Source organism: Phenylobacterium sp. (assembly GCF_030651185.1).
GTDB lineage: Bacteria > Pseudomonadota > Alphaproteobacteria > Caulobacterales > Caulobacteraceae > Phenylobacterium.
The window spans coordinates 1-222,602 of the sequence record NZ_JAUSCJ010000006.1; the positions used below are offsets into that span (position 1 = coordinate 1).

Below are 222,602 nucleotides of genomic sequence, written 5' to 3' on the forward strand. Positions count from 1 at the left end.
TACATGACCCTGGAAACCATCGCGCCGCTGAGCGATGATCCCGCCGTCAGCTTGCCTATCATGGCAACCTGATCGATCCGGCCCAGCCGGAGAGCGCGGTGATCAGCGCCCCGCAGTTACACCACGTGGTGGGACACGATCCTGGTCAAAGGCTTCCCCGCCACGAAATTTGCTCTCAGGTGACAGGTGGTAACCGGCCAACGCCTCCGCGTAGGTCTGCAATCCTTCGGCCGCGATCGGTTCGCCCGTCACCCGATCAAAAGCCTTGCGAACGGCAAGCTCCGGCGTGCGATCAAAGGGGGCGATGGGGTGCTGCGATTTGGTGGCCGCCCTTCGACCAGTGTGCAAGGCGTACAAGAACCCGAATGGCTTCACCTGGTCAGGGTAGCGGCTCAGGCGCTCGCGAGAGACCTGTTGACCGGCCGCCGCGGCCTTGAGCGGCTCGCCACCCAATCAATTCAGGATTGGCGCCGCAGTTCGCCGATGGAACGCAGCTCGCCGTTGGGAGCACGGTACTTCCAATTGCCGTTCCAAACGTTTTCGGCACCGGCCGCGATCGAGGCGTTCAGCTGGTTGAGCGTTGCGTAGGACTGGCTGTTGTCGCTGCGCAGCCAGACGCCGGCCGTCGCCCTGGCCGAGTATTCCCGTCGCTTATAGGTCCGAAGAATCTCGAACCCCTCCGGAAAGTGGACGTCATTCCGCACGTCATGGACACCGCCGCCTGCCACTAGGGCTGATGCGGAATGAGGGGCCGCCGTTTCGTCACACCCGAAGACACCGCGGAGAATCGCGTCCTCGGTCTCCTGGCCTGACTGGCGGCGCGCCCAGATGGCGGCGAAGACTTCCGTGGAAACTGAAATGGTCCTGGACATGCGCGCTTTCTCCTTCTGCGGAGAATTGCGCATATAGCACTATTTGCTGTCAAATAGTTTTCTTAAGGTTCTTGTGGGCGCGCCGGGGAGGCATGGGACCAAAAAGGATGAGCCCCATTTCCGATAACACCCAATAGCAGAGTTTTGGACCGTTCCCGCGCTACGGGGGTCTGGCGATTGGGACACTACCGGCCAGGTCGGCTATGAAAGCTCAATTCGGGGGGGCAAATATGAGATCGGCGCTGACTTTTGGTGCGATTTGCAGTGTCACGATCCTGCTAACGATCACACCCTTTGCCACAGTGGCGGCCGAATATCCGGTCGTGAAGGATGAACTCCACTTAGAGCTATCGCCCGGGGTCGGCGTGGAGACGGAAGCAGAAATCGGTTCGTCTATGATCCAGATGGCCCGCTATCGCGCTGTCACCACCCCAGCGATACGGCTGCTCGAGCCGGTTCGGTCAAAGATCCGCATGGGAGTGACACTTCTGTTGCCCGCGGGCCTTTACAAGTTTGTCGGCCAAGACGGCCGCGGTGAATTCTATCAATCTGTCGACGGCATGCAGGCGATCTCGCTTGGCGTGACGATCCCGCAAGTGGGCGGAGTTTTTGTTCCCGCCGATCGCACCGCGCAGCCAAAGCCGTACTATGACAACATCGTTGGCCACGACATCAGCAAGCATGGGGATCTCAAGACTGGTCCATCCGACCCAATTGTCCAGCACATCGGGGAGGCCAGCCTCCGGCGAGAATTCATCTACTCGGGGGTCTCAAAGGGGACAATCAAGCTATCCTACCGTGAGTTCATCAACGATATGGCGAGGCCGTCCTTCACCCAGGAGCTTACCTACGACCTTGCGGAGGGAGATGAGATCGGCTTTCGCGGCGCACGGTTTCGCGTGTTGAAGGCGACGAACACCTCGATCCGCTACGTCGTTACAAAGCCGCTGATAGAACCCTGACTCTGCCGCTGATCTCCAGCGCGGCTCGCCTGACGAGCTTCCTATTTCCCTGCTGGCAGGGCGTGAAACTTACTCCGCCGACATTCGGCAGTCCAAAGCGGGCGCTCGCATCAGTCCCGCTTCAGGAGCCACCAAGGCGCGTCTCGGCGGTATGCGTAGCCCTGTGATTTCTCCGCATCGAGCGGGTGATCGATGTCGCGCCAGCTATCAATCTTGGCGTCGTTACTCATGAGATTGAGGCGCTCCAGCTTGCGCCGCAGTACTTCGGGCGAAATGTCATCGCGTAGTACCGCGGCATAGCCCTTCGCCCACCGGAGAAATTCCGCGACCACACCTTCAGCCGCGCCGGCTGCCTCTGTATCGACGACAAAGGCTTCGACCTCCAGCGCGCGACGATGACGCTGCACCTGATGTTTGAGGAACGCCAAGCGGTGCTCTTCTAGCTGAACCACCCGTTCCAATTCGCGCCGGCGTTTCTCCACTTCGATCGCCTCCAGGCGCTCGCGTTCCTGACGCTCGCGCCAGACCTTTTCGCTCGCCGCATAGATCGCGAGCGCCTCAATGACCCGATCGATCAACCCCTCAAGCCGCTGCGTTTTCCCATCGGAATATTTGCGGCGCATGCCGTCCTGGCGATAGCCGGCCACAAGGGACAGGGCGAGTTGACCATTCGGGACGCTATCCCACTCCGGAATCTTGGGGCGGTCGTAGTCTGAGAACCAATCGCCGCGGCGAGCGGCCCGCTGTTTTCGCTCTTCGTGCTTCCGCAGCACCTCGGCTTCAGCCTCGGTGACCTGGTGTCGAACGCGATCGGTCTGTTCGGTGATTTCGAAGTGGATCGGCTCCCCATCTGGTACGAGCGCAATCGCCTTCTCGTCGCTCTTCGCCGTCCAGCCCTTCGCCTCGCAGGCCGTGAGAAGCTGGGTCAGCAAACGGCAGACCCGATCGGCTTGGGCTGGCGACGCGGTCACCGTAAAAAGGCCCTTACCGCTAAGGCGGACGAGCCCTGGATCACGGTCGGCGGCCCCAGCCAGCTTGGCATGGGTGCGCACCGCGAGCGGATGGATCTCGGCTTCTGGCACGTCGGCTGGGAGCGGTTCGACGGAGGACTCAGTCGGCATGGTCTTTCGCCGCACAGGCCTTTCAACAGTCGGGCGCTCAGCCCTGACTTGGGCGATGGCCGCTTGCATTTCCGCGGACCGTGGGATCGCTCCGTAGATGCCGACCACTTCGAGTTCGGGGCTCTTGGCCGGTCGAAGCTTCGGCTTGGGAAGGGTCTGTCCGCTCGTGACCTTGGCCCAATACCCTCGTCCTGGCGTCGGGATATCGTGGCGGTCGCAGATCTTTCGCAGCGCCGTGTCGCTGATGCCGAACTCGGCCGCGATCGTTGAGAGCGGTCGTTTCCAGGCGTCTTCGAAGAGTTCAGTCCTCGGGATGTTCGTCACGGTTTGCGCTCGACGGCTAGAGCCTCCTCCGCGGCAATGCGTGAAAGCCGGCTAAGGCTGATCGTCCGCTGCCCGTTCCTCTGCATGCGGCCAGCGGCCTCCCAAGCCGGTGCGCCCTGGCCCTCGTAGAAAACTTCAGCCTTCTGTCCCTGCCTTGCTGCGCCTGAGGGGCGTTGGGTCATCGCGAACTATGAGGCAGGAGATTCGCGCAGACGGCACGCCAGATCTCTGATCCCCCGTGCGACGTCGGTCAGTGCTTCGTCTTGATCATCCCAAGTGGCTACCGCCTTGGCGTCCTTCGGCAAACCGTGGATCGCGCCAAACGGCAGATCAGTCCACATGCAGCTTCTGCCGATCACAGGGACGATCACCGCCGAGCCCTCATCGTGACGCTTTAGCGCGACCTCAAATTCCTTCTCGTAACAATATTCTGAATTGATGAAATCAACAGAAACAAGCAATATGATGATATCAGCAGATTGTAAATTGGCGGATATCTCTTCCCCCCATGTATCACCTGCTTTTATTTTCCTGTCATGCCATTCATCTATTATCCCCAATCTCTTAAGTGGCCCTAGGTGCTTAAGAAGTTGATCTTTGAGTTTTTCGTCTACATGACTATATGAAATGAAGACTTTGATGGACTTTTGTACTTGAGGTGGGACAGCGGCAATAAGCGACACCCCTCCACCGGGACCTGCCTGCGCCGCTTTGATGTTCTTCGTCTTCAGCACAGCTCTGCGGGTCTTTTCGTACCGCTCTGGTTTCCAGCCGAGTTCGGCTCTCAGCGTATTGTTCGACACCGTTATGCCCGGCCCTCCGGCCAGTCGAGCCAAGCGCTCTAGGAAGCGCTCTTCAAAAGTTGCCATTGCCCGATGTTCCCCCGCGACTCGCAGACAGCGTGCGCATCAGCCCGTTACTTTTCAAGGTTGCGCTTGTTCGCAGTGCGTCTTGACGTCAACGACCTGTGGTCATGACCTGCTTCCGTTCCCGCCCTCGCTATACCCCTTCCGCCCCTGCGTCCGAAACTGGCGCATGTTCTGCCCGCCGGGAATTCCGAGGCCGGCGCCTCGAACCCCGACCCGGTCGGAATGGGGCGTGGCGCTTGTCCGGTCATCCCGAAGGCCTCTAGACTTGGCCGGTCGCGTCGCGCCTCGGGGAGTTTTTCATGTCGTCCACCCGGCTCGTCGGCCGCACGCCCCTGACCGCCCGGCGGCTGGCCTATGTGGGCCCCGAGGCCCCCGCGTTCGAAGCCGCCTATGTCGCGCGCAATCCGGCGGCTGAGTTCGTGACCGCCGCCGAAGCCGACTGCCTGGTCCTCGCCGATCTCGACGCCCTCACCCTCCAGGATGTGCGGGCCCATGCGGAGGCCCTGGCGCCCGACGGCTATCTCGTGGCCGGCTCCCGGTCGGGCGACCAGGTCGCCGCCGTCCTGGAGGTCCTGGGCGACGCCTTCCGGATCGCCAAGCTGCAGCTCCTGGTCCCCGGGGACGACCACTTCAACGATCAGGCGTCGCGTCTGTCGCCCGCCAGCCTGCCTCAGGTCACCGACCGGGACCTGCTGCTGGTGGCTCAGAAAAGCCGGGTTGAAGCCGCGCCTGTGGCCGTTCAGATCGTCGCCTTCGCGCCCCGCCTGATGGACATCCGCACCCGGCTGCCCGCCCAGGCTCTGCGCACCGAGCCGGAGCTGATCCTGGGCTATGGGGGGGCGCCCTTCACGTTTCTGGCCCTGGCGCCCGACGCCGCCAAGATCGTGGTGCTGCAGCGCCCGCTCCTGCTCTCCGTCGACGCCTGGCGCGCGGCCACGGCCGACAGCATCAAGCGCCGCTGGCTGGTGGTGCTGGAGATCGATGACCATCCCGCCCTCATGACCGCCGCCGGCGGGCGCAAGCTGACGCCGGCCGAGTGGCTCACCTACGGCTACTGCCACGCCATACAGACCTCCACGGAACGGTTGGCTCGGGCGTTTTCAAAGTACAATCCGACGGTGAAGGTGTTCCCCAACGCGGTCTTCGAGTTGCCGCCCTTCCCCACCGCGCCCGCGCCGCGGCGGGTCTTCTATGGGGCGCTGTCGCGCGGCAAGTTCGCCGCGCGCGTGGCGGCCTCCCTCACCGCGGTCACCGAGGAATTTCCCGAGGTCGAATATGTGGTGGTGGGCGACCGCGCGGTGTTCGACGCCCTGCCGACCGCCAACAAGAGCTTCCACGACTACATGTCCTATGAGGCCTATCTCGACCTGATGGCCACCTGCGCGGTCTCGCTCTCGCCGGTGGAGGGGCGGCTCTATGAGGACACCAAGAGCGACGCCAAGTTCCTCGACGCCGCCGCCCGTGGCGTGGTCACCCTGGCCTCCCCCACCATCTATGCCGAGACCATCGCCCATGGGCGCACCGGCCTGATCGCCCACCGCCTGAAGGACTGGGCGCCACGCCTCGCCGAGGCGCTGCGCGACGAGCCCGCCCGGCAGGCCATGGCCCGGCAAGCCTGGGAATATGTCCGCGACAACCGCATGTTCGCCCACCAGGCGGCCGCCCGCAGCGCCTGGTATCGAGAGCTCTGGGCCCGGCACGATGAACTGACCGCCGGGGTCATCGGCCGGCTGCCGGGTCTCGCCCAGGCCCTGGCCTGAAACGGTTGACTTGGGGCCACCGCGCCCGGCATTTCGGACCCGGCGCAGGAGAGCGACTTGGCGACCTCATCGATCCTCCAGTCGTCTCCGATCGGGGAGGCGACCCGGCCTTCGTCGAGACGAAGACTCGGTGATAGGTGAGGTCGTCTGTTCGCTCCGAGCGGCCCCCGACGTTCGCATGGGGCGGTTGGAACGGTCCATCTAGCTATTCGGTCCGCCGCTCTTGCCTAGCCTCAGCGCCTCGTACCAGCCGCCCGATTTCCGCCCCTCAGCCAACGACCATAGGGATGTAACATGAGCGCCGAGAAAATCGTCCCCTCGTCGACACCCAGCCGCAAGCAGCTCGGCGAAATGGCCTATACGGATTACATCCACGAGTTACTCAAAAAACGGAACGCCAGGAACTATGTAGAGATCGGCGTTCGTGCCGGCGTATGCCTATCGGGCGTTGCGTGCCCAACGATAGGCGTTGATCCTCATTTCATGTTCGATCGCAATCCAGTCGGGCAAAAATCAGTCCTCCATCTCTTTCAGATGACGAGCGACGCCTTTTTCTCAAGATACAATCCTAAACATATACTTGGAGAATCTGTCGACGTTGCGTTCCTAGACGGCCTGCATCAGTTCGAATACCTCCTTCGAGATTTCATCAATATTGAGAAATACTGCGATCGAAACTCGCTCATACTCCTCGACGATTGCCTGCCTCTCAATATTGAGATGACGGAGCGAATTCATCAACCGGCTGGGCGTGTAGACAAAGAAATCTCCGGCTGGTGGACCGGTGACGTTTGGAAGGTTGTCAGCATCTTGCGCGAATTTCGACCGGATCTTCGTATCGTGCCTGTTGATGCGCGCCCAACCGGCAACATCGGCATATCCAATCTCGATCCGGGATCACTCGTTCTTGAGAACCGATACTTCGAGATCATCGACCGTTACCAGGATTTGGTGCTGACGGAGGACCTGTTCGAGTCTTATTGGGCCGCCAACAAGCCGGTTCAGGCGATGGACATCCTAAGCAACTTCGAAATGTCGCGCTTCTTCAAGGTCTAGAAGGCCTCGCGCTCAAGCCCTTCGGATAGGGTAGCAACCAGGATTGTACGATCGTGTGAGTGTTCTCAGGAATGACCGCCTAACGCAGGCAGGTCGAGGCTAGCTGGCCGGATGACCCTTCCTGGCCCCGGGACCTCCTGAGAAAAGCTCGGCTGACACGAAACCCACCGAATTTCGCCATGGCCAAGCTGGTTAAGGTCCTGGTCACCGAGTCACCCGCAACTCCACGTTTTGGCGTTCCCAGTGACAGAGTTTCGATGAGGCCATCTCCTTCCCCCGCCTTCGACCACGGCGCCGCCCTGCGCGTGCCGCCGGCCCATGACGGCCGAAGCTGGACCAAGCTGCTCTACTGGCTGGGGGCCGATGGTCACGCCCTCGACGAGACCGGCCTGGTGCAGGTCTCGACCCCCAACGGCTGGATGGTGGCGCGGCCCGGCGACTGGATCGTGCTGTCGGTGGGAGGCCAGTTCCACGTCGCCCATGCCGGGCCCCGGACGATGGACGCCTGAGGATGCACACCGGCTCCTGCCTCTGCGGCGGCGTCCGGTTCGAGGTGTCCGGGGACCTGCCCGACGTCCAGGCCTGTCACTGCCGCTCCTGCCGCAAGGCCTCCGGAACCGCCTTCGTCGCCGTCCTGCCCATCGCCAAGGCCGACCTGAGGTTCACCGCTGGCACGGACCTGCTGAGTGCGTTTGAGTCCTCGCCGGGCAAGGAGCGGGTGTTCTGCAAGGTCTGCGGTTCGCCGATCCTCAGCCTCGCAGCCGTCCTGCCCGACCGGGTGCGGCTACGCGCCGGAACCGTCGACGGCGACCTGGGGGTGAAGATCGCCTCCCACGCCTTCACCGGCCAGGCGGTGGACTGGTGCGCGGTGGCCGACGACGCCCCCCACCATCTGGGCGCGCGCCCCGCCTAGCTATTTCCCGGTCTTCGGATTGAGCCGCGCCGTCCCGCCGCCTGGCAGACGCACCTCATAGGGGCCAAACCGCGCGTCCGGCTTCAGATAGTCCGTCGAGACGTACTGGGCGCCCGAGGCGAAGGCCGCCGTCTGTCGGGCGCGGTCATTGGCGCGGGCTTCCAGGGTGTCGGCGTCGGCCCGCGTGCGCACGATCAGGCCGCCCGCCAGCGCCGCGTCGATGCGGGCCTTCAACGCCTCCGGCTCGTTCAGGGTCACGTAGCCGGCCGCCGGCCCCTCGTCGGTGTTGATGAACATCGCCCGCCCTTCCAGCGACCTGCGGGCTCCCCGATAGAGGGCGGGCTTGGCGCCGCTTTCGTCCATGGCGAACATCACCTTGCCGCGGGCGGCCTTCAGGCTGGGCCAGCCGCCGGCCTTCACGGCCGCGGCCAGGGTGGCGGCCTTGCCCTGCACCTTGTCGGGCGTGATCAGGGCGCTCTCGGGGAAGACCGAGCGGATGTCGGCGTCGATCTGGTCCATGGCCTTGAGGTCGAAGGGAAGCGCGACCGTCGCGCCGGGCAGCCCGATGCCGCCTTCCTTCAGGTTCATGATCACCAGGATCGGCACATGGTCGGGATGCGCCTTCGACCAGGCGCGGATTTCGGCCAGGCAACCCAGGAAGGTCGGGCAGTTGGAGCGATAGTCGATGTCCTGGACGTGCATCACCTTGAACCCCGGCGCCTTCAGGGGCGTGAAGTCATAGGGCGAGGCCGCCCCGTTCTTGGCCATCCGCATCGCCAGGGGGTCGGCATAGAGGCCGCCCTCCGGATCGTTCAGCAGGTCGATCTCAAGCTGCCGGACGTCGGCGTTGAGCTGATCGGTGAGGGGGGTGTGGGCGTAGTCCAGGGTGGCGGCCAGATCGGCCTTGGCCATCCGCAACAGGGCCATCTCGGCCGGCGCGATGGCCTGCTTGTAGCTGTTGTGGGTGCCAACCACCTGGATGGCGTTCATCGGCAGGGCGTCGACGGCGGCGCGCGTGCAGCCCGGCGCGCCGGACGGACGTTCCAGATCGCAGTTGGCCGCGACCGCGAGACCGGCAGCCAGAAGCAGATCAATCATCGCCGTTTTCCCCACATCGTCCCGCGTCGGCGACACGGCCGCGCCTATCCCCGCCTTGGTGCGGCGATTCCATCCAACCATTGGTCTGCGAAGGATTTTTCAAGACTTGGCGTGCCATGGCTAATTCCCTGGTTACCACGACGACGGCCTCGGGGGGGACATGGACGCGGTCACGGATCAGGTTACGCATACGGTCGCGCCGGTCGCCGGGCAAAATGCCAACGCCGCCTATCGCGCCACCCTGGCCGCCCATAGCCTGGCCATAGCGCCTCGCCTGGCCTTTGCCGCCGCCGCCGCCGCCCTGCTCGCCATCGTCGGCCACCCGGGCCTCGCCCTGGGCCTTGCCGGTGTCGGCGTCGTCATCGCCCTGCTCGTCGGCCGCACGGTGGTTCGCGCACGGACCGATCTGCTGGTGCGTCAGGACGAGAAGAACCGCCTGATCGCGACCCTGACCGAGGCGCGCGACGAGGCCATGCGTCAGGCCGGGGAGGCCGAGGCCGCCCGTGAGGAGGCGCGGCGCGCCAGCCTGGCGAAGTCCACCTTCCTGGCCACCATGAGCCACGAGATCCGCACGCCCATGAACGGCGTCCTGGGCATGGCCCAGCTGCTCCAGCGCTCCGACCTCTCAGGCCTGCAGCGCAGCCAGGTCGACACCCTGATCAAGAGCGGCGAGCTGCTGATGGTGATCCTGGGCGACATCCTGGACCTGTCTAAGATCGACGCCGGTCAGATGGAGATCGCCAAGAGCCCCTGCGACCTCCGGGCCCTGCTGTCGGAAATGGAGACCTTCTGGGCCCCCACCGCCGCCGAGCGTGGCCTGACCCTGGCCGTCGAGATCGACGCCGCGGTGCCGCCCTTCGTGGCCCTGGACCCGCGCCGCATCCGTCAGGTGCTGTTCAACCTGGTGGGCAACGCCCTGAAGTTCACCAAGGAGGGCGCCGTCACCATCACGGTGAGCCGCGACCGCACCACGGGCGGTCTTGCCTTCGCCGTGTCTGACACCGGTGTCGGGATACCGGCGGAGGACCTGCCGCACCTGTTCCAGAAGTTCAGCCAGGGCGACGCCTCCGATGTGCGCCGGTTCGCCGGCGCGGGCCTGGGCCTGGCCATCTGCCGTGAACTCTCCACCCTGATGGGCGGCGAGGTCGCCGTGGAGAGCGAGCTGGGAGTCGGCTCCACCTTCCGGGTCAGCCTGCCGCTCGAGGAGACCGCCGCCCCGGCCGCCGAGGATCTGGCCGCCCAGGCGATCACCGAGGACGAGGCCCCGGCGCTCTCGATCCTCTGCGCCGACGACAACCCCACCAACCTGCTGGTCCTGGAACAGCTGCTGGGCGCCATGGGCTTCCGCATCCGGGTCGCAAACGGCGGCCGCGAGGCCCTGGAGGCGATGACCACGGAGACCTTCGACCTGGTGCTGATGGACATCCAGATGCCGGAGATGACCGGCATAGACGTCCTGCAGGCGTTGCGCGCCCAGGCTGGCCCGAACCGCCAGACCCCGCTGATCGCCGTCACAGCCGACGCCATGACCCTCGGCGCCGACCGCTATCGCGATCTTGGCTTCGCCGGCCTGGTCACCAAGCCGGTCCAGGTCCAGAGCCTGGTCTCGGCCATGATGGCCGCCGTCGCCAACCCCGACGAGGACGCCGCCGAGCTGGCCGCCACGGCCTAGATCTCGACGCTGATCTCCAGCGGGGTCGCGGGCAGCCGGCCCGCGGCGATGTCCGGCAGCAGCTCCCGCAGGCGTTCCGGATAGATCATCTCCTCCACGGCGGCGATCTCCTCGGGGCTCCACCACCGCATGTCGTCCATCAGCACCACCTCGTGCGGCTCCCAGGCCGCGCGGCTGGGGTCGCCGCCAGGACAGCGGGCGATGAAATAGCTCTCCTTCAGGATCACGGTCTCACTGTCGGCCAGGGTGAAGACGCTGCTCCGCTCCCAGACGATGGGCCCCAACTCCACGGCGGTGAACCCGGTCTCCTCGGCGACCTCGCGCAGGGCGCCGGCCTCCAGGCTCTCGCCGGGCTCGACCCCGCCGCCGACCGTGAACCAGAAGCTCAGCTCAGCGGTCGGCGTGGCGCGTCCGCGCACAAGAAGCAGACGCCCCTGCGGATCGAACAACAGAACCCGGGCCGTCAGACGCTCACGCACGAGGCGACAGGCTCCGCTCAAAGGACTTGATCGCCGCGCAGCGCGCCCACGCAGGTGTTGATTCAGAAACCACGCCCCGCGAGATATGCCGCCACTGTCCGGTATCAGACAAAATACTATCCCCGAAATGCTGCGCCAGAAGGCCGCAGCTTAGAACCAGGCCAAGAACGCAGTTTTCACAAGGCGTTAAGCCGCGCGGGCCCAGAATTTTCCCTGATCATAGGGACCAGCGCCTTGGCTGTCGCATCACACAGATTACTCGGCTTCGCATTCGCCAACGCCGACCTTCTTCTGGAGATCGCCGCGGACGGTCAGATCGCCTTTGCGATCGGGGCAAGCGAAGCCCTGTCCGGATCCCGCGAAACCGCCCTGGTGGGACGCAGCTGGCGCGACTTCATCGACACTCGGGACTGCGCCATGGTCCAGGCCCTGATCGACGGCCTGACCGACGGCAAGCGCGGCGGCCCTCTGGTGGTCACCCTGGCCGGAACCGGCGGTGTCGAGCGCGCCGCCGCGATGTCGGTGTTCCGCCTGCCCGGCAACGACGGCGCGATTTCCTGCACCTTCAGCCGCGCGGCTCCCGGCGCCAGCCACGGCCTGCATGACAAGGCGGGCCTCGAGGCCGTCACGGCGGCCCTGTTCGAAACCAGCAAGGCGACGGGCCTGGAGCTGGAACTGGCCTTCATCGAAATGGGCGGCCTCACCTCCCTGCGCAAAGTTCTGGGGCCCGAGGCGGCCAAGGACATCGAACTGCGCCTGGCCGGCGCCCTGCGCGCCCAGTCTCATGGCGGCGGCGCGGCGGCCGATCTCGGCGGCGATCGCTATGCCCTGGTGCGCCATCAAGGCGAGAGCGGCGAGGCCCTGGCCCAGCGCCTGCTGCACCTGCTGGCCATCGATCCCGCCCACGGCGTCGAGGCCATGGCCAAGACCCTGTCGCTGAAGGGCGACGCGTCCCCGGCCCAACTGCTGCGCGCCATCCGCTATTCCCTCGACAACTTCATCAAGGACGGCCTCGACGCCGGAGCCCCGGCGTCGCTCAACGAGGCGGTCAGCCGCTCGGTGCGCCGCACCCTGGTGGAGGTCGGCGCCCTGGGCCAGGCCGTCGCCGACCGCGCCTTCCGCCTTGTTTACCAGCCGGTGGTGGACCTGAAGAAGTCCTGCGCGGTTCACCACCACGAGGTCCTGGTCCGCTTCGGCGACAACGCCAGCCCCTTCCCCATGATCCGCATGGCCGAAGAACTGGACCTGATCGAACCCCTCGACCTGGCCGTGGTGGAACGCACCATCGCCAAGCTGGTGGAGAATCCCAACCTCAGCCTCGCCGCCAATATCTCCGGCCGCACCATCACCAGCCCGGCCTTTGTCGAGGCGGTCCGCACCCTGCTGGCCGCCAATCCCAAGGCGAACGGCCGCCTGTTGTTCGAACTGACCGAAAGCGCCGCCATCGAGGATCTGGCCCTCGCCGACCGTCATCTCCAGGCTCTGCGCGCGCAGGGCATCCTGATCTGCCTGGACGACTTCGGCGCGGGTGCCGCGTCGCTGGCCTACCTGCAGCAACTCTCGCTGGACATCGTGAAGATCGACGGCCGCTACATCCGCGAGCTGCAGCACGGTGGCCGGGAGTCCACATTCATCCGTCACCTGGTGACCATGTGCGGCGAACTCGGCGTCCGCACCCTGGCCGAGATGGTGGAGACGCCCCAGGCTGAGGAAGCCGTCCGCCGCGCCGGCGTCGACTACGCCCAGGGATGGCTCTACGGCGCGCCCATGGACACGCCCTTGATGACCGCCACCCTGGCCAACGCCACCCCCAACCCCAAGCCGGCCGCCCGTCGCGTCGGCTCGGTGGACAGCTGGGGCTAGGCGCCGGCCGCCCGAGCCCCGAGGCGTTCTGCGGGCGGCGATCTCCGCCACCAGCCGCTGATGGGCCCCGCAGACACTTGGAAGGCCCGGGGGACTATCCCTGCGCCGCCAGCCACTCCGCCATGTGGCGCTCCAGCACGATCATCGGCATGGACCCCGAGAGCAGGGCCGCGTCGTGATAGGCCTTGAGATTGAATTTGGGGCCCAGCTTGGCCTTGGCGCCGTCGCGGATCGCCATCCAGCGGGTATGGCCGACCTTGTAGCTGCAGGCCTGGCCGGGCGCGACGCAGTAGCGTTCCACCTCCCGCTGGGCGCGGCTCTTCGGATAGCCGGTGACGGCGACCATGTAGTCGGTCGCCTTCTCGCGGCTCCAGCCCTTGGAATGCAGTCCAGTGTCGATCACCAGCCGTGAGGCGCGGAACAGCAGGGATTGCAGGAAGCCCGCCTCCCCCAAAGGATCGCCCTTGTAGGAGCCGGTCTCCGCCGCCAGTTGCTCGGCATAGAGCGCCCAGCCCTCGGAGAAGGCCGAGAAGCTGCCGCCCGTCCGCCGGATGATCGGGATGCGGGTGCTCTCCTGGGCCAGCGCGATCTGCAGGTGATGGCCGGGCGCCGTCTCGTGATAGACCAGGGTCGGTAGGTTATATTTCGGCCATTCGTGGGTGTCCTTCAGGTTGATGAAGAACGCCGCGGGCCGCGAGCCGTCCAGGGCCGCGCTCTGATAGTAACCGTTGGAAGCCCCGTCCTGGATGAAGGCCGGCACTCGCTTCACCTCCACCTTGGCCTTGGGCAGGGTGTCGAAGGCCAGCGGCAGGGTCTTGTAGACCTCGACGATCTGCACATTCAGCGCCGCGATCAGCTCGGCCCGGCCGGCATCGGTGTTGGCGTAGAGCTGGCTGGGATCGTTGTTCAGGCCGTTGAGGCGCTCGGCCACCGTGCCCTTTGTCATGCCCTGGCTTTTCAGGATGGTGTCCAGCCGGGCGGTGATGTCGGCCACCTGGTCGAGCCCCAGCTGATGGATTTCCTGCGGCGTCATGGTCGTGGTCGTGGAGGCTTCGCAGGCGTCGGCGTAGTAGGCCTCGGCGTTCTTCAGCCGACCGACGCCGGCCTCCGAGGTGGCGATGGCGCGGTTGGCCTGGACGGCGGCGATCTGGCGGTCGAGGGCGGGATAGATCTGCTCGGCGACGATCCTTGCGGCGGGCGTCGCGTAGTCGGCGGTGAGGCCCGCGGCCTTGGCCTTGGCGGCGAGCGAGGCCACCAGAACGGTCTTCTCCGGCGGCTGATCGCGCAGCGCCCTGAGCTGGGCCAGGGTCAGGTCGCAGATGAAGTCCGGCGGCACGACCCCGGCGGCCACGTCGGCCTTCATGCGCTCCAGGTCCTGGTCCAGCACCTTGCCGAAGGCCTGCAGGCGCGAGATCCAGGCGTCGGCGTCTGCGGTGGTCGCCACCCGGTGCTGGTTATCCAGGAAGTCGGGGATGTCCTGATAGGCGCCGTTCTGCTGGCTGATCACATAGGGCGAAAACCGGCCGCCCACCGCGCCGAACCTGTAGGCCTCGCCGTTCGAGACGGCGTGACTGTTCTGGTAGAGCACCACGTCGAGGTCGACCTTCGAGGCCGGCGACAAGGCCTTGCGGTCGATGGCGTTCAGCGCCGCAACCCGGGTTTTCACCTTGGCCAGCCGCGCCTCGCGGGCCTGCGCCGACCGCTCGTCGAGCTGGCTCTTCAGCGCCGCCCGCGCGCCCTTGTCGAGGCCAAGTCCGGTGGCCCGCTCCGGGCTGTCATCCACCTGATCTTCGAAGATCTTGTCCAGCAGGGTCCTGAGCTTGGCGTCCTCCGAACCCTGGGCCAGGGCGGGCGCCGCAGTCATCAGGGCTGCGCCGGCGGTGGTGGCGAGGAAGCTGCGGCGATCGAGAAGGGTCATGGGAGCCTCTAGGCCTTGTTGGCGGCGATGTAGGTGTCGATCACGGCTTCCAGCACCGTCAGGGGCATGGCGCCCGACAGCAGGCCCGCGTCGTGGAACTTGCGGATATCGAACCGCGGGCCGAGCGCGGCCTGCGCCTTCTCCCGCAGGCGCAGCCAGGTGAGCTTGCCCACCATGTAGCTGCAGGCCTGGCCCGGCCACACGGAATACCGCTCGATCTCGGTGGTGGCCGCGCTGGTGGGGGAGCCGTCGATCGAGGTCATGGTCTCGATGGCCTTCTCGCGGCTCCAGCCCATGGCGTGCATCCCGGTGTCCACCACCAGTCGGCCCGAGCGGAACAGCGAGGACTGCAGGTAGCCGATCTCGGCGATGGGATCGTCGGCATAGACCCCCATCTCCTGGGCCAGCTTCTCGGCATAGAGCGCCCAGCCTTCGCCATAGGCCGACAGGAAGCTCGCCCGCCGCAGCATGGGCAGGTCGGCCTCCTGCTGCAGGGTGAGCTGCAGGTGGTGGCCCGGAAGCCCCTCATGATAGGTGAGCGTCGGCAGGCTCCAGGTCGGATATTCGGCGGTGTCGCGCAGGTTGATCCAGTAGATGCCGGGCCGCGAGCCATCCAGGGTCGCCTGGTTGTAGTAGCCGCCGGGCGCCCCGGCCTCGATGAACTTGGGCACCCGCTTGATGTCCAGGGGCGCCTTGGGCAGCGTCCCGAAGTACTCCGGCAGCCGCTTGGCCATCGCCTGGACCTGCAGGTTGAGGTCGGCGATCAGCTTCTCCTTGCCCACGTCGGTGTTGGGATAGTGGTACTTTCTGTCTTTGTAGAGCGCCTGGATCCGCGCGCCGACGCTGCCCTTGCTGTAGCCCTGCGCCTTCAGGATGGTGTCGGCGCGCGCCGACAGCTCCCTGGCCTGCTCAAGGCCGATCTGGTGAATTTCGGCGGCCGAGAGCGTGGTGGTGGTGGAGTTGCGAAGCGCCAGCGCGTAGTAGGCCTCGCCATCGGGCCGCCCGCCGATGCCGGCGTCGTGCGTCGCCCTGGGTCGGATTTCCTTCATGAGGGCGATCTGCCGCTCCAGCGCGGGGCGCACCTTCTCCAGGTAGATCTTCGAGGCGTAGGCGCCGTAGTCGCCGGCGATCTGCTTGTCCTTCACCTTGGTCTCCAGCTGGGTCACCAGCGGGGACCTGTCGGGCGAGGTGCGCAGGTTGTTCATCTGCACCAGGGCGCCATCGATGGCGAAGTCCGGCGGGATCATGCCCAGCGCCACGTCGTGTCGGGTCCGCTCGGTCTCCTGGTCCATCTGGGTGGCGTAGGCCTCCAGCCGCGACAGATAGGCGTCGGCGTCACCCTTGGTCTCGATGACGTGCTGGTTGCCCAGGAAGTCCGGGGTGGAGCGATAGGAACCGTTCAGCTGCGACAGCACGTAAGGCTGCCCCGCGCCCTCCGGGCCGTACTTGAAGCGCTTGTTGGCCTCGTCGGTATTGGCCAGGCCGAAGATCACCGAGTCGTAGTTGATGGCGCTCATGCCGGTCAGCTGCGAGCGGTCGATGGCCTTCATCCGGGCCAGCTGGTCGGCGGTGCGGGCGCGGTCCTTCTCCAGGTCGGCGATGGAGGCGTCCGACAGGCGGCGCTTGGCGTCGGCCCGCGCGCCCTTGTCGAGGCCGAGCTGGGTCACGAGTTCCGGCGCGTCGTCCAGCAGCTCCTCGAAGAGCGCGTCCAGCAGCTTGGCGAGCTGCGCGTTGGCGTTGGGTCCTGCCGGTGGCAGCGGGGCCGGCGCGGGCGGCAGGGTCGCGGGGCGGGCGGTGGCGCATCCCGCCAGGGCCAGGGTGGCGCCGGCGGTGGATAGAAGTTGGCGGCGGCTGAGCATCGCGCCCTCCCCGGGAGTTGTTACAATTGTTACGCGGACCCTAGGAGGCCCGCCCGGCCGGCGGAAGCCGTGCCGCGGGTTAATTCGCTGTAATCCGGCCGCTGGCCGGCGCGCGGCCTTGCTGGCCGAGAGGGTGGCGCGCATAGCACGCGACATGAGCATCGAATTCCACCTGCGGGTCCATCCGGGCGAAGACCTCCGGCGGTTCGAGACGACGCCGGTCTTCTGGTCCGACACCCCGCCGCAGCGTCCCTGGGACGCGCCCATCAAGCCGACGGACCTGGCCTTCATGATCCGCGACGGCGCCGAGGGACTGGAAGCCGTGGCGCGCCGCTGGTGGATGGTGCCCGCCTTCCACAAGGGTCCGGTCCTCGCCTGGAAGACGCTGTGCGCCAATGCCGGGATCGAGGCGCTGGAGACCTCGCCGATCTTTCGCGAGCCCTACGCCGCCCGCCGCGCCCTGGTCCCGATGACCTCGTTCATCGCCTACGAGGAGCCGCCCGGCTGGCGCAAGGGTCAGCCCAAGCGTCGCTGGGAGGCCACCTGGACGCCCACCAGCCCCACCGACAAGGTCCGCTACTTCGCCGCCATCTGGGACCGGGCCGAGACGGCCGACGGGCCATTGGAAAGCTTCGCCATCGTCACCGGCCCGCCCGGCCCCGACCTCGCCGGCCTGCAGGACAGCCAACCGGCCGTGCTAACCCTGGCCCAGGGCCTGGACTGGCTGAATCTGGACGGCCCCGGCAAGGCCAGCCTCGTCACGCAGACGCCCTCCGGGACCTATGACCTGACCGAGGCGCCGCGCGAGCAGGTGATGTCCCGCGAGCTGCGCCGCTCGCTCTAGCCTTCGGCCTTGGCGTCGCGGCCGTAGCGGTCGACCACCTGGGCCAGGCCCTTCAGGATCACCTTGCGGGTCGCCTCATCGGCCTCGGTCCGGTGCAGCAGGCGCAGGGAGGCCAGGTGCACCTGGACGCCCCGGTCATCGCGGCGGCCCGCCTCGCCCGCACGGTCCAGCAGCTCGCACAACGACCGCGCCGCCGTGGCCAGGCTGTCGTTGTCGAAGGCGCCGCAAAATGAGATCAGCCGCGCGGACTGCTCGTACATCGCCTCGGCGTCGAAGCCCGGGGTCGCCGCCATCGCGTCCATCGTCGCCAGCGCCTCATCGACCTCCGACAGGCAGGTCTCCCGGGACTCCTCCATCGCCGCGGCGCCGCGCTTCAGCGCCTCCGGCACGTAGAGGCCACCGGGCGCCTTGATCAGCTGGGCCAGCCGGGGGGTGACGTGGAACTTCCGGACGACGCTCATAGGGCGGCTTTCTGAGGGGCGATCATGTTGTTGAGTTCGTCTTGGGTCATGTTGTCGCCGGCCAGGGCGCCCACTTCGGCGGGTTGATCGTCGCGGCGGCGGCCGTCGGGGAATTCGGCGGGCATGCCGGACTGTTTGAACCGGCGATCGGGGCCGATGTAGGTGTCGGTCTCAATGAACATCCGCCGGCCCTGCGAAACCCACAGGATCCGCTCAAGGATCACCTTGGGCGTAATCGGCTTGGTGATGATGAAGTTGGCGCCACAATCGCGGGCCCGCATCACCTGGCTCTTGCGCGAGTGGGCGGTGACGACGATAGCCGGCACCAGTCGCCGTTCCTCGTCGTTCTGGTGCCGCACCCAGTGGACGAAATCATAGCCGTCCATGACCGGCATCTGGCCGTCGGTCATGATCAGGTCGATCCGCCGCGACTTGACGATTTCCATCGCCTCCATCGCCGAGGCGGCGCGCGCGATGTCCCGCATGCCAAAGCTGGCGAGCACACTGGCGAGCAAATCCAGCGCCTGGGCGTTGTCATCGACAATCAGGCCGCTGACGTTCTCCAGGTTTATGCGGGTGGTGCTCTGCATGCCCGCATATGGCGCTGCGATCCGTAAACGAGAGCTTTTCAACGCTCCGTTTACCCAGTTTGAGCATGCGAAACCTCAGGAGGCCAGCACGTCTGGCCGCACAACCTGCGCCGGACGACCAGTTGAAAGAACGCCGTCATGTGGAATGGCCGCGCAGAGGTGGCAATTCGGGTTAAGATTCCGCGGCCTCACGACGGAGTTTCCATGCGCCTGATCGCCTTCGCGCCCTTGCTCGCCGCCCTTCACCTCGCCACTGGCGCGGCCGCCGCCGGATCCCCGGCGGCCGACCTGGTCGCCAGCCCCGCCTTCCAGGCCGCCGTGGCCAAGCTGGACGCCGATCACGACAGGACCGTCGCTGACATCATCACGCTCACGGAAATTCCCGCCCCGCCCTTCAAGGAGACCGCCCGCGCCCAGGCCTATCTCGCCATGCTCAAGGCCCACGGCCTGACGGATGTGGAGATGGACCCCGAGGGCAATGTCATGGGCGTCCGCCCCGGCGCCCGGACCAAGGGCCAGGGTCCCTATGTCGTCCTTGCCGCGCACCTCGACACCGTCTTCCCCGAGGGGACCGACGTAAAGGTCCGCCGCGAGGGCACGAAGCTTATGGCGCCCGGCATCGGCGACGACACCCGGTCGCTGGCCGTGCTGCTGGCCTATGTGCGGGCGATGGACGCGGCCAGGATCACCACCACGGCGGACGTCCTGGTCGTCGGCAATGTCGGCGAGGAAGGCGCGGGCGACCTGCGCGGGACCCGCTACCTGTTCAACCAGGGCCGGTACAAGGGCAAGATCAGCGCCTTCTTCTCCATGGATGGCAACGACCCCGCCCACCTGGTGGACAAGGGCGTCGGCTCCAAGCGCTATCACGTCATCTTCCGCGGCCCGGGCGGCCACAGCTATGGCGCGTTCGGCATGGTCAATCCGATGGCGGCCATGTCGAAGGCCGTGGTCGACCTCTACGCCATAAAGCCGCCCGCCAAGCCCAAGACCACCTATTCGGCCAGCGTCACCGGCGGCGGGACATCGGTGAACGCCATCCCCGCCGAGGTCTTCATGGACTTCGACATGCGCTCGGAAAGCGCCGCCGAGCTGGCCCAGCTGGACACCCGGCTGCAGGCGATCCTGGCCCAGTCGGTGGAGGCCGAGAACGGCGCGCGCGCCACCGGCTTCGGCAAGGTCACCGTCGAGGCCAAGGTGATCGGCGAGCGCCCGGCCGGCCAAACCGACGCCAAGGCCGCGATCGTCACCGCCACCCACGACGCCATCACGGCCCTGGGCTACGCGCCCGTCCACCAGGCCTCTTCCACCGACGCCAATGTGCCGATGAGCCTGGGAATTCCCGCCGTCACCATCGGCTCCGGCGGCAAGGGCGGCCGGGCTCACGCCCTGGACGAGTGGATCGACGTGGAGAAGGGCCCCAGCGTGAAGGGCATGAGCGTCGGGCTCGCGGCGCTGCTGAGCGTGGCGGGGGTGGAAAAGCCCTAGCCCCCTCCGTCACGCGCATACCTGCGCGCGCCACCTCCCCCGCGACGGCCTGCGGCCTGGGGGAGGATTTCTTAGTTCCTCCCCCAGCGCAAAGCGCGGTTCGGGGGAGGTGGATCCGAGCAAAGCGAGGAGACGGAGGGGGCTAGGCCCCCACCGCTGTTACCCCTTCGGCCCGGCGTTGGACTTGTTCTTCGTGAAGGGCTTCTTGAACCCGCCGGCCTTGGGCGGGCCCTTGAAGTTCTCGGCCTTGCCCTTGTAGCCGCCGCCTTCCTTGGCCGGGCCCTTGAAGTTCTCAGGCTTGCCCTTGTAGCCACCGCCCTCCTTGGGCGGGCCCTTATAGGGACCGTCGCTCTTGCCCTTGTACTCCGAGCGCGGCGGCGGGCCGTCGTTCTTGCCCTTGTAGCCGCCCTCGCCCTTGCCCTTGTATTCGGGACGCGGGCCGGTCTTGAAGGAGCGGGCCGGCCGCTCGCCGCCGGGGGCGTCGCGCGGCGGGGCGGTCTTCTGGCCCGAGGCCGGCGCCACGGTGGGCTCGATCTTGATCTCGTCATTGACCGTCGCCTTGACCGCCGCGGCGAACTTGGCCTCGGCGTGCTTGGCGATCTCGAACTTGGTGTCCTGATCGAAGATCTTGATGGAGCCGATCTCCGGCTTGGTCACATGGCCCAGGCGGCAGATCATCGGGATCAGCCACTTGGGGTCGGCGTTCTTGGCGCGGCCGACATTGATCCGGAACCAGGTGACCTCGCTGGGGTCCAGGCGCTCAGGCCGGCCCACCGGTCCCTCGCGATCGGGGCTCCAGCGGTCGGCGCGGGGCGGCATGGGGCCAGACGACGAGCCCTGGCCGTCGCGCGGATCAACGTGCAGGTCCTCGGCGGCCGGCAGGCGTGCGCGGTGCAGACGGATCAGGGCCGCGGCCACCTCTTCCGGCGTGCGGGTGGCCAGAACCAGCTTGGCCAGCGCCATGTCCTCCTCGAGCAGGGGCTCGGTGAGGATCGGATCCTCCAGCAGGCGGGTCTGGTCGCGCTCGCGGATCATCTCCGGGGTCGGCGGGCCTTGCCAGACCGCTTCGATATTGGCCGAGGCCAGCAGCTGCTCGGCCTTGCGGCGCCGCGTGTAGGAGACCAGCAGGACCGAGACGCCCTTCTTGCCGGCCCGGCCGGTGCGGCCCGAGCGGTGCAGCAGGCCGGCCTTGTTCACAGGCAGGTCGGCATGGATCACCAGGCCGAGGTCGGGCAGGTCGAGGCCGCGGGCGGCCACGTCGGTGGCGACGCAGACCCGGGCCTGGCCGTCGCGCAGGGCCTGTAGGGCGTCGGAACGCTCCCGCTGGCCGAGCTCACCCGACAGGCCGACCACGGCGAAGCCGCGCTCGCGCAGGGCCGCATGCATGTGGCGCACGCCCTCGCGGGTGTTGCAGAACACCAGGGCCGAGGGGCTCTCGAAGAAGCGCAGCACGTTGACGACGCCGTTCTCGACCTCGTTGGGGGCCACGCGGATGGCGCGGTACTCGATGTCGCCGTGCGGCTCGTGGCGGTTGACGGTGTCGATCCGCAGGGCGTCGGTCTGATAGCGCTTGGCCAGCATCGCGATCTCGCGGGCGATGGTGGCCGAGAACAGCAGGGTGCGGCGGCCGGCGGGCGCTGAGTCGAGGATCTCTTCCAGGTCCTCGCGGAAGCCCATGTCCAGCATCTCGTCGGCCTCGTCGAGCACGACGACGCGCAGGGCCGAGAGGTCGAGATTGCCGCGCTCCAGGTGGTCCTTCAGACGCCCCGGCGTGCCCACCACGATGTGGACGCCATTGGCCAGGGCCCGCTGCTCGCGGCGCGGATCCATGCCGCCGACGCAGGTTTCCACCCGCGCCCCGGTCTGGGAATAGAGCCAGGTCAGTTCGACGCTGACCTGCATGGCCAGCTCGCGGGTCGGCGCGATGACCAGGGCCAGGGGCGAACCGGCCGGTCCGAACTTCTCGGCGCCTTCAAGCAGCGTCGGTCCCGCCGCCAGTCCGAAGGCCACCGTCTTGCCTGACCCGGTCTGGGCCGAGACCAGCAGGTCGCGTCCTGCAGCCTCCTCTGCCAGGACGGCGTCCTGAACAGGCGTGGGCTCGGCATAGCCTTGGGCCGCCAGAGCGCGCTCCAGGGCCGGGTGGGTCGGGGGAAAGGGCATAGTGTCGATAGTCCGATCGGTCAGCCGCGGCGTGGGAAGACGCCGGGGGGCGCGGCTAATGCAGCCTCGCGGCGGCTTATACAAGCCTCAAGTCAAGAAATCCCATTCAATACTTGCGACACAGTGGCGGATCGAAACCCAGGCTCAGCCGTTACGGGCCCATGGCATACACGATGAAGAACGGTCGCACCCCCCCCACCACCACGGGCGAGGGTGAGTTGTCCTACAAGGGATTCAAAGGCCAGGTGGCCTATGAGATCATTGGGGCCCTGGCCGGCCTGCGTCAGGGCGGCGCGTCCCTGCGCGGCTCCTTCATGACCACCGAGGAAATCGCCGACAACGCCTTCAAGGCCTGCGACGGCCACCTGCGGCTGGCCGACGGCAAGGAATACCGCATCACCATGGTCGGCTACACGCCCGGCAGCGACACCGGCTATTTCGAGCTGAAGATCTGAACTGAGCCCCCTTCATGGGGAGGGCGCCGCCTAAGCCGCCTTCTGAAGTTCCTGCTTCACGCGCTCCGCCAACGTCTTGATGTCGATGGGCTTGGGCAGGAAGGAGACGTTGGTCTCGCCTTCCAGCAGGTTGGAGAACTCGGCCTCGGCATAGCCGGAGATAAACATCACCGGAGCGCCGGCCAGGTAGACCCGCGCGTGCTTCAGCAGGTCGGGGCCTTGCATGCCGGGCATGACCACGTCGGAGATCATCAGGTCGATGGTGCCGGCGTGCTGCTCGGCCAGCTCCAGGGCTTCCTCGCCCGAGGCCGCCTCAATCACCTCGTAGCCGCGGGCGCGCAGCAGCTTGGCGGCGACGCCGCGCACGGCGTCCTCGTCCTCGACGAACAGGATGCGGCCGGCGCCGGAGAGGTCGCGCGCCGCGGGACGCGTGGCCTTCTGGACCAGGGGCTTGTCGACGATGGCGGGCGCGGCGTGCACCGGCAGGAAGATGCGGAAGGCCGCGCCCTCACCGGGCTTGGAGTCGACGCTGATCCAGCCGTCCGACTGCTTGACGATGCCATAGACCGTGGCCAGGCCCAGACCCGTCCCCTCGCCCACCGGCTTGGTGGTGAAGAAGGGGTCGAAGATCTTGTCGACAACGTCGGACGCGATGCCGGGGCCGTCGTCGGAGACCTCGATCAAGGCCTGCTCGCCCTGGGCGGAAGGATAGCCGAGCGCATGGGCCTCGGCCTCGGTGACCCGGGCGGTGCGGATGGTGACGCGGGAGCCGCCGTTCATGCGGGTGGCGTCGCGGGCGTTGACGGCCAGGTTCATCACCGCGGTCTCGAGCTGGCCGCGGTCGGCCCGCACGTGGGGCAGGTTGCGGCCGTACTCGGTCTCCAGCTTGACGTCTTCCTGCAGCACCCGGCGCAGCAGCACCTCGAACTCGCTGATCAGTTCGCCGAGGTCGAGGATTTCGCGCTGCACGGTCTGCTTGCGCGAGAAGGCCAGCAGCTTGCGCACCAGGTCGGCGGCCCGCGTCGAGGTCGAGCGGATCTCGCTGAGCCCCTCATAGGAGGGGTCCCCCACCGGATGGCGCGTCGACAGCACGTCGAGCTGCATGAAGATGGCGGTGAGCAGGTTGTTGAAGTCGTGGGCCACGCCGCCGGCCAGCTGGCCGATGGCCTGCATCTTCTGGCTCTGGGCCAGCTGCAGCTCGATCTGCTTCTGCTCCGACACGTCCACCAGGTAGGCGACCCAGCGGCCGTCGCTCTTGGAAAGATAGAGGTGGGCGATCTTGGTGGGGTCCTTGGCCAGGCGCACTTCCAGCGCCCCGCCGCCCGCCGTGCCGTCCTTCAGTCGCTGCGAGGCGTCGGCCCGGCTGGCGGTCTCGATGAGGTCACCGAAGGTCGAACCGACGCCGCCGTAGCCCGGCGCGGCGGCGAGCGTCGGGTTGGCCTCGACGATGGTGGACTCAAATGGGTCTTCGCCCTCCAGCAGCGCCGCGCCGAAGGGCGAGGCCGCGGCGAAGGCGTCCAGCACCTTGGGCGGCGGCGGCATCGCATTGGAAAAGGCGGTCAGCACGTCCATGGCCGCCGACGGCAGGGCCAGGGGCTCAGCGGGGCCGGCGTTCAGCCGCACCAGGAAGCGGCGGGCGCCCAGGGGCGAGATGGTGGCGTTGTGCTCGGCCCCGTTGCTGCGGATCGAGGCCTGGGCGGTGTCGCCCCGGCGCGCGGCGGTCAGGGCCGAGAACAGGCTGGCGGCGGACGGCCCGCCCTTGGGCAGGCGCGGCGCCATGCCCAGCACGGTCTTCCAGGCGCCATTGGCGGCGTGGATGCGGCCGTCGGCGGCGGCGATGGCGGCGGGTTCGGACAGCGCCTCGATCAGCGTGTCGGCGCCGGGCTCGCTCTCGGCGGCGGCCTCGACGGAGCCGCGCAGGGCGAACAGGCCCAGGCAGGCGACGCCCGCCAGGCCGATCAGCAGCATCAGGCCGGCCAGGGTCGCGGGGCCGGCGTTGATGGCCGGGGCGGCGGCGAAAGCGACAGCCATCAGGAAGAACACCACCGCCGCGGCGGTCAGCGGATCAAACCGGCGTTTTGCGGTCGGCTCAGCCATGGGGTTTCCCAGGCGGGCGCCCTGAACGGGTTGGCCCGGCGAATCGGTGTTCAGCATACATGAAGCCTTGAGATTACGCGGCTTTACGGTGAATGGGCGCCCCGGTGGGAATCATCCGGGAACCCGGACCCGGGTGGGGGCCATCTTCGGCTTGGGCTTGGGGGCGTCGGCCCTCTTCTCGCTCTGCATGATGAAGCCGATGATCTTGGCGACGGCCTCATAGTGCTTCTGCGGAATGAACTCCTCGATCTCCACCGAGGCGTAGAGCGAGCGCGCCAGGGGCGGATCGACAATGACCGGCACGCCGGCGTCCTCGGCCACTTTGCGGATGCGCAGCGCGATGGCGTCCATGCCCTTGGCCACGCACTGGGGCGCGCCTTCGCCGCCGGCCTCGTACTTCAGCGCCACGGCGTAGTGGGTGGGGTTCATGACGACGACGGTGGCGTTCGGCACGTTCTGCATCATCCGCTGGCGGGCGCGGACCATGCGAAGTTGCTTCTGCTTGCCCTTGATGTGGGGATCGCCCTCGGTCTGCTTGTACTCTTCCTTCAGGTCTTCCTTGCTCATTCGCTGGCGCTTCATGAAGCGCTGCTTCTGCCAGAACCAGTCCAGGCCGGCGATCAGCAGCAGGAAGCCGGCGATGGAGAAGGCCAGGTTGCGGATCAGCTTGGCCGCGAAGGGCAGGATGGACATGGGGTCCATGGCCGACAGCTGGGTGAACTCGGCCATGTGCGGCTTGACCACAAGATAGCCGATCCAGCCCACGAGGCCGATCTTCACCAGAGACTTGAGGAACTGCATCAGGGCGTCGAGCCCGAACATCCGCTTCAGCCCCGCCATCGGCGAGATCTTCTTGTAGTCGAACTTGAACACCTTGCTGGGGGTGAACATCAGCCCGGTCTGGACCAGGTTGCCGGCGGCGCCGGCGATGGCCGCTGAAAACATCACCCCCAGGATCAGCGGCGCCCCGGCCTTCATCACGTAGAGCAACACGTCCTGACTGCCGCCGCCCTCGACGCTGATGGAGTCCGGATGGGCGATGAATGGCATCAGGGCGACGGCCAGGTCGCGGCACATCGAGCCGCCGGCGAAGGCGATCACGCTGGCGGCGGCGGCGAAGGCGGCCAGGGTCGGCAGGTCCGGCGTCTTGGGGACGTCGCCCTGCTCCCTCGCCTTACTGAGTTTCCCCGCTGTGGGTTCTTCTGTTTTTGACTCGGGATCGCTGTCGTCCGCCATCTCAGCCGCCGAAGACCATGAGCAGGTCGCGGTAACGGCTGAGCCAGACGGAGCCGATGACACCCAGGCTGAGCGCCAGGATCGAGAGGCCGAAGATCACCATCAGCGGCGAGGCCACGAAGAAGACCTGAAACTGCGGCATGACCCGGCCCACCAGGCCGACCGCGACGTTGAAGACCAGCGAGAAGACCAGCAGGGGCGCCGAGAGCTGCACCCCCAGCTTGAAACAGTCGGCCACCGTCTGCACCGCCAGGGTCGCGGAGTCGGCCACCGGCAGGTCTCGGGTGAAGGGAAACAACGTGTAGGACTTGACGATGGCGCTGAGGAACAGGTGGTGCAGCCCCGTCGACATGATCAGGGTCAGGCCGATCAGCCCCAGGAAGGTGCTGACCGTCGAGGAGCCCGGCGCGATGCCCGGGGCCGCGGTCTGGGCGAAGGACAGGGTCGTCTGGATGGAGATGATCTCGCCGGCCGTCGACAGCGCCATCAGGAAGATCCGCAGGATCGTGCCAATCATCAGGCCGATCAGCACCTCCTTCAGCAGGCCTCCGACCATGGTCCCCATGGCGGCCGGAACGGCGGGCAGGTTGGGGGCCACCACCGGTAGCAGCATCAGGGTCATCAGGAAGGCGAAGGCCAGCCGGATGCGCGGCGGCACCGTGCTGTCGCCGATCCCCGGCATCAGCATGACCAGCGCCGACAGCCGCGCGAAGATCATGCCGCCGACGTAGACCTGCTGGGCTGTGGCGTACGACTCCACGCTGCTTACATCGCCGAGATGCGGGCGGCGATCTGGCGCATGAAGCCGCTCATCAGCGCGCCCATCAGCGGCAGGAAGAGCAGTAGCGAGATGAAGATGGCCACGATCTTCGGTGCATAGACCAGGGTGGCTTCCTGGATCTGGGTCAGGGCCTGCATCAGGCCGACGCCCACCCCCACCACCAGGCCCACGATCAGCACCGGCGCGCACAGTTGCAGCGTCAGCCAGATGGCGTCCCGACCGACGTCCAGAACCTCGGCGCCGTTCATGAAGGGCCTCGCGAAAACAGGGGAGAATACGTAGCCCCATCTCGCGCAGACATGGTTAACGAAGGGCTACCGGCTACAAGATGTTTTTGCTTTGTTCCCTCTCATAGCCGCGAGAGAATGGCTGCATGCATGCTGCGCCGGAGCTCAGAACGCTTGCCAAGGATTTCCGCCGGCGGCTGACACTGCCGGAAGGGTTGCTCTGGCGTGCGTTGAAGGGCGGCAGGTACGGCAGGCTCCACGTACGCAGGCAGCATCCAGTCGGCCCTTACCTGTTGGATTTCTTCTGCGCCTCGAGCCAGCTTTGCATCGAGGTGGACGGCGGAAGTCACAGTTTTGGCGACCGACCCGAGCGGGATGAACGCCGCGACGCCTGGCTGGCGGAGCGAGGTATTCGGACGCTCCGGATCAACGCCCAGGTCGTTCTTAAGGACATCGACAGTGCGGTGGCGATGGTCGTCGCAGCGGCGAGGGCCTAGCCCCCTCCGTCTCTTCGCTACGCTCAGATCCACCTCCCCCGGAACGGCCTGCGGCATGGGGGAGGAATTAGGAGCGCTAAATTCCTCCCCCAGCGCGCAGCGCGTATCGGGGGAGGTGGCGCGCGCAGAGATGCGCGTGACGGAGGGGGCTTGGGGCCCCCCGCAACTACTTCACCAGCCCCCTCGCCGCCTCGGCCGGGCTGGCCTTGGCGGTGTCGCGGTCGACGCTGTAGTTGGCCGCCTGCATGGCGGCGACGGGGATCGAGCCCACCAGGGGCTTCAGCGCGGCGATCAGTCGCTGGTCGCCGGCGCGCGCCGGCGAAACCAGGATCACCGCGTCGTAGGGCGGCAGCGCGCCCTTGGGATCGGTGAGCACCACCAGCTTGTCGGCCGCGATCCGCCCGTCCGACGAGAAGGCCGAGATCACGTCGGCCTCGCCCCCCGACAGCGCCCGATACATGAAGGTGGGCTGGAAGGACCGCTGGGCCTTGAAACGGAAGCCGTAGGCGGCGTCCACCGCCTTCCACTCCGGCCGCGACAGGAACTCGATGTCGGTCCCCAGGGTCAGCTTCGGCGCCTCGCGGGCCAGGTCGGCCAGGCTGACAATGCCCAGCGCCTTGGCGCGGTCGGCGTTCATGGCGAAGGCGTAGGCGTTCTCGAACCCCAGGGAGCCCAGGACCGTCACCCCGTCCCGGGACTTCAGTTCGGTGGTCAAGCCGTCCAGAACCGCCTGGCGGCCCGGGTTGTCCTGGCGGTTGAGGACATTGGTCCACAGCGTGCCGGTGTAGTCGACATAGACGTCCAGCTCGCCGGCCGCCAGCGCCCGGTAGGCCACCGCCGAGCCCAGGTCCTCCTTGCGGCTGACCGTGCCCCCGGCGCGCTCCAGCCGGTCGGCCATCAGTTCAGCCAGGATGTACTGTTCGGAGAAGTTCTTGGCGCCCACCACGTAGCTGGCCGGCTTGCCGAAGCTCACCAAGGGCAGGACGGCGATCACGATACCCACCAGGAGGCCCACGGCGCCGGCCATCATCAGGCGGCGGTCGCGCTTGGCGGCCCCGGTCTCGATCAGGCCCAGCAGCTGGTCGGCGGTCATGGCCAGGACGGCCGAGGCGGCGCAGCCGAACAGGACGCTGACCCAGTTCTCGGTCTGCAGCCCCGCGAAGATGTAGTTGCCCAGGCTGGTCTGGCCGACCGGGGTGGAGAGGGTCGCGGCGCCGATCGTCCAGACCGCGGCGGTGCGGACACCGGCCATGATCACCGGCATGGCCAGCGGCAGCTCCACCTGGAACAGCTTCTGGCCGGCGGTCATCCCCACCCCGTCGGCGGCCTCGCGCACCGCCGGGTCGACGCCGAGGATGCCGGTGGTGGCGGTCCGCAGGATCGGCAGCATCGAGTAGAGAGTCAGGGCCAGCAGCGAGGGCAGGAAGCCCAGGGCCGAGAATCCGTGGCCGGTGAGCGACAGGCTGAGCGCCGAGACCGCCAGCAGCAGAGGATAGAACAGGGCCAGCAGGGCCAGGCTGGGAATGGTCTGGATCAGGCCGGCGAAGGCCAGGACCGGCCAGCGCAGGCGCGGGCTTCGGCTGGCGGCGACCGCCAGGGGCAGGCTGATGATCAGGCCAAGGGCCAGGGCGCTGGCGCTCAGCAGGACGTGCCAGGCGAGATAATCCGGCAGCAGGTCGAAGGCGGCGGCAAGTTGCGGGCTCACGCGGGGCTCTCCGAGAGGCGGGCGGCCAGGCGTTCAGCCTGTCGTCTTGGCGCATCCATCAGGGCCCGGACATCGGGGTCGTCGCTGCTCGCGCTGAGGTGGCCCGGCGTGCCGTCGGCGACGATGACCCCGGCCTTCAGCACTACGATGCGGTCGGCCAGCAGCACGGCCTCGCTCATGTCGTGGGTGACCATCACGGTGGTCAGGCCCAGCTTCTCATGCAGGGCGCGGTAGTCGGTCCCGAGCTGGTCGCGGGTCACCGGATCGAGCGCGCCGAAGGGCTCGTCCATCAGCATGATCTTGGGCTCGGCGGCGAGCGCGCGGGCGACGCCGACCCTCTGCCTCTGACCGCCCGACAACGCCGCCGGCAGCCGGCCGGCCATCTCGTGCGGCAGATCGACCAGGCCCAGCAGGTCATCGATTCGCGTGGCGATCCGCGCGGGCTCCCAGCCCAGCAGCTTGGGCGTGATACCGATGTTCTCGCCCACGGTCAGGTGCGGAAACAGCCCGATCTCCTGGAACACGTAGCCGATGCGGCGGCGCAGGATGTGCACAGGAACCGCGCCGGTGTCCTCCCCCAGCACGCGCACCGATCCAGCGTCCGGCGTGACCAGGCCGTTGATGGTCTTGAGCAGGGTGGTCTTGCCCGATCCCGAAGGACCCACCAGGGCCACGAACTCGCCGGGCGCGATGGAAAGGCTCACGCCGGCCAGGGCGGCGTGAGCGGCGTAGCGTTTCTCGATGGACGAAAGTTCGATCGTGGTCTGAGGCATGCCCAGACCTTAGCGAACGAAGGTCAGATCGGCATACGCATGATTTCCTGATAGGCGCTGATCACCTGGTCGCGGACGGCCATCACGGTCTCCAGGCTGGCCTCAGCGGCCGAGATCGAGGTGACCACGTCGATCAGTTCGGCCTTGCCCGCCACATTGGCCTTGATCTGGTTTTCCGCATGCTTGGAGGCCTGCATGGCGTCGGTCATGGCCGACTTCACCATGGATCCGAAGTCGAGGCCGCCCTCGGCGGCGGCGGCGGCGGGCTTGGCGCCTCCGATCCCCTGGGTGGAGGCATAGGCCTGGGCGGCGGCGAGCGCGGTCATCATGGCCTAGGTCCTATCGTTTCAGCAGATCAAGGGTGCGCGTCTCCATGGCGCGCGCCGTCTCGATCACGTTGAGGTTGGCTTCGTAGGCCCGCTGGGCCTCCTTCATGTCGAGCGCCTCGACCAGGGTGTTGACGTTGGGGGTCTTCACATACCCCTTGGCGTCGGCCGAGGGGTGGCCCGGCTCGTACTCGGTCTTGAAATCGCTCATGTCCTGCTCGACGCGGCTCATCCGGACGCCCATGCCGCCGTCGATCTTGACCGCGGTGAAGACCGGAGCCTGCCGGCGATAGGGGTCGCCGCCGGCGGTCTTCGAGGTGGAGCCGGCGTTGGCCATGTTCTCGGCGATGATCCGCATGCGGCCCTGCTGGGCGCGAAGGGCGGAGGTGGCGATCGCCTGGGCGACGCCGCTGACGGGCTTGATGTCGGGCATCTATCTCGCCTCTATTTCCCGGGGGCCCGCGCGGCCATCCGCAGCAGGTTGAGGGACTTCTGGTAGAAGCCGACCGCCGCCTCGTAGCTCATGCGGGCGTCCGACATCTTCATCATCTCCTCCTCCAGGACGACGGAATTGCCGTCGAGCGTGGTCTCGGAGTCCTTGGCGACCTTGGACTTGAACGCGCCCCCGGGTCCGTTGCGCTGGCTGGGGGGCAGCATGTGGCCCGGCTGGGTCACTGCGACCCTGCCGGCGCCGGCGCTGGCGGCCTTCATCTGGGCGGCGAAGTCGTAGGGTTTCAGATCCTTGGGCGAGAAGCCCGGGGTGTCTGAGTTGGCGACATTCTGGGCGATCAGCTTCTGGCGCTCGGACAGATAACCCATCCGGCCGCGCAGCATCGAGAACAGGGGGATGTCGCCGATATCCATGGGAAACATGGTGAATAAATAGGGTTAATCGCTCCTTAAGACCCTTGCGGCACTTCTGGCCCTGACCGGCGCTTTCGGCCGGCCGCCTCCTCACCGTCTCATCGCGATGGACTTCGCTATCTTTGCCCGGGCCGTGTTCGCCCTGGCCATCACCCTGGGACTCGTGGGGCTGGCCGCCGTGGCCCTGCGCCGCTTCGGGCCCGAGGCCATGGCGCGCTTCACCGCCGCCACTGGCCGCAAGGAACGCCGCCTGGCGGTGGTGGAGAGCCTGGTGCTCGACCCCTCGCGGCGCCTGGTGCTGATCTCCTGCGATGGCGAGGAGCGACTGTTGCTGCTGGGCGAGGGCCAGGTCCTTCCGCCCGTGAAGAAGGGCCGCGCCTGATGGCCGGAAGGTTCAAGTCCCTCACCCAACTGCGCGCGCAGGACTGGCGTCACGCCTTCCTGCTGTCGGCGCTCATCACGCTCGGCAGCCTGATCCTGCCCGCCACGGCCCTGGCCCAGGCGGTGAACATCAATCTCGGCACCGGGGCCGGCCTCACCGAGCGCGTGGTCCAGTTGATGGGCCTGCTGACGGTCCTGTCCCTGGCGCCGTCCATCGTCATCATGACCACCTCCTTCGTGCGGATTGTGGTGGTCCTGTCCCTGCTGCGCACGGCCCTGGGCCTGCAGCAGAGCCCCCCCAACGCGGTGATCATCAGCCTGGCCATCTTCCTCTCGGCCATCGTCATGGGTCCGACGATGCAGAAGTCCTACGATGAGGGGATCAAGCCGTTGCTGGAGCAGCAGATCGAGTTGCCCCAGGCCTTCGACGCCGCCAGCGAACCCCTGAAGACCTTCATGCTGACCCAGGTGGACCGGGAGGATCTGGCCCTCTTCGTCAGGCTTTCCAAGGTCGAGCGGCCCAAGAGCCTGCAGGAAATCCCCATCCGCGTGGTCACCCCGGCCTTCATGATTTCAGAGCTGAAGCGCGCCTTCGAGATCGGCTTCCTGCTGTTCATCCCCTTCCTGGTGATCGACCTGGTGGTGGCCAGCGTGCTGATGAGCATGGGTATGATGATGCTCCCACCGGTGGTGGTGTCCCTGCCCTTCAAGCTGATCTTCTTCGTCCTGGTGGACGGCTGGCGGCTGGTGGCGGGCAGTCTGGTGGAGAGCTTCCAGCGGGGAGCCGGCGGAGGCTGAGGCCCTTAGCTCCCTCCCCATGAAGGGCCTACAGGGGAGGGAGAAGAGTTCTACCCCTTGCTGGGCGGCGCCGCGGCCGCGGCCGTCCTGGCGGGCGTGGGCGTGGCGGCGGTGCGCAGGCCCACCGGCGCGGGCCGGTCGCGGAACCTCACCTTCATCTTGGCCACCCAGCCGGAGAAGGCCTCGTTGTCGGCGCTGATGCGGCCAAAGTCGGCGACGCTGAGCCGCCCCTCCTGCACGCCCGAGAGGGCGACACGCAGGGCGTCTGGGTTGCGGGCCTGGTCGGCGAAGCCCTGGTAGCGTTCCCGCAGGCGCGACAGGGCGCCATCATCGCCCGCCAGGCTGTAGGCGACGCCGGCTCGGAGCAGCTTGCCCTCTTCCTCGGCGGCCAGCGGACCCGGGTATTTCCAGCGGTCGGCCAGGGATTTCTCGAACAGGATGCCGGCGCCGGCCCAGTCCTTCTTCTTCCAGACCACCTCGGCGCGCAGGTCCGCGCCCTCGCGCGAGGTGTCGCGCTCGATGACCTCCAGGGCCGATTCGAGGCGGCCGAGGTTCATCAGGGCGCGCGCCTCCACCATGCGCCGCTCAACGTTGAGCGAGGTGGGCAGGATGGTGGTGCGCGAGCTGTTGATCGCCTGCAGCGCCTGCTCGGGCTTGCGGTCCATCAGGTAGATGACGGCTAGGTCCGTGGCCACCTGGGCGCGGGGCACGCCGTCCAGCCGGTTGTCGGCCTGGTACTTCAGGAGGTCGGCGGCCTGGTCCAGCAGATCGACGTCCACCAGTCGGCGGACCAGCTTGCGCACCATCTGGTCACCATCGGCGCCAAGGGGCGTGAGCTCCTTGAAGTCGTAGAAGAGGGCCAGCGCCTGGATCGGCTCCAGGCCATCGGCGACGCCGGTGAGGAACAGGCCGCGGAAGGCGCTGGCCAGGTCGTTCTGCAGTTGCAGGGCTTCGGGCAGGTCGGGCAGCCGCTGGCCCGCCGACCGCAGCGCCTCCAGCGCCTCGCGGTAACGGCCCTGGTTCAGATAGAGCTGGCCCAGGGCGCGAATGGTCTCCAGCTCGGTGGAGTCTCCGCGCCAGCGGTAGCGCAGGCCGTCGAACACGTTGGCGGCCTGGACCGCGGTTATCTTTCCCGCGGCCAGGCGGATCTGGGTGGCGCGCAGCAGGGCGGGCGCCGAGAGCGATTCCACAGGCGCGCTGGCCACGGCGGCATAGATGCGCAGGGCCCGGTCAGGATGACCCTGGGCCTCCACGACGCGCGCCTGAACCAGCCGCGTCGCCAGCTCCTCCAGCGGCGCGGTGCGGTCCATCAGCGCCAGCTTGATGCGGGAGTCGGCGCCATCGATGTCCCCCAGCGCCAGGGCGGCCTGCGCGTCGGCGCGGGCGAACCGGGCCTTCCAGGTGGGCGAGAACTGCTCGAAGGCCTCGGCCCCGGCGGCGAACTGGCTGCGCGCCTCGGGCCACTGGGCCAGCTGGGCGGCGATGTAGGAGCGCCACAGGGCCGCCGACGGATCGTCGGCCAGGATAGGAGCCGAGAAGTCGGCCTCCGCCTCCTTGTAGCGTCGGGCCATGACGCGGGCGATGCCGCGCAGGCCGCGGAACTCCGGATCGTCCAGAAGTTCCTGGTGCGTGCGGGCGGTGTCGTTGAGCACCCCGATGGCTTCGAAGGAGAGTTCCGAGCCGACCAGGAAGCGGGCCAGGGCCATGCGCGCGGCCACCGGCGCGTCGCGGCCCTTGCTGGCCTCCTCCATGGAGGCGTTGAGCAGGGAATTGTAGCGGACCAGGAAGCCGCCGGGGCCGGTCTTGGGCCAGTTGGCGTAGTCGATCATGGCCGGCATCCCGGCCGGCTGCGGGGCTCCCAGATCGGCTTCGGCCCGCTCGACACCGGCCGAGGCCGGCGACAGGGTCAGGCCCGCAGGACGGCCGATCTGCACCAGGTCGCCCTGGTGGCTGAGGCTCAGGTCCTCGACGTAGGACTCCAGGGCCAGCCCCTGCGCCGAGGGCAGGACCGCCATCTGCACGTATTCCCGGCGGCTGGGCACCCCCTTGGCGGGACTGAGCGCGGTCACCACCGACAGGGTGTCGCCGACGATGGGGTCACCCACCTTCAGCGTCCGGGTGGCGCCGGAGACCACCGCCTTCAGCGCCGCGGGACCGCCGACGTCATCGCGGACGATGCGGACCTGGCTGCTCTGGTTCTGAGCGCCGGGACCGATGGCCACCGTCCAGGTCGCGCCCTGCGCCGAAGCGAAGAAGGGCGTGCCCTTCGGCGCGGCGATGCGGACGGCCGAGTAGTCAGACCCCTTGAAGCTCTGCACCTTCGAAAACTGGCGAAGGCCCCGAGGGGCCCTGGAGACGTCGAGATCGACCGGCGTGTCGAACACCACCCAGATCGCGTCACCCCGCCGGAACACCGCCGCGCCGTTCGGATTGGCCCACGGGAAGGTCAGCAGGACCTGGCCATTGACCAGTTTGGCGTCCATCGCCACGACCCCGCTGGCGGGCGCCGGATCGGGGCGCGGGGGCTCGGGAGCGGTGATCGGCGCCGCGGCTTCGGCGAGGCTGGGCTCGGGCGGCGGGGGCCGTTCGAACAGGTTGATATAGGTGGCGCCGTCGGCGCTCCCCACCTTGGCCTCGGCGTTGTCGGCCAGGGTCAGGATCAGTTCCAGCCCGCCACCGGAGTGGCGCGCCTCGGCGGTCTTCAGCCACTTGGGAGGATCCACCCGCAGGCGGGCGATGTCGGGATTGGCGTCCCGGTTGAACTTCAGGGTCAGGACCTGACCGTCGCGCTTGGTGATGGCGCGCGCGCCACCGGCCCAATGCAGTTCGATCCGCGAGAAGTCGCGGGCCTGGGCCACATGCACGTCCAGCGGGCCGCGGGGCGCGACCTGGGCCGCCGTCGGCGCGGCCACACCCGCAGGCGCGATCACGCCGGCGATGCAGATCGCCGCGACGCTGGAGTGAAGGGCCTGGCGCAGGCGCAATGGACTAGCCGGCTGTCGGCGGAGCCGCCGCGGAGGGGGCTGCCGGCGTGACGGGCGACGGGGCGGGTTTGGCGGCGGCCTGCTTCACCGGCGCCTTCTTCGGCGCGGGCTTGCGGGCCGCGACCTTTTTCGGCGCGGCCTTGGCGGGCGGAGCCGGCTCCGCCGTGGGGTCGATCGAGGCTTGTTTCGGCGCGGCGGTGTTGGCCGCGGCGTTGGACGCCGCCCCCTCGGCGGAGGCGGCGACCTTGCGGGCGTCTGCGAAGCGGCGCGACAGGCTCTCGGTCAGGCGCTTGGCCTCGGCCGGCGGCATGGCGGCCAGGATGGCCGACAGCGCCCGTTCCTTCATCTTGCCGGCGATCGGCAGGCGCACGGAGTCGTCCAGCATGACCATGCGGGGCGCCGCATCCTTGGCCTTCATGCCCTCGAACACCTTCACCAGGCGGTCGACCTCGGCCTGCTCCTTGCCGTCGGCCTGGTTCAGCAGGGTCTGCATGTCGCCCTTCAGCCCGGTGAGGGTCTTCACCTTGGCGTCGAGCTTGGCCTCGGCGGCGGCCAGCAGTGCGAGTTGGACGTCGAGGTCCTCTTCGCGCTTGTCCAGCTGCCCCCGGCGCGAGCCGAGGCTCTGGAGGATCTGCAGTTCCGCGGGCGAGAGGCCGGCTTCCTTGGCCAGTTCCGCGGCGGTGGGGGCGCAGACCGCGGGCGGCGGCTTGGGCGCCAGCGACAGGGACGAGGCGTCCAGGGCCGAGCCGACATCCGCGCCCTCGGCGCCCACCGTGGCGTCCGGGGTCTTGGCGCCTTCACCCTCGGCGCTCTTGCCCTTCAGCGGCTTGGCGGCCTCCTCGGCGAAGGCCCTCGCGCCGGAAAACATCTCGGGAAGCGACTTGGCGCCGGCCATGGCGTTGACCGCCAGGACTCCTGCGGCGGCGATGCCCACCAGGGGGAGGATGCGGGGGATATTCTTCATCGGCGGGCTCCAGCGACGGCGACGCGATCGGCGGGTCCGTCGAACAGATCGTCTTCAAAGCGGGGACGTTGGCGCGTCGGGGCGATATCCGGGCGGACAAACCGCTCGGGTTCCGGACGGGCGCGGGACTCGCGGGCCCCCGCCAGCAGGGCGCCCAGGCGATGTGTGACCCGCTCCACATCCTCCTCGTCGACCTCGGGAACATCGCGGCGGAAGGGGATCGGCGCGCCGCGCTCGACGCGCGCCATGCGTTCGGCCCGGTCCATGCGCTCGGCGCGCTCGGCGTGAACCGGGGCGGCGGGCGCGCCCTGCAGTTGACGATCCAACCTGGCGGTCAGGGCGCGAGCCTTTTCGATCCGGTCGGCCAGGGCGTCAGCGGCCTCGTCGGTCGCGGCGCGCAGGTCGGCCAGGCCTTGCTCGGCACGGGCGGCGGCGACGTCCAGCTCGGCCACGGCCTTGGCGAAGCCGTCGTGGCTGTCACGCAGGTGCTTGAGCCGGCCATTGAGGCGGAAGCCCATCATCAGCGCGGCGGCCAGCAGGCCGGCCAGCATCAGGTTCATCCCAAGGGCGATCAGGCTCATTTCAGACTCTGAATGGCGCGCCGGGCATGGGGCGTAAGCGGCGCCTCCACGCGAACGGCGATGTGATGATTGCGGCGGCCCATGCGGCCCCGGGTGAGTGGGATGGTTCCGGCCCGCAGCTCGATGAGGCTGTCGGGGGTGGCGTTGAGCATGATGGTCTGGCCGACCTCGAGGCTCAGAACCTCTTTCAGGCTGATCTGCTGTTCGTCCAGGACGGCGCGGACCTCCATCTGGGTGGTCCAGAGCTCGGTGGCCAGGTGGCCTTCCCAGATGTTGTCGCGGCCGAACTTCTCACCCATGAACTGCTGCAGCAGCATCTTCCGGATGGGCTCAAGGGTGGCGTAGGGCAGCAGCAGCTCGATGCGGCCGCCGCGGTCTTCCATGTCCACCCGCAGCTTGACCAGGATCGCGGCGTTCGGCGGCCGGGCGATGGCGGCGAAGCGCGGGTTGGTCTCAAGGCGATCGAGGGTGAAGGTCACCGGGGTCAGGGGCTCGAAGGCCAGCTTGGCGTCGGCCAGCACCACCTCGACCATCCGCTGCACCAGCACGCGTTCGATGGTGGTGTAGGGACGGCCCTCGATGCGCATGGCCGCGGTGCCGCGGCGTCCGCCCAGCAGCACGTCGACGATGGAATAGATCAGGTTGGAGTCAACGGTCAGCAGACCGTAGTTCTCCAGCTCCTCAGCCTTGAACACCGACAGGATGGCCGGCAGCGGGATGGAGTTCAGGTAGTCGCCGAACCGGATCGAGGAGATGTTGTCGAGGCTGACCTCGACGTTGTCCGAGGTAAAATTCCGCAGGCTCGTCGTCATGTACCGCACCAGGCGGTCGAAGACGATTTCCAGCATCGGCAGGCGTTCGTACGACACCAGCGCCGAGTTGATGATCGCGCGAATGCCCGAGCGCTCAGCCGCCTCCTCATCGGAGAGATCGAAGCCCAGCAGGCTGTCGATCTCATCCTGATTGAGGATGCGTTCGGAGCCGATCATGCTGTCGGCGGATTGCTCCGCGTCAGCCCAATCTTCGCCCTCGGCGGCGTTCTGGTTTTCGAGTTCTTCGTCCATGGGGATAAGTCGACCAGGGATAGACCCTAGTTGATCAACATCTCCTCAATGAGGACGGCATTTACTTTTGACGGGGCGATCACGAGGTTCACCCGGCGCAGGATTTCCATCCGCAGCTGATAGGAGCCCTGGCTGCCCTGCAGGTCTTCCGGGCGCAGCTCGCGCAGGAAGGTCTGGAACATGTCCTGGAGCCTCGGCATGTTGGGCTCCAGCAGATCCACAGTCTCCTGGTCGGGAACTTCCAGGGTGAGCTTCAGCTTCAGGAAGGTGGCGCGGCCGTCGGCTGTCTGCATGTTCACCACGACATTGGGCATGGTGTAGAACAGGACGCCATCGGGCCCCTCGGCGACGGCGCCGATGGTTTTCTCTTCCTTGCCCTTCTCGCCCTTCTTTTCCTTCTTCTTTTCCTTGCCGTGCTCGTCGGCCTTGCCGTGAGCCTCATCGGGCTTGGGCTTGAGGAGGATCATGGCCGCGGTTCCGCCGCCGCCCAGCACCAGAACCGCGGCCACGGCGCCGATGATGATCATCTTCATCGGCAGCTTCTTCTTGCCAGAAGCGCCTTCGCCTTCCTCGCCCTCGGCGGCTTCGCCGGCCGGGGCTTCCTTGACCTTGTCCTTGGCCACGTGCGCGGCTCCTTAGAATCTGCCCCCTGTGTGTGCGGCCGACATGGTTAAGGACTGGTTTTTTTGGGGGTGGCGGGAGCGGTCCAAGCCTGCCCGGCAAAATACGCCGAAAAGGCTTTGTTAACCTTCTTATCCTTTGTTTTTGCTTATCTTTCAGACTGGCCCGAAGCTTGCAGTCTTCCCTCCGACGAAAGTGTCGCAGGTTAAGGGTTCGAGCACGTCGATGGACAACGCTCTTTATGTCGGACTTTCGAGGCAGATGACGCTGCGCCGCGAGCTCGACATCGTGGCCAACAATATCGCCAATGCCGACACCACCGGCTTCAAGGTCGAGAGCCTGATGGTGGAGACCGCGCCGCGGGCTCCGGCCATGACCCAGGGCGGCCCCAAGCCGATCAAGTTCGTGCTCGATTCCGGCGTCGCCCGCGACTTCACCCCCGGCTCCCTGCGCAAGACCGACGCCCCCTTCGACCTCGGCGTCGAGGGCATGGGCTTCTTCAAGGTCACCACGCCGGACGGCGAGCGCTACACCCGCGACGGTCATTTCCGGATGGACGACACCGGCCGCGTCACCACCCAAGGCGGCCAGGCCCTCCTCGACGAGGGCGGCGGCGAGATCACCGTCGATCCCCAGAAGGGCGCGGTCACCATCGCCACGGACGGGACCATCAGCCAGGGCGCCGAGCGCATCGGCAAGGTGGCCCTGGTCCGCTTCGACACCCTCTCGGTCCTCGAGAAGGCTGGCGACAACCTCTACCGCAACACCTCGAACGCCCAGCCTCAAGCCGCCCCGGACGCCCGCGTCCACCAGGGCATGCTGGAGAGCTCCAACGTCAAGACCGTCCTCGAGATCACCCGGATGATGGAAGTGACGCGGGCCTACGAGTCGATGGCCAAGATGATGGATTCCAACGCCGACCTGTCCAAGCGCTCGATCGAGCGCCTGGGCAAGGCGCAGTAAGGAAAGTCTAAGAGATGCAAGCACTTCGCACCGCCGCGACCGGCATGGCTGCCCAGCAGCTCAACGTCGAGGTCATCTCCAACAACATCGCCAACATGAACACCGTCGGCTTCAAGCGCCAGCGGGCCGAGTTCCAGGACCTGCTCTACCAGACCCTGGAACGGGCCGGGGCGCAGTCGTCGGACCAGGGCACCATCGTCCCCACCGGCGTGCAGGTCGGCGGCGGCGTGAAGGCGGGCTCGGTCTACCGCATCACCGAGCAGGGCTCGATGACCGCCACCGGCAACCGCTATGACGTGGCCATCGACGGCCGTGGCTATCTCCAGGTGCTCAAGCCCTCCGGCGAGACCGCCTATACCCGCGCCGGCAACCTGGCCTTGAACGATCAGGGCCAACTGGTCACCGAGGACGGCTATCAGGTTCAGCCGGCCATCACGATCCCGGGCGACGCCACCGACGTGATCATCTCCAAGTCCGGCCAGGTGCAGGTGACCAAGGCCGGCGCCACCACCCCCGAAACCGTCGGCACCCTGGAGCTGGCCACCTTCGTCAACGAGGGCGGCCTGGAAGCCATCGGCGACAACCTGTTCATGGAGAGCGGCGCCTCGGGCGCGGCCAATACCGGCGCGCCGGGCTCCACCGGCTTCGGCACCCTGCTGCAGGGCTATACCGAGGCCTCCAATGTCGACGCCGTCACCGAGATCACCTCGCTGATCGTGGCCCAGCGCGCCTATGAGATGAACTCCAAGGTCATCTCCTCGGCCGACCAGATGCTGCAGGCCGCCAACCAGTTGAAGGGCTAGGCTGATGCGCACCCTGATCCTCGCCGCCGTCCTGTCCCTCGCCGCCGCCCCGGCGCTGGCCGGCCAGGCCGTGACCTTGAAGTCCGAGACCCTCGACGGCGACGGCCTCATCACCCTGTCGGACCTGTTCGACGGGGCGGGTTCAGCCGGCAAGATCGCCGTGGCCACGCGCCCCGGAACCTCCGCCGTCCTTGACGCCGGGGCCGTGCAGATGGCCGCCCGCCGCGCCGGCCTGGACTGGGCCAACGCCGAGGGCATCCGCCGCATCGTCGTGCGCGCCGGGTCCGATGGTGGCGTCAGCGCGCCTGTCACGCGCGGCAATGTCGAAATCCTCACCTATGCCCGCAGCCTGTCGGCCGGCGAGATGGTCCAGCCCCAGGACGTGGTCTGGGCCAAGGCCGCCGCCGCCCCCGCCGACGCGCCCCGCGACGCCGACGCGGTGATCGGCATGGCCGCCAAGCGCCCGCTCCGCGCCGGCGCCGCCGTCTCGGTCCGCGACGTCTCCGCGCCGCAGGTGATCAAGGCCGGCGACGCCGTCACCGTGATCTACCAGGCCGGCGGCGTCAGCCTGTCCCTGGAAGGCAAGGCCATGGGCGCGGCCGGGATCGGCGACACCGTCTCGGTGCAGAACACCACCTCCAAGAAGATCATCCAGGCCACCGCCAGCGGTCCCGGCCAGGCTGTCGTCGGCCCCGCCGCCGACCAGCTCAAGTCGCTGGCCCGCGCCCAGTACGCCCAGCGCTAGAAAGCACCCGTCCCATGCGTCTTTCCGCCCTCGCCCTCGCCGCCCTCATCCCGCTCGCCGCCTGCTCCACCGTCAAGGAAGCCGTGGTCGGCCCAACCCTCGCGCCGGTGGGCTATCCCTCCGCCCTGGTGGCGCAGGACCAGGTCTACATGGCCAGCAACCAGAGCCAACCGGCCTCGGCCAACTCCCTGTGGCGTTCAGGCGCGCGCGCCTTCTTCATCGATCAGCGCGCCGCGCGAACCGGTGACATCCTCACTGTCCAGATCGACATCAACGACAGCGCCCAGACCTCGAACGCCTCCAACAGCCGCCGATCCTCGGGCATGGAGGCCGCCGCGCCATCGCTGTTTGGCCTGTCGGGCAGCCTCGGCCGCCTGCTGCCGCCGGGGACCGACCTGGCCGCCGGGATTGAGACCAACTCCGCCATGTCCAACACCGGGTCCGGCGCCGTGACCCGCTCGGAGAAGATCTCGCTCACCATCGCCGCGGTGGTTTCCGCCGTGCTGCCCAACGGCAACCTGGTGATCCAGGGCACCCAGGAGGTGCGCACCAACGCCGAGCTGCGCCAGCTCACCGTCGCGGGCATCGTGCGCCCCGAGGACATCTCGTCGTCCAACACCATCAAGCACACCCAGATCGCCGAGGCCCGCATCAGCTACGGCGGCCGCGGGGACATCAGCCGCGTGCAGAAGACTCCGGTCATGCAGTCGCTCGTGGAACGCTTCCAACCGTTCTGATCGACCTTGAAACCTTAGCTGGGCGGCGGCGTTTCCTCTCCGAAGGGAGCGTCCTGCTCATGAAACGCCGCGCGATCATCGGACTGGGCATTTCCTGCCTACTGGCCTCCTGCGCCCACCAGGGCCAGAGCAGCCTGCCGGGCATGGCCTGGTCGCTGAATCACGCCGAGGGCGAGGGCGCCAAGCTGGCCTATGGCCAACCGCAGAGCGACAACGTCCTGATCATGATGACCTGCCAGCCGAAGTCCGGTCAGGTCCTGGTCTCGATGACCGCTCCCATGGACGCGCCGTCTGACGCCATCAACCTGGCTTCCAAGCGCCACAACAGCCGCCTCGCCGCTGAGGCCACGCCTGGGATGGGCGAAGGCGCGGTCTATGTCGAAGCCAAGGCTCCGGTCACCGACCCGGCGCTGGCCAGCTTCGCGGCGACGGGAGACCTCTCGGTCGTCGCCAATGGCCGCAAGGCGCCCATGCCGGTCCGCGGCTCGGAACGCGGCGCGGTGAACGGCTTCTTCGCGTCCTGCCGCGCCTAGAGGAAGCCCGAATGCGGTGCTAGCGTGGCCGCATGAAGCTCGCGCTTGCCCTCTTTTTGATGACCGCCACCGCCGCCCAGGCGCAGGAGGCCCGTCTCTGGACCCTGTCCAATGACAAGACCCTGCCCGAGGTGGTCCTGGTCTATGGCGTTCCCAACTCCGATGACTTTGTAGCCGCCCTGCGCTGCCCGCGCGGGACCGGCCAGGTCACCGCCTCCTTCCCGGTCGCCACCCGGCTCGCCGATCGGCAGGAGACTGATGTCTGGGTCGACAAGATCGGCCGCCGGGCGCCCTGGCCCACCAGCGTCACCCTGGTGTCCGGCCTCGCCTCGGCCACCCTGCGCGGTCAGGCCGACGCCGATGACCTCAATGGCGGCTCGCTGCTGTCAGCGGAGGTCGCCACCCGCGCGCCGGTGATCGCGGCCTTCAGGAAGACCGGCGTCCTCACCCTGTCGGGCCTCGGCGAAACCAAGAGCACGCCGCCGGTCCCGCTGAAGCAGGTCCGACCGTTCCTCAGCGCCTGCAAATAGAAGCTTAGGCCCGGCGTCCCGCGCCGGCGGCGGAGACATTGTCCACACCCATGGCGTTCAGCGCCCCGCGCACGATGCCCTCGGCGTCCAGGCCGGCCTGGGCGTACATGATCTCGGGCTTGTCGTGGTCCTGGAAGATGTCGGGCAGCACCAGGGTGCGCACCTTCAGGCCGCGGTCCAGGGCGCCGTGCTCGGCGAGCGCCTGCAAGACGAAGGCGCCAAAGCCCCCCATGGAGCCCTCTTCCACCGTGATCAGGGCCTCGTGCTCGCGGGCCAGGCGCAGCAGCAGGTCGATATCCAGCGGCTTGGCGAAGCGGGCGTCGGCCACCGTGGTGGAGAAACCCCGCGCGCCCAGCAGGTCGGCGGCCTTCAGGCTCTCTGCCAGACGCGTGCCCAGGGACAGGATGGCGACCGTCGTCCCCTCGCGGACGATGCGGCCCTTGCCGATCTCCAGGGGGGCGGCCAGGTCAGGGATGGCGACGCCAACGCCCTCACCGCGCGGATAGCGGAAGGCCGAGGGACGGTCGTCGATGGCCACGGCGGTGGCGACGGCATGGGCCAGCTCGGCCTCGTCGGAGGGCGCCATCAGGATCATGCCCGGCAGGGCGCCCATGAAGCCGATGTCGAAGGAGCCCGCATGGGTCGGCCCGTCGGCGCCCACCAGACCGGCGCGGTCCATGGCGAAGCGCACCGGCAGGCGCTGGATCGCCACGTCGTGGACCACCTGGTCGTAGCCGCGCTGCAGGAAGGTCGAATAGATCGCGCAGAAGGGCTTCATGCCGTCAGCGGCAAGCCCGGCGGCAAAGGTCACCGCATGCTGCTCGGCGATTCCGACGTCGAAGGTGCGGTCGGGGAATTCCTTGCCGAACAGGTCCAGCCCTGTGCCCGAGGGCATGGCGGCGTTGATGGCGATGATCTTCGGGTCGATCCGGGCGTGCTTGATCAGCTCCTGGGCGAAGACCTTGGTATATTGCGGCGCGACCGGGGCGGACTTGGCCTGCTGGCCGGTCACCACGTCGAACTTCACCACCGCGTGCAGCTTGTCGTCGGCGCTCTCGGCGGGGGCATAGCCCTTGCCCTTCTGGGTCACCACGTGGACCAGGACCGGGCGGTCCTTGATTTCCCGCGCGTTCTTCAGGATCGGCACCAGGGCGTCCATGTCGTGGCCGTCGATGGGGCCGACGTAATAGAAGCCCAGCTCCTCGAAGAAGGTGCCGCCGGTGACCATGCCGCGGGCGTATTCCTCCGCCTTGCGGGCGGCTTCCTGCAGCGCCTTGGGCAGAACCCGAGCCATCGACTTGCCCAGGTGGCGCAGCGATTGGTAGCCGCCGCCGGAGACCAGCCGCGCCATATAGGCGCTCATTCCGCCGACCGGCGGGGCGATGGACATGTCGTTGTCGTTGAGGATGACGGTGAGTTGGCCCGTGGTCTCGCAGGCGTTGTTCATCGCCTCATAGGCCATGCCGGCGCTCATCGAGCCGTCGCCGATCACCGCCACCACCCGGTTGTCGCGCCCCTTGGCGTCGCGCGCCGCGCAGAAGCCCAGGGCCGCGGAGATCGAGGTGGCCGCGTGGGCCGCGCCGAAGGGATCGTATTCGCTCTCGGTCCGCTTGGTGAAGCCCGACAGCCCGCCGCCCTGGCGAAGGGTGCGGATTCGGTCGCGGCGGCCGGTGAGGATCTTGTGCGGATAGGCCTGGTGGCCGACGTCCCAGATCAGGATGTCGTCGGGGGTCTGGTAGACATGGTGCAGGGCCACGGTCAGTTCGACCACGCCCAGGCCCGCGCCGAAGTGTCCGCCGGTCTGCGACACGACGTCGATCATCTCGGCGCGCAGTTCGTCTGCGAGCTGCTTCAGTTCCGAAGCATTGAACCCACGCGTGTCGGCGGGCGAGGCGACCTTGTCGAGCAGAGGCGTGTTTGGCGGCATGTTACGCGGACAAATCTCTTGAAATCAGTTTCGGCGCTCTAGCACGAAATCCACACTGGCCCGCAGGAATTCAGCCCGCGGACCGAAGGGATCGAGGTGCGCCTTGGTCTGCTCGATCAGCAGTTTCAGCCGCTCACGGGCGGCGTCGGCGCCCAGCAGGGTGACGTAGTTGGCCTTGCCCTTGGCGGCGTCCTTGCCGGCCTTCTTGCCCAGCACGGCGTCCTCGCCGTCATGGTCCAGCAGATCATCGACGATCTGGTAGGCCAGGCCCAGGTCCTGGGCGAAGCCCATCAGGGCGTGGCGTTCGCCGTCCCCGGCATGGGCCATGATCAGCGGCAGTTCGAAGGCCACCGCAATCAGGGCGCCGGTCTTCAGGCGTTGCATGCGGGCCACCGCCCCCAGGTCGTCACGCACCCCCAGCAGGTCGATCATCTGGCCGCCGCACATGCCCCGAGCGCCCGAGGCCTGGGCCAGGCGCATCAGCATCTCGGAGCGGACATTGCCGTCCTTGTGGGTGTCGGGATGGGCGAGGATCTCGAAGGCCGCGGCTTGAAGGGCGTCACCGGCCAGGATGGCGGTGGCCTCGTCATAGGCCACGTGGACGGTGGGCCGCCCGCGCCGGGTGTCGTCGTCGTCCATGGCCGGCAGATCGTCATGCACCAGGCTGTAGGCGTGGACACACTCCACCGCGCAGGCGGCGCGCAGCACCGGGCGCTCGTCTAGATCGAACATCTTGCCGGTCTCGATGGCGAAGAACGGGCGCAGGCGCTTGCCCGGCCCCAGCGCCGCGTAGCGCATGGCCTCGGTCAGCCGGGCCTCCGGGCCATCGGCTCGGGGCAACAGCTCGTCCAGCGCGACGGTGACCAGGTCGGCGGCCTCGGTGACGCGGTGGGCCAGTTCGGGCATCAGTTGAATTCCGCCGCCTCGACCCCCGGCGCGCCGTCGGCGCCCATGACGATCTTCTCTACCCTCAAGCGGGCGGCCTCAAGACGAGCCTCACAGTGGGCCTTCAGCTTGGCGCCGCGCTCATAGAGTTCGATGGACTGCTCGAGCGGCGCCTGGCCGGACTCCAGTTGGGCCACGATCTTCTCCAGCTCGGCCAGGGCCAGCTCGAACGAAAGCCCATCGATGTCAGCGGCGTCGGCCATGTCGGTTCCTGAAGGTGAGGTTCGCCAACCTAGAGAGGCCCGATCCGCCCTGCAACGGGGCGCCCGAGGTTAGGCGTCGGACAATGCGCGAACGTGAGCCAGGGCCGAGCGCCCGAGCGCCTCCAGGCCATAGCCGCCCTCCAGGGAGGAGACGATCCGACCCTGGCTGTGCTTGCGCGCCACAGAGGCGATGGCGCGCGTGGCCCAGTCGAAGTCCGGGGCCTCCAGGTTCTGGAACGCGTCGCCCACGGGGTCATAGGCATGGGCGTCGAAGCCCGCCGAGATCAGGATCAGGTCGGGGGCGAAGGCGTCGACATGGGGCATCAGGCTCTCGAAGGCCTTGCGCCATTCCTCAGCCGGCGCGCCGGGCGGAACCACGGCGTTCCTGATGTTGGCAGGGACCGCCTCGTCGGGGTGTCCGGTGCCGGGCCACATCGGCCACTGCTGCACCGAGGCGAAGAACAGGTCCTCGTGGCCGGCGAAGGCCGCCTGGGTCCCGTTTCCGTGGTGGACGTCGAAGTCCACCACCGCGACCCGCTTCAGGCCGCAGGACTGGGCGACCCGCGCGGCCACCGCGATGTTGGAGAAGATGCAGAACCCCATCGGCCTGTGCGGTTCGGCATGATGGCCCGGCGGGCGGACGGCGCAGAACGCCCGTTGCTGCTGCCCGGCCGCCACATCCCGCACCGCCTGGACAACCGATCCGGCGGCGCGCCGCGCGGCGTTCAGGCTGCCCGGCGACATGTAGGTGTCTTCGTCCAGCATCAGCATCCCCTGGCGCGGGGCGGCGTCGAAGATGGCCTGGACGTACATCGGCATGTGGACCCGGGCGAGGTCGCTCGGGTCCACCAGCGGCGCATCGCGGGGTTCGAGGTCGAGGTCCGAGGCGTCGCTCAGGGCGTCGATCACCGCCGTCAGCCGTTCGGGCCGCTCGGTGTGGTTGGCGCCCGGGCGGTGGTCGAGCATGTCCGCATGGGTGTAGAGCGCGACAGTCATCAGAATCGATCCTAACCCCGAAACCGCGCCGAGCCGAATGACCGAGATCACCATCCGCCGCGCGGCTCCGGCCGACGCGCCTGTCCTGGCCGCCCTCGCCGCCACGACCTTCAGCGACACCTTCGCTCATCTCTACGACCCGGGCGACCTCGCAGCCTTCCTTGAGGACTCCTACAGCGTGGCGGCGATGGCCGCCGACCTCGCCGATCCGGCCAAGGCGTTGTGGCTGGTGGAGGCGGCGGGCGAGGCCGTCGGCTACGCCCAATGCGGCCCCTGCGAACTTCCTCACCCGGAGGTCACATCAAGCTGTCGCGAACTTAAGCGTTTCTACCTGCTCAAGGCCTTCCAGAACGGCGGCCTCGGCGGGCGGCTGTTTGCGGAGACCATGGACTGGATGAAGGCGGGCGAACCGCGCGCCCTCTGGATCGGGGTGTGGTCGGAAAACCAAGGCGCGCAGCGGTTTTACCAGCGCGCCGGATTTGAAAAGGTCGGCGAGTACGGATTCAAGGTCGGGTCGACGACAGACCTGGAATTCATTTTCAGGCGTTCTGCGGATAGGTTTTCTAACAAACCGGACAGAATGAGCGCTCGCATTGCGAGCAACCCTGTCTGAACGCCGATATGAGAATAATTATTGCGGAGATTTAAGGTTCTACGCTTTGACGGGGCCCCCGGCTTTTGCGAGTTTGGCGTCAATCATCGCAGTAGCTGAAAGCGACGGGTGGGATGTTGAGAATTGGATATGTCCGGTTGCGTGACGAACGCTCCGCGGACGATACGGCGACGTTGAAAGCAATCGGGTGTCACGTGGTCCGGGCTGAGGAGCCTGCCGGCCCGATGACCGACGAGTCTACCGTTCTGACCTCGATCCTCGACTTCATTGGCGAGGGCGACCAACTCGTTGTGACCCGGCTCGAACACCTGGCAGGCTCCAGTCGCAACGTCCTTGAGGTGATCGACAAGCTCGAGGAACGCGGCGCCAGCCTCTACATCGTCGAACCCGAGATCTGCAGTGAAGGCGAAGGTGGCCGCGCGCTGCGCGCGGCCCTCCAGGCTGTACTGTCCGTGGAGCCCATGGCTATGTATCGGCGGCCGCGGGGCCAATCGGCGATCAACGAAATCCGCGCCCTCCAGGCGGCCGGCGTCGGCCCGGTGGAGATCGCCCGGCGCCTGGGCGTCTCGCGTATGACCGTCTGGCGCAAGCTGCGTGAGGTCGAGGCCCGCGCCACGGCGTGATTCAACGCTTCGCTGCGAGCTACGCCAACGCCGAGGCCGAAGGTCTTTAGGGCTGCGCGTTCGCGCCATACTGGACAGACGGCGCGCGGGGCTCCATCTTCGAGGATCAAACAATCGTTCGTCCCCCTATTAGGGAAGCCTGCCATGTTCATGCGCTTTTTCACCGAGCTTCGGGAAGCCAAGATCCCGGTGACGCTGAAAGAGTACCTCATGCTCATGGAGGCGCTCGACAAGGTGGTCATCGAGCGATCGGTGGACGAGTTCTATTACCTGTCACGCTCGGCCCTGGTGAAAGACGAGAAGAACCTCGACCGTTTCGACCAGGTTTTCAGCCATGTCTTCAAGGGCTTGGAGAAGGTCGACGGCATCGGCGTCTCCGACATTCCGGCCGAGTGGCTGAAGAAGCTCTCCGACCAGTTCCTCACCGATGAGGAGAAGGCGCAGATCGAGGCCATGGGTGGCTTCGAGGCGCTGATGGAAGAGCTCGCAAAGCGGATGAAGGACGCCAAGGAAGGCAAGGGCGAGGGCGACGAGGGCAAGGGCGGCATGGGCCCCAAGGGTGACTCGCCCTTCGGCGCCAATGGCTACCACCCCGAGGGCGTGCGCATCGGCCAGGACAAGGGACGCCACGGCAAAGCGATCAAGGTCTGGGACAAGCGCGAGTACAAGAACCTCGACGACTCCGTCGAACTGGGCACCCGCAACATCAAGGTGGCCCTGCGCCGACTGCGCCGCTGGGTCCGCGAGGGCGCCCAGGAAGAACTAGACATGAACGCCACCATCCGCGGCACCGCGGAGAAGGGCTATCTGGACATCAACATGCGCGCCGAGCGCCGCAACAAGATCAGCGTCCTGATCTTCTTCGACATCGGCGGCTCCATGGACAGCCACATCAAGGTCTGTGAGGAGCTGTTCTCGGCCGCGCGGTCAGAGTTCAAGAACATGGAATTCTACTACTTCCATAACTGCCTCTATGAGAGCGTGTGGAAGGACAATCGCCGCCGTCACGCGGAGAAGCTGAACACCTGGGATATCCTCCACAAGTACTCCCACGATTACAAAGTGATCTTCGTCGGTGACGCCACCATGAGCCCCTACGAGATCACCTATCCGGGCGGCTCGGTGGAGCACTGGAACGAGGAAGCCGGCGCGGTCTGGATCGACCGGGTGGCGGGCATCTACGAGAACATGATCTGGCTCAACCCCACCGCCGAACGGCATTGGGACTACACGCCTTCGATCGAGGTGATGAAGCAGTTGGTCGGCGACCGGATGTATCCCCTCACCATCGAAGGCCTCGACAAGGCCATGCGGGAACTGTCGCGCTAAAGGCCGCAGGCGGACAATCGTTTGCGACACGCATTAGCCTGCTAAGCTGTTCGCGAACCTTGAGGATTCGCCTGTGACCGATCCGGTGCCGGCCAACGACCCCGATCCGCCGAACGAGGCCGCCACCAAGGCCGCGGTCTTCGCCGCCGCTGAGCGGCTGTTTGCCTTGCACGGCTTCCAGAACGTCTCGGTCCGCGACATCACCGCCGAGGCCGGGGTCAACCTCGCCTCTGTGAACTATCACTTCGGGTCCAAGGACGCCCTGCTGTTCGAGATCTTCCGGCGCCGCACGGGAGAGCTGAACCGCGAACGGGCCCGCATGCTTCACGAGGCCCGCGACCGCCACAACGGCAGGCCCCCGGTGCGCGACATCCTGGCGGCCCTGTTTACCCCGCCACTGAGGTGGGCTTCGCCGGAGAACGACCGGCGCATCTCGGTGCAGTTCATCATCCGCTCGCGCAGCGAGGGCACAGCGGAGATGCGCGAGGCCCTGACCAACGACGTCTCCCACCTGGCCCGGTTCGCCGACGCCCTGATCGCGGCGCAGCCGGACCTGCCCCGCGAGAGCGTCTACTGGCGACTGCACTTCTGCCTGGGCATGGTCCACAACAACCGCTTCGCCGAGTTCGACCGCCTGCACGTGCTGTCGGACGGGGCCACCCGCGAGAGCGACATCGACGGCCTGCTGAAGCGGATGCTCGACTTCGCCGAGGCCGGCTTCCTGGCCTAGCTGCGTGCCCGCCTTCGTCGACCGGGTCTATCTGTTCAAGGCGCTAGACGCCTTCGTCCTGATCTATCCGCTCTATACGGTGATGTTCGTCGCCCACGGCCTGACGCCGGTTCAGGTTTCAGCGAGCCTGATGGCCTGGTCGATCACCGCCTTCATCCTGCAGATCCCTTCGGGCGTGCTGGCCGACCGCTACTCCCGTCGCTGGATCCTGGCCGGCGCGCAGAGTCTGCGGGTGATCGGCTTCCTGGTGTGGATCGCCTCGCCCAGCTTCCTCAGTTGCCTGGTGGGGATGATGCTCTGGGGCGCCAAGAGCGCCTTCACCAACGGGGTGTTCGAGGCCCTGGTCTATGACGAGCTTCATGGCGAGGGCCGGGCCGAGGACTACAGCCGGGTGATGGGCCGCGCCCAGGGGGTGGGGTTCGCCGCTGTCCTGGCCGCCTCGCTGAGCGCCTCGATCTCGGTGCAGTTTGGCTACACGGCCATCCTCTGGGCGAGCGTCGCGGTGGTGCTGGCCGCCGCCGGCGCGGCCATCGCCCTGCCCCGGGCGCGCAAGACGCTGCGGACCAACCGGCACTATCTGGCTCTGCTCAAGCAGGGGTTCCACACCGTGGCCGGCGCCCCCCTGGTGCTGGGTTTCATCGCCTTCGCGGCGGTGAGCAACGCCTTCGGCGGCGGGCTGGAGGGGTTCTGGCCCATCTTCGGATCGGAGACCGGCCTGCCGGCCTCCCAGGTCGCCCTGTTTGTGGCCGCTATCAGCGCCGCCCAGGCCGGCGGCTCGCTGACCGCCCACCGCCTGCGCCGCGCGACGACCCCGGTATTCTTCGCGCTGTTCGCCGCCATCGGCCTGCTGATCGCCGGCGCCGCGGCCAGCCTGCAGCCCTGGTCGGTGGCGCTGATCGTCCCGGCCGCCGGCCTGTTCAAGGTGGTGGATGTCAATTTCGACGCCCGCCTGCATCACGCCATCCCGACCGAGACCAGGGCCACCATCGCGGCGGTGAAGAGCTTCGCGGGCCAGGTGACCATGACCGGCATGCTGATGATCTTCGGCATGCTGGCCCAGTGGGTGTCCTACCGCGCGGCCTTCATGGCCTGCGGCGCCGCCATCGCGCTGATCGGGTTGGGCGCCCTCGGGCGGAATCGCCTCAGCTCGCCAGTTCCCACGCAAACCTGAGGTCCTGGACGAAGAGCATGTAGGCCTTGGCCTTCGACGCCGCGTCGGGGACGCGCAGCAGATAGGAGGGGTGATAGGTCACCACCCCCTGGGCCTGATCGGGCAGCTGCAGGGCGATGCCGCGGCTCTCGCCGATGGGCGTGGCCTTGCCAAAGACACTGAGCGCTGCGGTGGCGCCCAGGGTCACCACGACGCGGGGCCGGATCAGCCGCCGCTCGGCGTCCAGCCACCAGCGGCAGGCGGTGACCTCTGAGGGATTTGGTGTCTGGTGGATACGCCGCTTGCCCCGCAGCGCGTGTTTGAAGTGTTTCACGGCGTTGGTGACATAGGTCTCGCTGCGCGGCACGCCGGCCTCCGCCAGGGCCTTGTCCAGCATCTGGCCTGCGGGACCGACGAAGGGCCGGCCGGCCAGGTCCTCCTGGTCGCCGGGCTGCTCGCCCACCAGCATCAGGCGGGCGGGGGCGGGACCTCCGCCGGGCACGCCTTGCGTCGCCTCCTTGTAGAGCGGACAGCGGCGGCAGGCGTCGACCCCGGCGGACACCGCCTCCAGGCTCTGGGGTGAGAGTGCGTCAAACGTGGCGTCGCGGGCCGTGCGGGCCATCTGCCGGACCACGCGGTTGGGCTGGCTGGGGGCTTGGGCGACCATCAGGGTTGTCCGGCCTTCGGCGGCGGCGATCAGGTCTGGAATGAGCCGCGCCTCGGGCAGATTCCGCCAGTAGCGCTTGGGCATCTCCTTGGTCATGGCGTCGACCTTCAGCCGGGCTGGGTTGAAGATCGAGGCGTAGTAGGTGCGCCAGTAGTCCTCCAGGGCGTCCTCGCCCGGCGCGTCGGCGGGGTCGGCGCCGGGAGTCACCGCCAGTTGCGCGCCGTTCCAGTGAATGCAGACGTCCGGCGTCAGGATCGACCAGATCATGTTGGCGAAGCGCTTGGCGAAGAAGGGCGCGACGGACTCCGTCACCCGGTGGGCGGGCTCGAACCAGGCGGCGTAGGCTTCCGGGTCGGCGCCCACGGTCCGGAAGCGGACGAAGGCCTTCATCTTGTGGGCGGCCCTGCTGACCTGGCGGGCGAAGTCGTTGGCGCGGACCACATCGGGATCGGTGGCGATCCGCAGCAGGTTGGGCTCGGCGGCCAGGCGCCAGAGCATCCGGTACAGCAGGGAAAAGCGTTCGGCCGACCGATGCAGGATCACCGCCTCAGCCAGCTCCAGGAACTCCCGGCTGACGGTGAAGCCGCCGGGCGACGGTGGGGCCAAGGGCTCGGGGTCGGCGAACAGGTCGCCCTCCCCGTCCACGGTCCAGATGATGGTGTCGGGCGCCACGCCCTGGCCGCGCAGGGACCGCGCCGCCTCGCGCCAACCGACGAAGTCGATCTCGGAGGCCAGCCGCACGACCCGCATCAGAACAGGCTCAGTTGCTGCGGCGGGGTCAGGCGCGCGCGCAGATCGGCCTTGTCGGTCAGCGCGCCCGGCCGCCAGTCCGCGGTGATGATGAAGGGCTTCAGCTTGTCCAGTCGCCGGGTCAGGCGCTTCACGTCCTCCAGGGTCAGCTGCTTGTAGCGGCGGAGGTCGATCATGCGCTCGACGCTGCGGACGCCCAGGCCAGGCGTCCGCAGCATCGTCTCCCGCTCGGCGGTGTTGAGATCGACCGGGAAGTCGCCCCGATTGCGCAGGGCCCAGGCCAGCTTGGGGTCGATGTCGAGGTCCAAGTCGACACCCTGAACGGTGATCTCGTCGTGGGCGAAGCCGTAGAAGCGCATGAGCCAGTCGGCCTGGTAGAGGCGGTGCTCGCGCATCAGGGGCGGGCGGACCGGGGGCAGGCGGGAGGTGGTGTCGGGGATGGGGCTATAGGCCGAGTAGTAGACCCGGCGCATGCCGTAGGCGCCGTAGAGGCCGGCGCTCTTGGCCAGGATCTCACCGTCGGTGGCGGCGTCGGCGCCGACGATCATCTGGGTAGACTGGCCGGCGGGCGCGAACTTGGGCGGCTTGGTTTTGATAGGTTTTTCATTGGCTTGATCGATCCCCAGGCGGACCCGACCCATGGCCTTCTTGATGCCGACGGCGTCCTTTTCGGGGGCGAGGTCGGCCAGGCTGGTGTCGCGGGGGAGCTCGACATTGATGGAGATGCGGTCGGCGTAGAGGGCGGCCTCATTGACCAGGGCCGGTGAGGCCTCGGGGATCACCTTGAGGTGGATATAGCCGCGGAAGTCGTGGTCGATCCGCAGCGACTTCGCCACCGCGACCATCTCCTCCATGGTGTAGTCGCCGCTCCTGATGATGCCCGAGGAGAGGAACAGGCCCTCGATATAGTTGCGCTTGTAGAAACCCAGGGTGAGGTCGACGACCTCGGCCACGCTGAACCGGGCGCGGGGGGTGTTCGACGACACCCTGTTCACGCAATAGGCGCAGTCATAGACGCAGAAGTTGGTCAGCAGGATCTTCAGAAGGCTGATGCAGCGCCCGTCCGGCGCATAGGCGTGGCAGATGCCCATCCCGCCGTCGGTGGAGCCCACCCCCTTTCCGCCTACGGAGTCGCGCTTCACCGTTCCAGACGAGGCGCAGGAGGCGTCATACTTGGCCGCGTCGGAGAGGATTTCGAGTTTGCGCTTCAGCGTCAGGGCCACCATGCGGCGACCTTAAAGTTCTTGTTTTGTTCTTACAAGCTGAACCGGAGTTGAATCTGTGAGCTTATAGCTTTGGCGCGTCGGTGGCAGGCGCCGGGGCTGCGGGCGCGGCTTCGGCGGCAGGCGCCGCAGGCGCGCTGGGCGGGGTTTCGGGAGTGGGGGCTACGGCGCCTTCGGGCAGGGGCCCGTCGGTGGGGAGTTCGGGGATGGCCAGCGCCTCGGTCTCCACGGGCGGGGCTTCCACCAGGGCGGCCTTCGGCGCGTTGCGGTTCACGGCGTAGGAGGCGAATTCCTTCCAGATTCTGGCGGGCAGGCCGCCGCCCACCACGCCGTTCATGGAGGCGTTGTCGTCATTGCCGACCCAGACACCGACCACCAGGTCGCCGACGTAACCCACGAACAGGGCGTCGCGATAATCCTGGGTGGTGCCGGTCTTGCCGAAGGCGCCGGGGATGGCGGCCTCGATGCCGGTGCCGCGCTGGGTGGCCGAGCGCAGCAGGTCGCGCATGCCGGCGAGTTCGGCCTTGCCCAGCTTGTGGACGGTCTTGGGCTTGCGGAAGCTGGCCAGGCCGTGGGCGATCACCGGGGCCTCGCCCGCATCGATGGCGGCATAGGCGGCGGTGAGCTGAACCAGGCTCATGGGACCGGTGCCGAGCGCCAGGGTCAGGTCGTTGGGGATGGGCTCGATGATACCGAGATCGCGGGCCGTTCGGACGATGTCGTCGCGGCCGACCTCCTTGGCTAGGCGCACGGCGGCGACGTTGGAGGAGCCGGCGAAGGCGGTGATCAGCGGCACCATGCGGCCCGCGTACTTCACCTCGTGGTTCCTGGGCTTCCAGCCCGAGACCTCGACGGGGGCGTCGAGGATCGGGCTGGTGGGGGTCCAGCCCTCGCGCAGGGCGGCGAGATAGACGAACAGCTTGAAGGCCGAGCCCGGCTGGCGGGCGGCGTCGGCGCGGTTGAACTGGCTGACCTTGTAGTCGCGCCCGCCCACCATGGCGACGACACGGCCGTCTGTGCGCATGGCCACCAAGGCGCCCTGCCCCACGTTCAGCACCTTGCCGTCACGGTCCAGGGCGCGGGCCAGGATCTTCTCGGCCTGGGCCTGGAGGTTGGTGTCCAGGGTGGTCTTGACCACGGTCTCACCGTAGCTGGCCTCCATCGCCGCCTTGGCCTGGGGGATCACCCAGTCGGCGAAATAGGAGCCGGTGGGGATCGGCTTGCGGCCGCCATAGGGGCGCACGCCGCGGGCGGCTCGCCGCGCCTCGGCCTTGGTGATCAGGCCGGTATCGGCCATGGCGCCCAGGACGACCCGCATCCGTTCGCGGGCGCCTTCCAGGTTCTCGGTCGGCGCCAGGCGAGAGGGCGCCTTGACCAGGCCGGCCAGCATCGCGGCCTCGCCGATGGAGAGCGCCTCGGGCGGCTTGTCGAAATAGTGCCGGGCCGCGGCCCGCAGGCCAAAGGCGCCGTCCCCGAAATAGACCGAGGACAGATAGCGCGAGAGGATTTCGTCCTTGGAGAGCCGGGCCTCCAGATAGAGGGCGATGATCGCCTCCTGGGCCTTGCGGCGCAGGGTGCGCTTGTTGGACAGGAAGGCGTTCTTGGCCAGTTGCTGGGTGATGGTGGAGCCACCCTCCGCCACGCCGCCCGCCTTGGCGTTGGCGTTCAGGGCCCGGGCGATGGCCTTGGGGTCGATCCCCATGTGACTGTAGAAGCGCCGATCCTCGATGGAGATGAAGGCCCCGGAGACGTATTTCGGCAGCTTGGCGACCTCGACTGGCGCCTCCTTGTAGGAGCCGCGCTTGGCGATGGGTCGGCCGTCGGCGGCCACCAGGACCAGGGTCGGGCTCTCCAGCGGCTCCAGGGCCTGGCCCAGCGGCAGGGCGCCCACCAGCCAGACCATGAAGATGAGCAGCAGGGCCGCGACGCCCGCCCCGATCTGCCAGGGCCGGCGCCTCCAGATCGGAGTCGTACCGTCGCCGGCGGCGGTCACCGGGGCGGGTGTGGTCTCCGGCTGCAGGGGCGGCGGCGGCGCGATCTCCGGCTGGGGATCGGAATCCGGGACAACTTCGGGCTCTGGATCGGGCTGGGGTTCGATGTCCGGTTCCGGGCCAGACTCCGGCTCCGGGGTCACCTCAGGTTCGGGCATGTCTTCCGTCGCGCCGGCGTCGGCGAGGTCATCAACCAGCGACGGCGCCTCGGGCTCCACAACGACCTCGGGCGGCTGGGGCTCGGCGGGCTCGGGGGGATCGACCTCGGGGTCGTTGGCGGACATGCACGTCGCATTCAATCGGGCGCGGACCCGGGGAAGCGGCGTCCATACCACATGCGTACGGGGCGCCAAGCGTGGCCACAGTCGTGGAACGCCGCCGCGCGGCGGTCGTTGCAGCTTCACCCCCTTCGAAGGAGTTCCCATGCGACTGTTCCTGACCCTGGTGGCCGTTTCGGCCCTGGCGCTCTCCACCGCCGCCTGCAACGACAAGCCCAACGCCACCGGCGCGGCCATGCCCGACACCGACGCGGTGGCCGGAACCGGCGCTGAGACGGCCCCCGACGCCGGCGTCACCGGCGCGGTCCCGGCCGACGGCTCCCCGCCGCCCATGCAGGCCACCTCACCGGCCGCCGAGGGAGCCGGCGTCGGCACGACCGGCGGCCAGGGCGCCGGCGACGGCAAGCCCTAGCCGGAACCTCCGGCGCGCCTGACCGTTCGTCGCGCACGATGGCCCGGCTGATTATCCGTCACGAGACCCGCTATCTCTATGAGCGGCCGGTGGGCTTTGGCCTGCACCGGCTGCTGCTGCGGCCGCGCGACAGCCATGCGACCCGGGTGGTCGGGGCCTCGATGAGTCTGTCCCTGCCGGCCGCCAAGCGGTGGGTCTATGACGCGCTGGGCAACTGCGTCTGCCTGATGACGCCGGAGGTACGATCGCAGGAGCTGACCATCGTCAGCCAGCTCACCATCGAGCGGTTCCCGGCCCCGCTGGCCCCGCTGCGGATCGACAATCCGCACACCGCCATGCCCATCGTCTACGCGCGCGGCGACCGCACGATCCTGGACCCCTTCATCGACCCGGCGACCGACGACCCGAACGGGATGCTGCTGGACTGGGTGCGGGCCCAGGCGGGCGGCGCCTATGAGCCGGCGCTCGACTTCCTGCAGCGGCTGAACCGCTACATCCACCAGCATTTCGACTACCGCGAGCGCGACGAGGAAGGCACCCAGACGCCGGCCTTCACGGTGACCATGGGCTCGGGCACCTGCCGCGACTTCGCCTGGCTGATGGTGGAGGCCCTGAGGCGGCTGGGCTACGCCGCGCGCTTCGTCACGGGCTACCTTTACTCGCCGCGCCATTCGAGCGTGCGAGGCGCCGGCGCCACCCATGCCTGGTGCGAGGTTTTCCTGCCCGACCTGGGCTGGATGGAGTTCGATCCCACCAATGGTCTGGCGGAGTCGGCAGACCTGATCCCGGTCGCGGTGAGCCGCACCCCGGAGGAAGCAACCCCGATCAGCGGCATGATCCTGGGCGATCCTGGCCGGAGAGAGCTTTCGATTCACGTAGATGTGCGCGCGGCCGACACACAGATCGAGCCGGCATGAGCGTTAGTAGGGGCGGGAGGACAAGCCGATGACCAAGGGCTTCGATCAACAGGATTCATCCACCAACTTCAGCTTCCCCAGGTCCGCGCCCAAGCCACAGCACGGCCGGGCGCCGGATCCGGCGCCGCCGGAGGTGAAGGAACAGCGGACGTTCCAACCGCGACCGGGGCACTAGCCGCGATCCACCGCCCCGGGCTGAGACGGCGCCGAGCGAGCGCCGAATCACGAACGCCACTCAGCTCGCAAGGCAAATTCCGTCGTCCTGGACGGCCGCGAGGCCGATTCGGGATGACGTTTGTGATCGGGCGGATCGGTCCAATGGTCCCGCACGGGGGAGCCGCTAGACGCGACTCTGCTTAGGCTCCGCTTGGGCGCCCTTTGGCGTCGGAGTCCTCGCCCTTGACCGTCCAGCCATGAGCTTCACGCCGCGCCGGGCGGTGCTGACCCTGGGGGTCACCCAGACGATCGGCTATGCCTGCTCCAGCTACCTGCCGGCGACCCTGGCCAAGCCGATGGCGGCCGATGTGGGGATGTCGACCTCCGGCGTCTTCCTGGCCTTTTCCGCCGCCCTGCTGCTGCAGGCGGTGACCGGCCCCCGGGTGGGGCGACTGGTGGACCAGCGAGGCGGTCGCCCGCCGCTGACCGCCGCCAGCCTGTTGTTCGCCGCTGGCCTGGTGGGCCTGGCGATCTCGCACACGCCCGCGGCCCTGATCGCGTCGTGGCTGATCATCGGCCTGGGCATGTCGGCGGGACTATACGACATCGCCTTTGCCGGGCTGGTGGGCTGGTTCGGGGTCGATGCGCGCCGCTCGATCACCGGGGTGACCCTGATCGCCGGTTTCGCCAGCACCATCGGCTGGCCGCTGACCGCCTGGCTGGAGCATGAGATCGGCTGGCGAGGCGCCTGCCTGGTCTGGGCGGCGCTCAATATCCTCATCGCCCTGCCGCTTCACCTGACCCTGCCCCGCGCGCCCGCCCCCAGGCCAGCCCCGGCCCACGACGCCCCACCGGTCAGCGACACGGCCGCGCCGGGTGACACCGGCAAGATGGTGCTGATGGCCACCGCCTTCGCGGTGCTCGCCGCCATCGGTTCGGCCATGTCGGCTCACCTCCCCTCGATGCTGAGCGCGCTCGGCGTCGGCCCGGCCGCCGCCGTCGGCGCCGCGGCCCTGGTCGGCCCGGCCCAGGTGGCCGCACGGCTGGCGGAGTTCGCCCTGGTCCGCCGCATCCATCCCCTGGTCTCCGGCCGGGTGGCCGTGGCGATGTTCCCGATCGGGGCCGGTCTGCTGATCGCCTTTGGAAGCATCGCCGCCGCGCCCTTCACGATCCTCTACGGCGCAGGCAACGGGCTCTTCACCATCGTGCGCGGCGCCCTGCCGCTGGCCCTGTTCGGCGACCGCAACTACGGGCGCAGGCTCGGCGTGCTGAACGTGCCGGCCCGCCTGCTGCAGGCGGTGTCGCCCTTCGTCTTCGCCCTGATGCTGGAGCGGTCCGCCAACCTGGCGCTGGGCATCATGGCGGTGGGTTCGGTCCTGGCCCTGGGCGCCCTGATGGCCCTGCGGAAGCCGGAATAGCGCGGCCTCTCGTCACCGGGGGTTTCCCTCCCCGGGGACTCTGCTAGACCGGACGAATTGATTTATCCGTTATTAAAAGGGAGAGCCGGCGCGGCTTTTTCAGATCCCCTGCGCGCGCGGGCCGGATGCCATTGGAAGATAAAAACATTAGGGACGACCTCGAGGCGAGCGGCGAAACCGCCGCCCCGGAAGAGACGATGGCGGACAAGGAAGCCGCCTATGAGAAATTCGTCTGGGACAATCTGAAGCGTAACTATATCGGCAACTACCTGCACGGCATGCTGGGCATGACCGGCTTCCGGCTGGTCAATGCGCCCACCTTCCTGCCGGCCTATCTGCACCTGATCTCCGGCTCCAACGCCATCGTCGGCCTGGCGCTCGGGCTTCAGCAACTGGGCAGCGTGATCTCGCCGGTGTTCGGCGCGACCCAGATCGAGCACCGCAAGAAGGTGATGCCGGCCGCGATCTGGATGGGCGGCCTGGCGCGGGTGCAGATCGTCGGCATGGCGCTGGCGGGCTGGTTCCTGCACGGCCAGCCGCTGGTCATCGCCATGATGGTGCTGATGTTCCTGTTTGGCCTGTTCATGGGCACGCAGCGGGTGGTGTTCGGCGTCCTGATGGCCAAGGTCATCCCGCTCAGCCGCCGGGGCCGCCTTCAGGCCTGGCGCAACGCCACCGGGTCGCTGATCGCCGCGGCCCTGGCCTATGCGGCGGGCAAGTACATCATCAAGGCCGACCTGTTCGGCAACGGCTACTCCACCACCTTCGCGCTCTCGGCCTTCCTCACCACCTGCGGGCTCTGGGCCTTGCAGCTGCTGCTCAAGGAGCCCGAGCCGCCGAGCCTGCCGGCGCGCTCCGGCTTCCGGGACCGCCTGAAGGACTTCCCCCGGCTGATCTTCGGCGACCGCAGCTATGCCTGGTTCCTGGCCATGCAGATGGCCGGCACCGCGGGCCGCGCGGCGACGCCGTTCTACGCCATCTATGTCACCCACCTGATGACCGCGAGCGGCGACGTGCATGGCGCGGTGGGCGCCGGCGCCTTCCTGGGCGTGCTCGGCCTCTGCTACATCGGCGCCGACGCGATCTCCAACCTGGTCTGGGGTTATCTCGGCGACAAGACCGGCTTCAAGCTGGTGCTGATCCTGTCGATCACGCTGTCCATCGCCTCCACCATCCTGCTGATGACCGTGCATGAGCCCTGGGCGTTCTTCGTCGCCTTCTTCGGCCTGGGCGGTTCACAGTCGGGCTACATGATGGCCGCCCAGACCATGATCCTGGAATTCGGAAGCCGCGACGAGATGCCGATGCGCATCGCGATCTCGTCCATGGCCGAAGGGATCATGGCCTCGATCGGTCCGCTGGCCGCCGGGATCATGGCCGACCAGCTCGGCTACGGCTCGGTGTTCGGCGCTTCGATCGCCTTCCTGGGCCTGGCCCTGGCGACGCTGCTGGTCTTCGTCAAGGAACCCCGGACAGCGCGGCTGGCGTAGCGCTAGGCCGCGAGCTTGGCCTGGGCCGCCGCAGCGATGCGGGCCTTGGCCATCTCGTTGGCCACCTCGTGGGTCGGGCGGCGCTCGGCGATGGAGCGGACCAGGACCTCGTCGAGGGTGGCGGTGAGGCGGTCGAGCTTGGTGGCCACCCAGGCGGCGTCGAAGCTGGTCCCGGCCTCCAGGGCGGCGATCTCGGCGGCCACATTGATGATGCCGCCGCCATTGATCACGTAGTCGGGCGCATAGAGCATGCCGCGCTCGAAGAGGGCGCGGCCCACCTCCGGCGTGGCCAGCTGGTTGTTGGCGCCGCCGGCGATGATGCGGGCTTTCAGGCGCGGCAGGGTCTCGGCGTTGATGGCGCCGCCCAGGGCGCAGGGGGCGAAGACATCGGCCTGGGCCTCGAAGATGTCGGCGGGACTGACCACCTTGGCGCCGGTGCGCTCGGCGACCGCGCGCAGGGCCTCGGGGTTGGTGTCGGTGATGATGAGCTTGGCGCCGGCCGCATGCAGCTTGTCGGCCAGGTAGGCGCCGACATGGCCAACCCCCTGGATGGCGACGGTGACGCCGGACAGGTCGCGGTTCAGCGCCCGGCGGACGCTGAGCGCCACGCCGCGGAACACGCCCTCGGCGGTGACCGGCGACGGATCACCGGAGGCCGCGGCGTGGCCCTCAAGGCCGGCCACATAACGGGTCTCGCGGCGCGCGTGCATCAGGTCGGCCGGCGAGACACCGACGTCCTCGGCAGTCCAGTAGCGGCCGCCGAGCGCGTCCACCGCGCGGCCGAAGGCCTCGAACAGGGCCGGCGTCTTCTGGGTGCGGGCGTCGCCGATGATCACCGCCTTGCCGCCCCCCAGGGGGATGTCGGCCATGGCGTTCTTGTAGGACATGGCCCGCGACAGCCGGAGCGCATCCTCCAGCGCCAGGTCGGCGCTGGCATAGGGCCACATGCGGCAGCCGCCGGCCGCTGGACCCAGGGCGGTGGAGTGAACCGCGATGATGCACTTGAGGCCGGTTTTCTCGTCGAAGAACGCGTTGACGCTCTCATGGCCCTCGAAGGCGGGATGATCGAACAGGGTCATGCTGAAAATAGGCTCGATGTGGGGAAGGATTTACCCGGCTCTACCCTCACGTGGCCCATCTCACAACCCCGGAGCGGCGGCGGTCCGGGCGCTCTGGCGCCTCGGCTTGGGGATGGGCGGGGCGCCGGACGGCAGGGGCGCGGTGGGGTCTCGGACATAGGTCAGGATGTCGTCCCAGACCTTGGGGCCCTGCTTGTCGCGGGTCATCAGGTGCCAGCCGCTCTCGTAATAGACGGTGCGATCGCCGGGCTTCAGGCGGCTGGCGGCCTCGAAGGCCGGACGCTTGGGGATGATCTCGTCGTGAGCGCCGTAGAGATAGAGGGCCGGGACCTTGATCTGGCCGGTGGCCCGGTACGCCCGCTCCATCATCGCCACCAGGCCGTAGAGGGTGTCGGACCGGGCGCCCCAGACCATCAGCGGATCGCGGCTCATGGCGATCAGTTCCTCGCGATTGTCGGTGGGGGCGACGCGCTTGGTCAGCCACTCCGGCGGCATATAGACCTTCGACCCCGTCAGCCTCGCTGCGAACCACAGGGTGGTCTTGTACGGCAAGGGCTGGGACGACCAGCCCCAGACGGCGGGCGACAGCAGCACCACGCGGTCGGCGGCGGGAGGGCGGTCAGAGGCGAAGGCCTGGACGGTGACAGCGCCGCCCATGCTCTCGCCTGCCACCACGATCACCGCCTTGGGATGCTTGGCGCGGACCACGGCGGCGATGGTGCGCAGGTCCTCCGCCATCAGGTCGTCGCCACCCCAGACGCCACGCTGGGGGGAGCGGCCAAAGCCGCGCTGGTCGTAGGCGTAGGTGGTGACCCCGTGGCTGGCCCAATATGGCGCGGCCAGGTGGAAGGCGTTGGAATAGTCGTTCATGCCGTGGACGCCGATGATCACCGCCCAGGGCTCCGGCGTGCCGGCGTTCCAGGTGGTGAGCCCCAGGCGCGCGCCGTCGAAGGTGACGAACTGACCGCCGTCCAGGCGGGGGCCGGAGAAGGCGGCGGGGGGCGTGCCGGCCTGCTGCACCATCAGCGGGGTGCAGGCCGTCAGCATCAGGGCCGAGAGGAGGACGAGGAGGCGCTTCACGACTCTAGAATGGCTTGGACCCTTTGGCGAAGATAGGGCGTAACCTCCTCCTCGAACCCGGGATTGCGCTTCAGCCAGCCGGTGTTGCGCCAGGACGGATGGGGCATCGGCAGGACATCGGGCAGGTAGTCGCGCCAAGCCGCCACGGTCTGAGTCATGTTCTCGCGGGCCCGGTGGCCCAGCGCCCAGGCCTGGGCGTAGCCGCCCACCAGCAGGGTGAGCTCCATCGCCGGCAGGGCGTCCATCAGGCGCGGCCGCCAGAGCTGGGCGCAGCGCGGCGGCGGCGGATAGTCGCCGCCCTTGGGATTGGTCCCCGGAAAGCAGAAGGCCATGGCCGCAACCCCGATCTCCGGGCGGCCATAGAAGGTGTCGGCGTCGATCCCCATCCAGGCCCGCAGCCGCTCGCCGGAGGGATCGGTGAAGGGCATACCGCTCTCATGCACACGGCGGCCCGGCGCCTGGCCGACGATCAGCAGCTTGGTCCGAGGGGTCACCATCACCACGGGACGCGGCGTGTGCGGCAGCTCCCCGGCGCAGGCCCGGCAGGCGGCGATATCGGCGAGGACCGTGGGCAGGGACATGGGGGCTATGTGGGTTGGGCAGGCTCGATTGCCAGTTCCTCCCCCGGCGCGCAGCGCGGTTCGGGGGAGGTGGATCGCAGGCCGGGCCTGCGAGACGGAGGGGGGTAGGGCCGGGCGGTTCGCACCGGCCGAGCCCCCTCCACCGCTTCGCGGTCCCCCTCGCCCGGCGGGGGAGGAATTAAGGGCTAGTCCCCGCCTTCCGGCGTCTCCACCACCGGGGCCTCCGCAGCCTTGGCCAGGGCCGCTGTGCGTTCGTCCTCGGTGGGCAGGCGCAGGCGGTAGACGCCCTTGAAGGTGTCGGGGTCGGCGGGCTTGTTGTGGCGCAGGACGGTGATGCGGCCCTGGCGGGCCAGGCCGCGGGCGGTGGCGCGGACGTGGCCGGTGAGGCGCTGCCAGCGCTCCGGTTCGGCGGCGCGGGCCACCTCTTCGGAGGACACCGACTTGCCGGCCGGGAGCTTGCCGACGATCTCGAGGATCACGGCCTCCATGTCGATGCTCATGGTCAGCCGCCTCGCTTCAGGGTTTCGCGGGCGATCACCACCTGCTGGATCTGGCTAGTGCCTTCATAGATCCGGAAGATACGCACGTCGCGGTAGAAGCGCTCGATCCCGTAGTCGGCGACATAGCCCGCGCCGCCGAATATCTGCACCGCCCGGTCGGCCACGCGGCCCACCATCTCGGAGGCGAAGTACTTGGCTGCGGCGGCCTCCATGGTGACGCTCTCGCCGGCGTCGCGCTTGCGGGCGGTCTCCATGACCATGGCCTTGGCCACCAGGGTCTCGGTCTTGCAGTCGGCGATCATGCCCTGGATCAGCTGGAAGGCGGCGATAGGCTGGCCGAACTGCTTGCGCTCATTGGCATAGGCCACGCAGTCGGTGAGCAGCCGCTCGGCCACGCCGACGCAGACCGCCGAGATGTGCAGCCGGCCGCGGTCGAGGACCTGCATGGCCACCTTGAATCCCTCGCCTTCCCGACCCAGGCGGTTGGCTGCCGGCACCCGGACATTGTCGAAGTTCACGTCGCATATGTGGGCGCCCTGCTGGCCCATCTTCTTCTCGGGCTTGCCGACGGTCAGGCCAGGCAGGGTCCGCTCCACCAGGAAGGCCGAGACGCCGCCGGCGCCCGCCTTGGTCGCGTCGGTCCTGGTCATCACTGTGAAGAGGTCGGCCTTGTTGGCGTTGGTGATGTAGCGCTTGGAGCCGTTGAGCACGTAGTGGTCGCCGTCCAGCACCGCGCGGGTCTGCACGGCGGCGGAGTCCGACCCCGCCTCCGGCTCGGTGAGCGCAAAGGAGGTGATGATGTCCCCCGAGGCGATGCCGGGCAGGTATTTCGCCTTCTGCTCCTCGGTCCCGAACATCACCAGGCCCTGGCTGCCGATGCCGACATTGGTGCCGAAGGTGGAGCGGAAGGCGGGGCTGGTGCGGCCCAGCTCCACGGCCACCAGGCACTCGTCCTCCATGGAGAGATCCAGGCCGCCGTACTCGGCGGGGATGGAGAGGCCAAACAGGCCCAGCTCCTTCATCTCGTTCACCAGCTCCGGGGGCATGGCGTCATCTTCGGAGACCTTGGCCTCCAGGGGACGCAGACGTTCGGTGACGAAGCGGCGGACCGTGTCGATCAGCTGTTCGCGGGTTTCCAGGTCGAGGGCCATGATGTCTCTCTCGGCTCTATTTGCAGGTGATCTTGTCGTCGGCCACTTCGGCGACCTTCGACAGGGTGACGGCGATGATGGGGTCGGCCCACATCTCGTAGTTCGTGCTTCCACCCGGCACGGCGCAGACATGGGCCTTGCGCTTGGCGAGCTTGCCCGAGCGGATGGCCGTGAGTTCGGCCTCGTAGCTGACCGCGTGCGGCAGGCCGTTCCAGATCTTCAGGAAGGACTGCTTCTTGGCGGCCGAACCGTCGACGGCGAAGGCGACCTTTCCGGGCTCGACCGGCTTGTAGGTGTCGGGGGTTCCGTCCGGCAGGGCCATATCGACGTGGCCGGTCTCGACGGCCTCCAGGCTCAGCTTGCCGTCGGCGACATTGAGCGTGGCGCGCTGGCCCGACATCACCTGGGCGGTGTCGCCCACCAGCTTGGTGTGCGGATCGAAGCCGGCGGCGATCAGGGCCTCCACCAGGGTGGGCGGCTTGGTGGGCCGGGCCGCGGCCGGGCCACCCGCAAGCGGCGGCGCGGCGGCGGGTGTGGTCTTGACCGGCGCATCCTGGGCGAAGGCCGGATGCGCCAGCGCCAGGGCGGCTGAGAGGATCAGCGGGCGGATCATGCCTTGGCGAGCGCCAGGGCCGAGCCTTGGCCGACGCCGACGCACATGGTGGCCAGCGCCCGGTCGCCGCCGCTCATGTGCAGCGATCGCGCGGCCGTCAGGGCCAGGCGGGCGCCGGAGGCCCCCAGCGGGTGGCCGATGGCGATGGCGCCGCCGTGGGCGTTCACGTGCTCGGCGTCGTCGGCCAGGCCCCAGGCGCGGGTGCAGGCCAGCGCCTGGGCGGCGAAGGCCTCGTTCAGCTCGATGACGTTGAAGTCGCGCGGCGTGATTCCCAGGCGAGCACACAGCTTCTCCACCGCCGGGACCGGGCCGACCCCCATGATGCGCGGCGCGACGCCGCCCGAGGCGCCACCCTCGATGCGGGCCAAGGGCTCGAGCCCCAGCTTCTGGACCATCTCGGCCGAGGCCAGCAGCAGAGCCGCCGCGCCGTCATTGACCCCCGAGGCGTTGCCGGCGGTCACCGTGCCGCCCTCGCGGACGATCGGCTTCAAACCCTGGAGCGCGGCGAGCGTGGTGTCGGGACGCGGGTGCTCGTCCTCGCTGACGACGATGTCGCCCTTGCGGTCCTTGATGGTGAGCGGCGCGATCTCGCCGTCGAAGAAGCCCTTGGCGCGGGCGGCGCCGACCCGGGCCTGGCTGCGCTGGGCGAAGGCGTCCTGGTCCTCGCGGTTGATCTGGTAGTCGGTGGCGACGTTCTCGGCCGTCTCCGGCATGGCGTCGACGCCGTAGTCCTTCTTCATTTGCGGGTTCACGAACCGCCAGCCGATGGTGGTGTCGTACATCTCCGGCGTGCGGGAGAAGGCGCTGTCGGGCTTGGCCATCACGAAGGGGGCGCGGCTCATGCTCTCAACGCCGCCGGCGATGATCAGGTCGGCCTCGCCCGCGGCGATGGTGCGGGCCCCGGCGATCACCGCGTCCAGGCCCGAGGCGCAGAGGCGGTTGACGGTCAGGCCGGGCACGCTGGAGGGCAGGCCCGCCAGCAGCAGGGCCATGCGGGCGACGTTGCGGTTGTCCTCGCCGGCCTGGTTGACATTGCCGTAGATGACCTCGTCCACCTGCTCCCAGTCGAGCTTGGGATAGGCGGCCATCAGGGCCTTCAGCGGATGGGCGGCGAGGTCGTCGGCGCGGACCTTGGAGAGCGCCCCGGCATAACGGCCGATCGGGCTGCGCAGGCCTCCACACAGATAGACAGTCCGGCCTTGCATGATCTCTCTCCGCCACCTAGGTCGCCTTGCGGCGTCGTCTCTTCGGAGCGGCAAACTAGTGTTTGGATCGGCGGCGAGCAAACGCTTCCGGCGTTGGAGGGGGCATCCATGGACGGCACCGAAGCAGAGACCAATGCCTGGGTGCATCTGGTGGTGCAGGGCGGCGAGTGGGCCGGCTGGTCGATGTACGGCAACGACCCCTTCGAGGACCACGCCGGGCCCTTCTACTACCGGATCGCCGACGATGGCGCGCCGGTCTGCGCCATGCGGCCCGAGCGCAAGCACATGAACGGCGGCGGCTTCATGCACGGTGGGGCGCTGATGACCTTCGCTGACTACTGCCTGTTCGTGATCGCCCGCGACGCCCTCAAGGACAGCCGCAGCGTGACCGCCACCTTCAACAGCGAGTTCGTAGGCGCGGTGCCCGAAGGCGCGCTGCTGGAGTGTGTCGGCGAGGTGGTGAAGGCCGGGCGCAGCATGGTCTTCGTGCGCGGGATCATGAGCGTCGAGGGCGAGGCCGTGCTGAGCTTCTCCGCCGTCCTGAAGAAGACCGCGCCGCGGACCTGACCCATGCTGGTCCCACTGACCCCCCGCGACATTCCCGACCTGCTGCAGATCGAGCGGCTGCCGGGCTACGACGCCTTCATCGGCCAATGGCCACCTGAGGAACATGCCGCCGAGATGTCGTCGCCCGCCGCCCGCTATCTGGGCTGGCGCGAGGGTGGCGAACTGACCGGCTTTGTGATTTTCCAAAAGTTTGACCAGTCCACCGTGCGCCTGCGGCGGATCGCGGTGGCTGGGCCCGGCGGTGGCCTGGGCACGACCCTGTTGCAGGCGGTGGTGGACTGGGCCTTCGCCAATACCGACGCAGAGGCTGTCGACCTGCACGTCCGCGCGGGCAACGACCGGGCGCGCGCCGTCTATGCACGCGAGGGGTTCGTCCCCTCCGGAGAGTTTGAGGACGACGCCGAGGAGATGGTCGTCTCCCGCGCGCGATGGAACGCCAGATGACCTACACCCTTTCGGTTCTCGACCTGTCGCCGGTCAGCGGGAGCAACACCCAGGCGCAGGCGGTGCGAGAGAGCCTGGAGGTGGCCAAGGCCGCCGAGCGGCTGGGCTATCACCGCTTCTGGGTGGCCGAGCACCACAATATCGGCGGGCTGGGCTCGCCCGCGCCCGAGATCCTGATCGCGGCGGCTAGCCAGATCACCTCGACGATCCGGCTGGGGTCGGGCGGGGTGATGCTGGTGAACTACTCACCGCTAAAGGTGGCCGAGGTGTTCATGGAGCTGGAGGCGCTCGCGCCCGGCCGCATCGACCTGGGCGTCGGTCGCGCGCTCGGCACCGACCAGCGGACCGGCGGAGCCTTGCGGTCATCTGGCTCGGAAGCCTTCCCGCAGTACTTCGCCCTGCTGTCGGCCTGGCTGCTGGACGCCGCCGGCGTGGAGCCGATCACCGACGCCCATCCCGCCCGCGAGATCCACGCCAATCCGGCCGGTCCCTCGCACCCCGATCTCTTCCTGCTCTGCACCTCGGTGGAGAGCGCGATCTTCGCGGCTCAGGCGGGCGTCGGCATGGTGTTCGCCGAGTTCATCGCCCGCGCCGATGGCGGCCCGGCGGTGGCGGCCTACAAGGGGAACTTCCGGCCGTCTGTGTTCCGGTCCGAGCCCTGGGCCGGGATCGCCACCATCGCGCTCGCCGCCGAGACCAGCGCCGAGGCCGAGCGGCTGGCCGCGCCGATGAGGGCCGGCAACCTGGCCACCCTCGACGGCGGACGGCGGCGGTTCACCTCCATCCCCGAGGCCCAGGCCTTCCTGGCCGAGCGGGCGGACGATCCTCGCCTGGCGGGCGTCATCGCGCGCGCCATCGTCGGCGATCCGGCGACGGTGAAGGCGCGGCTGGACGACAAGGCGGCCAGCACAGGCGCCGACGAGCTGTTCGTGATGGCCGTCGGACCGGATCTGGGGAGTCGCATCCGCTCCCTGGAACTCATCAAGCCCGCCTAGTGCGCGTGGTCCATCTCGGCCGGCTTCACGGGCGCGTCGGCGAGACGCGCCTCGATACGCGCCAGACCGAAGACCGAGCGCCAGCCCTTCTTGTCGCCGCCTGAGGCCAGGCGCCAGGGGGCCTCCTTCTCGGACAGCGGCTTGCCATCGACACGGTCGGCGAGGATCACCACGTCGTTGTGGAAGTCCTTGTCCAGTTCGGCCAGGGCATAGACCGCCTGGAAGCCGTCCTTGCCGGTCATCACCACATAGGCCCGCAGCGGGTCGCCGTGCAGCCTGGCCCCCACCGGCAGGCCGCCGGCGCGCAGGACGTAGGTCAGGATCGGGCCCTTATAGATCTTGGGGCCGCTCTCCAGGGTCACCTTGACCTCGGCGCGGGGCAGGTCGGCGAGGTCGCTCGCGGTCAGGAGCTTGGTCTTGCCGTCCAGGCCGACGACGGTCAGCGACTGGGCAAGCGCCGCGACCGGGGCGACCGCCAGGGCCAGGGCGAGGATCAGCGCCCTCATTGGCCGAACAGTTCGCGGGGCATGGCGCCCACCACGGCGGCGGTCATGCAGGTGGCCAGGAAGCCGGCCAGCAGCGCCTTCCAGACCATGCCAATGATCTCGTTGCGGCGCTCGGGCATCAGGACGCCCATGCCCGAGACGGTGATCCCCACCGAGCCGACATTGGCGAAGCCGCACAGGGCGTACGTCATGATCATCCGGGTCCGCTCGGTCATCTCGCCGGCCGGGATGGCGCCCAGCTGGATGAAGGCGATGAACTCGGTCAGCATCAGCTTCACCCCCAGCAGGTAGCCGGCCTTGAAGGCCTCATCCCAATGGATACCCAGGGTCCAGGCCAGGGGGGCGAAGACCACGCCCAGGATGCGCTCGATGGTCAGGGGCGCGCCCATCACGTCCGGGAAGACCGAGAGCATTCCGTTGCCGATGGCCACGAAGGCCACGAAGACGATGAGGATGGCGGAGATGTTCAGCACCACGGTCAGGCCGTCCATCGTGCCCTTGGAGATGGCGTCGATGCCGCTGTCGTACTTCAGCAGCGAGTTGTAATCCGCGTAGAAGCCGCCCTGCCCCGGCTTCTCCGGCACCATGATGCGGGCCAGCAGGACGCCGGCGGGCGCCGAGATGATCGAGGCCACCAGGACGTGGGCCGCGGCGTTGGGCAGGGCGTCCTTCAGGATGGTGGCGTAGGCGACCATGGTCGAGCCGGCGACGGTGGCCAGGCCCACGACGATCATCAGGAACAGCTCCGAGCGGGTCAGCTTGTCCAGGAAGGCGCGGATGACGATGGGGCTCTCGATCATGCCGAGGAAGATATTGGCGGCCACGGCCAGGGCCGAGGCGCCTCCCAGGCCCATGGTCTTCTGGAAGATGAAGCCGAAGCCCCGCGTGATCCACTTGAGGATTTGCCAGTGCCAGAGCAAGGCCGAGAGGGCCGAGATCACCAGGATCAGCGGCAGGACCTGGAAGGCGAAGACGAAGAGGCCGCCGGGGTTGGTGACCGCATAGGGCTGGGCGCCTCCGCCCATGTAGCCGAACACGAACTGGGTGCCCTGGGCGGTGGCCGCGGCCAGCCCGTCGACGCCGTCGTTCAGGGCCTGGATGAACCCCTGCGCGCCGGGCAGGCCAAACAGCAGCAGCACCAGGGACACCTGGACGAAGACGGCGCCCAGCGCCAGCTTCCAGGGGAAGCGGCTGCGGTCCTCCGACAGGGCCCAGCAGACGGCCAGGGTCAGGGCGATGCCCACCAGGCTCTGGGCGTTCTCCAGACGAAACATGCGGTTAGACCCCAGCGCCGGGACTCAAGAGCCGGCCCCCCTATTGAGGCGAAGCCTGGGGCGGAGGCAACTGTGGTGGCCGTCGTGGATGGAAGAAAAGCCCGCTTGCCTTGGTTGACGTCAATTAAATTGTATACAATATAATCGTGCATCATGAAACACGGAGACGACCCCATGTCCGCCCTCTATTCCACCCAGGCCCGCGCCGTCGGCGGCCGCGCCGGCCATGTCGAGACCACTGATGGCCTGCTGAAGGTCGACCTCGCCCTGCCCAGGGAGATGGGCGGCAAGGGCGGGGCGACCAATCCCGAGCAGCTGTTCGCCGCCGGCTACGCGGCCTGTTTCGAGAACGCCGTGCGGTTCCTCGCCGGCCAGCAGAAGGTCGGCCTGACGGGCGCCGCGGTCACCAGCACGGTGGAACTGCACCCGCGCGCCGAGGGCGGGTTCCGCCTGGGGGTGGCGCTGGACGTGGAGACGCAAGGATTGGATCAGGCCGCCGCCGAGGCCCTGGTGGCCGCGGCCCACCAGGTCTGCCCCTATTCGAATGCGGTTCGCGGCAATGTCGATGTTGCGATAACCGTAAGGGCGCAATGAGTCCCAAGACCACCAAGACCACCGACCGACAAACGCCGACAGGTGACCGTCAGGGTGTCGCCGATCAGCTGCGCCTCGATAACCAGCTCTGCTTCGCCCTCTATGCGGCGACGGGGCTAGTGACCCGCGCCTACCGGCCGCTGCTGGAGCCGCTCAACCTGACCTATCCCCAGTACCTGGCGATGATGGCGCTGTGGGAAAAGGCCCCGCGCACGGTGAGCGACCTGGGCGAGGCGCTGGGGTTGGACTCGGGCACCCTGACCCCGCTGCTGAAGCGGATGGAGGGGGCGGGCCTGGTGCGCCGCACCCGCGACAAGGCTGACGAACGCCGCGTGCAGATCACCCTGACCGACCAAGGCGCGGCCCTGCAGGAGAAGGCGGCGGGCGTGCCCTTCGCGCTGGCCTGCGCGCTGGATCTGCCGGGCGAGGAGATCGTCGCGCTGCGGGCGACGCTGCAGGACCTGGCGCGGAAGCTGCGCGGGACCGAGGATTGATTGCCGCCTCGCCGATCTGAGGTCATTCTGCGGCCTCCGGGGCGAGGAGAAGCGGGATGGGCGCAGTCGTGAACGGTCAGCCAGTGGCCTTTATCCAGGTCGGTGAACGCGAGCGGGCCATGGTTTTCTATTGCGGCACGCTCGGCCTGCCTCTTCGCAGCGCGGACGCCTTCGGCGACTTCCTCGAGGTCGACGGCGCGCTCCTGCGGATCACCGTGCTGCCCGACTACAAGGCCCACGGCCATCCCGTGTTCGGCTGGAACGTGCCGGACATGGGCGCGGCGGTGCGCGCCCTGCGGGATCGCGGCGTGGCGTTCACCATCTACGAAGGCATGGGGCAGGATGACCTGGGCATCTGGACAGCCCCCGACGGCGGCGCTCAGGTGGCCTGGTTCTCCGACCCCGACGGCAATGTGCTGAGCCTGTCGCGCGCCTAGGGCGAGGGCGGCGCCTGGAGCCCGTTCGGCCACTGGCCGGTCGGATAATGGGTCCGCTCCGCTCTTGGGACAAGAACCGCCGTCATCCCGGGCGACCCGTAGGGCAGACCCGGGACCCAGGGGGATTGATCGCGGCCCCTGGGTCCCGGCTCTCCGCTTCGCTACGGCCGGGATGACGCATTGGGTTTGGTTGAGAGGCCGCTCGACCCCGCAAGGGGGAGAAGGGAGCCTTAAGCCTCAGGCCTTTTCGGCGGCCTTGGCCTTTTCCTTGGCGGCCATCTTGGCGATGAGGTCGCGGCGTTCGGCGAGGCCGCGGTAGAGTTCCACGAGCGTTGCGGCGGCGTGCTCGTTCTTCTGGATGGCGGCCCAATAGGCGGCGACCTTGGGCGAGGCGGGGATGGGGTTCTCGACGTCGACGGTGGGCAGGACGTTCTCCACCAGGAACAGGGCCGGGACCAGGGTGCAGTCGGCCATGGTCAGGCGGCCGGAAACCGCGAAGCCATCCTCACCGATATAGTGCTCCAGGGCCTTGATCCCGCGGATCACCTGGCCGCTCAGCAGCTTGACGATGTCGGCGCTGCGGGTGGAGGCGCGGCCCTGGCCCGAGAGCATGAACATGTTGTTCATCAGATAGATGTCGGCGATGCGCGACACCGTGCGGATGGCGGCGGTCTCGCGGGGCGTAGCGCCCAGCAGCCGGTTCTGCGGATAGATCTCCTCCAGGTACTCGGAGATCACCTCGGATTCCGGGATCACGTCGCCGCCCAGGTCCAGAACCGGGATGCGGGCGAGCGGCGAGGTCTTGGAGAACTCCCCAGTCATGAAGCCGGGCGGCAGCTCGATGGCGATGTCGGAGATGCCCTTGGCGTAGATCTGCATCCGCACCTTGGCGGAATAGGGCGAGAGGTCGCCGGAATAGAGCTTCATGAAAGGGGTCCTGAAAATCGGGGCCTGCGAACAGGTGTTTGAATGGACCTAGAGGTAACGTCGTTTCGCGGGGGGTTCAATGCGCGGCGCGCAGGTCAGACCTTGGCCGGTTGGCGGTGCAGGATCTTCTCCATCGTCTTGCCCTTGGCCAGTTCGTCGATGAGTTTGTCGAGGTAGCGGATCTCGCGCATCACCGGGTCGGTGATCGCCTCGACGCGGACGCCGCAGACCACGCCGCGGATGTCGGCGCGGGCCGGGTTGAGCGCCGGGGCCTGGGTGAAGAAGTGCTCGTAGTCGGTGTTGTTGGCCAGCTGGGCGGCGAGCGCGGCGGCGTCGTAGCCGGTCAGCCAGGCGATGATCTGGTCGACCTCGGCCTTGGTGCGGCCCTTGCGCTCGGCCTTGGCCACCAGGGCCGGATAGACCTTGGCGACGCTCATTCGATAGATGCGATGCTCGGTCATCCGGTCCTCAACGCCCCGCGGGCGCACATCGGAAGCGATGTCAGGGGGCATTGAGCCACGTCGCAGGCCATTTCGGCAACCGGCGGAGGTCTCCAGCGGGCTTGCGGTGCGCGATCCCGCCCTGCCATGAATGCTCGAATGGACGAGACCGAGGAGCTGATCTGCCTGTGCGTGCGCGCGCTCGTCGCCCAGATGGGGGACGTGCCGGGGGTGGAGATGCACCTGACGCGCAACGCCGTCCTGGGCCTGACCGGCGAGCCCTCCCCCGACTTCAACCGGCTGACCCTGGGGGCGGGTCCGCAGGCCGAGGCCTTCCTGGTCTCGTCGGTGGCGCGGGCGCGGGAACGCGGGCTGCCGCTGGTGGTGGTGATGAGCCCCCAGGCGGAAGCCACCCTGGCGCCGGTGGCGGCGGGGCTGGGCCTGACGGTGGCGGGGACCTCGCCGCTGATGGTGCTGCGCCCCGGGACGCCGGTGACGCCGAGCCGCCCGGTGAGGATCACCCGGGCGCTGGGGCCCGATCTGGTGGCCATCGCCGGGGACCTTGAGGCCGCCGCTTTCGACGAGCCCCGGGACGTGCTCGCCCGTTGCATCGATGTCTGCGTCACCGAGACCGCCGGGGTGGAGACCTGGATCGCCTGGGACGGCGACCTGCCGCTGAGCGCCGTCACCGTGACGCCGACGGGAAACACCGCGGGGATCTCGCTGATGGCCACGCCGCCGGAGCACCAGCGCAAGGGCTGGGGCCGCGCCCTGCTGACCCAGGTGATGGCCGACTATCGCCGCCGTGGGGTGGCGCGCTTCCACCTGGGGTCCACGGAGGCAGGGCTGCGGCTGTATGAAAGCGTGGGCTTTGTGACCGTCGCCGAACTCTCGGCCTGGCTGTTGCCCGCCGAGGGCGCTCTGCCCGGGCGCGACCGAGGCGGGCCGTCCTAGTCACAGAAAATCGTGGCGCCTGTCGGAAAGCTTGCCGGGGGTTGGTCCTCGGGAGACCTTCAAGAGAGACACCGCGGAGCCGCCCGATGACGCCCACCCTCACCGCCTTCAAAGCCTCCCCCGACCGCGGCCGGGGCCTCGCCCGCGACATGCGCGTCCGCTGGGCGTTCGAGGAGCTGGCCCAGCCCTACGATGTGCGGCTGGTGACCTTCGCCGAAATGAAGGAACCGGCGCATCTGGCGCTGCATCCCTTCGGACAGATCCCGACCTATGAGGCCGGCGAGCTGGCGATCTTCGAGTCCGGCGCGATCATCCTGCACATCGCCCAGCGCCATGCGGGCCTGCTGCCCGAGGATGCGGACGCGCGAGCCCGCGCAATCACCTGGATGTTCGCCGCGCTGAGCACGATGGAGACGCCGATCGTGGAGCGCGAAGTCGCCATGTTCACCGAGCACGACAAGAGCTGGTTCGGCGAGCGGCTGCCCGCCGTAGAGGACCGCATCCGCGTCCGGCTCTCCCAACTGTCCAAGCGCCTCGACGACGCCGATTGGCTGGACGGGGACTTCAGCGGGGGCGACCTGATGATGGTGTCGGTGCTGCAGCGGCTGGGCAGTTCAGGGCTGGTGGGGGAGCACCCCAACCTCGCCGCCTATGTCGCGCGCGCCGAGGCGCGGCCCGCCTATCGCCGAGCCTTCGAGGCTCAGTATGCGGTGTTCCTGGCCGCGTCGGGCGGCTGACGCACCGCCCCTCAAAACCAGTTGCATTTACGAACTGGTTTAGCGAAGACTTTGGGCGCCGCCACACGAGGGACGCGAGATGATCACCGTATTCGGCGAAGGCCGTGGCTTCCGGGTGGTATGGCTGCTGGAGGAAATGGGCCTGCCCTACCGGCTGCGGGACGTGGACCTGTTCAAGGGCGCCGAGAACGACCCCGAGTTCATGGCGGTCAATCCCGGCGGGTTCATCCCGGCCCTGGTGGACGGCGACGTCACCCTGGTGGAGTCTATCGCCATCATGGAATACCTGATGGCCCGCCATGGGCCGACGCCGCTGGCGCCCGCGCCGCAGGACGCAGCCTTCCCCGCCTATCAACAGTTCCTGCACCTGGGCGAGGCGGGCCTGGCGGCCTCAATGTACTTCGTCCAAGGCGCCCGCAATTTCGGGCCGGAGGCTGAGCGGGACAACTGGAGCGCCCGCCAGGCGCTGAGCGTGTACGTGACCCGGCTGCGGCTGGTGACCCAGCAGCTGGCGCGGGCGCCCTACATGGCCGGCGAGGCGTTCACGGCGGCCGACATCTCGATCACCTACGCCCTGGAGTTCGCCCAGCGCACGGTGGGGTTCCAGCTCGGCGAGGCGGAGCTGGCCTATGTGGCGCGCACCACCGCGCGCGCCGGCTACAAGCGCGCCATGGACGGCTGCCCGGCCACCAAGGGCTGGGTCGCCGGGCTGGCCGCAAAGTCCTAGGGCCGGGCTCACGGGCGCTCCAAGCCAGACCCTGGACTCGACAAAACCCCGCCCACGTTGTCGGATCGGCGTTCTCTGAAACGTCCTGGTGAGGACGAAGCGACGGAGGGGGTGGTCTGATGACAGTCGAGGTGACCGACAAGACGGCGGGCCTGCGGTTATGGCTGCAGAGCGTGGTGGCGTTGCTGGCAGGGTTCGCCGCGGTGGTGGTGCTGTCGCTGGCGACGGACACGGTGTTCCATATGCTGGGGGTCTATCCGGCGGGGCGTGAGCCGATGAAGGAGGCGGGGGACAATGCCCTGGCCCTCTCCTACCGCCTGGTGTTCGGCGCCTTGGGCAGCTACATCGCCGCGCGCCTGGCGCCGACCCGGCCGATGCGGCACGCCCTGATCCTGGGGGCGATCGGCACGATCGTGGCCGTCGCAGGGGGGGCGGCCACCTGGAACCTGGACCTGGGGCCGCGCTGGTATCCCATCGCCCTGGCGGTGACCGCCCTGCCCTGCGCCTGGATCGGCGGGGCGCTCAACCGCCCCAGGCCGTCGGCGGGGTGACCGCCTCCCCCGTCGCCGGGGGAGGTGATCGGTGTCCTAGGCGTAGTTGGCTAGCGCGTTGCCGGAAGCATCGCCGCAGCCGGAGCCGCCGTCGACGGGGATGATGGCGCCGTTGACGTACTTGGCCTGGTCCGAGGAGAGGAACAGGCACATGTCGGCGATCTCGTCCTTGGTCCCGTAGCGGCGCATGGGGTTGCGGCTCTTCACCCGCTCCTCGGCCTCCGGGGTCGAGGCCAGGCGGGCCATGCCCTCGGTGTCGGCGATGGGGCCGGGCGAGATGGCGTTGACGCGGACGCCGCCGGGTCCCCACTCAAGCGCCAGGCACTTGGTCAGCATGTTGATGCCCGCCTTGGCGGCGCAGACATGGGACTGGAAGAGCGACGCGCGCTCGCCCTGGCCGGCGGTGATGGAGATCAGGCTGGCGCCCGGCCGGCGCAGGAACTCAAACGAGGCGCGCAGGACGTTGAAGGTGCCGATCAGGTCGATGTCCACCACGGTCTTGAAGCCGTTGGCGCTCATGCCGAGCGCCGGGGCCACGAAGTTGCCGGCCGCGCCGGAGAGCACGATGTCGATTTCACCAAACTCTGAGTGGGTTCGTTTGAGGGCGGCCTCGACGGCGGCGTAGTCGCGGACGTCGGCGGCGATGCCGATGCAGGGCTTGCCGAAGGTGGAGACCTCCTTGGCGGCGGCTGCGATCTTTTCCTCGCTGCGGCTGATGATGACGACATTGGCGCCGGCGGCGGCGAACCGCTTGGCGATGCCGAGATTGATGCCGCTGGAGGCGCCGGCGACGAAGCAGGTCTTGCCGACGAGTTGGGTGTCTTGGGCCATGGGGTTTCCTCTCGATTTTGTTGGGGATGAGCTTAGGGCGCGGTTGCGGGGGGCGGAAGGGTGACCCGGCGTCGGGCGGCGCATTGACCGCGCCGCGATCTCGGCTAGCCTTGCGCCATGGCCTGACCCTGGACATCGGCGCGCGAAGCGCCCTCCCCGCCCGCCCCTGCGGGCTTTCGGCCCCCCATGTCCAGAGAGCTTCCCATGACCCTTCGCCGTATCACCGCCGCCGACCTCGCCCAGGTCGCGCGCTATCCCTTCACGCTGTCCATCACCGAGCCGATGACCGATCCCGCGCGGCTGGCGGAGACCTTAGCCGCCAGCGGGTTCTGGACGCAGGAGGCCGGGGCCATGGCCATCGAGGCGCAGGGGCGGCTGGTGGGGACCTGCCAGTTCTACCGCGCCGCGCCCTGCATCCATGGTTTCGAGCTGGGCTATATCCTGCACGATCCCGCCGACCGGGGACGCGGGCTGGCGGCGCCGGCGGTGCGGGAATTCTCCGACCTGCTGTTCGCCGAGCGGCCGAATATCTATCGCCAGCAGCTGATGATCGAGGTCTGGAACACCGCCTCGTGGAAGCTGGCCGAGCGGTGCGGCTTCACCCGCGAGGGACTGCTGCGCAGTTCAGGATTCGGGTCGGGCGATCCGGCCGACTGCCTGATCTATTCGCGCACGCGCAAGGACTGGCATGAGGAAATGACCACGACGATGGGGGTGGCGATGTCCTGATCGGGGTTGTGGCGGGGCCAAGCCAGGACATAGGTTGCGCGCCTGTTTCCCGCGCCAGACCGGAGGCCCCAGATGGCCCGCTATCAGAACATCCTCGAAACCATCGGCCGCACTCCGGTGGTGCGGATCAACAAGCTGGGGCCCGACGGCGTGAACCTGTGGGTCAAGGTCGAGTCCTTCAATCCCCTGGGCTCGGTGAAGGACCGGCTGGCGCTGGGCGTCATCGAGGCGGCCGAGAAGTCGGGCGCCCTGAAGCCCGGCCAGACCGTGATCGAGGCCACCAGCGGCAATACCGGGATCGGCCTGGCCATGGTCTGCGCGCAGAAGGGCTACCCCCTGGTGGTCACCATGGCCGAGAGCTTCTCGGTGGAGCGGCGCAAGCTGATGCGGTTCTTAGGGGCGAAAGTGGTCACGACGCCTGCAAGTCTGCGCGGGACCGGCATGGTCGCCAAGGCCATGGAGCTGGCGGAGAAGCACGGCTGGTTCCTGACCCGGCAGTTCGAGAACGAAGCCAATCCGGACATGCACTCGCGGACCACGGCGCTGGAGATCCTGGAGGACTTCGCAGGCGAGACCCTGGACTACTGGGTGACCGGCTACGGCACCGGCGGGACGCTGAAGGGCGTCGCCCGGGTGCTGAAGGAGAAGAGCCCCAAGACCAAGATCATCGTCTGCGAGCCGGAGGACGCCCAGCTGCTGGGCAGCGGGGCCGAGCAGGCGCGAAACCCCGACGGCAGCGCGGCGACCAGCCACCCGGCCTGGAAGCCCCACCCCATGCAGGGCTGGACACCGGACTTCATCCCCAAGCTGACCGGGGACGCCGTGGCGATGTCGCTGATCGATCAGATCCTGCCCACCGCGGGCCCGGAATCCATGGCCATGAGCAAGCGGCTGGCCGACCAGGAGGGGATCTTCGTGGGCATCACCTCGGGCGCGACCTTCGCCGGGGCGCTGAAGATCGCCGCCACGGCGCCCAAGGGGGCCAACATCCTCTGCATGCTGCCCGACACCGGGGAGCGCTATCTGTCGACCCCACTGTTCGCCGACGTGCCGGTGGAGATGACGGCGGATGAGCAATCGATCTTCGACTCCACGCCGTTTGGGAAGCCGGCTTAGGCTGGGTTAAGGCGAGGCGGGGTCCAGACGTCGACGGGCTCGAGCGATTCAGATCCCAATCGGTAGCTCTAGCGCCCACTCAAAGTGGCCGCATGGCCTCGGGTTTTCATCTCAGGAGATTGTCGGCCATGGTTGATAGGGATCGCGGCGGACGTCGCGCCTTTGGGGTCTTCGTCCCTGACGAAACGCCCGAGTATGTGGCCGCCCACACCGAGTGGTGCTTGGCTCTGGGCGGATTTTTACACACATTCGCTGCGACCGAGCACCATCTCCGACTTCTGCTTTTCCGCTACACGCGCGTAACCGAGGTGGTCGGGCGGGCCCTATTTCACTCAGACCGGGTGGCCGAGCTCAAAGACGCGATCAACCGGGTTTTGGAAGCCACCGGTAGGTGGGACGAGAAGGACGGGCTCGACCCCTTCTTTTCGCACCTCTCACTAATCTCCAGCGTCCGAAACAACTTGGTCCACTGGGGTGGGCACCAGCTCGAAAGCGGCGACTACATCGTCAGCAACCTTCACCTAGCGCCTATTGATCGGGGCAGAGGCCACCGTGTCAGCGCAGCCGACATCAGGGCTATGACAGAGGATCTTTCTGACATCTCGGCCGCGATTCTCATCGCGAGAGAGCGCGGCAAAGTTCTTGGCAAAGTCAGATTTCCGCTTCCCTACCAGCTACCCGACGCCTGGAAATTTAGGCCGCGACCGCTACCGCCGCTTGCGAGGCCTAGACCCCCAAAGCGGCCTTTAGAGCAAGCGAACCCGCGCGCAGCATCTCAGAAGAAACAGAAGGCGAAAGCCCCCCGGCCGAAGCCAGAGGGCTAGCACTTTTATTCACAGTCGAGACATGGGCGCAGCCGTGTGCGTGCAGCCCCTTGGCAGCCCTCGAATTGGACCCTTCCCGCGTGAAGATCGGAGCGGGTCTTGTCCCGGCCACCCAAGATCTCCGAGGCGTAGCAAGCTGACTTGGCGTCGGCCGCGCGCGCTACGGCGAGACGGAGATCATGGGTCCCCGGGACAAGCCCGGGGATGACGGTGGAGGGGTGAGGTTATCTGCGGGTGAGTTCCTTCACCAGGGCCGTGCGGCCGTAGACCTTTTCCAGGGCCTCGGTCGCCGCTGAGGTGGCCACGACCACCGTGCGGTTGATCGTGCCGTCGTAGCCGTAATTGCCGCCGAGGGAGTGGATGTTGCCGTCGAAGGCGGCGCCCAGGATCTCGGCCTTGGCGTTGAGCACCGGGGAGCCGGAGTTGCCGCCGATGATGTCGTTGGTGGTGACGAAGTTGAACACCGTGGCCGGGTTCAGCCTGTCCTTGGCGGCGACCCAGCGGGGCGCGAGCTGGAAGGGATCGGCGCCGGTGGCGCGGTCATAGAGGCCGGCGAAGGTGGTGAAGGGGGTGATGGTGGTCCCGCGATAGGTCCAGCCGGCCACCTTTCCGTAGGACAGGCGCAGGGTGAAGGTGGCGTCGGGATAGACCGCGTCGCCATAGGCGGCGAACTTGGCCCGGGCGATGCGCTCGGCGGCCCGGTCTGTGGGGCCGCTGATCTCGGTCTCCCAGGCGGTGCGGACTGCGCGGGCCGGCGGGTCGATGCGCAGGGCGAGCTGGATCATCGGGTCGGTCGACGCCTGGATGGCGGCCAGGCCGCCGTCCCAGAGGCGCTTGCGCTCGGCGGGATCGGCGAGCTTGGTCCCGGCCACCAGGCGGGCGGCCATGGCCTCGGGACTCTCCTTGCCCAGCAGCAGCTTCACCGCCGCGTCGTCGACGGTGAGGTATTCGCGGGTCTTGGACAGCCAGAAGCCGAGATAGAGCTGCTCCAGGGCGGCGTCCACGGGCTGTTCGTCGAGGATCTGCTTGGCCATGAGGGCCAGGCCCGCGTCGCCGTATTCCGGCAGGCGCTCGGCCGAGGGCTTGGCGCGTTCCTGGCCGGCGCGGACCAGTTCGCGGGCGTACATGAACAGTTCCGAGAGCGAGCCGGCGCCGCTCTCAAGCTGGCGCAGACGGAGATAGCGGTCGGCATAGGGGCCCTGGACCTTGGCGATCTCGCCCCACGGGTCGCCGATGTCGGCGGCGAGCTTGGGATCGGCGGCCACCTTGGCGCGCAGGTCGGCCTCGGCGGCGCGCTTGTCGGCCATGAAGGCCGGGTCGTTGAGGGCGAACTGCCGGCCGTAGAAGACCTTGAAACTGTTCTCGACGCCGAACAGCGGATCGGTGGCGATACGCTTGGACTCCGCGTCGCGCTCCCCGAAGGCGATCAACCGGCCGCGCAGCTCCGAGCGCTGCAACTGGCCGATGGGCAGGGCCAGGTCGCGCTGGGTCTCCAGCTGGGCGACGGTGAGCATGCGGTCAGTGCCGCCGGGATTGCCGGAGACGAAGGTGACCTCGCCGTCCTTGGGGGCGCGGCTCTGCCAGATCAGGTGCTGCGGCGAGGCGATCGGCTTGCCGTTCTCGTAGAGGCGCACGAAGGCGGCATCGAGATTGAAGCGCGGGAAGTTGAAATTGTCCGGATCGCCGCCGAAGAAGGCGGTCGCCAGCTCGGGGGCGAACACCAGACGGACATCGGAATATTTGCGGTACTTGTAGAGCTTGTACTGGCCGCCCCGGTAGAGGGTGACCAGCTGGCAGCGGAACGCCTCGTCCTTGCCGCAGGCGACAGTCTCGGCCGCGCCCTTGGCGGCGTCGCGCGCCTTGACGAAGTCGAGCCCGGTCTTGCCGGCGGTGGCCTTGCCGATGTCGGCGGTGAGGTCGGTGATGGAGACCAGCACCTCGGCCTGCATGCCGGGGCACTTCTTTTCCTCGGTCCGCGCGGCGGTGAGGAAACCGTCCTTCACATAGTCGGTCTTGCCGTCCGACAGGCTCTGGGCGCAGTCGACGATGCAGTGGTGGTTGGTGAAGACCAGGCCGTCCCTGGAGACCAGCGAGGCCGAGCAGCCGCTGGTGAGCCGCACCGAGGCGGACTGGACGCGGTCGAGCCACTTCTGGTCGGTCTTGACGCCATAGGCCTGGGCCACCTTGGCGGCGGGGAAGTTGTCGAAGGTCCACATGCCCTCGTCGGCGCGGGCCGGGGCGGTGGAGAGGGCGATGGCGGCGGCGAGCGCGCCGCCCAAGGTCTGTCGAAGCATGAACATCCCGATGAGGTTTCGCAGGGCCCGGAGAGGCCGCGGGTGGCGATCCGTAACAATGTAACAGCGCCCTGGCTAGGGACTTTTGTGATCAATGACTTAGGCGACGCCCGCGTGGAAAGTTACTTATAATTCATGCGATTAGGGCACCAAAACCGCCGCCTTACAGCGTTTTAACTAGGCTCCCGACGGTCCCGCGCACACATGCTGGCGCCGTTGGAGGGACGCAATGTCACTGGCCTTGGCCACCCTGATCTATGAATGGCGCCGCTACATGGCCGCCGTGATCGCGCTGGCCTTTTCGGGCCTGCTGATCCTGGCCCAGGTCGGCATGTTCACCGGGATCGTGAAGGGCGCCACGGCCACCATCGACCGGAGCCGCGCCGACATCCTGGTGCTGGGCGCCAAGTCGGAGAGCCTGATCAATTCCGGTCCATCTGGCCTGCCCCGCCGGATCCAGCCACAGCTCTATCTGAATCCCGACGTGGTGGAGGTGGCCAGCTTCGACGGCGACGGCGCCCGCTGGACCAACCGTCCGCCCCCGGGAAAGAAGGCGGTCACCACCTTCGTCCAGGTCAATATGGTCGACACCCGCCCCGGGGCGGTGACCCTGCCCACCGACTATTCCGAGACCGTCCGCATCGCCCTGCAGGAGCCCTATGCGGTGGCCATCGACCGCAGCGCGCTGGCGCGGCTCGGCGTCAAGCCCGGCGACAGCGCCGCCCTGAACGGCAAGTCGGTGCATGTGCGCGCCATCCTGGATGGCTATCCAGACATCAACCAGGCCTCGGTGGTGGTGTCGCGCGACACCATGCGTCTGCTGGGCATGGGGGAGAAGGGCGACAAGACCGGCCCCCTGATGGTGCGGATCAAGGACCCGGCCCGGGCCGAAGAGGTGCGCGACACCCTGAACGCCAACGCCGACAAGGCCTATCGCGCCTGGACCCGGGACGAGCTGTCCAAGGCCAATGAGGGCGCCCTGATGAAGGAACAGATCATCGGGGTGATGCTGGGCTTCTCGGTGTTCCTGGGCTTCCTGATCGGGGTGGGGATCACCTCCCAGACCCTGCGCGGGGCGATCCTGGCCAACATCAAGGAGTTCGCCAGCCTCCGCGCGCTCGGCGTCTCCATGCCTTCGCTGCGGCTGATCGTGGTGGAGCTGTCCTTCTGGGTGGGGATCGTCGGTCTCGGCGCCACCGCCCTGCTGACCTTCGGCATCTCGCTGCTGGCCAAGAGCGCCGGCCTGCCCATGGGCTTCCCCATCGGCTGGATCACCGGGGTCGCCATCCTGCTGATGCTGATCTCCATGGCCTCGGGCCTGATGGCCATGGGCATCCTCAAGAAGAGCCAACCCGCGGACCTGCTGCGATGAGCCAGACCTCCGGTGTTCCCGGCGCCCACGCCCTGGTGGCAAAGGGCCTGACCAAGCGGTTCAAGACCGGCCGCACCCACATCGAGGTGCTGAAGTCGGTGGACTTCGACGCCCTGCACGGCGACGTGACCATGGTCATGGGGCCCTCGGGGTCCGGCAAGTCGACCCTGGTGGCGACCCTGTCGGGCCTGCTGAAACCCGACGAGGGTTCGGTGAGCGCCATGGGCGAGGACCTGTGGAAGCTCAGCCCCGGGAAGATCGACCGGTTCCGGCTGGACCACTGCGGCTTCATTTTCCAGGGCTTCAATCTGTTCGGGGCGCTGAGCGCCCTGCAGCAGGTGACCATCATCCTGAAGTACAAGGGCTTCGCGCCGGCCGAGGCCCGCGCCCGGGCCGAGATCGCCCTGGCCGAGGTGGGTCTTTCCAAGCGCATGCACCAGCGCCCTTCAGAGCTGTCGGGCGGTGAGAAGCAGCGGGTGGCCATCGCCCGCGCCCTGGCCAAGGAGCCGCACCTGCTGTTCGCCGACGAGCCCACCAGCGCGCTGGACGGCGAGAACGGCCAGATCGTCATCCAGCTTCTGCAGCGGGCGGCCAAGAGCCATGGGGCCGCCGTGATCTGCGTGACCCACGATCCGCGGCTGGAAGCCTATGCCGACCGCATCATCCACATCGAAGACGGCCGCATCCTGGACGACCGGCGCACGACGCCGGACCCTGCCGCCGCCCAGACCCCTGAGCTCATCGGAGCCTAAGACCATGTTCGCCTTCCTCCGCCGCCACGTCGTCTGGGTCGTGGTCCTCGTGCTGGGCCTCGCCGTCGCCGGCGGGGTCGTGCTCAACGGCCAGGCCAAGGCCCAGAAGGCGGAGGCCGCCAAGGTCGCCGCCGCCAAGGCGCCCAAGAGCCCCTTCGTCGCCATCGCCAACGGCAAGGCCGATGTCGAGGGCGGCATGATCCAGGTCGCCGCCCGCCGCGCCGGGATCGTGCGCGAGGTTCTGGTGAGCGAGGGCGACCGGGTCACCAAGGGCCAGGTCCTGGCCCGCCAGGAGGACGACGAGCCGCGCCTGGCCGCAGCTCAAGCTGCCGCCGCCGTGCGCCAGGCCCGCGCCCAGATGGCGATGACCCAGGTGCAGCTCTCCACCGCCCAGCGCGAGCGCGCCCGGCTGCAGGGGCTGGTTGCCACCAACTTCGTGGCCGGCCAGCGGCTGGATCAGGCGCAGGACAAGATCCGCGAAGCCCAGGCCAACCTCGAAGCCCAGCGCGCCAATATCGCCACCGCGCAGGCCGCCCTCGAACGGGCCCGCTACGAGCAGGAACTGACCATCATCCGCGCGCCGGCCGACGGCCGCATCGCCCGGCGCTACGCCAATCCAGGCGCTGGCGCCTCGACCCTGAACGTCTCGACCATGTTCGACCTGGAGCCGACGGCGCCGCACATCGTCCGCGCCGAGATCGCCGAGGGGGCCCTGCCCTATGTCAGCATCGGTCAGGCGGTGCAGATCGCGCCCGAGAGCGACCCCACCAAGGTCTATCGCGGCACGGTGCTGCGCCAGGCTGCGGTATTCGGCGCCCGCAAGCTGGTCTCCGACGACCCCACCGAACGCACCGACGACCGGGTCGTCGAGGTGGTGGTCAGCGCCCACGACGCGCCGTTCCTGATCGGCCAGCGGGTGCTGGTGAAGTTCCTGCGCGGGACCCAGATGGCGGCGAACTGAGAACGTCGCCCTAGAACCGCTGCGCGCCGTCCAGGCGGATGGTGGTCCCGTTGAGGAAGTCGTTGTCGCAGATGTGGGCGGCGAGCTGGGCGTATTCGTCGGGATCGCCCATGCGGTGGGGATTGGGCACCATGGGCCCCCACTTGGCCTGGGCTTCCTCGTCGGTCATGCGGGCGGAATAGGCCAGGGTCAGGAAGGTGCCGGGCGCGATGGCCATGGCGCGGACGCCGATCGGCGCCAGGTCGCGGGCGATGGTCAGGGTCATGCCGATGATGCCGCCCTTGGCCGCCGAATAGGCCGCCTGGCCGGGTTGGCCCTCATAGCCCGCGATGGAGGCGGTGTTGATCACCACGCCGCGCTGGTTGGAGGCGAGCGGCGCGTTCGTCGCCATGGCCTCGGCGGCCTGGCTGGTGACCGCGAACGCGCTGTTGAGATAGACCCCGACCGTGTGGGCGAAGTGGGCCAGCGGGATGCGCTTGCCCTCGCGGTTGACGGTGCGGGCCGCGCCGGTGGCGCCGGGGGGCGGGGGTCCGCCGTGCACCACCACGGCGGCGCGCAAGGGAGCCAGGTCCACGGCGGCCTGCACGGCCTTGGCGATGGAGTCCTCATCCATGATGTCGGTGCGCACATAGACCGAGCCGTTGCCGAGTTCTTTCGCCAGGGCCTCACCGCGCTCGTCGGCCACGTCGGCGATGACCACCTTCATCCCCCGCTGGGCGAGGCGGCGCGCCGTGGCGCTGCCGAAGCCGCCGGCGCCGCCGGTGACCAGGGCCGAGGCGTTGGTGAGATCCATGGTGTTTCCCCTAATTCTCGACCGGGCGCCGGCCGCTTTGGGGTCATCCTGTCGGCCCGCCTGCGAAAACGCGAGGCTGTCGTCGCGGCAGGTTGGGGAGGAAGATCAGGCCGCCAGGACCTCGCCATCGGCGTCGCGGCCGATCCAGCGGGCCAGGCAGTCGTTGAGGGCCTGGATGCTGATGGGCTTGCCGACGCTGTCGACCATTCCGGCCTCGCGCATCCTGGCGACCTGCTCGGGCAGGACGTCGGCGCTCATGGCGATGATGGGGGTCATGCTGACCCGACCGCCGAGGGCGCGGATCGCGCGGGTGGCGGCCAGGCCGTCGACGACCGGCATGTGCACGTCCATCAGGATGGCGTCGTAGCGGCGGCGCTGGGCCACCTCGATCGCCTCCCGGCCATCGCAGGCGACGTCGACGGTGCAGCCCAGCAGGGTGAGGACGGTGATCCCCAGTTCGCGGTTCATGGGGTGGTCGTCCACCAGCAGGATGTGAGCCGAGAGGCCCTGCGCCCCGCCCGTCTCGGCCGGGGCGGCGACTATGGCGTCGGCCCGGGCCATGGGGATTTCGAGCCAGAAGGTGGAGCCCTGGCCGACGGCGGACTCAACGCCCACCTTGCCGCCCATCAGGTCCACCAGGCCCTTGCAGATGGCCAGGCCCAGGCCCGTGCCGCCATGGGTGCGGCTGACCGATGAGTCCACCTGGCTGAAGCGCTGGAACAGGCGCTCGGCGGCCTCCGGCGCTATGCCGGGGCCGGTGTCGGTGACGGCGATGTGGATCAGGTCGAGATCGCCCGCGGGCGCGACCGACAGGGCCAGGGTGACGCCGCCGGCGTCGGTGAACTTCACCGCGTTGTTGAGCAGGTTGAGCAGCACCTGGCCCAGGCGGTGGTCGTCGCAGACATGGGCGGCGACCTGGTCGCCGGCGACGGTCATGGCCAGGGTCAGGCCCTTGAGCTCGGCGCTGTCGGCCACGATCGAGAGGGCCGACTGGCAGGCTTCGGCCAGGTCCACCGCCTTGGGGTCCAGGTCGATGCGCCCGGCCTCCACCTTGGAGAAGTCGAGGATGTCGTTGACCACGGTCAGCAGGGCGCCGCCCGACCGCTCGATCATGCCGATCTGGTGGCGGCTGTCGGCGGGCAGGTCGTCGCGGCGTTCCAGCACCTGGGCAAAGCCGATGATGGAGTTCAGCGGCGTGCGGATCTCATGGCTCATGGCCGCCAGGAACTCGGTCTTGGCGACGGAGGCCGCCTGGGCCCGGTCGCGAGCGCGCATGTAGCTGGCGGAACGCCGGGCCAGGATCTGGCGCAGCCGCTGCTGGTGGGTGGCCATCAGGGCGACGATCAGGCCGGTGGCGAAGACCATGGCCAGGTAGACCTGGGTCAGGGTGATCCGCTGATTGAGGCTCTCATGGTCCGCCATCAGCCCCGTCGGGGCGTGCTGGATGCCCAGCGGGAGCATGACGATGCAGGTCAGCCCCATGGCGAGGATGACGGCGCGCGGGCCCATGCGCAGGCCCACGAGGGTGATCGCCGGGAAGGCGGCCAACAGGGCCACGCCGCTCAAGGGGGTGAAAACCAGCGCCGCAAGGGCCGCCATCAACAGGTAGGCCGACAGGTTTTGCCACAAGGCCGCCTGCATCAGGCCCGCCGCGCTGCTGCGTCCCAGAAGCAGGATGGCAGGCAGGACCAGGCCCATGCCCAGCAACTTGGCCGGCAGGCGGTTGGCCAGCATGGCGACCGGAAACTCGCCGTGCAGAATCCAGGCGCCGACCCCCAGCAGGACCGAACCCACCAGCAGGACAGGCAGCAGGGCCAGGAAGATGAGACCGGCGAACCGGCTCGGCGTGGTGAGGCGCACGACCCGCATCCTGCGCGCCAGCCAGACCACGCCCACGGCCTCCACGGTGTTCAGCACCGAGAAGCCGATCGCGTCGACCAGGCCGACCTTGAACATCAGGACGACAGCGACCTGGATAGTGAACCCGGTCACCAGGGTCGGCAGCCCCCAGCGGGCCGGCAGCAACAGCAGGGCGCCGATGACAAAGGCGTTGGCCGTCCAGATGGTGTCGATGCCGCCGGCCTGCTGGCGTAGCGCATTGGTCAGCCAGAGGTTGGCGATGTAGCAGAGCCCAAGAACCACGGCCGTATAGGCGTCCCGGTTGCGACCGACGGTCTTGATCATGCCGACTTCCCGGTCCTCTACATCCTGAGCCAAACCCTAGAATGGGGTCGCCAAGGAACCGTTAAGCACACTCGAAATCGCAGGATCCGAACCGCGGAGCCAACCGTCCCGGGGACAGGCGGCGGCTTGACCTCGCCTCTCCCGCGCCGCACAAACCGCGCGAAATTCTGACCCCTCTTTCTGGAGAGACTTCCATGGCGGACATCCGCTTCGACGGCAAAGTCGCGATCGTCACCGGCGCCGGCGGCGGCCTGGGCAAGCAGCATGCGCTGGAGTTGGCGCGTCGCGGGGCCAAGGTGGTGGTCAACGACCTGGGCGGCTCGATGGACGGTTCGGGGGGCTCCTCGGCCGCCGCCGACGCCGTGGTCGAAGAGATCAAGGCCATGGGCGGCGAAGCCATCGCCAACGGCGGCTCGGTCACCGACGACGCCGGCGTCGCCCATATGGTCAAGCAGACCATGGACCAGTGGGGCCGCATCGACGTGCTGATCGCCAACGCCGGCATCCTGCGCGACAAGAGCTTCGCCAAGATGACCATGGAAGACTTCGAGCTGGTGCTGAACGTCCACCTGATGGGCACGGTCAAGCCGACCAAGGCCGTCTGGGAGATCATGCGCGAGCAGAACTACGGCCGCATCGTCGTGACGACGTCGTCCTCGGGCATGTACGGCAACTTCGGCCAGTCCAACTACGGCGCCGCCAAGCTGGGCATCATCGGGTTCATGAATACGATCCGCCTGGAAGGCCAGAAGAACAACATCCACATCAACGCCATCAGCCCGGTCGCCGCCACGCGCATGACCGAGAACCTCATGCCCGCCGAGATCCTGGAAAAGCTGAAGCCGGAATACGTGACCCCGGGCGTCGTCTACCTGGCCTCAGAAGAAGCCCCCACCGGCGCGATCCTGACCGCCGGCGCCGGCGCCTTCGCCCTGACCCGCCTGTACGAAACCGAGGGCGTCTATCTCGGCGAGGGCGGCCTGTCGGTGGAAGAAGTCCGCGACAACTGGGCCAAGATTTCCGATCCGGCCGGCCAGCAGGCCTACCTCAACGGCGGCGAGCAGAGCGGGAAGTTCTTCCGCAAGATGCAGGGCGGCTAGGTCCGCCCCCGCAACGGGTTCCATGGAGGGGCGGTCCCGCAAGGGCCGCCCCTGTTCTGTTGCACTGAATTCACTTGCCCGACCTCGGATTATCCAGCGTAACCTAGGGAGCAACATCGCCCGGAAGAGGCGTGACCCATCTGGAGCAGGGATACTCATGAGCGACTCTTCGGCGGTGCGGGCCCGACGGCTTCCGCTGTCAACAGCCATGGCCTTCGCGGCCACCAGCCTGCCGATCTCGGCGGTCGCCATCGCCATCTCCGTCTATCTTCCCCGCCACTATGCGAGCCATCTGGGCATCGACCTGGCCCTGGTGGGGGCGGCCTTCTTCATCGTGCGCATGATCGACATCCCGGTGGACGGCCTGCTGGGCTGGACCATGGACAAGACCCGCACCCGCTGGGGCCGCTACCGGCTCTGGACGATCCTCGGGGCGCCGGTGCTGATGGCCGGAATCTACTTCCTTTTCATGCCGCCTGAGGGGGTCGGGCGGACCTATCTGATCGTCTGCCTGCTGGTGATGTATCTGGGCAATTCGATCCTGGCTCTGTCGCACGCGGCCTGGGCCGCGACGCTCGCGCCGCACTATGACGACCGGTCGCGGCTGTTCGGCATCATGACCGGGATCGGCGTCCTGGGGGCGGCCTCGATCCTGGCCATCCCCATCATCAACGAGGCGCGCGGCGCCTCGGACGCCGGCAACATCGCCACCATGGGCTGGTTCATCTTCGTGCTGACCCCGATCGCCACGGCCCTGGTGATCTGGCGCACGCCCGAGAAGATCGCGCCCGAGGTTCCCGGCCACGCCTTCCGCCTGCGCGACTATGGCGCCCTGATCACCCGCCCCTCGTTCCTGCGCATCCTGCTGGCCGACCTCTGCCTGTCGCTGGGTCCGGGCTGGATGAGCGCGCTCTACCTGTTCTTCTTCACCGACAGCCGCGGGTTCACCACCGGCCAGGCGAGCATCCTGCTGGCGGTCTACATCCTGGCCGGATTCGCCGGCGCGCCGCTGATGGGGCGGCTGGCCACCAAGATTTCCAAGCACCGGGCGGTGATGGTGGCCACCACCGTCTATTCCCTGGTGCTGATCTCGCTGATGGCGATCCCGCAGGGCAACATGCTGATCGGCGCGATCCCGATGTTCATGGCCGGCTTCATGGCCGCGGGCTTCAACGTCCTGACCCGGGCCATGACCGCCGACGTGGCCGACGAGGTGCGCCTGGAGCAGGGCAAGGAACGTTCGGGCCTGCTCTACGCCATCACCGTGATGACCACCAAGATCGCCGGGGCCTTCTCCATCGGCCTGACCTTCTGGGTGCTCTCCAAGGTGGGATACCTGGCCGCCGACGGCGCGGCCAACACCCCGGAGGCCATCCATAACCTGGAGCTGGCCTATCTGATCGGGCCGGTGGTCTTCGTGATGCTGGGGGGCGCCTGCATGATCGGCTACAAGCTGGGCGCCGAGCGGCACGCCGAGATCCGGGCCGAACTGGACGCCCGCGACGCCCTCTATGACGAGGCGCCGATCGTTGAAAGCGTGACCGGTGAGGCGGCCATCGTCACGCCCCCAGGCGCCCGCTGACTCCGCAACGCGGCCCGGGCGCGATTCTGTCGCGTCCGGGCTTCGAAACCACTTGCTTCGCCGCAAGTGAACGCGCGTAACCTACCGGCCTGACTCAAGCCTCCGACAAGTGTGTGCTGAGTGTGCGCGGAGGATACGAGACTTGACCCAGGCCAACACGGCGCCCCCCTCGGGACGCCTATCGCTCGGAACCATATTGGCCTTTGCGGGCACCAGCCTGCCGCTATCGGCCCTGGCCATCGCCATCTCGGTCTATCTGCCCCGCTACTTCGCCAGCCACATCGGCGTGGAGCTGGCGGTGGTGGGCGCGGTCTTCGCCCTGGTGCGCGCCATCGACATCCCGCTGGACCCGGCCCTGGGCATGATCATGGACCGCACGCGGACCCGCTGGGGCCGCTACCGGATCTGGACGGTGATCGGGGCGCCGATCCTGATGGTCGCCCTGATCATGCTGTTCCAGGCCCCCGAAGGATCAGGCCAGCTCTATCTGGGGGGCTGGCTGCTGATCATGTACCTGGGCACCTCGATCCTGGGCCTCTCGCACTCGGCCTGGGCCGCGACGCTGGCCACCAACTATCATGAGCGCTCGCGCATTTTCGCGGTGATGACGGCGGTCGGGGTGCTGGGCTCGGTCCTGGTCCTGGTGATCCCCATCGTCCTGGAGCAGCAGGGCCTGACGGACGCCCAGGGCGTCAAGGCCATGGGCTGGTTCATCATCGGCCTGACGCCGGTGGCCGTGGCCCTGGTGGTCTGGCGCACACCGGAGAAGATCACCGTCGACGTCGGCGCCAAGCACTTCAACCTGCATGACTACTGGGCGCTGATCTCGCGGCCCAACATGATCCGCATCCTGCTGGCGGACCTCTGCCTGTCGCTCGGCCCCGGCTGGATGGCCGCGCTCTACCTGTTCTACTTCAAGGACGCCCGGGGCTTCTCCACCTCCGAGGCCAACATCCTGCTGCTGGTCTACATCCTGGCGGGCTTCGCCGGCGCTCCGGCGGTCAGCTGGCTGGCCAACAGGATCAGCAAGCACCGGGCGGTGATGGTCACCACCACCGGCTATTCCCTGATGCTGATGCTGGTGGGCTTCCTGCCCAAGGGCAGCATGATGCTGGCCCTGCCGGCGATGTTCATGGCCGGCTTCCTGGCCGCGGGCTTCGGCGTCATGACCCGGGCGATCACCGCCGACATCGGCGACGAGGTGCGCCTGGACGGCGGCAAGGAGCGGATCGGCCTGATCTACGCCCTGACCGTGCTGACCGGAAAGGTGGCCGGGGCCTTCTCGATCTTCCTGACCTTCACCGTGCTGGCCCGGGTCGGCTACAACGCCAAGGAGGGCGCCACCAACACCGCCGAGGCGATCCACAATCTGGAGCTGGCCTATCTGATCGGTCCCATCGTCTTCGTCATGTTGGGCGGGGCCTGCTTCATCGGTTACAAGTTGGACGCCAAGAATCACGCCGAGGTCCGGCGCAAGCTCGAGGAACGCGACGCCCTCTATGACGAGGCGGCGATCATCGAGAGCGTGGCGGCCGAGCCTGGAAACGTGGTGGTCGGCTCCAGGATTTGAAGTCTTTTCCGCGCCCGTTCGGCGCACTCTGAATTTTTTAGAACAGGCGCGTTCAGCGCCACCCCATTAGGAGATCCTTCATGGCGGTTTCGCCCCCAATCCAGCGGCTATCGCTGCCGGTCGCCCTATCCTTCGCCTCGACAGCGCTGCCCATCGCGGCCATCGGCCTGGTGATGGCGGTCTTCCTCCCGCGGTTCTTCGCGGGGCACCTGGGCCTGTCCATGGTGGCGGTGGGCGCGGCGATCACCATCGTGCGCCTGATCGACCTGGCGGTGGACCCTCTGCTGGGCATGGCCATGGACCGGACCAAGTCGCGCTGGGGACGCTACCGTCCCTGGCTGGTGGTCGGCGCCCCGCTGGTGATGGCGGCGGTCTACATGCTGTTCATGGCCGACAAGGGTGTCAGCGAAGGCTACGTCATCGGCTGGTTGCTGGTGCTGTACCTGGGGATCTCCATCGTCACCCTGGCCCAGGCGGCCTGGGGCGCGGCGCTCGCCACCGACTACAATGACCGTTCCCGGGTCTATGGCGTGATCAGCGCCGTCGGGGTCATCGGCGCCGTCCTGATCCTGGTGGTGCAGCTGTCGGTGAAGGGCAGCTTCGCCGAGAGCGTCCACGCCATGGGCTGGTTCTGCATCGTCCTGCTGCCGATCACCGTGCTGCTCTGCGTCATGATCAGCCCCGAGCGCGTCGCCCCCAAGACCTCAGGGGTTCACGCCAGCTTCGCCGACTACTGGAAACTGATCACCCGCCCCGAGATGGTCCGGCTGATCTTCGCCGACTTCGTGATGGCGCTCGGTCCCGGGACCACGGCGGCGCTCTACCTGTTCTTCTTCCACGACGCCCGGGGCTACACGACCGCACAGACCTCGTTCCTGCTGATCTTCTACATAGCCGCGGGCCTGGCCGGCGCGATGTTCTGGAGCTGGCTGGCGCAGAAGATGGGCAAACACCGGACCCTGATGCTGACCTCGGTCTGCTACGCCATCACCCAGTCGATGCTGATGATCATTCCGCCGGCCACCATGTCGCTGGCCATCCCCGCCATGTTCGCGGTGGGCTTCGTCTCCTCGGCCTTCGTGCTGATCGTGCGGGCCATGGTCGCCGACGTAGCCGACGAGGTCCGGCTGGAAACTGGCGAGGAGCGGGCCGGCCTGCTCTACGCCCTGGTCACCACCACCCAGAAGATCGGCTCGGCGATCACGGTCGGCGTCAGCTTCACCGTGCTCGGCATGGTGGGCTACAACGCCGCCGAGGGCGCGGTGAACACCCCTGAAGCCATCCGCGGCCTGGAGCTCTGCTACGTCTTCGCCCCCATCATCCTGGTGTTCTTCGGCGGTGCCTGCTTCATCGGCTGGAAGCTGGACGCCACCCGGCACGGCGAGGTGCGCCGCCAGCTCGACCTCCGCGACGCCCTGGCCGCCGAGTCAGGCGTCCTGGCCACCGCCTCGGGCGTGTCCCTGCCCGACACCGACGGCAAGCCATAAGAGCTCCTAGAGGAGCGCCTTGGCGATCTGATTGAAGACGTTGGCCGCGGGGCTCGCAGGAGCCGCCGCGGTCACCGGCCTGCCGTCGTCACAGGCCTGGCGCAGGGCCTGGTCCAGGGGAATTTCCCCCAGCAGCGGCAGGCCCAGCTTCTGCGCTTCCGCCTTGCCGCCGCCCTCGCCGAAGATCGGGATGCGGGCGCCCGTGGCGGGGTCGGGGAAGTAGGACATGTTCTCCACGAACCCCAGGATCGGGGTGTTGGTCTTCTGGAACATGGCGACGGCGCGGCGCGCATCGATGAGCGCGATTTCCTGCGGCGTCGAGACGATGAGAACCCCATCCAGCTTGATCTTCTGAACCAGGGTCAGCTGGATGTCGCCGGTGCCCGGCGGCATGTCGACCACCAGGATATCCAGGGGTTCGGCCTCGGTCCCCCAGGCCACGTCATTGGCCATCTGGCGCACGGCCGAGGAGGCCATGGGCCCGCGCCAGATCATCGGCGCGGCCTCGTCCACCAGGAAGCCGATAGACATCACCTTCATCCCCCAGGCCTCCAGCGGGATCAGCTTCTTGTCGGGACCAAATCCCGGGTCGCCGTCGATCCCCAGCATGCGCGGGGCCGAAGGGCCGTAGATGTCGGCGTCCAGCAGGCCGACGCGCAGACCCATGGCGGCGAAGGCGGCGGCCAGGTTCACCGAGATGGTGGACTTGCCCACCCCGCCCTTGCCGCTGGCCACGGCGATGACCCGGCGGACGTGATCGGGACGCACGGCGTCGACAGGCGGCTTGGGCGCGGCGGCTGGATCCTGGGTCACGCGGGCGCCCTTGACCACACGGGTCACGCCGGGCGCGGGCGGCGGCGGCTGGTCGGCCTCCACGGTCAGCATCACCCTGGCCTCGGCCACGCCGTCGACGTGCATCAGGGCGCGCTCCGCCTCGGCGCGGGTCGGCTCATAGAGCGGGATGTCTTTGGCGGCGACTTCCAGAACAAATCCGGCGCGGCCGGGCGCGAGGGTGAGGCCGTGGACCTTGCGGGCCGCGACCAGGCCCTTGCCAGTCTTGGGATCCAGCACCCGATCCAGGGCGGCCAGCACAACGGCGCGTTCGGGGGCGGTTTCAGCGTTCATGACACCCGTGTGTCTTGCTTTGCGAGCTTGCGCGCCTCATATCCGGCTGACAGCGCCGGTTTACAAGCCCGACGACAGGTGGCCTTTCGCCGCCGCGCCGAGACAAAGAAGCAGACGACGCGACCATGCCCTGGAACGACAATGCGAACCCCGGCCCCTGGGGCTCTCCGCCATCGGGCGAGGGCGGTGGCGGCGACAAGCAACCTCCGAAGAGCACCGGACCTCAGGGCGGCGGTCCGCGCCGTCCCGGCGGCGGCGGCGGCCCGGGCGGCCCCGACATCTCGGCGATCCTGGACCGGCTGATCGCCCAACTGCGCGGCCTGTTCGGCGCCGGCGGCGGACCTGGCGACCAGATCCGGCCGGGCGCGATCGCCGCGGTGGCTGGCGCGGGTTTCGCCCTTTGGGCCCTCTCGGGCGTCTATATCGTCCAGCCCAACGAGGCGGCGGTGGTCACCACCTTCGGCTCCTATTCGCGCTCCGAGACGCCGGGCCTCCGCTATCACCTCCCCACGCCGATCGAGCGGGTGGAGAAGGTCGCCGTCACCAGCCTGAACCGCATCGATATCGGCGGATCGGCGGGCGCCGACGTGCCGGAAGAAAGCCTGATGCTGACGGGCGACGAGAACATCGTGAACCTGGACTTCAGCGTCACCTGGCGCGTGGCCGACGCCGCCAAGTATGTGTTCACGGTTCGCGACCAGGAGGACGCCGTCAAAGCCGTCGCCGAGAGCGCCATGCGCGAGGTGGTGGGCAAGACCACCCTGCAGGACATCCTGACCACCGGCCGTGGCCGGGTGCAGACCCAGTCGGCAGAACTGATGCAGCGAACCCTGGACGGCTGGGGCGCCGGCGTCAGCATCGTCGAGGTGCAGATCCGCAGCGCCAACCCGCCGCAGGAAGTCGTCGCCGCATTCCGCGAAGTGGCCAATGCCGGCCAGGACGCCGAGAGCGCCGTCAACGAAGCCAACTCCTACCGCAACCGGGTGATCAACGAGGCCAAGGGTGACGCGGCCAAGCTGACCCAGTCGGCCCAGGGCTACCGTGAACAGTCCGTGCGGGAAGCGATCGGTGAGGCCTCTCGCTTCAGCCAGATCCTGACGGAGTACAAACGCGCGCCGGGCGTGACCCGCGACCGCCTCTATATCGAGACCATGCAGCGGGTGCTGTCGCGCTCCAACAAGGTGGTCATCGACGGCAAGGGCGCCAGCGCGCCCATCATCCTGCCCCCAGACGTCTTCCGCGCCAAGACGCCTACAGCCCGCGTCGTACCTCAGGCCGAGGGCGGCGAAACCGTCATTCCCAGTCCCGGAGCCCCGCGATGAACCGCCGCCTCACCACCTGGGGTGTCATCGCGCTTGGCGTCCTGGTCGTCCTGTTCAACACCCTGTTCGTCGTCGAGCAGCGCCAGCAGGCCATCGTGGTCCGCTTCGGCGAACCCGTGCGGGTGATCAACGCCCCCGGCGAGAACGCGCCGGGTCTGAAGATCAAGGCGCCCTTCCTCGAGAACGTCATCAAGCTCGACAAGCGCAATCTGAAGCTCGAGGCCGACCAGGAAGAGATCATCGCCGCCGACCAGGAGCGCCTGGTGGTGGACGCCTTCGTCCGCTACCGCATCTCCAACCCGCTGCAGTACTACCGCACCCTCCGCGACGAGCGGACGGCCAATGACCGCATTGAGCGTCTGCTGAACTCGTCCCTGCGCCAGATCCTCGGCACGGCCACCTCCAGCGATATCATCTCGGGTCGCCGCGGCGCCCTGATGGCCCAGACCAAGGTGGACGTGGCCAAGCGGGCCAGTTCCTCGCGCCTGGGCATCGAGATCATCGACGTGCGGATCAAGCGCGCCGACCTGCCGGCGGCCAACCAGGCGGCCGTCTATCGCCGGATGCAGACCAGCCGCCAGCAGGAAGCCGCCCAGCGGCGGGCCGAGGGCGAACAGAAGAAGCGCGAGATCATCGCCGGCGCCGACAAGGAAGTGGCCATTACGCTGGCCACCGCCACCGAGGAGGCCGAGACCACCCGAGGCGAGGGCGACGCCCAGCGCACCCGGATCTTCGCCCAGAGCTTCGGCCGCGATCCGAGCTTCGCGGCTTTCTACCGCTCGATGTCGGCCTATGAGGCCTCCCTCGGCCAGGGCGACACGACGATGGTGCTGTCCCCCGACAGCGCCTTCTTCAAGTACTTCGAGCGCGGCCCGAACGCGCGATAGGATCCATGGCTGATCGCATCGACGTCCGGATCGCGGAGCCCGGCGATGGCGCCGCCTTCGCCGCGATCTACGCGCCCATTGTCGTTGAGACCGCCATCTCCTTCGAGACCGAGCCGCCCTCGGCGGAGGTGATGGGCGAGCGGGTGATCAAGACCCTGGCGACCCACCCCTGGCTCACCGCCATGCGCGATGGAGAGGTCGTCGGCTACGCCTATGCCGGGGCCCATCGCGAGCGGGCCGCCTATCGCTGGTCCTGCGACGTGACCGTCTATGTCGCTCAGGCGGGGCATCGCTCCGGGGTGGGCGGCGCGCTCTACCGCACACTCCTGCCGCTGCTGCAACGCCAGGGCCTGCGATCGGCCTTCGCCGGGATCGCCCTGCCCAACGCCGGCAGCGTCGGATTGCACGAGGCCGTGGGCTTCACCCCGATCGGTGTCTATCGCGAGGTGGGCTACAAGCTGGGCGCCTGGCGCGATGTGGGATGGTGGCGGCTGGGGCTGTCACGCCATGACGGCCCCCCGGCTGAACCGCTCAGCTTCCCGCAACTGACGGCCTTGCCCGGCTTTAGCCTGACGGCCGTCTGAACCGCCGACCGGCCCTGATGCGCGCCTCGGCCGCGACAGCGACCCGAGCTAGCCCAACAGCCCCTGCACCTCGTGCAGGTCCCGCGCGATGCGGACGCACAACGCGTGCATCTCCTCGGTGGGGTCCAGCAGGTCGGGGACCATGATGGTCATCATGCCGGCCGAGGACGCGGCGCGGACGCCGTTGTGGCTGTCCTCCAGGGCCAGGCAGAGGTGGGGTGCGACGCCAAGGCGCGACGCGGCGGTCAGGTAAGGATCAGGGTGAGGCTTTCCCCGCGCATAGTCCCCCTTGGCGACCACGGCGTGGAACCTGGAAATCACCCCGCTGGCGCCCAGGTGCGACGCGACGGCGCGATGGCTCGACGAGGTGGCGATGGCCCGTGGCAGGCCCAGCATATCCAGGTGGTCGAGGATCTCCAGCACGCCGGTCTTCAAGGCGACGCCCGCCGCGACCATCTCGTCGGCGAGACCCACGACCCGGGCATTGAACGCCGTCACCGGAAAATCGGCGCCGTAGTGGCCGACAAGCACCTCGCGGTTGTCGGGGAGTCCGATCATCGCCTTGAAGACGTCGAGCGACATCGCGTGTCCCATCTCCCCCGCCACGGCGGTCATGGCGTCACGATAGACGGTCTCGGTGTCCACCAGCAGGCCGTCCATGTCGAAGACGACGGCCTTGGGGATGCGGGGCAGGCTCATGGTCTGGCCATAGCCCAGGTCGCCCCGCCCCGCCCAATCAAGCATGGCGTCAGTCTGTAACGAAGTCGGCCGCCGTGTAGCCCTGGAAGTACAGGAGCGCGGTGAGGTCGGCATAGTCGACCTTGGCGTCGGCCTCGGCGGCGACGATGGGCTTGGCGCGGTAGGCGACGCCGAGGCCGGCGTCGTTGATCATGGCGAGATCATTGGCCCCATCGCCGACCGCGAGCGCCTCGGCCGGGGTGAAGCCCGCCGCGGCGGTCTCCTCGCGCAGGGCGGCCAGCTTGGCCTCGCGGCCAAGGATCGGCGAGCCGACCTCGCCGGTCAGCAGGCCGGCCGCCTCGATCAGGGTGTTGGCACGATTGGCTTGGAAACCGGCGGCCTGGGCCACGCGGGACGTGAAGAAGGTGAAGCCGCCGGAGACCAGGAAGGCGCCGGCGCCGTTAGCCGTCATGGTGCGGACCAGGGTGCGGGCGCCGGAGTTCAGCCGCACCCGCTCGTCGTAGCAGCGCTGCAGGACATCGACAGACAGGCCCTTCAGCATGGCCACCCGCTCGCGCAGGGCCGACTCGAAATCCAGCTCGCCGCGCATGGCCCGCTCGGTGATCTCGGAGACCCTGTCCTTCACGCCGGCGAAATCGGCCAGCTCGTCGATGCACTCGCAGCCGATGATGGTGGAATCCATGTCGGCGATCAGCAGGCGCTTGCGGCGGCCATTCCAGTGCTGGACGCAGGCGTCGATGGGCAGGCCCTCCAGCGCGTTCGCCACCGCGATGCGGACCGGGGCGATGGCGTCCGCCTCGAGCGCGAGGTCGATGGCGCCGGGGCCCAGGACGCGGGGCTCCTTGACGCGGGCGCGGGCGCCTGCGAGCGCTGTGGTGATCGGGCCGATGGCGGCCTGGGCCGCATCTGGCGTGGGACTGACGAGGGTAAGGGCGAGCTGCATGGAGCCCCGCATCTGGCTGATCGCCGGGCCCACCGCAAGCGGCAAGTCGGCGCTCGCCCTACGTCTGGCCCGGAAGATCGGGGCGGAGATCGTCGGCGCCGACGCCCTGCAGATCTATCGCGACCTGCGCGTGGTGACCGCCCGCCCCGCCCCTGAGGACGAGGCCGGGGTCCCGCATCACCTGGTGGGAACCGTGGACGGCGCCGACGGCTGGTCGGTGGGGACCTGGTCGCGGGCGGCGACCCAGGCGATCGCCGAGATCACGGGGCGAGGTCAGCCGGTGGTGGTGGTGGGCGGCACGGGCCTCTACTTCCGCGCCCTCACCCACGGCCTGGCGGAAATCCCGGCCACGCCCCCGGAGCTGCGTGATCAGGCCGCTAGCGACTATGAGACGATGGGCGAGGTCAGCTTCCGCCACCGGCTGGGGGACGCCGATCCCGCCGCGGCCGCGCGGATCAGCCCCGGCGACCGGCAGAGGCTGGTGCGGGCCTGGGAGGTTTTCGCCGCCAGTGGCGTCTCGCTCACCGACTGGCAGGGGCGGACCGACCCTGCCCTCCCCGCCGGAAGCTATTCGTCCGTCGCCTTGGAGCCGGACCGCAAGGCGCTCTACGACCGCTGCGACGCGCGACTAGCGTCCATGCTGGCCGCCGGCGCCCTGGAGGAGGTGGCCGAGTTGATGGCGCGGAACCTCGACCCCGCCCTGCCGATCATGAAGGCCGTCGGGGTGCGCGAACTGGCCGCCCAGCTGCGCGGCGAATTGACCCCGACCCGGGCGCTCACCGCCGCCCAGCAGGAGACCCGGCGCTACGCCAAGCGCCAATCCACCTGGCAGCGGGGCCAGATGAGCGACTGGCCGCGCGTCACGGCGAGCGACCCGGACGACCAGTGGAGGCAGTTTCTTGCGCTGAACCCCGGCTTGACGCCCTGACGGGGGCATGGCATCAGCAGGGACCTTCGTTTCTGGAGAATGCTCGTGCGCGAGATTCTTGTACTTGTACGGCGACCTGTCGCGGACTGACGATCACGTCAGTCTGAACAAGGTCGCTTGCACCGGGCCCCCAGAGGGCCTTTTTTAATGCCCCACACCAGGCTCCCCGAAATGACCGCCCACCAGACCACCATCGAAGCCGACATTGAAACCCTGACCGGCGCCGAGATCGTCGTTCGCGCCCTGATCGACCAGGGCGTCGAGGTGCTCTTCGGCTATCCGGGCGGCGCGGTGCTGCCGATCTATGACGCGCTGTTTGAGGAAAAGCGCCTGCAGCACGTCCTGGTCCGCCACGAGCAGGGCGCGACCCATGCCGCCGAGGGCTATGCGCGGTCCACCGGCAAGTGCGGGGTGGTCCTGGTCACCTCCGGCCCCGGCGCCACCAACGCGGTCACCGGCATTGTCGACGCCCTGATGGACTCCATCCCGATGGTGGTGATCACCGGCCAGGTCGCCACCCACCTGATCGGCACCGACGCCTTCCAGGAGTGCGACACGGTGGGCATCACCCGGCCGATCACCAAGCAGAACTATCTGGTGAAGTCGGTCGAGGACCTGCCGCGCATCATGCACGAGGCCTTCCACATCGCCACGTCGGGCCGGCCAGGCCCGGTGGTCATCGACATTCCCAAGGACGTGCAGTTCTCCAAGGGCGCCTACCAGGGCCCCAAGGCGGTCAAGCACAACCACGAGTACAATCCCCGCACCAAGGGCGACGCCGGCAAGGTGGCCGACGCCGCGGCCCTGATCGCCGGGGCCCGCAAGCCGATCCTCTATACCGGCGGCGGCGTCATCAATGCCGGCCCCAAGGCCGCCCAGCTGCTGCGCGACTTCGCCAAGCTGACCGGCGCGCCGGTGACCTCGACCCTGATGGGCCTGGGCGCCTTCCCGGCGTCGGACCCCCAGTGGCTGGGGATGCTGGGCATGCACGGCGCCTATGAGGCCAACCACGCCATGCACGACTGCGACGTCATGGTCTGTATCGGCGCGCGCTTCGACGACCGGGTCACCGGCCGGCTGGACGCCTTCTCGCCCGGCTCCAAGAAGATCCACATCGACATCGACGCCTCGTCGATCTCCAAGAACGTCAAGGCCGACATCGGCATCGTCGGCGACGCCGGCTCGGTGCTGGAAGACCTGATCGCCGCCTGGAAGAGTCGCAACATGGCCACTGACCAGGCGGCCCTGAAGGATTGGTGGAGCCAGATCGATCACTGGCGCGCGCGGAAGGGCTTCGCCTATTCGCCGGACTCAAAGCTGATCAAGCCGCAGTACGCCGTCGAGCGGCTGTACGAGCTGACCAAGGACCGTGACACCTACATCACCACCGAGGTCGGCCAGCACCAGATGTGGGCGGCCCAGTATTACCACTTCGAGCAGCCCAACCGCTGGATGACCTCGGGCGGCCTGGGCACCATGGGCTACGGCCTGCCGGCCGCCGTGGGCGTGCAGATGGCCCACCCCGACAGCCTGGTCATCGACATCGCCGGCGACGCCAGCGTGCAGATGACCATGCAGGAGATCGCCACGGCCATTCAGTACGACCTGCCGATCAAGATCTTCATCCTGAACAACGAGTGGATGGGGATGGTCCGCCAGTGGCAGCAACTGCTGCACGGGGAGCGCTACAGCCACTCCTATTCCGCCAGCCTGCCCGACTTCGTGAAGATGGCCGAGGCCTTCGGCGGGGTCGGCATCCGGGCCGAGACGCCGGGCGAATTGGACGACAAGATCCTGGAGATGATCTCGGTGCGGAAACCCGTGCTGTTCGATTGCCGGGTGACCAAGGAAGAGAACTGCTTCCCGATGATCCCGTCGGGCAAGGCCCACAACGAGATGATCCTGGCCAATGACGGCCGCGACCTGGGCGCCGTGATCGACGACGCTGGCAAGCGGCTGGTCTAGGAATTCGGCGGAGGCCGGGAAGCCCGCCTCCGCCATTCCCTTTAGTCGTCGACCCGGGCCTCGGCGTAGCCGCTGAGCACCTCGACGCCGGCCTGGTTGACCGTCTTGACGTCGAACTCGGCGATCTTGGCGCCGTCCTTCTCGGTGATCGCCTTGAGCGTCGCCGTGGCGTCCAGGGTGTCGCCCGGCCAGACCTGGCTGGTGAAGCGCACGCCGTACTTGGTCAGGCGGGCGTCGCCGACATAGTCGGTGAGCATCTTGCCGGTCATGCCCATGGTCAGCATGCCGTGGGCGAAGACCGACGGGTAGCCGGCCACCTGGGTGGTGAAGATCTCGTCGGTGTGCAGCGGGTTGTAGTCGCCCGACGCGCCGGCGTACTGGACGATCTGGGTCCGCTTGAGGTCTTCCACCAGGCGGGCGGTGTGGGCGTCGCCCACCTTCAGTGATTTCGCGCTGAGCGCCATGTTCCTACGCCTTCTCAGCGGGTTGTTCGACGGGGCGTTCGGTGCGGACACCGACGCCGCGGGCGGTGATCACCAGTTCGCCCTTCTGGTCGCGGTACTCGGTGACGCTCTCGGAGAAGACCAGCTTGCCCGAGCGCTTGCCTTCCTTCTCCCAGGTCTTGCCGGGCGTCGTGGTGGCGGTGAGCACGTCGCCGGCCCTCATCGGGCGGTGGTACTCGAAGTGCTGTTCCGCATGCAGGCCGCCACCGCCGCCTCCCCCGCCGCCGCCGCCGGGCGCGCGGGTGATGCCGGTGGCGTTCTTGCCCGAGCCGAACCAGGGCTGGCCGATCTTGGGACGCAGGCCGTAGTCGGGATCGAACTGGGCGCTGGCCTGGGCGAAGGTCGGGGGCGCGAGGATGCCGCCGGCTTCCGTGCCCTTGGCGTATTCGGCGTCGGAATAGACGCGGTTATCGTCGCCGACCGATCGGGCGAACATGAGGATGTGGCTCGCTTCCACGGGAAATGTCTTGGTGGCCATTGGCTCCCTCTCCTGTGCGGTCTCTCGCCGCTCTGAAAATTCTATACCGGCTACTCTAAGGCCAGCTAGCGCGCCGTCCACTCCGGCTGACCGATCATGCTCACGCGGATGAGACGGCCGTGCAAGGCGACCTCGCGGAACTGATAGAGCCAGGCGGCGGTCGGCGGGTTGATCCAGTTGTCGTCGGCGAACATCCGCAGGATCGGCTCACCGCCATCGGGGTGATCCTCGCTCATCGGCGAGTCGGGATGGTTCAGGCGCTCGACCGGCTCGAACCAGGCGCGGTCCACCTCGATGGGATCGGGATTGAGGCTGAGGGTCTCGGCGGACCAGAACACCACTGGGGTCACGATGTGACCGCCCAGGGTGAGGAAGTCGTCCAGCATTCCCAGCGCCTCCCGCGGCGTGATGGCGACGCCGAGCTCCTCGGAGGTCTCGCGGATGGCGGCGGTGACGGCGTCCTCGCCGGGCTCCAGATTGCCGCCGGGCAGGGCGTAATTGCCCGCCCCCCGGCGCATGGTGAGCGCCCGCCGGGTCAGCAGGTAGGTAAGCTCACCGTCCTGGGCCGACAGCACGATGGCCACGGCCGCGCGCCGGCGCCCGGTGGGATCCAGGGCCCGGCGCGGAAAGGCCGCGAGGTTGGCGGCGATGGTGTCCCGGTCTGCGTGCATGTCCCTAAGCATGACGACCCTGGCCGCGCGGGCAAGGCGCGCTTGGACTTACGGCGCCACGCGAGCCGCGCTCGACCCTAGGTGGCGGCTATCGTTTCGCACCGAAAACCCTGGTTATTTAAAGGCTTAGACCTTAGAAGGATCGCAAGCGGCCAGACCCCCCGTGGTTCGCTCATCAGTGAGATTTGCGTTTTGAATATCCTAACGGGCGACGCCTTCGCGCGCCCGACCGCCTTAGCCGTCTCCCACCCCGGCCACGAGCTGCGGTTGATGAAATGGGTCGAGGCGACCCGGCCCGCCGTCTTCGTCCTGACCTCCGGCTCCCGCAGCGGGACCTCGCGCAGCCGTGTCCAGGCCAGCCGCGACCTGGCCCGGGAACTGGGGGCGACTCCCACCGAGCTGTTCGGCCGCCACCTCGACCGCGAGGTCTATGACTGGATCCTGGCCGGCGACGCCGCGCCTTTCCTCAGGCTCGCCGACGAATTGGCCGAGAGTTTCGTGGCCCGGGACATAGGCCGCGTGGTGACCGACTCCTGGCAGCTCTACAATGTTGTCCACGACCTGTGGCGCCTCACCGTCGAGGTGGCCGCCGGGGCGGCTGGCGCCAGACTGGGCCGCGCCGTCGAGGTGCTGGACTATCCCGTGCTGCCGCCCTCCATGGTGATCCCCCAGCCGGGGCCTGAACGCCTGCGCCTGGACCTGTCGCAGGCTGAGGTGGCGCGCAAGCTCGCCCTGGCCCGGGCCTTTCCCGAGATCGGCGACGACGTCACCGAATTGCTGGCCCTGGGCGCGGAGGCTGTGCTGGCGCGCGAGACCCTGCACGACCTGCGGCCCTTCCGCGAACTCGCGCCGCGCCCGGGCGAGACACCGCTTTACGAACAGTTCGGCGAGGCCCGCGTCGCCTCAGGTCTCTATGGCTCGGTGCTGCGCTGGCGCCACGTGGAACCCATCGTCATGGCCCTGATGGGGGTGACGGCATGAGCGCCGCCCCCCTGAAGATCCTGATCACCAATGCTTGGTTGGACGGCCGGGGCGGCACCGAGAGCGTGGTGCGCGACCTGGCCATCGGCTTCCTGCGTCGGGGCCACCGCCCCATAGTCTATTCGCCTCACCTGGGCGCGGCGGCGCAGGAGCTGCATGCCTGCGGCGTGGCGGTGATCTCCGACCTGTCCCAGATGGGGGAGGCGCCGGATGTGATCCATGGGCACCACTACGTCCAGACCGTGGAGGCGATACTGCACTTTCCGGAGGTTCCGGTGGTGTCCATGATCCACGCCTGGACCTTCTACCAGGAGAAGGCGCCGCAGTTCCCACAGGTCTACCGCTACCTGGCGGTGGACCAGGCCGTGCGCGACCGCCTGGTGCATATCGAAGGCGCCGATCCGGCCAGAGTGGAGGTCCTGCTCAACGCCGTCGACCTGGCCCGTATCCCGTCCAGGCCCCGCCCCCTGGCCAACCGGCCCTTGTCGGCCCTGGCCTTCACCAAGAACAAGGCCCAGATCCCGATCCTGCAGGCCGCATGCGACCGGGCCGGCGTGAAGCTGGAGTTGCTGGGCCTTGGCGCAGGCCGGGTGGTCGCCGCGCCCGAGGAGGAGCTGGTCCGGCACGACCTCGTCTTCGCCACCGCGCGCATGGCGCTGGAGGCGCTGTGCGCCGGCTGCGCCGTGGTGGTGTGCGATGCCCGGGGCCTCGCGGGCATGGTCACGCCTGCGACCCTGCCACGCCTGCGCGACCTGAACTTCGGCCTGCGCAGCCTGACCGGACGGGTCACCGGGGAGGCCATCGCCGCCGAACTCGCCCGCTACAATCCTGCCGACGCGGAACTGGTGACCGCGCAGGTTCGCAAGGCCGCGAGCCTCGAAGGAACGCTCGACCGCCTGGAGACCCTGTACCGCGAGGCGATCACCGCGTTCGCCGCCGAGGCGCCGGACGAGGCCCAGCGCCGGGCGGCCATGCTGTCCTTCCTCACCGAAACCCTGCCGCGGCGCCGCGCCGATTCACGCTGGCCGTGGATCGCCGAGCGTGAAGGGCTGCTGGCTGAAATCCGCGACCTGGACGAGCAGCTCGCCCAGGCCCGGAGAGGCCCGCCCCCAGACGGGGACGCCTAGACTGACCGACTCACGCCTTCAGGCGAAGGCCGCCCAGATAGTCGCGCTTGCCGAGCGGCACGCCCTGCATGCGCAGGATGTCGTAGGCGGTGGTGGCGTGGAAGTGCAGGTTGGGCAGGGAGAAGGACATCAGGAACCCCTCCGCCGTGAAGGGCATCCGCATCGAGCCCATGACGAAGGCCATGTCCTGGCCCTCAAAGCCGTTGACCTCGGCGGGGTCGAGGGCCTTCAGCGACGCCTGGGCGTCGGCCACCAGCTTCTGCAGGTCGGCGTAGCTGAGCGGCGGAGCCGCGCCGCCCGGTGAGAAGGTCCCGGCCCGCACGCCGTCGATGGCTTCTGCGGAGTGGTGCACCACCGAGGAGATCTGGAACCAGAAGGGCAGCATGTCGGGGAACAGGCGGACGTCGACGATGCTGTTGGGGTCGATATTGTTGTCGGTGAAGTGGGACAGGCCCCGATCCAGGAAGCCCGCGACGCCGTTCAGCGACTGTAGGAATGAGGTGACGCTGACGTCGTAGAGTGAAATCGCCATGGCCGGACGGGCCTCCCTTGCTTTGTGGTTGCGCTTGTTCTCCGACATCGGCCCCAGGGAAGGCCAGCGATTTTCGGACTCGTCGCCAAGCGCGCCATCCCTTGCCCGGAGGCGGCGCTTGTGACACCTCCCTGCCGAGCCTTCTGCGAGACCCAGCATGTCCGACACACAGCCCGCCTCCGTCTATGACCTGACGCCTTCGGAAGAGGCCGAGAGCCTGGCGACCTTCGCCATACTGGTGGACAACGAGCCTGGGGTTCTGCACCGGCTGGTGGGCCTGTTCGCGGCCCGGGGCTATAATATCGAGAGCCTGACGGTGGCCGAGACCGACCGCCGCGCGCACACCAGCCGGGTGACCATCGTCACGCGAGGCACGCCGCACGTGCTGATGCAGATCGAGGCCCAGCTTGAGAAGATGGTGGCCACGCGCCACGTGCAGGACATCACCCGCGACCCCAACGGCCTGGAGCGCGAGCTGGCCCTGGTGAAGGTCAAGGGGTCGGGCGGCGATCGCGTCGAGGCCCTGCGCATCGCCGACATCTTCCGCGCCAAGGTGCTGGACACCACCATCGACAGCTTCATCTTCGAGCTGACCGGCGCCTCGTCGAAGATCGACAAGTTCGTCGAGCTGATGCGGCCGCTGGGCCTGGTGGAACTGTCGCGGACCGGGGTGCTGTCGATCACCCGCGGGGCCGAGGTTTTCTAGAACGTCCCTGCGGACGGCCACGCAGGCTTTAAAAAAACCGACCGCTCGGACGGTTTGTTTGTTGACGCCGGGTGAGTCCGGGTGTCTCTTTCCTGCCAACGACGAGGCTGCTCGGCGCGGACCCGCAAGGGTGCGAGCCGGAACCGGCCCGGAGGGGATTTGGAAACAACAGGCGACATCCATTCATCGCCAACATGCCTTTAGTTGATTGATAGATTTGGCAATTTTGCGCCTCGACCCAATTACGGGACGGGTCGCGCTGAGTAGTTTTGACTTGGACGAATTTGACATTCAGACGGCTCGGCGCCGGCGGCTCTTCCAGGATGCCGCGGGCGCCATGGCTCACCTTCGGCGCCGGCGTCCGTGCGGTTTCGCATGGGCGCCGCGCTCCGATATCGGGCGTGAGAATTCACAGATCACCGAGGTCCTCCCAAGCGGTCGCAAAGATCGTCTGGGCACTGGCGCCGGCGCGCGAGACGCGTCGGCGCCTCTTTTCTTCACCTTGCCTCCCGTGGCGGAACCCCCACAGGATGGCGTCAGGTTGGGAGGCCACTAATATGGGCGGCAAGGCGGACATCGTCCCCGAGGCGCGGCGTAGCCAGGCGGAGCGCACGGCCAGCATGCGCGCCCGGCTGATCGACGCCGCCGTCGACTGCCTGAACCGGCTCGGCTACTCGGCCACCACGCTTTCGACCATCGCCGAAGCCGCCGGCGTCAGCCGCGGCGGCATGCTGCACCAGTTCCCGTCCAAGGTTGATCTGATGCTGGCGGTGGTGGCCTACGCCTCGGGCGCCGACGAACGGTCGCACCAGCCCCCGGCCCTGAACGACGACGACGACAAGCTGGCCTATTTCATGTCGCGCACCGAGACGACCTGGACGGTCCTGATCCAGGAACCGGCCATGGCCAAGCTCGAGATCATGATGGCCGCCCGCTCCGACAAGGTGCTGGCCGCCAAGCTGCCCGACATGTTCAACAGCATCGAACAGAACCGCCGCCTGCGGATGTGGGAGCTGGCCCAGGAGATCGGGATCGAGGACCGCGAGGCCATCGACGCCATGGTCGGCCTGCACATGGCGGCCATGCGCGGCCTGGCCATGGAGCTTCTGGTGACCGGCGACCGGGCCCAGGTGGAACGCTCCTTCGACCTGCTGAAGGCCTACAAGCACACCCTGGTCACCGGCCTCATCGCCAAGGCCAAGGCGGCCCAGGCCAGCGCCTAGGCGATCGCCCCCTCGGGAACCTCGCGGGCCGCGAGGACCCGTCGCCGGACGACGGTGCGCATGGTCAGGTACTGGACCGCGAACAGCCCGATCTTCGAGACCGTGGGGAAGATGGCCATGAAGGCCACCCAGTGGTCGGTGAAGGCCACCGCCACCACCGCGTTGGCGATCCCGCTGGTGAACATCAGGCCGGCCCAGACATAGCCGAACACCACCATGACGTCCTCGCCGTGGCCCGCCGCGATGGGCGGCATGTAGCGCAGCATCCAACCGCGCTTGAGCATGAAGGCGCCCACCAGCAGATAGACGAGGGTCGGCTTGACCATCAGGAAGCGGATGTCGTGGGTCAGCAGGCTGGCCGTGCCGAACACCAGGACCAGTCCCAGGCCCAGCCACTGCAACGGCGCGATGGGGCGCTTCATGATCTTCAGGACGGCGACCTGCGCCACCCCAATGGCGATGGCGACACCGGCGGCGATGGCCGGATCGACCTTCAGGGCCACCAGGACCAGGAAGACGATGGTGGCCAGGAAATCCAGGACCAGGGGTCGGGCGGCGTAGATCAGGGGGTGCATGGGATGGCCTCCAAGGAGCGCGAAACTTGAAGCCCCAAGGCTAGGGGCACACCCGGATTTCCGCCTAACCCACTCACGCAGAATCCGTGGGCGCCCACGTACCCGCCCGGCCATTCACGCATCGCGAGCGGCAAGAGGCGGGTTTTTTCCATCGGTTCTTCAAATGTGGACCCGGCAGGCCTATATATGCGGGGTCGGGTTTCGGCCCGACTATGAGGATAAACGCGCACATAATAAGCGGACTGGACCCGGGTGCGATTCCCGGCGGCTCCACCAATCTTCCCCCTGGTTATCGCGGGCAAGTGCGGGGCCGATCAGCATCGACAGACGTCTAAAGGTGTTGCTTTCTTCCGGCTTGGCCCACCGTTTCGGGCCTTTATCTAAATGCGAACGATAACTTCGCTGAAGAAGTCCGTTTGGCCGCGTAAGCGACCCGATAGATTTCGACCTAAACTCCTAGCGTCTTAGCAGCGCTAGGCGGGGCCCGGAGGGCGCCTTGCAACAGAAGCCCTCCACCTTTCCTCAGATCAGTTGAAGTGCGCGGGCCGGGCGCCGCCACAGACGGCTTCGCGCGCGGCGGGCAGGAAGACGACGTAGTCCGGCTTCACCCTCGCCACGACGCGCCAGTCGAAGGCGCAGCGGTCCTCGTGGACCCAGGCGAGCTTGCCGACGTGGGCTGCGAAATAGGGCGGCATGGGATCGGCGGTGAAGCTGTCGCCGACGATCAGGACGGTGGGGCCGGGCTTGCCGGTGTCGATGAGGAAGGCCGGCGCCGAGTGCGCCTCAAGTCCCGGGATCGGCGCGCGGGTGACGCCGGGCGGCAGGGCGGTGGAGTCATGAATCTCCACCCTCTCGGCGGCCTGGGGCTGGCCGGCCAGGCGCGGCAGGTCGCCGTTGTCGAGGGCGACCACACCCCAGGAGAGCGCCTTGGGGTCGATGCGCCAGCCGGGCCGGCCCATGGCGCCGACGATCTGATTGTAGGCGACCAGGGAGCCGCGCAAGGACCAGTGGCTGTCGAGCTGGCGGTAGACCTGACCCTCGGCGCGGGCGGCCCGCAAGCTGGGACGTAGGTCAACGGTGGTGACACCGCACCGGGCAAGGCCCTTGAGGATCAGGTCGTACTCGGTGGGGGACTTGGGCGGCCCCGCCCAGTCGGGCGCCAGGTCGGGCTCGATCTCGGCCGGCGACGGGGCGAGGCTGGCGACCACCGTCACGCCGGGCAGCTTGGCCTTGGCCTCGCAGACGAAGCCGGCGTAGTCGGCGGCGCGGGCCGGATCGAGTTCCTGGCCGGTGGACCGCAGCAGGCCGTCCACCAGGAACATCTGGCCGCTCTTGCCGGTGACGGCGGTGGCCGCCGCCCCCTCCCCGCCCAGCTTGCGTTGCAGCTCGCCGGCCGCCTGCATCAGGGGATCGCGGAAGCCGAAGTGGTCGGCGAGCCAGGCGTCGAGGACGCGCGGCAGCTTGCGCCATTCGCCGGCCGTCGTCGGCCGGGCGGGCGCGGGCGCCAGGCGGCGGTTTTCCTCCAACGAGACGGTCTTGAACGGGACGAAAGGCATGGCGATCACCGGGGCGACCAGGACGGCCAGGACCGCGAGGATCAGGAAGCGGCGGGGTCGGGTCATCAACATGGCGTCCCCCTAGAACCGGAAATAGAGGAAGGGGCTATAGGCGCCCCAGGCGACCTTCAGCAGGCAGAGCGCCAGCAGGATCGCGATCCCCGCCATGTCGGCCCAGGCGAGGCCCCGAACCCTGCGCAGAACCTTGGGCAGGCCGAACACGGCCAGCAGACCAGCCAGGGGAACCAGCCAGAGGTGCAGGGGCTGCAGCGCCGCGTGGGTCTGGGCCTGCAAGGACCCGAGGCCATGCAGGCCCGCCATGCCGGCCCAAAGGTCAAGGACCCGGCCCATGTCGGGGCTGCGGAACAGCACCCAGCCGAGGGTGACAACGGCCAGGGCATAGGCCCAGCCGACCACGCGGGGCAGTCTCGCCAGCACGCGGCCCAGGCCTGCCCGCTCGATCACCAGGAAGACCCCATGCCAGGCGCCCCACAGCAGGAAGGTCCAGGCCGCCCCGTGCCAGAGGCCGCAGAGCAGGAAGACGACGATCAGGTTGCGCCAGGTCTTCCAGGCCGGGCCGCGATTGCCGCCCAGCGGGATGTAGAGATAGTCGCGGAACCAGGTGGACAGGCTGATGTGCCAACGGCGCCAGAACTCGGTGATCGAGGCGCTGGCATAGGGCGTGCGGAAATTGCGCGGCAGGGAAAAGCCGAAGATCACCGCCAGGCCGATGGCCATGGTCGAATAGCCCGCGAAGTCGAAATAGATCTGCAGGGCGTAGGCGCCGGCCCCCAGCCACGCCTCGACCAGGCCGGGCGCACGGGCGTGGTCGAACACGGCGTCGGCCAGGGGCGCGATGGGGTCGGCGATCAGCAGTTTCTGCGCCAGGCCGATGATGAACAGCCGCAGGCCCGCCGAGGCGCGTCCCAGGCTGTGGCGGCGATGGGCCAACCGCCGGGCGATGGTCTTGTAGCGGACGATGGGTCCGGCGATCAGCTGCGGGAACAGGGCGATATAGAGCGCCACCTGGGTGACATCGCGGTTGGCCGGGAAGCGGCGGCGGTAGGTGTCGATCAGGTAGGACAGGCAGTGGAAGGTGAAGAAGGAAATCCCCAGCGGCAGGGGGATCTCCGGGTCGGGCAGGCCCAGGCTGACCGCGATCAGGCCGGCATATTTGAACACCGTCAGGGCGCAGAGATTGATCGCCACCGCCAGGGCCAGGGCAGCCTTGCGCCCCGCGCCGTCGCGGGCGTCGATGGCCAGGGCCGCGGCGTAGTTCGCCAGGGTCATGGCCGCCATCAGCACCACGAACACCGGCTCGCCCCAGGCGTAGAACACCAGGGAGGCGGCCAGCAGGACGGCGCTCTTCAGCTTCGTTGAGGGGCTGGCGAAATAGGCCGCCAGACACAGGGGCAGGAAGACGAACAGGAATGTCGGCGAAGCAAACAGCATGTCGGTGACGTCGCCCCCCGGTGGGATTCCGGAATAAGGGCATCCGAGCGCCGCGCCAAGCACGTGGCGCCGACGCCGCAACGCGCGTTTTGACTCGCTGCCGCCTTGCGCGCACGCCGGGAGACGTTACCCTTTGGGGACGCTGCTATCGCCCCTTGGAGACTCCATGGCTCAGGACCCGCCGGCCCAAGACCAGATGCACTACGAGGCGATGGCTCAGGAAGCGCTGCGTGGTGTGGTCAAGGCCGCCCTGAAGCGCGCCGCGGCGCCCGATGGCCTGCCCGGGGCGCACCATTTCTACATCACCTTCAAGAGCGAGGCGCCCGGCGTGTCCGGCCCCGCCGACCTGCTGGGCAAGTACCCGGACGAGATGACCATCGTCCTGCAGCACCAGTACTGGGACCTGGCCCCCGGCGAGACCTTCTTCTCCGTCACCCTGAAATTCGGCGGACAGCCCAAGCGACTGTCGGTGCCCTATGCGGCGGTGACGCGGTTCTACGACCCCAGCGTCCAGTTCCTGCTGTCGTTCGAGACCGCGCCGGCCGCGGGTGAGGCGCCGGCCGCCGCGACCGACAAGCCCGCCGCGGCCGACGCGGCGGCGGCCGATGTCGATCCGGAGGCGGCGAACGTCGTCTCCCTGGACCAATTCCGCAAGAAGTGAGCCCCGACCATGACCGACGTCGCAGCCCCGGAGGCCCTGACCGACGAGGCGATCCTGGCGCGCTTCCTACGCTCCAAGAACCAGCCCACCGGCTCCCAGACCCTGGGCTTCCGCATGGTGGCAGTCAGCCAGGCCGAGAAATCGGTCGAGGTGGCCTTCGAGGCCAGGGCCGAACTGCTGCTCAATCCGATGAAACAGATCCAGGGCGGTTATCTCTGCGCCATGCTGGACGAGGCCATGTCGACCGCCTGCATGGTGGCCTCGGGCATGACCCATGTGGCGCCCACCGCCGAGATGAAGACCACCTTCTACCGTCCGGCCATGCCCGGCGTGCTGAAGGGCATCGGCCGGGTGGCCAAGTGGGGCCGGACAATCGCCTTCACCGAGGGCGAGCTCTACGACGCCGACGGCCGACTGGTGGCCAAGGCGACCGGTACGGCGGTCCCCACCCCCTTCCAGAGCTACAAGAAGTAGCATGGGCAAGCGCCGCGGTTTCCTCGGCGTCCTGACAGTCCTGCTGCTCGGCTGGACGGCCCCGGCGCTCGCCGCGACCGGACCCTTCGCCGACTGGGCCGCCATCGTCGTGGCCGGCGACTGGCACGCGCAGTCCGGCGGTCCCTCCGAAGCCTTCGACAATGCCCGGCGCGACGTCTCCCAGGAGCTGGAGCGGATCGGCTTCGACAAGGCCAACCTGCGCCAATTCTCCGTGCGGCCCGAGCGCTACAAGGGGGTGAAGGCCGGCAAGTCCAGTCCCAAGGCCATCTATGAGGCCCTGACCGAGGTGGCGCCCAAGGCCCAGGGCGGCTGCCTGCTTTACGTCTCCTCGCACGGCGCGCCGCAGGGGGTGCTGGTGGACCAGGACATCCTGCCGCCCCGCCTGCTGGGGGCGATCCTGGACCGCACCTGCGGCCAGCGGCCGACGGTGGTGGTGATCTCGGCCTGCTTCTCCGGCGTCTTCATCCCGGAACTGGCCCAGCCGAACCGTATGATCCTGACCGCCGCGCGGCCCGACCGCACCTCCTTCGGCTGCGGGGAGTCCAACAAGTATCCGTTCTTCGACGAGTGCTTCCTGCAGTCCACGCCGCGCGCCCAGGACTTCCCCAGCCTGGGGCGGGGAATCCAGGCCTGTGTCTCGGCCCGCGAGAAAAAGGAGGGCATGACGCCGCCGTCCGAGCCCCAGGTGTGGATCGGTCCGCAACTGCGCCCGATGCTGCCGCTCTACCCCTTCGCGCAGGGTCCGCCGCCGAAGGGCTAAGGCCCCTGCCTGCGCTGGGGTGACAACCTGTCTTCCCCCGGTGGCCGGCGGCGGCTTGAAGACCGCGCCCTTCACTCTACAAGGGGGTCTTGCGCCAGCCCTTCACCCGAAGCCGATCCACCCGATGAATTCCGTCGCCAAAGCCGCCTTCGCCGCGCTTCTCCTGCTTGTGGCCGCTCCGGCCGCCGCCCAGGCCCCGGCCGCCGCCCCGGCGAGTCCGGCGGTCAATCCGCAGGGACCTGTTCCCTACGAGGCCCTGAGACAGTCCACCAGGCCCGCGGTCCGCGCCCGTCCTGTCGCCGCCAGGCCGGCCACCACCGAGGGGCCGGCGGTCTCAAGCCTGACCGCCATCACTCCGGCCGCCCCGTTGGCCGCGTCGGGCGCGCGCCTGGCGCCGGGTCAGGCCCTGCCCCCCGCCGAGCTGGAGGCCTATGTCGATGGCGTCGTGAAGGACGCCATGGACCGCGAGCACATCGCCGGGGTCACCGTGGCGGTGATTCAGGACGGCCAGGTGGTGTTGAAGAAGGGCTACGGCTTCGCCAGCCTGTCGCCCGCCCGCAAGGTCAATCCGGACACGACGCTGTTCCGCGTGGGCTCGATCTCCAAGACCTTCACCTGGATCGCCCTGATGAAGGAGGTGGAGGCTGACCGCATCCGCCTGAACCAGCCCATCAACCTCTACCTGCCGGAACAGCTCCAGGTCCGCGACCAGGGCTTCCACACCCCGATCCGGGTCAGAAACCTGCTGGACCACTCAGCGGGCTTCGAGGACCGGGCCCTGGGTCAGCTGTTCGAGAAGAACCCCAGCCGCGAACGGCCGCTGGCGGCCTACCTGCGTCAGGAGCGGCCGCGCCGGGTGCATGCGCCGGGCTTGATGGCCAGCTACTCAAACTACGGCGCGGCCCTGGCCGGGCAGGCGGTGTCCTACGTCGCCGGCAAGCCCTTCGAGCGGCTGATCGAGGAGGAGATTCTCCTGCCGCTGAAGATGAACCACACCACCTTCCGCGAGGCCCGACCCACCGAGCCGGGACTCCCGGCCCCGATGCCCGAGGTCCTGCAGAACGACCTGTCGGAAGGCTATCGTTGGACGCCCACCGGCTACGCCGCGCGGCCCTACGAATATATCGGCCACATCGCGCCGGCCGGCTCGGCCTCCTCCACCGCCGGCGACATGGCGCGCTACATGCAGATGCTGCTGAACAGTGGCAGCCTTGACGGCGCGGTCGTCTACGGGCCCCGGGCGGCCAAGGCGTTCAACACCCCGCTGCGGCGCACCACGCCCGGGATCAACGGCTGGCGCCACGGCTTCGCAGCCTACGACCTGCCCGGCGGTCACAAGGGGTTTGGCCACGCCGGCGGCACCCTGTCCTTCCTGTCCAACATGGTGGTGGCGCCTGACCTGAAGCTGGGGGTGTTCATCAGCACCAACACCGAGACCGGGGGCGACCTGGCCGCCCGTCTGCCCGAGCGGATCGTGGCGCAGTTCTACGCCCCGCCCATGCCCTTCCCGCGCAAGGGAGCCCTGGCCCTGGTCGATAGCCGCGAGGCCTATCAGGGCTATTATCTGGGCGCCCGCCGCGCGCATCGCGGCCTGGAGTCCTTTGTCGGCAAGATGATCAACGGCGTTTCGGTCAGCGTCACCGACGACGGCCGGCTGGTCACCTCCGGGGGCATGGGCGCCGCGGCCCGCAGCTGGGTCCCCGAGGGCGATCCGATGAGCGGCCGCTTCATCTCCACCACCGGCGCCGAGCGGCTGAGTTTCGACGTCCAGGACGGCAAGGCGGTAAGCTTCAGCCGGGCCGACGGGGTCTCGACCTTCGAACGCACCGGCTTCTGGAATCAGCCCGCCAAACTGCTGATCCTCTCTGGCCTCACCGCGCTCGCCGCCGCCGGGACCCTGGGCGGTGTGCTGCTGCGCAATCGCCGCGAATTCCGCGAGACCGGCATCCAGAGCCAGGCCAGCCTGATCCAGAATATCCAGGCCGCCCTGTGGCTGACCTCCATGGTGCTGTTCCTGGTCTGGGTCTCCAAGACCAGCGACCTGGCCAATGTCATGTACGGCTGGCCCGGGCCGACCCTGGTGATCGCCTCGGCCTGCGCCTTCGTGGCCGCCTTGATGACCGCCGGCACCCTGCTCATCGTGCCCGCCGTCTGGCGCGGCGGCCGCCGGGTCGACAGCTGGACCCAGGCGCGCAAGGCGGGCTTCACCTTCACGGTGCTGCTCTACACCGCCTTCTCCGTCGTGCTCGGCCTCTGGGGCGCGCTGGCGCCTTGGGGCGGTTGACCTTGCCATGGCCCGAGCGCGCGATCACGCCGGGGCCGACGACCTGCCTGCCCTGCTGGACTTCGCCAGCCGGTCGCTGACCGAGCGTTTCCCCCTCGACGCCGGCTGGCACCCCGGCGACCTGACCTGGGAGCTGAAGGACACACAGGGCGCGCCACAGGACATGCGGCTCTGGGAAACCGCGGGCGGCCTCGTGGCGCTGGCCTGGCGGATCGCGCCCGGCGAGCTCTGGTTCGAGGCCTTGCCCACGGATGAACACCTGATCGCCGAGGCCCTGGACTGGGCCGAGGCCAGCGCGGCGAGGCCTCTGCGGGTGCGGTCGCTGGAGGGCGACACCCGGCGAGCTGGAGCCTTGGAGGCTCGCGGCTACCGGCTGACCTCACCGGAGGGGGTGCGGTTCCGCCGAGACCTGAACGATGAAATCGCCCGCCCGGCCTTGCCGCCCGGAATGCGCTTACGCGATTGCATCGGGATTGACCCAGGGGCCCGTGCCGCCAGCCACCGCGATGCCTGGAATCACTTGGCCCACATCGGCCTCCCCAAGGCGCGATCGAGCTTCAGCGTCGAAACCTACCAGCGGCTGGCCGCCCTGCCGGGCTATGATCCGAGCCTCGACATCCTGGTGGAGGCCCCAGACGGGCGGCTGGCGGCCGGCAGTCTTTGCTGGGCCGACCCCGTCAGCGGCATGGGGACATTCGAGCCGGTGGGGACCCATGTGGACTTTCGCGGCCTCGGCCTGGCCCGCGCCGCCACCCTGGAGGGCCTAAGGCGCCTGCGGGCCAGGGGCCTGCGTCACGCCCGGGTCAGCACGGCGCATTTCAACGCCCCGGCCATCGCCACCTACCGATCGGCCGGCTTCGAGGTCATCGACCACATGGCCTGGTGGGAGCGATCCCTGCCCTGAACCAGCGCCCTGGGTGCGACATTGGGTCCCTGGCTCCGGGAGAGCGACGCTCAAATGTAAACGGCTCGTTTACCAAGCACTGGGTAAATCCTGCCTAGCGGCGGGCGCATTCTGTGACGGCCCCGCGCTTTGGAAACAGGGGCGGCATCGCGTTGAACAGTTTCGTCGCCGCCTTGCAACGGTTCGGTATCGGACGTGTCGCCGCCATGCTGGGCGTCGGCATCGGGGTGGTTGCCGCGATCGTCGCGCTGTCCATGAACCTCGGCCAGCCGAAGTCCCTGCTCTATTCGAACCTGGATCTGAAGGAGGCGGGCACCATCACCGCCGCCCTCGACCAGGCCAATGTGAAGTACGAGATCAAGGGTGACGGCTCGACGATCCTGGTCGGCCGCGATGAGGTGGGCTCCACCCGCCTGCTGCTCTCGGCCAAGGGCCTGCCGACCTCGGGCTCGGTGGGCTACGAGATCTTCGACAACGCCAACGCCATGGGCCAGACGGACTTCGTCCAGCAGCTCAATCGACAGCGCGCCCTGGAGGGCGAACTGGCCCGCACCATCCAGGCCCTGGACGGCATCACCTCGGCCCGCGTCCACCTGGTCCTGCCCAAGCGCGACCTGTTTGAGGAAGAGGCCGAGCAGCCGTCGGCCTCGATCAGCATCGGGGTCGGCGGGCGTCAGCCGAGCGCCGACCAGGTGCGCGCCATGCAGAACCTGGTGGCCGGCGCCGTCCCCAACCTGAAGCCTGACCGCGTCACCGTCGTGGACCAGCACGCCAAGACCCTGTCGGGCGGCGAGGCCGGCGACGCCATGGCCGCCGACGGTCGCAAGAGCGACGTCGAGCAGCGTATCACCAAGACGATCAAGGCCCTGGTGGAGGGCATGGTCGGCCCGGGCAAGGCGCGGGTGAACGTCACCGCCGATCTTGACCTGTCGCGGATCACCATCGCCGAGGAAAAGTTCGACCCGGACGGCCAGGTGATCCGGTCTGAATCCACCACCGAGGAGACGGCCAAGGAGAACGCCCCGGCCACCAATGGTCAGGCCTCGGCGGCCAACAACATCCCGGGCGGGGCGGGCGCGGAGGGCGACAACAGCATCTCCAACAGCGGCAGCACCGAATCCACCACCAACTACGAGATCTCCAAGACCACGCGCACCGAGGTGAAGGAGCCCGGTCAACTGAAGCGGATCTCCGTGGCCGTGGCCGTCGATGGTGTCACCGCGCCCGGCAAGGACGGCAAGCCCGGCGCCTACACGGCCCGCAGCGCCGAGGAGATGCAGCGCCTGGAGCAACTGGTCCGCACCGCGGTCGGCTACGACCAGGCCCGCGGCGACCAGGTGACCGTGGTCAATGTCCGGTTCCCGTCGACCGTCGACGCTGATGGGACGACGGCGGCCAGCCCGCTGATGGGCTTCGACAAGAACGACATCATGCGCGGCGCCGAACTGGGCGTCATGGCGATCGTGGCCCTGGCCATGATGATCTTCGTGGTCCGCCCGATGCTGGGCGGCGGAGGCGGACGTGGCGGCGCGGTGGCCGGCGGCCTCCCGGCCCTGACCGTGGCCAGCGCCCCGCAGATGACCCGCATCATCACCACCGCGGACGGCCAGCCGATGCAGGTGGCCGTCGATCCGTCCACCGGCCAGCCCCTGGCCCTGCCCGGCCCCGGCAACGAGCTGGAACAGCGGATCGACATCGCCCGCATCGAAGGCCAGGTGAAGGCCTCCTCCGTCAAGCGCGTCGCCGAGTTCGTCGACAGCCATCCTGAAGAGTCGGTGTCGCTGCTGCGCACCTGGCTGCATGAGACCACCTGATGGCCGTCGGCTCCAAAGGCAAGGCGATCACCGACGTCACCCGCCTGAGCGGGCCGGAGAAGGCCGCCGTCATCCTGCTGGCGCTCGGCGAGGACCACGGCACCATCTGGCAGCAGCTGGACGACGAGGAGATCAAGGAGATCTCCCAGGCCATGGCCGGCCTCGGCAATGTCGCGGCCTCGGTGGTCGAGCAGCTGCTGGTGGACTTCATCTCCGGCATGTCCGGCGCCGGCGCGATCATGGGCTCCTTCGAGCAGACCCAGCGCCTGCTGGCGGCCTTCCTGCCCGCCGAGAAGGTCGACACCCTGATGGAGGAGATCCGCGGTCCCGCGGGTCGCACCATGTGGGACAAGCTGGGCAACGTGAACGAGGCGGTGCTCGCCAACTATCTGAAGAACGAGTACCCGCAGACCGTCGCCGTGGTGCTGTCCAAGGTGAAGTCCGACCACGCCGCCCGCGTGCTGGCCGCCCTGCCCGAGGACTTCGCCCTGGAGTGCGTCACCCGCATGCTGCGGATGGAGCCGGTGCAGCGCGAGATCCTCGACAAGATCGAGCAGACCCTGCGCACCGAGTTCATGTCGAACCTGGCGCGCACCTCCAAGCGCGACAGCCACGAGATGATGGCCGACATCTTCAACGCCTTCGACCGCCAGACCGAGGCCCGATTCATCGCCGCCCTTGAAGAGCGCAACCGCGAGAGCGCCGAGCGTATCCGGGCCCTGATGTTCGTCTTCGAGGACCTGTCCAAGCTCGATCCGGGCGGGGTCCAGACCCTGCTGCGGGCGGTGGAGAAGGACCAGCTGGGCCTGGCGCTCAAGGGCTCCTCGGACTCCTTGCGGGAAATGTTCTTCTCCAACATGTCCGAGCGCGCCGCCAAGATCATGCGCGACGACATGGAGAGCATGGGCCCCGTGCGCCTGCGCGACGTCGATCAGGCCCAGATGGCCATGGTCCAGGTCGCCAAGGACCTGGCCGCAAAGGGCGAAATCATGCTGGCCGGCTCCGGCAGCGAAGATGAGCTGATCTACTGATGGCCAGCGATCTTCCCCACGAAAAGTTCGGCTTCGACACCGTCTTCGACGGCGCGGGCGATGTGGCCTTCGCTCAGCCGCGGCCGAAACGCGCCTACACCGCCGACGAGGTGGAGGCCGTGCGCCAGACCGCCTTCGCCGCGGGCGAGAGCCAGGGACTGGCCTCGGCGGCGGCCCTGCAGGCCCAGGCCCTGTCGCGGGTCGCCGACGCCGCTCGCGCCGCCCTGCCGACCCTGGCCGAGGTGGCCCACGAACACCGGCTGGGCTCGGCCCACCTGGCCCTGGCCTGCGCCAAGGCCATAGCCGACGCCGCCCTGGCGCGCTTCCCGGAGGCTCCGATTCTAGCGGCCCTGGAGTCCCTGGCCCGCGAGATCGAGGCCGCCCCGCGCCTGATGGTGTCGGCCTCCCCCGAGCTCGCGGTCGTGCTGGAACCTCTGCTGACGGAAGTCGCCCAGGGCATCGGCTACGCCGGCGCCATTCACATCAAGGAGGGCGCCGGCCTCAGCGGCGCCGCCTTCACCCTCGACTTCGGCGACGGCGCGGCGGCCTACGACCCCGCGGCCGCGGCCGAACGCGTGGCGGTGGTCCTGGAGGCGGCGCTCGCCGCCGAAGGTCTGCACGCCGAACCCCTTATTCCTGGAAGTGAAGGCTGATCCCCATGGCCGAGAACGGACTTGAGCTCGACGAATTCGCCCCGGGTGATCCGCTGGCCGACATGTCGATGGACATGGAGGACAAAACCGCCACCGACCTGGCGCCGGTCTTCGACGTCCCGGTCTCGATTTCCGCGGTGCTCGGCCGCGCCACGATGTCGGTGGCTCAGCTGCTTCAGCTCAGCTCCGGCAGCGTGCTGGAGCTCGATCGCAAGGTCGGCGAGGCCATCGACATCTACGTCAACAACCGCCTGGTCGCCCGGGGCGAGGTCGTCATCGTCGACGAACGCCTGGGCGTGACCATGACGGAAATCATCAAGGACGGGGACTCGGCGGCCTGACGGCCCCTGGAGTCTGAGGAGATCTGATATGCGGCTTCTGGTCGTCGGAAAATTGAACGGGCAACTGTCCACCGCCGTGAAGATGGCGATGTCGGCGGGCGCCAAGGTCAGCCACGTGGAGACCATCGCGGCCTGCACCCACGCCCTGCGCGCGGGTCAGGGGGCGGACCTGCTGCTGGTGGACTATGACCTCGACATCGCCGCCCTGATCGCGGCCAACGAGGCCGAGCGGATCCGGGTGCCTGTCGTGGCCTGCGGGGTCGACGCCGATCCCAAGCGGGCCGGCGACGCCATCCGCGCGGGCGCCAAGGAGTTCATCCCACTGCCCCCCGAGGCGGAGATGATCGCCGCGGTGCTGGCCGCCGTCTCCGATGACAACAAGCCCATGGTGGTGCGCGACGCCGCCATGCAGGCCGTGATCTCGCTCGCCGACCAGGTGGCGGGCTCCGAAGCCTCCATCCTGATCACCGGCGAGAGCGGCTCGGGCAAGGAAGTCATCGCCCGCTACGTCCACCAGAAGTCGCGCCGGTCCTCCAAGCCTTTCATCTCGGTCAATTGCGCGGCCATCCCGGAGAACCTGCTGGAGAGCGAGCTGTTCGGCCACGAGAAGGGCGCCTTCACCGGCGCCCTGGCCCGCCGCATCGGCAAGTTCGAGGAAGCCAACGGCGGCACCCTGCTGCTGGACGAAATCTCCGAGATGGACGTGCGCCTGCAGGCCAAGCTGCTTCGGGCCATCCAGGAGCGCGAGATCGACCGGGTCGGCGGCTCCAAGCCGGTGAAGGTGGACATCCGCATCCTGGCCACCTCCAACCGCGACCTGGTCCAGGCCGTGAAGGACCACACCTTCCGCGAAGACCTGCTCTATCGCCTCAACGTCGTGAACCTGCGCCTGCCGGCCCTGCGCGAGCGGCCCGGCGACGTGGTCGCCCTGGCGGAATTCTTCGTCAAGAAGTACGCCGCCGCCAATGGCGTGGCCGAGCGGCCCCTGTCGGGCGAGGCCAAGCGCCGCCTGGCCGGCCATCGCTGGCCCGGCAACGTCCGCGAGCTGGAAAACGCCATGCACCGCGCCGTGCTCCTGGCCATCGGCCCGGAAATCGACGAGGCCGCCATCCGCCTGCCCGACGGCCAGCCCCTGGCCGCTCCAGATCCCGGCTCGCGCACCGCCTATGCCGCCGCCACCGCCGCGGAGTCGGCGACCCGCAACTTCGTGGGCCAGACGGTGGCGACCATGGAACAACAGCTGATCATCGACACCCTGGAGCACTGCCTGGGCAACCGCACCCATGCGGCCAACATCCTGGGCATCTCCATCCGCACCCTGCGCAACAAGCTCAAGGAATACAGCGAGGCCGGCGTTTCGGTCCCCGCCCCGCAGGGCATGGGCGCCCACGCCGCCTGATCGTCTGACCTCTTTGCTTTCCGCCGGCCCTCATGTGAGGGCAGGCGCCTCGGATTCCACCCATGGCTGACGTCCCCGCAGGTTACGGCACCAACCGCCCCTCCGCCGGAGAGGTGTGGAGCTGGATCGCGCGTGGCGAGGTGGCCCTGGCGATCGGCGTCATCGGCGTCATCGTCCTGCTGATCCTGCCGATTCCGGCCTTCCTGCTGGACGCCCTGCTGGCGCTCTCGATCACCAGCGCCGTGCTGATCCTGATGACCTCGCTGCTGATCAGCCGCCCGCTGGAGTTCACCGCCTTCCCGACGGTGCTGCTGGTCACCACCCTGTTCCGGCTGGCGCTGAACATCGCCTCGACCCGCCTGATCCTCGGCCACGGCCACGAGGGGGCGCACGGGGCGGGTAAGGTCATCGAGGCCTTCGGCCACCTGATGACCGGAGGCAGCTTCGCCATCGGCCTGATCGTCTTCGCCATCCTGGTGCTGGTGAACTTCGTGGTCATCACCAAGGGCTCGGGCCGGATCGCCGAGGTGGCGGCCCGCTTCACCCTGGACTCCATGCCCGGCAAGCAGATGGCCATCGACGCCGACCTGTCGTCGGGCCTGATCGACGAGGATTTGGCCAAGAAGCGCCGCAAGGAGCTGGAGCAGGAATCGACCTTCTTCGGGGCCATGGACGGCGCCTCGAAGTTCGTGCGCGGGGACGCTGTCGCCGGCCTGGTGATCGTCGCCATCAATGTGATCGGCGGCATCCTGATCGGGGTGATCCAGCACAAGGTGCCGATCGGCGAGGCGGCCTCCACCTACACCATCATGACCATCGGCGACGGCCTGGTCAGCCAGATCCCCGCCCTGATCATCTCCATCGCCGCCGGCTTCCTGGTGTCGAAGGCCGGCGTAGACGGATCGGCCGACAAGGCCCTGGTCACCCAGCTGGCCATGAATCCCATCGCGCTGGGCATGGTCTCGGCCACCGCCGGGGTCGTGGCGTTGATCCCGGGCATGCCGATCATCCCGTTCGCCATCGTCTCCATCGCCTCGGGCGTCCTGGCCTGGCGACGCGGCCATGCCAAGCCCCAGGCGCCGGAGCAGAATTCGCTCACCGTCGCGGCCCCCACGGCCGAGGAGTCCGAGGAGCCGATCAGCCAGACCCTGGCCATCGACGAGATCAAGATCGAGCTGGGCTACGGCCTGCTGCCGCTGATCAACGACCTCGAGGGTCGCCGGCTCACCGACCAGATCAAGGCCCTGCGCCGGACGCTCGCCACCGACTACGGCTTCGTCATGCCCGCCGTGCGCATCCTCGACAACATGCGGCTGCCCAGCCAGGGCTACATGATCCGCATCAAGGAGATGGAGGCCGGCGGCGGCGAGGTGCGGCTGGGGTCGCTGATGGCCATGGACCCGCGCGGCGGCCAGGTGGACCTGCCCGGCGAGCACATCCGCGAACCGGCCTTCGGCTTGCCTGCCACCTGGGTGGACGACTCCTTGCGCGAAGAAGCCACGTTCCGGGGCTACACCATCGTCGATCCGGCCACGGTGCTGACCACGCACCTGACCGAGATCCTGAAGGAAAACATGCCCGACCTGCTCTCCTATGCGGAGCTGCAGAAGATGTTGAAGGACCTGCCGGCCGAGCAGAAGAAGCTGGTGGAGGACCTGGTGCCCCAGGTGGTCTCGGCCACCACCATCCAGCGCGTCCTGCAGGCCCTGCTGAAGGAGCGTGTCTCGATCCGCGACCTGCCCGCGATTCTGGAGGGCATCGGCGAGGCCGCGCCGCACACCCAGTCCATCACCCTTCTGGTGGAACAGGTCCGCGGCCGCCTGGCCCGGCAGCTCTCCTTCGCCCATCGCGGCGACGACGGCGCCCTGCCGATCATCACCATGTCGGCCGAGTGGGAGAACGCCTTCGCCGACGCCCTGATCGGCTCGGGTGACGAGAAGCAACTGGCGCTGGCGCCGTCTCGCCTGCAGGAGTTCATCCGCGGCGTCCGCGACAGCTTCGAGCGCGCGGCGCTCAACGGCGACTCACCGGTGCTGCTCACCAGCCCGCAGGTGCGGCCCTATGTCCGCTCGATCATTGAGCGCTTCCGCGGCCAGACCCCGGTGATGAGCCAGAATGAGGTCCATCCCAAGGCCCGCCTGAAGACCGTCGGCACCATCTAGGCCCGAAAGACCGCGCTCAACGTGTGGGCCGTTGCAGGCGCGCTTTTCGACTGGTAGCGGTTTCGCCCACGGGGCGATTGTCAGCTCCGAGCTTGGACATCGCATGCGACCCTCCAAACCCAAACCCCGGCCCGGCGCTGGCGCGAGCATGTTCTGGGACCTGCTCACCTTTGAGCGCCTGATGACCAACCAGGTTATCCACCTGATCTATTGGGCCGGCCTCGGGGTGATCGCCCTGATCGCCTTCGGGTTCATCGGCACCGCCGTCGGCGTCGCGCTGCGCGAAGAGCTGTTCATGGGCATCTTGCTGGCGCTCAGCGTCCTGGTGGGCGGTTTCCTTGTGGTTGGCGCCCTGGTGCTGCTGTGGCGCTCGTTCTGCGAGCTCTATGTGGCGATCTTCCGTCTCAGCGACGACCTGCACGCCATGCGCCAGGCCGTGGACGCCGAGAACTCGGTGCGGCCGCAGCCGCCTCAGAGTTAGTTTCGCGGAGAGGGGCTGGAGCCTCTCAGCCCAGCCCCTGCACCCAGGCCGCCGCGGCGGGCTTGGGATTTCCATTCACGTCGAACAGCAGCGGCGCGTCGGCGCCGTCCTCACGCTTGCGCCAGGACTCCAAGTCCCGGAGGCCCCAGGTGGTGAAGGCGAACTGCTGGCGCTGCGGCAGGGCGGAGAAGGCTTCGGCCGCCTCGCGGTAGAGATCAGCCTGCCGGGTCAGGCGCTCGGTGCGGCTGCCACCTTCCTGAAGCGAAACGTCCATCTCGGAGATGTGGATCGGCAGGCCCAGGGAGGCGAGGTCGGCGATGGCCGCCTTGACCAGGCCCTTCTGGTCGCCTGCCGCCAGGTGGGTCTGTGTGCCCAGGCCGCCCAGGGGCGCGCCGGCCTTCAGCAGGGTCTCGGCCAGTTTCAGGAACGTCGTCCGCTTCTTCGGCTGGGTTTCAAGGAAGAAGTCGTTGAGGAACAGCACCGCATTCGGGTCGGCCTCATGGGCGTGCTGGAAGGCCAGCACCATGTGTTCAAGCTTGCCGAGCTTCCGGGCCCAGAGGCTGTCGCGCCAGCCGTCGCCGTTATCGCCCACCGTCTCGTTGATCACGTCCCAGCCCACGGCCTGGCCGCGATAACGTCCGACCACCGCCAGGATGTAGTTGCGATAGGCGTCGGCGAAACTGACCCGGCTCTCGTCGAGCTGCTCGAAGGCCGCCGGCGCCTGGTCATACCAGACCAGGGTATGTCCAAAGAGACGCAGGCCGTGAGCCTTGGCGAAGGCCGCGATGGCGTCAGGCCCCTCGAAGCGGAACGTGCCGTCCGCCTGGGCGATGTATTCCATCTTCATCTCCCACTCAGGCGTGAGTTGGGAGACCTGCTCGGTGAGCAGGCGGACCAGGGCCGGGTCCTGCAGATGGACGGCCTGGATGCAGGCGCCGACCGGGAACGGGGCGATGCTCCTCAAGGGCGGAATGCTGACCGGCGCGGCGTCGGCCTTGGGGTTGCAGGCCGCCAGCGCCAGGGTCGAGCCGATGAAGGCCCGGCGGTGGACGCCCGCGGTCATCGCGCGCCGACGGCCCGGCGCAGGCCCAGTTCGTCGAGGGCGGCGGTTTCCTGCTTGGCCACTTCCTTGCGGCGGGCGACCGCGATCCCCTCGGCCACCTGCTCGTACTTCTTCTGCTCTTCGTAGGCCAAGGACAGGGCGTCGCGGGCGCCAGCTTCCTCGTCGGCGATGCGGTCGATCTCGATCTGGGTGGCGGCCTTGCGGATCCGCAGGCCTTCCAGGAAGCCCACCTGATACCAGCCATGCTCGGCGTCCTCGCGGGCGCGCTGGCTCTCGGCCTCGCCCTCGGCCTCCAGCAGCACCAGCTTCATCTCGGCGGCCATGCGGCGGTCGGCGATCTCACCCAGACGCTTCTGCAGGATCTCGACCTCATAGGTCGAGAGCTTGATCAGACTGTCGGCCCAACTCATGCGGCTTCACTCATCAGGATCTGGGCCAGGCGTTCAAAGCTTTCGTCGAGGCTGGTGGCCTCGTCCTTGTCCTGGCCAAGGAAGGCTTCCAATTGCGGGTTGAGCGCGATGGCCCGGTCGACCGCGGGATCGGCGCCGGCGCGGTAGGCGCCGATGCGGATCAGCTCCTCCATGTTGGCGTAGGCCGACAGGGTCTGGCGGGCGTTTGTGACGATCTGCCGCTCGTGGGGTTCGTGGCAGCCCGGCATGGTCCGGCTGATGGACTTCAGCACGTTGATGGCCGGGAAGCGGCCGCGCTCGGCGATGGCGCGCTCCATGACGATGTGGCCGTCGAGGATACCGCGCACGGCGTCGGCGATGGGCTCGTTGTGGTCATCCCCGTCCACCAGCACGGTGAAGATGCCGGTGATCGGCCCCGCCGTCGTGCCGTCGGGACGGACAGGGCCGGGACCGGCGCGCTCCAACAGCTTGGGCAGCTCGGTGAAGACGGTGGGGGTATAGCCCTTGGTGGTGGGCGGCTCGCCGGCGGCCAGGCCGATCTCGCGCTGGGCCATGGCGAAGCGGGTGACGCTGTCCATCATGCACAGCACCTCCAGGTCCTGGTCGCGCAGGAACTCGGCGATGGCGAGCGTCATATAGGCCGCCTGGCGGCGCTTCAGGGCCGGCTCGTCGGAGGTGGCCACCACGACGATGGCGCGCTTCAGGCCCTCCTCGCCGAGGGTCTCCTCAATGAACTCCCGGACCTCACGGCCCCGCTCGCCGATCAGCCCCACCACGACGGCGTCGCAGTCGGCCTCCTTGGCCAGCATGGAGAGCAGCACCGACTTGCCGACGCCCGAGCCGGCGAAGACGCCCAGGCGCTGGCCACGGCAGCAGGTGGTGAAGACGTTCATGGACCGCACACCCAGATCCAGGCGCGCGCCCACCCGGCCGCGCGCGTGGGCCGCCGGCGGAGGGGCCCGCAGCGGATAGGCGGCCGGACCCTGAGGCAGGGGGCCGAGCCCGTCGATGGGCTCGCCGAAGGCGTCGATGACACGGCCCAGCCAGGCGCGGGTGGGGCGAACGGCCGAGCCCATGGGATCGATGCGGATTTCGGCGCCGGGCGCCACGCCCTCGACAGGGCCGAAGGGCATCAGCAGGGCGCGGGTTTCACGGAAGCCGACCACCTCGGCCTGGAGGGGGGTGTCGGCCCGGCGCTCGATCTCGGCGCGGGCGCCCACCGACAGCCGGGTCAGCCCGCCGCGGGCTTCGATCAACAGGCCGTTCACCGCCGCGACGCGGCCCGAAACGGTCAGCGGATCTATACGCTCGACGGCCGCGACGAGGTTACGCAAAACAGGGGAACTCCGGTGGGCGGTTCAGGCCCGTCAGAATCGGCCCCGCGGCCTTAACTTCGGATGAAGATTCAGGGCTGCGACACCCTGCCCTTGGCTGTGAAGATCGCCAGGGGCGCCCCCGCCGCGAGATCGAAGTCCTTCCAGTCCAGCCCCAGCGCCTGGAGCCCCGTGGCGGCCAGCTGATTAGCGCCGGCGCAGGTCGCGGCGGAGGCGGCCTGAGGCGCGATGTCCGGACCGATGGCGGCGATCCAGGTCTGGTCGGAGCCTGGCCACTGCGGCTTGCCGTGGCTCTTCCAGGCGTCCGCGCGCCCATCGCTCCCGCGGCCGTGATCGGTGGTGACGATCAGGGTGGTCTTGCCGGCATAGGCCGGGTCGGCCTGCAGGGCGGCCCACAGTTCGCCAAGGAAGCCGTCGGTGCGCCGGGCGGCGATCAGGGTCTGGTCGTAGAGGCCGTCATGGGCGAAGTCGTCGGTCTCGCCATAGGAGACGAACAGCACCCGGGGCTTGTCGTGCCTCAGGGCTTCCAGGGCGTAGGCGTGGGTGAAGACGTCGAAGCGCACCCCGGCCCAGCGGCGCGGGGTCTGGTCCTGCAGGCGGGCGAGCGTCGCTTCCATCGGCGTGCGCGACGCCGGGGTGGCCCAGCCGGCGTTGACCGGCAGCTTGCTGCGGGCGGCCGCCAGGATATCGTCGAAGACGTTCCAGGAGGTGATGGCGCGGACCTTGCCGCGGAACTCGGGGCGCTCGTTCAGCCACTCCAGGACGGTGACATTCCTGTTGGGGCCATGCTCGTTGGAGGTGATGGCGGGATCGACCCGGCCGGTGAGGATCTCGTTGTAGCCGGGGTAGGAGAACCACATGTCATTGGTCACCGCCGCGCAGCCGCCTTGATCGCGATTGCCCAGCAGGACGCCCTGCCTGGCCACCACGTCGTGGAGGAAGGGGGTCAGGGCGCGGGGGCGGTCGGAAATCTCGACGAACCGCGCCTTCAGGGCCGCGGGATCCTCGACGAAGGTCTTGTCGGCGGCGCGAGCGGGGTCGGCGCCCCGGAACACCTCCTGCCAGCCCAGGCCGTCCACCGTCACCAGGACCAGGCGGCGGTCGGGGTCCTTGGCCAGGGCCGGGCCGGCGGCGAGGGCCAGGGCCAGGGCCAGGGCGAAGGCCGCGATCAAAGCGCTCGGGAACTTCATGGGGGTTTCCTGGGACAAAATGGACGTCAGCGGCTCGGGCCCGGGCCGCCGAGGATGAGGTGAGCCGTGTCGATCCGTTGGGAGAGCCGGACCTGGCCCCTCCCGTTGCGGACTTGGCCCGCCAGGGCCGCCGCCAGGCCGAGAGCCGTCCTTCGGGCGACGTCTTCCACGGTCAAGGTCGGCTCCAAAAGGGAGGAGCCGGGCGGGGAGGCCCGGCTCCAGTTTGGGGATAGACTAGAACGTCTTGCGGACAGTGACGAAGACCTGGCGCGGCGCGCCGGCCAGCAGGGTCTGGCTGTCGCCGCGGATGGCGAAGCCGTTGGAGTCGATGGTGGAGATATAGGCCTCGTCGAACAGGTTGCTGACGTTGAGCTGCAGCTCCAGGCCCTCCAGCAACGGCGAGCCGGAGAACCGGTAGCCGAGGGTCAGCTCGGCCAGGGTCTGGGAGGGGACGCCGCGGTCGTTCTCATAGGTGAAGAAGCGTTCGCTCAGATAGGACAGGCCGAACTTCCCGAACAGCGCGCCGTCGTCGTAGTTCAGCTCGGCCTTGAAGAGGTTTTCCGGCGTGTCGACCGTGGTCTTGCCAGCGGTCCGGGCGACGGTCAGGCCGTTGCCGTCGCGGGTGTCCTCGTCATAGGTCGAGTCGTTGTAGGCGTAGGAGGCGAACAGCGACCAGTCGGGGGCGAAGTTCCAGTCCCCGGCGGCTTCGAAGCCCTTGGCCGTCACCCCGCCGACATTGGCGAGCGCGGCGGGATTGCCCTGGATGCCCGAGCCCACGGCGACGCCGAACAGGCGGTTCTTGAACTGCACATGGTAGAGGGCCACGACACCCTGGAAGTCGGCGGTCTTGTAGCGCCAGCCGGCCTCGAAGGTCTGGGAGAGTTCGGGCTTCAGCTTGCCCTTGATGGCGTTGAAGCCGGTCTGGGACGCCGAGAACGGGCCGGAGGTGCCGGAGCTGGCGAAGGCGCGCATGTTTTCCGAATAGCCGGCGAAGACCTGACTGTCGGGGGTCAGGTCGTAGCGGACGCCGATCTGCGGCAGGAAGTTCTCCTCAGCCTTGATCGTCCCGGTCTTGTTGGCGCCCACCACCGTGGTGGCCTCGTTTTCCACCGACAGCGACTTGAAGCCGAAGTTGACCGCCAGGGCGTCGCTGATCGACCAGGTGTCGGAGAGGTAGAACTTCCGGGTGGTGGTCTTGAAGTCGTACTCCCAGTCGGTGCGGAAGGCGCCCGACTGCATCTCGAGCATGTCCCGCGAGAACGACGTGCGGTCCAGGGCGTAGAACCGCCGGGCCTGGGTGAAGTCGTTGCCCTCGTACCAGACGCCGCCCTCGATCTCGTGGTCGCCCAGGGTCAGGGTGGCGGCGGCCACCACGCCGGCGCGGCTGATGTCGTACTCGGTGGTGCGGATGGACAGGGGCGAGTTGTTGGTGGTGGCGCCGGCGGCGCCGTAGTTGGGCGAGGCCACATAGGGCGTCACCCACAGGCCCTGACCCTCGTTGGTGTGGCCGTAGGCCGTCGCCTTGACCCGCAGGGCCTCGGTGAGCGGCATGTCCAGGGTCACGGCGCCGATCAGGTCGTCGCGCAGACCCGCGGCGTCATAGTAGGCGTCGTCGGGGCTGATGATCTTGCCGGGATAGACGGTCCCGAAGGACGGGAACTTCGGGGCGACCCCGGTGTCGCCGCGGTTGTTGCCGATCTCGGCCACCTGCACGGCGCCGGCATAGTTGGGGGCGAAGTTGTCCCAGCTCAGGCCCAGGCGGCTGATCATCTCCAGCGACAGGTCCTGGTAGTCGTTCTCCTGGCGGGTCGACCAGTTGACCCAGCCGGTGAGCGAGCCTTCGCCGAGGGGCTGGATGGCCTTGAGGTTCACCTGGGTCTGGCGCTGCTCGCCCTCGCCCTTCCACTTGCCGGCGGTGTTGTAGGAGTAGCTGAGATAACCCCGCGCGCCGGTGGCCAGCTCGCCGCTGTCGAGGCGGACGAAGCCGCGATGGGTGTCGTTGGAGCCCGCCGTCGCCGCCGCCAGGACCGCGAACTCGGCGGACGGCTCGCGGGAGCGGAACTGCAGGGAGCCGCCAAGATCGCTTACCGAGGCGACACCCAGCGAGCCCGCACCCTGGGCGAGCTCAGCCTGACCGACGTTCTCGCCTGCGATGGCGCGGGAAATGTGCAGGCCGTTGTGGTTGCCGTAGGTCATGTCCCCCAGCGGCACGCCGTCCAAGGTGAAGCCGAGGCGGTTGCGGTCGAAGCCGCGGATCGAGATGCGCGAGGACCATTCGTAGGCGCCGAAGGGGTCGGCCGACTGCAGGTTCACATTGGGCAGCTTCTCGACCATCTTCAGCGGGCTGGCGCCGGCGACCTCGAGCTGCAGGTCGCCGCCATCCACGGTCTGAACCTGGCGGGCCTCGCCACGGCCAAAGACGACCACCTCTTCAACGGAGGCCGCCGCCGCGTCCGCGGCCTCGGCCGCCGCGCCGTTCGCCCAGCCTAGAAGAATGACGCCCAGCGCGACGCCGGCGAGAAGATGGCTTTTCATGGTTGCCCCCGATCGAACCGCCCTCTGCGGTCTATGGGGGCTGCCTAGCAGCGCACCTTAACGGTCAAGCTTCGGATACATGACATTGGGCTGACGTCCCGGCGTCAGATTCAAGACATCGGGACGGCGAGACCGGTATCAGCCGACGCGGCGCAGGCTCGCGGCGATGCGCGCGGCGGCCTTCGGATAGCGGGCGGCGAGCTTGGCGGTGCTGAAGGGACGGCGGGCCGCGGCCTTGATCAGGACAGGCCGGACGGCGCCGGCGAGGAGGGGGCGGGCGGTGCGGGCGATGGTCCCGCGACCGGCGATGGCGGCGATGGCGCCAATGGCCAGGCCGCCAAGGGCCAGGGCCAGGACCGGATGCCTGCGGATCCGCTCGCGCAGGGTCGGCTTGGACGGGGCGATGGGCTCGACCCCGACCAGGGGATCGCCGGTGACAGCGTCATTGGCGGCCCGGCCCTGGAGAACGCCGGCGCTGACCTCGAGGGGTTCGTTGAGGACGGAGGCCAGCGACGCACGGTCGGAGGCGGACTTGGACGGCGTGGGCATGGGGCAGGTCCTTGAGCAGGGGTTCGCCCGTGCAAACTCCCAAGGCCCTCCCCCGTTCCGCCCGCGGGATCCTTGGCGGCCCTTTCTTAAGGATGCGGCGTTCGGACGCGGCGGCGGCCGACGGACCGGCCGTCGCCCATCTTTTCCGCCCCTCGACCGCCGCCCGGCGCGAGGGTCGGCGGGCGCGGACGACGCGGGATCGGACTCAAGCCGTTGAACAGACTCAGGCTTCCCAAGCCTCCGCCGGCCTCCCGGCGTCGAGGCGCCCAAGGACGGCGGGGACGCGAAGCAGGTCGAGGCCTGTCCAATCACAAAAGATTCAACCAGCCTGCGACTCTCCGCCCGGCGGCCGCGCTTGCTGGGGATTCCGAAATCGAGTTAACGATTCGGTCAGAGGCCTTTCATTATTAACCGGTCTTAAATTAACTCGCTGGCAAGGTAGCGGTGAGGGACGACGTGGATTCCGAAGAATCCTAATTTAGGCGCGGGCGGTTCAGGAGAATTATATGCGCGTACTGTTGATCGAGGACGACAGCGCTACTGCGCAGAGCATCGAGTTGATGCTCAAGTCGGAAGGCTTCAACGTTTATACGACGGACCTTGGCGAAGAGGGTGTGGATCTGGGTAAGATCTACGACTACGACCTCATCCTGCTGGACCTGAACCTGCCCGACATGAGCGGCATGGATGTGCTCCGCACCCTGCGCGTCGGCAAGATCAACACCCCGATCATGATCCTGTCGGGCTCCGCCGAGATCGACACCAAGGTTAAGACCTTCGGCGCCGGCGGCGACGACTACATGACCAAGCCCTTCCACAAGGACGAGCTGGTCGCCCGCATCCACGCCGTGGTCCGCCGCTCCAAGGGCCACGCGCAATCGGTCATCAAGACCGGCGACATCACCGTGAACCTCGACGCCAAGACCGTCGAAGTGAATTCCAGCCGCGTCCACCTGACCGGCAAGGAATACCAGATGCTGGAGCTGCTCTCGCTCCGCAAGGGCACCACCCTGACCAAGGAAATGTTCCTGAACCACCTCTATGGCGGCATGGACGAGCCCGAACTGAAGATCATCGACGTGTTCATCTGCAAGCTTCGCAAGAAGCTGGCCGCGGCCGCCGACGGCAAGCATCACATCGAAACCGTCTGGGGCCGCGGCTACGTGCTGCGCGACCCCCAAGAGACCGCTGTCGCGGCCTGAAGACCGCCAAGCGTTCCACGTCCAGGAATTCGGCAGTACGCCCGCCCTCACCGGCGGGCGTTTCTGTTTGCGCCTCACGCGTGCCGGGGTTTGCCTCGCAAGCCCCCTAGCCGTTAACGTCCGCCCCTGAGCTTGGGGAGCGTTGCGTTGAGAAAAGACATCCTGGTGGCCGTCGCCATCGTGGTCGCCCTGATCGCCGCGGCCGTGGCGAACATGACCCCCAGGCCCCTGGGCCTCGACGCGCCGGCAGGGGTCTTCTCCGCCGGTCGGGCCATGATCGACAACCGGGTGATCGCCAAGGTCCCCCACCCCGTCGGCTCACCCGCCAACTACGCGGTGCGCAACTATCTGACCGGCCGGATGAGCGAGCTCGGCCTCTCGCCCCAGGTCCAGCGCGTCGACGCCTTCCAGGAGCGGGCCGGCAAGGAGCCCCTGGTCATCGGCGGGGTGGTGGAGAACATTATCGGCGTCCTCCCCGGCAAGGACCGCAATGCGCCGGCCGTGGCCTTGATGGCCCACTATGACAGCGTCCCGGGCTCTCCCGGCGCCGCCGATGACGCGGTCGGCGTCGCGGCGGGCCTGGAGATCATGCGGATCCTGAAGGCGGAGGGCACGCCGGCGCGCGATGTGGTCCTGCTGCTCACCGACGGCGAGGAGGCGGGCCTGCTGGGCGCCACCGGCTTCTTCCAGAGCCATCCAATGGCCCGACATATCGGGTTCGTCATCAATATGGAGGCCCGCGGCGGCGGCGGAACGGCCAACATGTTCGAGACCGCGGCGGCCAACGGCGCGGTGATCGACATGTTCCGCAAGGCCTCCACCTCGCCGGTCTCCAGCTCGCTGACGGTCTATCTCTACAAGCAGCTTCCCAACGACACCGACTTTACCGTGCCGCGCAAGGCCGGGATCGCCGGGCTGAACTACGCCTTCATCGCCCGCCAGTTCGACTACCACTCGCCAGTCTCCACGCCGGAGAACCTCAGCCAAGGCAGCCTGCAGCACATGGGCGACCAGGTCCTGGCGACGGCTCGCGAGGCCGCCTTCGCGCCGGCGCTGCCGGGCAAGGCGCCCGACAAGGTCTACGCCAACACCCTCGGCTCGTACCTCCTGGCCTACCCGCCCCTGGCCGGCTGGGGCGTCCTGGCCCTGGCCCTCGCCCTCGTGGCGCTCGGGGTCTGGCGCGCCCGGCAGGCCGACGCGTTTGCCTGGGCCGACGTGGCCAAGGGGGCCGGCGCGGCCCTCTACCTGCTGCTGACAACGGCGACCCTGTTCATGCTGGCCCGCCGGGTCACCGGGGCCGGCTTCGGCTTCTATGAACAGGCCAAGCTGCTGGCCAATGTCCATCTCTGGGAGCTGGCCCTGCTGGTGGTGGGGATCGGCGCCGCGCTCTACGCCGCCGCCGCCGTGGGACGAGGCCGCATGCGCCTGGCCGCCGCGGGCCTGGCGCTGTTGGCCGGCCTGCTTTGCACCGCCTTCTCCGGCTGGAACCTGATCGGCCTGGGGGTGGGCGGCGCCGGCGCCGTGGTCGCCCTGCTGACCTTTGGACGCCCCGCCGGCGTCGCCGGAACCTGGACCGGAGTCCTGGCCCTGGCCTTCCTCGCGGCGCTGGCGCTGCAGGTGATGGCGCCGACCGCGGCCTTCCTGATCGCCTGGCCCCTGGCCTTCGCCGCCCTGGCCGGGGCGATCAGCGCCATGGGGACCTGGCGGCCGGTGGCCGTGCCGGTCATCGTGGCCCTGCTGGCCGCGCTCGCCCTGCAATGGGTGCTGAGCTTCGCCCACGGGGTCTTCATCGGCATCGACCTGGTGGAAATCCAGGCCCTGTTCGTCTGGCTGGCCGCCCTGCTGCTCTGGCCCCTGATCCAGGCCGAGTCGGGGGAGATCCGGCCGCGCACCGTGGCGCTGATCGTGCTGCTGGTGGGCTTCGCCCTGGTGGGCCTGGTGCGGGTCATCTCGCCGTGGAGCGCCCGCCATCCGCAGCCCGCCATCGTCGCCTATGTGGTCCAGGGCGCCACCGGCCAGGCCAAGCGCTTCAGCCTGGCCCCCAACCCGCCGGATTGGGCCCGCGCGGCCCTGAAGGCCGACGGTGGCCATATCGTGAAGGACGAACCGCCGATCGGCTGGCGCGCGTCACCGGGCAGCACCCTGTCGGCCTGGGCCAAGCCCGTGAACCCGACGCCGCCGGCGGTGATGCTGAACCGGGTCATCGACGGCTCCCTGGAGGTCAAGATCGTCGCGCCGCCCGGCGCACGGGCCATGACCCTGGAGCTGCGCCCCACCGGCAAGCTGACCAACGCGACGGTCAATGGCCGGCCGGCCAAGATCCTCACCGAGCCCGGCCAATGGACCCGCGTCCACTGGCAGGGGGCGCCCGAGGGCGTGGCCATCGGCTTCCGCGCCAAGGGCCCCGGCGTGATCGACACCCGCTACGCCACCATCACCGATCGCTGGCCCGTCGACGCCAAGCCCCTGGCCAAGATGCCGGACAAGGTCTCTGGGAACGCCATCTCAGGTTCCACCATCGTCACCGGCGAGCAGCGGTTCACCTGGTGACGCGGAGGGTCTAAAAGGGTCCGATGAGCGACATCACCATCTATCACAACCCCGGCTGCGGCACCTCGCGCAACACGCTCGCCCTGCTGCGCGAGAAGGGGCTGGACCCCACGGTGGTCGAATATGTGAAGGTCGGCTGGACCCGCGATCAGCTGCACGACCTCACCCAGGCCATGGGGGTCGGCGCCCACGACATCCTGCGGGTGCGTGGCACCGCGGCCGACGCCTTGGGGCTGACCGATCCGGCCGCCTCCGACGAGGCCCTGTTCGCCGCCATGATCCTCGACCCAATCCTGGTGAATCGGCCTATTGTGGTGACGCCCAAGGGAGCCGCCCTGTGCCGGCCGGCTGAACTCGTGCTTAGTCTTCTGTAGAGGAGGCGTCGATAAAGCAAACCTGGCGACCCGATGTCGCCGCAATCCCGTTGGATGAACCTCCCCCGTGACAAAACGACCAGTCCACGGTGGGGTCACCTACGGTTAACCCAGGGGGGCCACGATGGCCCGGCCTGCGTTTTGCTGGCTTAGCTGCCAGATACGCCATTTTGAACCAGCCAAGGTCAAGCTTGGTTGGCGCGATATTAGTAACGGGGGCACGATGCACGAGTTCGATCCGCGACGCCCGACCCTGCGTCTCGCCCCGCGCCTGCTCGTCGGCGTGGCCGGCTTCGCCGCCCTGGCCCTTGGCTGGAAGCTGACCGCCGCCGAGGCCACCGCCCCGACCCCGCCGCCCCTCGACCCCGCCGCCATCAGCGCCCTTCAGCACACCGCCTTCACCCAGGCCGAGGCGCAGCCCGGCTTCACCCGGCCCGAGAGCATCGCCGTCAAGATTCGGCCGGGTGAGACCTTCGAGGCCGCCGTGCTTCGCGCCGGGGTGGCGCCCGACGACGCCCGCCAGGCCGTCCAGACCCTGGGCGAGGCCATGGACACCGTTCACATCAAGGCCGGCCTGGCCTTCGACGCCGCCATCGCCAAGCCCCGCGGCGATCGCGGACCGGCGCGTCTGATCGGCCTGTCCCTGCGCACCGGCCCGGCCACCGCCGTCACCGTCTCACGCACCTTCGACGGCGCCCTGCGCCTGAGGGAGATGGAAGAAAAGATTCGCGACGAGACCACGGTCGCCCAGGGCGCCATCACCGGCTCGCTCTACGAGAGCGCCTCGCGCCTTGGGGCCACCTCGTCGATCACCGCCCAGATGGTGAAGCTGTTCTCCCACAAGGTGGACTTCGACCGCGACATCAAGGCGGGCGACAAGTTCGAACTGGTCTTCGACCGCAAGGTCACCGAGAGCGGCCGCACGGTGGAGACCGGCGACCTGGAATATGCCGAGATCAAGGGCATCCGCTTCTACCGCTTCGAGATGCCCGACGGCGACGTCGAGTACCTCGATGACGCGGGCAAGAACATCAAGGGCTTCCTGCTGCGCACCCCGGTGGACGGGGCGCGGATGACCTCGACCTTCGGCATGCGCCGTCACCCGATCCTGGGCTTCAACCGCATGCACCAGGGCATCGACTTCGGCGCCGGCACCGGCACCCCGGTGCTGGCGGCCGGCGACGGCGTCGTGGTGGAGGCCCGCCGCTGGGGCGGTTACGGCAATTGGCTGCGCATCCGCCACGCCGGCGGCTGGGAAACCGGCTACGGCCACCTGTCGCGCTACGCCAAGGGCCTGAAGCCCGGCCAGCGGGTCCGCCAGGGTCAGCTTGTGGCCTATGTCGGCTCCACCGGCGCCTCCACCGGTCCGCACCTGCACTACGAGACCTGGATGAAGGGCAAGCGGGTCAGCCCGATCGGCGCCAAGGTTCCCACCGGCACTGTCCTGGCCGGCGCCCAACTGGCCGCCTTCCGCGCCAGGAAGGCCCATATCGACCAGCTGGTCAGCCGCGGCGAGGCCGAGGCCCGGAAGGACGGGGGCGACACCCAGAAGCTCGCCTCGGTGGACCCGATAAAGGTCGCCGGCCTGCGCCGCTAAAGATCGCCCCCTTCTGCCCTTGCGGGAGAAGGAGCGGAATGTGGCTGCGACGCCGACAGCTTGCTGGTGACTTTCAGGCGCCGAGCGCACGAGCGCAGGGCGTGACGTCACTTTTCCACAGCGCCGCGCGGCCCTAAGGTCAGGCTCAAGTCTCTGTCGGAGCAACGAGTCCATGGCCCCCGCCGCCAGCCCGCCCAAGCCCCGCGCCCGCTACGCCGCCAAGCGCGAGGCGATCATGGCCGCGGCCACCGAGGTGTTCAACGACCGTGGGGTCTCGGGCTTCACCCTGGCCGCGGTGGCCAAGATGATGGACCTGCACCCCGTCAGCCTGACCTACTACTTCAAGCGCAAGGAAGACCTGGCCGCCGCCGTCCTGCACGACACCATCCGCCGCTGGGACGCGATGCTGGACGAGGCCTTCCTGGAGACCGAGCCCGCCGCCCGCCTGCGCCGCTTCGTCGGCGCCTATTTCGAGGTCCGCCGCCTGATCCAGCTGGGCGAGCAGCCGCCGCTGGCGCCCTTCAGCGAGATCCACCTGATCGAGGGCGATCAGCACCAGCCGCTGATGGACGCCTTCCGCGCGCTCTATGTGCGGATCGGCCACTTCGCCAAGACCGACGCCATGCCCTGGATGACCCGGCCCCGCCGCGCGGCCCTGGCCCGGCTGATCGTCGACCAGCTCGGCTGGGCCGACGCCTGGCTGGCGCTCTACGCCCCCGAAGACTATGCCCGGGTGGCCGAGCGGATCGCCGACACCATGCTGAACGGCCTGGCAGGCCCGGGCCAGGCCTGGCCCGACCTGCCGCTGCTGGCCTTGGGCTCCCCCGTCGCTCAGAACGACGAGGTGACCCGCGAGCGCTACCTGATCGCCGCCACCAACCTGATCAATCGCGAGGGCTATCGCGGCGCCTCGGTGGACAAGATCTCCGCCCAGCTCAATGTCACCAAGGGCTCGTTCTATCACCACAACACCGACAAGGATGAGCTGGCTGCGGCCTGTTTCCAGCGCACCTTCGATCTGATCGACGAGGCCAGGAGCCGCGCCGCCGAACAGCCCGACGGCTGGCGGCGCATCTGGCTGGCGGTCTGCTCCCTGATCATCCACCAGGCCTCGGGGGAGGCCGGCCGCATGCTGCGCCACCACGCGATGGCCGCCGTGCCCAGCCCCATGCGCCGCAAGTTGCGCCTGCGCTTCCAGCAGATCAGCCACGCCTTCGCCGGCCAGATCAGCGACGGGATCGTCGACGGCAGCATCCGGCCGCAGGACGCGTTGCTGGCCGCCCAGATGCTGATGGTGGCTTTCAACAGCGCCAATTCCATGGACCCGGCCCGCCATCCGGGCTCCACGCTGAGGGTCATGGAGGACTATGCGCGACCGGTCCTCATGGGCGTGTTCGCGGAGTAGCGCCGTCAGGCGTCTTGCGTGACGGGACTGGGCGGGAGCGAGTCCAGCACCCGGCGGATAATCTCCGCGTCGGTGACGATGGGCGGCGGCTCGCCGAACCGCGTCCGCCAGATACAGGCCAAGCGCAGCAGTTCGGGGTCGGACTCGTCGGCCATGTCGTGCTCCTGGTGGGGGTGTCCAGACCTAACCCTCGGCATCCCTCCGGGTTTCCCGACCTCACGGCTTTATTTATGGAATACAGCCGCTTAACTCTATTTCTCGGCTTCGCGCAAGAAAAAGGCCCTCCCACGAGGGAGGGCCTTTCCGTGTGGCGCGCGCCGCCAGTCTCAGTCGAACATGATGACCGAGCGGGCCAGCCCGCCCTTCTTCATGTCGTCGAAGCCCTCGTTGACCTGTTCCAGCTTGATGCGCTGGGAGATCATCTCGTCGAGCTTCAGCTTGCCGGACATATACATGTCGACGAGGCGCGGCATGTCCACCGGGAAGCGGTTGGACCCCATCATCGAGCCCTGGAGCTTCTTCTCGCCCAGGAAGGCGGCGCCCATCAGGGTGATGGTCTGGCCGACCGGGATCATGCCGATGATGTTGGCCGTGCCGCCGCGGCGCAGCATGTTGAAGGCCTGCTCGGCGGTCTTGGACAGACCGATGGCCTCGAACGAGTGGTGCACGCCGCCCTTGGTCATTTCGAGCACTTCCTTGACCGCGTCGGTCTGGGAGGCGTCGATGAAGTCGGTGGCGCCGAACTGCATGGCGAGGTTGTGCTTGGAGCCGACGTTGTCGATGGCGATGATCCGGCCGGCGCCGGCGATGGACGCGCCGTTGACCGCCGCCAGGCCGACGCCGCCCAGGCCGATGACGGCCACGGTTTCGCCCGGACGGACGCTGGAGGTGTGGATCGCGGCGCCGACGCCGGTCATCACCGAGCAACCGATCAGGGCGGCGCGGTCCAGCGGCATGTCCTTGCGGATCGCGACGCAGGCGTGCTCATGGATCAGCATCTGCTCGGCGAAGGAGGAAAGGTTGAGGTACTGCGCCATCGGGCCGTTGGCGGCGCTGAGGCGCGGCTCATCGTCCTTGCCGCGCTTGGTTTCCGGCGAGACGCAGAGCGACAGGTGGCCGGTGAGGCACTGGTCGCAGTGGCCGCAATAGGCCGACAGGCAGGTGATGACATGGTCGCCCACCTTCACCGTGCGGACCTCTGAGCCCACCTGTTCGACGATGCCCGCGCTCTCATGACCGAGCACCGTCGGCAGGACCGTGGGGTACGAGCCGAGCATGAAGTGCAGGTCGGAGTGGCAGAGGCCGGCGGCCTTGGTGCGGATCAGCACCTCGTGCGGGCCCGGCTTGTTAATCTGGACGTCTTCGATAAGAAGCGGCTTGCCCACTTCGCGCAGCACTGCGGCTTTCATCCTGGCGTTCCCCGAACAGCACCCGATTGACCGGGCGGATTATCGAAGTCTGGGTATGCCCAAGACTTTCGAGAGGCAAACCTTATCGCCGTTCAGATGGCGCGCGCCAAGGGAAATTGGCGTTCGATGGGTCCGGGCACGACGCCCGGCCCCATCATGAGTGTGTGACCTACTTCCAGCCCCAGAGGCCTTGGTCTGGGTGGAGATCAGGTTGCCGCCGCTGAGCGTCAGGCTGGAAGCCGGCAGATTGGCCGTCTTGCCATCGGCGCTGAGCGTCACGTAGGTGTCGGCGCTGGTCTGGAGCTTGGTCACCTTGGAAATAGTTCCGATGGGGGCGCCGGTGGAGGCGGTGACCGGGGCGCCGACCGTCAGGTCCGCCACACTGGCCGAGTTGTTGGTGGCGCGGAGACAACCGCCAACAACCGTGACTTGTTCCTTAGGCCGTGGCCGCAGTCCTGGGTTTGAGTTTCGAGAGCGTCAGCCGCTCCGGCCACTGCGGCCAGTTGAGCTTGAATTCCCAGCGCCTTGGGATGCAGCCCTCCAGAGTGGCCAACAGGTCCTCGGCCGGTCCGTCATTGAGGAAGTGGTTGGCGCCGAGCACCCGCTCAAAGCGCATGGGCCGGCGCGTCCGGGTCTCGGCCACCAGCTTCTCGGCCAGTTCGATGGGGGCGAAGTCGTCCTTGTCGCCATGCACCACATGGACCGGGACCTTCAGACGGCGTAGGGCCGCGTGCATGCCCTCCAGCTGGCCGGCCTGGTTGGTGACCTCCAGCACGGCGTGGCGGACATCTCGCGGGATGATCTTCAGCATCCGCGCGCCGACCTTCAGCAGCCATTCGGCAGTGGGGCCGGGCTGGCCGTAATAGCCCGACAGCAGGACCAGGCCCGACACCTTGCCGGGATTGGCCGCGGCCATCAGGGTGGCGATGGCCGCGCCGTAGGACTGACCCACCAGCAGGATTTTCTGGCCGGGCGTGGTCTGCAGCAGCGGGCTCAACGCGATGGCTTGCTGACGGATGTCGCCGACATATTCCACCGGCTCGGAGCCAGCATAGCCGGGGCGGTCCACCACCACCATGGCGCGGTCCTGGGGCAGGGCGGCGATGGCCGGCGCCCAGTATTCGGCCCAGGACGGGGCGCCGGTGACGACGACGATCTTCCACGGAGCGGGCTTTGCGCGCGGACTCTCGATGGCCGACAGCTTCCAGCCCAGGCCGCCGCCGGCGGCGAAGCTGATGCGGCGCACCACGCTGTCGGGATAGTCGGCGGCGACCGGGACATGTTCCTTGCGGCCGGCCGCCGCGGACTGCGCCACGGCCCAGGTTATCTCCAGAACGCCCTTGGGTCGTTTACGCGCCACGTCTCATACTCCGCTGTCTCAGACTCAACTGGGGTCTGAACGCGGGATGGCAAGGCGGGTTCGGGCGCCGGCCCCCTTAGTTCGCGACGGCTGCGCTCAACTGGTCACGCAGCTCGCGCTTGAGCACCTTTCCGGTCGGGCCGATGGGCAGGGCGTCCACGATCCGCACCTCGTCAGGCGTCCACCACTTGGCGACCCGGGTGGCGACGTGGGCCTTCAGCTCGTCCGGATCTGCGGTCTGTCCCGGGCGCAGGGTGACCAGCAGCAGGGGCCGCTCGTCCCACTTGGGGTGGGGCACGCCGATGGCCGCGGCCATGGCCACGGCGGGATGGGACGAGACCGCGTCCTCCAGGTCCAGGGTGGAGATCCACTCCCCGCCCGACTTGATCACGTCCTTGGCCCGGTCGGTGAGGCGCAGATAGCCCTCGGGATCGATGGTGGCGATGTCACCGGTGTCAAACCAGCCGTCGTCGGTGAAGGCATGAGCGCCCTCATTCTTGAAATAGGCCGATGAGACCCAGGGGCCACGCACCTGCAGGGCGCCGGGGCTAGCGCCGTCGCGGGGCTGGAGACCGCCGTCGTCGGCCACGATGCGCATCTCCACGCCCCAGAGGCCACGGCCCTGCTTGAGCTTGCGGGCGGTGCTGGTGGCGGCGTCCTCCCCGGCGTGGGTGGGCAAGGGGGTGTTGATCACCCCCATGGGGCTGGTCTCGGTCATCCCCCAGATCTGACGGACGGTGGCGCCCATCTGGTCCTCGATGCGGGAGATCAGGGCCGCCGTCGGGGCCGAGCCGCCAACGGCGACGGTGCGCACGCTGGTGAGCTTCTGGTTGGTGGCGTCCAGGTGATCCAGCACCCCGATCCAGATGGTGGGCACCCCCAGAAGGAAGGTCGCCTGCTCCGCCACCGCCAGCTCGCAGATCGACGGCCCATCCAGATGGCGGCCCGGCAGGATCAGCTTGGCCCCCACCAGGGGCGCGCCATAGGGGGTGCACCAGGCGTTGGCGTGGTACATCTGAGCACATGGCAGGACGGCGTCGCGGGCTCCCAGGTCGAAGGCGTCGGGCTGGACCATGGCCATGGCGTGCAGCACGGTGGCGCGGTGCGAATAGAGCACCCCCTTCGGATCGCCGGTGGTGCCTGAGGTGTAGCAGAGGCCCGAGGCGGTCCGCTCGTCCAACTCCGGCCAGGTGAAGTCGGGCGTGTTGGCCGCGATCAGCTCCTCATAGACCAGGGTCGCGGGCGGCGACTCCGCAGGCAGGTGTTCGCGGTCGGTGAGGGCCACGAAGGTCTTCACGGTCTCAAGCTTGGGCGCCAGCTCCCCCACCAGTTCACCGAAGGTGATGTCGAACAGCAGGACGCTGTCCTCGGCGTGGTTGGCCACCCAGGCCACCTGGTCAGGATGCAGGCGCGGATTGATGGTGTGCAGCACCGCCCCGATGCCGCTGACCGCGTAATAGAGTTCGAAGTGGCGGTGGGTGCTCCAGGCCAGGGTCGCGACCCGGTCGCCGCGCTTCACCCCCAGCGCGGTCAGGGCCTTGGCCATCTGCTTGGCGCGCACCAGGGCGTCGGCATAGGTGTAGCGGTGGATCGGCCCCTCGACGGTGCGCGTCACCACCTCCCGGTCGCCGTGATAGGTCGCCGCATATTCCAGGATGGACGGCAGGCTCAGCGCCCGGTCCATCATCAAGGCCAGCATCGCTGTCCCCTCCCCCATACCATTGTTGGGGTGAGGTTTAGGCGTGAGGCGGGTGGCGCGCTAGGGGCCTAGGCGGCCATCCGCGCCTTGAAGACGCCGTCGGGGAGTTTGGGCGCGCGGCTGGGGTGGACGAAGAAGTAGTCCTTCCAGGGCAGGTTCGGCACCACCGTCGTGCGCTCCTCCAGCCGGTCGCCGTTGAGGGCGAACATGCGGTAGCCGCGCGAGCGGAACATCTCCACCACCGCCTCGGCCGTGCCGCCGAAGCGGGCCTCCAGCATGGCGGGATGGATCTCGAGAAGGACGTGCGGCCGGTCGCGATCGATGATCTCCAGCGCCCCGGTCAGCGCCTTCTGCTCGGCGCCTTCGATATCCATGCGGATGAAATCGACGCGACTGACGCCGTTGGCCGCGCAATACCCGTCCAGGGTGACGACGGGCGTGGGCTGCAGCTCGACACCGGTGTCTTCCAGATCGGGGCGCACCTTGCCCTCGGGGGCGGCTTCGGAGACGAAGGCGTAGGCGCGGCCCATGCGGCCGGAGGTCTTCTTCGGCGTCACCAGCAGCATCTCGCCGGGCGCGTCGGAGACGGCGGCGTGGATCGGGGTGACCTGACGCGAAATTCCGTGCCAGGCCAGGCAGTGCTTCAGCACCTCGAAGGTGAAGGCCGAGGGCTCGAAGGCATAGATCCGCGCCTCGGGCGCAACCTGGGTCATGACGTAGGAATGGCGTCCGTCGCTGGCGCCGACATGCAGGCACACCGGAGCGCCCGACAGCAGGTCCGCCAGATACGGCGTCTCAGGCTCGTGCTTGGCCCACTTCATATTGCGCCGCCAAGCGCGGAAAGCGTGACTGAGCACGCGTATCGAGGCCATGAGGACTTCCTTTGAACTGGCCGTGTTTACGACGCGTCGCGGGTGACAGTCATCATGTAGTTGATGTCGCAGTCTGAAGAGCGGCACCAACGCCCGTTCAGCGGGTCAAAGGTCACCCCGAAGGGCCCCTGGACCTGGAGCTCTTCGTCCTTGAGGAAGCCGCGCAGCTCGTCGGGTTTCAGGAACTTGGTCCAGTCGTGGGTGCCGGCCGGAATCCAGCGCAGCACGTACTCCGCGCCGACCTTGGCGAGGGCGAAGGCCTTCAGGGTGCGGTTCAGGGTGGCGACGATCATCAGGCCGCCCGGCGCCAGCAGGCGCGAGCAGGTGCGCAGGTACTCGCCCGGATCAGCGACGTGCTCGATCACCTCCATGTTGAGGATCAGGTCGTAGGGCCCCGCCCTCTCGGCCTCCAGGCCCTCGGCGGTGCCGGCGCGATAGTCGATGGTGAGCTTCTGTTCGGCGGCGTGGGCCTGGGCGGTGCCGATATTGCGCGCCGAGGCGTCGACCCCGGTGACGGAGAAGCCCAGCCGGGTCATGGGCTCGCTGAGCAGGCCGCCGCCGCAGCCGATATCCAGCAGCTTCAAGCCCTCGAAGGGCCTGCGCGCTTGGCTGTCGCGGCCGAAGCGGAGCAGGGCCTGCTCGCGGATGAAGGAGAGGCGCACGGGATTGAACTTGTGCAGCGGGGCGAACTTGCCCCTCGGATCCCACCATTCGGCGGCGATGCGGGAGAAGCGTTCGACGTCTTCGGGGTCGATGCTGGAGGCGACGGTCATAAGCCTCCTTCTACGCGCCAACCGCGCCCACGCGAAGCCCGGCGTTGCCCCGCGCGCCGAGCGTCGCTAGAACGCGGCCCTTCCCTCTCCCCTCAAGGAGCTTGTGACCACGCCCATGTCCCGGCTGGTGATGAAATTCGGCGGCACGTCCGTCGCTGACCTGGAGCGCATCCGGCGCGTGGGTCGGCTGGTGGCCGCCGAGGTGGCCGCGGGCCATCAGGTGGCCGTGGTGGTCTCGGCTATGTCCGGCAAGACCAACGAGCTGGTGGCCTGGACCGACGGCGCCGGCGCCGCGAGCCAGGGCCTGACGCCCTCCGACGACGAATACGACGTGGTCGTCGCGTCCGGTGAGCAGGTGACCGCCGGCCTGCTGGCCATGACCCTGCGCAATATGGGCCTGCCCGCCCGTTCCTGGATGGGCTGGCAGATCCCGATCATCGCCGACGACGCCCACGGCCGCGCCCGCATCGACGACGTGCTGCCCGAGAATCTGATCGCCGCCATGGACAGGGGCGAGGTCGCGGTGATCGCCGGCTTTCAGGGCGTCACCCGCGACGGCCGCATCCCCACCCTGGGCCGCGGCGGCTCCGACACCAGCGCCGTGGCCATCGCCGCGGCCGTGAAGGCCATCCGCTGCGACATCTATACCGACGTCGACGGCGTCTACACCACCGACCCCCGGATCGAGAGCAAGGCCCGCAAGCTCAGTAAGATCTCCTACGAGGAGATGCTGGAGATGGCGTCCCTGGGGGCCAAGGTCCTGCAGACCCGTTCCGTCGAACTCGCCATGGCCAAGAACGTGCCGGTGCGGGTGCTGTCCAGTTTTGTCGAGCCCGGCGAAGCGCCCGGCCAAGGCACCATCGTGTGCGACGAGGAAGAGATCATGGAAAAGCGCATCGTGAGCGGGGTCGCCTATAGCCGCGACGAGGCCAAGATCACGCTGTACGGCCTCCCCGACCACCCGGGTGTGTCCTCGGCCATCTTCGGCGCCCTGGCCGACGCCAACGTGAATGTGGACATGATCGTCCAGAGCCATGCGCGCACCGCCGACACCGCCAACATGGAGTTCACGGTGGGCAAGCGGGACGCGGCCCGCGCGGTGGAGATCGTCCGCGCCGCCCAGCCGCAGATCGGCTTCGAGGACGTGGCGGTCAATGAGGACGTGGCCAAGGTCTCGGTGATCGGGGTGGGCATGCGCAGCCACACCGGCGTCGCCAAGACCATGTTCGGCGCCCTGGCCGAGAAGGGCGTCAACATCCAGGTGATCTCCACCAGCGAGATCAAGATCAGCGTGCTGATCGACGCGGCCTATACCGAGCTCGCGGTGCGGGCCCTGCACGCGGCCTACGGGCTGGACCAGCTCTAGCGGAACGAGGCGAGGCGGCGCGCGGTCCAGACGCCCGCCAGGGCCACCGGCAGGGCGGCGACGAAGACCCAGACGCCGGCCGACCTGGCGGTGGCGTCACTGAGGCCGTGCGAGAAGCCCACCAGGTTGGCGACGGCGCCGGCCATGGCCGCGCCGGCGGCTGAGCCGGTGAGCCGGACGGTGGTCATGGCCGCCGCGCCGATGGCCCGTTCCTCGTCGGGCAGGGCCGCCAGGATCGCCTGACTCATGAAGGCCCAGGACAGACCAAAGCCCGCCCCCAGCGCCGCGCCGGCCAGGATGACGCCCAGCACCGAACCGGTGGGGAAAACGAGCGCGCTGGCGCCGACGCCCGCGGTGGCGCAGACCGCGCCGATCAGGATCATGCGGCCCGGCCAGCGTCCGGTGAGATGGGCGACGGCCAGACCCGCGAGGGTCCAGGCCGCCGCCTCTCCCGCGATCACGTAGCCGGCGGTCAGGGCAGACAAACCGGCGAGCTGCTGCAGGATCGCAGGACCGTAGATGGCGAAGCCCATGGAGGCGGCGGTCAGCAGGAACATGCTGGCGTAGCCGGATCCCGGAATGGTGCGCAGCGAGCCCGAGCCCCTGGGCAGCAGGCGCACCACGGCGCGCTCGTCCAGCCAGACCATGGCCAGCAGGAGGACGACTCCGACCAGGGTCAGGCCCGCCGAGCGCCCGAAGGTCCCGGCCACGTCGGCCGCGCCGATGGCCACGACGCCGCCGGCGATGAGGGCCAGCTGGCCCCAGGCGACGCCCTGCCCTCGCTCGCCATCCGGGCCCTTGGGCAGCATGGCGAAGGCGGCGATGGCGACGGCCACCGCCTGGATGGCGAAGAACCAGAAGACCCCGCGCCAGTTGCCGGCGTCGGCGAAGACCCCGCCGAGCATGGGACCCACCAGGCTGGCGACGCCCCAGACCGCGGTGATGGCGGCGTAGACGCGGGGCAGCAGGCGGTTGGGGAACAGCAGGCCGATGGCCACCGAGCAGAAGCCGGTGACCCAGCCGCCGCCGATCCCCTGCAGCAGGCGGCCGACGAGGAAGGTGGCGATGTCGGGGCCTGCGGCGCTCAGCGCGCAGCCGCTGGCGTAGAGCAGGGCCGCGCAGGCGGTGGCGCGACGCAGGCCGAAGCGCCGGGCCAGCAGGCCCGAGCTGGCGCCCGCCAGCACCGAGCCCAGCAGGTAGCCCGCCGTGGCCCAGCCGAAGTAGGCGTAGCCCCCGAGGTCCGCGCCGACGCTGGGCATGATGGTGGCGGTCACCAGGCTGTCGGCGGCGCCCAGCCAGACGCCCAGGCAGATCAGGGCGAACAGCGGCAGCCGGCCGCCGGCGACGACGTCGGCCCAGCTTCCGTCCTGGGCCTGGGACCCCGGTTCCATTTCGACACCCTGAACAGGTCAATTGGGCGACCTGACTAGACGGGCCGGGCCTAATTTGCAATAGAATGATTGTCAAATGCGAAGCACGCCTGACGACCTTCTGTTCCAGATCAAGACCCGGGGTCCGGGCTGGACCCTGGAGCTGGCCAACACCCTAGGGATCAGCCGGCAGGCGGCGCTGCAGAGCCTGGAGAAGCTGGCCGCCGAGGGTCTGGTGGAACATGCGACCGTGCGGGCCGGGGTGGGGCGGCCCCGGCGCTCCTGGTCCCTGACCGCCAAGGGCCACGGCCGGTTCCCCGACACCCACGCCCAGATGACCGTGGACCTGATCGAGGCGGTGCGGGCGGAGTTCGGGCCTGCGGTGCTGGACCGGCTGATCGCCCGGCGCGAGCGGCTGGTGGGCGAGGGCTATCGCGCCGCCCTGCCCGAGGCCGGCCTGGAGGCCAAGCTGGCCAAGCTGGCGCAGCTGCGCGCCGCCGAGGGCTACATGGCCGAATGGTCCAGGCAGGAGGACGGCGCCTACCTGCTGATCGAGAACCACTGCCCGATCTGCGCGGCGGCCACGGCCTGCCAGGGCTTCTGCCGCGCGGAGCTTTCCCTGTTCGAGATGCTGCTGGCCCCGGCCCGGGTGGAGCGGCTGGAACACATCCTGGCCGGCGCCCGGCGGTGTGCGTACCGGGTCGTCGCCTAGCCAACGAACCGTCAGCGCGTTGGAGCGTTATCGCGGCTGAGGGATGTTCCCGAGGATTCGCCATGAAAATCGTTCTTATCGCCGCCGCCGCCAGCCTTGCCCTGGCCGCCCCCGCCTTTGCCGAGCCCGGCGGTCATGGCCACGACAAGGGTCACAAGAACAAGGGTGGGGACCACTACGACCGCGGCGATCACCACGGCGCCTCGGGCCCGCCCGGCCTGGCCAAGAAGCCCGGCGGCATGCCGCCGGGCCAGTACAAGAAGATGTACAGCCGTGGCCAGCGCCTGCCGACCACCTACGTCACCCCGCGCTACTATGTGGACAATCCCCAGACCTACCGCCTGCGCGCGCCGCCGGCCGGCTATCGCTGGGTCCACGTCGACGACCAGTATTACCTGGCCCAGACCCGTACCGGCCTGATCTCCGAAGTGGTCTCCGCCCTTCTGCGCTAGGGTCGGCTGATCTTCATTCCTCCTCCAGGCCGCAGGCCGGCTCGGGGGAGGTGGATCGCGGGCGAAGCCTGCGAGACGGAGGGGGTTTGGGCCGTTGAAGCGGCACGGCCCCAGCCCCCTCCACCGCTGCGCGGTCCCCCTCCCCCGATGGGGGAGGAACTAAGAGCGCGCCGCCCCCGGCAGGCGGAACTCCGGCGACCAGTGGGTGGCGGTGCCCGCCGTCACGTACCAGCAGATCACCATCGCGCAGATAACCGCGCCGGGCACGTAGCTGTTGGTGCGCCGATAGGTGAAGGCCGCGATCACGCCGACCATGGCCAGCAGGGGCAAGAACTGGATGGCGACGATGGTGTTCAGCGGCTGCTGCGGCACGGCCAGCAGGCCAGTAGCCAGCAGGCTGCCGTACTGGATGGCCAGCAGCAGGACGAACCCCAGGCTCATGGCCAGGGCCGCGGTCAGGTAGGCCGCCCCCGCCCCCTCCCCGCGCACCGCCAGGTTGGCGTTCAGCGCCCGCAGCGAGACCAGGAAGAACAGGGTCCAGAGCGGCAGGTAGGCCAGCGCCATCAGGGCATGGGGCCCGTCCAGGGGTTTGAGCCCCAGCACCCAGAACCGGTAGTCCACCTGCAACACCGCATCGACGGCGGCCAGCGACAGGTACCCCACCGCCACGGTGGCCGCCGCGATGGCGATCGCGCGCAGCCAGTCGTGAGTGAAGGCGCTCTTGCCGCCCTTGAGGAATATCCCCAGCGCCAGGGTCAGCAGCCCGTTCAGCAGCGCCCAGACCAGCAGCTGGTTGGTGATGTACTGCGGGAACAGCTTCATGGGGAAGAACAGGGCGCCGACCTGCATGAAGGTGAAGAAGGTCGCGGCCGGGAGCACGGCGGTGAGCAGGACCGCCAGCCACCACTTGCCGCCACGCGCGGTTCCGGCCGGCTCGGCCGGCCGCGCCAGGGCGGCGAACACCGGCAGGCCAAGCAGCATCTGGAAGGTCCCCAGCAGCAGCAGCACAAAGCCCAGGAACCCGACGCCCGTGCCGACCTCCTTCCAGATCCAGATCTGGTCGCCCGGCGGCAGAGGCCGCGCCGCGCCCGACAGCTGCGTCTGGAACCAGTCCACGGCGTGGCCGACCCCGGCGGAGGAGAAGTGCTCCCACGGGTGGGTGATGGGGGGATTGTGCAGCACCCGGGCGGTCCCGGCGGCGGGGTCGCCATAGAGGCGGCCCTCCACCACCGGCCCCGCCGACCCGAACATGGCCTGCAGGGACTTCGAGGTCTCCACGTCGCCGCCCTTGGCCACCTGCCACATCAGGGGGGCGAACTCGTCGTATTGGCCAAACACGATGGCCAGGTTGCGAAGCTGGCTCTTGGCCGCGGCGCCGAACACCGCCCCGATGGCCGGGGTCGAGCCCTCCAGCACCACGGCCTTGTAGCCGTCCGGCGCCGACTCCGCGGCGGCCACCACGGGGCCGCCCCCCAGGCTGTGGCCCTCCAGGCCGATATTGCTCGTATCAACGTAAGGCAGGCCGCGCAGGTAGCGCAGGGCGGCCGGCCCGCCGAACCCCTGCTGGCCGACGGCGGCGCCGGAATTCCCGTGCCCGGTCATGTCCATGGCCAGCACCACGAAGCCGCGCCGCGACAGCTCGATGGCAAACGCGCTCTGCATCTCGCGGGTGTTGATATAGCCGTGGCTGGCCAGGATCGCGGGCGCGGGCGTGGCCGTCGTGGCCGAGGCCGGCCGATAGAGCAGCCCGCTCATGACGACGCCCTTGTCGCCTGGGAACCGCACGTCGGTGACCGTGACGCCGTTGGTGGTCTGGACGGCGTGGGCGAGGAGCGAGCCCGCCAGGATCAGGATCAGGCCGAGAGCCAGGAGCCCGTATTTGCGCAGCATCGTCGCCTCCCCAGACGGTTGTTAGGGGGGACTATGGGGGTGGGGGAGCGGGTGCGTCTATGGGAGGAAGACGCTTTGCCTAGGTCAGCGATGCGCCAGTAGCCGACACTAACGAACGCTCGGAAGGCGGACATTCCAGCCAGGAGTGTGGGCATCTACAATCTTCGCGACGCCTCCCGATTGCGACAAACGCCCTAGCCGCCAGGGTTAATGGGCTGGCAACCCCTGCGAGTGCTGCTAGGAAGCTCACTCGTCTGAGGGGGCACCATGACAGAATCGCATACGGCGACCGCGCGCGTTCCCGTGATCCGCTTCAAGCAATGGTTGGAGCAGTGGGACACGTTTCCCTATGGAGACGCTGCGCCCCGCCGCAAGCCAGACCAGTTCATGCTCATGTTCGCGATGCCGGCCGCCCAGCTTAGGCAACTCTGCGACGTCTACCGGCGCAGCCACGATCACGGGGGCCCGGAAGGCATTCAACGGGCGAGAGATGAAGTTCGGACTGCTCGCATTCGCGAGTACGTGAAATTCGGCTATCCCTATGGTGATTTGAAAGATCCCCAGCGCACAAGCGACATGTTGGGACTTCGCAAGCCAGGCTGGCTTCCCACTGCGATCGTGGTCAACATTCTCCGACCGGACGATGAGCGGCGCGGGCGGAAGCTCGAGGACCGCCACGCGGTCGCGCTGGCAGAAGAGAATGGTAGTTTCTTCCTTCAGGTCCCAAACCAAGCCGACCTTGACGAAGAAACGAGCCTCGCGCCATTCGAAGTTATCGACGGACAGCACCGGCTTTGGGCATTCGATCCGGCAACGGGCGATCAGGAGATACCCGACGATTTCTCGTTTCCCGTGGTTGCCTTTGTCGGCTTGGACATCGCGTGGCAGGCGTACCTCTTCTGGTCGATCAACGTTTCGCCAAAGCGGATTAACCCCAGCCACGCTTTTGATCTGTATCCGCTCTTGAGAGGCGAAGATTGGCTAGATCGTGTCGGCGAGCTTACAGTCTATCGAGAGGCGCGCGCGCAAGAGCTGACGTCAATTCTCCAGTCCCATCCAGCCAGCCCATGGCTGGACCGCATCAATATGCTCGGCGAAAAGGGGGCAGGGACGGTTAGCCAGGCCGCTTGGATCAGAGCGCTTTTGGCGACGCTGATGGCGACAGGAAAGGGTAGCGGGCGTAGAGGGCTTTTCAGCGCACCGATCTCCCCTACTGATGAGCCTCTGGAATGGTCGCGTGCACAGCAAGCAGCGTTCGTCATCGAACTCGGGCTACTGTTTGTGGCTGAGGTCAAAGCGGGTGAAACCACACACGCGTGGATCCGCGCATTTGGCGATGCCGAAAAGGCGTTGGGTGATCGACGCAATCTACTAAACCAAGACATGGGCATACGAGCGCTGCTCGGCGTCGCAAATGAGATATTCTTCCGGAAAGCTTCGGATTGGCGACTGGATGCCTGGAGGCAGTCTCGCATCGAGAACCCGGAAACCAGCATCGAGGATGTAACTGAAGCCCTTGTTGATATCCGCAATACACATTTCCACGGGTACATGCTCAGTTTGGCGAACGAACTGGCGCGCGTGGATTGGCGATCGTTTGACGGTCCCGGCCTCGAAAGAGAACAAAAGGATCAGAAGCGGATTTACCGCGGCAGCGGAGGCTATGTTGCGCTCAGAAACGACACCTTGGAGACACTGGGACTAGGCAAAGGCCCAGTTTCCGTAGTCGCCTCCGTGGTCTTGAGCGAACTGGAGTAATTGGTGAGCTCGATCTCAGGAGCTTCACTCGCCTTAGCTGATCGTACCCACGTCATGGCGGCGATGGCCCAGTTCAGTGGCAAGCCAACCGCACAATGGCTCGATCCAACCAAACCAGGTCACGACGGTGCGCTGCCTAAACATTGGCCCGCGTTTCAGGCCCTGGAGCCTGCGCAAGTTATTCGAGTCTTGGCGGCGTCTGCCCCAAATCACTGCATGGATGGCTGGTCGTACGTTTCTCGATCGCTGTCGGCGCTGCTCGCCGGCGACCCGCACGCGGCGCGCCACTTGGCATATTATGCACAGCTCCGCGCAGCGCTGAGCCTTCTCGCGAACCTAGGCATCGGAGTCGTCGACGGCATCAATTTCGTGGTTGATGCCAGCGGGGCGATCATACCACTGGATCCCAGAGCCGACGGCACGCCTCCACCAAAGAGGGGCGATGGTACGCACACGGTAGTCTGGGACGCATTGGAGGCTTGGGGCGCGACCCCCGCGTTAGCTGCCTCCTTTCTTCGACTGGTCCGCATCCAAGGAACATCCCTTGATGATATCCTGAGCGGAATATGGCCGGGCTACGCACCACAAGCCGTGGCATCTGGCTTGATCACGAGCTGGGGAGCTGACCTAAAGCAAGGACGGGACGATAAACTTTCTCGGAACCGATCAAGTTATTATCCGACGGCCCTAAACAATCTTCCAAATGCGCCGGGAGATCACATCGATTTTGTCGATAACTTTTGGGAGTTGTTCCGACCCGTTGGTGCAAGCCAATTTGATCGTGTCGACGCTTACCTAATCCGTCGGCTGCTCCAGAGCCTTCATCATTTGGCCTACGACAATTCCGACTATCTCTCAGGTCAAATTGGGAAGGAATACGAGCGCCTTCCAGCCCAGATTCAAGTGATTGTTCCGAGATCATTTTTGGCGGTCCCGGAAGCTAATGATCGGCCGCTCATAATCTCTCTGGCATCTAGACCAGGGCCCCAAGCTGGCCCGACTGACATGCTGTCACGAGCGCTCCTTCTACTGCGTCTCGCAACGGCTTTCACACACTCCAACATGGTCGACGCCGGGCTTTCGGTTGCAGAGGGTGCGCTGCGCCCTTGGCTGAACGAGATCGCAGTGGCTCGCGGCTTTTGGGCGCCCGACGCGCCGCTTGATTTCCTTGGTGACCTCTGGCTCGACGTCGAGTACGAGCTGGTTGATTTCATGGACCTCAAGATCGACGTCGGTTCGGAGGGATGGCTCAGCAGGGCGGCGAAGCGGATGCCAATCGTATCAGAGGCAGAGCGCATCGGACTGTGGAGCCTAACCGCTTGAAATACATGGGCTCAAAACGGTCCATGCTCCTCAACGGTCTCGGGGAGGTGATCGCCTCCAGCGCGCCAAAAGCCGTGGGATTTGCCGACCTTTTTACCGGGTCTGGAACTGTCGCCTGCCATGTCGCCGAGCGTTTCGCCGTCCCTGTTTTGGCTGGTGACCTTCAGCAGTTCGCCGTCGCACTCGCCGACAGCGTCATCGGTCGGGTGGCCGCAGTTGAGTCCGACTCTTGGATTGACGAGTGGTTCGCAGCATCCCGCGCGTTTGCAGAACGATCGAATTCTTGGAAAGAGGCAGCCGCGATCCAGTCGCGCCTTGGCACTGGTGACATCGGCGAACTCGCGGCTGAAAGCCGGGAACTGTGCCGTACCGATGGGCGACCGTTTTGCCGTGCGTACGGTGGTTGGTATTTTTCGCCTGCGCAAGCGCTGATCCTCGACGGGCTGCGGGCCTCTTTGCCATCTGAGGCCGACTTATTGAAGGTCGGCCTCGGGGCGCTTGTCTCAGCTGCGAGCACCTGTGCGGCGGCACCTGGACACACGGCTCAACCGTTTAAAGCCAACGAGACGGCAGGTCCCTTTCTTCGAGAAGCATGGAGAAAGGACCCGTTGACCTCGGTGAGGCGTGCGGCGTCCGAGCTGGGACAAAGGCACGCGCTGTCCTTGGGGGAGAGTTCCATTGGCCCGGCCGCGGCGCATTCTGGAAAGCTCTCCGAGGGGTGGCTTGCCTTCCTCGACCCACCCTATTCAAGCGTGCACTACAGCCGCTTTTATCATGTGCTTGAAAGCCTCGCGCGGGGCACGCTCGGCGAGGTGTCTGGAAGTGGCCGGTATCCAGCTCCCTCAGAGCGTCCGGCATCCGACTTCAGCATTCCCACAAAGGCGGCGTCCGCGTTCTCGTCGCTCTTCGCCGGACTAGCGGCGGTAGGGGCGGATGCAATTGTGACATTTCCCGCTAGCGGAGCGTCGACCGGCATTTCCGGCGACGATCTGCGAGATCTGGCTTCGGTTCACTACAATATCGTCGCGGAAAAAGTTTCAAGCCGCATGTCGACCCTAGGTGGAAATCGCACCAACCGCGCTGCTCGCCAAAACACCGTTGAGCTAATCTTGAGGCTTTCCCCGCGCTGAGAGAGCCTGCATGGATTCTCATGGTTCCGCGCTCGCGCTGAGAGCGGACGCTCCGAACCGCCGTTAAGAGCCCAGGTCGGACGGGGAACTGCGCCTTCCGTGCCCCCGCCCGGTCGCCCTAAGCCCCCGATAGCCCTCCGGCGGCGCTTGCATCTGGAACAGCTTGGCCATCGTATCGATGGGGCGTCAGAGCGCGGGCCTCGCCAGAGGCTGTGCGCGCCCGCGCCCAGAGTTCAGGAGTGGAGACCCGGTGACCAAGACGCCTGTCGACGACGCGCCAGATGCGCAGCCGGTTTCCGAGAAGATCCGCGCCCGGCTGAAGGCCTCCAGGAAGCGCTTCCACGCCAATGACAACATCTCCGCCTTCCTGGAGCCCGGGGAGCTGGAGGCGCTGCTGGCCGAGGTGGAGGGGAAGTTCAAGGGGGTGCTCGACAGCCTGGTGATCGATACTCAGAGCGATCACAACACCCAGGAGACCGCCAAGCGGGTGGCCAAGATGTACCTGACCGAGGTGTTTCGCGGGCGCTACGCGCCGGCGCCGCCGGTCACCGAGTTTCCCAACGCCGAGTCTCTGAACGAGCTGATGATCGTGGGACCGATCACCATCCGCAGCGCCTGCAGCCACCATTTCTGCCCGATCATGGGCAAGCTGTGGGTGGGGTTGATGCCCAACGAGCACTCCAACCTGATCGGCCTGTCGAAATATTCCCGCCTGGCCGAATGGGTGATGTCGCGGCCGCAGATCCAGGAGGAGGCCATCACGCAGATGGCCGACCTGCTGATGGAGAAGGTGCGGCCCGACGGCCTGGCCGTGGTGATGGAGGCCGACCACTTCTGCATGCACTGGCGCGGGGTGAAGGACAACCAGACCATGATGATCAACAGCGTCATGCGCGGCTCCTTCCTGAAGGACCACCACCTGCGCAGCGAGTTCCTCTCGCTGCTGAAGCACAGATCCTGAGGTCGAGATGCTCGTTCGCTGCCTATACGCCAGCCGCCCGTCGGCCGCCCTCCAGGGGCCCGGCCTGGACATGATCCTGGCGCAATCGCGCAAAAACAACCCAGCGCTCGGGATCACCGGCCTGCTCTGCGTGTCGGAGAACCTCTTCATCCAGGTGATCGAGGGCGGCCGCGACGAGGTCTGCGAGCTGTTCAACGCCATCGTAAGGGACGACCGCCATCAGCAGGTGCGCCTGCTGAGCTATGAGGAGATCTCCGAACGGCGGTTCGGCAACTGGACGATGGGCCATGTGAGCATCAACAAGCTCAACCCCGCCCTGCTGCTGAAGTACTTCAAGCGGGTGGAGCTGGACCCGTTCGACTGCTCGGGGGCCGCGACCATGGCCCTGCTGGGCGAGATGGTGGCGACCGCGGCGATCCTGAATCGGCCTGAGTGACTAGGACCCTTCGACGCGCTCATGAGGGGTTCGGACGCCCGCGGGGTCGCCCCGACCGCCATTCATCGTGACGCCGGCCCTGTCGAGGCGGTCCGCGCCACAGCCGCGGCGACCTCGTTTCGGCGCAGGAAGGACGGGGTCCAGGGCGGGTCGTAGAACCACGCGGTGGGCGGACCGGCGACCCGCCAGCCCTGGCCGGCCAGGGCCGCGGTGAGCTGGTCGGTGCGGCGCGACACCGCCGGGCCGCCTCGGCCGCCCGAGAAGCGCAGGACGGCGTAGTCCTGGGCCGGCAGCTCAACGATGGAGACCTGGTCGCTGGTGGGGACAGGCAGGGTGGCCCGGGTGTAGCGCGCTGGCATGATGAACTGCACCTTCCAGGATCCGACGCCGGCGGCGGTCTGGGTCACCGGGGCGGTCATGGCGATGGTCTGGGAGCGGCCCGCCGCGCTCTGGGCCACCGGGGCGGTCATGGCGATGGAGGCCTTGGCGGTGTTGGCGCCGAAGATGTAGCCCGCCACCGCCTCGAAGCCGGCGCTACGCGCCGCTGTGGCCGAGCCCGAAACCGTGGTCTCGGCGGCGAGCCGGGGGCCGTAGTGGCGGATCTCGACGCCGTCGAGACGCTCCACAACAGTGTAGCGGGGCTGTTCGGTCCCCGCGCGGATCCCTACCAGGGCCCCGAGCCCCCCCAGGATCGCCACGCCCAACTCCCACAGATTGGCCATCTGCCCGTCTCCTCGTCTGTGACCAGCTACGGGGCCGCCGCGACCCCGGATGCGTCCGGAGGGAGCCGCGCGGCTCCCCCTCAGGCGTCAGCCTGGCTTTCGCGGAATTCGGCGGCGGGGACGTAGGCGCAGCCCTCTTCGTCGAGCACCCAGACGCCGATCAGGGCGGGGTGATCGGGGTCGAGGTCTTCCTCCAGCAGGTCGCCGTCATAGAGGGCGACATTGCTGTAGTCGAAGTCCAGGGAGAGCTGGGCGGCGAGGCCCAGCATCTCGTCGGCCATGCGGCGGGAATAGCCCAGGGCTTCGGTCTCGCTGCCGAAGTCATCGGTCAGGGTGTTGACCTCGGCGGCGTCGGTGTCCTGGGTCGCGCTGGTGGTGACGATGGTGAAGGCGGGCATGGGGATGTCTCTCAAGGCTTGAGCCCTTCCCTACCCCGTTCCCCGGGAGGCGCGGGCGATATTCTGCAAAAACATGGCGCGCGCGAGCGCCTGGCGCTGTCGGGAAGTTGATCGGGGCGCCCTGTCCCCGACGCCGACCCGTCCCTACATGTCCCCGCAAAGGGAGACTGACCTCACATGAAACGCGCGACCTCGATGCTGGGCATTGGCCTGGTCCTGGCCCTCACCCTGGCGGAGACCGCCGAGGCGAGACGGGGCGGCAGCTTCGGCAGCCGGGGCGCGCGCACCTATACCGCGCCGGCGCCCACCGCGACCGCGCCCCAGGCGACCGCGCCGATCCAACGCTCCATGACGCCTGCCAACAAGGCCGGCGCGACCCCGCAGGCTCCGGCCGCGGCCGGGGCGGCGGCGCAAGCGCCCCGGCGCGGCGGCTTCCTGGGCGGCATGGGCGGCGGGATCCTGGGCGGCCTGGTGGCCGGCGGCCTGCTGGGCATGTTCCTCGGCCACGGCTTTGGCGGCATGGGCGCCGGGATGATGAACACCCTGATGCAGCTGGCCATCCTGGGCCTTGGCATCGGCCTGATCGTGATGTTGTTCCGCCGTCGCCGCACGGCGACCGCCGCGCCGACCAGCTTCGCGCGGGACAATGTTTCGCCGATCAATGGCGCGCGCGGCTTCGAACAGCCCGCCAGCGGTGGGTTCGGCGGGTTTGGCGGCGGCGCGGCGGTCCCGCCCGCCCCGGAGGTGGTGGAGACCTATGAGATCGGCGTCACCCAGGCCGACCGCGACCGCTTCGAGGAACTGCTGAGCGAGGTCCAGGCCGCCTTCGGGCGCGAGGACTACGCCGCCCTGCGCGAGCGGACCACGCCGGAGATCATGAGCTACCTGTCGGAGGAGCTGAGCCAGAACGCCACCCAGGGCCGCCGCAACGAGGTGTCGGACGTGCGCCTGCTGCAGGCCGACGTGTCGGAGGCCTGGCGCGAGGGGGACATCGACTACGCCACCGCCGCCCTGCGCTATTCCAGCCTGGACGTGATGCGCGACCGCACGAGCGGCGCGGTGCTGGAGGGCGACGCGACGACGCCCACCGAGACCACCGAGCACTGGACCTTCACCCGCCAGAACGCCGGGCCGTGGAAACTGGCGGCGATCCAGGAAAGCTGACCCCCCTCAAATCTCCACCAGCTCACCGTAGGCCCGCCAGGTCGCCAGCCCCAGCCAGGGGAAGACGATCACCAGGGCGAGGAAGCCGGTGAGCACGGTGGAGAGGGTCAGGACCGCGATCAGCAGGGCCCAGACGATCATCGGGCCGGGATTGGCCGCCACGGCGCGGAAGCTGGTGATGGTGGCGACGAAGACGCTGGTCTGACGATCCAGCAGCATGGGCGCCGAGATCACCACCAGGCCATAGGTCAGGAAGGCGATGGCGCCGCCGATCAGCGAGCCGGCGAACAGCATGCGGTGGCCCTCCGGCGTGGTCAGCGCGAAGGCCGCCAGGGTCTCCACCGTGCGGTAGATGACCCAGGTCGAGAGGCCGTAGACGATCTGGGCGATCTGCAGCCAGAAGAAGAAGATCATCAAGAGGGCCAGCCCCAGGATGGCGACGTCGGCCGAGAGCGCCCGGCGGACGAAGACCATGCGAGCCAGGGTCGGCCGTTCGCCCCGGGCCAGCAGGGCCGCGGCCTCATAGAGCCCCATGGCCAGCATCGGCGCCACGAACACGAAGCCGCAGGTGAGCGCGAACACCCAGAAGGCGCCGCCGGTGGCCATGAAGCTGAGGCTGATCCAGAGACTGAAGGCGCTGAGCGCCACGCCGTAGGCCAGCAGCGGCGGCCAAGCCCGCCAGAGGTCGCTCCAGGCGCCCCCGAGCCAGCGGAACGGCGCGCCCACGCCGATCCTCTTCACGTCCGGCAGCCCGCCCGTTGACGCCATTGGTCCCTCCCCTGCGCCGGCCACGTCGTTGCGCGTCGGCGCCGCCAGGGTCGGGTGCGGGGGGCCCGGCCCGCATTGAGGCAGATCAAGCCGGGCGCGCGCGCCTAAACTTCCACCACCCGCGACGATCGTGCACGTATCCTCCTCATTTCCGTCTCCGTTCCGACGTCCAAAGCTGCTAGGGAGCGGTCAAGACGGTCGGACTGGCCGCGGGCGGTCCGGTGGGACGGTCAGTTGAGGGAGGGACGCGCGGACGATGGCCGCACCAGGCATCGCCATTCGAGGACAACGGAGCCTGCTGCGGCAGATCCGCGAGGCGCTGGCCGGCGGCGGGCCCGCCCAGTCACGCCTGGACATGGTGGTGCGCATCATCGCGCGCTCGATGGTGGCCGAGGTCTGCTCGCTCTACATGCGCGGCGGCTCCAACGACATGGAGCTGTTCGCCACCGAGGGCCTGGACCCCACCGCCGTCCACGTCACCCGGCTGAAGCCCGGCGAGGGCCTGGTCGGCGAGATCCTGCGCCTGGGCCGGCCGCTGAACCTGTCGGACGCCCCCAACCACCCGGCCTTCTCCTATCGCCCCGAGACCGGCGAAGACCCGTTCCACGCCTTCATGGGCGTGCCCCTGCTGCGCGGCGGCCGGGTCATCGGCGTGCTGGTGGTCCAGAACCGCACCGAGCGGGTCTATTCCGACGACGAGGTCGAGGACCTGCAGATCGTCGCCATGGTGCTGGCCGAGATGGTGGCCAGCAGCGAGCTGGCCTCCGAAGGCGCGCTGAAGAACGCCGAACTGGTGCCGCACCGCCCCGAGCGGCTGAAGGGCGCCAAGTTCGCCGACGGCCTGGCCCTGGGGGTCGTGGTCCTGCACGAGCCGCCGGTGGCCACCAGCAAGCTGCTGAGCGACGACGTCCAGGCTGAAGAGATCCGGCTGGCCACCGCCATCGCCAGCCTGCAGGCCCAGATCGACCAGATGCTGGACGGCCAGCACGGGCTGGTCGAGGCCAGCTATGAGGTGCTCGACACCTACCGGATGTTCGCCCACGACCGCGGCTGGAACCGCAGCCTGGAGGACGCGGTGCGCAATGGCCTGACCGCCGAGGCCGCCGTGGAGCGGGTGCGCTCCGAGCACCGGGCGCGGCTGGGCCAGGCCCGCGACCCCTATCTGCGCGAGCGGCTGCACGACCTGGAAGACCTCAACGACCGGCTGCTGCGGCACCTGTCGGGGGACGGTCACAAGACCCGCGACCTGCCGCCCAACGCCATTCTCATCGCCCGAAACCTGGGCCCCGCCGACCTGCTGGAATACGACCGCACCAAGCTCAAGGGCCTGCTGCTGGAGGAGGGCTCGGCGGCCAGCCATGCGGCCATCGTGGCGCGCGCCCTGGACATCCCCTGCGTGGGCCGGCTGGCCGGCCTGCGCGACAAGGTGTCGGAAGGCGACCCGGTCATCGTCGACGCCGAGACCGGCGAGGCCTATCTGCGGCCCCGCCCCGACGTCATCAAGGCGCTGCAGGCCCGGCTCGAGGTGCGCACCCAGCGGCGGGCTGAATTCGCCAAGCTGCGCGACACCCCGGCCTTCACCCGCGACGGCCACAAGATCACCCTGCTGATGAACGCGGGCCTCGACGTCGACCTGGACATCTTGGCCGAGACCGGCGCGGAGGGCATCGGCCTGTTCCGCACCGAGTTCCAGTTCATGGTGGCCGAGGAAATGCCGCGCTTCAACGCCCAGACCGCCCTCTATGGCCGGGTGATGGACGCCGCCGGCGACATGGCGGTGACCTTCCGGACGCTCGATCTGGGGGGCGACAAGGTGCTGCCCTATCTCGAGGCGGAGCGGGAGGACAACCCGGCGCTCGGCTGGCGGGCGATCCGCATGGGCCTGGACCGGCCGGCCCTGCTGCGACTGCAGCTGCGCGCGCTGATCGCCGCGGCGCGCGGCCGGCCGCTGCGGATCATGTTCCCGCTGGTGGCCAATGTGGACGAGTTCCGGGCCGCCCGCGCCCTGGTGGACCACGAGATCGCCTGGGCCCTGCGGCGCGGCCGCGCCGAGCCGTCGCGGCTGGAGGTGGGCGCCATGATCGAGGCCCCGTCGCTGATCTGGCACCTGGACGCCCTGCTGCCGATGACCGACTTCGTCAGTGTCGGGACCAACGACCTGATGCAGTACCTGTTCGCCGCCGACCGGGGAAACCCGCGGGTGGCCGACCGCTACGACTTCCTGTCGCCGCCCGCCCTGCGCGCCCTGCAGCAGATCCAGCAGGCCTGCGCCGAAACCGGCACGCCGGTCTCGGTCTGCGGCGAGATGGCGGGACGGCCGCTGGAGGCCTTCGTGCTGGTGGCGCTGGGCTTCGACCGGCTGTCGATGCCGCCGGCCGGTCTGGGGCCGGTGAAGCAGATGGTGCTGTCCTGCGACCGCGAAGCGGCCCGGCGCGGGGTCTCGGCCCTGATCAAGAGCTCGGCGGGCTCGATCCGCAACGAGATCGAGACCCTGGCCCGCAAGACCTCCGTCGCCATCTAGAGGCTACAGCGCGCCCTAGGCGATCACGTCCAGGCGCTCGAGCCCCCGGAAGAACGGCAGCCGGCGCCACTCCGGGGGCGTATCGGGGTGGGCCAGCTTCAAGCCGGGGAAGCGGTCGAACAGCATCACCAGCGCGACCTGGGCCTCCAGCCGCGCCAGGGGCGCGCCGATGCAGATGTGCGCCCCGCCGCCGAAGGCCACGTGGGGGCGATGCTTGCGGGTCACGTTGAAGCGGTGCGGGTCCTCATAGACCTCGGGATCGCGGTTGGCGGCGCGCAGCAGGACGGTGAGGGACTGGCCGGCCTTCACCGGACAGCCGCCGAACTCCAGGGGCTGGGAGGCGATGCGGCCGGTTATGTCGACGGGGGGCTCGTAGCGGAGCACCTCCTCCACCAGGCCGTTGATGATCCCGGGGTCGGCCCGCAGCTTGGCGAGCTCCTCGGGATGCAGCAGCAACAGGCGCACAGCATTGCCGATCAGGTCGGTGGTGGTGAGGTTGCCGCCCACCAGCAGGGCGCTGAGGTTGATCCGCAGCTCGTCGTCGTTCAGGTCGACCCCTTCGGCCTGCAGGCGCGTCATATCGCTGATCAGGTCGTCCCGGGGCGCCTTGCGCCGCGCCGCGATCGTCTCGGTGAAGTAGCCGTTCAGGGCCAGGCTCGCCCGCTCCATCTCCTGGGTCTGCTCTTGGGTGCGGAACGGGTTGAGCCCCTGGATCACGCCCTCGGACCAGGCGCGGAACTCCACCAGCCGGTCGTGATCCACGCCGAGGATCACGGCGATGACGTCGATGGGGATCGGCACGCAGAACCGGTCCATCAGGTCCACCTGGCCCTGCAACCCCTCCAGGGCCCGGGCGACGATCGCCTCGACCTGCGGCCGGCAGCGGGCCACGCGGGCATAGAGGGCCTGGGCCAGCGGCTGGCGGATCCGGGCGTGGTCCGGATCGTCGAGGGTGAGGATACTGGAGAGGCTGGTGCGCGGCACGCTGGGATCGACCTGCTGCATGCGTTGGCGCTGCATGACCTCGGTCTCGGCGGCATGGATGGCGTCGCGCCACATCCCGCGGTCGGAGACGATGGCGCGGACATCGGCGTAGCGGCTGACGATGAAGCTGCCGGAGACCTCGTCGCGATGCACGGGACAGCGGGCGCGGAGATCGTCGAGCACCACGTGCGGATCGGCGCGGTAGGTCTCGTTGAGCGGCGTCAGGTCGATCATCGAGGGCAGAGGCGCGGAGGTCATCTGGATCGTCCTTCCCTAGGCGTCTTTTGCAAAAAGATGACGCAGGCGTCACCTATCGGCAAGCGCTGTCAGCCCACGGCGACGATCTCCACCTCCGCGCCGGCCAGCATGGCGGTGTCGCCCACCGACTTGCCCATCAGGGCGCGGGCCAGGGGCGAGACGTGGGAGACGCTGCCCTGGGCCGGGTCGGCCTCGTCCTCGCCGACGATGCGGAAGGTCTGACGGCGGCCGTCCTCGCGGTCGATGGTCACCTCACCCCCGAAGCGGACGGTCTCGGTGTCGTCGCTGGGCTCGATGAGCTGGGCGTTGGCGCGGCGGGCGGAATAGTAGCGCAGGTCCCGCGTTGCCCGGGCCATGGCGGTGCGGTCGGCCTCGATGCCGCCGGCGTGCTGGGCCGCCGCGTAGTCGGCGCGAGCCTGGGCCAGGGCCTTCTCGATGAAGGCCAGGCCTTCCGGCGTCACCAGGTTCGGGTGCGGCGAGATCGGGCGGTCGGGGAGGTCGGCGGCGGTAGCCTCCGCATCCCCTTCCTTGGTGAACGCAACGCTCATGGAAATTCCCTCAGGGTCCGGAGCGTCTAACGCGCCAGACCGCCTTTAGCTCTCGACCTTGAAGGTCAGGCCCGCATTGTCCGACAGCCGCTTGACCAGTCGGTCGCCGAGCGCCGCGCCGGGCGTCCAGATGCCGCCGGCCACGTCAGGGGCGTTCACCAGGGCGATGGCGGTCTCGGCGATGATCTTGGAGGTCGAGCCGTAGCCGGGGTCCTTGTCGCCGTAGACCGAGACCTGGACCTTGCGGCCGTCCGGGGCGATGCCGATGAACAGGCAGTCGTAGAAGCCCGCCTCGCGCTCGGCCTTGCTGGGGCCCTCGCCCGGTTGGGGACCGCCCTCGGCGGGCATGTCGGCGAAGGCCGCGGGGGTCTTGGGATCGATGATCGACATCTCGTCATAGACGAAGTCGGTCCCGTAGGGGTGGCCCTGCAGCAGGTTGGAGCGGTGGACATTCTTGGTGTTGATGGCCGCCATCATGAACGGGCCGACGTCGGCGCCGACGTCGGGGTCGTGTTCCTGCTTGTTGCCGGGGGGCTGGGCAGGTCCCTCGAAGCCGGGGGTGAGAGCGAAGGGGTTGATCATCAAGGCAAACAGGCTGGGGTCCTTCTGCAGGGCCGCCATGGTGGCGCGGCCCGAGGCCGCGGTGCCGCCCGAGAGGCCGCCCAGCATCTTGCGCATCCGGCCCTTCACGCGGGGGACCATGGCGCCGAGTTTTTCCTTAGCCGTCGCTTGCGCGAAGTAGACGCCGAGCTCGAAGGGAATGGAGTCGAAGCCGCAGGAGAACAGGATGCGCGCGCCGCTCTGCTTGGCGGCGGCCTCATGCTTGCCGATCATCTCGGCCATCCAGTTGGGCTCGCCCGAGAGGTCGAGATAGTCGGTCCCCTGGGCGGCGCATTCGGCCACCAGGTCCGAGCCATAGAGCTGATAGGGGCCAACCGTGGTGAGGATCGCCTTGGCGCGGGCGACCATGGCCTTCACTGAGGCGGGGTCGGAGGCGTCGGCCACGATCAGCGGGGTGTCCTTGGGCGCGCCGATCTCGTCGCGGACCGCGGCCAGCTTGTCGACCGAACGGCCGGCCATGGCCCATTTCACCTCAGCCCCAACGCCGTATTTCTGGGCCAGGTACTCGGCCACGAGACGGCCGGTGAAGCCGGTGGCGCCATAGACGATGATGTCGAATTCGGCCTTGGGGTTCATGGGTCCGTCCTCCTTGGTGAGTTGGCGCGGACCCTGCCGCGATTGAGGTCCGCGCGCAATTCCAGAAGGCGTGTGGCGCTCAGACCCATTGCAGAGTCCGCCTTGCGACGGCAGAGAACAGACATAGCCTTTTTCATTTCAACGAACCTGAGATCCATTTCCCATGTCCGAGATCATTGTTCCGAGACAATTCCGCGGCCCGCCCGTCACCGCCAACGGCGGCTATATCTGCGGCGTGCTCTCCAATGCGGTCGGCGGCCGTGGCAGCGCCATGCTGCGCAGCGGCGTTCCGCTGGACGTTCCTGTCACCCTGACCCCCGGTGAAGACGGCGGGGTCGTGCTGACCAACGCCGAGGGCCTGCCGCTTGGTTCGGCCAAGCCGGCCGCCGACGACGCCATCCCCATGCCCCCGACGCCGCCGACCATCGAGGAAGCCCGGCGCTATCAGGCCGCCTCGCGGTTCGCGCAGAAATCCCTGCATCGCGGCTGCTTCTCCTGCTGCATCGAGCGGGAAGCCGGCGAGGGCCTGGGCGTGCATGTGGGTCAGATCGACGGCGCGCCGGAAGGCGTCTGCGCCGGCCTCTGGACCCCGCACGCCAACTTCGCCAACCCCGACGGCACGATGCCCGACGAGATCACCTGGGCGGCGCTGGACTGCTCGGGCTCCATGGCCTGGTGGGTGAAGACCGAGACCCCCGTGGGCCTGCTGGGCACCATGGCCGGCGAGGTTCTCGTGAAGCCCAAGGCGGGCGAGACCTATGTCGTGGTGGCCTGGGCCGACCGGGTCGAGGGCCGCAAGCACTTCGCCGGCGTCGCCCTGTTCGACGGCGCGGGTCAGGTGATGGCCCGCAGCGGCCAGATCTGGATCGGCCGCCCGCCCGGCGCGCCGCCCTACCAAATGCCGCCGGTGACGGCGAACGCGTAACCCTCTGATCGTCATGGCCGGGCTTGTCCCGGCCACCCATGATCTCCGAGGGGCAGCAAGCATTCGTGGCGTGCGCCGCGCGCCCCGCGGCGAGACGGAGATCATGGGTCCCCGGGACAAGCCCGGGGATGACGGCTGTTATGTGTTTGGGCTCTTCACCGCCCGCGTCGCCATGCAGGTGGGGAAATAGGCTGAGCGGCCGGTCGTGGGCGCCCCGCCATCCCGGTCCTCGAACATGTGGGTCAGGACGAAGCCCGCCTGCAGCTGGCCGCCGATCTGAGTTTCCAGGGTGTGGCTGAACTCCACGGTGTGGTCGCGGTCGATGCGGCGTTGCAACTCGTCGGCCGGCAGGTGGGTGATGTCCGCATAGGGCAGGGCGTGCTTGACGATCAGCTCGCCGCGATCCTCGGCGTCTGCGTCGAAGACATAGACCATCGGGTTCATGAAGCCGGCCAGCAGCGTCCCGCCCGGCCGCAAGACCCGGTAGGCCTCGCGCCAGACCGGCTGGATCTCGGGCGCGAAGCAGTTCGACACCGGGTGGAAGATCAGGTCGAAGCTGGCGTCGGCGAAGACCGACAGGTCGTGCATGAAGCCCTGGCGCGTGGTCAGGGTGAGCCCGTCGCGCGCCGCCACCGCCTGGTCCTGGGAGAGCTGGCGCTCCGAGGCGTCGAACACCGTCACCCGCGCCCCCGCCGCCGCCAGGATCGGCCCCTGCTGGCCGCCGCCCGAGGCCAGGCCCAGGATGTCCCGGCCCTCGACCTGGCCGAACCAGTCGCGAGGCACTGGGATGTGGGGCGTCAGGACCACCGACCAGTCACCTTGGCGGGCGCGGGCGATCGCCTCAGGTGAAACCGGGCGGGTCCAGACGTCCTGTTCTTCGACGCGGCGGTCCCAGCCCGCCTGGTTGTTTCGAGAAACCTCATCGGCGCGCATCCTGGTCTTCCCCCTGCTTGGTGCGTGTTATAGACGATCCGTCCCCGAACCCAGGCCCAGGGCGGCATGTTCGTCGCGATATGGCGGCAGGTGAGGGAACGCAGCCACGCCGCGGTCCGGCGCGACTGTCCCAAATTGGCGCAGGCGGCGCCAGATGGTGCAAAACAACGGCCAAGCTTTCGCGTCTCGCCTGACGGGCGAGTTAACCATCAGTGACCAAATAACGCATTGAATTCCGTAGTCTAGCGTGATATTCGTCAACTCTATTAACAACTTCGCACTAATGCGGAGTGGGGGATGATCGCGAAGTTAAGCCGCGATCAAGCAGTGGGGTGTCAGGTAGCCATGCCTCTCGATACTGGCGGGGTTACAAATCTGCATTTGCGAGCGGACGGGGAGCGCGATCCCGGTCTGCCGGACTCCTACATGCCCACCATGGACACCGGACCTGACATTGGCGCGGCTCTGAAGTCGGCCCGCGAGTTCCGCGGCCTGACGCTGCAGGACGTGGCCGACTCCACGCGCATCCGCCGCGCCTATCTGGCGGCGATCGAAGACATGCGCCTGGACGAGCTGCCCTCGCGTCCCTTCACCATCGGCTACGTGCGCGCCTACGCCAATGCGCTGGGCATGGACGGCGAGGCCGCCGTCGAACGCTTCAAGCTGGACGAACCGGCGCCGGACGAGCCCCTGCGCGCGCCGGTCGGCGTGCGCCGCGACGGCGACCCGCGGGTCATGGCCATCGTCATCGTCGGCCTGCTGATCGTCGGCGCCATCGTGATGTGGAACATCGCCCAGCGCGCCATGAGCGAGCAGGCCCCGCCGGCCGCCAACGCGCCGGAGGCCTCCGCCGTTGGCCTGCCCGCGCCCGCACCTCCCGGCGGCCCCGTGGCGCTCGGCGCGCCCCTGCCCGCGCCGGTGGAATCCACCACGCCCACCCCTTACGAAACCCCGGGCCTGGAAGCCGCTACCGCCGGCGACGGCTCCAGCAAGGCCGCCGACGACGCGGCCAAGCTGGCCAAGGCCCATCCCGAGGATGTGGTCGCCGCACCGAGTGCGCCGCTGGCCTCGACCTTCGTCGCCAACGGCACGATCCATGGCGCCCCGGCGGCGGGCTCCGTGGTCACCCTGCAGGCGCGCAAGCCCACCTCGCTGATCGTGCGCGGGGCCGACGGTTCGGTCTACTTCGCCCGCCAGCTCGCGGCCGGGGAAGCCTATCGGACCCCCATGCTGAAGGGCCTGACGGTGGACGCCGCCGAGCCATCCTCGATCCAGGTGTTCGTGGGCGGCCAGAGCAAGGGCCTGCTGCCCTCGGCCCAGACCCTGGTCTCCAAGCTCGCCGCGCCCGCGCCGTAGTCCCTCAGGGGATTTCCACGCTCTCCAGCAGCAGGTTCAGCACCCGCCCGGCCCCGGCGTCGGGGCCGGCGCCATCGATGGATCATGTCCCAGGATAGCGGTGATTGAACCCTTTGCGCGCTCGTCACGACCTAGAGGCGTCAATCATGGAGCGACCGATGATCACCTCCCTGCGCCTCAGCCTCGCCGCGGCGGCCGCTGTCCTGACCCTGGGGGCCGTGCCTGCCGCCGCGACCGTATATTGGGCCTGTCCTGATGGGACCTACGTCACCGATAGCCGCGATTGCGCCAAGCACGGGGTGCTGGCCCTCAGCGTCAAACCCGTGCGCGTGGGCCCCTGCGTCTTCGAGGGCACGGACCGCAAGCCGCCGATGTGCGCCCTGGCCAAGGGGCAGGACAGACTCTGCGGCGCCAAGGGCGGGACCGTCGTCGTCCTGGGCGGCGCGTCTCACTGCCAGACCTCGGGCCCCAAGCTTCCGGTGGTGAAGTGAGCCGCCTGCTGCTGGCCGCCGGCCTGGCGGGGGTGATCGCCGCGCCCGCCTGGGCCGCCGGCGACGTCAGCCAGAAGCAGCCGGACCTGACCATCGAGTCCACCTGGCTGCAACGGCCAGCCTATCCGATGATCCACGCGGCCAAGGTCATCAAGAACCAGCCGTTCGACGCCTGTCTCAGCGTCAAGAACCTGGGAGCGCCCAGCACCGGCTTCCGGGTGTCGGGCAGCCCCCTAGCCGGGGCGACGCCGTTCCGCGATCTCGGAGGCCTGGGGACCGGGGCGTCGAAGACGCTCTGTCTGTCATATCCCGACGCCAAACAGACCAACCTGACGCTGACCCTGACCGTCGACAGCCTGGCCCAACAGATGGAGCAGAGCGAGACCAACAACACCCGCGCCCTGGCCTTGGCGCTGGCCTCGGCCCCCGATCTGCAGGTGCTGGGCGTCTGGCTGCAGCCGCCGAATTCCTCGGCCCACATCGCCTTCGCCAAGCCGGGCCAGGCCTTCCTCGTCTGTTTCAGCATCAAGAACCTGGGTCAAAGCCCCAGCGTGGCGTCCAAGCTGACCGGCAGCGCGTTCGGCGGGGCGACCCCGAGCGCCAATGTTCCGCCCCTGGGCGCATCGGCGACGAGTTCGGGATGCCTGAACTATCCCGCGCCGACGGCGGCGGGGAGCGGCTCGGTCAGCCTCACCGCCGACGCGCTGAACCAGGTGGCCGAAGGCGAGGAAACCAACAACGTCATCACCTATGGCTTCAGCATCCATAACTGAGGCGCCACGCGGGGCTTGGGATTTCAGGCGCGGGGGCCTACTTTCCCCGACATCATGACCGCTCACGATCACACCCATCTCCGTCCGTGGCGCACCATCACGCGCCGGCCCTCGCGCAAGATCCGGGTGGGCAATGTGGAGGTGGGTGGCGACGCCCCCATCACCGTGCAGTCGATGACCAACACGCTGACGGCCGACGCGAACGCGACCATCGGCCAGATCCGCGAACTGGAGGAGGCCGGGGCTGATATCGTGCGGGTCTCCTGCCCCGACGTGGAGTCCACTGCGGCGCTCAGCACGATCGTGAAGGCCTCCAAGGTCCCGATCGTGGCCGACATCCATTTTCACTACAAACGCGGCATTGAGGCGGCCAAGGCCGGCGCGGCCTGCCTGCGGATCAATCCGGGCAATATCGGCCGCCCCGACCGGGTGCGTGACGTCATCCAGGCGGCCCGCGACCACGGCTGCTCCATGCGCATCGGCGTCAACGCCGGGAGCCTCGAGCCCCACCTGCTGGAGAAATACGGCGAGCCCTGCCCCGAGGCGATGGTGGAGAGCGCGCTGGACCATGCCCGCATCCTGCAGGACCACGATTTCCACGAGTTCAAGATCAGCGTGAAGGCCTCGGACATCTTCATGACCGTGGCCGCCTATCAGATGCTGGCCGACGCCATCGACTGTCCGCTGCACGTCGGCGTCACCGAGGCCGGCGGCCTGCGCTCGGGCACCATCAAGTCCTCGATCGGCATGGGCAACCTGCTGTGGGCCGGGATCGGTGACACCATCCGGGTGAGCCTGGCGGCCGACCCCGTGGAGGAGATCAAGGTCGGCTTCGACATGCTGAAGTCCCTGGGCCTGCGTCACCGCGGCATCAACATCATCGCCTGCCCGTCCTGCGCCCGGCAGGGCTTCAACGTCATCAAGACCGTGGAGACCCTGGAGGCGCGGCTGGCGCACATCGCCACCCCGATGAGCCTGTCGATCATCGGCTGCGTGGTGAACGGGCCGGGCGAGGCCCTGATGACCGACGTCGGGTTCACCGGCGGCGGCAAGGGCGTCGGCATGGTCTATGTGGCCGGCAAGCCCGACCACAAGATGGACAACGATCAGATGGTCGAGCACATCGTGCAGCTGGTGGAGGCCAAGGCCGCCGAACTCGACGCCAAGACCCTGGAAGCCGCCGAGTAGGACTGGGTCTGGGGTAAGACGGCTCGGCGACGGTCAAGCTCGTTTACCCGGGCGTCATGAACTTCTGACCAAGTTCGTTCATTGAACACGCTCGCCTCATGACAGCCCCCGCCCCCAGCCTCGACAACCGCCGCGCCACCGCGCGGGTGATGACCTACGAGGTCCTGCGCGGGCTGGCGGCCATGGCGCGCCATGCCCGATGGGACATGATCCAGTTCCTGGTGTTCAGCGGCGTCTGGAGCGCCAATACCCAGCACCTGCTGGAGCCCAAGGCCCGCTCTGCATGCCCGACGACATCGTCGCTCGCTATGTGGAGGCCCTGATCGCCGAGGGCATCGTCGAGCGGGTCGGCGATGGGCTGGTGGTCCCCTCGGCGGTGTTCACCCGGCCGGAGATGATGGACGGCAACAACGAACTCTACGCCCGGGTATTGAGCCTGGTGAGCGCCCTGCGCGGGGCGGGCTTCAGCTTCGGCGACGGGGACTAGCGAACGGGTTCGCCGATATTTCCAAAGTTGACGCCTGCGTCACCACTTGCGCCCCGACGATAGCCTTGGTTAGGTGCCGGCCACCATAAGGGAGGGACACCATGTCCGCTGACGGCAACTGGAAGATCACCATCAACTCGCCCATGGGCGCGCAGACGGTTACGGCCTCTATCAAGACGGACGGCGGGACCTTCACCGGAACCACGCAGACCCCGGCCGGTGAGCAGGCCATCGAAGGCAAGGTCGATGGCGACAAGCTGACCTGGTCCACCTCCATCACCTCGCCCATGCCCATGACGCTGGAATTCGAAGCCACCGTCGCTGGCGACAGCATGTCGGGCAATGTGAAGCTCGGCGCTTTCGGCAACGCGCCGCTGACCGGCGTCCGCGCCTAAGATTACCCGCGCTCACGCGCGACGGACCTTCGAAGGGCGGGTCGACCTCTGGGTCGGCCCGCCTTTTTCGTGGCGGCTCAGGCCGAATGTAAACCATTGTCAAATAACCCCATTTTGGGGGCCGAAGGCATCGCCCTCCGTTCGAGCTTCACCATAATGGGTTCGACAGCGGCGCTCGCCGCTCCGAACACCGGGGTTGAATCGTGGACAGTGAACTCAAGGAGCGCGTCGCCGTGCGTATGGCGATCGGGGCGATCCTCCGGGCCGTCGAGACAGTCAACCGGGAGTATGGCGGCGACATCACCGCGGCCCTGGTCTTCGCCTCGGTGGTGGAAGCCAATGTCGGCCATCTCGCCACCAGTCCCGACTCCACCGCCGCGCTCGCCACCGTGGGGCGCCTGCCGCCAGACGAGATGCGGCGGCCGGTGACGGGGGTCGCGCTCGCCGCCGCCCTGGGCATCCCTAACGAGACGGTGCGACGCAAGATCAAGGGCCTGATCGACCAGGGGGTGCTGGTGCGGGTGGACGGCGGCCTGATCGTGCCCACCGAGGTCATGGCCAGCGACAGGATGACCCGGCTGACCCGGGCAAGCTTCCTGAACCTGCGCCGACTGTTCATCCAGCTCCGGCGGATCGGGGTCAATCTGAGCGATGACGGGGCCGCGCTGGCCTGACGATCCTCTGACCCCTGCGACGGCCGGGATGCTTCAGAGGCTCGCCGAGGCCTCGACATCGCGAGCCGCGCCGCCGGCGCGCAGGAAGGCTTCAGCTTCGGCGGTCAGGGCCCAGCGGTGCGAGCCCGGGCCGAAGGGCTTGCGGAAAAGCGGGCGGACGCCACGGCTGTCGCGGTCCGACCCGGAGTGGGCGTCGAAGGCGGCCACGGCGCGGGCCCGGAGGCTGAGCTGGACCTGGCCCTCGGGCGAGCGGTTCATGGCCAGGAATTCGAGCACCCGGTCGCGATGCGCCGAGCCGCCGAGCTGCAGCAGGGCCTCGGCGATCTCACCGACCATGGGATCCACCCCCTTGCGGGAAATGGTCCGGCGCGGCCTGCGTTTTTCGGGCTCTAGGATCGACGGCATGGGCCGACCATACGTGCGGCTTTTGCGTCGGGGAACCCGGCAACTCTCAGTAGGCGAACCTTAGACGCCCAGATTGGGTCAGAGGCGAACATCTCCCTCAATGACCGTCCTTGGTGTCGGGAACCACACGCAGGGGGGCTTGCCCGGTGCGGCTCCAGCGGTCCTGCTCGAATCCCTGGTCGGCCACCTGCCAGATGAGAGTCATGTAGTCACGAGCCTGGGCCGGATCGCCCATGGGATAGAGGGCATTGACCTCTGACCCCGGCTCCAGCTGGGAAATGCGCTTGGCCAGGTCGGCGACGCCCTTCAGCAGGACGTGGCGAGCCACCAGCGAATCGATCTTGGCTTTCATGCCCGACTGCGGGGCGCCGCCGAACCAGCCGCGACTCGGCGCCGAGACGCCGGCGCGGCGTTCCAGTTCGGTGAGCAGGACCGCCAGCAGCATCCGGCAGTCGGCGATCAGGCCCACCGGCGAGCGGCCGGCGGCGACGCCGGCCCAGATGTCCTTGAACCCCCTGGCGAAGACCTCGGGCACCTGGTCGCTGAAGGTCGGCGGGGCGGGCTTCCTGGGGGCTTCCGGCTTGGCCGGGGCGGGGGGAGCCGGACAGGCGCAGATCATCAGCGGCTGGGCGAACCCTCCGAAGCCGCAGCGGCAAATGGCCGGACCTGGCGGATGCGCGGGCGCGGCCGGGGCGGGGTGATCACTCACCTTGCCCCTCCCCGCGCGCACCGTCGCGACGCCCGAAACACCCTGTACAACATGCCCCCATGATCATGGTTAACGAGCACCAAAGCGGGAGCTTGGCAAGATCAGCTCGCGTCCCGAGCGAGTGGCCGGACCATCAGATGTTTGGCAAGGGGCCAGCAGAGCGGTAGAGGAAGCCTCCGTTTTCTCCCGGTGATCCCTCCGTGCGCCTTCCCCAAGCCAGACTCGACCAGGTTCTCGACCGCTTCCGCGAGATCGAGGCCCGCATGGGCGCGGCCACTGACGGCCAGGAGATCGTGCGCCTGTCCAAGGAGCACGCGGAACTCAAGCCGGTGGCCGACGCGGTCATGAACCTGGCCCGTGTGCGCGCCGAGGCGCCGGAGCTTGAGGAGATGGCCGCGGCCGGCGACCCCGAGATGGCGGCCATGGCCCGCGACGAACTGCAGATCCTCAACGACAAGCTACCGGCCCTGGAGCGCGAGGTGGCCCTGCTGCTGGCCCCCAAGGACAAGGACGAGAACGCTTCCGCCATCCTTGAAGTGCGGGCTGGCACAGGGGGCGACGAGGCCGCCCTGTTCGCCGGCGACCTGTTCCGCATGTACCAGCGCTACGCCACCACGCGCGGCTGGCGGGTGGAGATCGACAGCGTCTCGGAGGGCGAGGTCGGCGGCTACAAGGAAATCATCGCCTCGGTCACCGGGGACGGCGTGTTCGGCCGCCTGAAGTTCGAGAGCGGCGTCCACCGCGTGCAGCGGGTGCCCGACACCGAGGCCGGCGGCCGCATCCACACCTCGGCCGCGACCGTCGCCGTCCTGCCTGAGGTGGAGGACGTGGAGATCGACATCAATCCGTCGGACCTGCGGATCGACACCTACCGCTCGTCCGGGGCCGGCGGCCAGCATGTCAACAAGACCGACTCCGCCGTACGCATCACCCACCTGCCCACCGGCATCGTGGTGACCTCGTCGGAAAAGTCACAGCATCAGAACCGCGCCCGGGCCCTGAAGGTCCTGCAGGCCCGGCTCTATGACCAGCAGCGCGAAGCCCTCGACACCGCGCGCGCCGACGCCCGCAAGAGCCAGGTGGGCTCGGGCGACCGCTCGGAACGCATCCGCACCTACAACTTCCCGCAAGGGCGCGTGACCGACCACCGCATCAACCTGACCCTCTACAACCTGGCCAAGGTGATGGAGGGCGAGAGCCTGGACGACGTGATCAATCCGCTGATCGCCGAGGATCAGGCCGCCCGGTTGTCGGCCTTGGAAGACGAGTTCGGCTGAGGCTTGCGCAGCCGCGCCGCTGTCAGCACGCGCTCGGCCTGATCGGTCCCGTCCACCCAGACCTTGGACAGCACCTTCCTGGCGTCGAAGTGGAAGGCCAGGCCCACGGTGTCGGCCATGGCCGCGCCGCGCACCCCCATGGGCTGGGGCGGGCCAGTGGTGGAGTCCAGGGCGGTCTGGTGTTCGATCTCGGCGTTCAGTTCCGCGCCGATCAGCACCACCATCACCGAGAACCAGATCCACAGCATGAAGCCGATCACCGCGCCCAGGGAGCCGTAGGTGACGTCGAAGTGCGCGACGTTGTTGACGTACCAGGAGAAGCCCAGGGACCCCACCAGCCACAGGACGGCGGCGAAGACGCCCCCCGGACTGACCCACCGCCAGCGCGCCCGCGCGCGGCAGGGGCCGTAGCGGTAGACTAGGGAGAAGGCGCCGGCCGCGAGCCCCAGGATCGCCAGCCAGCGCAGGGGCAGCCAGACGAGGGCGACATCGCGGAAGCCCGCGCCCTCCAGGTAGAGCGGCACGGCCACCAGGATGATGCTTACCAGGGTCAGGAAGACCAACAGGCCCAGGGTGAAGCCGTAGGTGAGCGCGGTCTTGACCACATAGCTTCGCTTTTCATCCTCGTCATAGGCGATGTTCAGGCCATCGAAGAGGGCTTTCATCCCGGCGTTGGCGCTCCAGACCGAGAGCAGCAGGCTGATGAGGAAGGCCAGGCTGAGGGACGCGCTGGGCCGGTCAGCCAGACGCAGCATCTGGTCGCCGACGATACCGATCACCGAGGCGGGGATGACAGCGGCGAACTGGCTGAGCTGGGCCTGGACCGCGGTGACGTCGTTGAACAGGCCGTAGAGTGAGACGAAGACCCCGATGGCCGGGAACAGGGCCAGCAGGGTGTAGAAGGTCACGCCCCCGGCCACGGCACTCAGCCGGTCGCAGGTGATCTCGCGATAGGTGCGCCAGAGGACGTCCTTCCAGCCGCGCAGCGGGATGTGATGCGGGGCGGCGGCCATCCGGCCCCGGCCGGGCTCGGCGACCTCGAAGGATTCCGGCTCGGCATGGGCCTGGACGCTGAGGCCCGGTTGGGCCTCGCCCCGCTTGCGCGGCCACAGCGCGGCCAGGGCGGCGAGCGCGACCCAGGGCGCGGCCTGGAGCGCCATCGGGCCCAGCCGTTCCTTCGTCCATTTCCCTGAGAACAGCCTGCGCATGTTCCCCACCCTCCAGGCGCCAAGCCACAGCTTGAACCCCTACTGGCGACAGCCGTTCCGTATCGTCGGCGCTGTCTGGACGGCAGGCTGATCCCAAGCGGCGCCATGATTGTGGCGCGGCGGTGGTTGCGCGCGGCGGGGGCTTGCGGCAACAGGGCGTCATGACCGGTCACGTCGCCGCCCTCTACCGCCACCCGATCAAGGGGTTCACGCCCGAGCGTCTAAACCAGGCGATGTTGAGCGTGGGCCAACCCTTCCCCTGCGACCGCATGTGGGCGGTGGAGAACGGGCCCTCGGGCTTCGATCCCCAGGCCCCGGGCTATATCCCCAAGCAGAAGTTCACCGTCCTGATGGCCGTCGCCCACGTGGCCAAGGCCCGCACTGCCTATGACGAGGTCACGGGGATGCTGCGGGCCACCGCCGACGGGCAGCCCGACTACCAGGGCTCGATGGCCGATGAAGCCGGCCGCGCCGCCTTCGCCGCCTGGCTCACCGCCCTGCTGGGGGACGAGGTGCGTGGCGAGCTGAAGGTGATCCAGGCGCCCGGCCACCGGTTCATGGACCACCCCCTGGGCCACGTCTCGATCATCAACCTGGCCAGCCTTCGCGACCTGGAACAGAAGATCGGCCGGCCGCTCGATCCGCTGCGTTTCCGCGCCAACCTCTATGTCGAGGGCTGGGAGCCCTGGGCGGAGATGGACTGGGTGGGCCGCGAACTGATGCTGGGGTTCGCACGCGCCAAGGTGTTCAAGCCCATCGTCCGCTGCGCCGCCATCCACGTGGACCCGGAGACCGCCGAGCGCGACATGGACCTGGTGAAGGCTCTGTTCGACAATTACGGCCACATGTTCTGCGGCCTCTACATGCACGTCACCGATAGCGGCCAGATCACCGTGGGCGACGCCTGCACCGCGCCGCAGATGGAGCCCGTCCGATGAGCCTGACCCTGCTGCAGGCCTGGCAGGGCGCCAAGCGGCGCCTGGAGGCCGCCAACCTGGATGGCCCGGTCATCGAGGCGCGCCTGCTGGTGGAGGCCGCCGCCGACGCCACCCGCGCCGACATCGTCGCCGATCCCTACCGCGAGCTGACCGCGGCGCAGGAGGCGACCCTGGACGACTACCTGCAGCGCCGCGAGAAGCGCGAGCCGGTGAGCCACATCCTGGGCCGCAAGGGCTTCTGGAAGATCATGCTGTCGGTGACGCCCGACGTGTTGACCCCGCGCCCCGACACCGAAACCATCATGGACGCCGTCCTGCCAGCCTTCCCGGAAGAGATGGCGTTCTCCATCCTCGACCTCGGGGTCGGCTCCGGGGCGATCATCCTGGCGATCCTCTCCGAGCGGCCTGCGGCCAAGGGCCTGGGCATCGACGTCTCCGAGGAAGCCCTGGCCGTCGCCCGCGAGAACGCCGCCAATCTGGGCCTTGCCGGGCGCCTGGCCCTGCTGCGAGGCGACTGGACGGCGGGCCTGGGGGACGCGAGCTTCGACCTGGTGGTCTCCAACCCCCCCTATATCGCCACCGAGGTGATCGAGACCCTGGAGCCGGAGGTGCGCGACCACGAACCGCGCCTGGCCCTGGACGGCGGGGTCGACGGCCTGGACCACTATCGCCTGCTGGCCCCGGAAATTCTCCGGGTGCTGAAGCCCGGCGGCATGTTCGCCGTGGAGATCGGCTTTGACCAGAAAGCCGCCGTCGAGGACCTGTTCAGGTCGGCAGGCGCGCAGGGGGTGGCGACCATCCCAGATCTCTCCACACGCGACCGCGTTGTCATAGGCACGAAAAACCCCTTGGAAATTCGGGGCTGAATCGCTAGATCAGATACCTGTCTCCACCCAATTCGTCGGCGCCCGGGGTTCGGCCTCCTGAAAAGCAGGAATCGAGCACCACACCGACAGGCGCGGCTTTAAGTGGCGCTCGCCTCAAGTCAGGGCGGAAGACGGGGAACACTTACGTCTTCAACACGAATTCTCGGGGCCTCGGGTCCTGAGCAAGACGAAAAGGCAAGCCCGCGCAATCCTGGCATGAGCTGGAGCGCCGGCGGAACGGTTAGCGAATAATGAGAGATTTCAAGGGTATGAAGCGTCAGCGCGGTCGCAATCGCGGCGGCGGTGGCGGTGGCGGCGGCGGGAAACCGCAGCAGCAGAACGCCAACCGGGCGTTCGATTCCAACGGGCCGGAAGGCTCGAAGGTCCGCGGCAACGCTCAGCACGTCTTCGAAAAATACCAGCAGTTGGCGCGAGACGCCTCCACGGCCGGGGACCGGGTCCTCGCCGAGAACTACCTGCAGCACGCAGAACACTATTTCCGGGTCGTGCGCGCCATGCAGCCGACTCGGGCGGCCAGCGAGATTCTGGGCCGCGATCAATTCTCCTCCGGTTTCGACATCGACTTCGAGGACGAGAGCGGCGCCCAGGCCGCGGCCCAGGCCGACGCCGACGCCGCTGAGAAGGCCGACAAGGAAGAAGCTGCTGGCGAGGGCGGCGGTGAATCAGTCGAAGCGCGCGGCGCCAATGGCTGGCAGGACCGTCCGCAGAACGAGAACCGCAGCCGCGACGACCGTCCCCGCGACCAGGACCGCAATCGTGACGACCGCCCGCGCGGCGACCGTCAGGACCGCAACGACCGTCCGCGTGACGATCGGCCCCGGGATGACCGGCCTCGTGATGACCGTCCCCGCGACGAGAACCGCAATCGCGACGATCGCCCGCGTGAAGACCGTCCGCGCGAAGACCGCCCACGGGATGACCGCCCCCGCGAGGACCGCCCGCAGGGTGAGAACCGTCCGCAGGGCGAGAACCGCAACCGCGACGACCGTCCCCGTGACGACCGTCCGCGCCGCGACCGCTGGCGTGACCGCGACGACCGTCCGCCGCGCGAGGACCGCCCCGAGCGCGATCCGCTGGCCGTGGTCGAACCGCAGGCCACGCCGCTGGTGGCGCCCGAGCCCCGCAGCTCTCCCGTTCTGCGGGACGACGACGGCGGCGAGAGCCACGCCCCGGCGTTCCTGAAGGCCCCGACAACGACGCGAGCGCCCCGCGCCCCCAAGGCCGAGACGCCCGCGCCCGCCGCCTCGGCTGATGAAGCGCCGGCCAAGCCCAAGCGTCGCCGCGCCCCGCGCAGCTTCGAGGGTGGCGAAGGCGGACCGCCTTCCGAGACCGAAGACGCATAGGACTAGGGCTTGGGCCGGGATCGATGATCCCGGCCTTCGCATTTGGGGCCTTCGTCACCATATTCCGCTTGTTGCGGGAAGCCGCGCGGACAGGTAGCCAAGAGACATGGGAACCGAGTGCCACCACGAGGACGGCGCGCATCCGGGCATCAAGGGTGTGGACCTGCGCCATGCCCTGACCGCCGCCGAGAGCCGCTGCGCGCAGACCCAGGAGCGCCTGACCACCCCGCGTCGCCGGGTGCTGGAACTGCTGCTGGAGGCCAACGGTCCGCTGAAAGCCTATGACCTGATCGCCGCCTTCGGCGCGCATGGGGAGCCGGCCAAGCCCCCCACCGTCTATCGCGCGCTGGAATTCCTCGAGCGCCTGGGTTTCGCACATCGCATCGAGAGCCTGAACGCCTACGTCCCCTGCCGCCGCGACGACCAGGGCCATAGGGCCGCCTTCCTGATCTGCGAGTGCTGCGGCGCGGCCGAGGAGTTCGAACCCGACCTCGACGCCCAGATCGCCGCCGCCGCCCCGGCGGGATACGTGGTCCGCGCGGTGACGCTGGAAGCGCGCGGACTTTGTCTCGCGTGTCAGTGACCGCGTTTATTTCTTGATCGTCATGGCCGGGCTTGTCCCGGCCATCCATGATCTCCGTGGTTCAGCAAGAGGACTTGGCGTCCGCAGCGCGATCTGCGGTGGGGCGGAGACCATGGGTCCCCGGGACAAGCCCGGGGATGACGATTCATTTCAAAACCTCAACCGGGCCATCGCGACGGAGTCGGCATAGGCGCCGTCGCGCCAGGCATAGTTCCGGAACACCCCTTCCCGCTCGAAGCCGAAGCGTTCGTACAGCGCCATGGCGCGGGTATTGTCGGACCAGACGTTCAGTTCCAACCGCTTCAGGTTCAACCAGTTGTCGGCCTGTCCGATCAGGGCGCCCAGCAGGGCTGAGCCTGCGCCGCGGCCGGCATAGGCGTCGTGCACGGCCATGCCGATGGAGCCGGCATGGGCTCGGCGGTTCTCGAACCGGTTAAGGGTGGCCGAGCCAATGGTCTTGCCGTCGATGACCGCCACCAAGTGCAGATCCCCACCTGTTGCCGACGCGCGCTTCTGGCGGGCCTCCAGGCTGACGAAGGGCATCTGCAGCGTGCCCCAGATGGCGCGCGGCTGGTTCAGCAGCTCGGTGATGTCGGCCATGTCCGTGGGCTCTCGCGCCCGGATCAGGATGTCGCTCATGGTCTCTCTCCAAAAGAACCGGCGGAGAGGGCCCATGAAAAAGCCCCGTCCGTCGCCGGCGGGGCTGGTGGTCTGCGTGTGTCGTCGAAATCCTAGCGCACAGCAGCTCTCACCAGCCCGGTCCGGGCGGTGCAAATCTGCATATGGGTCGCTAGGCTGCGCATGATGTGAGACTAGCGACTGGCGAGCGCTGCTGGAACCCATGATCGAAGTCACCCCCGACATCACCCTGAACGACGACGAGGTCCAGGAGCGGTTCATCCGCGCCGCGGGTCCCGGCGGGCAGAACGTCAACAAGGTGTCGACGGCGGTGGAGCTGCGCTTCGACGTGCGTGGCTCGCCGTCCCTGCCCAATGACGTGGCCATCCGGCTGATGAAGCTGGGCGGGCGGAAGATCACCCTGGACGGCGTTCTGGTGCTGGTGGCCATGACCCACCGGACACAGGAGCGGAACCGCGCCGATGCGCTCGCACGCCTGCTGGACCTGATCCGTGAAGCGGCCAAGCCGCCGCCGCCGCCCCGCAAGAAGACCAAGGTCAGCAAGGCGGCCAAGGCCCGGCGCGTGGACTCCAAGGTCAAGCGCGGCGGGGTCAAGGCGACGCGAGGGAAGGTGCGCGGGGACGACTAGCAGCATCTTCGCCACGAAGACCCTTGGCGCACGCCCCTCCCCTTGCCTATGGTGCGCGCGACATGACCCCCGCTCGTCTCCTGCTCATCTCCGCTGCCCTCGTTGGGCTTTCGGCCTGCGCCACCACAGCTCCGCTGGGTCCGCCGCCGCCGCCGCCGCCCGGTATGGGCGGCCCGCCGTCCGCCGGGGTGTTCCGTCCCGCCGACTTCGCCTGGTCGGCGGTGCCTGGCCGGGGCCGCATCGACGGACGCATGACCTTCCGCAGCGGTGTGTCGCGTTACACCTGCGCCGGCGCCGGGGTGGTGCTTACGCCCGAGACGCTGTGGACCCGCAGGCGGATGACCATCCTCTACAACTCGCCCGACCGCGCGGCTCTGCCGGCCGAACAGGTCCGGGCCCGCACGCCCTCGGCCCCCAGCGGCGACTATTCAGCCTTCGTGCGCCGCACCACCTGCGATGACGCCGACCATTTCAGCTTCCAGGGCCTGGCCAATGGGGCATGGTTCGTGATCACGGTCGCCAAGCCCGTGGGCGGCAATGGCCCGGACATGGCGATCATGCGCCGCGTGGAAATCCGCGCAGGCCGGCCGGTGGCGATCGAGCTTTAAGTTCTGCTCGTCCCGGCCAGGCCGGGACGAGTGAGGTTGCCTAGAACCGTGCGGCGCCGCGCTTCTCGGGTTCAGCCAGTTCAGAGTCGAGCATGTCGGCCACGCGCACCAGGAATTCCTGGCGGCGCGCCGCCGCGGCGATAGGGTCGGGGGTGTTCTTCACCGCCTGGGACGCGTCCTTCTTGGCTTCCGAACGCAGGCGCTCGATGACGGCGGCGAGGTGACCTTCGGCCTTGCGGGCGTCCATCAGGGCGGCGTGCGAGCGGGTTTCCGAGATGCGCTTGTTGAGCTGGGCTTCGATATCCGACCCGGCCTCGACCCGCGACGCCATGGTGGCGAAATCGCGGACGTACATCTGGATGAATTGTTCCTCGGGCATCGTGCCGACTCCTTACTGGTCTTGGAAAACGCGCGAACGCTCGCAGACGCGAACAGCAGGGGCGCGATCAGTCATAAGCCCCTTTAGCACAGATTGGCGGCCTTTGCCGAACTAACCCATTACCAAGGCGTTAAGCCCTGTGGGACGGATACCTCAGGGAGAGACTTGATGCGCAGATTGATCACTATCGGGTTGGCCGCCGTCTCGGTGGCCGCCGCCGCCGGCGTCGGCGCGGCGTCCGCCCAGCCTTACGGCTACGGACAGTACAATGACCGCGACCGCGACGGCGTCAGCGATCGATACGATCGCGACCGTGACGGTGACGGCATCCGCAATCGCAACGACCGGGACCGCGACAACGACGGCATCCGCAATCGCAACGACCGCTATGACAACCGCTATGGCCGCTGGGACCACCGGTGGGGCCGCCAGCCGGCTCCGCCGCCGCGCCACTGGCGTCATACCAACAGCTGGTACGGGCATGTCCGCGCCTGCCAGATTCGCTACCGCAGCTACAACCCGGCCCGGGATATGTACTTCACGGGTCGCGTCTGGACCCGCTGCCGGCTCTAGGCTGATCTGACCCGCCGCAACATCAGGTCCCGCTCATCGCTGAGCGGGACCTTTTTTACGTTAGTGCACCTTGGCCTTGCCGATCTGCAGGCCCTCGTCCGTGGCGCCCACCTCGATCACCGAGCCGTCCTGGAAGTCGCCGGCCAGGAGCTTCTTGGCGATGGGGTCGATCAGTTCCTTCTGGATCACCCGCTTCAGCGGCCGGGCGCCGTAGACCGGGTCATAGCCGCGTTCGGCGATCCAATGGCTGGCGGCGGCGTCCAGGGTGATGGACATCCGGCGGGCGGCCAGCAGTTTCTCGACCCGCTGCATCTGGATGCCGACGATGTTGTCCATCTCCGAGCGGCCCAGCCGCTTGAAGAGGATGATCTCGTCGATCCGGTTCAGGAACTCGGGCCGGAAGTGGCGGCGCACGACGTCCATGACCATGGGGCGGACCTCGTCGACATCCTCGCCATCCGCCTGCCCGGCCAGGAACTCCGAACCGAGGTTGGAGGTCATGATCAGGATGGTGTTGCGGAAGTCGACCGTGCGACCCTGACCATCGGTCAGGCGGCCGTCGTCAAACACCTGCAGCAGGATGTTGAAGACGTCGGGGTGGGCCTTCTCCACCTCGTCGAACAGCACGACCTGATAGGGCCTGCGGCGCACCGCTTCGGTGAGCGCCCCGCCCTCGTCGTAGCCGACATAGCCGGGGGGCGCGCCGATCATGCGGCTGACCGAGTGCTTCTCCATGTACTCGCTCATGTCCATCCGGGTGATGGCGGCCTCGTCGTCGAACATGAATTCGGCGAGCGCCTTGGTGAGCTCGGTCTTGCCGACGCCCGTGGGGCCGAGGAACAGGAAGGAGCCGATGGGCCGCGCCGGATCCTGCAGGCCGGCGCGGGCGCGTCGGACAGCGTCGGAGACGGCCACCAGGGCCTCCTCCTGGCCCACCACGCGGTTGCGCAGGCTGTCTTCCATCTTCAGCAGCTTCTCGCGCTCGCCCTCCAGCATCCGCTCGACGGGAATGCCGGTCCAGCGGCTGACCACGGCGGCGATCTGTTCGGCGTCGACGACCTCGGGACTGACGGCGTCGGTGGGCTCCTGAGCCTCTTCCTCGGCCAGGCGGCGCTCAAGGCCGGGGATTTCGCCATAGGCGATCTCCGAGGCGCGCTGCAGGTCGCCGCGGCGCTGGGCGGCTACCAGTTCGGCCCGCAGGCGGTCGACGGCCTCGCGGAGCTGGGCAGACTGGCCGACCTTCTCCTTCTCGGCGCGCCACTTGGCTGTCATTTCCTCGGACTCGGCCTCGAGCTCGCCGAGTTCCTCCTCGAGCTTTTCGAGGCGGTGCTTGGAGGCGGCGTCGGTCTCCTTGGTCAGGGCCTCGCGTTCGATCTTCAGCTGCACGACGCGGCGGTCGATCTCGTCCAGTTCCTCGGGCTTGCTGTCGACCGCCATGCGCACGCGGCTGCCGGCCTCGTCGATCAGGTCGATGGCCTTGTCGGGCAGGAAGCGGTCGGTGATGTAGCGGTGGGACAGGGTGGCGGCGGCGACGATGGCGCTGTCGGAGATCCGCACCCCGTGGTGCAGCTCGTACTTCTCCTTCAGGCCGCGCAGGATGGAGACCGTGTCCTCCACCGTTGGCTCGTCCACGAAGACGGGCTGGAAGCGCCTAGCCAGCGCCGGGTCCTTCTCCACGTGCTTGCGGTACTCATCGAGCGTGGTGGCGCCAACGCAGTGCAGTTCGCCCCGCGCCAGGGCGGGCTTGAGCAGGTTGGAGGCGTCCATCGCCCCGTCGCTCTTGCCCGCGCCCACCAGGGTGTGCATCTCGTCGATGAACAGGATGATCGAGCCCTCGGCGGCGATCACCTCGTTGAGCACCGCCTTCAGGCGCTCCTCGAACTCGCCGCGGTATTTCGCCCCGGCGATCAGGGCGCCCATGTCGAGGGACAGAAGCTTCTTGTCCTTCAGGCCCTCGGGCACGTCGCCATTGATGATGCGCAGGGCCAGGCCCTCGACGATGGCGGTCTTGCCGACGCCGGGTTCGCCGATGAGGACGGGATTGTTCTTGGTGCGGCGCTGCAGGACCTGGATGGTGCGGCGGATCTCCTCGTCACGGCCGATGACGGGATCAAGCTTGCCGTCGCGGGCGGCCTGGGTCAGGTCGCGGGCGTAGCGCTTGAGCGCGTCATAGCCCTCCTCGGCCGAGGCGCTATCGGCGGTGCGGCCCTTGCGGACCGCCTTGGCGGCGTCCTCCAGGCCAGAGGCCGTGGCGCCGGCGGCCGACAGGGCCTTGCCCGCCTCGCCGCCTTCCTTGGCGATGGCGATCAGCAGCCGCTCGGTGGTGACGAAGGCGTCGCCCGCGCCCTTGGCGCCGGCCTCGGCCTCGTTGAAGACCCGCGCAGTCTCGGGGGCCATGTAGATCTGGCCCGACCCGCCCTCGACGCGGGGGCGTTTGGCGAGCAGGGCGTCGGTCGCCTGCTCCACCACATCAGGCCGGCCCCCGGCGCTCTCGATGAGGGCGCGGGAGAGGCCGTCCTTCTCCTCAAGCAGAACCTTGAGCAGGTGTTCGGGCGCGAGCTGCTGGTGGCCACGGGCCATGGCCAGGCTTTGAGCCGATTGGATCGCTTGCTTGGCGCGGTCGGAATAGAGGTCGATATTCATGAGGTCCCCTCGTAAGGCGGATTAGCGGGGCCGCCTTGATCAAGCGCAACCTCCACGGCCTCGATGTAGGTGTGGCCCTTTCGCCACACAAGCGTGTCAGCCAGAAAAGTCAGACGCGGGCGGCGAGCTGGGCTTTCAGCGCCGCGTTCTCGGCTTCCAGGTCGGTGACGCGCTGGCGCATGGGTCCCAGGACCGTCTCGATCTCCGGGCCGGTGAACCGGCGCGTGATGTGCTGGGGACAGTTCCAGTCGAAGGCCTCCAGCCTCAGGACGAAGCCGCGTTCGGGTCGCCCCTTGTAGCCAGGATCCACCAGCCGCGCGGCGAGGTCCGGATCGGCGGCCAGGTCGCGGGCCTCCATGTGGGCCAGGATCTTCAGGCGCGCCTGGTTCGGATAATCCATCAGGATCAGGGCTACCCGGTCGTCGGCGCCGATGTTGCCGAGGCTGATGTACTGGCGGTTGCCACGATAGTCGGCGAACCCCAGGGTGGTCTCGTCCAGCACCCGCAGGAAGCCCGGCGGCCCGCCGCGATGCTGCACATAGGGCCAGCCGCTCTGCGAGACGCTGGCCAGATAGAAGCTGTCGCGCGCGCCGATGAAGGCCGCCTCGTTGTCCGTGAACCGGTCGGAAGTCCGGCTCCCCTCGAACCGCTCCCAGATCTGACGCGCGCCGTTGGCCGCCTGGGCGGCCTGGACGCTGGGGGTCGCGAGCAGGTCGAGGTATTCGTAGGCCATGGCTGCGCTCCAGGTTCGCCCTGCAAGATAGGCGCTCCCTGGCGAGGCGCTACTGCCGCGCCATCTCCGCCTCGCCCAGCAGCTCGCCGTCCAGGTCCTGGTCGGCGTCCATGGTGACCACCACGCGCCGCAGCTTGCCGGTGAAGGTGAAGGGCGCGGCGTAGGGGGCGACGGGACTGCCCCGGTCACGACCGATATCCAGCCCCGACCAGGAGATGAAGGTGGCGAAGCCGATATGGGTCTTCACCTCGCCCACGACCTGACCGTCCACCGCCAGGGTGAAGGTGCGGCCGTCGGAGCCCTGGCGGCAGCGCAGGGCCAGCTTGTGCAGGCCGGGCGGGATGGGCCCCGCGGAACTGACCGTGGCCAGCGCCCCGCCGACGTTCAGGGTGTGATGCAGCCGGCCGTCCTGAACGTAGAAGCTGTAGCCACAGGTGGCGTCGCCGTGGGACAGCAGCACGCCTTCCGCCCCGCCGGGCGGAATGATCGCCTCGGCCTCGATGATGTAGGAGCGGCTGCGGACGTCCGGCGCCACGTCGGCGGGCAGATGGCCCATGCCGGGGTGGAAGACGAAGCGCTTGCGGGCGCCGTGATAGCGCAGGGCGTTCTCGGCGAAGCGGGGGCCGAAGCGGTCGTCCAGGGGCAGGACCCTGTAGGTTTCCGCCGCCTTCCACCACTCAGCCACCAGGGCGGCCAGCCTTTCAGGCTCGGCGGCGGCGAGGTCACGGGTCTCCGAGAAATCGGCGTCCAGATGGTAGAGCTCCCAGACATCGGTGTCGAAGGGCGTGCCCGGCGGATGGAAGGCGACCGCCTTCCATCCGTCCTTCCAGAGGCCGCGATGGCCGAACATCTCGAAGTGCTGGGACTTGCTCTTGCTGGGAACGGCGGGATCCTTCAGCGAGGCGGCGAAGCTGACCCCCTCCAGCGGCATTTGCGGCACGCCGGCGATCACCTGCGGCGGCTCCAGGCCCAGGATGTCCAGCAGGGTCGGCGTGAAGTCGCTGACGTGGGCGAACTGGGTGCGCAGTTCACCCCGCGCGGCCAGGCCATTCTTCCAGGAGATCACCAGGGGATCGCGGATGCCGCCGCCGTGGGTGTTCTGCTTGTAGCGGCGCAGGGGCGTGTTGGAGGCCATGGCCCAGCCCTGCGGGAAGTTGGAATGGCTGTCGGGGCCGCCGATGTCGTCCAGCCGGGCCAGCTTCTCGGCCATGGGCTCGAACTTCAGATTGTAGGGGCCCATGGCGTTGACCATGCCCAGCGGCCCGCCCTCCTGGCTGGCGCCATTGTCGGACATGACGACGATCAGGGTGTCGTCCTTGATGCCCGCCTCTTCCAGGAAGGCCACCAGCCGGGCGAGGTGGCGGTCAGCATGGTCGAGCATGCCGGCGAAGGCGCTCTGCAGCCGGGTGAAGACCCGCTTGTCGTCGGGCAGGCAGTCGTCCCAGGGGCGGATGCCGTCGTTGCGGTCCGGCATGATGGTGTCAGGCGGCACGATGCCCATCGCCTTCTGGCGCGCCAGGCGCTGTTCGCGCTCCACGTCCCAACCGTGTTCGAAGACCGGGTCGTACTGGCGGATGATATGCTGCGGCGCCTGGTGCGGGGCATGGCAGGCGGCGGGCGCCAGCCACAGCAGCCAGGGCTTGTCGGGCGCATCGGCCTGATGGTCGGCGATGAAGCGGATCGACTGGTCGATCAGGTCGGCGGTGAGGTGATAGCCCTCGGCATAGCTCGTGGGCTGTTCAATGGGGGTGTTGTCGCGCACCAGCTCGGGGGCGAACTGGTCGGTCTCGGCGTCCATGAAGCCGTAGAAGCGGTCGAAGCCGCGACCCAGCGGCCAGCCGTCGAAGGGGCCCGAGGGGCCGGTCTCTGTCAGCGGCGTGGCGTGCCATTTGCCCACCATGTAGGTCGAGTAGCCGTGGGGCTTGAGCATCTCCGGCAGGGTTCCGGCCTCGCGGGCGATCTTGCCGCGATAGCCCGGGAATCCGCTATCGAAGTTCGATAGGCAGCCCATCCCCACCGAATGGTGGTTGCGCCCGGTCAGCAGGGCCGCCCGCGTGGTGGAGCACATGGCCGTGGTGTGGAAGCCGGTATAGCGCAGGCCGTCGGCCGCCAGGGCGTCGATGGTGGGCGTCTTGATCGGCGAGCCGTAGCAGCCGAAGTCGGAGAACCCGACATCGTCAAACAGCACCACCAGGATGTTGGGGGCGCCCTTGGGCGGGGTCGGGCCGGGCGGCCAATAGGGCGTTGAATCCGCCAGGGTCGCCCCGATCTTCGCCGCCATCGCGTCCTCCCGAAACTATTGGCAGAAGAAATGCCACTTTTTCGGGAAGACGGGAAGAGGGCTTCCGGCCGCCTACTTCTGGTTCGCGTAGAGCTTGACCACCGCGTGCAGGAAGTCGCGGCCCTCATAGAGGGAACGCACGCGGATACGCTCGTTCAGGCCGTGGGTCCCGCCGCCGTCGGGGTCACCGAACATGCCCGAGAGGCCGTAGCTGGGGATGCCCGCGGCGTTGGTGAAGCGGCTGTCTGTGGCGCCGGTGGACATGGCGGGCACCAGGGGCACGCCTGGCCACATCGACTTGGAGACCTGCTCGATCGGGGCGAGGATGGCCTTGGTCAGCGGCGGCGGCGGCGAGACCGGGCTGGGGACCCCCACCATCGAGACGGCGATCTTGTCGTCGGCGAACACCTTCACCAGCTGGGCCTTCACCGACTCCAGGCTCTCGCCGGGCAGGATGCGGCAGTTCACATTGGCCTGCGCCCGCTGCGGCAGGGCGTTCGGAGCATGACCGGCATTGACCATGGTGGCCACGCAGGTGGTGCGCATCATGGAGTTGCGGCTGGCGTCCTTGATCACCTCGGCCACGGCCGCGGCGTTGGTGGGGTCCTTGGCCACCGCGGCCATGGCCGCGCCCGAGGCGCCGCCCTCGATCACCGCCATCTTCTCGAAGTGGTTCCGGGTCGCCTCGTTCAGCTTGATGGGGAAGTCATAGGCCGCCAGCCGGTCGATGGCGGCGGCCAGGTGATAGATCGCGTTGTCCTTGGACGGCCGCGAGGAGTGGCCGCCGGGGTTGGTCTTGACCAGGGTGAAGTCCTGGTAGACCTTCTCGCCGGCCTGGATGCCCAGGAACTGGCGCTCGCCCTTCTCGTTCAGCCGCCCGCCGGCCCCCTCGTTCAGCGCGAACTCCGCTTCCATCAGCGGACGATGGTTCTTCAGCAGCCACTCGACCCCGTCGAAGGTGTCGGAGGTCTCCTCGCCGCAGGTCAGGACCAGGCGCAGGCCGCGGCGGGGTTTGAAGCCCTCGGTCTTGTAGCGGACCATGCTGTCGGTGAAGACCGAGGCCATGGCCTTATCGTCGCTGGCGCCTCGGGCGTAGAAGTAGCCACCCTCCTCGATCAGGGTGAAGGGGTCACGCACCCAGTCGGCGCGGTTGGCCTCCACGACATCGAGGTGGGCCAGCAGCATGATGGGTTTGGCCTTGGCGTCGGTCCCGGCCAGGGTGGCCACGAGATTGCCGTCCTTGGGACGCTCGGCGGGGACCAGGACCTGGACGTCCTTGTCGGCGTAGCCGGCCGCCTTCAGGCGCGCGCCCATCTTCTCGGCGGCGGCGGTGCAGCTGCCCACCGACAGCGTGGTGTTGGTCTCCACCAGCTCCTTGTAGAGCGCCCGGAAGGCGGCCTGGTCCGGCCGCGCCTGGGCCTGGGCGGCGGAGGCCGAAAGGGCTGCGACGCCGATGGCGGCGAGGAGGACGGTGCGGATCATGTGAAGGCCCCAGGCAACTGTTGGGAGGGACCGTATCAGGGGGGCGTCAGGGGGCAAGACGCGTGAGAGACAACGCTGCTGCGGCCTTCCGATTGCCTGCACAGCGGCAAAAAACGATGGGCTGCGGTCTAACGCTCCTCTTGATCAGACTTCGCTCTGGTCCACGGGTGTGACTTCCCCTTCCGCGACGCATGCCAGCCAAGTGGGAGATCACCGATCTCGTTGAGCGAACTGTCCATCGAGACGACCTGTCCCAGACTTACGAGCATCGCTTCGTTGGGGCTCCACGCCCCTGCGCCTCGATTGAGAAACTGCCAGCCGCCGTCGCTCTCCTCGCGGGCGACGTAGTCGATCGCGTGTTCGCCGCTCATGATCTTTCGTGTCGTGATCGTCGCGGCATTTGGCGGATCAGGGAACGGCCAAGCTTGGCTAGGCATCTTGAACTCCAGTTCTAGTTCAGCGACGCCTTCTTCACCGGCGCCGGCGGTAACGGGGCGATGTTGACGCCCTCCTCGGCCAGGTCGCGGACCTCGGCCAGGGAGGCCTCGCCATAGATGCCGCGCTCTTCGGACTTGCCGGCGTGGATGGCGCGGGCCTCGGCGGCGAAGTCCTCGCCGACATAGTCGAAGTTGTCTTCCACGTGCTGCCGGACCTGCTCCATCGCGGCCATCATCACCTCGCGGGCGGCCGGGGTCATGTCGGGGGCGGTGCGCTTCGTACCCGCCACCATGGGGGCCATGATCTGCTTGGTGACGGCGGTCGAGCCGCAGGTCGGGCAGCCGATCTGGCCGGCCTCCGACTGGCTCTCGTAGTCCTCCGAAGACCCGAACCAGCCCTCGAACTCATGGGCATGGTCGCAGGCCAGGGCGTAGCGGATCATGCGAGGGCCGCTGGCGCTGCGAAGGCCCGCGCATTGGCGAGCGCCGGGATCGCGGCGCGGGCCTTGGCGACGGCGGCCAGGTCGAGGTCCACCACCAGGACGCCGGGTTCGTCGTGGTCGAGCTGGCCGATGATCTCGCCCCAGGGCGCGATGGCGATCGTGTGGCCCCAGGTGCCGCGGCGGTCTTCATGGAAGCCGCCCTGGGCCGGGGCCAGGACGAAGCTGCCGGTCTCGATGGCCCGGGCGCGCAGCAGGATCTCCCAGTGCGCCTCGCCAGTCGGACGCGTGAACGCGGCGGGGACCAGCATCACCTGGGCGCCGGCGAGCGCGAGGGCCCGATATACCGCCGGGAAGCGCATGTCGTAGCAGATGGTCAGGCCCAGCGGCGTCTGGCCGGCGAGCGCCGTGACCGCCCGGTCGCCGGGCTCATAGGTCTCGCTCTCGCGGGCGGTCTCGCCGGTGGGCAGGTCGACGTCGAACATGTGCAGCTTGTCGTAGGTGGCGGTGATCTCACCGGCCGGCGAGATGAGCGCGGCGCGGTTGGCGGCCTTGCCGTCCTCGCGCAGCACCAGGGCCGAGCCGATCAGCAGCCAGACGCCGAGTTCCTTGGCGAGCGCCTGCATGCCGAGAACAACGGGGTCCTCCGCCAGCAGCCTGAGCTGCGGCAGGAGCGCGGCCTTGTCCTTCTGCAGGATGTTGCTGCCCTCGGGCGTGGCGATGAAGGTCGCGCCCTTCGCGGCCGCCTCGCGCACCAGAGGGATCAGGTGTTCAAGCGCCGCCGCTTGGCTAGCAGGGGTCCGGGTCTGGATCAGTCCGACGCGCAAGGTCATGGGTCTTCCTAGAAGCCCGTCAGCCCAGGCTTGGCAAGGCTCAAGCCGCCAGCAGGGGGTCCAGCTTGCCGTCCCGCTCCAGGGCCATCATGTCGTCGCAGCCGCCGATGTGATCGTCGCCGATGAAGATCTGCGGGAACGTGGCGCGGCCGCCCGAGCGCTGCATCATTTCCTGGCGCTTCTCCGGATCGAAGGCGGCATCGATCTCGGTGAACGCGACGCCCTTCTTCTCCAGCAGGGAGACCGCGCGGACGCAGTAGGGGCAGAACGGCTTGGTGTAGATGGTGACTTGGGTCATGTCTCAACTAACGCCGAAAGAGGTTGAAGGATCTCATATGGGGGTGTTCGCGGTTTCTTTCACCCTCGCCACCACCGCCACGTCGACGCAGGCGGCCCCGGCCTTGAGCAGGGCGCGCGCGCAGCCTTCGAGGGTCGCCCCGGTGGTCATGACGTCATCAATCAGCAGGATTCGCCGGCCCGCCACCTGTTTCGCGCCGGACGCGGGTACGGCGAAGGCCGCCGCCACATTGCGGCGGCGCCCAGAGCCCGACTTGCCGCCCTGCGTCTGCGTGGCGCGCACACGGGTCAGTGCATCGGGCAGATAGACCACGCCGGAGAGCCGGCTGAGCGGCCGGGCGATCTCGGCGGCCTGGTTGTAGCGGCGGCCCAGCAGGCGGGTCGGGTGCAGGGGGACCGGCGCGATGGCGTGGGCGTCGGCCAGCAGGTCGCGGGCCGAGCGGCTGATCCAGCGGGCGAACAGCGGGGCCAGGTCTGTGCGGTCGGCGTGCTTAAGCTGCAGGATCGGTCCGCGCGAGGCGTCGTCATAGAGGCAGGCGGCCCGGGCGCGGTCGAAGGCGCGGGGTTTGGCCATGCAGGCGGCGCAGCGTACCCCCGCCCCCATCGAGTATTCGAAGGGCGTCCCGCAGCCGTCGCAGACCGGGTCGTCGAGGAAGCTGATCTGGCTCCAGCCCTCGGCGGTAAGGCCGATGGCCAGGGGCCGGGGCCCGTCATCCAGGGACTGGGGCGGGAACATCAGGTCCAAAGCGGCCCGCGCGGCCGATTTCATGCGCGGCCCTGGTTTCCACCAGGCCTCCGACAGGCCATCTTGCAGGCTCATGTCCGCCCCGCCCCTGCTCTTCGACCGCGCCCAGCTGCGCGCCCGCCTGACCCGCGCCGCGCCCGGCTACGGAAACGCCGACTTCCTCAAGCGCCGCGCGGCGGAGGACGCCGTGGTGCGCCTGGAGGCGATCCTGCGGGAGTTTCCGCGCGCCGTCGACCTCGGGGCCCGCAATGGGGCCTTCCGGACCGCCCTGGCGGAGAGCGACGCCGCGGGCCGCGTGGGCCTGCTGGTGGAGGCCGACCTGGCGCCCGCCATGCTGGCCGGCCGCGACGGGCCCCGGATCGTCGCCGACGAGGAGCGGCTGCCCTTCGCCTTCGGGTCCCTGGACCTGGTGGTCTCGACGCTGGCCCTGCACTGGACCAATGACGTGGTGGGCGCCCTGATCCAGATCCGCCGGGCCTTGAAGCCGGACGGCCTGTTCATCGGCTCGATGTTCGGCGGCGCGACCCTGACCGAGTTGCGGGCCAGCCTGCTGTCGGCGGAGATCGAGCTGACCGGGGGCGCGGCCAGCCGCATCTCGCCCTTCGCCGACGCCTACGATGCCGCAGGACTCCTCCAGAGATCGGGGTTCGCCCTGCCGGTCGTCGATGTGGACCGGGTGACCGTGCGCTATTCGCACCCCATCAAGCTGCTGGCCGATCTGCGGGCCATGGGCGAGACCAGCGTCCTGGCCGATCGCCACCCCCGAGCCCTGACCAAGACCCTGCTGGCGCGGGCCATGGAGATCTATGTCGAACGGTTCGCCGAACCGGACGGCCGGGCGCCCGCCACCTTTGAGATCCTCACCCTGACCGGCTGGACCCCCGACGCCAGCCAGCAGCAGCCCCTGAAGCCCGGCAGCGCCAAGATGCGGCTGGCTGACGCCCTGGGCGTCGTCGAGCAGCCGCTGCCGAGAGGCGAGGACTGAACTTCAGGCGCCGCATGAAGTTGTTCCAGCGACCCCGAAATTGGTTCGGTTGCCTAACGACTTTCAGGCCGCAATCGCCTCTTCAGCTTCCGGGGCCCAGGCGAAGTCCGGGTAGAAGCGGGCCATCATCCGGCGCGTGTAACAGACCAGGCGCGGAAAGCGCTCGGCGCGGCGGCGCAGGGGCGAGTCGAAGAACGGCGTCAGCATGCCGGCCAGGGTCGCGAAGGCGAAGGCGTCCACGCTGGTGGGCTCGTCTCCCATGAGAAAGGCCTTGTCGCCGAGCAAGGCGTCCAGGGCCATCAGGGAGCGGGCGGCGAGCGCCAGGATCTCGTGCTCGGAGTGACGGCCGACGCCGACCGCGCGGATATTGGCCGAGACCGCCTCCAGCAGTTGGGCCTTCAACACCGGACGGGCGGTTTCGGGCGCCCCGTCGAACCAGTGGGCCGGACCCTTGTCGAAGTTCTCCGGCAGCAGGAAGCGGAAGTAGCCGGAAGTCCAGGCCAGGTGGTTCTCGCACATCCGCTCGATGGCCCAGGCCTGGGCGCGCTCCACCGTCGTCAGGCCGGCGTCCAGATCCACACCATAACGCGCCTCGATGTGGCCGCGGATGAAGGTGGAGTCGGCGATCTTCTCGCTGGCGTCCTCGATGTAGGGCAGCTGCCCCTTGGGCGAGTCCTCGCGCCAGCCCTGGACCTTCACATAGGGCAGTCCCGCCATCTGCAGCTGGATCTCGGTCTTGGTCACATAGGGGCTGACGTCCGGCAGGCCGAAGCCTTCGCCGCAGGCATAGAGGGTGATCAGCTTGGTCATGGCGTTTCTCCGGTTGCGTTGATCCCGGTTCTATTGCCATCCTGCTGACAACGTGGTGGCGGCAGTGGTGGAGCTTGTAGTCTGAATGAGACGCGCCGACCGCCTGTTCCAGATCATCCAGATCCTGCGCCGCTCACGGCGGCCGGTGACCGCCGATGCGCTCGCCCAGGAGTTGGAGACCTCCAAGCGCACGGTCTATCGCGACGTCGCCGACCTGATGGCCCAGCGGGTGCCGGTTCGGGGCGAGGCGGGCATCGGCTATGTGCTGGACCAGGGCTACGACCTGCCGCCCCTGATGCTGACCCCCGACGAGATCGAGGCCGCGGTGCTGGGGGCGCAATGGGTGGCCAGCCGCGGCGACCCGGCCCTGGCCATGGCCGCCCAGGACCTGATCGCCAAGATCAGCGCCGCCATCCCCGAACGCCTACGGCCCTATATCGACGCGCCAAGTTTGGGGGCGGCCAGGTCCTGGAAGCTGCAGCCCGACGCCATCGACATGGCCCAGGTCCGCGCCCAGATTCACGCCGGCCGCAAGATCGCCATCCACTACAAGGACGAGCAGGGCCGCGACAGCGAACGCACCATCTGGCCGGTGACCATCGGCTATCATGACACCGTCCGGATGCTGATGGCCTGGTGCGAGTTGCGCCAGGACTTCCGCTCCTTCCGCGCCGACCGGGTGACGGGGGCCGAGTTCCTGGAGGATCGCTACCCCGAACGCCCCGCCGTGCTGCGCGCCAAGTGGCGGCGCGCGATGGACGAGCAGCGGGATGAGATCATCAAGATGAAGACGCGCGAGGCGACGGCGGAGAAGGGCTGACGTCTCCGCTCCCGCTTGCGGGCGCAGGGTTTCGGTTCTCGTCCAGCTCCACCACCACATCGGCCCGTCCCGGCATCTCGGCCAGGATGTGGCGGCTCAGGCGCTCGTAGTGGGCGATGAAGTCGGCCACCTGGGCGTCGGTCATGGCGCGCCGGAGGTCGCCGCCCTCGCGGGCCAGGCGGGCGCGCAGCTTGGCCTCCTGCTCCTGGCGCCAGGCCAGCACCACCTCGAAGCTGGGCGCCTTGAGCAGGACCAGCAGGTCGATGCGGGCGAACAGGTCCTGATACGGCCCGGCCAGGGCGGCGTTGACGAAGGTCCGCCAGCGGCCGTCGGGGTCGCGCTCGTGTTCCAGGGCGTTGATCGGCGCTGAGACGTCGGCCTGCGGGACTGCCCCGACACACCAGCCTTCGAAGAGGATGACGTCCACCGGGCCGGTCACCGCAACGCCCTGGGGTTTGCGGTCGTCGGCGGCCTTGTCGAAGGCCGGCAGCAGGGTCGCTCCGGGGTGGGCCAGGCTCTCGAGAACCGCCAGGCCGAGGGCCACATCGTGGGTTCCGGGAACGCCGCGCGTCGCCAGCAGCGGATGGACGTCGCGACCCAGCGCCTGGCGCGCGGCGTGGCTGAGATAGAGGTCATCCAGGGACAGCGCGGCCACCTTCAGGCCCGCGCCTTCCAGCAGGTGGCGGAGCACGGCGGTCAGGGTGGACTTGCCGCTGGCCTGGCTGCCGCAGATGCCCACCACCAAGCCCGGCTTGCGGGGTTCGGCGACGAGGCGGGCGGCCAAGGGGCCGCAGATCGCCAGGGCGGTGGCGGCGAAGTCGGGCGGCAGGCCCTCGGCGGCGATGAAGTCGGATAGCCAGGCGTCCATGGGACCAGCCTAGCCTAGATGGCGGCCTCGATGGCAGTGGCGGCCTTGTTCATCAGATCGAACAACACGGTCTGGAAGGCGCCGATGGCCGCCACCACGGCCATGCCCAGCACCCCGGCCAGCACGGCGTACTCCACCATGGTCGCCCCGCGCTCATCGCGCAGGAAGCGGGTCAGATAAGATCGCGCAGCCAGGCCACCAGCGGCGCATCGGCCGGCGGCATCGGATAGTCGCCGAGCTTTGAGGGTTTCACCCATGCGAGCGCCGCGTGCTCCCTGGCCGTGATCACGCCGTCCCACCGACGGCACAGGTAGAGTGGCATCAGGAGGTGAAAGCTTTCGTAAGCATGGCTGGCGAAGACGAAGGGGGCCAGGCAGGCCTGGGTGACGCCGATGCCCAGCTCCTCCTCCAGCTCGCGGATCAGGCACGCCTCCGGGGTCTCGCCGGGCTCGACCTTGCCGCCCGGAAACTCCCAGAGACCCGCGAGTTGCTTGCCCTCCGGACGCTGGGCGATCAGCACGCGGCCATCGGTGTCGATCAGGGCGGCGGCGGCGACAAGCAGCATGGGTTTGGGATCGGCCATGGCGCCTGCATCGCGGGCCTGAGCGAGAAATGCAACAGCGCGGGCGAATGACGCCAGGTGACGGTGGCGCCCTGCGCTGGTGCGGGTAGTCTGTCGCCAAGGCCCCTTGAGAGGCCCGGGAGACGCCGGTGATCGACCTCTACTATGCCGCCACGCCCAACGGCTGGAAGATCAGCATCATGCTGGAGGAGTGCGGCCTGCCGTACACCGTCCACCCGGTGAACCTGGGGCGCGGCGAGCAGTTCGCGCCGGACTTCCTGAAGCTCAGCCCCAACAACCGTATCCCGGCCATCGTCGACCAGGATCCGGAGGGCGGCGGGGCGGCGATACCGATCTTCGAGACCGGCGCGATCCTGGTCTATCTGGCGGAGAAGACCGGCCGCTTCCTGCCCGCCGATGTGCGGGGGCGGTCGGCCGTGATGCAGTGGCTGATGTGGCAGGTGGGGGGTCTGGGCCCCATGCTGGGCCAGAACGGCCACTTCAAGCTCTATGCCCCGGAGAAGATCGCCTACGCCATCGACCGCTATGAGCGCGAGGCCGCCCGGCTGTACGGCGTGCTGGACGGCCAGCTGGGCCGGACCGGCGCCTATGTGGCCGGCGACGACTATTCCATCGCCGACATGGCCTGTTTCCCCTGGCTGATCACCCACAAGGCCCAGGGCTTCACCCTGGACGACTATCCCAACATCAAGCGCTGGTTCGCCACCGTGCGGGCGCGGCCCGGCGTGGTGGCGGGGACCGGCGTCGGGCGCATGGCGCGGCCGGGCGAGATGGACGCGCAGACCAAGCAGAACCTCTTCGGGATCGCCGCAACATGATCGAGTGCTTCTTCGACTGCTCCAGCCCCTGGACCTATCTGGCCTTCCACAACCTGCAGCCGCTGGCCGCCGATCTGGGGGTCGAGATCGAGTGGCGGCCGATCCTGGTGGGGGGCATCTTCAACACCGTGAACCCCTCGGTCTATGAGCAGCGCGCGACGCCGGTGCCGGCCAAGGCCCGCTACATGAAGAAGGACCTGGAGGACTGGGCGCGGCACTCCGGGATCGAGATCACCTTCCCGCCCAAGGTGTTCCCGGTGAACAGCGTCAAGGCCATGCGCGGCTGCATCTGGCTGGCGCCGCAGGGCAAGCTCGTCGCCTTCGCCGACGCGGTGTTCAAGGCCTATTGGAGCGACAACCGCGACATCTCGCAGGACGAGGTGCTGACGGAGATCTGCCAGGGCGTCGGGGTCGATCCCGCCGCCTTCCTGGCCGGGATCGCCGAGCCGGCGGTGAAGGATCAGCTGCGGCTCAACACCGAGGAGGTGGTCGCCCGGGGCGGGTTCGGCTCGCCGACAATCTTCGTGAACCGCACCGACATGTACTTTGGCAACGACCGCCTGCCCCTGATCGCGGACGCGGTCGCGGCCCTCAAGGAACGCAAAGCATGAGCCGCGAGACCATCCTCGAGCCCGACCTGCCGATCGTCGATCCGCACCATCACCTGTGGGACCGGCCCGCGGCGCTGATGGCCGCCCTGCCGCCCCCCAAGCACGGGTTCGAGCACGTGACGCGGCGCGTGCCGCGCTACCTGTTCCCCGAACTGCTGGCCGACATGACCAGCGGCCATAACGTCAAGGCCACGGTCTACATGGAGTGCGGGTCGATGTACCGGCGCTCGGCCGACCCGGCCATGCGCCCCGTCGGCGAGACCGAGTTCGTGAATGGCGTGGCGGCCATGTCGGCCAGCGGCGTCTATGGCGATATCCTGGCCTGCGCCGGCATCGTCGGCCATGCGGACTGCAATCTTGGCGGGGGCGTGCGCGACGTGCTGGAGGCCCATATCGGCGCCGGCGGCGGACGCTTCCGCGGCATCCGCCAGAGCGCCTCGTCCGATCCCGACAAGGACGTGCTCGGCCCCCTGGCCCGGCAGGAGGGCGGCCTCTACCTGTCGGCCAAGTTCCGCGAAGGGTTCGCGCAACTGGCGCCGCTGGGCCTCTCCTTCGACGCCTGGATGCTGGAGCCGCAGCTGCCCGACCTGATCGACCTGGCCAAGGCCTTCCCCGAGACCCAGATCATCCTCGACCACGTCGGCACCCCGCTGGGCATCGCCAGCTATGCCGGCAAGCGGGACGAGCGCTTCCCGATCTGGAAGGCGAATATCCTGAAGCTGGCGGAACTGCCCAATGTGGCGGTGAAGCTGGGGGGCCTGGCCATGGTGTTCCCGGGCTTCTCCTCCTTCATGGCCTTCCCGCCGGCCTCGTCGGAAGCGCTGGCGGCGGAGTGGAGGCCCTATATCGAGACCTGCATCGAGGCCTTCGGGCCCCAGCGCGGCATGTTCGAGAGCAACTTCCCGGTCGACATCGGCAGCTGCGACTACGACGTGCTGTGGAACGCCTTCAAGGTCCTGACCAAGGGCGCCTCGGCGGCGGAGAAGACCGCGCTCTATTCCGGCACGGCCACCACCCTCTACCGTCTCGACCTGTGAAAGAGCTTCTGTTCCAGGGCACGACGCGGACCTGGGTTCATCCCGAGACCGTGTCGGTCGGCCGCCTGCCGGCCCGCGCCAGCTTCACGCCCTACGAGGACCCGCAGAGCGCCCTGGCGCGCGGCCCCTCCCCCTTGGTCCGCTCGCTGAACGGCGACTGGACCTTCGCCCTGGTGGACCGGCCAGAGGCGATCCCGGCTGACTTCGCCCGCGCCAGCTTCGACGACGGGGGCTGGAGCCGGCTGCCCGTGCCGTCCAACTGGACGATGCATGGCCACGACAGGCCGCACTACACCAACGTCCAGATGCCCTTCGCGCTGGCCGCGCCCAATGTGCCCGACGAGAACCCCACGGGCCTCTACCGCACCCGGTTCGAGGTCCCCGCCGACTGGGATGGGCGGCGCATCGTGCTGCGGATCGGGGCCGCGGAGAGCGTGCTCTATGTCTGGGTCAATGGCCTGGCGGTCGGCATGGGCAAAGACAGCCGCCTGCCGCAGGACTTCGACATCACCGGTCTGGTCACGGCGGGCGAGGAGAACCTGCTGGCCTGCGCCGTCGTGAAGTGGTCGGACGCCTCCTATATCGAAGACCAGGACCAGTGGTGGATGGGGGGCATCCACCGCGACGTGGAGCTGATCGCGACCGCCCCCACCCACATCGCCGACGTCTTCGCCCGCGCCGGGCTGGAGGACGACTACGCCACCGGCGCCCTGGCCGTGACCGTCAAGCTGGGGTTTCCAGGCGAGCCGGACAACGGCTGGGAGGTCGAGGCGCAGCTCTATGACGGCAACGTGCCGGTGCTCGACAAGCCGCTGCGCAAGAAGGTCTGGTCGGCGGTGGCGGGGCATAATCCCTATCGGCCGGCCCTGGGCCAGGTGACCCTGGAGAGCGCTGTCCCCGCGCCGCGCCTGTGGTCGTCCGAGGCGCCGAACCTCTACACCCTGGTGGTCACCCTGCATCGGGGCGACGGGCCGGCGGTAGAGGCCACCAGTGTCCGCCTCGGCTTCCGCCGCGTGGAACTGGGCGACCGCGAGCTGATGATCAACGGCAAGCCCGTGATGATCGCCGGCATGAACCGCCACGAGCATCATCCCACGCGGGGCAAGGCGATCACGCGCGAGGACATGCTGGCCGACGTACGGCTGATGAAGGCGTTCAACGTCAACGCGGTGCGCACCAGCCACTATCCGAACCACGAGGCCTGGTACGACCTCTGCGACGAGTACGGCCTCTATCTGGTGGACGAGGCCGATATCGAGAGCCACGACTTCCTGCACGGCCTCTGCCGCGATCCCCGCTATGCCAGCCAGTTCCTGGAACGGGGCCTGCGGATGGTGGAGCGGGACAAGAACCACGCCAGCATCATCCTCTGGTCCCTGGGCAACGAGAGCGGCTACGGCCCCAACCACGACGCCATGGCCGGCTGGATCCGCCAGTACGACCCCTCCCGGCCGCTGCACTATGAGGGGGCGATCTGGGGCTGGGACCCAAGCGCCGCCTTGCAGCACATCGCGGCCCTGGGCGGCTTCAAGGCCGGAGGCGCGCCCGGCGCCCTGGCCAGCGACATCGTCTGCCCGATGTATCCCCCCATCGAGAACATCGTGGCCTGGGCCAAGGCCGATGACCCGGCCGACCGGCGGCCGATGATCCTGTGCGAATATTCCCACGCCATGGGCAATTCCAACGGCAGCCTGTCGGACTATTGGGAGGCCTTCGAGACCCACCGTGGTCTGCAGGGCGGCTTCATCTGGGAGTGGGCGGACCACGGCATCCTGAAGCAAACTCCGGACGGCCGCCCGTTCATGGCCTACGGCGGCGACTTCGGCGACACGCCCAACGACCTGAACTTCTGCTGCGACGGCATCATCGGCGCCGACCGCGTTCCGCACCCAGCGCTGTGGGAGTTCAAGACCCTGGCCCAGCCGGTGGGCGTGGTCTGGGACGGCGAGCGGCTGGCGATCACCAACAAGCGCGACTTCACGACGCTCGAGGATCTGACGGGCGCCTGGAGCCTGGAGGTGGATGGGCGGCCGGTGGCGCAGGGCGCCCTGCCTTCGCTGGCGACGGGGCCGGGGGCGACGGAGACGCTCGCGCTCGACCTGCCGGAACCGGAAATCCAGCCGGGCCAGGAAGCCTTCCTGATGGTGCGGTTCGGTCTCGCCAAGGCGACAAGCTGGGCGCCCGCGGGGCACGAGGTGGCCTGGACGCAGCTTCCGGTGAGCCTGGCCGTCGCCGAGGTCGCGCCGGCCGAGCGACTGACCGGAACCCTGGTGTTGGCGCAGACCGACGACACGGTCCGGGTCAGTGGAGAGGGGTTCGAGCTGGTGTTCTCCAAGGCGCTGGGAGCCCTGGAACGCTATGTCTGGCGCAACCTGCCGCTGATGCTTGAGGGGCCCCGGCTGCAGGTGTGGCGCGGGGCCACCGACAACGACGGGATCAAGGGCTGGAGCAACCAGGACGCCAAGCCCCTTGGCCAATGGCTGGCGGCGGGACTTGATGGGCTCTCGCCCGGCGCGCCGAGGCTGGAGGTGGAGGAAGCCGCCGGCAGCATCGTCGTCACCGTGCGACAGGCGTGGGCCTGCGCGCTCACGCCCGAGGCGGTCGTGCATCGGCATGTCTACCAGATCACCCCGGATGGCCGCATCGCGGTGAGCCATCGCTTCGAGGTCGCCGCCGAACTTCCCGACCTGCCACGCCTGGGCGTGACCATGGCCCTGCCCGACGGCTTCGAGCAGGTGGCCTGGTTCGGGCGCGGGCCGGGCGACACCTATGTCGACCGAAAGGCCGCCGGCTGGATCGGACGGTTCGAAGGCACGGTGACCGACCAGTACGTGCCCTATGTCCTGCCTCAGGAGCACGGAAACCGCACCGATCTGCGCTGGCTGGCGGTGGCGGGAGCCGAAGCCGGGCTGGTGTTCGTGGGCGCCTGTGAGGGCTCAGCCAGTCACTTCACGCCCGCCGACCTGTTCGCCGCCACCCACACCACCGACCTGACGCCGCGCGCCGAGACCTGGGTCAACCTGGATGTTCGCCAGCGGGGGCTGGGCACGGCGAGTTGCGGGCCCGACACCCTCGACCGCTACAGGATCGGCGCGGGCGTCCACGTCCTGAACTACGAGATGCGGCCCTTCGCGGCGGGGGACGACCCGGGGGTGGTGGCGCGGAGCTAGTCTTCTCCTGTCCCGCTTGCGGGAGAGGTTAGGTTGAGGTCGCCCGGCGCCGCACCTGCGAAGGAGCTGAGCCGTATTTGGTTGACTTCCAGGGTTCCAGCGCGCATATGAGCCCCGCGCTGCAGCAATTCGCGGCGCTATGGCGCTCCAGCCGCGTGATGGGATTTACGAAGGTCCCAGCCTGTCGAGCGCCGAAAGAGATCGCATAGATCGCCCCGCCACGCGGGGGCTTTCCACAAATGACCCCGCGCTCCGCGACCCTGGCCATACGGCCAGCGGCCGCATTCGGCGCATATGTGAAAGACACATACGTTTTGACCAAATTTACCGACTTCGGCCTCGCTCAACCCCTGCTGAAGGCCCTGGCCGACGAAGGCTACACCACCCCCACCCCCATCCAGACCCAGGCCATTCCCGGCGTCATGACCGGCAAGGACCTGCTGGGCATCGCTCAGACCGGCACCGGCAAGACCGCCGCCTTCGCCCTTCCGATCCTGCATCGCCTGGCCGCCGACCGTAAGCCCGCGCCCCGCCGCGGCTGCCGCGTCCTGGTGCTCTCCCCCACCCGCGAACTCGCCACCCAGATCGGCGAGAGCTTCAAGGCCTATGGCAAGCACCTGGGCGTCTCCGTCGCCGTCGTGTTCGGCGGCGTGAAGTACGGCGGCCAGATGCGGGCGCTGGCCGGTGGCGTCGACGTTCTGGTGGCCACCCCGGGCCGCCTGATCGACCACCTGGGCGAGAAGACCATCACGCTTGGCGGCGTCGAGATCTTCGTCCTCGACGAAGCCGACCAGATGCTGGACATGGGCTTCATCCTGCCCATCCGCCGGATCGTGAAGTACCTGCCGAAGGAACGGCAGAACCTGTTCTTCTCCGCCACCATGCCCACCGAGATCGGCAAGCTGGCCGGCGAACTGCTGAACCCCAACCCGCTGAAGGTCTCGGTCACCCCGCAGGCCACCACCGTGGAACGGGTCGACCAGAAGGTGATCTTCGTGGAGACGGCCCGCAAGCGCGCCCTGCTCTGCGAACTATTCGCCGAGAAGAACTTCAAGCGCGTCATCGTCTTCACCCGCACCAAGCGCGGCGCCGACCGGGTGGCCAAGTCCCTGGAAGCCGCCGGCGTCGAAGCCGCGGCCATCCATGGCGACAAGAGCCAGGGCCAGCGGGAACGCGCGCTCGCCGCCTTCAAGGCCGGTGAGGTCCGCGCCCTGGTGGCCACCGACATCGCCGCCCGCGGCATCGACGTCGACGCCGTGACCCACGTCGTGCAGTACGAACTGCCCAACGTGCCGGAGAGCTACGTCCACCGGATCGGCCGTACGGCCCGCGCCGGGGCCGGCGGTTCGGCCGTCGCCTTCTGCGCCGACGACGAACGCAACCTGCTGCGCGATATCCAGAAGGTGACGCGCCAGAACATCCCCACTGAGGAACGCCGCGGCGACCGCGCCCTGATGGTCATGACGCAAGCCATGCCTGAAGTGGCCGCCGAGCGGGCCGAGGCCGGCCGCAAGAACCACGGCGGCGACCGCAACGGCGCCGGCGGAACCCGCAAGCCGCAGAACCGCAGCGACCTGCCGGGCGGCCTGCGCGCCCAGCGCAACCGTCCCGCCAAGGGTCACGGCGGCGGCAATGGCGGGAGCGGCGGTGATCGCCACCCCCACGGCGCTCGCACCGGCGGCGAGCGCGCCTCCACGACCCCCATCAGCCAGAACCAGTTCAAGGGCCCCAAGCGCGAAGGCGCCGCGGCCTCGGCCGCCCCGGCCAAGCGCTGGAGCCCCATCGACTAGTCGATGAGCTGACAGTCTGAGTTAGATCGAGCGCCTCGCCCCACCGGGCGGGGCGCTTTTTCATTGGGCCGGGGGGTGGGCGGGCCGTGGAGCGTGGAGCGCGACGTCAGAACCGCGTCGAGAGCGCGAGGAACGGCCGCCAGGTCTTCTTGCGGCGATCGTAGGGGGTGCGGGTCAGAGGGCGGGCGGCCTCGACCGTCAGGGTGGCGCGGTCGCCGACGCGGGCGCGGACGCCCAGGCCGGTGGAGACAAGGTCGGCGTCGGCGCCGGAGCGCTTGAGGTTCCAGACCTTGCCCGCATCGAGGAAGCCGTAGCCCTGGAGGAAGCTGAAGGGCCCACGCTTGGGGCTGAAGCCGGCGCGCAGCTCGGCCGACGCCGCGACGCCCTGGTCGCCGCCGATTTCGGCGTAGTTGTAGCCCCGTCCATAGGGCGCGCCCCCGACGACGAACTCCTCCGACGACAGAAGGCGGTGCGGCGACCATTGTCCGTCTGCCGTCAGGGAAAGCCCCGCCCAGGGGCCGAGGTCGCGATAGTGCGAGCCGTGGACGTTGAGCTTCACAAACTGGCGCGAGGCGTCGGCGCGCGACAGGCCCTCGCCGGCCTTGACGCCGGGCTCGCCGCGTTGGCCCGCCGAGACCTGGGCGAAGAGGTTGCTGGACTCTCCGGGAACGGTCACGTCGGCGTTGAGGGCCCCACGCAGCACGACCACGTTGTCGGCATAGCCGCCGGTGTCGGCCCAGTCCTGCTCGATGTGCCGCGCCTGGAGGGTGGTCTGGGTCCAGGCGTTGACCCGGCGGTCGCGCTTCAGCGGCTTCAGATAGCTGACGCTCGCCGACAGGCTCTCGCTGCCCACGTCGGTGGACATGGTGTTGGCGCCGTCGCGAGCCTTGGCCATGCCGATCGTGCCGCGCAGGCGGGCCCCGCCGCCCAGGGGGGCGGAGTAGCTCACCTCACCATAGGTGAAGGCCCGCGGATCGTTGGGCACGGCGAGCACCGCCAGGGCCAACTGGTCGCCAGGGCGGATGGCGGAGTTCTTGGCCACGCGGCCATAGGCCTGCCAAGGCCCGCTGGTCTTCGGGCCGCGGTTGTCCACATAGGTGCTCAGGGCCAGGGGCTTCAGGCTGGCGACAGCCACCAGGCGGTGGCGGGCAGGATCGTCCAGCACCGGTTCCAGCTGGGTCTTGATCTGCACGCCCGGCTCGTCGCCGGCCAGGCTCAGGCGACGTTCCAGCTCGGCGAGGCGCAGTGGGCGGAGCTCGGACAGGCCCTTGAGGTAGGGAGACGCGGCGGGCGCGCCAATCCCGGTCAACGCCACATCGCTGATGTGTCCCTCATAGATGCGAATGCGAGCGACGCCCGCGCCCGGAGCCTGCGGCGGCACGACGGCGCGGGACAGGAAGTAGCCGTCGGCGCGGTACCTGTCGGTGATCGCCGTGGCGATATCGACGAGGTCGGCGGTGCTGACCTCGCGGGTGAGATAGCCTTGGTACAGCGCCGCCAACTCGCCGGGCTTGTAGACCGTGAGGCCTTCCAGGCTGACCGCGGTGAGCTGGAAGCAGCCGCTGTCGGGGAGGCCGCACGCGGCGGCCGAGGGCGCTTCATCCTGTGGCCAGGCGAACACCGGCAGTGACAAAAACATGACCGCGGCGACAAGCATGGCGACGCGGACGGGCCAGTCCGCCGTGCGCCACGCCTCTGCTCCAGCCCACGTCACGCCTTGCGCACCTTCGAACCACGATCTCCGTTGGTGAACCAACATGGTGAACGAGACCCTAACGATCCGGTCTTTTTTCTCGCCTTAGCAAAGGCTTAGCCACGGCGAGGTTATTTGTGACGCGAGCGATAATTTTTCGGTCCACAGATTGGGGTTACCCATGCGCCGCACCGCCCTGCTTTTTGCCTGTTCGGTTCTCGCCTTCGCCGCCGGTTCGGCCCAGGCCGCCGCCTGGCGGCTGGTGGAAGTCAACGGCACGGTGCGGATCACCGTCCCCGGGGCGGAAGCCGCCCCGGCCCGGTTGAATCAGGCGGTGCCGACGGGTTCCAGCATCACCACCACGCTCGGCGCCCGCGCGTCCCTGGACAACGGGTTGCAGCAGATTGTCGTCGGTCCCAACAGCCGCATGACCGTGGCGCCGGACGCCGGCGGCTTCACCCGGGTCATGCAGGACCTGGGCGCGGTGATGTTCAAGGTGGACAAGCAGAAGTCTCCGCATTTCCGCGTCGATACGCCCCTGCTGGCCGCCATTGTGAAGGGGACCACCTTCACCGTGGTTGTGGGGCCGATGTCGGACGCGGTGAATGTGGCCGAGGGCCTGGTGGAGGTTCGCTCCAACGGCTCGGATCTCGGCAGCGACGTCGGAGCGGGATCGAGCGGGGCGGTCTCCCGGGATGCGCCGCAGTCGGTGCAGGTCACCGGAACCGTGACCCCCACCGCGGGCGCGCCTGAGGCCGTGAAGATCGAACCCCTGGACTACAAGACGGTGTCCGGCGGCCTGGTGGACTCCGGCGGACCGACCATGATTGCAAACGAGGCGGGCGCGATCGCCTCGGGCAATGGCGCCGCCAGCGTCGCGATGGAGGCGGAGACCGTCGGGCCGGCGGCCCTCCCAATCGAGGTCGCCCGGAACGATCGCCAACTCGAAGCCTCCGACACCCGGGGCGGGAATGGTCCCGCGGACGGCGGCGGCGCGGCCCTGACCAACGGTGCGGGAAGCAACGGAAATGGCGGCGGGCCGCCCGAGAACCCAGGCGCCAACGGCCCCGGCAATGGAAACAGCGGGAACGGCGGCGCGGCCGCCGAGACCGGAAACACCGGCTCCAATGGCAATGGCGGCGGGAATAACGGCAACGGAAACGGAAACGGCGGCGCGGCCGCTGAGACCGGAAACACCGGCTCCAATGGCAATGGCGGCGGGAACACCGGCACCGGCAACGGGAACGGCGGCGCGGCCGCTGAGACCGGAAACACCGGCTCCAATGGCAATGGCGGCGGGAACACCGGCAACGGTAACGGCGGCGCCGCGACCGAGACCGGGAACGCCGGCTCCAATGGCGCTGGCGGCGGGAGCAGCGGCAACGGTAACGGCGGCGGCGGCTCCGACGGCTTGGTGACAGGCCTGATCAACACCGCTGGCGGGACGACCGGAAGCGGGACCGGCGATGGCAAGGGTCGCGGTCCGAAGTGAGCCGACTGGGCCATCTGATCGGCCGACTGCGGTCGCAGGTCGGCTTGGCCGCGATAGCCCTCGGCGTGGCGTTGGCCATGCTGAGCGGCGCCCTCACTCCCGTTGAGGATGGGCTGGCCGCACTTCGCTTCCAGGCCCTGCAGCGCGCACCCAGCCACCAGATCACTGTCGTCGAGATCGACGTTCCCAGTCTGCGGGCAGCCGGACGCTGGCCGTGGGGCCGGGACCGTTTCGCCACCGCCATCGGCAACCTGCAGGCCGCGGGCGCCAAGGTGGTGGCCTTCGATGTCGACTTCAGCGCCAACGCGAGCTCCGCCACCGACAAGGCGCTGGCAGACGCCATCGCGGCGCGGCCGGGCTCGGTCATCCTGCCGACCTTCGTCCAGCCCGTGCGGCGCGCGGACGGCCGCACAAGCCTGGTGGAGACCTCGCCGCTGCGCGGTCTCTCGACGGAAGCCCTGCTGGCCAGCGTGAACATCCCCATCGACCCCGATGGCCGCGTGCGCCGCTACACCTACGGCTTCGGCGCGGACGAGACCTATCGCCCCTCCATGGGCGCATCCCTGGCGCAAACGCCCCAGCAGCGGCGCGACACCTTCCTCATCGACTATGCCGCGCGGGTCGGCGAGATCGATCACCTCAGCTTCGAGGACGTGTTCCGCAACCGGTTCGATCCGAAGCTGGTGCGTGGCCGTTCGATCCTGATCGGGGCCACCGCTCTTGAGCTCGGGGACGAATTCTCCACGCCCCAGGCCGGTACCGTGAACGGGGTCTATCTCCACGCCCTGGCCTTCGAGAACCTGACCAGCGGCCGGGCGCTGGTGAGCCCGCCGGCCTGGATGACCTTCGCCCTGGCCTGCCTGCTGATCCTGTTCCTGCGCGCCGACCGGGAGATCACCCTGGCGTCGCTCTCACGGCGCCATGCGGCGATCGGAGTCGGGCTGCTGACCCTGCCCATCCTGCTGCAAAACCTGGCCCCCGTGAGCCTGTCAGTGGCGCCGCTCGTGGCCGCCCAGCTGGCGTGCCTGTTGTGGGCGACGCGGGCCGAGCTCGCCCGTCGGGCCCGCTCGATCATCGAAGAGCGCGAGGCGGGCCTGCTGCACCAGGCGCTGCACGAGCCGGAGACGGGCCTGCCGAACCGCCGCGCCCTGCTGAGCGAAGTCACGTCGCGGATGCAGGGGACCGACGGGGGCGTCCTGGCGGTCGTGGCCATCGGCATCGACCGCTACCCCACCATGCGGGGCGCTGTGGGCTACAGCCTCTCCAACCTGATCGTTCGCGGCGTCGCCGCCCGGCTGCAGGCGGTGTGCGGCGACGGCCAGGTCGCCCACCTCTCCACCTCGGTGCTGGGACTCGTCCTGCACCGCGCCGACACCCACACCCTGCTGGCCGACCTCAACAGGCTGGAGACCCTAGACCCCGGTCACGAAGTGGCCGGACACCCGGTGGACGCCTTCATCAAGCTGGGCGTCTCGCACCGCACCTCAACCCAGGACGACCCTGAACGGCTGCTGGAAAACGCCGCCCTGGCCCTGGACGAAGCCCGGCGGCTGAACCGCCGCCTGGTGACCTTCGAGGCCGAGACCTACGTGGACCCCTCGCTCAACCTCGCCTTGATGACCGAGATGCGTCGCGGCCTGCACGCCGGCGAAATCAGCCTGCACTACCAGCCCAAGGTCACCCTTACCGATAGCGCGGTGCACAGCGTCGAGGCCCTCGTGCGCTGGAGGCACCCGGTGCGGGGCCCGATCGCGCCCGACAGCTTCATCGGCATCGCCGAGGAGACGGGCGCCATCCGCGAGCTGACCGAGTGGACCCTGGAGCGCGCCCTGCGGGACCGGGCCGCCCTGAAGGCCTCGGGCCATGACGTGGTCGTGTCAGTGAACATCTCAGGCCGGCTGCTGGCCGACCGCGGCTTCTGCGACCACGTCCAGGAGATGGTGGCGGGCCGCGACCACGGCCTGTGCCTGGAGATCACCGAGACCGCGGTCATCGAAAACCCGACGGCGGCCACGGCCTCCATCGCCACCTTCCGCGCAGCCGGACTGAAGGTCTCGATCGACGACTACGGGGTCGGCCTGTCGTCGCTGGCCTATCTCAAGATGCTCGACGCCGATGAACTGAAGATCGACAAGTCACTGGTGGTGGCGGTGGCCGACAGCCAGCGCGACCGATTAATCCTGAAGTCCACCATCGACCTGGCCCACAGTCTGGGGATGAGTGTCGTGGCCGAGGGCGTGGAGACCCGGGAGGTCCAGGCCGCCCTGGCCCTGCTGGGCTGCGACGCCCTCCAAGGCTACCTGATCTCCCGTCCGGTCCCGCTGGCCGACCTGAGCGTCTTCCTCGACTCGTGGTCAGGCGAGGACCAGCGACAGGCTGTCGCCTAGCTCCTGTAGTCGCCGTTGATGGCGACGTACTGCTTGGTGAGGTCGCAGGTCCAGACGCTGGCGGCGTGCTTGCCAACGCCGACGTCGACACTGACCTCCAGCTCCTGGTTCTTCATGTAGGCGCTCATCTTGTCCTCGTCATAGGTCGGGGAGACGAGGCCGTCCTGGGCGGCGATGAGAGGGCCGAACTGGATCTTCACGCGGTCGCGGTCGATGGGCTCGTCGGCGCGACCGATGGCCATGGCGATGCGGCCCCAGTTGGCGTCCTCGCCGGCGAAGGCGGTCTTCACCAGCGGGCTCTCGGCGATGGTGCGGGCGATCTTGCGGGCCGAGGCGGGGCTCTCGGCGCCGGTGACGTTGATCTTCACGAACTTGCTGGCGCCTTCGCCGTCGCGGACCAGCTGCAGGGCCAGGTCCAGCAGCACCCCTTCCAGCTTCTCGCGGAAGTCGGCCAGGCGCTTGTCGCCGGCGCGGCTGATCAGCGGCGCCGAGGACTGGCCGGTGGCGAACAGCAGCAGGGTGTCGTTGGTGGAGCGGTCGCCGTCCACGGTCACGCAGTTGAAGGTGGTGCGTGTGTAGAGGCTGGCGAGTGTCTGCAGGGCGGCGGGCGAGATGGCGGCGTCGGTGGCCACGAAGGCCAGCATGGTGGCCATGTCTGGGGCGATCATACCCGAGCCCTTGCAGATGCCGGCGATCTTGACCTTCTCGCCGTCGATCACCGCCTCGGCATAGGCCCCCTTGGCGAAGGTGTCGGTGGTCATGATGGCGCGCGCGGCGCCGGCCCAGTTGTCGTCGGTGAGCTTGGCCTCGATGTCGGGCAGGCGGTGGGTGATCTTGGCGTCGTCCAGCAGCACGCCGATGACCCCGGTGGAGGCCACCATCACGTCGCGCTGGCGGCAGTCGAAGCGCTTGGCCACGGCCGAGGCCACCCGGCGCACCGCGTCAGCGCCCGGCTTGCCGGTGAAGGAGTTGGCGCAGCCGGCGTTGACCACCAGGGCGCGCGCGTCGGCGCCCTTGGACATCTCCAGATGCTTCTTGCACCAGTCCACCGGCGCCGAGCCGATGCCGTGGCGGGTGAAGACGCCAGCCACCGACGTGCCCTTCGAAAACCGCATCACCAGCAGGTCTTCGCGGTCGTGCTTGTAGAAGCCGGCGCGGCTGGTGGCGATCTGCACCCCGGCGATGGGCGGGATCTTCGGGAACGGCACGGCCAGCGGCGAGACCGGCAGGGCGCCCTTGGCCGGCGCGGGGGTCGTCGGGGCGACATCGGCCAAGGGCTGCTTGTCGGCGCGCTTGAGGGCGGCGCGGGCGCGTTCGATGGTCTGGCCCACCACCTCGACAGGTTTGGAGGCGACCTCCAAGGCGATGGCGGCCGGGGTCTTGCCGGCGGCCTTGGGCGTGGTCGCCGGCTTGGCGGGGGCCTTCCTGGCGGCCGGCTTCTTGACAGGCGGGCGGGTCATGGCTTGACCGTCTTGGCGGCGGGTTGGGCGGGAACCTTGGCGGCAGGCGCGACGGCGGCGGGCTTGGCGCCGGCCACCGGCGGGGTCGCCGGGACGGCCGCGGCGCCGGGGGCGACCGGCGGGGCGTTGGCGGGTTCCTTGGGCTGGCCGGGCACGTCCTGCGGCGCGCGGATCAGGGTCTGGATCTTGGAGCGGGCACGCAGCTTTTCCAGCAGGTCGCGGACCTGATCATAGGTCAGGAAGCGCACGATCTGCGGCCGGGCGGCCTCCAGCGTGATCGGCTGCTCCAGCCGCCGGTCCTCGACCTTCACCAGGGCCCAGCCGCCATCGACCTCGAAGGGCCCGACGATCTGGCCGGCCTTGGCGGTCTTGAGATTGGCGTCATAGGCCTCGGGCATGACGTCGGTGGTGAAGTAGCCGAGATCACCACCGTTGAAGCGGGTGGCGGCGTCGGTGGAGCGTTCCATGGCCAGGGCCTCGAAGGAGGCGCCGGTGGCCAGCAGCTTCTTGACCGCGTCGGCCTCGGCCAGGCTGGCCAGCACGATCTGGCGGGCCTTGAGCTCCTCGGACTGTTTGGCGAGCTTCAGCTGCTCCTGATAGAGGCCGCGGATCGCGTTCTCGTTGACGGCGTCGGAGACGGTGCTTTCCACCAGCATGTCGCCCAGGATGCGCTCGCGGGCCGCAGCCAGCCGGCGCTGGGCGGCGGGGTCCTTGTCGAGCTTGCGCTTCAGCGCCTCGCTGGCCAGCAGCTTCTGGTCGACCACCTCGTCCATCACTCGGCGGAACAGGTCCGACGAAACGTCCAGGGGCTCGCCCTCGCCGATCAGGCCCTGGGCGACGGCCTCGCGCTTGACGTCGGAGGCCCAGACCGTGCGGCCGTCCACCTTGGCCACCGCGGCGTCGCCCGGTTCGGGAGGATGTTCCGCGCCCGGGCCCTTCCCGCAGGAGGCCAGCATCAGGGTCGCCGCCAGCACGACAATCATCGTGCGGACCGGGTGCGAAATTCGGGTGAAACTTCCCTGCGCCATAGGCCATACCTCGAAGTCGAAAATGCCGGAGCTCCAGCCGTCCCGCTCTAGCCATTTACGCCACGGGATGCAAAGGTCGCCGCCGATCTAAACCTGCGCGGCCCCAACATTCCGGCCGACGTGGTCCATTTTCCGGGAGGATATATTTTCATGACGCGCGAAGCCGTAATCGTTTCCTATGCCCGCACGGGCCTGGCCAAGTCCGGTCGCGGGGGCTTCAACATGACGCCCACCATGACCATGGGCGCCCATGCGGTGAAGCACGCGGTGGCCAAGTCCGGCCTCGACGCCTCGGCGATCGAAGACTGCATCATCGGCAACGTGGCGCACGGCGCCGGCAACCTTGGCCGCCAAGTGGCCCTGCTGGCCGGCATGCCCATCACCACCTCGGGCGTCACCGTCAACCGCTTCTGCTCCTCCGGGCTGAACACCATCGCCACCGCGGCCAACTACGTGCGCAACGACGGCGCCGACGCGGTCGTGGCCGGCGGCGTGGAGAGCCTCTCCTTCCCCGGCGGCGGCGGTTCGCGTGAGAACAACGACCCGGCCCTGTTTGCGCAGTATCCCGGCGTCTTCATGCCGATGATCGACACCGCCGACATCGTGGCCGAGCGCTACAAGGTCAGCCGCGAGTCCCAGGACGAGTACAGCCTGGAATCGCAGCGCCGCATGGCCGCCGCCCAGCAGGCGGGCAAGTTCAAGGACGAGATCGTCCCCCTGAAGACGAAGATGAAGGTCGTCAACAAGGAGACGAAGGAAGAGTCCATCGTCGACTTCGTGGTCGACAAGGACGAGTGCAACCGTCCCGACACCACCCTGGAAGGCCTGGCCAAGCTGAAGCCGGTCCGTGAAGGCGACAACAAGTTCATCACCGCCGGCAACGCCAGCCAGCTGTCCGACGGCGCCGCCGCCGTGGTGATCATGGATTCCAAGGCCGCCGAAAAGGCCGGCCTGTCGCCGATGGGCGCCTTCAAGGGCTGGGCCGTCGCCGGCTGCGAGCCTGACGAAATGGGCATCGGCCCGGTGTTCGCGATCCCGCGTCTGCTGGAACGTCACGGCCTGAAGATCGACGACATCGACCTGTGGGAACTGAACGAGGCCTTCGCCTCCCAGTGCCTCTATTCCCGCGACAAGCTCGGCATCGATCCCGAGAAGTACAACGTCAATGGCGGCTCCATCGCCATCGGCCACCCCTACGGCATGACCGGCGCTCGTCTCGCCGGCCACGTCCTGCAGGAAGGCAAGCGCCGGAACGCCAAGTGGGCCGTCGTGTCCATGTGCATCGGCGGCGGCATGGGCGCCGCCGGCCTGTTCGAGGTTTACTGAAGACTAACCTCGCAACTTCTGTAGTCTGATCAATGACGACCCTCCGGAGCCCGCTCCGGAGGGTCGTTTCATTCTGGAACACTCATTCTGAGCAGGTTAGCCTCAGGCTTTCCCCGCTAAAGTTTCCCCTAGGTTCGGGGAAGTTCCATGAAGACGGCGTCAGCGTTCAGTGTGAGTGCGGGTCCGCCGGCGGTGGTCGAGGCGCTTGAGTCGCTGGCCTCCAAGCTGGCCGCGCGGCCGGACATCCTGTTCCTCTACACCGCCGAGCATCACGCCAGGCCGGCCCTGCTGGAGGCGATCACCGCCCGCCTGCCCGGCGTGCCGGTTGTGGGCGGCACCTCCTGCGGCGGCGTCATGACCGAGCAGGGCTTCCACACCGGTCCCGACGGCGCGCTCGGCCTGTTCGGCATCTGCGACGCCGACGGCTCCTATGGGGTCGGCGCCGCCGAGATCGGCGCCTCGCCGCAGGCGGCGGGCGCCGCGGCCATCCGCGCGGCCCTGGCCAGCGCCGGCCGCGACTTCGAAACGCCCACCCTGGTCTGGTGCTGTCAGCCCCCTGGCCAGGAGGAGGGCGTGCTGGAAGGCATCCAGTCGGTCATCGGCGCCACCACCCCGATCATCGGCGGCAGCTCCGCCGACGAAGCCATCGCCGGCGAGTGGCGGCAGTTCTCCCCCGAGGGCGTCACCTCGACCCACGCGGTCGTGGCCGCCCTGTTCCCGACCTCGGCGCACGGCGCGGCCTTCCAGAGCGGCTACGCGCCCACCGAGCACACCGACGTCGTCACCAAGGCCGAGGGCCGCCAGATCCTGGAGATCGACCACCAGCCCGCCGCCACCCTCTACAGCCAATGGACGGGCGGCGAGGTCAGCGCCACCGAGGCCGGGATGATCCTGGCGAAAAGCACCGCCACCCCGCTCGGCCGGATCGCCGCCGAGGTGAAGGGCGTACCGATGTTCGTCCTGTCCCACCCCTCGCTGCTGGGCCTGGGAGGCGACCTTTCCCTGTTCACCGACATCGCCGAGGGCGACCAGGTCCACCTGATGCGCGGGTCGTCGGACTCCCTGGTCAAGCGCGGCGGCGTCGTGGTGGCCGACGCCTGCGCCACCGGCGGCTGGGCGCAGGACGCCACGGCCGGCGGCCTGGTGATCTATTGCGGGGGCTGCATGCTGCACGTCCGCGACCGGATGGACGAGGTGGTGGCGGGTGTCCGCCAGGCCATCGGCGACGCCCCGTTCCTCGGCGCCCACACCTTCGGGGAGCAGGGCGCGATCATGGACAACTGCAACCGGCACGGAAACCTGATGGTTTCCGCCCTGACCTTCGGCTGATCCGTGCCCGAGACCGAACAGCTCCAGCTCGAGCAGCTTCGCGAGGCCCTGGCCTCGGCCAAGCAGATCGGAGCCGCCCAGGCCCAGCGACTGCGCGAGCAGGACCTGGTGCTCAGCGGCACCGCCACCCTGCAGGCCGAGGACGAGCTCACGGTCCTGCTGGCGCGCGCCTTCGACGTGCTGCGCCAGGCCCTGGATTTCGAAGTGGCCCTGGTGCTGGAACCGCACGACGGACCAGAGGGCCCTGGATTCGTCTGCAGCGCGGCCACCGATCCCGACGCCCTGGCGGGGGGCGGCCTCTACGCCCCGGTGGCGACCCCGGGGGGGAGCGGCCTGCTGATCCTCTGCACCTCGGAACTGGGCGCCTATTCGGCCAGGGACCTGCAGTTGGTCTCGCGCCTGGGCCTGTTGATTTCCCAGACCCTGGCCGCCGGTCAGAGCCGCGGCCTGGCCGAGGCCCTGGAGGCCGGGGCGAGCGCCCATGTCGCCAAGCCGATCGGCCCCCAGGCCCTGATCCGGACCATGCTGGAACTGTGGGACGCCGCCCTGACCGATCAGGATCTCGACAACGTCGCGATGGGCGTCGCCTAGAGCGCGCCGCCTGGCCTAGTCTCCATCCGGCGAGATCAGCGGCGGCGCCAGGAAGCCTCACCTGGACGGGGAACCTCACTGATCTCTCGGCGAATCCCAGGTTTGCGCGTAAAGCTTGCGAACCCTAGCCGCGTTGACACTTGGTGGGGCGCTGCTTAAGTCTCGCGCGCCCTGAAAAGAGCGGAATTTCCGGGCAGGCGAAGGGTCCCTAAGCGGCCGCCGCCGCGCCCCGCATCATCCGGACGTCCCCCTCGCATGCTCTTCCAACGGTTCTTCGGCTCTTCCAACGACCGCAAGGTCAAGGCCATGACGGCCCGCGTCGCGAAGATCAACGCGCTCGAACCCCAGATCCAGGCCCTGTCCGACGAGGCGCTGCGCGCCAAGACGACGGAGTTCAAGGCGCGCCTGGCCAAGGGCGAGACCCTGGACCAGCTTCTGGAAGAGGCCTTCGCCGTGGTGCGCGAGGCCGCCCGCCGGGTGCTGGGCCAGCGCCACTTCGACGTGCAGCTGGTGGGGGGCATGGTCCTGCATCAGGGCGGCATCGCCGAGATGCGCACCGGGGAAGGCAAGACCCTGGTGGCCACCGCCCCGGTCTATCTGAACGCGCTGGCCGGCAAGGGCGTCCACGTCATCACCGTCAACGACTACCTCGCCCAGCTTCACGGCGACTGGATGGGCCAGGTCTACAGCTTCCTGGGCCTGACCAGCGGCAACATCGTCCACGGCCTGTCCCAGGGCCAGCGCCAGGCGGCCTACAACGCCGACATCACCTACGGCACCAACAACGAGTTCGGCTTCGACTACCTGCGCGACAACCTGGTCTATGACGCCAGCGAGATGGTCCAGCGCGGCCACCACTTCGTGATCGTCGACGAGGTGGACTCCATCCTGATCGATGAGGCGCGCACGCCGCTGATCATCTCAGGACCCACCGAGGACCGCAGCGAGCTCTACAAGACCATCGACCTGCTGATGAAGGAGCTGATCAAGGATCCCACCACCTTCGATCACGACGAGAAGCAGAAGCAGGTCATCCTGACCGAGGAAGGCGCAGAGAAGATCGAGGACATCCTGATGTCCGGCGGTCACCTGGCCGAGGACACCGCCGGCCTCTATGACGCCGCCAACGTCTCCATCGTCCACCACGTGAACCAGGCCCTGCGGGCCAACGTGCTCTACACCCGCGAGAAGGACTACATCGTCCGCTCGGGCGAGGTGATCCTGATCGACGAGTTCACCGGCCGCATGATGCAGGGCCGACGCCTGTCGGAGGGCCTGCACCAGGCCATCGAGGCCAAGGAAGGCGCTCACGTCCAGCCCGAGAACCAGACCCTGGCCTCGGTCACCATCCAGAACTACTTCCGCCTCTATTCGAAGCTGTCGGGCATGACCGGCACGGCGACCACCGAGGCCCAGGAATTCGGCGACATCTACAAGATGGACGTCATGGAGATCCCCACCAACCGTCCGGTGGCGCGGATCGACGACGACGACGAGGTCTACCGCACCGAGGCCGAGAAGAACCTGGCGATCCTCAAGCAGATCGAGGACTGCCACCTGCGCGGCCAGCCGATCCTGGTGGGCACCGTCTCCATCGAGAAGTCGGAGACCCTGTCGGAGTTGCTGAAGACCCACACCTTCACCGACGCCACGGGCAAGACCGTCAAGGGCGTGCCGCACAACGTGCTGAACGCACGCTACCACGAGCAGGAAGCCCTGATCGTGGCCGACGCCGGCATCCCCGGCGCGGTCACCATCGCCACCAACATGGCCGGCCGCGGCACCGACATCCAGCTGGGCGGCAACGTCGACATGCGGGTGCTGAAGTGGCGTGACGAGCAGCTGGGCCTGGGCATCGAGGTCACGCCCGAGATGGCCATCAAGCGCAAGGCCGAGATCGAGACCGAGATCGCCGACCTGAAGGTCCAGGCGCTGGCCGCCGGCGGCCTGTTCGTGCTGGGCACCGAGCGCCACGAGAGCCGGCGGATCGACAACCAGCTGCGCGGCCGCACCGGCCGTCAGGGCGACCCCGGCCACTCCAAGTTCTTCTTGTCCTGCGAGGACGACCTGCTGCGCATCTTCGCCGGCGAGCGTCTGGACGGGATCATGCGCACCTTCGGCGTCCAGGAAGGCGAGGCCATCACTCACAAGTGGCTGAACGGCGCCATCGCCACGGCCCAGAAGCGCGTCGAGCAGCGCAACTACGAAATCCGCAAGAACCTGCTGAAGTACGACGACGTCGTGAACGACCAGCGCAAGGCGGTGTTCGAGCAGCGCGCCGAGTTCATGGACGCCGCCGACCTGTCCGACGTCATCAACGAGATGCGCCAGGACACCCTTGAGGACCTGGTCACCCGCCACCTGCCGCCCAAGGCCTATGCCGAGCAGTGGGACGTCGCCGGGCTTCACGAGCACGTCGTGGGCATGCTGGGCATGGACCTGCCGATCGCCCAGTGGGCGGCCGAGGACGGCATCGCCAACGAGGAGATTCAGGAGCGCATCCAGAAGGCCGCCGACGCCCGCGCCGCGGAGCGCGAGGCCGTGGTCAGCCCGGAGCAGATGCGCACCATCGAGAAGAGCTTCCTGCTGCAGATGGTCGATCTGCAGTGGCGCGAGCACCTGATGCATCTGGACCACCTGCGCAACGTCATCGGCCTGCGCGGCTACGCCCAGCGAGATCCGCTGAACGAGTACAAGACCGAGGCCTTCTCCCTGTTCGAGAAGCTGCTGGTGGACCTGCGCCAGAACGTGACGCGCTGGCTGATGACGGTGGAGTTCAGCTACGCCGAGCCCGAAGAGCCCGCGCCCCTGACCAACTATACCGAGGTCCATGTCGATCCGCTGACCGGCGAGAATGCGGCCGAGATGGGCGCCCTGCCCGAAGGTCTGTCGGTGGCGCAGCGCGAGGCCCTGCCCGTCGCCGCCCTGCCGGACGGTTGGCAGCAGACCGGCCGCAACTCAGCCTGCCCCTGCGGCTCGGGCAAGAAGTTCAAGCACTGCCACGGGACGCTCGTCTAGCCTCGAGCCGCCCGCTGAGCCGCCCGATCCACGCCTGCGGGCTTGCGCCCGCGCGCCTCGCCGCCTAGCAACGGGGGCGATTGCGGGGAAGGTTCAACTATATGCGTATCGTTATTGTTGGCGCCGGGATCGGCGGCCTCACCCTGGCGCTCAGCCTGCACGCCGCCGGCATCGAGGCGGTGGTCTATGAGGCGGCCCCGGAAATCCTGCCGCTGGGCGTGGGCATCAATGTGCTGCCCCACGCGGTGCGGGAACTGACGGATCTGGGCCTCGCCGACCGGCTTGCCGACAACGCCATCGCCACCCAAGCCCTGATGTACGCCAACAAGTTCGGCCAGGAGATCTGGCGCGAGCCGCGCGGCCGCCACGCCGGCTACCACTGGCCGCAATACTCCATCCATCGCGGGGTGCTGCAGCTGCTGCTGTTCAACGCGGTGCGCGAGCGGCTGGGCGCCAAGGCGGTGCATCTCGATCACGAGGCCACCGGGGTCGAGACCAGTCCGGACGGCGCCACCGTCAGCTTCCGCTCGAAGACAACCGGCGCGCCGCTGCAAAGCGCCCACGGCGATCTGGTGGTGGCCTGCGACGGCATCCACTCGGCCCTGCGCGCCCAATTCTATCCCGACGAGGGCCCGCCGGTGTGGAACCGCCGGGTGCTGTGGCGCGGGGTCACCGAGAGCGCGCCCTTCCTCGGTGGGGCGACCATGGTCATGGCCGGGCACCAGGACATGAAGTTCGTCTGCTACCCCATCGACCCCAAGGCCGCCGGGCGCGGGACCTCCACCATCAACTGGATCGCCGAGCTGCGCTTCCCCGATACGGTGGAGTGGCGGCGCGAGGACTGGAACCGCAAGGGCGACCTGGCCGACTTCCTGCCGCGGTTCGAGAGCTGGGACTTCGGCTGGCTGGACGTACCGGAGATCATCCGCGGCGCGGGCCAGGTCTTTGAGTATCCGCTTGTCGACCGCGACCCCGTCGACCGCTGGACCTTCGGGCGCACGACCCTGCTGGGGGACGCCGCCCACCCGATGTACCCGATCGGCTCCAACGGGGCCTCACAGGCGGTGCTGGACGCCCGGACACTGGCCTACGACCTCGCCACGCAACCGACCCTCGACGCGGCCCTGGCGGCCTATGAGTCCGCGCGTAGACCCGCCACCAGCCGCATCGTGCTGTCCAACCGCGGCAACGGCCCCGAACAGGTCATGCAGATGGCGGAGGAGCGGGCGCCGAATGGCTTCTCCCACGTCCACGACGTGATCGGCCGCGAGGAGCTTGAGGCGACGGCTGGGGAATACAAGAAACTCGCCGGCTTCGACCGCGAGGCGCTGAACAATCGCGCCTCGCTGGTTGCGACCCGGGTCAGGGTCTAGCCGAAGGCATGACCTGACGCAGTCGTCATCGCCATGCTGATCGTCACCACCAGCGAGAGCAGCGGCCACAGGATTTTCACAGTCGTCTCCAAGGGTGGAATGCGTCGCGGGGGGAGCGGCGACAGACCGTATATGGGGGGAGCTTGACCTTTGCGGGAGGGGTCAGTTTCGCAGACCCGCTCTGCAGGACTGCATGGGGTCAGGCCGGGGGCTCGGCCAGGGTCACGTAGAGCTCGCTCTCGATCACCCACTGGCCGGTGACCTTCCTCCAGACAGCCAGGTATGTCCCCGTCAGGGTGGGCGATCCGCGCCAGGTGGCCGCCCAGGTTCCGGTCTCGGCGGCCCTGGCCTCATCCTGGTCAGGGCGGACGCTCTCGGTGGTGCGCAGATAGGTGACGAAGCTGGGATCGCGGAACTGGTTCTCGAAGGCGGCCAGAACCGAGTCCACCCCCACCATCAGGCTGCCGTCCCCGGCGATCAGGTTGATGTCGGGCGCGAGGAAGGGCCGCAGGCGGGCGGCCTCATGGGATGCAATCAGCTTGTTGGTCAGCTTGCGCCGGGCGCGGATGGCGGTCTCTGCCGGCGTCACGGCTCGACGACCACCGTACCGACCTTGGAGCCCGCCTCCACCAGCTCGTGAGCCCCCGCGCAATCTTCCAGCGGGAAGCGGCCGGCGACCGACAGGATGGGCTCGCCCGTGCCAATCCAGCGGGTGATGTCCTGCTGCGCCCGCTTGCGCGCCTCTGGCGGCGAGATCGGCAGGTAGACCCCGTGCACCCCGAGGTTCAGACCCATCAGGGCGCCCGCCGGGACCTCCGGCTCGCGGGCCCCCTTGGTGGCGTAGAAGGCCACCGTGCCGTTCACCCGGACCACTTGCAGGGTGGTGGCGATGTTGCCGCCGAAGTCGACATCGACGACGTGGTGGCCCCCCTCTCCGCCCGTCAGCTCGCGGACCCGCTTGGCCACCTTCTCCTGGCGGTAGTCGATGACGTGGTCTGCGCCGCCGGCCCGGGCGCGCTGCGCCTTCTCCTCGGAACTGACCGTCGCGATCACCGTGGCGCCGGCCCACTTGGCGAGTTGCACCGCGTAGTGCCCCACGGCGCCCGCCCCGCCGGTCACCAGCACGGTGCGCCCCTGGACGGGTCCGGCCACGAACAGGCTGCGATGGGCGGTCATGCAGGGGATGCCGAGGGTCGCGCCCTCCGCGAAGGAGACGTTATCGGGCAGCTCCATCAAGAGGTCGGTGTCGAGCTCGATGTACTCGGCCGCCGAGCCGAAGGCCCGGCCGTTGCGCTGGCCGTTGTAGAACCAGACCCGCTTGCCGATCCAGCTGGCCGCCACCCCCGGCCCCACGGCCTCGACGACGCCCGCGCCGTCGCTGTTGGGGGTGATGCGGGGATAGGCCATGGCGGCGGGGCCGCCGCGCATGCCGGCGTCGGAGGGGTTCACCCCCGAGGCCTTGATGCGGATCAGGGCTTGGCCGTGTCCCGGTTCGGGGGTAGGGCGGTCGCCGTACTCCAGGACCTCCCGGGCGGGGCCGGTGCGATCGTACCAGATGGCCTTCATGGCTTGGGCTCCTGCTTGAACGGCCAGCTGATCACCCCGCCAGCAAACAGGGCCCACCAGACGAAGACCGGCTGAAAGGCCAGGCGGGGCCCGTGATACCACCAGCTCGACGGCAGCCCGCCGACAGTCACATCGCCGAAGGCGTGATGCAGGTTGGCCGGATAGACGCCCACGGCGTAGAGCGCCAGCATCACGCCCGATATCCATCGCAGGCGCGGGATCAGCAAGCCGAACCCGCCCAGGATCTCGCAGACCCCGGTGAACAGCACCACCTCCAGCGGATACGGAACCCAGGCCGGCATGATGGCCAGGAACCCCGGCGCGCTGCGCAGGTGGACGATCCCGAAGGCGATGTAGATGACCGCCAGCAGCCAGCGCAGGACCGCGCGGAGACGGGGATGGGGAAGCGGCTCGGGTCGCGCCAGGAAGGTCATGGCGCGATGGTGGGCGCCCATGCTCGCCGGAGCAAGCTCCCATCGACGTCATCCCGGCCGTAGCGCAGCGGAGAGCCGGGACCCAGGGGAGGTGCGCACGGCCCCTGGGTCCCGGATCGCCTATCGGCGTCCGGGATGACGGCTATGTTCAGTCGGCCACCCAGTTGCCGTGGAAGCCGAAGGGCACGCGGCGCGGCATGTGGGCCATGCCGATGGGGCCCTTGGCGACGTCGAGGGCTTCGAAGACCACGAAGTCGCTGCGGTCCTCGGCGGCGCGGTAGACCACCGCCGTCAGCCAGCCATCGCCCTCCGGCGCATCGGCCGAACGCGGGGTGAAGACCGGCTCCGAGGTCATGTC

The 222,602-nt window shown here is 68.4% G+C and carries 217 protein-coding genes and 1 other RNA gene (1 of these 218 running past the window's edge); 116 read left to right on the forward strand and 102 right to left on the reverse strand.

The annotated features are described in order from the left end of the window. Positions 1-458 precede the first annotated feature (458 nt). Entirely contained in the window at positions 459-872 is a 414-nt protein-coding gene (locus Q7J39_RS01310; protein WP_304819609.1) for a hypothetical protein, read from the reverse strand. A gap of 230 nt (positions 873-1,102) precedes the next feature. Between Q7J39_RS01310 and Q7J39_RS01315 the strand changes: the two genes are divergently transcribed. Continuing rightward, positions 1,103-1,834 carry a hypothetical protein gene (locus Q7J39_RS01315; protein ID WP_304819611.1) on the forward strand — a complete coding sequence of 244 codons (732 nt, stop codon included), beginning with the start codon at positions 1,103-1,105 and terminating at the stop codon, positions 1,832-1,834. Between the two features lie 110 nt (positions 1,835-1,944). Here the strand turns inward: Q7J39_RS01315 and Q7J39_RS01320 are convergent, their stop codons facing one another. After that, a complete protein-coding gene (locus Q7J39_RS01320) occupies positions 1,945-3,279 on the reverse strand; it encodes a hypothetical protein (protein ID WP_304819613.1) in 1,335 nt (444 codons plus the stop codon). Between the two features lie 188 nt (positions 3,280-3,467). Then, positions 3,468-4,148, reverse strand: a complete 681-nt coding sequence (locus Q7J39_RS01325; protein WP_304819615.1) for a toll/interleukin-1 receptor domain-containing protein — start codon at positions 4,146-4,148, stop codon at positions 3,468-3,470. A 299-nt stretch (positions 4,149-4,447) separates the two neighbouring features. Between Q7J39_RS01325 and Q7J39_RS01330 the strand changes: the two genes are divergently transcribed. The 4 genes from Q7J39_RS01330 to Q7J39_RS01345 all read left to right on the forward strand — a co-directional run bounded on the left by Q7J39_RS01330 (position 4,448) and on the right by Q7J39_RS01345 (position 7,877). Then, positions 4,448-5,908: a glycosyltransferase gene (locus Q7J39_RS01330; RefSeq protein ID WP_304819617.1), complete on the forward strand. Its 1,461-nt coding sequence runs from the start codon at positions 4,448-4,450 to the stop codon at positions 5,906-5,908. Positions 5,909-6,202: 294 nt separating this feature from the next. Further along, positions 6,203-6,964 (forward strand): class I SAM-dependent methyltransferase, encoded by a 762-nt coding sequence (locus tag Q7J39_RS01335; protein WP_304819619.1) that lies wholly within the window; start codon positions 6,203-6,205, stop codon positions 6,962-6,964. 257 nt (positions 6,965-7,221) lie between these two features. Further along, positions 7,222-7,473 (forward strand): hypothetical protein, encoded by a 252-nt coding sequence (locus Q7J39_RS01340; RefSeq protein WP_304819621.1) that lies wholly within the window; start codon positions 7,222-7,224, stop codon positions 7,471-7,473. A 2-nt stretch (positions 7,474-7,475) separates the two neighbouring features. Next, positions 7,476-7,877, forward strand: a complete 402-nt coding sequence (locus Q7J39_RS01345; protein ID WP_304819623.1) for a GFA family protein — start codon at positions 7,476-7,478, stop codon at positions 7,875-7,877. Here Q7J39_RS01345 and Q7J39_RS01350 read toward each other — a convergent pair whose 3' ends face one another. Beyond that, positions 7,878-8,975, reverse strand: a complete 1,098-nt coding sequence (locus Q7J39_RS01350) for a phosphatidylinositol-specific phospholipase C1-like protein (protein ID WP_304819626.1) — start codon at positions 8,973-8,975, stop codon at positions 7,878-7,880. A gap of 160 nt (positions 8,976-9,135) precedes the next feature. Between Q7J39_RS01350 and Q7J39_RS01355 the strand changes: the two genes are divergently transcribed. Then, positions 9,136-10,647 carry an ATP-binding protein gene (locus Q7J39_RS01355; protein WP_304819628.1) on the forward strand — a complete coding sequence of 504 codons (1,512 nt, stop codon included), beginning with the start codon at positions 9,136-9,138 and terminating at the stop codon, positions 10,645-10,647. Here Q7J39_RS01355 and Q7J39_RS01360 read toward each other — a convergent pair. Next, positions 10,644-11,126: an NUDIX hydrolase gene (locus Q7J39_RS01360; RefSeq protein WP_304819630.1), complete on the reverse strand. Its 483-nt coding sequence runs from the start codon at positions 11,124-11,126 to the stop codon at positions 10,644-10,646. The two genes, Q7J39_RS01355 and Q7J39_RS01360, sit on opposite strands and share 4 nt — an antisense overlap. 234 nt (positions 11,127-11,360) lie before the next feature. Here Q7J39_RS01360 and Q7J39_RS01365 point away from each other — a divergent pair, with 234 nt between their 5' ends. Next, positions 11,361-12,989 carry an EAL domain-containing protein gene (locus Q7J39_RS01365; RefSeq protein ID WP_304819632.1) on the forward strand — a complete coding sequence of 543 codons (1,629 nt, stop codon included), beginning with the start codon at positions 11,361-11,363 and terminating at the stop codon, positions 12,987-12,989. 94 nt (positions 12,990-13,083) lie between these two features. Here the strand turns inward: Q7J39_RS01365 and Q7J39_RS01370 are convergent, their stop codons facing one another. Then, complete coding sequence (locus tag Q7J39_RS01370) at positions 13,084-14,907, reverse strand: DUF885 family protein (protein WP_304819634.1); 1,824 nt, start codon at positions 14,905-14,907, stop codon at positions 13,084-13,086. Positions 14,908-14,915: 8 nt separating this feature from the next. After that, positions 14,916-16,766, reverse strand: coding sequence for a DUF885 family protein (locus tag Q7J39_RS01375; RefSeq protein ID WP_304819636.1), 1,851 nt, complete (start codon positions 16,764-16,766; stop codon positions 14,916-14,918). 154 nt (positions 16,767-16,920) lie between these two features. Between Q7J39_RS01375 and Q7J39_RS01380 the strand changes: the two genes are divergently transcribed. Then, the gene (locus Q7J39_RS01380) at positions 16,921-17,610 is read left to right on the forward strand and encodes an SOS response-associated peptidase family protein (RefSeq protein ID WP_304819638.1); all 690 of its coding nucleotides are present in this window, start codon (positions 16,921-16,923) and stop codon (positions 17,608-17,610) included. Here the strand turns inward: Q7J39_RS01380 and Q7J39_RS01385 are convergent. Together Q7J39_RS01385 and Q7J39_RS01390 are read right to left on the reverse strand one after the other, a co-directional pair. Continuing rightward, positions 17,607-18,071, reverse strand: coding sequence for a hypothetical protein (locus Q7J39_RS01385; protein WP_304819640.1), 465 nt, complete (start codon positions 18,069-18,071; stop codon positions 17,607-17,609). The genes Q7J39_RS01380 and Q7J39_RS01385 overlap by 4 nt on opposite strands. Beyond that, positions 18,068-18,661, reverse strand: a complete 594-nt coding sequence (locus tag Q7J39_RS01390) for a response regulator (protein ID WP_304819642.1) — start codon at positions 18,659-18,661, stop codon at positions 18,068-18,070. The genes Q7J39_RS01385 and Q7J39_RS01390 overlap by 4 nt, the downstream gene beginning before the upstream one ends. A gap of 204 nt (positions 18,662-18,865) precedes the next feature. Here Q7J39_RS01390 and Q7J39_RS01395 point away from each other — a divergent pair, with 204 nt between their 5' ends. Then, on the forward strand, positions 18,866-20,149 hold the full coding sequence (locus Q7J39_RS01395) for a M20/M25/M40 family metallo-hydrolase (RefSeq protein WP_304819644.1): 1,284 nt from the start codon (positions 18,866-18,868) through the stop codon (positions 20,147-20,149). A 159-nt stretch (positions 20,150-20,308) separates the two neighbouring features. Here Q7J39_RS01395 and Q7J39_RS01400 read toward each other — a convergent pair whose 3' ends face one another. Then, positions 20,309-22,309, reverse strand: coding sequence for a DEAD/DEAH box helicase (locus Q7J39_RS01400; RefSeq protein ID WP_304819646.1), 2,001 nt, complete (start codon positions 22,307-22,309; stop codon positions 20,309-20,311). A gap of 173 nt (positions 22,310-22,482) precedes the next feature. On the opposite strand from Q7J39_RS01400, the gene Q7J39_RS01405 reads away from it, so the two are divergent. Beyond that, positions 22,483-22,764, forward strand: coding sequence for a hypothetical protein (locus Q7J39_RS01405; RefSeq protein ID WP_304819648.1), 282 nt, complete (start codon positions 22,483-22,485; stop codon positions 22,762-22,764). A 30-nt stretch (positions 22,765-22,794) separates the two neighbouring features. Here the strand turns inward: Q7J39_RS01405 and cckA are convergent, their stop codons facing one another. The 4 genes from cckA to fliQ form a co-directional block, all read right to left on the reverse strand. Further along, entirely contained in the window at positions 22,795-24,861 is a 2,067-nt protein-coding gene (gene cckA / locus Q7J39_RS01410; protein ID WP_304819650.1) for a cell cycle histidine kinase CckA, read from the reverse strand. A gap of 111 nt (positions 24,862-24,972) precedes the next feature. Beyond that, positions 24,973-26,097 (reverse strand): flagellar biosynthesis protein FlhB, encoded by a 1,125-nt coding sequence (gene flhB / locus Q7J39_RS01415; protein WP_304819652.1) that lies wholly within the window; start codon positions 26,095-26,097, stop codon positions 24,973-24,975. A 1-nt stretch (position 26,098) separates the two neighbouring features. Further along, the gene (gene fliR / locus Q7J39_RS01420; RefSeq protein ID WP_304819654.1) at positions 26,099-26,857 is read right to left on the reverse strand and encodes a flagellar biosynthetic protein FliR; all 759 of its coding nucleotides are present in this window, start codon (positions 26,855-26,857) and stop codon (positions 26,099-26,101) included. Positions 26,858-26,862: 5 nt separating this feature from the next. Continuing rightward, positions 26,863-27,126, reverse strand: coding sequence for a flagellar biosynthesis protein FliQ (gene fliQ / locus Q7J39_RS01425; protein WP_304819656.1), 264 nt, complete (start codon positions 27,124-27,126; stop codon positions 26,863-26,865). Between the two features lie 125 nt (positions 27,127-27,251). Here fliQ and Q7J39_RS01430 point away from each other — a divergent pair, with 125 nt between their 5' ends. Continuing rightward, complete coding sequence (locus tag Q7J39_RS01430) at positions 27,252-27,602, forward strand: endonuclease domain-containing protein (protein WP_304819657.1); 351 nt, start codon at positions 27,252-27,254, stop codon at positions 27,600-27,602. 166 nt (positions 27,603-27,768) lie between these two features. Here Q7J39_RS01430 and Q7J39_RS01435 read toward each other — a convergent pair whose 3' ends face one another. Genes Q7J39_RS01435 through flgB form a run of 5 tightly spaced genes read right to left on the reverse strand, consistent with a single transcriptional unit; the run spans position 27,769 to position 31,270 of the window. Next, on the reverse strand, positions 27,769-29,307 hold the full coding sequence (locus Q7J39_RS01435; RefSeq protein WP_304819659.1) for a glycine betaine ABC transporter substrate-binding protein: 1,539 nt from the start codon (positions 29,305-29,307) through the stop codon (positions 27,769-27,771). Continuing rightward, positions 29,304-30,080 (reverse strand): ATP-binding cassette domain-containing protein, encoded by a 777-nt coding sequence (locus Q7J39_RS01440; protein ID WP_304819661.1) that lies wholly within the window; start codon positions 30,078-30,080, stop codon positions 29,304-29,306. Before Q7J39_RS01440 ends, Q7J39_RS01435 begins: the two co-directional genes overlap by 4 nt. A gap of 23 nt (positions 30,081-30,103) precedes the next feature. Then, positions 30,104-30,409, reverse strand: a complete 306-nt coding sequence (locus tag Q7J39_RS01445; protein WP_304819663.1) for a flagellar hook-basal body complex protein FliE — start codon at positions 30,407-30,409, stop codon at positions 30,104-30,106. A 10-nt stretch (positions 30,410-30,419) separates the two neighbouring features. After that, the gene (gene flgC, locus Q7J39_RS01450) at positions 30,420-30,839 is read right to left on the reverse strand and encodes a flagellar basal body rod protein FlgC (protein ID WP_304819665.1); all 420 of its coding nucleotides are present in this window, start codon (positions 30,837-30,839) and stop codon (positions 30,420-30,422) included. 11 nt (positions 30,840-30,850) lie between these two features. Continuing rightward, a complete protein-coding gene (gene flgB / locus Q7J39_RS01455) occupies positions 30,851-31,270 on the reverse strand; it encodes a flagellar basal body rod protein FlgB (RefSeq protein WP_304819667.1) in 420 nt (139 codons plus the stop codon). Between the two features lie 106 nt (positions 31,271-31,376). On the opposite strand from flgB, the gene Q7J39_RS01460 reads away from it, so the two are divergent. Both Q7J39_RS01460 and fliP read left to right on the forward strand, forming a co-directional pair. Beyond that, positions 31,377-31,652 (forward strand): flagellar biosynthetic protein FliO, encoded by a 276-nt coding sequence (locus tag Q7J39_RS01460; RefSeq protein WP_304819669.1) that lies wholly within the window; start codon positions 31,377-31,379, stop codon positions 31,650-31,652. Next, complete coding sequence (gene fliP, locus Q7J39_RS01465; RefSeq protein ID WP_370689975.1) at positions 31,652-32,449, forward strand: flagellar type III secretion system pore protein FliP; 798 nt, start codon at positions 31,652-31,654, stop codon at positions 32,447-32,449. Before Q7J39_RS01460 ends, fliP begins: the two co-directional genes overlap by 1 nt. A 50-nt stretch (positions 32,450-32,499) precedes the next feature. On the opposite strand, the gene Q7J39_RS01470 is transcribed toward fliP, so the two are convergent. From Q7J39_RS01470 to Q7J39_RS01490, 5 genes are all read right to left on the reverse strand, one after another. Then, the gene (locus tag Q7J39_RS01470) at positions 32,500-35,433 is read right to left on the reverse strand and encodes a tetratricopeptide repeat protein (RefSeq protein WP_304819671.1); all 2,934 of its coding nucleotides are present in this window, start codon (positions 35,431-35,433) and stop codon (positions 32,500-32,502) included. Positions 35,434-35,437: 4 nt separating this feature from the next. Further along, positions 35,438-36,397: a MotE family protein gene (locus Q7J39_RS01475; protein WP_304819673.1), complete on the reverse strand. Its 960-nt coding sequence runs from the start codon at positions 36,395-36,397 to the stop codon at positions 35,438-35,440. Further along, positions 36,394-36,978 carry a DUF6468 domain-containing protein gene (locus Q7J39_RS01480; protein ID WP_304819675.1) on the reverse strand — a complete coding sequence of 195 codons (585 nt, stop codon included), beginning with the start codon at positions 36,976-36,978 and terminating at the stop codon, positions 36,394-36,396. The genes Q7J39_RS01475 and Q7J39_RS01480 overlap by 4 nt, the downstream gene beginning before the upstream one ends. Beyond that, complete coding sequence (fliM, locus tag Q7J39_RS01485; protein ID WP_370689979.1) at positions 36,975-37,967, reverse strand: flagellar motor switch protein FliM; 993 nt, start codon at positions 37,965-37,967, stop codon at positions 36,975-36,977. Before fliM ends, Q7J39_RS01480 begins: the two co-directional genes overlap by 4 nt. A 101-nt stretch (positions 37,968-38,068) precedes the next feature. Beyond that, a complete protein-coding gene (locus Q7J39_RS01490) occupies positions 38,069-38,665 on the reverse strand; it encodes a flagellar basal body-associated FliL family protein (protein WP_304819678.1) in 597 nt (198 codons plus the stop codon). Between the two features lie 223 nt (positions 38,666-38,888). Here Q7J39_RS01490 and flgF point away from each other — a divergent pair, with 223 nt between their 5' ends. From flgF to Q7J39_RS01520, 6 genes are read left to right on the forward strand one after another with little or no spacing between them, the layout of a single operon-like run. Continuing rightward, a complete protein-coding gene (flgF, locus tag Q7J39_RS01495; RefSeq protein WP_304819680.1) occupies positions 38,889-39,626 on the forward strand; it encodes a flagellar basal-body rod protein FlgF in 738 nt (245 codons plus the stop codon). A gap of 14 nt (positions 39,627-39,640) precedes the next feature. Continuing rightward, a complete protein-coding gene (gene flgG / locus Q7J39_RS01500) occupies positions 39,641-40,429 on the forward strand; it encodes a flagellar basal-body rod protein FlgG (protein WP_304819682.1) in 789 nt (262 codons plus the stop codon). Between the two features lie 4 nt (positions 40,430-40,433). Then, a complete protein-coding gene (flgA, locus tag Q7J39_RS01505) occupies positions 40,434-41,174 on the forward strand; it encodes a flagellar basal body P-ring formation chaperone FlgA (RefSeq protein WP_304819684.1) in 741 nt (246 codons plus the stop codon). A gap of 14 nt (positions 41,175-41,188) precedes the next feature. After that, positions 41,189-41,911, forward strand: coding sequence for a flagellar basal body L-ring protein FlgH (gene flgH / locus Q7J39_RS01510; protein ID WP_304819686.1), 723 nt, complete (start codon positions 41,189-41,191; stop codon positions 41,909-41,911). Positions 41,912-41,970: 59 nt separating this feature from the next. Further along, entirely contained in the window at positions 41,971-42,444 is a 474-nt protein-coding gene (locus Q7J39_RS01515; protein WP_304819688.1) for a hypothetical protein, read from the forward strand. A gap of 32 nt (positions 42,445-42,476) precedes the next feature. Next, positions 42,477-42,974: a hypothetical protein gene (locus tag Q7J39_RS01520; protein WP_304819690.1), complete on the forward strand. Its 498-nt coding sequence runs from the start codon at positions 42,477-42,479 to the stop codon at positions 42,972-42,974. 4 nt (positions 42,975-42,978) lie between these two features. On the opposite strand, the gene dxs is transcribed toward Q7J39_RS01520, so the two are convergent. The 4 genes from dxs to Q7J39_RS01540 form a co-directional block, all read right to left on the reverse strand. After that, positions 42,979-44,901 (reverse strand): 1-deoxy-D-xylulose-5-phosphate synthase, encoded by a 1,923-nt coding sequence (gene dxs, locus Q7J39_RS01525; RefSeq protein ID WP_304819692.1) that lies wholly within the window; start codon positions 44,899-44,901, stop codon positions 42,979-42,981. A 24-nt stretch (positions 44,902-44,925) separates the two neighbouring features. Beyond that, positions 44,926-45,807, reverse strand: a complete 882-nt coding sequence (locus tag Q7J39_RS01530) for a polyprenyl synthetase family protein (protein WP_304819694.1) — start codon at positions 45,805-45,807, stop codon at positions 44,926-44,928. Then, complete coding sequence (locus tag Q7J39_RS01535; protein ID WP_304819696.1) at positions 45,807-46,049, reverse strand: exodeoxyribonuclease VII small subunit; 243 nt, start codon at positions 46,047-46,049, stop codon at positions 45,807-45,809. Before Q7J39_RS01535 ends, Q7J39_RS01530 begins: the two co-directional genes overlap by 1 nt. A gap of 69 nt (positions 46,050-46,118) precedes the next feature. Then, on the reverse strand, positions 46,119-47,045 hold the full coding sequence (locus tag Q7J39_RS01540) for a histone deacetylase family protein (RefSeq protein WP_304819698.1): 927 nt from the start codon (positions 47,043-47,045) through the stop codon (positions 46,119-46,121). A gap of 37 nt (positions 47,046-47,082) precedes the next feature. On the opposite strand from Q7J39_RS01540, the gene Q7J39_RS01545 reads away from it, so the two are divergent. The 5 genes from Q7J39_RS01545 to Q7J39_RS01565 all read left to right on the forward strand — a co-directional run bounded on the left by Q7J39_RS01545 (position 47,083) and on the right by Q7J39_RS01565 (position 51,511). Then, the gene (locus Q7J39_RS01545; RefSeq protein ID WP_304819700.1) at positions 47,083-47,658 is read left to right on the forward strand and encodes a GNAT family N-acetyltransferase; all 576 of its coding nucleotides are present in this window, start codon (positions 47,083-47,085) and stop codon (positions 47,656-47,658) included. Between the two features lie 113 nt (positions 47,659-47,771). Then, positions 47,772-48,281 (forward strand): recombinase family protein, encoded by a 510-nt coding sequence (locus Q7J39_RS01550; RefSeq protein ID WP_304819702.1) that lies wholly within the window; start codon positions 47,772-47,774, stop codon positions 48,279-48,281. Positions 48,282-48,425: 144 nt separating this feature from the next. Next, positions 48,426-49,610, forward strand: coding sequence for a VWA domain-containing protein (locus tag Q7J39_RS01555; protein WP_304819704.1), 1,185 nt, complete (start codon positions 48,426-48,428; stop codon positions 49,608-49,610). A gap of 73 nt (positions 49,611-49,683) precedes the next feature. Further along, the gene (locus Q7J39_RS01560) at positions 49,684-50,340 is read left to right on the forward strand and encodes a TetR/AcrR family transcriptional regulator (RefSeq protein WP_304819706.1); all 657 of its coding nucleotides are present in this window, start codon (positions 49,684-49,686) and stop codon (positions 50,338-50,340) included. 4 nt (positions 50,341-50,344) lie between these two features. Further along, positions 50,345-51,511 carry an MFS transporter gene (locus tag Q7J39_RS01565; RefSeq protein WP_304819707.1) on the forward strand — a complete coding sequence of 389 codons (1,167 nt, stop codon included), beginning with the start codon at positions 50,345-50,347 and terminating at the stop codon, positions 51,509-51,511. Here Q7J39_RS01565 and Q7J39_RS01570 read toward each other — a convergent pair. The 3 genes from Q7J39_RS01570 to Q7J39_RS01580 form a co-directional block, all read right to left on the reverse strand. Continuing rightward, a complete protein-coding gene (locus Q7J39_RS01570; protein WP_304819710.1) occupies positions 51,483-52,907 on the reverse strand; it encodes a UdgX family uracil-DNA binding protein in 1,425 nt (474 codons plus the stop codon). The two genes, Q7J39_RS01565 and Q7J39_RS01570, sit on opposite strands and share 29 nt — an antisense overlap. Next, positions 52,907-54,133, reverse strand: coding sequence for a putative DNA modification/repair radical SAM protein (locus Q7J39_RS01575; RefSeq protein ID WP_304819712.1), 1,227 nt, complete (start codon positions 54,131-54,133; stop codon positions 52,907-52,909). The genes Q7J39_RS01570 and Q7J39_RS01575 overlap by 1 nt, the downstream gene beginning before the upstream one ends. Before the next feature lie 61 nt (positions 54,134-54,194). Continuing rightward, entirely contained in the window at positions 54,195-56,405 is a 2,211-nt protein-coding gene (locus Q7J39_RS01580; RefSeq protein ID WP_304819714.1) for a transglycosylase domain-containing protein, read from the reverse strand. A gap of 139 nt (positions 56,406-56,544) precedes the next feature. Here Q7J39_RS01580 and Q7J39_RS01585 point away from each other — a divergent pair, with 139 nt between their 5' ends. The 4 genes from Q7J39_RS01585 (at position 56,545) to Q7J39_RS01600 (ending at position 60,792) form a co-directional block, all read left to right on the forward strand. Further along, entirely contained in the window at positions 56,545-56,811 is a 267-nt protein-coding gene (locus Q7J39_RS01585; RefSeq protein WP_304819716.1) for a hypothetical protein, read from the forward strand. A 38-nt stretch (positions 56,812-56,849) separates the two neighbouring features. Continuing rightward, a complete protein-coding gene (locus tag Q7J39_RS01590) occupies positions 56,850-57,728 on the forward strand; it encodes a transglutaminase family protein (protein ID WP_304819718.1) in 879 nt (292 codons plus the stop codon). A gap of 413 nt (positions 57,729-58,141) precedes the next feature. Beyond that, positions 58,142-59,302, forward strand: coding sequence for an MFS transporter (locus Q7J39_RS01595; protein ID WP_304819720.1), 1,161 nt, complete (start codon positions 58,142-58,144; stop codon positions 59,300-59,302). 197 nt (positions 59,303-59,499) lie between these two features. Further along, positions 59,500-60,792 (forward strand): MFS transporter, encoded by a 1,293-nt coding sequence (locus tag Q7J39_RS01600; protein WP_304819722.1) that lies wholly within the window; start codon positions 59,500-59,502, stop codon positions 60,790-60,792. A gap of 2 nt (positions 60,793-60,794) precedes the next feature. On the opposite strand, the gene Q7J39_RS01605 is transcribed toward Q7J39_RS01600, so the two are convergent. From Q7J39_RS01605 to pcaF, 7 genes are all read right to left on the reverse strand, one after another. Beyond that, positions 60,795-61,871: a Glu/Leu/Phe/Val dehydrogenase dimerization domain-containing protein gene (locus tag Q7J39_RS01605; protein WP_304819724.1), complete on the reverse strand. Its 1,077-nt coding sequence runs from the start codon at positions 61,869-61,871 to the stop codon at positions 60,795-60,797. Between the two features lie 60 nt (positions 61,872-61,931). Next, positions 61,932-62,951, reverse strand: a complete 1,020-nt coding sequence (locus Q7J39_RS01610) for a lysophospholipase (protein WP_304819726.1) — start codon at positions 62,949-62,951, stop codon at positions 61,932-61,934. Then, positions 62,948-63,532: a uracil-DNA glycosylase family protein gene (locus Q7J39_RS01615; RefSeq protein WP_304819728.1), complete on the reverse strand. Its 585-nt coding sequence runs from the start codon at positions 63,530-63,532 to the stop codon at positions 62,948-62,950. The genes Q7J39_RS01610 and Q7J39_RS01615 overlap by 4 nt, the downstream gene beginning before the upstream one ends. A 185-nt stretch (positions 63,533-63,717) precedes the next feature. After that, positions 63,718-64,032, reverse strand: a complete 315-nt coding sequence (locus Q7J39_RS01620) for a DUF3253 domain-containing protein (RefSeq protein WP_304819730.1) — start codon at positions 64,030-64,032, stop codon at positions 63,718-63,720. A 2-nt stretch (positions 64,033-64,034) separates the two neighbouring features. Continuing rightward, the gene (locus tag Q7J39_RS01625; RefSeq protein ID WP_304819731.1) at positions 64,035-65,183 is read right to left on the reverse strand and encodes an acyl-CoA dehydrogenase family protein; all 1,149 of its coding nucleotides are present in this window, start codon (positions 65,181-65,183) and stop codon (positions 64,035-64,037) included. A gap of 16 nt (positions 65,184-65,199) precedes the next feature. Next, entirely contained in the window at positions 65,200-65,796 is a 597-nt protein-coding gene (locus Q7J39_RS01630) for a hypothetical protein (protein ID WP_304819733.1), read from the reverse strand. Further along, positions 65,793-67,001 (reverse strand): 3-oxoadipyl-CoA thiolase, encoded by a 1,209-nt coding sequence (pcaF, locus tag Q7J39_RS01635; protein WP_304819735.1) that lies wholly within the window; start codon positions 66,999-67,001, stop codon positions 65,793-65,795. The genes Q7J39_RS01630 and pcaF overlap by 4 nt, the downstream gene beginning before the upstream one ends. A 108-nt stretch (positions 67,002-67,109) precedes the next feature. On the opposite strand from pcaF, the gene Q7J39_RS01640 reads away from it, so the two are divergent. The 3 genes from Q7J39_RS01640 to Q7J39_RS01650 are packed head-to-tail and all read left to right on the forward strand — an operon-like array spanning position 67,110 to position 69,007. Beyond that, positions 67,110-67,568 carry a PaaI family thioesterase gene (locus tag Q7J39_RS01640; RefSeq protein WP_304819737.1) on the forward strand — a complete coding sequence of 153 codons (459 nt, stop codon included), beginning with the start codon at positions 67,110-67,112 and terminating at the stop codon, positions 67,566-67,568. 3 nt (positions 67,569-67,571) lie between these two features. Then, entirely contained in the window at positions 67,572-68,012 is a 441-nt protein-coding gene (locus Q7J39_RS01645; protein WP_304819739.1) for a GNAT family N-acetyltransferase, read from the forward strand. Beyond that, entirely contained in the window at positions 68,009-69,007 is a 999-nt protein-coding gene (locus tag Q7J39_RS01650; protein WP_304819741.1) for an LLM class flavin-dependent oxidoreductase, read from the forward strand. Before Q7J39_RS01645 ends, Q7J39_RS01650 begins: the two co-directional genes overlap by 4 nt. Here the strand turns inward: Q7J39_RS01650 and Q7J39_RS01655 are convergent. Together Q7J39_RS01655 and Q7J39_RS01660 are read right to left on the reverse strand one after the other, a co-directional pair. Further along, positions 69,004-69,513, reverse strand: coding sequence for a hypothetical protein (locus Q7J39_RS01655; RefSeq protein WP_304819743.1), 510 nt, complete (start codon positions 69,511-69,513; stop codon positions 69,004-69,006). The two genes, Q7J39_RS01650 and Q7J39_RS01655, sit on opposite strands and share 4 nt — an antisense overlap. Then, a complete protein-coding gene (locus tag Q7J39_RS01660; RefSeq protein ID WP_304819745.1) occupies positions 69,510-70,787 on the reverse strand; it encodes a NupC/NupG family nucleoside CNT transporter in 1,278 nt (425 codons plus the stop codon). The genes Q7J39_RS01655 and Q7J39_RS01660 overlap by 4 nt, the downstream gene beginning before the upstream one ends. 174 nt (positions 70,788-70,961) lie before the next feature. Here Q7J39_RS01660 and Q7J39_RS01665 point away from each other — a divergent pair, with 174 nt between their 5' ends. The 3 genes from Q7J39_RS01665 to Q7J39_RS01675 are packed head-to-tail and all read left to right on the forward strand — an operon-like array spanning position 70,962 to position 72,312. Then, positions 70,962-71,381, forward strand: coding sequence for an organic hydroperoxide resistance protein (locus Q7J39_RS01665; RefSeq protein ID WP_304819748.1), 420 nt, complete (start codon positions 70,962-70,964; stop codon positions 71,379-71,381). Beyond that, positions 71,378-71,875 carry a MarR family winged helix-turn-helix transcriptional regulator gene (locus tag Q7J39_RS01670; protein ID WP_304819750.1) on the forward strand — a complete coding sequence of 166 codons (498 nt, stop codon included), beginning with the start codon at positions 71,378-71,380 and terminating at the stop codon, positions 71,873-71,875. Before Q7J39_RS01665 ends, Q7J39_RS01670 begins: the two co-directional genes overlap by 4 nt. A 56-nt stretch (positions 71,876-71,931) precedes the next feature. Then, positions 71,932-72,312, forward strand: coding sequence for a VOC family protein (locus tag Q7J39_RS01675; RefSeq protein ID WP_304819752.1), 381 nt, complete (start codon positions 71,932-71,934; stop codon positions 72,310-72,312). Positions 72,313-72,549: 237 nt separating this feature from the next. On the opposite strand, the gene Q7J39_RS01680 is transcribed toward Q7J39_RS01675, so the two are convergent. Then, complete coding sequence (locus tag Q7J39_RS01680) at positions 72,550-73,239, reverse strand: glutathione S-transferase family protein (protein WP_304819754.1); 690 nt, start codon at positions 73,237-73,239, stop codon at positions 72,550-72,552. A gap of 95 nt (positions 73,240-73,334) precedes the next feature. Beyond that, complete coding sequence (locus Q7J39_RS01685) at positions 73,335-73,700, reverse strand: DUF2200 domain-containing protein (protein ID WP_304819756.1); 366 nt, start codon at positions 73,698-73,700, stop codon at positions 73,335-73,337. Between the two features lie 138 nt (positions 73,701-73,838). Between Q7J39_RS01685 and Q7J39_RS01690 the strand changes: the two genes are divergently transcribed. The 4 genes from Q7J39_RS01690 to Q7J39_RS01705 all read left to right on the forward strand — a co-directional run bounded on the left by Q7J39_RS01690 (position 73,839) and on the right by Q7J39_RS01705 (position 76,648). Next, positions 73,839-74,633 (forward strand): GNAT family N-acetyltransferase, encoded by a 795-nt coding sequence (locus Q7J39_RS01690; protein WP_304819758.1) that lies wholly within the window; start codon positions 73,839-73,841, stop codon positions 74,631-74,633. Between the two features lie 86 nt (positions 74,634-74,719). Further along, the gene (locus Q7J39_RS01695; RefSeq protein ID WP_304819760.1) at positions 74,720-75,370 is read left to right on the forward strand and encodes a glutathione S-transferase family protein; all 651 of its coding nucleotides are present in this window, start codon (positions 74,720-74,722) and stop codon (positions 75,368-75,370) included. A 79-nt stretch (positions 75,371-75,449) separates the two neighbouring features. Continuing rightward, positions 75,450-76,097, forward strand: a complete 648-nt coding sequence (locus Q7J39_RS01700) for a glutathione S-transferase family protein (RefSeq protein WP_304819762.1) — start codon at positions 75,450-75,452, stop codon at positions 76,095-76,097. Between the two features lie 119 nt (positions 76,098-76,216). Continuing rightward, positions 76,217-76,648, forward strand: a complete 432-nt coding sequence (locus Q7J39_RS01705) for a hypothetical protein (protein ID WP_304819764.1) — start codon at positions 76,217-76,219, stop codon at positions 76,646-76,648. 36 nt (positions 76,649-76,684) lie between these two features. Here the strand turns inward: Q7J39_RS01705 and Q7J39_RS01710 are convergent, their stop codons facing one another. Then, complete coding sequence (locus tag Q7J39_RS01710; protein ID WP_304819766.1) at positions 76,685-77,479, reverse strand: SDR family oxidoreductase; 795 nt, start codon at positions 77,477-77,479, stop codon at positions 76,685-76,687. A gap of 204 nt (positions 77,480-77,683) precedes the next feature. On the opposite strand from Q7J39_RS01710, the gene Q7J39_RS01715 reads away from it, so the two are divergent. From Q7J39_RS01715 to Q7J39_RS01725, 3 genes are all read left to right on the forward strand, one after another. Next, a complete protein-coding gene (locus Q7J39_RS01715) occupies positions 77,684-78,208 on the forward strand; it encodes a GNAT family N-acetyltransferase (protein WP_304819769.1) in 525 nt (174 codons plus the stop codon). A gap of 72 nt (positions 78,209-78,280) precedes the next feature. Further along, positions 78,281-79,324: a cysteine synthase A gene (gene cysK / locus Q7J39_RS01720; protein ID WP_304819771.1), complete on the forward strand. Its 1,044-nt coding sequence runs from the start codon at positions 78,281-78,283 to the stop codon at positions 79,322-79,324. 128 nt (positions 79,325-79,452) lie between these two features. Further along, positions 79,453-80,148: a hypothetical protein gene (locus Q7J39_RS01725; RefSeq protein WP_304819773.1), complete on the forward strand. Its 696-nt coding sequence runs from the start codon at positions 79,453-79,455 to the stop codon at positions 80,146-80,148. A 224-nt stretch (positions 80,149-80,372) separates the two neighbouring features. Here Q7J39_RS01725 and Q7J39_RS01730 read toward each other — a convergent pair whose 3' ends face one another. Further along, positions 80,373-82,442: a S46 family peptidase gene (locus Q7J39_RS01730; RefSeq protein ID WP_304819775.1), complete on the reverse strand. Its 2,070-nt coding sequence runs from the start codon at positions 82,440-82,442 to the stop codon at positions 80,373-80,375. Positions 82,443-82,671: 229 nt separating this feature from the next. Between Q7J39_RS01730 and Q7J39_RS01735 the strand changes: the two genes are divergently transcribed. Genes Q7J39_RS01735 through Q7J39_RS01745 form a run of 3 tightly spaced genes read left to right on the forward strand, consistent with a single transcriptional unit; the run spans position 82,672 to position 85,527 of the window. Then, positions 82,672-83,814, forward strand: coding sequence for an ABC transporter permease (locus Q7J39_RS01735; protein ID WP_304819777.1), 1,143 nt, complete (start codon positions 82,672-82,674; stop codon positions 83,812-83,814). After that, complete coding sequence (locus Q7J39_RS01740; RefSeq protein WP_304819779.1) at positions 83,811-84,566, forward strand: ABC transporter ATP-binding protein; 756 nt, start codon at positions 83,811-83,813, stop codon at positions 84,564-84,566. Before Q7J39_RS01735 ends, Q7J39_RS01740 begins: the two co-directional genes overlap by 4 nt. Before the next feature lie 4 nt (positions 84,567-84,570). After that, complete coding sequence (locus Q7J39_RS01745) at positions 84,571-85,527, forward strand: efflux RND transporter periplasmic adaptor subunit (protein WP_304819781.1); 957 nt, start codon at positions 84,571-84,573, stop codon at positions 85,525-85,527. 10 nt (positions 85,528-85,537) lie between these two features. On the opposite strand, the gene Q7J39_RS01750 is transcribed toward Q7J39_RS01745, so the two are convergent. Both Q7J39_RS01750 and Q7J39_RS01755 read right to left on the reverse strand, forming a co-directional pair. Beyond that, positions 85,538-86,320: an SDR family NAD(P)-dependent oxidoreductase gene (locus Q7J39_RS01750; RefSeq protein ID WP_304819782.1), complete on the reverse strand. Its 783-nt coding sequence runs from the start codon at positions 86,318-86,320 to the stop codon at positions 85,538-85,540. 105 nt (positions 86,321-86,425) lie between these two features. Further along, entirely contained in the window at positions 86,426-88,504 is a 2,079-nt protein-coding gene (locus Q7J39_RS01755) for an ATP-binding protein (RefSeq protein ID WP_304819784.1), read from the reverse strand. Positions 88,505-88,698: 194 nt separating this feature from the next. Between Q7J39_RS01755 and Q7J39_RS01760 the strand changes: the two genes are divergently transcribed. The 4 genes from Q7J39_RS01760 to Q7J39_RS01775 all read left to right on the forward strand — a co-directional run bounded on the left by Q7J39_RS01760 (position 88,699) and on the right by Q7J39_RS01775 (position 94,243). Further along, positions 88,699-89,604: an SDR family NAD(P)-dependent oxidoreductase gene (locus Q7J39_RS01760; protein ID WP_304819786.1), complete on the forward strand. Its 906-nt coding sequence runs from the start codon at positions 88,699-88,701 to the stop codon at positions 89,602-89,604. A 157-nt stretch (positions 89,605-89,761) separates the two neighbouring features. Then, a complete protein-coding gene (locus Q7J39_RS01765) occupies positions 89,762-91,186 on the forward strand; it encodes an MFS transporter (RefSeq protein ID WP_304819788.1) in 1,425 nt (474 codons plus the stop codon). A gap of 142 nt (positions 91,187-91,328) precedes the next feature. Then, entirely contained in the window at positions 91,329-92,756 is a 1,428-nt protein-coding gene (locus Q7J39_RS01770) for an MFS transporter (protein ID WP_304819790.1), read from the forward strand. Positions 92,757-92,836: 80 nt separating this feature from the next. Continuing rightward, positions 92,837-94,243 carry an MFS transporter gene (locus Q7J39_RS01775; RefSeq protein WP_304819792.1) on the forward strand — a complete coding sequence of 469 codons (1,407 nt, stop codon included), beginning with the start codon at positions 92,837-92,839 and terminating at the stop codon, positions 94,241-94,243. 6 nt (positions 94,244-94,249) lie between these two features. Here Q7J39_RS01775 and Q7J39_RS01780 read toward each other — a convergent pair whose 3' ends face one another. Further along, a complete protein-coding gene (locus tag Q7J39_RS01780; RefSeq protein WP_304819794.1) occupies positions 94,250-95,368 on the reverse strand; it encodes an Mrp/NBP35 family ATP-binding protein in 1,119 nt (372 codons plus the stop codon). 125 nt (positions 95,369-95,493) lie between these two features. Here Q7J39_RS01780 and hflK point away from each other — a divergent pair, with 125 nt between their 5' ends. From hflK to Q7J39_RS01795, 3 genes are read left to right on the forward strand one after another with little or no spacing between them, the layout of a single operon-like run. Next, complete coding sequence (hflK, locus tag Q7J39_RS01785) at positions 95,494-96,690, forward strand: FtsH protease activity modulator HflK (protein WP_304819796.1); 1,197 nt, start codon at positions 95,494-95,496, stop codon at positions 96,688-96,690. Continuing rightward, positions 96,687-97,577, forward strand: coding sequence for a protease modulator HflC (gene hflC / locus Q7J39_RS01790; protein ID WP_304819798.1), 891 nt, complete (start codon positions 96,687-96,689; stop codon positions 97,575-97,577). The genes hflK and hflC overlap by 4 nt, the downstream gene beginning before the upstream one ends. 5 nt (positions 97,578-97,582) lie before the next feature. After that, positions 97,583-98,161: an arsinothricin resistance N-acetyltransferase ArsN1 family B gene (locus tag Q7J39_RS01795; protein ID WP_304819800.1), complete on the forward strand. Its 579-nt coding sequence runs from the start codon at positions 97,583-97,585 to the stop codon at positions 98,159-98,161. Between the two features lie 48 nt (positions 98,162-98,209). On the opposite strand, the gene Q7J39_RS01800 is transcribed toward Q7J39_RS01795, so the two are convergent. Beyond that, positions 98,210-98,905 carry an HAD family hydrolase gene (locus tag Q7J39_RS01800; protein ID WP_370689976.1) on the reverse strand — a complete coding sequence of 232 codons (696 nt, stop codon included), beginning with the start codon at positions 98,903-98,905 and terminating at the stop codon, positions 98,210-98,212. 4 nt (positions 98,906-98,909) lie between these two features. Further along, complete coding sequence (serB, locus tag Q7J39_RS01805) at positions 98,910-99,803, reverse strand: phosphoserine phosphatase SerB (RefSeq protein WP_304819802.1); 894 nt, start codon at positions 99,801-99,803, stop codon at positions 98,910-98,912. On the opposite strand from serB, the gene miaA reads away from it, so the two are divergent. Continuing rightward, a complete protein-coding gene (gene miaA, locus Q7J39_RS01810) occupies positions 99,748-100,731 on the forward strand; it encodes a tRNA (adenosine(37)-N6)-dimethylallyltransferase MiaA (protein WP_304819804.1) in 984 nt (327 codons plus the stop codon). The two genes, serB and miaA, sit on opposite strands and share 56 nt — an antisense overlap. Before the next feature lie 171 nt (positions 100,732-100,902). Then, positions 100,903-102,696, forward strand: coding sequence for an acetolactate synthase 3 large subunit (locus Q7J39_RS01815; RefSeq protein ID WP_304819806.1), 1,794 nt, complete (start codon positions 100,903-100,905; stop codon positions 102,694-102,696). Positions 102,697-102,737: 41 nt separating this feature from the next. Here the strand turns inward: Q7J39_RS01815 and Q7J39_RS01820 are convergent, their stop codons facing one another. The 3 genes from Q7J39_RS01820 to Q7J39_RS01830 form a co-directional block, all read right to left on the reverse strand. After that, positions 102,738-103,160, reverse strand: a complete 423-nt coding sequence (locus tag Q7J39_RS01820) for a MaoC/PaaZ C-terminal domain-containing protein (RefSeq protein ID WP_304819807.1) — start codon at positions 103,158-103,160, stop codon at positions 102,738-102,740. A gap of 4 nt (positions 103,161-103,164) precedes the next feature. Next, positions 103,165-103,677 carry a MaoC family dehydratase N-terminal domain-containing protein gene (locus Q7J39_RS01825; protein ID WP_304819809.1) on the reverse strand — a complete coding sequence of 171 codons (513 nt, stop codon included), beginning with the start codon at positions 103,675-103,677 and terminating at the stop codon, positions 103,165-103,167. A 65-nt stretch (positions 103,678-103,742) separates the two neighbouring features. Next, positions 103,743-104,348 carry a CoA pyrophosphatase gene (locus Q7J39_RS01830; RefSeq protein WP_304819811.1) on the reverse strand — a complete coding sequence of 202 codons (606 nt, stop codon included), beginning with the start codon at positions 104,346-104,348 and terminating at the stop codon, positions 103,743-103,745. Positions 104,349-104,618: 270 nt separating this feature from the next. Between Q7J39_RS01830 and Q7J39_RS01835 the strand changes: the two genes are divergently transcribed. Together Q7J39_RS01835 and Q7J39_RS01840 are read left to right on the forward strand one after the other, a co-directional pair. Then, the gene (locus tag Q7J39_RS01835) at positions 104,619-105,329 is read left to right on the forward strand and encodes a hypothetical protein (RefSeq protein ID WP_304819813.1); all 711 of its coding nucleotides are present in this window, start codon (positions 104,619-104,621) and stop codon (positions 105,327-105,329) included. Next, positions 105,326-106,456 carry a glycosyltransferase gene (locus Q7J39_RS01840; protein ID WP_304819815.1) on the forward strand — a complete coding sequence of 377 codons (1,131 nt, stop codon included), beginning with the start codon at positions 105,326-105,328 and terminating at the stop codon, positions 106,454-106,456. The genes Q7J39_RS01835 and Q7J39_RS01840 overlap by 4 nt, the downstream gene beginning before the upstream one ends. 10 nt (positions 106,457-106,466) lie before the next feature. Here Q7J39_RS01840 and Q7J39_RS01845 read toward each other — a convergent pair whose 3' ends face one another. Beyond that, a complete protein-coding gene (locus Q7J39_RS01845) occupies positions 106,467-106,988 on the reverse strand; it encodes a DUF1993 family protein (protein WP_304819816.1) in 522 nt (173 codons plus the stop codon). A 157-nt stretch (positions 106,989-107,145) separates the two neighbouring features. Here Q7J39_RS01845 and ilvN point away from each other — a divergent pair, with 157 nt between their 5' ends. Then, positions 107,146-107,694 (forward strand): acetolactate synthase small subunit, encoded by a 549-nt coding sequence (gene ilvN / locus Q7J39_RS01850; protein ID WP_304819819.1) that lies wholly within the window; start codon positions 107,146-107,148, stop codon positions 107,692-107,694. Positions 107,695-108,251: 557 nt separating this feature from the next. Then, positions 108,252-108,917 carry a TetR/AcrR family transcriptional regulator gene (locus Q7J39_RS01855; protein ID WP_304819821.1) on the forward strand — a complete coding sequence of 222 codons (666 nt, stop codon included), beginning with the start codon at positions 108,252-108,254 and terminating at the stop codon, positions 108,915-108,917. Here Q7J39_RS01855 and Q7J39_RS01860 read toward each other — a convergent pair. Beyond that, positions 108,914-109,492: an inner membrane-spanning protein YciB gene (locus Q7J39_RS01860; protein ID WP_304819823.1), complete on the reverse strand. Its 579-nt coding sequence runs from the start codon at positions 109,490-109,492 to the stop codon at positions 108,914-108,916. The two genes, Q7J39_RS01855 and Q7J39_RS01860, sit on opposite strands and share 4 nt — an antisense overlap. A gap of 154 nt (positions 109,493-109,646) precedes the next feature. Between Q7J39_RS01860 and ssrA the strand changes: the two genes are divergently transcribed. Continuing rightward, positions 109,647-110,009: a transfer-messenger RNA gene (gene ssrA / locus Q7J39_RS01865) on the forward strand. A 10-nt stretch (positions 110,010-110,019) separates the two neighbouring features. On the opposite strand, the gene Q7J39_RS01870 is transcribed toward ssrA, so the two are convergent. Beyond that, positions 110,020-111,114: a hypothetical protein gene (locus Q7J39_RS01870; protein WP_304819825.1), complete on the reverse strand. Its 1,095-nt coding sequence runs from the start codon at positions 111,112-111,114 to the stop codon at positions 110,020-110,022. A gap of 15 nt (positions 111,115-111,129) precedes the next feature. Continuing rightward, a complete protein-coding gene (locus tag Q7J39_RS01875) occupies positions 111,130-112,500 on the reverse strand; it encodes an MBOAT family protein (protein ID WP_304819827.1) in 1,371 nt (456 codons plus the stop codon). Between the two features lie 166 nt (positions 112,501-112,666). Between Q7J39_RS01875 and Q7J39_RS01880 the strand changes: the two genes are divergently transcribed. The 12 genes from Q7J39_RS01880 (at position 112,667) to Q7J39_RS01935 (ending at position 125,485) form a co-directional block, all read left to right on the forward strand. Further along, on the forward strand, positions 112,667-113,161 hold the full coding sequence (locus tag Q7J39_RS01880; protein WP_304819829.1) for an SspB family protein: 495 nt from the start codon (positions 112,667-112,669) through the stop codon (positions 113,159-113,161). Positions 113,162-113,170: 9 nt separating this feature from the next. Continuing rightward, positions 113,171-113,635 (forward strand): PaaI family thioesterase, encoded by a 465-nt coding sequence (locus Q7J39_RS01885; RefSeq protein WP_304819831.1) that lies wholly within the window; start codon positions 113,171-113,173, stop codon positions 113,633-113,635. Between the two features lies 1 nt (position 113,636). Then, the gene (locus tag Q7J39_RS01890; RefSeq protein ID WP_304819833.1) at positions 113,637-114,416 is read left to right on the forward strand and encodes a C13 family peptidase; all 780 of its coding nucleotides are present in this window, start codon (positions 113,637-113,639) and stop codon (positions 114,414-114,416) included. 124 nt (positions 114,417-114,540) lie between these two features. Continuing rightward, complete coding sequence (locus Q7J39_RS01895) at positions 114,541-116,700, forward strand: serine hydrolase (protein ID WP_304819835.1); 2,160 nt, start codon at positions 114,541-114,543, stop codon at positions 116,698-116,700. A gap of 7 nt (positions 116,701-116,707) precedes the next feature. After that, complete coding sequence (locus Q7J39_RS01900) at positions 116,708-117,604, forward strand: GNAT family N-acetyltransferase (protein WP_304819838.1); 897 nt, start codon at positions 116,708-116,710, stop codon at positions 117,602-117,604. 152 nt (positions 117,605-117,756) lie between these two features. Then, complete coding sequence (fliF, locus tag Q7J39_RS01905; RefSeq protein WP_304819844.1) at positions 117,757-119,418, forward strand: flagellar basal-body MS-ring/collar protein FliF; 1,662 nt, start codon at positions 117,757-117,759, stop codon at positions 119,416-119,418. Continuing rightward, the gene (gene fliG, locus Q7J39_RS01910; protein WP_304819846.1) at positions 119,418-120,449 is read left to right on the forward strand and encodes a flagellar motor switch protein FliG; all 1,032 of its coding nucleotides are present in this window, start codon (positions 119,418-119,420) and stop codon (positions 120,447-120,449) included. The genes fliF and fliG overlap by 1 nt, the downstream gene beginning before the upstream one ends. Beyond that, a complete protein-coding gene (locus Q7J39_RS01915) occupies positions 120,449-121,102 on the forward strand; it encodes a flagellar assembly protein FliH (RefSeq protein WP_304819849.1) in 654 nt (217 codons plus the stop codon). Before fliG ends, Q7J39_RS01915 begins: the two co-directional genes overlap by 1 nt. A gap of 5 nt (positions 121,103-121,107) precedes the next feature. Beyond that, complete coding sequence (gene fliN / locus Q7J39_RS01920) at positions 121,108-121,443, forward strand: flagellar motor switch protein FliN (RefSeq protein WP_215338970.1); 336 nt, start codon at positions 121,108-121,110, stop codon at positions 121,441-121,443. Positions 121,444-121,471: 28 nt separating this feature from the next. Beyond that, a complete protein-coding gene (locus Q7J39_RS01925; protein WP_304819851.1) occupies positions 121,472-122,842 on the forward strand; it encodes a sigma-54-dependent Fis family transcriptional regulator in 1,371 nt (456 codons plus the stop codon). Positions 122,843-122,904: 62 nt separating this feature from the next. Continuing rightward, positions 122,905-125,004: a flagellar biosynthesis protein FlhA gene (gene flhA / locus Q7J39_RS01930; protein ID WP_304819853.1), complete on the forward strand. Its 2,100-nt coding sequence runs from the start codon at positions 122,905-122,907 to the stop codon at positions 125,002-125,004. A 103-nt stretch (positions 125,005-125,107) separates the two neighbouring features. Next, on the forward strand, positions 125,108-125,485 hold the full coding sequence (locus Q7J39_RS01935) for a DUF4282 domain-containing protein (RefSeq protein ID WP_304819855.1): 378 nt from the start codon (positions 125,108-125,110) through the stop codon (positions 125,483-125,485). Positions 125,486-125,510: 25 nt separating this feature from the next. On the opposite strand, the gene Q7J39_RS01940 is transcribed toward Q7J39_RS01935, so the two are convergent. The 6 genes from Q7J39_RS01940 to Q7J39_RS01965 all read right to left on the reverse strand — a co-directional run bounded on the left by Q7J39_RS01940 (position 125,511) and on the right by Q7J39_RS01965 (position 132,566). Beyond that, a complete protein-coding gene (locus Q7J39_RS01940; RefSeq protein ID WP_304819857.1) occupies positions 125,511-126,548 on the reverse strand; it encodes an endo-1,4-beta-xylanase in 1,038 nt (345 codons plus the stop codon). After that, complete coding sequence (locus Q7J39_RS01945) at positions 126,545-126,958, reverse strand: flagellar export protein FliJ (RefSeq protein ID WP_304819858.1); 414 nt, start codon at positions 126,956-126,958, stop codon at positions 126,545-126,547. Before Q7J39_RS01945 ends, Q7J39_RS01940 begins: the two co-directional genes overlap by 4 nt. Further along, positions 126,955-128,292: a flagellar protein export ATPase FliI gene (gene fliI, locus Q7J39_RS01950; protein WP_304819860.1), complete on the reverse strand. Its 1,338-nt coding sequence runs from the start codon at positions 128,290-128,292 to the stop codon at positions 126,955-126,957. The genes Q7J39_RS01945 and fliI overlap by 4 nt, the downstream gene beginning before the upstream one ends. Positions 128,293-128,363: 71 nt before the next feature. After that, complete coding sequence (locus tag Q7J39_RS01955; RefSeq protein ID WP_304819862.1) at positions 128,364-129,482, reverse strand: alkaline phosphatase family protein; 1,119 nt, start codon at positions 129,480-129,482, stop codon at positions 128,364-128,366. 234 nt (positions 129,483-129,716) lie between these two features. Beyond that, positions 129,717-132,017, reverse strand: coding sequence for a TonB-dependent receptor (locus tag Q7J39_RS01960; protein ID WP_304819864.1), 2,301 nt, complete (start codon positions 132,015-132,017; stop codon positions 129,717-129,719). A 138-nt stretch (positions 132,018-132,155) separates the two neighbouring features. Next, positions 132,156-132,566, reverse strand: a complete 411-nt coding sequence (locus tag Q7J39_RS01965) for a hypothetical protein (RefSeq protein ID WP_304819866.1) — start codon at positions 132,564-132,566, stop codon at positions 132,156-132,158. A gap of 506 nt (positions 132,567-133,072) precedes the next feature. Between Q7J39_RS01965 and ctrA the strand changes: the two genes are divergently transcribed. The 5 genes from ctrA (at position 133,073) to Q7J39_RS01990 (ending at position 139,694) form a co-directional block, all read left to right on the forward strand. Beyond that, entirely contained in the window at positions 133,073-133,768 is a 696-nt protein-coding gene (ctrA, locus tag Q7J39_RS01970) for a response regulator transcription factor CtrA (protein WP_304819868.1), read from the forward strand. A 147-nt stretch (positions 133,769-133,915) separates the two neighbouring features. Beyond that, positions 133,916-136,318 carry a M20/M25/M40 family metallo-hydrolase gene (locus Q7J39_RS01975; RefSeq protein WP_304819870.1) on the forward strand — a complete coding sequence of 801 codons (2,403 nt, stop codon included), beginning with the start codon at positions 133,916-133,918 and terminating at the stop codon, positions 136,316-136,318. A gap of 23 nt (positions 136,319-136,341) precedes the next feature. Further along, positions 136,342-136,692 carry an arsenate reductase (glutaredoxin) gene (arsC, locus tag Q7J39_RS01980; RefSeq protein WP_304819872.1) on the forward strand — a complete coding sequence of 117 codons (351 nt, stop codon included), beginning with the start codon at positions 136,342-136,344 and terminating at the stop codon, positions 136,690-136,692. A 223-nt stretch (positions 136,693-136,915) separates the two neighbouring features. Continuing rightward, positions 136,916-138,289 carry a M23 family metallopeptidase gene (locus Q7J39_RS01985; RefSeq protein ID WP_304819874.1) on the forward strand — a complete coding sequence of 458 codons (1,374 nt, stop codon included), beginning with the start codon at positions 136,916-136,918 and terminating at the stop codon, positions 138,287-138,289. Positions 138,290-138,461: 172 nt separating this feature from the next. Beyond that, the gene (locus Q7J39_RS01990; RefSeq protein WP_304819876.1) at positions 138,462-139,694 is read left to right on the forward strand and encodes a TetR/AcrR family transcriptional regulator; all 1,233 of its coding nucleotides are present in this window, start codon (positions 138,462-138,464) and stop codon (positions 139,692-139,694) included. A gap of 5 nt (positions 139,695-139,699) precedes the next feature. Here the strand turns inward: Q7J39_RS01990 and Q7J39_RS01995 are convergent, their stop codons facing one another. From Q7J39_RS01995 to ubiG, 6 genes are all read right to left on the reverse strand, one after another. Next, on the reverse strand, positions 139,700-139,849 hold the full coding sequence (locus tag Q7J39_RS01995) for a hypothetical protein (RefSeq protein WP_304819878.1): 150 nt from the start codon (positions 139,847-139,849) through the stop codon (positions 139,700-139,702). A 171-nt stretch (positions 139,850-140,020) separates the two neighbouring features. After that, the gene (locus Q7J39_RS02000) at positions 140,021-141,103 is read right to left on the reverse strand and encodes a Zn-dependent alcohol dehydrogenase (RefSeq protein WP_304819880.1); all 1,083 of its coding nucleotides are present in this window, start codon (positions 141,101-141,103) and stop codon (positions 140,021-140,023) included. Between the two features lie 436 nt (positions 141,104-141,539). After that, a complete protein-coding gene (locus Q7J39_RS02005) occupies positions 141,540-142,463 on the reverse strand; it encodes an alpha/beta fold hydrolase (protein WP_304819882.1) in 924 nt (307 codons plus the stop codon). Positions 142,464-142,539: 76 nt separating this feature from the next. Further along, positions 142,540-144,162, reverse strand: coding sequence for a long-chain fatty acid--CoA ligase (locus Q7J39_RS02010; RefSeq protein WP_304819884.1), 1,623 nt, complete (start codon positions 144,160-144,162; stop codon positions 142,540-142,542). Between the two features lie 68 nt (positions 144,163-144,230). Then, positions 144,231-145,034 carry an FkbM family methyltransferase gene (locus Q7J39_RS02015; protein ID WP_304819886.1) on the reverse strand — a complete coding sequence of 268 codons (804 nt, stop codon included), beginning with the start codon at positions 145,032-145,034 and terminating at the stop codon, positions 144,231-144,233. A 26-nt stretch (positions 145,035-145,060) separates the two neighbouring features. Next, a complete protein-coding gene (gene ubiG / locus Q7J39_RS02020) occupies positions 145,061-145,807 on the reverse strand; it encodes a bifunctional 2-polyprenyl-6-hydroxyphenol methylase/3-demethylubiquinol 3-O-methyltransferase UbiG (RefSeq protein ID WP_304819888.1) in 747 nt (248 codons plus the stop codon). 115 nt (positions 145,808-145,922) lie between these two features. On the opposite strand from ubiG, the gene Q7J39_RS02025 reads away from it, so the two are divergent. Further along, positions 145,923-147,173, forward strand: coding sequence for an aspartate kinase (locus Q7J39_RS02025; RefSeq protein ID WP_304820088.1), 1,251 nt, complete (start codon positions 145,923-145,925; stop codon positions 147,171-147,173). Here the strand turns inward: Q7J39_RS02025 and Q7J39_RS02030 are convergent. Then, the gene (locus Q7J39_RS02030; protein ID WP_304819890.1) at positions 147,170-148,564 is read right to left on the reverse strand and encodes an MFS transporter; all 1,395 of its coding nucleotides are present in this window, start codon (positions 148,562-148,564) and stop codon (positions 147,170-147,172) included. The genes Q7J39_RS02025 and Q7J39_RS02030 overlap by 4 nt on opposite strands. 76 nt (positions 148,565-148,640) lie before the next feature. On the opposite strand from Q7J39_RS02030, the gene Q7J39_RS02035 reads away from it, so the two are divergent. Both Q7J39_RS02035 and Q7J39_RS02040 read left to right on the forward strand, forming a co-directional pair. After that, positions 148,641-149,255, forward strand: a complete 615-nt coding sequence (locus tag Q7J39_RS02035) for a metalloregulator ArsR/SmtB family transcription factor (protein WP_304819892.1) — start codon at positions 148,641-148,643, stop codon at positions 149,253-149,255. Between the two features lie 62 nt (positions 149,256-149,317). Further along, entirely contained in the window at positions 149,318-149,707 is a 390-nt protein-coding gene (locus Q7J39_RS02040) for an RcnB family protein (RefSeq protein WP_304819894.1), read from the forward strand. A gap of 159 nt (positions 149,708-149,866) precedes the next feature. Here the strand turns inward: Q7J39_RS02040 and Q7J39_RS02045 are convergent, their stop codons facing one another. After that, complete coding sequence (locus Q7J39_RS02045; RefSeq protein ID WP_304819896.1) at positions 149,867-151,597, reverse strand: alpha/beta hydrolase; 1,731 nt, start codon at positions 151,595-151,597, stop codon at positions 149,867-149,869. A gap of 267 nt (positions 151,598-151,864) precedes the next feature. On the opposite strand from Q7J39_RS02045, the gene Q7J39_RS02050 reads away from it, so the two are divergent. From Q7J39_RS02050 to Q7J39_RS02070, 5 genes are all read left to right on the forward strand, one after another. Beyond that, positions 151,865-153,355: a DGQHR domain-containing protein gene (locus Q7J39_RS02050; protein ID WP_304819898.1), complete on the forward strand. Its 1,491-nt coding sequence runs from the start codon at positions 151,865-151,867 to the stop codon at positions 153,353-153,355. A gap of 3 nt (positions 153,356-153,358) precedes the next feature. Beyond that, positions 153,359-154,678, forward strand: a complete 1,320-nt coding sequence (locus Q7J39_RS02055) for a hypothetical protein (protein ID WP_304819900.1) — start codon at positions 153,359-153,361, stop codon at positions 154,676-154,678. After that, positions 154,675-155,808 carry a hypothetical protein gene (locus Q7J39_RS02060; RefSeq protein WP_304819902.1) on the forward strand — a complete coding sequence of 378 codons (1,134 nt, stop codon included), beginning with the start codon at positions 154,675-154,677 and terminating at the stop codon, positions 155,806-155,808. Before Q7J39_RS02055 ends, Q7J39_RS02060 begins: the two co-directional genes overlap by 4 nt. A gap of 250 nt (positions 155,809-156,058) precedes the next feature. Continuing rightward, the gene (gene folE / locus Q7J39_RS02065) at positions 156,059-156,769 is read left to right on the forward strand and encodes a GTP cyclohydrolase I (RefSeq protein WP_304819904.1); all 711 of its coding nucleotides are present in this window, start codon (positions 156,059-156,061) and stop codon (positions 156,767-156,769) included. 7 nt (positions 156,770-156,776) lie between these two features. Continuing rightward, the gene (locus Q7J39_RS02070; protein WP_304819906.1) at positions 156,777-157,205 is read left to right on the forward strand and encodes a BLUF domain-containing protein; all 429 of its coding nucleotides are present in this window, start codon (positions 156,777-156,779) and stop codon (positions 157,203-157,205) included. A gap of 62 nt (positions 157,206-157,267) precedes the next feature. On the opposite strand, the gene Q7J39_RS02075 is transcribed toward Q7J39_RS02070, so the two are convergent. Together Q7J39_RS02075 and Q7J39_RS02080 are read right to left on the reverse strand one after the other, a co-directional pair. Next, a complete protein-coding gene (locus Q7J39_RS02075) occupies positions 157,268-157,927 on the reverse strand; it encodes a heme-binding protein (protein ID WP_304819908.1) in 660 nt (219 codons plus the stop codon). An 80-nt stretch (positions 157,928-158,007) separates the two neighbouring features. After that, positions 158,008-158,325: a hypothetical protein gene (locus tag Q7J39_RS02080; RefSeq protein WP_304819910.1), complete on the reverse strand. Its 318-nt coding sequence runs from the start codon at positions 158,323-158,325 to the stop codon at positions 158,008-158,010. A gap of 177 nt (positions 158,326-158,502) precedes the next feature. Between Q7J39_RS02080 and Q7J39_RS02085 the strand changes: the two genes are divergently transcribed. After that, positions 158,503-159,489, forward strand: a complete 987-nt coding sequence (locus tag Q7J39_RS02085; protein WP_304819912.1) for a Tim44 domain-containing protein — start codon at positions 158,503-158,505, stop codon at positions 159,487-159,489. Between the two features lie 6 nt (positions 159,490-159,495). Here the strand turns inward: Q7J39_RS02085 and Q7J39_RS02090 are convergent, their stop codons facing one another. Continuing rightward, entirely contained in the window at positions 159,496-160,257 is a 762-nt protein-coding gene (locus Q7J39_RS02090; RefSeq protein ID WP_304819914.1) for a DUF2189 domain-containing protein, read from the reverse strand. 256 nt (positions 160,258-160,513) lie between these two features. Here Q7J39_RS02090 and ptsP point away from each other — a divergent pair, with 256 nt between their 5' ends. Continuing rightward, positions 160,514-162,778 (forward strand): phosphoenolpyruvate--protein phosphotransferase, encoded by a 2,265-nt coding sequence (gene ptsP / locus Q7J39_RS02095; RefSeq protein WP_304819916.1) that lies wholly within the window; start codon positions 160,514-160,516, stop codon positions 162,776-162,778. A 15-nt stretch (positions 162,779-162,793) separates the two neighbouring features. Here the strand turns inward: ptsP and Q7J39_RS02100 are convergent, their stop codons facing one another. From Q7J39_RS02100 to Q7J39_RS02110, 3 genes are all read right to left on the reverse strand, one after another. Next, the gene (locus tag Q7J39_RS02100) at positions 162,794-164,020 is read right to left on the reverse strand and encodes a cytochrome P450 (protein ID WP_304819919.1); all 1,227 of its coding nucleotides are present in this window, start codon (positions 164,018-164,020) and stop codon (positions 162,794-162,796) included. A 68-nt stretch (positions 164,021-164,088) separates the two neighbouring features. Beyond that, the gene (gene greA / locus Q7J39_RS02105) at positions 164,089-164,568 is read right to left on the reverse strand and encodes a transcription elongation factor GreA (protein ID WP_304819921.1); all 480 of its coding nucleotides are present in this window, start codon (positions 164,566-164,568) and stop codon (positions 164,089-164,091) included. 45 nt (positions 164,569-164,613) lie between these two features. Beyond that, positions 164,614-165,765: a trans-acting enoyl reductase family protein gene (locus tag Q7J39_RS02110; protein WP_304819923.1), complete on the reverse strand. Its 1,152-nt coding sequence runs from the start codon at positions 165,763-165,765 to the stop codon at positions 164,614-164,616. Between the two features lie 163 nt (positions 165,766-165,928). Here Q7J39_RS02110 and Q7J39_RS02115 point away from each other — a divergent pair, with 163 nt between their 5' ends. Further along, complete coding sequence (locus tag Q7J39_RS02115) at positions 165,929-166,690, forward strand: hypothetical protein (RefSeq protein WP_304819925.1); 762 nt, start codon at positions 165,929-165,931, stop codon at positions 166,688-166,690. Between the two features lie 138 nt (positions 166,691-166,828). On the opposite strand, the gene Q7J39_RS02120 is transcribed toward Q7J39_RS02115, so the two are convergent. Continuing rightward, the gene (locus Q7J39_RS02120; protein ID WP_304819927.1) at positions 166,829-167,623 is read right to left on the reverse strand and encodes a class I SAM-dependent methyltransferase; all 795 of its coding nucleotides are present in this window, start codon (positions 167,621-167,623) and stop codon (positions 166,829-166,831) included. A 426-nt stretch (positions 167,624-168,049) separates the two neighbouring features. Here Q7J39_RS02120 and Q7J39_RS02125 point away from each other — a divergent pair, with 426 nt between their 5' ends. The 8 genes from Q7J39_RS02125 to Q7J39_RS02160 all read left to right on the forward strand — a co-directional run bounded on the left by Q7J39_RS02125 (position 168,050) and on the right by Q7J39_RS02160 (position 172,987). Then, the gene (locus Q7J39_RS02125) at positions 168,050-168,979 is read left to right on the forward strand and encodes a helix-turn-helix domain-containing protein (RefSeq protein ID WP_304819929.1); all 930 of its coding nucleotides are present in this window, start codon (positions 168,050-168,052) and stop codon (positions 168,977-168,979) included. A 158-nt stretch (positions 168,980-169,137) separates the two neighbouring features. Next, positions 169,138-169,470 (forward strand): hypothetical protein, encoded by a 333-nt coding sequence (locus Q7J39_RS02130; protein WP_304819930.1) that lies wholly within the window; start codon positions 169,138-169,140, stop codon positions 169,468-169,470. Then, positions 169,467-170,243 carry a CARDB domain-containing protein gene (locus Q7J39_RS02135; RefSeq protein ID WP_304819932.1) on the forward strand — a complete coding sequence of 259 codons (777 nt, stop codon included), beginning with the start codon at positions 169,467-169,469 and terminating at the stop codon, positions 170,241-170,243. The genes Q7J39_RS02130 and Q7J39_RS02135 overlap by 4 nt, the downstream gene beginning before the upstream one ends. A 54-nt stretch (positions 170,244-170,297) precedes the next feature. Continuing rightward, on the forward strand, positions 170,298-171,431 hold the full coding sequence (gene ispG / locus Q7J39_RS02140) for a flavodoxin-dependent (E)-4-hydroxy-3-methylbut-2-enyl-diphosphate synthase (protein ID WP_304819934.1): 1,134 nt from the start codon (positions 170,298-170,300) through the stop codon (positions 171,429-171,431). Positions 171,432-171,529: 98 nt separating this feature from the next. After that, on the forward strand, positions 171,530-171,754 hold the full coding sequence (locus tag Q7J39_RS02145) for a hypothetical protein (protein WP_304819936.1): 225 nt from the start codon (positions 171,530-171,532) through the stop codon (positions 171,752-171,754). Beyond that, complete coding sequence (locus Q7J39_RS02150) at positions 171,715-171,918, forward strand: S-layer homology domain-containing protein (protein ID WP_304819937.1); 204 nt, start codon at positions 171,715-171,717, stop codon at positions 171,916-171,918. Before Q7J39_RS02145 ends, Q7J39_RS02150 begins: the two co-directional genes overlap by 40 nt. Positions 171,919-172,019: 101 nt before the next feature. After that, complete coding sequence (locus tag Q7J39_RS02155) at positions 172,020-172,313, forward strand: hypothetical protein (protein WP_304819939.1); 294 nt, start codon at positions 172,020-172,022, stop codon at positions 172,311-172,313. A 239-nt stretch (positions 172,314-172,552) separates the two neighbouring features. Further along, entirely contained in the window at positions 172,553-172,987 is a 435-nt protein-coding gene (locus Q7J39_RS02160; RefSeq protein WP_304820090.1) for a DeoR family transcriptional regulator, read from the forward strand. Between the two features lie 33 nt (positions 172,988-173,020). Here Q7J39_RS02160 and Q7J39_RS02165 read toward each other — a convergent pair whose 3' ends face one another. Further along, positions 173,021-173,392 (reverse strand): hypothetical protein, encoded by a 372-nt coding sequence (locus Q7J39_RS02165; RefSeq protein WP_304819941.1) that lies wholly within the window; start codon positions 173,390-173,392, stop codon positions 173,021-173,023. A 97-nt stretch (positions 173,393-173,489) separates the two neighbouring features. After that, complete coding sequence (locus Q7J39_RS02170; RefSeq protein WP_304819943.1) at positions 173,490-174,101, reverse strand: hypothetical protein; 612 nt, start codon at positions 174,099-174,101, stop codon at positions 173,490-173,492. A gap of 200 nt (positions 174,102-174,301) precedes the next feature. On the opposite strand from Q7J39_RS02170, the gene prfA reads away from it, so the two are divergent. After that, on the forward strand, positions 174,302-175,378 hold the full coding sequence (prfA, locus tag Q7J39_RS02175; protein WP_304819945.1) for a peptide chain release factor 1: 1,077 nt from the start codon (positions 174,302-174,304) through the stop codon (positions 175,376-175,378). On the opposite strand, the gene Q7J39_RS02180 is transcribed toward prfA, so the two are convergent. Then, positions 175,336-176,586, reverse strand: a complete 1,251-nt coding sequence (locus Q7J39_RS02180; RefSeq protein WP_304819947.1) for a YihY/virulence factor BrkB family protein — start codon at positions 176,584-176,586, stop codon at positions 175,336-175,338. The two genes, prfA and Q7J39_RS02180, sit on opposite strands and share 43 nt — an antisense overlap. 161 nt (positions 176,587-176,747) lie before the next feature. Here Q7J39_RS02180 and Q7J39_RS02185 point away from each other — a divergent pair, with 161 nt between their 5' ends. The 4 genes from Q7J39_RS02185 (at position 176,748) to Q7J39_RS02200 (ending at position 180,337) form a co-directional block, all read left to right on the forward strand. Then, complete coding sequence (locus Q7J39_RS02185) at positions 176,748-177,524, forward strand: MOSC domain-containing protein (protein ID WP_304819949.1); 777 nt, start codon at positions 176,748-176,750, stop codon at positions 177,522-177,524. Continuing rightward, the gene (gene prmC / locus Q7J39_RS02190) at positions 177,521-178,390 is read left to right on the forward strand and encodes a peptide chain release factor N(5)-glutamine methyltransferase (protein ID WP_304819951.1); all 870 of its coding nucleotides are present in this window, start codon (positions 177,521-177,523) and stop codon (positions 178,388-178,390) included. Before Q7J39_RS02185 ends, prmC begins: the two co-directional genes overlap by 4 nt. Positions 178,391-178,659: 269 nt before the next feature. Beyond that, a complete protein-coding gene (locus Q7J39_RS02195) occupies positions 178,660-179,754 on the forward strand; it encodes a DUF4167 domain-containing protein (RefSeq protein WP_370689977.1) in 1,095 nt (364 codons plus the stop codon). Positions 179,755-179,860: 106 nt separating this feature from the next. Further along, positions 179,861-180,337, forward strand: a complete 477-nt coding sequence (locus tag Q7J39_RS02200) for a Fur family transcriptional regulator (RefSeq protein WP_304819955.1) — start codon at positions 179,861-179,863, stop codon at positions 180,335-180,337. Between the two features lie 150 nt (positions 180,338-180,487). Here Q7J39_RS02200 and Q7J39_RS02205 read toward each other — a convergent pair whose 3' ends face one another. Continuing rightward, positions 180,488-180,976, reverse strand: coding sequence for a GNAT family N-acetyltransferase (locus tag Q7J39_RS02205; protein ID WP_304819957.1), 489 nt, complete (start codon positions 180,974-180,976; stop codon positions 180,488-180,490). A 202-nt stretch (positions 180,977-181,178) separates the two neighbouring features. Between Q7J39_RS02205 and arfB the strand changes: the two genes are divergently transcribed. Together arfB and Q7J39_RS02215 are read left to right on the forward strand one after the other, a co-directional pair. Further along, positions 181,179-181,604 (forward strand): alternative ribosome rescue aminoacyl-tRNA hydrolase ArfB, encoded by a 426-nt coding sequence (gene arfB / locus Q7J39_RS02210; protein WP_215338895.1) that lies wholly within the window; start codon positions 181,179-181,181, stop codon positions 181,602-181,604. Between the two features lie 62 nt (positions 181,605-181,666). Further along, positions 181,667-182,212: a hypothetical protein gene (locus tag Q7J39_RS02215; protein ID WP_304819960.1), complete on the forward strand. Its 546-nt coding sequence runs from the start codon at positions 181,667-181,669 to the stop codon at positions 182,210-182,212. A gap of 40 nt (positions 182,213-182,252) precedes the next feature. On the opposite strand, the gene Q7J39_RS02220 is transcribed toward Q7J39_RS02215, so the two are convergent. Continuing rightward, on the reverse strand, positions 182,253-182,591 hold the full coding sequence (locus tag Q7J39_RS02220; RefSeq protein WP_293497873.1) for a hypothetical protein: 339 nt from the start codon (positions 182,589-182,591) through the stop codon (positions 182,253-182,255). A gap of 168 nt (positions 182,592-182,759) precedes the next feature. Between Q7J39_RS02220 and Q7J39_RS02225 the strand changes: the two genes are divergently transcribed. Beyond that, positions 182,760-183,164, forward strand: a complete 405-nt coding sequence (locus tag Q7J39_RS02225; protein WP_304819963.1) for a BA14K family protein — start codon at positions 182,760-182,762, stop codon at positions 183,162-183,164. A 60-nt stretch (positions 183,165-183,224) separates the two neighbouring features. Here the strand turns inward: Q7J39_RS02225 and clpB are convergent, their stop codons facing one another. The 9 genes from clpB to Q7J39_RS02270 all read right to left on the reverse strand — a co-directional run bounded on the left by clpB (position 183,225) and on the right by Q7J39_RS02270 (position 193,130). Further along, complete coding sequence (clpB, locus tag Q7J39_RS02230) at positions 183,225-185,807, reverse strand: ATP-dependent chaperone ClpB (RefSeq protein WP_304819965.1); 2,583 nt, start codon at positions 185,805-185,807, stop codon at positions 183,225-183,227. Positions 185,808-185,916: 109 nt separating this feature from the next. Then, complete coding sequence (locus Q7J39_RS02235; protein ID WP_304819967.1) at positions 185,917-186,540, reverse strand: pyridoxamine 5'-phosphate oxidase family protein; 624 nt, start codon at positions 186,538-186,540, stop codon at positions 185,917-185,919. Positions 186,541-186,589: 49 nt separating this feature from the next. Continuing rightward, complete coding sequence (locus Q7J39_RS02240; protein ID WP_304819969.1) at positions 186,590-188,821, reverse strand: arylsulfatase; 2,232 nt, start codon at positions 188,819-188,821, stop codon at positions 186,590-186,592. A gap of 72 nt (positions 188,822-188,893) precedes the next feature. Then, positions 188,894-190,303: a M20/M25/M40 family metallo-hydrolase gene (locus Q7J39_RS02245; RefSeq protein ID WP_304819971.1), complete on the reverse strand. Its 1,410-nt coding sequence runs from the start codon at positions 190,301-190,303 to the stop codon at positions 188,894-188,896. Between the two features lie 128 nt (positions 190,304-190,431). Beyond that, positions 190,432-190,674: a hypothetical protein gene (locus tag Q7J39_RS02250; RefSeq protein WP_304819973.1), complete on the reverse strand. Its 243-nt coding sequence runs from the start codon at positions 190,672-190,674 to the stop codon at positions 190,432-190,434. Positions 190,675-190,754: 80 nt separating this feature from the next. After that, positions 190,755-191,183 (reverse strand): DUF1178 family protein, encoded by a 429-nt coding sequence (locus Q7J39_RS02255; RefSeq protein WP_304819975.1) that lies wholly within the window; start codon positions 191,181-191,183, stop codon positions 190,755-190,757. Next, a complete protein-coding gene (locus Q7J39_RS02260; protein ID WP_304819977.1) occupies positions 191,180-192,013 on the reverse strand; it encodes a carbon-nitrogen hydrolase family protein in 834 nt (277 codons plus the stop codon). The genes Q7J39_RS02255 and Q7J39_RS02260 overlap by 4 nt, the downstream gene beginning before the upstream one ends. A 40-nt stretch (positions 192,014-192,053) precedes the next feature. After that, positions 192,054-192,311, reverse strand: coding sequence for a glutaredoxin 3 (grxC, locus tag Q7J39_RS02265; RefSeq protein ID WP_304819980.1), 258 nt, complete (start codon positions 192,309-192,311; stop codon positions 192,054-192,056). A gap of 33 nt (positions 192,312-192,344) precedes the next feature. Further along, positions 192,345-193,130, reverse strand: a complete 786-nt coding sequence (locus Q7J39_RS02270) for a ComF family protein (protein ID WP_370689978.1) — start codon at positions 193,128-193,130, stop codon at positions 192,345-192,347. Here Q7J39_RS02270 and Q7J39_RS02275 point away from each other — a divergent pair. Next, the gene (locus tag Q7J39_RS02275; protein ID WP_304819982.1) at positions 193,129-194,040 is read left to right on the forward strand and encodes a methyltransferase domain-containing protein; all 912 of its coding nucleotides are present in this window, start codon (positions 193,129-193,131) and stop codon (positions 194,038-194,040) included. The genes Q7J39_RS02270 and Q7J39_RS02275 overlap by 2 nt on opposite strands. Before the next feature lie 63 nt (positions 194,041-194,103). Here Q7J39_RS02275 and Q7J39_RS02280 read toward each other — a convergent pair whose 3' ends face one another. After that, positions 194,104-194,850 (reverse strand): glutathione S-transferase family protein, encoded by a 747-nt coding sequence (locus tag Q7J39_RS02280; protein WP_304819984.1) that lies wholly within the window; start codon positions 194,848-194,850, stop codon positions 194,104-194,106. An 85-nt stretch (positions 194,851-194,935) separates the two neighbouring features. On the opposite strand from Q7J39_RS02280, the gene Q7J39_RS02285 reads away from it, so the two are divergent. Continuing rightward, positions 194,936-195,670, forward strand: coding sequence for a YafY family protein (locus tag Q7J39_RS02285; protein WP_304819986.1), 735 nt, complete (start codon positions 194,936-194,938; stop codon positions 195,668-195,670). Here Q7J39_RS02285 and Q7J39_RS02290 read toward each other — a convergent pair. From Q7J39_RS02290 to mutT, 3 genes are read right to left on the reverse strand one after another with little or no spacing between them, the layout of a single operon-like run. Further along, complete coding sequence (locus Q7J39_RS02290) at positions 195,630-196,538, reverse strand: kinase (protein ID WP_304819988.1); 909 nt, start codon at positions 196,536-196,538, stop codon at positions 195,630-195,632. The genes Q7J39_RS02285 and Q7J39_RS02290 overlap by 41 nt on opposite strands. Positions 196,539-196,552: 14 nt before the next feature. Next, the gene (locus tag Q7J39_RS02295; RefSeq protein WP_304819990.1) at positions 196,553-196,795 is read right to left on the reverse strand and encodes a Flp family type IVb pilin; all 243 of its coding nucleotides are present in this window, start codon (positions 196,793-196,795) and stop codon (positions 196,553-196,555) included. After that, positions 196,711-197,121 (reverse strand): 8-oxo-dGTP diphosphatase MutT, encoded by a 411-nt coding sequence (mutT, locus tag Q7J39_RS02300; protein ID WP_304819992.1) that lies wholly within the window; start codon positions 197,119-197,121, stop codon positions 196,711-196,713. The genes Q7J39_RS02295 and mutT overlap by 85 nt, the downstream gene beginning before the upstream one ends. Positions 197,122-197,249: 128 nt before the next feature. Here mutT and Q7J39_RS02305 point away from each other — a divergent pair, with 128 nt between their 5' ends. The 5 genes from Q7J39_RS02305 (at position 197,250) to Q7J39_RS02325 (ending at position 204,547) form a co-directional block, all read left to right on the forward strand. Beyond that, positions 197,250-197,939 (forward strand): glutathione binding-like protein, encoded by a 690-nt coding sequence (locus Q7J39_RS02305; protein WP_304819994.1) that lies wholly within the window; start codon positions 197,250-197,252, stop codon positions 197,937-197,939. Then, positions 197,936-198,550: a 2-hydroxychromene-2-carboxylate isomerase gene (locus tag Q7J39_RS02310; protein ID WP_304819996.1), complete on the forward strand. Its 615-nt coding sequence runs from the start codon at positions 197,936-197,938 to the stop codon at positions 198,548-198,550. Before Q7J39_RS02305 ends, Q7J39_RS02310 begins: the two co-directional genes overlap by 4 nt. Then, complete coding sequence (locus Q7J39_RS02315; RefSeq protein ID WP_304819998.1) at positions 198,547-199,587, forward strand: amidohydrolase; 1,041 nt, start codon at positions 198,547-198,549, stop codon at positions 199,585-199,587. Before Q7J39_RS02310 ends, Q7J39_RS02315 begins: the two co-directional genes overlap by 4 nt. Beyond that, on the forward strand, positions 199,584-202,757 hold the full coding sequence (locus tag Q7J39_RS02320) for a glycoside hydrolase family 2 TIM barrel-domain containing protein (RefSeq protein ID WP_304820000.1): 3,174 nt from the start codon (positions 199,584-199,586) through the stop codon (positions 202,755-202,757). The genes Q7J39_RS02315 and Q7J39_RS02320 overlap by 4 nt, the downstream gene beginning before the upstream one ends. 314 nt (positions 202,758-203,071) lie before the next feature. Beyond that, on the forward strand, positions 203,072-204,547 hold the full coding sequence (locus Q7J39_RS02325; protein WP_304820002.1) for a DEAD/DEAH box helicase: 1,476 nt from the start codon (positions 203,072-203,074) through the stop codon (positions 204,545-204,547). Positions 204,548-204,653: 106 nt separating this feature from the next. On the opposite strand, the gene Q7J39_RS02330 is transcribed toward Q7J39_RS02325, so the two are convergent. Further along, positions 204,654-206,186 (reverse strand): ShlB/FhaC/HecB family hemolysin secretion/activation protein, encoded by a 1,533-nt coding sequence (locus Q7J39_RS02330; RefSeq protein ID WP_304820004.1) that lies wholly within the window; start codon positions 206,184-206,186, stop codon positions 204,654-204,656. Positions 206,187-206,421: 235 nt separating this feature from the next. On the opposite strand from Q7J39_RS02330, the gene Q7J39_RS02335 reads away from it, so the two are divergent. Next, a complete protein-coding gene (locus Q7J39_RS02335) occupies positions 206,422-207,732 on the forward strand; it encodes a FecR family protein (protein ID WP_304820006.1) in 1,311 nt (436 codons plus the stop codon). A 44-nt stretch (positions 207,733-207,776) separates the two neighbouring features. Further along, complete coding sequence (locus tag Q7J39_RS02340; RefSeq protein WP_304820008.1) at positions 207,777-210,119, forward strand: bifunctional diguanylate cyclase/phosphodiesterase; 2,343 nt, start codon at positions 207,777-207,779, stop codon at positions 210,117-210,119. On the opposite strand, the gene argJ is transcribed toward Q7J39_RS02340, so the two are convergent. Next, positions 210,116-211,579, reverse strand: coding sequence for a bifunctional glutamate N-acetyltransferase/amino-acid acetyltransferase ArgJ (gene argJ / locus Q7J39_RS02345; RefSeq protein ID WP_304820010.1), 1,464 nt, complete (start codon positions 211,577-211,579; stop codon positions 210,116-210,118). The genes Q7J39_RS02340 and argJ overlap by 4 nt on opposite strands. After that, on the reverse strand, positions 211,576-212,607 hold the full coding sequence (locus tag Q7J39_RS02350) for a peptidylprolyl isomerase (protein WP_304820012.1): 1,032 nt from the start codon (positions 212,605-212,607) through the stop codon (positions 211,576-211,578). The genes argJ and Q7J39_RS02350 overlap by 4 nt, the downstream gene beginning before the upstream one ends. Positions 212,608-212,757: 150 nt before the next feature. Here Q7J39_RS02350 and Q7J39_RS02355 point away from each other — a divergent pair, with 150 nt between their 5' ends. The 5 genes from Q7J39_RS02355 (at position 212,758) to Q7J39_RS02375 (ending at position 220,244) form a co-directional block, all read left to right on the forward strand. After that, the gene (locus tag Q7J39_RS02355) at positions 212,758-213,933 is read left to right on the forward strand and encodes an acetyl-CoA C-acyltransferase (RefSeq protein ID WP_304820014.1); all 1,176 of its coding nucleotides are present in this window, start codon (positions 212,758-212,760) and stop codon (positions 213,931-213,933) included. Between the two features lie 147 nt (positions 213,934-214,080). Beyond that, entirely contained in the window at positions 214,081-215,262 is a 1,182-nt protein-coding gene (locus Q7J39_RS02360; RefSeq protein ID WP_304820016.1) for an FIST signal transduction protein, read from the forward strand. 3 nt (positions 215,263-215,265) lie between these two features. After that, a complete protein-coding gene (locus Q7J39_RS02365; RefSeq protein WP_304820018.1) occupies positions 215,266-215,853 on the forward strand; it encodes a hypothetical protein in 588 nt (195 codons plus the stop codon). 255 nt (positions 215,854-216,108) lie between these two features. Next, complete coding sequence (secA, locus tag Q7J39_RS02370) at positions 216,109-218,871, forward strand: preprotein translocase subunit SecA (RefSeq protein ID WP_304820020.1); 2,763 nt, start codon at positions 216,109-216,111, stop codon at positions 218,869-218,871. 101 nt (positions 218,872-218,972) lie between these two features. After that, the gene (locus Q7J39_RS02375) at positions 218,973-220,244 is read left to right on the forward strand and encodes a flavin-dependent oxidoreductase (RefSeq protein ID WP_304820022.1); all 1,272 of its coding nucleotides are present in this window, start codon (positions 218,973-218,975) and stop codon (positions 220,242-220,244) included. A 199-nt stretch (positions 220,245-220,443) separates the two neighbouring features. Here Q7J39_RS02375 and Q7J39_RS02380 read toward each other — a convergent pair whose 3' ends face one another. The 4 genes from Q7J39_RS02380 to Q7J39_RS02395 all read right to left on the reverse strand — a co-directional run. Continuing rightward, on the reverse strand, positions 220,444-220,833 hold the full coding sequence (locus Q7J39_RS02380; protein WP_304820025.1) for a nuclear transport factor 2 family protein: 390 nt from the start codon (positions 220,831-220,833) through the stop codon (positions 220,444-220,446). After that, positions 220,830-221,810, reverse strand: coding sequence for an NADPH:quinone reductase (locus tag Q7J39_RS02385; protein ID WP_304820026.1), 981 nt, complete (start codon positions 221,808-221,810; stop codon positions 220,830-220,832). The genes Q7J39_RS02380 and Q7J39_RS02385 overlap by 4 nt, the downstream gene beginning before the upstream one ends. Continuing rightward, complete coding sequence (locus tag Q7J39_RS02390) at positions 221,807-222,265, reverse strand: DoxX family protein (protein ID WP_304820028.1); 459 nt, start codon at positions 222,263-222,265, stop codon at positions 221,807-221,809. The genes Q7J39_RS02385 and Q7J39_RS02390 overlap by 4 nt, the downstream gene beginning before the upstream one ends. 127 nt (positions 222,266-222,392) lie before the next feature. Next, positions 222,393-222,602: the 3' portion of a carotenoid oxygenase family protein gene (locus tag Q7J39_RS02395; RefSeq protein ID WP_304820030.1), read on the reverse strand. 1,179 nt of this gene lie beyond the right edge of the window; only the last 210 of its 1,389 coding nucleotides appear in the window; its start codon lies off the right edge, out of view — the gene reads right to left on this strand; the stop codon is at positions 222,393-222,395.

Coding starts and splice junctions, on each gene's coding strand:
- Q7J39_RS01310 (WP_304819609.1), bottom strand. CDS start 872: ATGTCCAGGACCATTTCAGTTTCCACGGAAGTCTTCGCCGCCATCTGG.
- Q7J39_RS01315 (WP_304819611.1), top strand. CDS start 1,103: ATGAGATCGGCGCTGACTTTTGGTGCGATTTGCAGTGTCACGATCCTG.
- Q7J39_RS01325 (WP_304819615.1), bottom strand. CDS start 4,148: ATGGCAACTTTTGAAGAGCGCTTCCTAGAGCGCTTGGCTCGACTGGCC.
- Q7J39_RS01330 (WP_304819617.1), top strand. CDS start 4,448: ATGTCGTCCACCCGGCTCGTCGGCCGCACGCCCCTGACCGCCCGGCGG.
- Q7J39_RS01335 (WP_304819619.1), top strand. CDS start 6,203: ATGAGCGCCGAGAAAATCGTCCCCTCGTCGACACCCAGCCGCAAGCAG.
- Q7J39_RS01340 (WP_304819621.1), top strand. CDS start 7,222: ATGAGGCCATCTCCTTCCCCCGCCTTCGACCACGGCGCCGCCCTGCGC.
- Q7J39_RS01345 (WP_304819623.1), top strand. CDS start 7,476: ATGCACACCGGCTCCTGCCTCTGCGGCGGCGTCCGGTTCGAGGTGTCC.
- Q7J39_RS01350 (WP_304819626.1), bottom strand. CDS start 8,975: ATGATTGATCTGCTTCTGGCTGCCGGTCTCGCGGTCGCGGCCAACTGC.
- Q7J39_RS01355 (WP_304819628.1), top strand. CDS start 9,136: ATGGACGCGGTCACGGATCAGGTTACGCATACGGTCGCGCCGGTCGCC.
- Q7J39_RS01370 (WP_304819634.1), bottom strand. CDS start 14,907: ATGACCCTTCTCGATCGCCGCAGCTTCCTCGCCACCACCGCCGGCGCA.
- Q7J39_RS01375 (WP_304819636.1), bottom strand. CDS start 16,766: ATGCTCAGCCGCCGCCAACTTCTATCCACCGCCGGCGCCACCCTGGCC.
- Q7J39_RS01380 (WP_304819638.1), top strand. CDS start 16,921: ATGAGCATCGAATTCCACCTGCGGGTCCATCCGGGCGAAGACCTCCGG.
- Q7J39_RS01385 (WP_304819640.1), bottom strand. CDS start 18,071: ATGAGCGTCGTCCGGAAGTTCCACGTCACCCCCCGGCTGGCCCAGCTG.
- Q7J39_RS01390 (WP_304819642.1), bottom strand. CDS start 18,661: ATGCAGAGCACCACCCGCATAAACCTGGAGAACGTCAGCGGCCTGATT.
- Q7J39_RS01395 (WP_304819644.1), top strand. CDS start 18,866: ATGCGCCTGATCGCCTTCGCGCCCTTGCTCGCCGCCCTTCACCTCGCC.
- Q7J39_RS01400 (WP_304819646.1), bottom strand. CDS start 22,309: ATGCCCTTTCCCCCGACCCACCCGGCCCTGGAGCGCGCTCTGGCGGCC.
- Q7J39_RS01405 (WP_304819648.1), top strand. CDS start 22,483: ATGAAGAACGGTCGCACCCCCCCCACCACCACGGGCGAGGGTGAGTTG.
- cckA (WP_304819650.1), bottom strand. CDS start 24,861: ATGGCTGAGCCGACCGCAAAACGCCGGTTTGATCCGCTGACCGCCGCG.
- flhB (WP_304819652.1), bottom strand. CDS start 26,097: ATGGCGGACGACAGCGATCCCGAGTCAAAAACAGAAGAACCCACAGCG.
- fliQ (WP_304819656.1), bottom strand. CDS start 27,126: ATGAACGGCGCCGAGGTTCTGGACGTCGGTCGGGACGCCATCTGGCTG.
- Q7J39_RS01430 (WP_304819657.1), top strand. CDS start 27,252: ATGCATGCTGCGCCGGAGCTCAGAACGCTTGCCAAGGATTTCCGCCGG.
- Q7J39_RS01440 (WP_304819661.1), bottom strand. CDS start 30,080: ATGCCTCAGACCACGATCGAACTTTCGTCCATCGAGAAACGCTACGCC.
- Q7J39_RS01445 (WP_304819663.1), bottom strand. CDS start 30,409: ATGATGACCGCGCTCGCCGCCGCCCAGGCCTATGCCTCCACCCAGGGG.
- flgC (WP_304819665.1), bottom strand. CDS start 30,839: ATGCCCGACATCAAGCCCGTCAGCGGCGTCGCCCAGGCGATCGCCACC.
- flgB (WP_304819667.1), bottom strand. CDS start 31,270: ATGGATATCGGCGACATCCCCCTGTTCTCGATGCTGCGCGGCCGGATG.
- Q7J39_RS01460 (WP_304819669.1), top strand. CDS start 31,377: ATGGACTTCGCTATCTTTGCCCGGGCCGTGTTCGCCCTGGCCATCACC.
- fliP (WP_370689975.1), top strand. CDS start 31,652: ATGGCCGGAAGGTTCAAGTCCCTCACCCAACTGCGCGCGCAGGACTGG.
- Q7J39_RS01475 (WP_304819673.1), bottom strand. CDS start 36,397: ATGAAGAATATCCCCCGCATCCTCCCCCTGGTGGGCATCGCCGCCGCA.
- Q7J39_RS01480 (WP_304819675.1), bottom strand. CDS start 36,978: ATGAGCCTGATCGCCCTTGGGATGAACCTGATGCTGGCCGGCCTGCTG.
- fliM (WP_370689979.1), bottom strand. CDS start 37,967: ATGATCGGCTCCGAACGCATCCTCAATCAGGATGAGATCGACAGCCTG.
- flgF (WP_304819680.1), top strand. CDS start 38,889: ATGGACAACGCTCTTTATGTCGGACTTTCGAGGCAGATGACGCTGCGC.
- flgG (WP_304819682.1), top strand. CDS start 39,641: ATGCAAGCACTTCGCACCGCCGCGACCGGCATGGCTGCCCAGCAGCTC.
- flgA (WP_304819684.1), top strand. CDS start 40,434: ATGCGCACCCTGATCCTCGCCGCCGTCCTGTCCCTCGCCGCCGCCCCG.
- flgH (WP_304819686.1), top strand. CDS start 41,189: ATGCGTCTTTCCGCCCTCGCCCTCGCCGCCCTCATCCCGCTCGCCGCC.
- Q7J39_RS01515 (WP_304819688.1), top strand. CDS start 41,971: ATGAAACGCCGCGCGATCATCGGACTGGGCATTTCCTGCCTACTGGCC.
- Q7J39_RS01520 (WP_304819690.1), top strand. CDS start 42,477: ATGAAGCTCGCGCTTGCCCTCTTTTTGATGACCGCCACCGCCGCCCAG.
- dxs (WP_304819692.1), bottom strand. CDS start 44,901: ATGCCGCCAAACACGCCTCTGCTCGACAAGGTCGCCTCGCCCGCCGAC.
- Q7J39_RS01530 (WP_304819694.1), bottom strand. CDS start 45,807: ATGCCCGAACTGGCCCACCGCGTCACCGAGGCCGCCGACCTGGTCACC.
- Q7J39_RS01535 (WP_304819696.1), bottom strand. CDS start 46,049: ATGGCCGACGCCGCTGACATCGATGGGCTTTCGTTCGAGCTGGCCCTG.
- Q7J39_RS01540 (WP_304819698.1), bottom strand. CDS start 47,045: ATGACTGTCGCGCTCTACACCCATGCGGACATGCTCGACCACCGCCCG.
- Q7J39_RS01545 (WP_304819700.1), top strand. CDS start 47,083: ATGACCGAGATCACCATCCGCCGCGCGGCTCCGGCCGACGCGCCTGTC.
- Q7J39_RS01550 (WP_304819702.1), top strand. CDS start 47,772: ATGTTGAGAATTGGATATGTCCGGTTGCGTGACGAACGCTCCGCGGAC.
- Q7J39_RS01555 (WP_304819704.1), top strand. CDS start 48,426: ATGTTCATGCGCTTTTTCACCGAGCTTCGGGAAGCCAAGATCCCGGTG.
- Q7J39_RS01570 (WP_304819710.1), bottom strand. CDS start 52,907: ATGCGGGTCGTGCGGCTGGCCTCCGAGATCGACTTCGTCGGTTGGCGC.
- Q7J39_RS01575 (WP_304819712.1), bottom strand. CDS start 54,133: ATGGTGGCCCTGACGCTGAAGCGCAAACTCGAAATCCTCTCCGACGCG.
- Q7J39_RS01580 (WP_304819714.1), bottom strand. CDS start 56,405: ATGTCCGCCAACGACCCCGAGGTCGATCCCCCCGAGCCCGCCGAGCCC.
- Q7J39_RS01585 (WP_304819716.1), top strand. CDS start 56,545: ATGCGACTGTTCCTGACCCTGGTGGCCGTTTCGGCCCTGGCGCTCTCC.
- Q7J39_RS01590 (WP_304819718.1), top strand. CDS start 56,850: ATGGCCCGGCTGATTATCCGTCACGAGACCCGCTATCTCTATGAGCGG.
- Q7J39_RS01595 (WP_304819720.1), top strand. CDS start 58,142: ATGAGCTTCACGCCGCGCCGGGCGGTGCTGACCCTGGGGGTCACCCAG.
- Q7J39_RS01600 (WP_304819722.1), top strand. CDS start 59,500: ATGGCGGACAAGGAAGCCGCCTATGAGAAATTCGTCTGGGACAATCTG.
- Q7J39_RS01605 (WP_304819724.1), bottom strand. CDS start 61,871: ATGACCCTGTTCGATCATCCCGCCTTCGAGGGCCATGAGAGCGTCAAC.
- Q7J39_RS01615 (WP_304819728.1), bottom strand. CDS start 63,532: ATGTCCCTGCCCACGGTCCTCGCCGATATCGCCGCCTGCCGGGCCTGC.
- Q7J39_RS01620 (WP_304819730.1), bottom strand. CDS start 64,032: ATGAGCATCGACATGGAGGCCGTGATCCTCGAGATCGTCGGCAAGCTC.
- Q7J39_RS01625 (WP_304819731.1), bottom strand. CDS start 65,183: ATGGCCCTCGACCTGGAAACCCGCGAACAGCTGATCGACACGGTCCGC.
- Q7J39_RS01630 (WP_304819733.1), bottom strand. CDS start 65,796: ATGATCCGCCCGCTGATCCTCTCAGCCGCCCTGGCGCTGGCGCATCCG.
- pcaF (WP_304819735.1), bottom strand. CDS start 67,001: ATGCAAGGCCGGACTGTCTATCTGTGTGGAGGCCTGCGCAGCCCGATC.
- Q7J39_RS01640 (WP_304819737.1), top strand. CDS start 67,110: ATGGACGGCACCGAAGCAGAGACCAATGCCTGGGTGCATCTGGTGGTG.
- Q7J39_RS01645 (WP_304819739.1), top strand. CDS start 67,572: ATGCTGGTCCCACTGACCCCCCGCGACATTCCCGACCTGCTGCAGATC.
- Q7J39_RS01650 (WP_304819741.1), top strand. CDS start 68,009: ATGACCTACACCCTTTCGGTTCTCGACCTGTCGCCGGTCAGCGGGAGC.
- Q7J39_RS01655 (WP_304819743.1), bottom strand. CDS start 69,513: ATGAGGGCGCTGATCCTCGCCCTGGCCCTGGCGGTCGCCCCGGTCGCG.
- Q7J39_RS01660 (WP_304819745.1), bottom strand. CDS start 70,787: ATGTTTCGTCTGGAGAACGCCCAGAGCCTGGTGGGCATCGCCCTGACC.
- Q7J39_RS01665 (WP_304819748.1), top strand. CDS start 70,962: ATGTCCGCCCTCTATTCCACCCAGGCCCGCGCCGTCGGCGGCCGCGCC.
- Q7J39_RS01670 (WP_304819750.1), top strand. CDS start 71,378: ATGAGTCCCAAGACCACCAAGACCACCGACCGACAAACGCCGACAGGT.
- Q7J39_RS01675 (WP_304819752.1), top strand. CDS start 71,932: ATGGGCGCAGTCGTGAACGGTCAGCCAGTGGCCTTTATCCAGGTCGGT.
- Q7J39_RS01680 (WP_304819754.1), bottom strand. CDS start 73,239: ATGAAGCTCTATTCCGGCGACCTCTCGCCCTATTCCGCCAAGGTGCGG.
- Q7J39_RS01685 (WP_304819756.1), bottom strand. CDS start 73,700: ATGACCGAGCATCGCATCTATCGAATGAGCGTCGCCAAGGTCTATCCG.
- Q7J39_RS01690 (WP_304819758.1), top strand. CDS start 73,839: ATGGACGAGACCGAGGAGCTGATCTGCCTGTGCGTGCGCGCGCTCGTC.
- Q7J39_RS01695 (WP_304819760.1), top strand. CDS start 74,720: ATGACGCCCACCCTCACCGCCTTCAAAGCCTCCCCCGACCGCGGCCGG.
- Q7J39_RS01700 (WP_304819762.1), top strand. CDS start 75,450: ATGATCACCGTATTCGGCGAAGGCCGTGGCTTCCGGGTGGTATGGCTG.
- Q7J39_RS01705 (WP_304819764.1), top strand. CDS start 76,217: ATGACAGTCGAGGTGACCGACAAGACGGCGGGCCTGCGGTTATGGCTG.
- Q7J39_RS01710 (WP_304819766.1), bottom strand. CDS start 77,479: ATGGCCCAAGACACCCAACTCGTCGGCAAGACCTGCTTCGTCGCCGGC.
- Q7J39_RS01715 (WP_304819769.1), top strand. CDS start 77,684: ATGACCCTTCGCCGTATCACCGCCGCCGACCTCGCCCAGGTCGCGCGC.
- cysK (WP_304819771.1), top strand. CDS start 78,281: ATGGCCCGCTATCAGAACATCCTCGAAACCATCGGCCGCACTCCGGTG.
- Q7J39_RS01725 (WP_304819773.1), top strand. CDS start 79,453: ATGGTTGATAGGGATCGCGGCGGACGTCGCGCCTTTGGGGTCTTCGTC.
- Q7J39_RS01730 (WP_304819775.1), bottom strand. CDS start 82,442: ATGCTTCGACAGACCTTGGGCGGCGCGCTCGCCGCCGCCATCGCCCTC.
- Q7J39_RS01735 (WP_304819777.1), top strand. CDS start 82,672: ATGTCACTGGCCTTGGCCACCCTGATCTATGAATGGCGCCGCTACATG.
- Q7J39_RS01740 (WP_304819779.1), top strand. CDS start 83,811: ATGAGCCAGACCTCCGGTGTTCCCGGCGCCCACGCCCTGGTGGCAAAG.
- Q7J39_RS01745 (WP_304819781.1), top strand. CDS start 84,571: ATGTTCGCCTTCCTCCGCCGCCACGTCGTCTGGGTCGTGGTCCTCGTG.
- Q7J39_RS01750 (WP_304819782.1), bottom strand. CDS start 86,320: ATGGATCTCACCAACGCCTCGGCCCTGGTCACCGGCGGCGCCGGCGGC.
- Q7J39_RS01755 (WP_304819784.1), bottom strand. CDS start 88,504: ATGATCAAGACCGTCGGTCGCAACCGGGACGCCTATACGGCCGTGGTT.
- Q7J39_RS01760 (WP_304819786.1), top strand. CDS start 88,699: ATGGCGGACATCCGCTTCGACGGCAAAGTCGCGATCGTCACCGGCGCC.
- Q7J39_RS01765 (WP_304819788.1), top strand. CDS start 89,762: ATGAGCGACTCTTCGGCGGTGCGGGCCCGACGGCTTCCGCTGTCAACA.
- Q7J39_RS01775 (WP_304819792.1), top strand. CDS start 92,837: ATGGCGGTTTCGCCCCCAATCCAGCGGCTATCGCTGCCGGTCGCCCTA.
- Q7J39_RS01780 (WP_304819794.1), bottom strand. CDS start 95,368: ATGAACGCTGAAACCGCCCCCGAACGCGCCGTTGTGCTGGCCGCCCTG.
- hflK (WP_304819796.1), top strand. CDS start 95,494: ATGCCCTGGAACGACAATGCGAACCCCGGCCCCTGGGGCTCTCCGCCA.
- hflC (WP_304819798.1), top strand. CDS start 96,687: ATGAACCGCCGCCTCACCACCTGGGGTGTCATCGCGCTTGGCGTCCTG.
- Q7J39_RS01795 (WP_304819800.1), top strand. CDS start 97,583: ATGGCTGATCGCATCGACGTCCGGATCGCGGAGCCCGGCGATGGCGCC.
- Q7J39_RS01800 (WP_370689976.1), bottom strand. CDS start 98,905: ATGCTTGATTGGGCGGGGCGGGGCGACCTGGGCTATGGCCAGACCATG.
- miaA (WP_304819804.1), top strand. CDS start 99,748: ATGGCGGCCTGGGCCGCATCTGGCGTGGGACTGACGAGGGTAAGGGCG.
- serB (WP_304819802.1), bottom strand. CDS start 99,803: ATGCAGCTCGCCCTTACCCTCGTCAGTCCCACGCCAGATGCGGCCCAG.
- Q7J39_RS01815 (WP_304819806.1), top strand. CDS start 100,903: ATGACCGCCCACCAGACCACCATCGAAGCCGACATTGAAACCCTGACC.
- Q7J39_RS01820 (WP_304819807.1), bottom strand. CDS start 103,160: ATGGCGCTCAGCGCGAAATCACTGAAGGTGGGCGACGCCCACACCGCC.
- Q7J39_RS01825 (WP_304819809.1), bottom strand. CDS start 103,677: ATGGCCACCAAGACATTTCCCGTGGAAGCGAGCCACATCCTCATGTTC.
- Q7J39_RS01830 (WP_304819811.1), bottom strand. CDS start 104,348: ATGCACGCAGACCGGGACACCATCGCCGCCAACCTCGCGGCCTTTCCG.
- Q7J39_RS01835 (WP_304819813.1), top strand. CDS start 104,619: ATGAAATGGGTCGAGGCGACCCGGCCCGCCGTCTTCGTCCTGACCTCC.
- Q7J39_RS01840 (WP_304819815.1), top strand. CDS start 105,326: ATGAGCGCCGCCCCCCTGAAGATCCTGATCACCAATGCTTGGTTGGAC.
- Q7J39_RS01845 (WP_304819816.1), bottom strand. CDS start 106,988: ATGGCGATTTCACTCTACGACGTCAGCGTCACCTCATTCCTACAGTCG.
- ilvN (WP_304819819.1), top strand. CDS start 107,146: ATGTCCGACACACAGCCCGCCTCCGTCTATGACCTGACGCCTTCGGAA.
- Q7J39_RS01855 (WP_304819821.1), top strand. CDS start 108,252: ATGGGCGGCAAGGCGGACATCGTCCCCGAGGCGCGGCGTAGCCAGGCG.
- Q7J39_RS01860 (WP_304819823.1), bottom strand. CDS start 109,492: ATGCACCCCCTGATCTACGCCGCCCGACCCCTGGTCCTGGATTTCCTG.
- Q7J39_RS01870 (WP_304819825.1), bottom strand. CDS start 111,114: ATGACCCGACCCCGCCGCTTCCTGATCCTCGCGGTCCTGGCCGTCCTG.
- Q7J39_RS01875 (WP_304819827.1), bottom strand. CDS start 112,500: ATGCTGTTTGCTTCGCCGACATTCCTGTTCGTCTTCCTGCCCCTGTGT.
- Q7J39_RS01880 (WP_304819829.1), top strand. CDS start 112,667: ATGGCTCAGGACCCGCCGGCCCAAGACCAGATGCACTACGAGGCGATG.
- Q7J39_RS01885 (WP_304819831.1), top strand. CDS start 113,171: ATGACCGACGTCGCAGCCCCGGAGGCCCTGACCGACGAGGCGATCCTG.
- Q7J39_RS01890 (WP_304819833.1), top strand. CDS start 113,637: ATGGGCAAGCGCCGCGGTTTCCTCGGCGTCCTGACAGTCCTGCTGCTC.
- Q7J39_RS01895 (WP_304819835.1), top strand. CDS start 114,541: ATGAATTCCGTCGCCAAAGCCGCCTTCGCCGCGCTTCTCCTGCTTGTG.
- Q7J39_RS01900 (WP_304819838.1), top strand. CDS start 116,708: ATGGCCCGAGCGCGCGATCACGCCGGGGCCGACGACCTGCCTGCCCTG.
- fliG (WP_304819846.1), top strand. CDS start 119,418: ATGGCCGTCGGCTCCAAAGGCAAGGCGATCACCGACGTCACCCGCCTG.
- Q7J39_RS01915 (WP_304819849.1), top strand. CDS start 120,449: ATGGCCAGCGATCTTCCCCACGAAAAGTTCGGCTTCGACACCGTCTTC.
- fliN (WP_215338970.1), top strand. CDS start 121,108: ATGGCCGAGAACGGACTTGAGCTCGACGAATTCGCCCCGGGTGATCCG.
- Q7J39_RS01925 (WP_304819851.1), top strand. CDS start 121,472: ATGCGGCTTCTGGTCGTCGGAAAATTGAACGGGCAACTGTCCACCGCC.
- flhA (WP_304819853.1), top strand. CDS start 122,905: ATGGCTGACGTCCCCGCAGGTTACGGCACCAACCGCCCCTCCGCCGGA.
- Q7J39_RS01935 (WP_304819855.1), top strand. CDS start 125,108: ATGCGACCCTCCAAACCCAAACCCCGGCCCGGCGCTGGCGCGAGCATG.
- Q7J39_RS01940 (WP_304819857.1), bottom strand. CDS start 126,548: ATGACCGCGGGCGTCCACCGCCGGGCCTTCATCGGCTCGACCCTGGCG.
- Q7J39_RS01945 (WP_304819858.1), bottom strand. CDS start 126,958: ATGAGTTGGGCCGACAGTCTGATCAAGCTCTCGACCTATGAGGTCGAG.
- Q7J39_RS01955 (WP_304819862.1), bottom strand. CDS start 129,482: ATGAAGTTCCCGAGCGCTTTGATCGCGGCCTTCGCCCTGGCCCTGGCC.
- Q7J39_RS01960 (WP_304819864.1), bottom strand. CDS start 132,017: ATGAAAAGCCATCTTCTCGCCGGCGTCGCGCTGGGCGTCATTCTTCTA.
- Q7J39_RS01965 (WP_304819866.1), bottom strand. CDS start 132,566: ATGCCCACGCCGTCCAAGTCCGCCTCCGACCGTGCGTCGCTGGCCTCC.
- ctrA (WP_304819868.1), top strand. CDS start 133,073: ATGCGCGTACTGTTGATCGAGGACGACAGCGCTACTGCGCAGAGCATC.
- arsC (WP_304819872.1), top strand. CDS start 136,342: ATGAGCGACATCACCATCTATCACAACCCCGGCTGCGGCACCTCGCGC.
- Q7J39_RS01985 (WP_304819874.1), top strand. CDS start 136,916: ATGCACGAGTTCGATCCGCGACGCCCGACCCTGCGTCTCGCCCCGCGC.
- Q7J39_RS01990 (WP_304819876.1), top strand. CDS start 138,462: ATGGCCCCCGCCGCCAGCCCGCCCAAGCCCCGCGCCCGCTACGCCGCC.
- Q7J39_RS01995 (WP_304819878.1), bottom strand. CDS start 139,849: ATGGCCGACGAGTCCGACCCCGAACTGCTGCGCTTGGCCTGTATCTGG.
- Q7J39_RS02000 (WP_304819880.1), bottom strand. CDS start 141,103: ATGAAAGCCGCAGTGCTGCGCGAAGTGGGCAAGCCGCTTCTTATCGAA.
- Q7J39_RS02010 (WP_304819884.1), bottom strand. CDS start 144,162: ATGCTGGCCTTGATGATGGACCGGGCGCTGAGCCTGCCGTCCATCCTG.
- Q7J39_RS02015 (WP_304819886.1), bottom strand. CDS start 145,034: ATGGCCTCGATACGCGTGCTCAGTCACGCTTTCCGCGCTTGGCGGCGC.
- ubiG (WP_304819888.1), bottom strand. CDS start 145,807: ATGACCGTCGCCTCCAGCATCGACCCCGAAGACGTCGAACGCTTCTCC.
- Q7J39_RS02025 (WP_304820088.1), top strand. CDS start 145,923: ATGTCCCGGCTGGTGATGAAATTCGGCGGCACGTCCGTCGCTGACCTG.
- Q7J39_RS02030 (WP_304819890.1), bottom strand. CDS start 148,564: ATGGAACCGGGGTCCCAGGCCCAGGACGGAAGCTGGGCCGACGTCGTC.
- Q7J39_RS02035 (WP_304819892.1), top strand. CDS start 148,641: ATGCGAAGCACGCCTGACGACCTTCTGTTCCAGATCAAGACCCGGGGT.
- Q7J39_RS02040 (WP_304819894.1), top strand. CDS start 149,318: ATGAAAATCGTTCTTATCGCCGCCGCCGCCAGCCTTGCCCTGGCCGCC.
- Q7J39_RS02045 (WP_304819896.1), bottom strand. CDS start 151,597: ATGCTGCGCAAATACGGGCTCCTGGCTCTCGGCCTGATCCTGATCCTG.
- Q7J39_RS02050 (WP_304819898.1), top strand. CDS start 151,865: ATGACAGAATCGCATACGGCGACCGCGCGCGTTCCCGTGATCCGCTTC.
- Q7J39_RS02070 (WP_304819906.1), top strand. CDS start 156,777: ATGCTCGTTCGCTGCCTATACGCCAGCCGCCCGTCGGCCGCCCTCCAG.
- Q7J39_RS02075 (WP_304819908.1), bottom strand. CDS start 157,927: ATGGCCAATCTGTGGGAGTTGGGCGTGGCGATCCTGGGGGGGCTCGGG.
- Q7J39_RS02080 (WP_304819910.1), bottom strand. CDS start 158,325: ATGCCCGCCTTCACCATCGTCACCACCAGCGCGACCCAGGACACCGAC.
- Q7J39_RS02085 (WP_304819912.1), top strand. CDS start 158,503: ATGAAACGCGCGACCTCGATGCTGGGCATTGGCCTGGTCCTGGCCCTC.
- Q7J39_RS02090 (WP_304819914.1), bottom strand. CDS start 160,257: ATGGCGTCAACGGGCGGGCTGCCGGACGTGAAGAGGATCGGCGTGGGC.
- ptsP (WP_304819916.1), top strand. CDS start 160,514: ATGGCCGCACCAGGCATCGCCATTCGAGGACAACGGAGCCTGCTGCGG.
- Q7J39_RS02100 (WP_304819919.1), bottom strand. CDS start 164,020: ATGACCTCCGCGCCTCTGCCCTCGATGATCGACCTGACGCCGCTCAAC.
- greA (WP_304819921.1), bottom strand. CDS start 164,568: ATGAGCGTTGCGTTCACCAAGGAAGGGGATGCGGAGGCTACCGCCGCC.
- Q7J39_RS02110 (WP_304819923.1), bottom strand. CDS start 165,765: ATGAACCCCAAGGCCGAATTCGACATCATCGTCTATGGCGCCACCGGC.
- Q7J39_RS02115 (WP_304819925.1), top strand. CDS start 165,929: ATGTCCGAGATCATTGTTCCGAGACAATTCCGCGGCCCGCCCGTCACC.
- Q7J39_RS02120 (WP_304819927.1), bottom strand. CDS start 167,623: ATGCGCGCCGATGAGGTTTCTCGAAACAACCAGGCGGGCTGGGACCGC.
- Q7J39_RS02125 (WP_304819929.1), top strand. CDS start 168,050: ATGCCCACCATGGACACCGGACCTGACATTGGCGCGGCTCTGAAGTCG.
- Q7J39_RS02130 (WP_304819930.1), top strand. CDS start 169,138: ATGATCACCTCCCTGCGCCTCAGCCTCGCCGCGGCGGCCGCTGTCCTG.
- ispG (WP_304819934.1), top strand. CDS start 170,298: ATGACCGCTCACGATCACACCCATCTCCGTCCGTGGCGCACCATCACG.
- Q7J39_RS02145 (WP_304819936.1), top strand. CDS start 171,530: ATGACAGCCCCCGCCCCCAGCCTCGACAACCGCCGCGCCACCGCGCGG.
- Q7J39_RS02150 (WP_304819937.1), top strand. CDS start 171,715: ATGCCCGACGACATCGTCGCTCGCTATGTGGAGGCCCTGATCGCCGAG.
- Q7J39_RS02155 (WP_304819939.1), top strand. CDS start 172,020: ATGTCCGCTGACGGCAACTGGAAGATCACCATCAACTCGCCCATGGGC.
- Q7J39_RS02160 (WP_304820090.1), top strand. CDS start 172,553: ATGGCGATCGGGGCGATCCTCCGGGCCGTCGAGACAGTCAACCGGGAG.
- Q7J39_RS02165 (WP_304819941.1), bottom strand. CDS start 173,392: ATGCCGTCGATCCTAGAGCCCGAAAAACGCAGGCCGCGCCGGACCATT.
- Q7J39_RS02180 (WP_304819947.1), bottom strand. CDS start 176,586: ATGCGCAGGCTGTTCTCAGGGAAATGGACGAAGGAACGGCTGGGCCCG.
- Q7J39_RS02185 (WP_304819949.1), top strand. CDS start 176,748: ATGACCGGTCACGTCGCCGCCCTCTACCGCCACCCGATCAAGGGGTTC.
- prmC (WP_304819951.1), top strand. CDS start 177,521: ATGAGCCTGACCCTGCTGCAGGCCTGGCAGGGCGCCAAGCGGCGCCTG.
- Q7J39_RS02195 (WP_370689977.1), top strand. CDS start 178,660: ATGAAGCGTCAGCGCGGTCGCAATCGCGGCGGCGGTGGCGGTGGCGGC.
- Q7J39_RS02200 (WP_304819955.1), top strand. CDS start 179,861: ATGGGAACCGAGTGCCACCACGAGGACGGCGCGCATCCGGGCATCAAG.
- Q7J39_RS02205 (WP_304819957.1), bottom strand. CDS start 180,976: ATGAGCGACATCCTGATCCGGGCGCGAGAGCCCACGGACATGGCCGAC.
- arfB (WP_215338895.1), top strand. CDS start 181,179: ATGATCGAAGTCACCCCCGACATCACCCTGAACGACGACGAGGTCCAG.
- Q7J39_RS02215 (WP_304819960.1), top strand. CDS start 181,667: ATGACCCCCGCTCGTCTCCTGCTCATCTCCGCTGCCCTCGTTGGGCTT.
- Q7J39_RS02220 (WP_293497873.1), bottom strand. CDS start 182,591: ATGCCCGAGGAACAATTCATCCAGATGTACGTCCGCGATTTCGCCACC.
- Q7J39_RS02225 (WP_304819963.1), top strand. CDS start 182,760: ATGCGCAGATTGATCACTATCGGGTTGGCCGCCGTCTCGGTGGCCGCC.
- clpB (WP_304819965.1), bottom strand. CDS start 185,807: ATGAATATCGACCTCTATTCCGACCGCGCCAAGCAAGCGATCCAATCG.
- Q7J39_RS02235 (WP_304819967.1), bottom strand. CDS start 186,540: ATGGCCTACGAATACCTCGACCTGCTCGCGACCCCCAGCGTCCAGGCC.
- Q7J39_RS02240 (WP_304819969.1), bottom strand. CDS start 188,821: ATGGCGGCGAAGATCGGGGCGACCCTGGCGGATTCAACGCCCTATTGG.
- Q7J39_RS02245 (WP_304819971.1), bottom strand. CDS start 190,303: ATGATCCGCACCGTCCTCCTCGCCGCCATCGGCGTCGCAGCCCTTTCG.
- Q7J39_RS02250 (WP_304819973.1), bottom strand. CDS start 190,674: ATGAGCGGCGAACACGCGATCGACTACGTCGCCCGCGAGGAGAGCGAC.
- Q7J39_RS02255 (WP_304819975.1), bottom strand. CDS start 191,183: ATGATCCGCTACGCCCTGGCCTGCGACCATGCCCATGAGTTCGAGGGC.
- Q7J39_RS02260 (WP_304819977.1), bottom strand. CDS start 192,013: ATGACCTTGCGCGTCGGACTGATCCAGACCCGGACCCCTGCTAGCCAA.
- grxC (WP_304819980.1), bottom strand. CDS start 192,311: ATGACCCAAGTCACCATCTACACCAAGCCGTTCTGCCCCTACTGCGTC.
- Q7J39_RS02275 (WP_304819982.1), top strand. CDS start 193,129: ATGTCCGCCCCGCCCCTGCTCTTCGACCGCGCCCAGCTGCGCGCCCGC.
- Q7J39_RS02270 (WP_370689978.1), bottom strand. CDS start 193,130: ATGAGCCTGCAAGATGGCCTGTCGGAGGCCTGGTGGAAACCAGGGCCG.
- Q7J39_RS02280 (WP_304819984.1), bottom strand. CDS start 194,850: ATGACCAAGCTGATCACCCTCTATGCCTGCGGCGAAGGCTTCGGCCTG.
- Q7J39_RS02285 (WP_304819986.1), top strand. CDS start 194,936: ATGAGACGCGCCGACCGCCTGTTCCAGATCATCCAGATCCTGCGCCGC.
- Q7J39_RS02290 (WP_304819988.1), bottom strand. CDS start 196,538: ATGGACGCCTGGCTATCCGACTTCATCGCCGCCGAGGGCCTGCCGCCC.
- Q7J39_RS02295 (WP_304819990.1), bottom strand. CDS start 196,795: ATGGGTGAAACCCTCAAAGCTCGGCGACTATCCGATGCCGCCGGCCGA.
- mutT (WP_304819992.1), bottom strand. CDS start 197,121: ATGGCCGATCCCAAACCCATGCTGCTTGTCGCCGCCGCCGCCCTGATC.
- Q7J39_RS02310 (WP_304819996.1), top strand. CDS start 197,936: ATGATCGAGTGCTTCTTCGACTGCTCCAGCCCCTGGACCTATCTGGCC.
- Q7J39_RS02315 (WP_304819998.1), top strand. CDS start 198,547: ATGAGCCGCGAGACCATCCTCGAGCCCGACCTGCCGATCGTCGATCCG.
- Q7J39_RS02330 (WP_304820004.1), bottom strand. CDS start 206,186: ATGTTTTTGTCACTGCCGGTGTTCGCCTGGCCACAGGATGAAGCGCCC.
- Q7J39_RS02335 (WP_304820006.1), top strand. CDS start 206,422: ATGCGCCGCACCGCCCTGCTTTTTGCCTGTTCGGTTCTCGCCTTCGCC.
- argJ (WP_304820010.1), bottom strand. CDS start 211,579: ATGACCCGCCCGCCTGTCAAGAAGCCGGCCGCCAGGAAGGCCCCCGCC.
- Q7J39_RS02350 (WP_304820012.1), bottom strand. CDS start 212,607: ATGGCGCAGGGAAGTTTCACCCGAATTTCGCACCCGGTCCGCACGATG.
- Q7J39_RS02355 (WP_304820014.1), top strand. CDS start 212,758: ATGACGCGCGAAGCCGTAATCGTTTCCTATGCCCGCACGGGCCTGGCC.
- Q7J39_RS02360 (WP_304820016.1), top strand. CDS start 214,081: ATGAAGACGGCGTCAGCGTTCAGTGTGAGTGCGGGTCCGCCGGCGGTG.
- secA (WP_304820020.1), top strand. CDS start 216,109: ATGCTCTTCCAACGGTTCTTCGGCTCTTCCAACGACCGCAAGGTCAAG.
- Q7J39_RS02375 (WP_304820022.1), top strand. CDS start 218,973: ATGCGTATCGTTATTGTTGGCGCCGGGATCGGCGGCCTCACCCTGGCG.
- Q7J39_RS02385 (WP_304820026.1), bottom strand. CDS start 221,810: ATGAAGGCCATCTGGTACGATCGCACCGGCCCCGCCCGGGAGGTCCTG.
- Q7J39_RS02390 (WP_304820028.1), bottom strand. CDS start 222,265: ATGGGCGCCCACCATCGCGCCATGACCTTCCTGGCGCGACCCGAGCCG.